Annotated in this window: 204 protein-coding genes, 1 tRNA gene and 6 pseudogenes (2 of these 211 only partly in view); 104 read left to right on the forward strand and 107 right to left on the reverse strand. The window is 72.6% G+C overall.

The window, feature by feature from the left end; translation table 11 throughout:
* Positions 1-880, forward strand: partial view of a GDSL-type esterase/lipase family protein gene (locus DNK56_RS29450; RefSeq protein ID WP_111338816.1) — the 3' portion only. Its footprint begins 509 nt before the window's first position; 880 of the gene's 1,389 nt are visible here — the last part of the coding sequence; the start codon falls outside the window, past its left edge; it ends in the stop codon at positions 878-880.
* Between the two features lie 75 nt (positions 881-955).
* Here DNK56_RS29450 and DNK56_RS29455 read toward each other — a convergent pair whose 3' ends face one another.
* From DNK56_RS29455 to DNK56_RS29475, 5 genes are all read right to left on the reverse strand, one after another.
* Positions 956-3,085, reverse strand: a complete 2,130-nt coding sequence (locus DNK56_RS29455) for a 3-hydroxyacyl-CoA dehydrogenase NAD-binding domain-containing protein (protein WP_111338817.1) — start codon at positions 3,083-3,085, stop codon at positions 956-958.
* On the reverse strand, positions 3,082-4,308 hold the full coding sequence (locus DNK56_RS29460) for a thiolase family protein (RefSeq protein ID WP_111338818.1): 1,227 nt from the start codon (positions 4,306-4,308) through the stop codon (positions 3,082-3,084). The genes DNK56_RS29455 and DNK56_RS29460 overlap by 4 nt, the downstream gene beginning before the upstream one ends.
* 275 nt (positions 4,309-4,583) lie before the next feature.
* Positions 4,584-5,858, reverse strand: coding sequence for an HRDC domain-containing protein (locus DNK56_RS29465; protein WP_199563583.1), 1,275 nt, complete (start codon positions 5,856-5,858; stop codon positions 4,584-4,586).
* Positions 5,859-5,999: 141 nt separating this feature from the next.
* Positions 6,000-6,662, reverse strand: coding sequence for a helix-turn-helix transcriptional regulator (locus tag DNK56_RS29470; RefSeq protein WP_111338820.1), 663 nt, complete (start codon positions 6,660-6,662; stop codon positions 6,000-6,002).
* Positions 6,663-6,913: 251 nt separating this feature from the next.
* Complete coding sequence (locus DNK56_RS29475) at positions 6,914-7,573, reverse strand: DUF3000 domain-containing protein (protein ID WP_111338821.1); 660 nt, start codon at positions 7,571-7,573, stop codon at positions 6,914-6,916.
* A 92-nt stretch (positions 7,574-7,665) separates the two neighbouring features.
* Here DNK56_RS29475 and hemE point away from each other — a divergent pair, with 92 nt between their 5' ends.
* Positions 7,666-8,739, forward strand: a complete 1,074-nt coding sequence (gene hemE / locus DNK56_RS29480) for a uroporphyrinogen decarboxylase (protein ID WP_111338822.1) — start codon at positions 7,666-7,668, stop codon at positions 8,737-8,739.
* A 39-nt stretch (positions 8,740-8,778) separates the two neighbouring features.
* Here the strand turns inward: hemE and DNK56_RS29485 are convergent, their stop codons facing one another.
* The gene (locus tag DNK56_RS29485) at positions 8,779-10,161 is read right to left on the reverse strand and encodes an FAD-dependent oxidoreductase (protein WP_111338823.1); all 1,383 of its coding nucleotides are present in this window, start codon (positions 10,159-10,161) and stop codon (positions 8,779-8,781) included.
* Positions 10,162-10,226: 65 nt separating this feature from the next.
* The gene (locus DNK56_RS29490) at positions 10,227-11,192 is read right to left on the reverse strand and encodes a DUF4349 domain-containing protein (protein ID WP_111338824.1); all 966 of its coding nucleotides are present in this window, start codon (positions 11,190-11,192) and stop codon (positions 10,227-10,229) included.
* Positions 11,193-11,318: 126 nt separating this feature from the next.
* On the opposite strand from DNK56_RS29490, the gene hemG reads away from it, so the two are divergent.
* Positions 11,319-12,815, forward strand: a complete 1,497-nt coding sequence (gene hemG, locus DNK56_RS29495; RefSeq protein ID WP_111338825.1) for a protoporphyrinogen oxidase — start codon at positions 11,319-11,321, stop codon at positions 12,813-12,815.
* Between the two features lie 4 nt (positions 12,816-12,819).
* Positions 12,820-13,554, forward strand: coding sequence for a hydrogen peroxide-dependent heme synthase (gene hemQ, locus DNK56_RS29500; RefSeq protein ID WP_111338826.1), 735 nt, complete (start codon positions 12,820-12,822; stop codon positions 13,552-13,554).
* 144 nt (positions 13,555-13,698) lie between these two features.
* On the opposite strand, the gene DNK56_RS29505 is transcribed toward hemQ, so the two are convergent.
* From DNK56_RS29505 to DNK56_RS29520, 4 genes are all read right to left on the reverse strand, one after another.
* Positions 13,699-14,463, reverse strand: a complete 765-nt coding sequence (locus DNK56_RS29505; protein ID WP_111338827.1) for a TIGR04222 domain-containing membrane protein — start codon at positions 14,461-14,463, stop codon at positions 13,699-13,701.
* Between the two features lie 64 nt (positions 14,464-14,527).
* Entirely contained in the window at positions 14,528-15,538 is a 1,011-nt protein-coding gene (locus DNK56_RS29510; RefSeq protein ID WP_199563582.1) for a TIGR04222 domain-containing membrane protein, read from the reverse strand.
* Between the two features lie 5 nt (positions 15,539-15,543).
* Positions 15,544-16,863 carry a DUF692 domain-containing protein gene (locus tag DNK56_RS29515; RefSeq protein WP_111339662.1) on the reverse strand — a complete coding sequence of 440 codons (1,320 nt, stop codon included), beginning with the start codon at positions 16,861-16,863 and terminating at the stop codon, positions 15,544-15,546.
* 146 nt (positions 16,864-17,009) lie between these two features.
* A complete protein-coding gene (locus DNK56_RS29520) occupies positions 17,010-17,702 on the reverse strand; it encodes a peptidyl-tRNA hydrolase (RefSeq protein ID WP_111338829.1) in 693 nt (230 codons plus the stop codon).
* Between the two features lie 71 nt (positions 17,703-17,773).
* Here DNK56_RS29520 and DNK56_RS29525 point away from each other — a divergent pair, with 71 nt between their 5' ends.
* From DNK56_RS29525 to DNK56_RS29540, 4 genes are all read left to right on the forward strand, one after another.
* On the forward strand, positions 17,774-18,451 hold the full coding sequence (locus tag DNK56_RS29525) for an AIM24 family protein (protein ID WP_111338830.1): 678 nt from the start codon (positions 17,774-17,776) through the stop codon (positions 18,449-18,451).
* Positions 18,452-18,516: 65 nt separating this feature from the next.
* Positions 18,517-19,383 (forward strand): ATP-binding cassette domain-containing protein, encoded by an 867-nt coding sequence (locus DNK56_RS29530; RefSeq protein WP_111338831.1) that lies wholly within the window; start codon positions 18,517-18,519, stop codon positions 19,381-19,383.
* Positions 19,380-20,051, forward strand: coding sequence for an ABC transporter (locus tag DNK56_RS29535; RefSeq protein WP_111338832.1), 672 nt, complete (start codon positions 19,380-19,382; stop codon positions 20,049-20,051). The genes DNK56_RS29530 and DNK56_RS29535 overlap by 4 nt, the downstream gene beginning before the upstream one ends.
* A 14-nt stretch (positions 20,052-20,065) precedes the next feature.
* Positions 20,066-20,278 carry a hypothetical protein gene (locus DNK56_RS29540; protein ID WP_111338833.1) on the forward strand — a complete coding sequence of 71 codons (213 nt, stop codon included), beginning with the start codon at positions 20,066-20,068 and terminating at the stop codon, positions 20,276-20,278.
* Positions 20,279-20,290: 12 nt separating this feature from the next.
* Here the strand turns inward: DNK56_RS29540 and DNK56_RS29545 are convergent, their stop codons facing one another.
* The 16 genes from DNK56_RS29545 to zapE all read right to left on the reverse strand — a co-directional run bounded on the left by DNK56_RS29545 (position 20,291) and on the right by zapE (position 36,997).
* On the reverse strand, positions 20,291-21,124 hold the full coding sequence (locus tag DNK56_RS29545) for a polysaccharide deacetylase family protein (protein WP_199563581.1): 834 nt from the start codon (positions 21,122-21,124) through the stop codon (positions 20,291-20,293).
* Between the two features lie 67 nt (positions 21,125-21,191).
* Positions 21,192-22,631, reverse strand: coding sequence for a DUF6177 family protein (locus tag DNK56_RS29550; protein WP_111338834.1), 1,440 nt, complete (start codon positions 22,629-22,631; stop codon positions 21,192-21,194).
* Positions 22,628-23,314 carry a pentapeptide repeat-containing protein gene (locus DNK56_RS29555; RefSeq protein WP_111338835.1) on the reverse strand — a complete coding sequence of 229 codons (687 nt, stop codon included), beginning with the start codon at positions 23,312-23,314 and terminating at the stop codon, positions 22,628-22,630. The genes DNK56_RS29550 and DNK56_RS29555 overlap by 4 nt, the downstream gene beginning before the upstream one ends.
* Entirely contained in the window at positions 23,311-24,000 is a 690-nt protein-coding gene (locus DNK56_RS29560) for a hypothetical protein (RefSeq protein ID WP_111338836.1), read from the reverse strand. The genes DNK56_RS29555 and DNK56_RS29560 overlap by 4 nt, the downstream gene beginning before the upstream one ends.
* 78 nt (positions 24,001-24,078) lie before the next feature.
* On the reverse strand, positions 24,079-24,726 hold the full coding sequence (locus DNK56_RS29565) for a pentapeptide repeat-containing protein (RefSeq protein ID WP_241990124.1): 648 nt from the start codon (positions 24,724-24,726) through the stop codon (positions 24,079-24,081).
* 52 nt (positions 24,727-24,778) lie between these two features.
* Entirely contained in the window at positions 24,779-25,441 is a 663-nt protein-coding gene (locus tag DNK56_RS29570) for a pentapeptide repeat-containing protein (protein WP_111338837.1), read from the reverse strand.
* A complete protein-coding gene (locus DNK56_RS29575) occupies positions 25,422-27,563 on the reverse strand; it encodes a hypothetical protein (protein ID WP_241990125.1) in 2,142 nt (713 codons plus the stop codon). Before DNK56_RS29575 ends, DNK56_RS29570 begins: the two co-directional genes overlap by 20 nt.
* Positions 27,560-27,949, reverse strand: coding sequence for a DUF6507 family protein (locus DNK56_RS29580; protein WP_111338838.1), 390 nt, complete (start codon positions 27,947-27,949; stop codon positions 27,560-27,562). Before DNK56_RS29580 ends, DNK56_RS29575 begins: the two co-directional genes overlap by 4 nt.
* Positions 27,950-28,071: 122 nt before the next feature.
* Positions 28,072-29,448, reverse strand: a complete 1,377-nt coding sequence (locus tag DNK56_RS29585) for an alkaline phosphatase PhoX (protein WP_111338839.1) — start codon at positions 29,446-29,448, stop codon at positions 28,072-28,074.
* Between the two features lie 37 nt (positions 29,449-29,485).
* Positions 29,486-31,078, reverse strand: coding sequence for a HAMP domain-containing sensor histidine kinase (locus DNK56_RS29590; protein WP_111338840.1), 1,593 nt, complete (start codon positions 31,076-31,078; stop codon positions 29,486-29,488).
* Entirely contained in the window at positions 31,075-31,794 is a 720-nt protein-coding gene (locus tag DNK56_RS29595; protein ID WP_111338841.1) for a response regulator transcription factor, read from the reverse strand. The genes DNK56_RS29590 and DNK56_RS29595 overlap by 4 nt, the downstream gene beginning before the upstream one ends.
* A 153-nt stretch (positions 31,795-31,947) precedes the next feature.
* Positions 31,948-33,552 (reverse strand): CotH kinase family protein, encoded by a 1,605-nt coding sequence (locus DNK56_RS29600; RefSeq protein ID WP_111338842.1) that lies wholly within the window; start codon positions 33,550-33,552, stop codon positions 31,948-31,950.
* Positions 33,549-34,226, reverse strand: a complete 678-nt coding sequence (locus DNK56_RS29605; protein WP_111338843.1) for a DUF4956 domain-containing protein — start codon at positions 34,224-34,226, stop codon at positions 33,549-33,551. The genes DNK56_RS29600 and DNK56_RS29605 overlap by 4 nt, the downstream gene beginning before the upstream one ends.
* A complete protein-coding gene (locus tag DNK56_RS29610; RefSeq protein ID WP_241990198.1) occupies positions 34,223-35,056 on the reverse strand; it encodes a polyphosphate polymerase domain-containing protein in 834 nt (277 codons plus the stop codon). The genes DNK56_RS29605 and DNK56_RS29610 overlap by 4 nt, the downstream gene beginning before the upstream one ends.
* A 279-nt stretch (positions 35,057-35,335) precedes the next feature.
* Positions 35,336-35,761, reverse strand: a complete 426-nt coding sequence (locus DNK56_RS29615; protein WP_111338845.1) for an OsmC family protein — start codon at positions 35,759-35,761, stop codon at positions 35,336-35,338.
* A 93-nt stretch (positions 35,762-35,854) separates the two neighbouring features.
* Positions 35,855-36,997 (reverse strand): cell division protein ZapE, encoded by a 1,143-nt coding sequence (gene zapE, locus DNK56_RS29620; protein ID WP_199563580.1) that lies wholly within the window; start codon positions 36,995-36,997, stop codon positions 35,855-35,857.
* Between the two features lie 37 nt (positions 36,998-37,034).
* On the opposite strand from zapE, the gene DNK56_RS29625 reads away from it, so the two are divergent.
* The 4 genes from DNK56_RS29625 (at position 37,035) to msrB (ending at position 40,354) form a co-directional block, all read left to right on the forward strand.
* Positions 37,035-37,799: a pyrimidine reductase family protein gene (locus DNK56_RS29625; RefSeq protein WP_111338847.1), complete on the forward strand. Its 765-nt coding sequence runs from the start codon at positions 37,035-37,037 to the stop codon at positions 37,797-37,799.
* Between the two features lie 222 nt (positions 37,800-38,021).
* Positions 38,022-38,474, forward strand: a complete 453-nt coding sequence (locus DNK56_RS29630; protein WP_111338848.1) for an indole-3-glycerol phosphate synthase — start codon at positions 38,022-38,024, stop codon at positions 38,472-38,474.
* A 67-nt stretch (positions 38,475-38,541) separates the two neighbouring features.
* Entirely contained in the window at positions 38,542-39,939 is a 1,398-nt protein-coding gene (murC, locus tag DNK56_RS29635) for a UDP-N-acetylmuramate--L-alanine ligase (protein WP_111338849.1), read from the forward strand.
* Between the two features lie 10 nt (positions 39,940-39,949).
* A complete protein-coding gene (gene msrB, locus DNK56_RS29640; RefSeq protein WP_111338850.1) occupies positions 39,950-40,354 on the forward strand; it encodes a peptide-methionine (R)-S-oxide reductase MsrB in 405 nt (134 codons plus the stop codon).
* A gap of 75 nt (positions 40,355-40,429) precedes the next feature.
* Here the strand turns inward: msrB and DNK56_RS29645 are convergent, their stop codons facing one another.
* Positions 40,430-42,889, reverse strand: a complete 2,460-nt coding sequence (locus DNK56_RS29645) for a GTPase-associated protein 1-related protein (protein ID WP_111338851.1) — start codon at positions 42,887-42,889, stop codon at positions 40,430-40,432.
* 197 nt (positions 42,890-43,086) lie between these two features.
* Entirely contained in the window at positions 43,087-43,707 is a 621-nt protein-coding gene (locus tag DNK56_RS29650) for an L-threonylcarbamoyladenylate synthase (protein ID WP_111338852.1), read from the reverse strand.
* A 141-nt stretch (positions 43,708-43,848) separates the two neighbouring features.
* Here DNK56_RS29650 and DNK56_RS29655 point away from each other — a divergent pair, with 141 nt between their 5' ends.
* The 10 genes from DNK56_RS29655 to DNK56_RS29705 all read left to right on the forward strand — a co-directional run bounded on the left by DNK56_RS29655 (position 43,849) and on the right by DNK56_RS29705 (position 55,565).
* Positions 43,849-44,295 (forward strand): MarR family winged helix-turn-helix transcriptional regulator, encoded by a 447-nt coding sequence (locus DNK56_RS29655; protein ID WP_111338853.1) that lies wholly within the window; start codon positions 43,849-43,851, stop codon positions 44,293-44,295.
* A gap of 244 nt (positions 44,296-44,539) precedes the next feature.
* Positions 44,540-45,568, forward strand: coding sequence for an L-threonine 3-dehydrogenase (tdh, locus tag DNK56_RS29660; protein ID WP_111338854.1), 1,029 nt, complete (start codon positions 44,540-44,542; stop codon positions 45,566-45,568).
* A 26-nt stretch (positions 45,569-45,594) separates the two neighbouring features.
* Positions 45,595-46,788 (forward strand): glycine C-acetyltransferase, encoded by a 1,194-nt coding sequence (locus DNK56_RS29665; protein ID WP_111338855.1) that lies wholly within the window; start codon positions 45,595-45,597, stop codon positions 46,786-46,788.
* 86 nt (positions 46,789-46,874) lie between these two features.
* Positions 46,875-47,774 (forward strand): LysR family transcriptional regulator, encoded by a 900-nt coding sequence (locus tag DNK56_RS29670; protein WP_111338856.1) that lies wholly within the window; start codon positions 46,875-46,877, stop codon positions 47,772-47,774.
* A gap of 82 nt (positions 47,775-47,856) precedes the next feature.
* Complete coding sequence (locus DNK56_RS29675) at positions 47,857-48,219, forward strand: hypothetical protein (RefSeq protein WP_111339665.1); 363 nt, start codon at positions 47,857-47,859, stop codon at positions 48,217-48,219.
* Entirely contained in the window at positions 48,216-52,646 is a 4,431-nt protein-coding gene (locus tag DNK56_RS29680; protein WP_446750392.1) for an RHS repeat-associated core domain-containing protein, read from the forward strand. Before DNK56_RS29675 ends, DNK56_RS29680 begins: the two co-directional genes overlap by 4 nt.
* Positions 52,647-52,674: 28 nt before the next feature.
* On the forward strand, positions 52,675-53,049 hold the full coding sequence (locus DNK56_RS29685) for a barstar family protein (protein WP_158558462.1): 375 nt from the start codon (positions 52,675-52,677) through the stop codon (positions 53,047-53,049).
* 18 nt (positions 53,050-53,067) lie between these two features.
* Positions 53,068-53,511, forward strand: a complete 444-nt coding sequence (locus DNK56_RS29690; protein ID WP_111338857.1) for a hypothetical protein — start codon at positions 53,068-53,070, stop codon at positions 53,509-53,511.
* Between the two features lie 228 nt (positions 53,512-53,739).
* The gene (locus tag DNK56_RS29700) at positions 53,740-54,366 is read left to right on the forward strand and encodes a nucleoside/nucleotide kinase family protein (RefSeq protein WP_111338858.1); all 627 of its coding nucleotides are present in this window, start codon (positions 53,740-53,742) and stop codon (positions 54,364-54,366) included.
* 68 nt (positions 54,367-54,434) lie between these two features.
* Positions 54,435-55,565, forward strand: a complete 1,131-nt coding sequence (locus DNK56_RS29705; RefSeq protein ID WP_111338859.1) for an aminopeptidase P family protein — start codon at positions 54,435-54,437, stop codon at positions 55,563-55,565.
* A 13-nt stretch (positions 55,566-55,578) separates the two neighbouring features.
* Here DNK56_RS29705 and treZ read toward each other — a convergent pair whose 3' ends face one another.
* Entirely contained in the window at positions 55,579-57,339 is a 1,761-nt protein-coding gene (treZ, locus tag DNK56_RS29710; protein WP_111338860.1) for a malto-oligosyltrehalose trehalohydrolase, read from the reverse strand.
* Between the two features lie 139 nt (positions 57,340-57,478).
* On the opposite strand from treZ, the gene DNK56_RS29715 reads away from it, so the two are divergent.
* Together DNK56_RS29715 and DNK56_RS29720 are read left to right on the forward strand one after the other, a co-directional pair.
* Positions 57,479-58,831: a GH1 family beta-glucosidase gene (locus DNK56_RS29715; protein ID WP_111338861.1), complete on the forward strand. Its 1,353-nt coding sequence runs from the start codon at positions 57,479-57,481 to the stop codon at positions 58,829-58,831.
* 128 nt (positions 58,832-58,959) lie between these two features.
* A complete protein-coding gene (locus DNK56_RS29720; RefSeq protein WP_111338862.1) occupies positions 58,960-59,526 on the forward strand; it encodes a DUF1707 and FHA domain-containing protein in 567 nt (188 codons plus the stop codon).
* A gap of 31 nt (positions 59,527-59,557) precedes the next feature.
* Here the strand turns inward: DNK56_RS29720 and DNK56_RS29725 are convergent.
* A pseudogene (locus DNK56_RS29725) lies at positions 59,558-60,433 on the reverse strand (FAD-dependent oxidoreductase); the annotation flags it as partial.
* A gap of 173 nt (positions 60,434-60,606) precedes the next feature.
* On the opposite strand from DNK56_RS29725, the gene DNK56_RS29730 reads away from it, so the two are divergent.
* Positions 60,607-61,596: a cytochrome P450 gene (locus DNK56_RS29730; protein WP_111338863.1), complete on the forward strand. Its 990-nt coding sequence runs from the start codon at positions 60,607-60,609 to the stop codon at positions 61,594-61,596.
* Positions 61,597-61,617: 21 nt separating this feature from the next.
* On the opposite strand, the gene treY is transcribed toward DNK56_RS29730, so the two are convergent.
* Positions 61,618-63,984 (reverse strand): malto-oligosyltrehalose synthase, encoded by a 2,367-nt coding sequence (gene treY, locus DNK56_RS29735; RefSeq protein WP_111338864.1) that lies wholly within the window; start codon positions 63,982-63,984, stop codon positions 61,618-61,620.
* A 114-nt stretch (positions 63,985-64,098) separates the two neighbouring features.
* Positions 64,099-66,285 carry a glycogen debranching protein GlgX gene (glgX, locus tag DNK56_RS29740; protein ID WP_111338865.1) on the reverse strand — a complete coding sequence of 729 codons (2,187 nt, stop codon included), beginning with the start codon at positions 66,283-66,285 and terminating at the stop codon, positions 64,099-64,101.
* Between the two features lie 369 nt (positions 66,286-66,654).
* Here glgX and DNK56_RS29745 point away from each other — a divergent pair, with 369 nt between their 5' ends.
* Both DNK56_RS29745 and DNK56_RS29750 read left to right on the forward strand, forming a co-directional pair.
* Positions 66,655-67,887 (forward strand): SAV2148 family HEPN domain-containing protein, encoded by a 1,233-nt coding sequence (locus DNK56_RS29745; RefSeq protein ID WP_111339668.1) that lies wholly within the window; start codon positions 66,655-66,657, stop codon positions 67,885-67,887.
* Between the two features lie 67 nt (positions 67,888-67,954).
* On the forward strand, positions 67,955-68,668 hold the full coding sequence (locus tag DNK56_RS29750) for an exonuclease domain-containing protein (protein WP_111338866.1): 714 nt from the start codon (positions 67,955-67,957) through the stop codon (positions 68,666-68,668).
* A gap of 107 nt (positions 68,669-68,775) precedes the next feature.
* Here DNK56_RS29750 and DNK56_RS29755 read toward each other — a convergent pair whose 3' ends face one another.
* Complete coding sequence (locus DNK56_RS29755; protein WP_241990126.1) at positions 68,776-71,094, reverse strand: ATP-binding protein; 2,319 nt, start codon at positions 71,092-71,094, stop codon at positions 68,776-68,778.
* Positions 71,095-71,154: 60 nt separating this feature from the next.
* Positions 71,155-71,385: pseudogene (locus DNK56_RS36860) on the reverse strand (helix-turn-helix domain-containing protein); the annotation flags it as partial.
* A 295-nt stretch (positions 71,386-71,680) separates the two neighbouring features.
* Here DNK56_RS36860 and DNK56_RS29760 point away from each other — a divergent pair.
* The 3 genes from DNK56_RS29760 to DNK56_RS29770 all read left to right on the forward strand — a co-directional run bounded on the left by DNK56_RS29760 (position 71,681) and on the right by DNK56_RS29770 (position 73,250).
* On the forward strand, positions 71,681-72,313 hold the full coding sequence (locus DNK56_RS29760; RefSeq protein WP_111338868.1) for a DUF6232 family protein: 633 nt from the start codon (positions 71,681-71,683) through the stop codon (positions 72,311-72,313).
* Positions 72,310-72,666, forward strand: coding sequence for a hypothetical protein (locus tag DNK56_RS29765; protein WP_111338869.1), 357 nt, complete (start codon positions 72,310-72,312; stop codon positions 72,664-72,666). Before DNK56_RS29760 ends, DNK56_RS29765 begins: the two co-directional genes overlap by 4 nt.
* A gap of 173 nt (positions 72,667-72,839) precedes the next feature.
* A complete protein-coding gene (locus DNK56_RS29770; RefSeq protein ID WP_146610413.1) occupies positions 72,840-73,250 on the forward strand; it encodes a hypothetical protein in 411 nt (136 codons plus the stop codon).
* A 447-nt stretch (positions 73,251-73,697) separates the two neighbouring features.
* Here DNK56_RS29770 and DNK56_RS29775 read toward each other — a convergent pair whose 3' ends face one another.
* Genes DNK56_RS29775 through DNK56_RS29785 form a run of 3 tightly spaced genes read right to left on the reverse strand, consistent with a single transcriptional unit; the run spans position 73,698 to position 75,613 of the window.
* Complete coding sequence (locus DNK56_RS29775) at positions 73,698-74,564, reverse strand: phosphotransferase enzyme family protein (RefSeq protein WP_111338871.1); 867 nt, start codon at positions 74,562-74,564, stop codon at positions 73,698-73,700.
* Positions 74,565-74,601: 37 nt separating this feature from the next.
* A complete protein-coding gene (locus DNK56_RS29780; protein ID WP_111338872.1) occupies positions 74,602-74,820 on the reverse strand; it encodes a DUF397 domain-containing protein in 219 nt (72 codons plus the stop codon).
* On the reverse strand, positions 74,813-75,613 hold the full coding sequence (locus DNK56_RS29785; protein WP_111338873.1) for a helix-turn-helix domain-containing protein: 801 nt from the start codon (positions 75,611-75,613) through the stop codon (positions 74,813-74,815). Before DNK56_RS29785 ends, DNK56_RS29780 begins: the two co-directional genes overlap by 8 nt.
* Positions 75,614-75,728: 115 nt before the next feature.
* On the opposite strand from DNK56_RS29785, the gene DNK56_RS29790 reads away from it, so the two are divergent.
* Positions 75,729-75,947 carry a hypothetical protein gene (locus DNK56_RS29790; RefSeq protein WP_111338874.1) on the forward strand — a complete coding sequence of 73 codons (219 nt, stop codon included), beginning with the start codon at positions 75,729-75,731 and terminating at the stop codon, positions 75,945-75,947.
* Entirely contained in the window at positions 75,944-76,174 is a 231-nt protein-coding gene (locus DNK56_RS29795) for a DUF7848 domain-containing protein (protein WP_111338875.1), read from the forward strand. The genes DNK56_RS29790 and DNK56_RS29795 overlap by 4 nt, the downstream gene beginning before the upstream one ends.
* Positions 76,175-76,310: 136 nt before the next feature.
* Here DNK56_RS29795 and DNK56_RS29800 read toward each other — a convergent pair whose 3' ends face one another.
* Positions 76,311-78,602: an MMPL family transporter gene (locus DNK56_RS29800; RefSeq protein ID WP_111338876.1), complete on the reverse strand. Its 2,292-nt coding sequence runs from the start codon at positions 78,600-78,602 to the stop codon at positions 76,311-76,313.
* Between the two features lie 358 nt (positions 78,603-78,960).
* On the opposite strand from DNK56_RS29800, the gene DNK56_RS29805 reads away from it, so the two are divergent.
* On the forward strand, positions 78,961-80,163 hold the full coding sequence (locus DNK56_RS29805; protein ID WP_111338877.1) for a S8 family peptidase: 1,203 nt from the start codon (positions 78,961-78,963) through the stop codon (positions 80,161-80,163).
* Here the strand turns inward: DNK56_RS29805 and DNK56_RS29810 are convergent.
* Positions 80,147-81,037, reverse strand: coding sequence for an ABC transporter ATP-binding protein (locus DNK56_RS29810; RefSeq protein ID WP_111338878.1), 891 nt, complete (start codon positions 81,035-81,037; stop codon positions 80,147-80,149). The genes DNK56_RS29805 and DNK56_RS29810 overlap by 17 nt on opposite strands.
* A gap of 138 nt (positions 81,038-81,175) precedes the next feature.
* On the opposite strand from DNK56_RS29810, the gene DNK56_RS29815 reads away from it, so the two are divergent.
* Positions 81,176-81,757 carry a TIGR03086 family metal-binding protein gene (locus tag DNK56_RS29815; RefSeq protein ID WP_111338879.1) on the forward strand — a complete coding sequence of 194 codons (582 nt, stop codon included), beginning with the start codon at positions 81,176-81,178 and terminating at the stop codon, positions 81,755-81,757.
* Between the two features lie 68 nt (positions 81,758-81,825).
* Entirely contained in the window at positions 81,826-82,458 is a 633-nt protein-coding gene (locus DNK56_RS29820; RefSeq protein WP_111338880.1) for a mycothiol-dependent nitroreductase Rv2466c family protein, read from the forward strand.
* A gap of 5 nt (positions 82,459-82,463) precedes the next feature.
* On the opposite strand, the gene DNK56_RS29825 is transcribed toward DNK56_RS29820, so the two are convergent.
* The 14 genes and pseudogenes from DNK56_RS29825 to DNK56_RS29885 all read right to left on the reverse strand — a co-directional run.
* Positions 82,464-83,234: a sirohydrochlorin chelatase gene (locus DNK56_RS29825; protein WP_111338881.1), complete on the reverse strand. Its 771-nt coding sequence runs from the start codon at positions 83,232-83,234 to the stop codon at positions 82,464-82,466.
* A 6-nt stretch (positions 83,235-83,240) separates the two neighbouring features.
* The gene (locus DNK56_RS29830) at positions 83,241-84,149 is read right to left on the reverse strand and encodes an ABC transporter permease (protein WP_111338882.1); all 909 of its coding nucleotides are present in this window, start codon (positions 84,147-84,149) and stop codon (positions 83,241-83,243) included.
* The gene (locus tag DNK56_RS29835; RefSeq protein WP_111338883.1) at positions 84,136-84,924 is read right to left on the reverse strand and encodes an ABC transporter ATP-binding protein; all 789 of its coding nucleotides are present in this window, start codon (positions 84,922-84,924) and stop codon (positions 84,136-84,138) included. Before DNK56_RS29835 ends, DNK56_RS29830 begins: the two co-directional genes overlap by 14 nt.
* A 34-nt stretch (positions 84,925-84,958) precedes the next feature.
* Complete coding sequence (locus tag DNK56_RS29840) at positions 84,959-86,065, reverse strand: aliphatic sulfonate ABC transporter substrate-binding protein (protein ID WP_111338884.1); 1,107 nt, start codon at positions 86,063-86,065, stop codon at positions 84,959-84,961.
* Positions 86,066-86,299: 234 nt separating this feature from the next.
* The gene (locus tag DNK56_RS29845; RefSeq protein WP_111338885.1) at positions 86,300-87,640 is read right to left on the reverse strand and encodes a sulfate adenylyltransferase subunit 1; all 1,341 of its coding nucleotides are present in this window, start codon (positions 87,638-87,640) and stop codon (positions 86,300-86,302) included.
* Between the two features lies 1 nt (position 87,641).
* Entirely contained in the window at positions 87,642-88,577 is a 936-nt protein-coding gene (gene cysD, locus DNK56_RS29850; protein ID WP_111338886.1) for a sulfate adenylyltransferase subunit CysD, read from the reverse strand.
* Positions 88,574-89,143: an adenylyl-sulfate kinase gene (cysC, locus tag DNK56_RS29855; protein ID WP_111338887.1), complete on the reverse strand. Its 570-nt coding sequence runs from the start codon at positions 89,141-89,143 to the stop codon at positions 88,574-88,576. The genes cysD and cysC overlap by 4 nt, the downstream gene beginning before the upstream one ends.
* Entirely contained in the window at positions 89,143-89,859 is a 717-nt protein-coding gene (locus DNK56_RS29860) for a phosphoadenylyl-sulfate reductase (protein WP_111338888.1), read from the reverse strand. The genes cysC and DNK56_RS29860 overlap by 1 nt, the downstream gene beginning before the upstream one ends.
* A complete protein-coding gene (locus DNK56_RS29865) occupies positions 89,856-90,035 on the reverse strand; it encodes a hypothetical protein (protein ID WP_111338889.1) in 180 nt (59 codons plus the stop codon). Before DNK56_RS29865 ends, DNK56_RS29860 begins: the two co-directional genes overlap by 4 nt.
* Positions 90,032-91,726: a nitrite/sulfite reductase gene (locus DNK56_RS29870; protein WP_111338890.1), complete on the reverse strand. Its 1,695-nt coding sequence runs from the start codon at positions 91,724-91,726 to the stop codon at positions 90,032-90,034. Before DNK56_RS29870 ends, DNK56_RS29865 begins: the two co-directional genes overlap by 4 nt.
* 116 nt (positions 91,727-91,842) lie before the next feature.
* Complete coding sequence (locus DNK56_RS36610) at positions 91,843-91,926, reverse strand: putative leader peptide (protein ID WP_309474722.1); 84 nt, start codon at positions 91,924-91,926, stop codon at positions 91,843-91,845.
* Between the two features lie 150 nt (positions 91,927-92,076).
* A complete protein-coding gene (locus tag DNK56_RS29875; RefSeq protein WP_111338891.1) occupies positions 92,077-92,685 on the reverse strand; it encodes a GNAT family N-acetyltransferase in 609 nt (202 codons plus the stop codon).
* A 54-nt stretch (positions 92,686-92,739) separates the two neighbouring features.
* On the reverse strand, positions 92,740-94,020 hold the full coding sequence (locus tag DNK56_RS29880) for a helix-turn-helix domain-containing protein (RefSeq protein ID WP_111338892.1): 1,281 nt from the start codon (positions 94,018-94,020) through the stop codon (positions 92,740-92,742).
* A 366-nt stretch (positions 94,021-94,386) separates the two neighbouring features.
* Positions 94,387-94,842: pseudogene (locus DNK56_RS29885) on the reverse strand (DNA alkylation response protein); the annotation flags it as partial.
* Between the two features lie 17 nt (positions 94,843-94,859).
* Here DNK56_RS29885 and DNK56_RS29890 point away from each other — a divergent pair.
* Positions 94,860-96,029 (forward strand): YihY/virulence factor BrkB family protein, encoded by a 1,170-nt coding sequence (locus DNK56_RS29890; protein WP_111338893.1) that lies wholly within the window; start codon positions 94,860-94,862, stop codon positions 96,027-96,029.
* Positions 96,030-96,033: 4 nt separating this feature from the next.
* Here the strand turns inward: DNK56_RS29890 and DNK56_RS29895 are convergent, their stop codons facing one another.
* Entirely contained in the window at positions 96,034-96,402 is a 369-nt protein-coding gene (locus DNK56_RS29895; RefSeq protein ID WP_111338894.1) for a CU044_2847 family protein, read from the reverse strand.
* Between the two features lie 55 nt (positions 96,403-96,457).
* Between DNK56_RS29895 and DNK56_RS29900 the strand changes: the two genes are divergently transcribed.
* Complete coding sequence (locus tag DNK56_RS29900; RefSeq protein WP_111338895.1) at positions 96,458-97,153, forward strand: helix-turn-helix domain-containing protein; 696 nt, start codon at positions 96,458-96,460, stop codon at positions 97,151-97,153.
* Here DNK56_RS29900 and DNK56_RS29905 read toward each other — a convergent pair.
* Both DNK56_RS29905 and DNK56_RS29910 read right to left on the reverse strand, forming a co-directional pair.
* Positions 97,150-97,554, reverse strand: coding sequence for a VOC family protein (locus tag DNK56_RS29905; RefSeq protein ID WP_111339669.1), 405 nt, complete (start codon positions 97,552-97,554; stop codon positions 97,150-97,152). The two genes, DNK56_RS29900 and DNK56_RS29905, sit on opposite strands and share 4 nt — an antisense overlap.
* A 107-nt stretch (positions 97,555-97,661) precedes the next feature.
* Entirely contained in the window at positions 97,662-99,215 is a 1,554-nt protein-coding gene (locus DNK56_RS29910) for a 3-hydroxyacyl-CoA dehydrogenase (RefSeq protein ID WP_111338896.1), read from the reverse strand.
* Positions 99,216-99,358: 143 nt separating this feature from the next.
* Between DNK56_RS29910 and DNK56_RS29915 the strand changes: the two genes are divergently transcribed.
* On the forward strand, positions 99,359-100,255 hold the full coding sequence (locus tag DNK56_RS29915; RefSeq protein WP_111338897.1) for a LysR family transcriptional regulator: 897 nt from the start codon (positions 99,359-99,361) through the stop codon (positions 100,253-100,255).
* Between the two features lie 11 nt (positions 100,256-100,266).
* On the opposite strand, the gene DNK56_RS29920 is transcribed toward DNK56_RS29915, so the two are convergent.
* The 6 genes and pseudogenes from DNK56_RS29920 to DNK56_RS36865 form a co-directional block, all read right to left on the reverse strand.
* Positions 100,267-101,268, reverse strand: a complete 1,002-nt coding sequence (locus DNK56_RS29920; protein ID WP_111338898.1) for a hypothetical protein — start codon at positions 101,266-101,268, stop codon at positions 100,267-100,269.
* Positions 101,261-101,812 (reverse strand): GAF domain-containing protein, encoded by a 552-nt coding sequence (locus tag DNK56_RS29925; RefSeq protein ID WP_111338899.1) that lies wholly within the window; start codon positions 101,810-101,812, stop codon positions 101,261-101,263. Before DNK56_RS29925 ends, DNK56_RS29920 begins: the two co-directional genes overlap by 8 nt.
* Positions 101,799-102,680, reverse strand: a complete 882-nt coding sequence (locus DNK56_RS29930) for a S8 family serine peptidase (protein ID WP_111338900.1) — start codon at positions 102,678-102,680, stop codon at positions 101,799-101,801. The genes DNK56_RS29925 and DNK56_RS29930 overlap by 14 nt, the downstream gene beginning before the upstream one ends.
* Positions 102,677-105,916 (reverse strand): adenylate/guanylate cyclase domain-containing protein, encoded by a 3,240-nt coding sequence (locus DNK56_RS29935; protein WP_111338901.1) that lies wholly within the window; start codon positions 105,914-105,916, stop codon positions 102,677-102,679. Before DNK56_RS29935 ends, DNK56_RS29930 begins: the two co-directional genes overlap by 4 nt.
* The gene (locus tag DNK56_RS29940; protein WP_241990129.1) at positions 105,913-106,281 is read right to left on the reverse strand and encodes an aroma-sacti cluster domain-containing protein; all 369 of its coding nucleotides are present in this window, start codon (positions 106,279-106,281) and stop codon (positions 105,913-105,915) included. The genes DNK56_RS29935 and DNK56_RS29940 overlap by 4 nt, the downstream gene beginning before the upstream one ends.
* 6 nt (positions 106,282-106,287) lie before the next feature.
* A pseudogene (locus DNK56_RS36865) lies at positions 106,288-106,431 on the reverse strand (helix-turn-helix domain-containing protein); the annotation flags it as partial.
* Between the two features lie 221 nt (positions 106,432-106,652).
* On the opposite strand from DNK56_RS36865, the gene DNK56_RS29945 reads away from it, so the two are divergent.
* The 6 genes from DNK56_RS29945 (at position 106,653) to DNK56_RS29970 (ending at position 113,879) form a co-directional block, all read left to right on the forward strand.
* Positions 106,653-106,859 (forward strand): aroma-sacti cluster domain-containing protein, encoded by a 207-nt coding sequence (locus DNK56_RS29945; protein ID WP_111338902.1) that lies wholly within the window; start codon positions 106,653-106,655, stop codon positions 106,857-106,859.
* Positions 106,860-106,955: 96 nt separating this feature from the next.
* Positions 106,956-108,317: a radical SAM protein gene (locus tag DNK56_RS29950; RefSeq protein WP_111339671.1), complete on the forward strand. Its 1,362-nt coding sequence runs from the start codon at positions 106,956-106,958 to the stop codon at positions 108,315-108,317.
* Positions 108,317-108,910: a flavoprotein gene (locus DNK56_RS29955; protein WP_111338903.1), complete on the forward strand. Its 594-nt coding sequence runs from the start codon at positions 108,317-108,319 to the stop codon at positions 108,908-108,910. The genes DNK56_RS29950 and DNK56_RS29955 overlap by 1 nt, the downstream gene beginning before the upstream one ends.
* A 26-nt stretch (positions 108,911-108,936) precedes the next feature.
* The gene (locus DNK56_RS29960; protein ID WP_241990130.1) at positions 108,937-110,310 is read left to right on the forward strand and encodes an MFS transporter; all 1,374 of its coding nucleotides are present in this window, start codon (positions 108,937-108,939) and stop codon (positions 110,308-110,310) included.
* A complete protein-coding gene (locus tag DNK56_RS29965; RefSeq protein WP_111338905.1) occupies positions 110,307-112,508 on the forward strand; it encodes a B12-binding domain-containing radical SAM protein in 2,202 nt (733 codons plus the stop codon). Before DNK56_RS29960 ends, DNK56_RS29965 begins: the two co-directional genes overlap by 4 nt.
* Before the next feature lie 144 nt (positions 112,509-112,652).
* The gene (locus DNK56_RS29970; protein WP_111338906.1) at positions 112,653-113,879 is read left to right on the forward strand and encodes an acetyl-CoA C-acetyltransferase; all 1,227 of its coding nucleotides are present in this window, start codon (positions 112,653-112,655) and stop codon (positions 113,877-113,879) included.
* A gap of 91 nt (positions 113,880-113,970) precedes the next feature.
* Here DNK56_RS29970 and DNK56_RS29975 read toward each other — a convergent pair whose 3' ends face one another.
* Positions 113,971-114,558, reverse strand: coding sequence for a TetR/AcrR family transcriptional regulator (locus DNK56_RS29975; protein WP_111338907.1), 588 nt, complete (start codon positions 114,556-114,558; stop codon positions 113,971-113,973).
* Positions 114,559-114,692: 134 nt separating this feature from the next.
* Here DNK56_RS29975 and DNK56_RS29980 point away from each other — a divergent pair, with 134 nt between their 5' ends.
* Positions 114,693-115,808 carry an FtsX-like permease family protein gene (locus DNK56_RS29980; RefSeq protein ID WP_111338908.1) on the forward strand — a complete coding sequence of 372 codons (1,116 nt, stop codon included), beginning with the start codon at positions 114,693-114,695 and terminating at the stop codon, positions 115,806-115,808.
* Positions 115,805-116,485 (forward strand): ABC transporter ATP-binding protein, encoded by a 681-nt coding sequence (locus DNK56_RS29985; RefSeq protein WP_111338909.1) that lies wholly within the window; start codon positions 115,805-115,807, stop codon positions 116,483-116,485. The genes DNK56_RS29980 and DNK56_RS29985 overlap by 4 nt, the downstream gene beginning before the upstream one ends.
* A gap of 105 nt (positions 116,486-116,590) precedes the next feature.
* On the opposite strand, the gene DNK56_RS29990 is transcribed toward DNK56_RS29985, so the two are convergent.
* Positions 116,591-117,484 carry a chaplin gene (locus DNK56_RS29990; RefSeq protein ID WP_111338910.1) on the reverse strand — a complete coding sequence of 298 codons (894 nt, stop codon included), beginning with the start codon at positions 117,482-117,484 and terminating at the stop codon, positions 116,591-116,593.
* Between the two features lie 383 nt (positions 117,485-117,867).
* Here DNK56_RS29990 and DNK56_RS29995 point away from each other — a divergent pair, with 383 nt between their 5' ends.
* The 6 genes from DNK56_RS29995 (at position 117,868) to DNK56_RS30020 (ending at position 120,648) form a co-directional block, all read left to right on the forward strand.
* The gene (locus tag DNK56_RS29995; RefSeq protein WP_111338911.1) at positions 117,868-118,269 is read left to right on the forward strand and encodes a rodlin; all 402 of its coding nucleotides are present in this window, start codon (positions 117,868-117,870) and stop codon (positions 118,267-118,269) included.
* Between the two features lie 232 nt (positions 118,270-118,501).
* Complete coding sequence (locus DNK56_RS30000; RefSeq protein ID WP_111338912.1) at positions 118,502-118,735, forward strand: chaplin; 234 nt, start codon at positions 118,502-118,504, stop codon at positions 118,733-118,735.
* A 214-nt stretch (positions 118,736-118,949) separates the two neighbouring features.
* On the forward strand, positions 118,950-119,252 hold the full coding sequence (locus tag DNK56_RS30005; RefSeq protein ID WP_111338913.1) for a hypothetical protein: 303 nt from the start codon (positions 118,950-118,952) through the stop codon (positions 119,250-119,252).
* Between the two features lie 156 nt (positions 119,253-119,408).
* The gene (locus tag DNK56_RS30010; RefSeq protein ID WP_111339672.1) at positions 119,409-119,819 is read left to right on the forward strand and encodes a rodlin; all 411 of its coding nucleotides are present in this window, start codon (positions 119,409-119,411) and stop codon (positions 119,817-119,819) included.
* 116 nt (positions 119,820-119,935) lie between these two features.
* On the forward strand, positions 119,936-120,118 hold the full coding sequence (locus tag DNK56_RS30015) for a hypothetical protein (protein WP_111338914.1): 183 nt from the start codon (positions 119,936-119,938) through the stop codon (positions 120,116-120,118).
* Between the two features lie 119 nt (positions 120,119-120,237).
* A complete protein-coding gene (locus DNK56_RS30020) occupies positions 120,238-120,648 on the forward strand; it encodes a rodlin (protein WP_111338915.1) in 411 nt (136 codons plus the stop codon).
* Positions 120,649-120,782: 134 nt separating this feature from the next.
* Here DNK56_RS30020 and DNK56_RS30025 read toward each other — a convergent pair whose 3' ends face one another.
* Positions 120,783-121,283 carry a DUF5949 family protein gene (locus DNK56_RS30025; protein WP_111338916.1) on the reverse strand — a complete coding sequence of 167 codons (501 nt, stop codon included), beginning with the start codon at positions 121,281-121,283 and terminating at the stop codon, positions 120,783-120,785.
* Between the two features lie 328 nt (positions 121,284-121,611).
* On the opposite strand from DNK56_RS30025, the gene rsgA reads away from it, so the two are divergent.
* Both rsgA and DNK56_RS30035 read left to right on the forward strand, forming a co-directional pair.
* Entirely contained in the window at positions 121,612-122,784 is a 1,173-nt protein-coding gene (gene rsgA, locus DNK56_RS30030) for a ribosome small subunit-dependent GTPase A (protein WP_111338917.1), read from the forward strand.
* 70 nt (positions 122,785-122,854) lie between these two features.
* Positions 122,855-124,285, forward strand: a complete 1,431-nt coding sequence (locus DNK56_RS30035) for a DNA-3-methyladenine glycosylase 2 family protein (RefSeq protein ID WP_111338918.1) — start codon at positions 122,855-122,857, stop codon at positions 124,283-124,285.
* Here DNK56_RS30035 and DNK56_RS30040 read toward each other — a convergent pair.
* Positions 124,210-124,692 (reverse strand): DUF456 domain-containing protein, encoded by a 483-nt coding sequence (locus DNK56_RS30040; protein ID WP_199563578.1) that lies wholly within the window; start codon positions 124,690-124,692, stop codon positions 124,210-124,212. The genes DNK56_RS30035 and DNK56_RS30040 overlap by 76 nt on opposite strands.
* A 51-nt stretch (positions 124,693-124,743) precedes the next feature.
* Positions 124,744-125,721, reverse strand: a complete 978-nt coding sequence (locus tag DNK56_RS30045) for a helix-turn-helix transcriptional regulator (protein WP_111338920.1) — start codon at positions 125,719-125,721, stop codon at positions 124,744-124,746.
* A 77-nt stretch (positions 125,722-125,798) separates the two neighbouring features.
* On the opposite strand from DNK56_RS30045, the gene DNK56_RS30050 reads away from it, so the two are divergent.
* Together DNK56_RS30050 and DNK56_RS30055 are read left to right on the forward strand one after the other, a co-directional pair.
* Complete coding sequence (locus DNK56_RS30050) at positions 125,799-127,316, forward strand: protein phosphatase 2C domain-containing protein (RefSeq protein WP_111338921.1); 1,518 nt, start codon at positions 125,799-125,801, stop codon at positions 127,314-127,316.
* A 114-nt stretch (positions 127,317-127,430) separates the two neighbouring features.
* Positions 127,431-129,173 (forward strand): pyruvate dehydrogenase, encoded by a 1,743-nt coding sequence (locus DNK56_RS30055; RefSeq protein WP_111338922.1) that lies wholly within the window; start codon positions 127,431-127,433, stop codon positions 129,171-129,173.
* A gap of 232 nt (positions 129,174-129,405) precedes the next feature.
* On the opposite strand, the gene DNK56_RS30060 is transcribed toward DNK56_RS30055, so the two are convergent.
* Positions 129,406-130,536 carry an RNA-guided endonuclease InsQ/TnpB family protein gene (locus DNK56_RS30060; RefSeq protein ID WP_342211041.1) on the reverse strand — a complete coding sequence of 377 codons (1,131 nt, stop codon included), beginning with the start codon at positions 130,534-130,536 and terminating at the stop codon, positions 129,406-129,408.
* A gap of 361 nt (positions 130,537-130,897) precedes the next feature.
* On the opposite strand from DNK56_RS30060, the gene DNK56_RS30065 reads away from it, so the two are divergent.
* From DNK56_RS30065 to DNK56_RS30095, 7 genes are all read left to right on the forward strand, one after another.
* Positions 130,898-132,058 (forward strand): NAD(P)/FAD-dependent oxidoreductase, encoded by a 1,161-nt coding sequence (locus tag DNK56_RS30065; protein WP_111338923.1) that lies wholly within the window; start codon positions 130,898-130,900, stop codon positions 132,056-132,058.
* Between the two features lie 75 nt (positions 132,059-132,133).
* Positions 132,134-132,472, forward strand: a complete 339-nt coding sequence (locus tag DNK56_RS30070; protein ID WP_111338924.1) for a (2Fe-2S)-binding protein — start codon at positions 132,134-132,136, stop codon at positions 132,470-132,472.
* Positions 132,453-133,913, forward strand: coding sequence for an FAD/NAD(P)-dependent oxidoreductase (locus DNK56_RS30075; RefSeq protein ID WP_111338925.1), 1,461 nt, complete (start codon positions 132,453-132,455; stop codon positions 133,911-133,913). The genes DNK56_RS30070 and DNK56_RS30075 overlap by 20 nt, the downstream gene beginning before the upstream one ends.
* A 47-nt stretch (positions 133,914-133,960) precedes the next feature.
* On the forward strand, positions 133,961-134,869 hold the full coding sequence (locus DNK56_RS30080) for a dihydrodipicolinate synthase family protein (protein WP_111338926.1): 909 nt from the start codon (positions 133,961-133,963) through the stop codon (positions 134,867-134,869).
* A gap of 13 nt (positions 134,870-134,882) precedes the next feature.
* The gene (locus tag DNK56_RS30085; RefSeq protein WP_111338927.1) at positions 134,883-135,884 is read left to right on the forward strand and encodes a proline racemase family protein; all 1,002 of its coding nucleotides are present in this window, start codon (positions 134,883-134,885) and stop codon (positions 135,882-135,884) included.
* An 88-nt stretch (positions 135,885-135,972) separates the two neighbouring features.
* Positions 135,973-136,692 carry a GntR family transcriptional regulator gene (locus tag DNK56_RS30090; RefSeq protein WP_111338928.1) on the forward strand — a complete coding sequence of 240 codons (720 nt, stop codon included), beginning with the start codon at positions 135,973-135,975 and terminating at the stop codon, positions 136,690-136,692.
* A gap of 230 nt (positions 136,693-136,922) precedes the next feature.
* The gene (locus tag DNK56_RS30095) at positions 136,923-139,295 is read left to right on the forward strand and encodes a M9 family metallopeptidase (RefSeq protein WP_111338929.1); all 2,373 of its coding nucleotides are present in this window, start codon (positions 136,923-136,925) and stop codon (positions 139,293-139,295) included.
* Between the two features lie 12 nt (positions 139,296-139,307).
* Here DNK56_RS30095 and DNK56_RS30100 read toward each other — a convergent pair.
* A pseudogene (locus tag DNK56_RS30100) lies at positions 139,308-139,679 on the reverse strand (barstar family protein); the annotation flags it as partial.
* Between the two features lie 499 nt (positions 139,680-140,178).
* Complete coding sequence (locus tag DNK56_RS30105) at positions 140,179-140,769, reverse strand: TetR/AcrR family transcriptional regulator (protein WP_111338930.1); 591 nt, start codon at positions 140,767-140,769, stop codon at positions 140,179-140,181.
* 222 nt (positions 140,770-140,991) lie between these two features.
* Here DNK56_RS30105 and DNK56_RS30110 point away from each other — a divergent pair, with 222 nt between their 5' ends.
* Positions 140,992-142,902 (forward strand): serine/threonine-protein kinase, encoded by a 1,911-nt coding sequence (locus tag DNK56_RS30110; RefSeq protein WP_111338931.1) that lies wholly within the window; start codon positions 140,992-140,994, stop codon positions 142,900-142,902.
* A gap of 158 nt (positions 142,903-143,060) precedes the next feature.
* On the forward strand, positions 143,061-143,426 hold the full coding sequence (locus DNK56_RS30115; protein ID WP_111339674.1) for an ATP-binding protein: 366 nt from the start codon (positions 143,061-143,063) through the stop codon (positions 143,424-143,426).
* Between the two features lie 72 nt (positions 143,427-143,498).
* Here DNK56_RS30115 and DNK56_RS30120 read toward each other — a convergent pair whose 3' ends face one another.
* Both DNK56_RS30120 and DNK56_RS30125 read right to left on the reverse strand, forming a co-directional pair.
* Positions 143,499-144,578, reverse strand: a complete 1,080-nt coding sequence (locus DNK56_RS30120) for a DUF2637 domain-containing protein (protein WP_111338932.1) — start codon at positions 144,576-144,578, stop codon at positions 143,499-143,501.
* Between the two features lie 192 nt (positions 144,579-144,770).
* The gene (locus DNK56_RS30125; RefSeq protein ID WP_111338933.1) at positions 144,771-145,619 is read right to left on the reverse strand and encodes a (2Fe-2S)-binding protein; all 849 of its coding nucleotides are present in this window, start codon (positions 145,617-145,619) and stop codon (positions 144,771-144,773) included.
* Positions 145,620-145,765: 146 nt separating this feature from the next.
* Here DNK56_RS30125 and DNK56_RS30130 point away from each other — a divergent pair, with 146 nt between their 5' ends.
* Entirely contained in the window at positions 145,766-146,536 is a 771-nt protein-coding gene (locus tag DNK56_RS30130) for a GntR family transcriptional regulator (protein ID WP_111338934.1), read from the forward strand.
* Positions 146,537-146,588: 52 nt separating this feature from the next.
* On the opposite strand, the gene DNK56_RS30135 is transcribed toward DNK56_RS30130, so the two are convergent.
* Complete coding sequence (locus DNK56_RS30135; RefSeq protein ID WP_111338935.1) at positions 146,589-147,374, reverse strand: hypothetical protein; 786 nt, start codon at positions 147,372-147,374, stop codon at positions 146,589-146,591.
* 194 nt (positions 147,375-147,568) lie between these two features.
* A complete protein-coding gene (locus DNK56_RS30140) occupies positions 147,569-149,302 on the reverse strand; it encodes a PucR family transcriptional regulator (RefSeq protein ID WP_111338936.1) in 1,734 nt (577 codons plus the stop codon).
* Positions 149,303-149,555: 253 nt separating this feature from the next.
* On the opposite strand from DNK56_RS30140, the gene DNK56_RS30145 reads away from it, so the two are divergent.
* From DNK56_RS30145 to DNK56_RS30175, 7 genes are all read left to right on the forward strand, one after another.
* On the forward strand, positions 149,556-150,446 hold the full coding sequence (locus DNK56_RS30145) for an FAD binding domain-containing protein (RefSeq protein WP_111338937.1): 891 nt from the start codon (positions 149,556-149,558) through the stop codon (positions 150,444-150,446).
* A gap of 2 nt (positions 150,447-150,448) precedes the next feature.
* Positions 150,449-151,048: a (2Fe-2S)-binding protein gene (locus tag DNK56_RS30150; RefSeq protein WP_111338938.1), complete on the forward strand. Its 600-nt coding sequence runs from the start codon at positions 150,449-150,451 to the stop codon at positions 151,046-151,048.
* Positions 151,048-153,432, forward strand: coding sequence for a xanthine dehydrogenase family protein molybdopterin-binding subunit (locus tag DNK56_RS30155; RefSeq protein WP_111338939.1), 2,385 nt, complete (start codon positions 151,048-151,050; stop codon positions 153,430-153,432). The genes DNK56_RS30150 and DNK56_RS30155 overlap by 1 nt, the downstream gene beginning before the upstream one ends.
* 227 nt (positions 153,433-153,659) lie before the next feature.
* Positions 153,660-155,117 (forward strand): NCS2 family permease, encoded by a 1,458-nt coding sequence (locus DNK56_RS30160; protein WP_111338940.1) that lies wholly within the window; start codon positions 153,660-153,662, stop codon positions 155,115-155,117.
* Positions 155,118-155,150: 33 nt separating this feature from the next.
* Positions 155,151-156,362: an XdhC family protein gene (locus DNK56_RS30165; RefSeq protein WP_111338941.1), complete on the forward strand. Its 1,212-nt coding sequence runs from the start codon at positions 155,151-155,153 to the stop codon at positions 156,360-156,362.
* Between the two features lie 117 nt (positions 156,363-156,479).
* Positions 156,480-160,241, forward strand: coding sequence for a S8 family peptidase (locus DNK56_RS30170; RefSeq protein WP_111338942.1), 3,762 nt, complete (start codon positions 156,480-156,482; stop codon positions 160,239-160,241).
* A gap of 169 nt (positions 160,242-160,410) precedes the next feature.
* Positions 160,411-161,154 (forward strand): SDR family NAD(P)-dependent oxidoreductase, encoded by a 744-nt coding sequence (locus tag DNK56_RS30175; RefSeq protein ID WP_111338943.1) that lies wholly within the window; start codon positions 160,411-160,413, stop codon positions 161,152-161,154.
* Positions 161,155-161,208: 54 nt separating this feature from the next.
* On the opposite strand, the gene DNK56_RS30180 is transcribed toward DNK56_RS30175, so the two are convergent.
* Entirely contained in the window at positions 161,209-162,249 is a 1,041-nt protein-coding gene (locus DNK56_RS30180) for a hypothetical protein (protein ID WP_111338944.1), read from the reverse strand.
* Positions 162,250-162,375: 126 nt separating this feature from the next.
* Here DNK56_RS30180 and DNK56_RS30185 point away from each other — a divergent pair, with 126 nt between their 5' ends.
* Positions 162,376-162,942, forward strand: a complete 567-nt coding sequence (locus DNK56_RS30185) for a dihydrofolate reductase family protein (RefSeq protein ID WP_111338945.1) — start codon at positions 162,376-162,378, stop codon at positions 162,940-162,942.
* A gap of 58 nt (positions 162,943-163,000) precedes the next feature.
* On the opposite strand, the gene DNK56_RS30190 is transcribed toward DNK56_RS30185, so the two are convergent.
* Positions 163,001-164,542 (reverse strand): peptidoglycan-binding protein, encoded by a 1,542-nt coding sequence (locus DNK56_RS30190; protein WP_111338946.1) that lies wholly within the window; start codon positions 164,540-164,542, stop codon positions 163,001-163,003.
* 348 nt (positions 164,543-164,890) lie between these two features.
* Between DNK56_RS30190 and DNK56_RS30195 the strand changes: the two genes are divergently transcribed.
* Genes DNK56_RS30195 through DNK56_RS30205 form a run of 3 tightly spaced genes read left to right on the forward strand, consistent with a single transcriptional unit; the run spans position 164,891 to position 167,314 of the window.
* On the forward strand, positions 164,891-165,124 hold the full coding sequence (locus DNK56_RS30195; protein WP_199563577.1) for an acyl carrier protein: 234 nt from the start codon (positions 164,891-164,893) through the stop codon (positions 165,122-165,124).
* Entirely contained in the window at positions 165,121-166,365 is a 1,245-nt protein-coding gene (locus tag DNK56_RS30200) for a beta-ketoacyl-[acyl-carrier-protein] synthase family protein (RefSeq protein WP_111338948.1), read from the forward strand. The genes DNK56_RS30195 and DNK56_RS30200 overlap by 4 nt, the downstream gene beginning before the upstream one ends.
* Before the next feature lie 16 nt (positions 166,366-166,381).
* A complete protein-coding gene (locus tag DNK56_RS30205; RefSeq protein WP_111338949.1) occupies positions 166,382-167,314 on the forward strand; it encodes an alpha/beta fold hydrolase in 933 nt (310 codons plus the stop codon).
* 27 nt (positions 167,315-167,341) lie between these two features.
* Here DNK56_RS30205 and DNK56_RS30210 read toward each other — a convergent pair whose 3' ends face one another.
* Positions 167,342-169,798, reverse strand: coding sequence for an endonuclease/exonuclease/phosphatase family protein (locus DNK56_RS30210; RefSeq protein WP_111338950.1), 2,457 nt, complete (start codon positions 169,796-169,798; stop codon positions 167,342-167,344).
* A gap of 277 nt (positions 169,799-170,075) precedes the next feature.
* On the reverse strand, positions 170,076-170,537 hold the full coding sequence (locus tag DNK56_RS30215) for a DUF5709 domain-containing protein (protein WP_111338951.1): 462 nt from the start codon (positions 170,535-170,537) through the stop codon (positions 170,076-170,078).
* Positions 170,538-170,700: 163 nt separating this feature from the next.
* On the opposite strand from DNK56_RS30215, the gene DNK56_RS30220 reads away from it, so the two are divergent.
* Both DNK56_RS30220 and DNK56_RS30225 read left to right on the forward strand, forming a co-directional pair.
* Positions 170,701-170,928 carry a DUF6296 family protein gene (locus DNK56_RS30220; protein WP_111338952.1) on the forward strand — a complete coding sequence of 76 codons (228 nt, stop codon included), beginning with the start codon at positions 170,701-170,703 and terminating at the stop codon, positions 170,926-170,928.
* 225 nt (positions 170,929-171,153) lie between these two features.
* On the forward strand, positions 171,154-171,738 hold the full coding sequence (locus DNK56_RS30225; RefSeq protein WP_111338953.1) for a TerD family protein: 585 nt from the start codon (positions 171,154-171,156) through the stop codon (positions 171,736-171,738).
* 95 nt (positions 171,739-171,833) lie between these two features.
* On the opposite strand, the gene DNK56_RS30230 is transcribed toward DNK56_RS30225, so the two are convergent.
* Positions 171,834-172,715 carry a DMT family transporter gene (locus tag DNK56_RS30230; RefSeq protein WP_111338954.1) on the reverse strand — a complete coding sequence of 294 codons (882 nt, stop codon included), beginning with the start codon at positions 172,713-172,715 and terminating at the stop codon, positions 171,834-171,836.
* A gap of 143 nt (positions 172,716-172,858) precedes the next feature.
* Here DNK56_RS30230 and DNK56_RS30235 point away from each other — a divergent pair, with 143 nt between their 5' ends.
* Positions 172,859-174,007, forward strand: coding sequence for a winged helix DNA-binding domain-containing protein (locus DNK56_RS30235; RefSeq protein WP_111338955.1), 1,149 nt, complete (start codon positions 172,859-172,861; stop codon positions 174,005-174,007).
* A 21-nt stretch (positions 174,008-174,028) separates the two neighbouring features.
* Here DNK56_RS30235 and DNK56_RS30240 read toward each other — a convergent pair whose 3' ends face one another.
* Positions 174,029-174,847, reverse strand: a complete 819-nt coding sequence (locus tag DNK56_RS30240) for a response regulator transcription factor (RefSeq protein ID WP_111339675.1) — start codon at positions 174,845-174,847, stop codon at positions 174,029-174,031.
* Positions 174,848-175,010: 163 nt separating this feature from the next.
* Here DNK56_RS30240 and DNK56_RS30245 point away from each other — a divergent pair, with 163 nt between their 5' ends.
* Positions 175,011-176,687, forward strand: coding sequence for an AMP-binding protein (locus DNK56_RS30245; protein ID WP_111338956.1), 1,677 nt, complete (start codon positions 175,011-175,013; stop codon positions 176,685-176,687).
* Positions 176,684-178,291 carry an AMP-binding protein gene (locus DNK56_RS30250; protein WP_111338957.1) on the forward strand — a complete coding sequence of 536 codons (1,608 nt, stop codon included), beginning with the start codon at positions 176,684-176,686 and terminating at the stop codon, positions 178,289-178,291. Before DNK56_RS30245 ends, DNK56_RS30250 begins: the two co-directional genes overlap by 4 nt.
* 16 nt (positions 178,292-178,307) lie before the next feature.
* Here DNK56_RS30250 and DNK56_RS30255 read toward each other — a convergent pair whose 3' ends face one another.
* On the reverse strand, positions 178,308-178,544 hold the full coding sequence (locus DNK56_RS30255) for a hypothetical protein (protein WP_111338958.1): 237 nt from the start codon (positions 178,542-178,544) through the stop codon (positions 178,308-178,310).
* 154 nt (positions 178,545-178,698) lie between these two features.
* A complete protein-coding gene (locus tag DNK56_RS30260) occupies positions 178,699-179,397 on the reverse strand; it encodes a hypothetical protein (RefSeq protein WP_111338959.1) in 699 nt (232 codons plus the stop codon).
* A gap of 271 nt (positions 179,398-179,668) precedes the next feature.
* Here DNK56_RS30260 and gcl point away from each other — a divergent pair, with 271 nt between their 5' ends.
* From gcl to DNK56_RS30275, 3 genes are all read left to right on the forward strand, one after another.
* Positions 179,669-181,453, forward strand: a complete 1,785-nt coding sequence (gcl, locus tag DNK56_RS30265) for a glyoxylate carboligase (RefSeq protein ID WP_111338960.1) — start codon at positions 179,669-179,671, stop codon at positions 181,451-181,453.
* 358 nt (positions 181,454-181,811) lie between these two features.
* The gene (locus DNK56_RS30270) at positions 181,812-182,123 is read left to right on the forward strand and encodes a hypothetical protein (RefSeq protein WP_111338961.1); all 312 of its coding nucleotides are present in this window, start codon (positions 181,812-181,814) and stop codon (positions 182,121-182,123) included.
* A 159-nt stretch (positions 182,124-182,282) separates the two neighbouring features.
* Positions 182,283-182,981 carry an IMP cyclohydrolase gene (locus DNK56_RS30275; protein ID WP_111338962.1) on the forward strand — a complete coding sequence of 233 codons (699 nt, stop codon included), beginning with the start codon at positions 182,283-182,285 and terminating at the stop codon, positions 182,979-182,981.
* Here DNK56_RS30275 and DNK56_RS35115 read toward each other — a convergent pair.
* From DNK56_RS35115 to DNK56_RS30310, 8 genes are all read right to left on the reverse strand, one after another.
* Positions 182,978-183,133 carry a hypothetical protein gene (locus DNK56_RS35115; protein WP_158558461.1) on the reverse strand — a complete coding sequence of 52 codons (156 nt, stop codon included), beginning with the start codon at positions 183,131-183,133 and terminating at the stop codon, positions 182,978-182,980. The two genes, DNK56_RS30275 and DNK56_RS35115, sit on opposite strands and share 4 nt — an antisense overlap.
* Before the next feature lie 126 nt (positions 183,134-183,259).
* On the reverse strand, positions 183,260-184,219 hold the full coding sequence (locus tag DNK56_RS30280) for a thiopeptide-type bacteriocin biosynthesis protein (RefSeq protein ID WP_111338963.1): 960 nt from the start codon (positions 184,217-184,219) through the stop codon (positions 183,260-183,262).
* Positions 184,216-185,361 (reverse strand): lanthionine synthetase C family protein, encoded by a 1,146-nt coding sequence (locus DNK56_RS30285; protein WP_111338964.1) that lies wholly within the window; start codon positions 185,359-185,361, stop codon positions 184,216-184,218. Before DNK56_RS30285 ends, DNK56_RS30280 begins: the two co-directional genes overlap by 4 nt.
* Positions 185,358-188,414: a lantibiotic dehydratase gene (locus DNK56_RS30290; RefSeq protein ID WP_241990132.1), complete on the reverse strand. Its 3,057-nt coding sequence runs from the start codon at positions 188,412-188,414 to the stop codon at positions 185,358-185,360. The genes DNK56_RS30285 and DNK56_RS30290 overlap by 4 nt, the downstream gene beginning before the upstream one ends.
* A gap of 93 nt (positions 188,415-188,507) precedes the next feature.
* The gene (locus DNK56_RS30295; RefSeq protein ID WP_199563575.1) at positions 188,508-188,708 is read right to left on the reverse strand and encodes an FxLD family lanthipeptide; all 201 of its coding nucleotides are present in this window, start codon (positions 188,706-188,708) and stop codon (positions 188,508-188,510) included.
* A 63-nt stretch (positions 188,709-188,771) separates the two neighbouring features.
* Positions 188,772-189,983 carry a methyltransferase, FxLD system gene (fxlM, locus tag DNK56_RS30300; RefSeq protein ID WP_111338965.1) on the reverse strand — a complete coding sequence of 404 codons (1,212 nt, stop codon included), beginning with the start codon at positions 189,981-189,983 and terminating at the stop codon, positions 188,772-188,774.
* Between the two features lie 642 nt (positions 189,984-190,625).
* Complete coding sequence (locus DNK56_RS30305; RefSeq protein ID WP_111338966.1) at positions 190,626-191,165, reverse strand: GNAT family N-acetyltransferase; 540 nt, start codon at positions 191,163-191,165, stop codon at positions 190,626-190,628.
* A complete protein-coding gene (locus DNK56_RS30310; RefSeq protein WP_241990133.1) occupies positions 191,162-192,448 on the reverse strand; it encodes an XRE family transcriptional regulator in 1,287 nt (428 codons plus the stop codon). Before DNK56_RS30310 ends, DNK56_RS30305 begins: the two co-directional genes overlap by 4 nt.
* A gap of 201 nt (positions 192,449-192,649) precedes the next feature.
* Between DNK56_RS30310 and DNK56_RS30315 the strand changes: the two genes are divergently transcribed.
* Positions 192,650-193,231 carry an ATP-binding protein gene (locus DNK56_RS30315; protein ID WP_111338967.1) on the forward strand — a complete coding sequence of 194 codons (582 nt, stop codon included), beginning with the start codon at positions 192,650-192,652 and terminating at the stop codon, positions 193,229-193,231.
* Between the two features lie 129 nt (positions 193,232-193,360).
* Positions 193,361-194,107, forward strand: coding sequence for a hypothetical protein (locus DNK56_RS30320; RefSeq protein WP_111338968.1), 747 nt, complete (start codon positions 193,361-193,363; stop codon positions 194,105-194,107).
* A gap of 28 nt (positions 194,108-194,135) precedes the next feature.
* Here DNK56_RS30320 and DNK56_RS30325 read toward each other — a convergent pair whose 3' ends face one another.
* From DNK56_RS30325 to DNK56_RS30340, 4 genes are all read right to left on the reverse strand, one after another.
* Positions 194,136-194,396, reverse strand: coding sequence for a cold-shock protein (locus DNK56_RS30325; protein WP_111338969.1), 261 nt, complete (start codon positions 194,394-194,396; stop codon positions 194,136-194,138).
* 376 nt (positions 194,397-194,772) lie between these two features.
* Entirely contained in the window at positions 194,773-196,230 is a 1,458-nt protein-coding gene (locus DNK56_RS30330) for a catalase (RefSeq protein WP_111338970.1), read from the reverse strand.
* Between the two features lie 217 nt (positions 196,231-196,447).
* Entirely contained in the window at positions 196,448-197,347 is a 900-nt protein-coding gene (locus DNK56_RS30335) for a 2-hydroxy-3-oxopropionate reductase (protein ID WP_111338971.1), read from the reverse strand.
* A gap of 37 nt (positions 197,348-197,384) precedes the next feature.
* Complete coding sequence (locus DNK56_RS30340) at positions 197,385-198,230, reverse strand: TIM barrel protein (protein ID WP_111338972.1); 846 nt, start codon at positions 198,228-198,230, stop codon at positions 197,385-197,387.
* Between the two features lie 222 nt (positions 198,231-198,452).
* On the opposite strand from DNK56_RS30340, the gene DNK56_RS30345 reads away from it, so the two are divergent.
* From DNK56_RS30345 to DNK56_RS30380, 8 genes are all read left to right on the forward strand, one after another.
* Positions 198,453-199,637, forward strand: a complete 1,185-nt coding sequence (locus tag DNK56_RS30345) for a lactonase family protein (protein WP_111338973.1) — start codon at positions 198,453-198,455, stop codon at positions 199,635-199,637.
* 82 nt (positions 199,638-199,719) lie between these two features.
* Positions 199,720-199,971, forward strand: coding sequence for a thiamine-binding protein (locus DNK56_RS30350; protein ID WP_111338974.1), 252 nt, complete (start codon positions 199,720-199,722; stop codon positions 199,969-199,971).
* Positions 199,968-200,345, forward strand: coding sequence for a helix-turn-helix domain-containing protein (locus tag DNK56_RS30355; protein WP_111338975.1), 378 nt, complete (start codon positions 199,968-199,970; stop codon positions 200,343-200,345). The genes DNK56_RS30350 and DNK56_RS30355 overlap by 4 nt, the downstream gene beginning before the upstream one ends.
* 177 nt (positions 200,346-200,522) lie before the next feature.
* Positions 200,523-201,032 (forward strand): 2-oxo-4-hydroxy-4-carboxy-5-ureidoimidazoline decarboxylase, encoded by a 510-nt coding sequence (uraD, locus tag DNK56_RS30360; RefSeq protein WP_111338976.1) that lies wholly within the window; start codon positions 200,523-200,525, stop codon positions 201,030-201,032.
* A gap of 19 nt (positions 201,033-201,051) precedes the next feature.
* Positions 201,052-201,444 (forward strand): hydroxyisourate hydrolase, encoded by a 393-nt coding sequence (gene uraH / locus DNK56_RS30365; protein WP_111338977.1) that lies wholly within the window; start codon positions 201,052-201,054, stop codon positions 201,442-201,444.
* A 7-nt stretch (positions 201,445-201,451) separates the two neighbouring features.
* Positions 201,452-202,375 (forward strand): factor-independent urate hydroxylase, encoded by a 924-nt coding sequence (gene pucL, locus DNK56_RS30370; protein ID WP_111338978.1) that lies wholly within the window; start codon positions 201,452-201,454, stop codon positions 202,373-202,375.
* Between the two features lie 335 nt (positions 202,376-202,710).
* Positions 202,711-204,117, forward strand: coding sequence for an 8-oxoguanine deaminase (locus tag DNK56_RS30375; RefSeq protein WP_111338979.1), 1,407 nt, complete (start codon positions 202,711-202,713; stop codon positions 204,115-204,117).
* 277 nt (positions 204,118-204,394) lie between these two features.
* On the forward strand, positions 204,395-205,672 hold the full coding sequence (locus tag DNK56_RS30380; RefSeq protein WP_446750391.1) for a nucleobase:cation symporter-2 family protein: 1,278 nt from the start codon (positions 204,395-204,397) through the stop codon (positions 205,670-205,672).
* A gap of 98 nt (positions 205,673-205,770) precedes the next feature.
* Here the strand turns inward: DNK56_RS30380 and tnpA are convergent, their stop codons facing one another.
* The gene (tnpA, locus tag DNK56_RS30385; RefSeq protein ID WP_111333421.1) at positions 205,771-206,199 is read right to left on the reverse strand and encodes an IS200/IS605 family transposase; all 429 of its coding nucleotides are present in this window, start codon (positions 206,197-206,199) and stop codon (positions 205,771-205,773) included.
* A 23-nt stretch (positions 206,200-206,222) separates the two neighbouring features.
* On the opposite strand from tnpA, the gene DNK56_RS30390 reads away from it, so the two are divergent.
* Positions 206,223-207,578 carry an RNA-guided endonuclease InsQ/TnpB family protein gene (locus DNK56_RS30390; RefSeq protein WP_199563574.1) on the forward strand — a complete coding sequence of 452 codons (1,356 nt, stop codon included), beginning with the start codon at positions 206,223-206,225 and terminating at the stop codon, positions 207,576-207,578.
* Positions 207,577-207,762: pseudogene (locus tag DNK56_RS30395) on the forward strand (purine permease); the annotation flags it as partial. The gene DNK56_RS30390 and the pseudogene DNK56_RS30395, both read left to right, overlap by 2 nt.
* Positions 207,763-207,770: 8 nt before the next feature.
* Here DNK56_RS30395 and DNK56_RS30400 read toward each other — a convergent pair.
* On the reverse strand, positions 207,771-208,967 hold the full coding sequence (locus DNK56_RS30400) for an IS110 family transposase (protein ID WP_111329880.1): 1,197 nt from the start codon (positions 208,965-208,967) through the stop codon (positions 207,771-207,773).
* A 294-nt stretch (positions 208,968-209,261) separates the two neighbouring features.
* Positions 209,262-210,086, reverse strand: coding sequence for a chitosanase (locus DNK56_RS30405; protein WP_111338980.1), 825 nt, complete (start codon positions 210,084-210,086; stop codon positions 209,262-209,264).
* Between the two features lie 59 nt (positions 210,087-210,145).
* Here DNK56_RS30405 and DNK56_RS30410 point away from each other — a divergent pair, with 59 nt between their 5' ends.
* A complete protein-coding gene (locus DNK56_RS30410) occupies positions 210,146-210,829 on the forward strand; it encodes an alpha/beta fold hydrolase (RefSeq protein ID WP_199563573.1) in 684 nt (227 codons plus the stop codon).
* A 52-nt stretch (positions 210,830-210,881) separates the two neighbouring features.
* Here the strand turns inward: DNK56_RS30410 and DNK56_RS30415 are convergent, their stop codons facing one another.
* Complete coding sequence (locus DNK56_RS30415; RefSeq protein ID WP_111338982.1) at positions 210,882-211,472, reverse strand: TIGR03086 family metal-binding protein; 591 nt, start codon at positions 211,470-211,472, stop codon at positions 210,882-210,884.
* 73 nt (positions 211,473-211,545) lie between these two features.
* On the reverse strand, positions 211,546-212,289 hold the full coding sequence (locus DNK56_RS30420; RefSeq protein WP_241990134.1) for an amidohydrolase family protein: 744 nt from the start codon (positions 212,287-212,289) through the stop codon (positions 211,546-211,548).
* 132 nt (positions 212,290-212,421) lie between these two features.
* Here DNK56_RS30420 and DNK56_RS30425 point away from each other — a divergent pair, with 132 nt between their 5' ends.
* Positions 212,422-213,441: a fibronectin type III domain-containing protein gene (locus DNK56_RS30425; protein WP_111338984.1), complete on the forward strand. Its 1,020-nt coding sequence runs from the start codon at positions 212,422-212,424 to the stop codon at positions 213,439-213,441.
* Between the two features lie 7 nt (positions 213,442-213,448).
* Here DNK56_RS30425 and DNK56_RS30430 read toward each other — a convergent pair whose 3' ends face one another.
* From DNK56_RS30430 to DNK56_RS30450, 5 genes are all read right to left on the reverse strand, one after another.
* The gene (locus DNK56_RS30430) at positions 213,449-214,636 is read right to left on the reverse strand and encodes a vWA domain-containing protein (RefSeq protein ID WP_111338985.1); all 1,188 of its coding nucleotides are present in this window, start codon (positions 214,634-214,636) and stop codon (positions 213,449-213,451) included.
* A gap of 4 nt (positions 214,637-214,640) precedes the next feature.
* Positions 214,641-215,876: an AAA family ATPase gene (locus DNK56_RS30435; protein ID WP_111338986.1), complete on the reverse strand. Its 1,236-nt coding sequence runs from the start codon at positions 215,874-215,876 to the stop codon at positions 214,641-214,643.
* A complete protein-coding gene (locus tag DNK56_RS30440; RefSeq protein WP_111338987.1) occupies positions 215,873-217,630 on the reverse strand; it encodes an ankyrin repeat domain-containing protein in 1,758 nt (585 codons plus the stop codon). The genes DNK56_RS30435 and DNK56_RS30440 overlap by 4 nt, the downstream gene beginning before the upstream one ends.
* Positions 217,627-218,763, reverse strand: coding sequence for a gala protein (locus tag DNK56_RS30445; RefSeq protein WP_111338988.1), 1,137 nt, complete (start codon positions 218,761-218,763; stop codon positions 217,627-217,629). The genes DNK56_RS30440 and DNK56_RS30445 overlap by 4 nt, the downstream gene beginning before the upstream one ends.
* Before the next feature lie 107 nt (positions 218,764-218,870).
* A tRNA-Cys gene (locus tag DNK56_RS30450) sits at positions 218,871-218,946 on the reverse strand.
* A gap of 212 nt (positions 218,947-219,158) precedes the next feature.
* Here DNK56_RS30450 and DNK56_RS30455 point away from each other — a divergent pair.
* The 4 genes from DNK56_RS30455 (at position 219,159) to DNK56_RS30470 (ending at position 224,003) form a co-directional block, all read left to right on the forward strand.
* Entirely contained in the window at positions 219,159-221,447 is a 2,289-nt protein-coding gene (locus DNK56_RS30455) for a glycosyl hydrolase family 18 protein (protein ID WP_111338989.1), read from the forward strand.
* A 144-nt stretch (positions 221,448-221,591) separates the two neighbouring features.
* Positions 221,592-221,888 carry a BatC protein gene (locus DNK56_RS30460; protein ID WP_111338990.1) on the forward strand — a complete coding sequence of 99 codons (297 nt, stop codon included), beginning with the start codon at positions 221,592-221,594 and terminating at the stop codon, positions 221,886-221,888.
* Complete coding sequence (locus DNK56_RS30465) at positions 221,885-223,096, forward strand: cupin domain-containing protein (protein ID WP_111338991.1); 1,212 nt, start codon at positions 221,885-221,887, stop codon at positions 223,094-223,096. Before DNK56_RS30460 ends, DNK56_RS30465 begins: the two co-directional genes overlap by 4 nt.
* 10 nt (positions 223,097-223,106) lie before the next feature.
* Positions 223,107-224,003, forward strand: coding sequence for a sucrase ferredoxin (locus DNK56_RS30470; RefSeq protein ID WP_111338992.1), 897 nt, complete (start codon positions 223,107-223,109; stop codon positions 224,001-224,003).
* A 50-nt stretch (positions 224,004-224,053) separates the two neighbouring features.
* On the opposite strand, the gene DNK56_RS30475 is transcribed toward DNK56_RS30470, so the two are convergent.
* Both DNK56_RS30475 and DNK56_RS30480 read right to left on the reverse strand, forming a co-directional pair.
* Positions 224,054-225,313 (reverse strand): McrC family protein, encoded by a 1,260-nt coding sequence (locus DNK56_RS30475; protein ID WP_111339679.1) that lies wholly within the window; start codon positions 225,311-225,313, stop codon positions 224,054-224,056.
* A 74-nt stretch (positions 225,314-225,387) separates the two neighbouring features.
* The gene (locus DNK56_RS30480) at positions 225,388-227,157 is read right to left on the reverse strand and encodes a DUF4357 domain-containing protein (RefSeq protein WP_111338993.1); all 1,770 of its coding nucleotides are present in this window, start codon (positions 227,155-227,157) and stop codon (positions 225,388-225,390) included.
* A gap of 589 nt (positions 227,158-227,746) precedes the next feature.
* On the opposite strand from DNK56_RS30480, the gene DNK56_RS30485 reads away from it, so the two are divergent.
* On the forward strand, positions 227,747-228,501 hold the 5' portion of the coding sequence (locus DNK56_RS30485; RefSeq protein WP_241990135.1) for a sigma-70 family RNA polymerase sigma factor. The gene runs 463 nt beyond the window's last position; the window shows 755 of its 1,218 coding nt (coding positions 1-755); the start codon lies at positions 227,747-227,749; its stop codon lies off the right edge, out of view.

The following is a 228,501-nucleotide window of genomic DNA, read 5'->3' on the forward strand; positions in this document are numbered from 1 at the left end:
GGGGTTCTACCGGTGGCTGGACCCGGCGGAACACCCGAATCACCCCCAGGGCGTCATCGACGCCTCCCACTTCAACCATGCCGGGGCCCGTGAAGCGGCGAGGCTGGTGGCGAGCGGGCTGGCCGCCCTGCCCGGGCTGCCGCCCGGACTGGTGGACACCCAACGACTGGTGCCGGGACAGCTGCCCCCCGTGCAGACCGAGTTCACCGTGCAGCAGCCGCAGCTCGCACTGACCGCACAGCCCGAGGTCGCCGCCGCGCCGACCTTCACCTCACCGGCTCCCGGCGCCCTGGTCGGTGCCGGCCGCAAGCTGACGGGGACCGCGCCCAAGGGCGCCGAGTACGTGCTCTTCTTCGAGGAGGGCGAATACCTCGGCGGCACCCGTACCGCCGAGGACGGCGCGTGGCAGTGGCGGCGCGCCGTGCAGTGGCCAGGGGGCAGCCACAAGGTGACGGCGGTCGCCCTCGCGGGAAACGCTGTTTCCACGTCGGCTGAGACGGAGTTCGAGGTACTCGACCGGCTGGAACCCCCCGAGGTCGTAGGACCGCGCAAGGGGTCGTGGAACGGCCCCCGCCCCCGGTTCTCGGGCAAGGCGGGGCGTGGCGTCGAGAAGGTCATGGTGTTGGAGCAGGGGCGGCTCATAGCCGAGGCTCCGGTGCAGGACGACGGCAGTTGGAGGGTCGCACACGCCCACGACTGGCGGTCCGGCATACACACCGTCGAGTTCGTGGCTGTGTTCAGTGCCATTCACTCGCCTGCGGCGAGTCTGGAGCTGAAGGTGCACGGTGTCCCCGAAGACAGCTGGTTGCACACGTCGATGTCCTCCCGACTGCCCTGCGGGCCGGGCTGCGAGCACTATCCGGCGCTGCCCACCTGGTGACGTGAAAAGAAGGAGAGGGTTCCGCACAACCGGCCTGAGCCGGGCGTGCGGAACCCTCTCCGAAGAGCCTGAGCGTTACGCCGGGACGCTCGCCACGCCCGGCGCCAGGAACTTCTTCCCGTTCACCCGCTCCGACACGCCCTCGCGGTCCAGGTACGGCGTGATGCCGCCCAGGTGGAAGGGCCAGCCCGCGCCGGTGATCAGGCAGAGGTCGATGTCCTGGGCCTCGGCGACGACGCCCTCGTCCAGCATCAGGCCGATCTCCTGGGCCACCGCGTCCAGGACGCGGTCGCGGACCTGCTCCTCGGTGAGGACGGTGTCGCCCTGCTTGAGGAGGGCGGCGACCTCCGGGTCCAGCTCCGGCTTGCCGGAGTCGTAGACGTAGAAGCCGCGCTTGCCCGCCTTGACGACGGCCGCCAGGTTCTCGGAGACGGTGAAGCGCTCCGGGAAGGCGCGGTTCAGGGTCTCGGAGACGTGCAGGCCGATCGCCGGGCCGACCAGCTCCAGGAGCACCAGCGGGGACATCGGCAGGCCGAGCGGCTCGATGGCCTTCTCCGCGACCTCGACCGGGGTGCCCTCGTCGATGACGTTCTGGATCTCGCCCATGAAGCGGGTGAGGATGCGGTTGACGACGAACGCCGGGGCGTCCTTCACCAGCACCGCGGTCTTCTTCAGCTTGCGGGCCACCCCGAAGGCCGTGGCCAGCGAGGCGTCGTCCGTCTTCTCGCCGCGCACGATCTCCAGCAGCGGGAGGATCGCGACCGGGTTGAAGAAGTGGAAGCCGACGACCCGCTCGGGGTGCTGGAGCTTCGACGCCATCTCGGTGACCGAGAGGGAGGAGGTGTTGGTGGCGAGGATCGCGTGCGCCGGGGCGACCGCCTCGACCTCCGCGAACACCTGCTGCTTGACGCCGATCTCCTCGAAGACGGCCTCGATGATGAAGTCGGCGTCGGAGAAGCCCTCCGCCTTGTCCAGCACACCGGTGACCAGGGCCTTGAGGCGGTTGGCCTTGTCCTGGTTGACGCGGCCCTTGGCGAGCAGCTTCTCGATCTCGGCGTGGACGTAGCCCACACCCTTGTCCACGCGCTCCTGGTCGATGTCGGTCAGCACGACCGGCACCTCCAGGCGGCGCAGGAACAGCAGGGCGAGCTGGCCGGCCATCAGGCCCGCGCCCACCACACCGACCTTGGTGACCGGGCGGGCCAGGTTCTTGTCCGGGGCACCGGCCGGGCGCTTGGCGCGCTTCTGGACCAGGTTGAAGGAGTAGATGCCGGAGCGCAGCTCGCCGCCCATGATCAGGTCGGCCAGGGCCTGGTCCTCGCGGTCGAAGCCGGCGGACAGGTCGCCGTCCTTGGCCGCGGCGATGATCTCCAGCGCGCGGTAGGCGGCCGGGGCGGCGCCGTGCACCTTGGAGTCGGCGATGGCGCGGCCGCGGGCGACGGCCTGGTCCCAGGCGTCACCGCGGTCCACGTCGGGGCGCTCCACCGTGACCGTGCCGTTGAGCACGTCGGCGGTCCACACGAGCGAGCGCTCCAGGAAGTCCGCGCCCTCGAAGATCGCGTCGGCGATGCCGAGCTCGAAGACCTGCTTGCCCTTGAGCTGACGGTTCTGGTTCAGCGAGTTCTCGATGATCACCGAGACCGCGCGGTCGGCGCCGATCAGGTTCGGCAGCAGCGCGCAGCCGCCCCAGCCGGGCACCAGGCCGAGGAAGACCTCGGGCAGCGAGAACGCGGGCAGCGCCTTGGAGACGGTGCGGTACGTGCAGTGCAGCCCGACCTCGACCCCGCCGCCCATCGCCGCGCCGTTGTAGTACGCGAAGGTGGGCACCGCGAGGCCGGAGAGCCGGCGGAAGACGTCGTGGCCGCCCTTGCCGATGGCCAGCGCGTCCTTGTGCTCCTTGAGCAGCTCGACGCCCTTGAGGTCGGCGCCGACCGCGAAGATGAACGGCTTGCCGGTGATGCCGACGCCGGTGATCGCGCCCTCGGCGGCCTCCTTCTCGACCTGGTCGACGGCGGCGTTCAGGTTCGCCAGCGACTGCGGTCCGAAGGTGGTCGGCTTGGTGTGGTCCAGGCCGTTGTCCAGCGTGATGAGGGCGAAGCGCCCCGCCCCGGCCGGCAGGTCCAGGTGGCGTACGTGCGCCCGGGTGACGACCTCGTCCGGGAACAGCTCGGCCGCGCCCTTCAGAAGCTCGGTGGTGGTGCTCACTTGTCGCCTCCGGCGTTCTCGAAGTGCGGGTTCTCCCAGACGACCGTCGCGCCCATGCCGAAGCCGACGCACATGGTGGTCAGGCCGTAACGGACCTCGGGGTGCTCCTCGAACTGGCGGGCCAGCTGGGTCATCAGCCGGACCCCGGAGGAGGCCAGCGGGTGGCCGTAGGCGATGGCGCCGCCGTACTCGTTGACGCGGGCGTCGTCGTCGGCGATGCCGTAGTGCTCCAGGAAGGCCAGCACCTGGACGGCGAACGCCTCGTTGATCTCGAAGAGGCCGATGTCCGAGATGGACAGGCCGGCCTTGGCGAGGGCCTTCTCGGTGGCCGGGATCGGCCCGTAGCCCATGACCTCCGGCTCCACGCCCGCGAAGGCGTAGGAGACCAGGCGCATCTTGACCGGCAGGCCCAGCTCGCGCGCGACGTCCTCGGCGGCGAGCAGCGAGGCGGTGGCGCCGTCGTTGAGCCCGGCGGCGTTACCGGCCGTGACGCGGCCGTGGGCGCGGAAGGGGGTCTTCAGGCCGGCCAGGGACTCCATGGTGGTGCCCGGGCGCATCGGCTCGTCGGCGGTGACCAGGCCCCAGCCCGTCTCCCCGCCCTCCGGGCTGGTGCGGCGCACCGAGATCGGCACCAGGTCCTGCTGGATCTTGCCGTTGGCGTACGCCTTGGCGGCCTTCTCCTGCGAACGCACCGCGTAGGCGTCGGCGCGCTCCTTGGTGATCGTGGGGTAGCGGTCGTGCAGGTTCTCCGCGGTCATGCCCATGAACAGGGCGGACTCGTCGACCAGCTTCTCCGACACGAACCGCGGGTTCGGGTCCACGCCCTCGCCCATCGGGTGGCGGCCCATGTGCTCGACACCGCCGGCGACGACGACGTCGTACGCGCCGAAGGCGATGGAGCCGGCCGTCGAGGTGACGGCGGTCAGGGCGCCCGCGCACATGCGGTCGATGGAGTAGCCCGGTACGGACTGCGGCAGCCCGGCCAGAATGCCCGCGGTACGGCCGAGCGTGAGGCCCTGGTCGCCGATCTGCGTGGTCGCGGCGATGGCGACCTCGTCGATCTTCTTGGGGTCCAGGTCCGGGTTGCGGCGCAGCAGCTCCCGGATGGCCTTCACGACGAGATCGTCGGCGCGGGTCTCGTGGTAGATGCCCTTCGGGCCCGCCTTGCCGAACGGGGTGCGGACGCCGTCGACGAAGACGACGTCCCGGATGGTACGAGGCACGATGGCTCTCCTCCAGGGTGCGGGATGGCACTGCTGCGGGGCGCGCCCAGAAGGCACGCCGCTCCGCTCATGCTACTTGCGAGTAACCGGGCTGCCCACCCCCTGTGGCCGGAGCGGCGAAGGTCACATGCGGAAACTGCCCGGCCCCGGCCGCCCCGCACACGGCGAATGGCCCGGACGGACTCGGAAACGAGTCCGTCCGGGCCATTCGGGCGCCGCGCGCGCCGCGCGGAACCTGGCGTGAATACGCCCCTCCGTTGCGCTGTTCCGGCCGGTTACGCGGGTCCGGTGAGCGTCCGGAGCAGCAGCGGGGCCACCTGCTCGATCTGCCAGTGCCGCGCGCCGTAGCCCGCGAGCGCCGACTCCACCGTCTCCGGCGTCGGGTTCTTCGGCGGCTCCCAGCACACCCGGCGCACGGTGTCCGGCGTGATCAGGTTCTCCTGCGGCATGTGCAGCCGCTCCGCCAGCGCGGAGACCGCGGCGCGGGCGGCGGAGAGCCGGGCGGCGGCCGCCGGGTCCTTGTCGGCCCAGGCGCGCGGCGGGGGTGGTCCGGCGACGGCCTGGCCGGGCTGCGGCAGCTCCGTGTCGGGCAGCGCCTTGGCCCGGTCCACGGCGCCCTGCCACTGCTCCAGCTGGCGGCGCCCCATGCGCGGGCCGAAGCCGGGCAGGGCGGTCAGCGCGTGGACGTTGGGCGGCAGCGCGAGCGCGGCCTCGATGATCGCGGCGTCCCCGAGCACCTTGCCGGGCGAGATGTCGCGGCGCCGGGCGATCCGGTCGCGGGTGTTCCACAGCTCCCGGACCACCGCCATCTGCCGGCGGCGGCGGACCTTGTGCATCCCGGAGGTGCGGCGCCAGGGGTCCTGGCGCGGGGGAGCGGGCGGCGCCGAGGCGATGGCGTCGAACTCCTCGCGGGCCCAGCCGAGCTTGCCCTGCCGGTCGAGCTCGTCCTCCAGGGCGTTGCGCAGGTCGATGAGGAGTTCGACGTCGAGCGCGGCGTAGCGCAGCCAGGGCTCGGGCAGCGGGCGGGTGGACCAGTCGACGGCGGAGTGGCCCTTCTCCAGGGAGTAGCCGAGGACGTTCTCGACCATGGCGCCGAGGCCGACCCGCGGGAACCCGGCCAGCCGTCCGGCCAGCTCGGTGTCGAAGAGCCCGGTCGGCGTCATCCCTATCTCGCGCAGGCACGGCAGGTCCTGCGTCGCGGCGTGCAGAATCCACTCGGTGCCGCGCAGGACCTCACCGAGGCCGGACAGGTCGGGGCAGCCCACCGGGTCCACGAGCGCGCTGCCCGCGCCGTCGCGGCGCAGCTGTACGAGGTAGGCGCGCTGGCCGTAGCGGTAGCCGGAGGCCCGTTCGGCGTCCACGGCCACCGGGCCCGAGCCCGCGGCGAAGGCGGCGATCACTCCGGCCAGGTCGTCGTCGGACGCCACCACCGGTGGAATGCCCTCGCGTGGTTCGAGCAAGGGGATCGGCGCCGGGGCGACGTCGTCCGGGGGAGCGCCCCCGGTGGTTCGCAGTGATGTGTCTGCTGCGGTCTCTTGGGCGTCGGTCACGTGTCAAGGGTATCTGTGCGTGCGCGGCGCCCGCCGACGGAACGTTCCGTCGGCAGGCGCCGATGCGCGTAATCCAGCCGGTCGCGCGAACGGCGCACCGGCGGGGTGCGGTGGAGCGTGAGGGGTCGGTGGAGCGTGGACTCAGTGGATGATGCCCGTCCGCAGGGCGACGGCGACCATTCCGGCGCGGTCTCCGGTGCCGAGCTTGCGGGCGATGCGGGCGAGGTGGCTCTTGACGGTCAGGGCGGACAGGCCCATCGAGACGCCGATGGCCTTGTTGGACTGGCCCTCGGCGACGAGCCGGAGCACCTCCACCTCGCGGCCGGAGAGCTCGCGGTAGCCGCCCGGGTGGCTCGGGGAGCCGGGGGGCCGGCGGTGCATCCGGGCGGCGGTGGCGCCGATGGGGGCGACGCCGGGACGGGCCGGGTGGCCGATGTTGGTACGGGTGCCGGTGACGACGTAGCCCTTGACGCCGCCCGCGAGGGCGTTGCGCACGGCGCCGATGTCGTCGGCTGCGGACAGGGCCAGACCGTTGGGCCAGCCGGCGGCTCGGGTTTCGGACAGCAGGGTCAGCCCGGAACCGTCGGGCAGATGGACGTCGGCTACGCAGATGTCGCGCGGGTTGCCGACGCGGGGACGGGCCTCCGCGATGGACGACGCCTCGATGACGTCACGAACTCCGAGGGCCCACAGATGGCGGGTCACGGTGGAACGGACGCGCGGGTCGGCCACGACGACCATGGCCGTCGGCTTGTTCGGGCGGTAGGCGACCAGGCTTGAGGGCTGCTCGAGGAGAACGGACACCAGGCCTCCTGGGGAGTGGCGGGACGGGCCGGCTCGGGGATGAAGCCGGGGCGAACCGTGCTTGAAGGGTCATTGACTCCTTCGGCAGTACCCGCCTGCTCCTTTAGGGGAAGATCACGAATTCGTGCGTAATAATTCGGGCAAATGGGGCGGACGGTCGATTGTGTGAACGTCCAGCCGATGGCCGAAAGTATGCGCGCCGGAGCCGCGGACGCCGTGCACCCGCGGCGCAAGGGGCGGAATCCGAGGCGTTACGGGACCTGGGGGCCGCGCCGCTGGGGCAGCGTCACCACCGCCGCGTCCAGCGGACCGGACGGCGGCAGCCCCGCGATCTGGCACAGCAGATCGCCCCAGGCGACCAGATGCGCCGCCGCGTCCGGCACCCCGCCGCGCCCCTCGCGCGGCGTCCAGGACGCCCGGATCTCGATCTGCGTCGCCGGCCGCCGGGTCTCCAGCGCCCCGAAGTAGTGCGAGCCCGCCATGGTCACCGTGCCGCCGGCCTCGCCGTAGAACAGGCCGCGCGCCTCCAGCGCCCCGGTCAGCCAGGACCAGCACACCTCCGGCAGCAGCGGATCGGCGGCCATCTCCGGCTCCAGCTCGGCGCGCACCAGCGTCACCAGCCGGAAGGCCCCCTGCCAGGCCTCGTGCCCGGCCGGGTCGTGGAGCAGGACCAGCCGGCCGTCCGCGAGGTCGTCCTCGCCGTCGACGACCGCGGCCTCCAGCGCGTACGCGTGCGGCGCCAGCCGCTTCGGCGGGCGGGTCGGCTCCACCTCCAGCTCGGGACGCAGCCGCGCCGCGCGCAGCGCGTCCACCGCCGAACGGAACGCGGACGGAACGGCGGCACCCTCCGCGCCGTCCGTGCCGTCAGCGCCATCGGATTGACCGGAGATGTGTCCCTGAGCCGCAGCCATGCGGGGAAGAGTAGGCGGAATGCGCGCTCGGCGTGCGCAAGGACACCCGTGCGGGGGCGGGCTCGTTGTGCGCACGTGCGAAGATTCCTACCGTGAGTGCCAACGACCGCCCCTCCGGGCCGCTGACCCAGACTTCCGCCACCTACGACTCCGCGTTCCTCAAGGCATGCCGCCGCGAGCCGGTGCCGCACACGCCGGTCTGGTTCATGCGTCAGGCGGGACGCTCGCTGCCCGAGTACCTCAAGGTGCGCGAGGGCATCCCGATGCTCGACTCCTGCATGATGCCGGAGCTGGTCGCCGAGATCACGATGCAGCCCGTCCGCCGCCACGGGGTGGACGCCGCGATCTACTTCAGCGACATCGTCGTGCCCCTCAAGGCCATCGGCATCGACCTCGACATCAAGCCCGGCGTCGGCCCCGTCGTCGCCGAGCCGTTCCGCACCCGCGCCGACCTGGCCCGGCTGCGCGACCTCACGCCCGAGGACGTCCCGTACGTCACCGAGGCCATCGGGCTGCTCACGGCCGAGCTGGGGGCCACCCCGCTCATCGGCTTCGCGGGCGCGCCGTTCACACTCGCGAGCTACCTCGTGGAGGGCGGCCCGTCCCGCAACCACGAGCACACCAAGGCCATGATGTACGGCGACCCGCAGCTCTGGGCCGACCTGCTCGACCGCCTCGCCGAGATCACCGGTGCCTTCCTCACCGTCCAGATCGAGGCCGGCGCCTCCGCGATCCAGCTCTTCGACTCCTGGGTCGGCGCCCTCGCTCCTGCCGACTACCGGCGCTCGGTGCTGCCCGCCTCCGCGAAGGTGTTCGACACCGTCGCCCCGTACGGGGTGCCCCGCATCCACTTCGGCGTCGGCACCGGCGAACTCCTCGGCCTGATGGGCGAGGCCGGCGCGGACGTCGTCGGCGTGGACTGGCGCGTCCCGCTGGACGAGGCGGCGCGCCGCGTCGGCCCCGGCAAGGCGCTCCAGGGCAACCTCGACCCGGCGGTGCTGTTCGCGCCGACCCCCGCGGTGGAGGCCAAGGCGCAGGAGGTGCTGGACGCGGCGGCCGGCCTGGAGGGGCACATCTTCAACCTGGGCCACGGCGTGATGCCGACCATGGACCCCGACGCGCTGTCCCGCCTCGTCGAGTACGTCCACACCCGCACCGCCCGCTGAACCACCGCACGTCCCGCACCGCCCGGAGGCGGGCCCCGCTCAGGCGGAGCCCGCCTTCCGCAGCACCGAGACGGTCCTGCGGGCGGCCACCAGGACGGGGTCCCAGACCGGCGAGAACGGCGGCGCGTAGCCCAGGTCCAGGGCGGTCATCTGCTCCACCGTCATCCCGGCCGTGAGCGCCACCGCCGCCACGTCCACCCGCTTGGCCGCGCCCTCGCGGCCCACGATCTGCACACCGAGCAGCCGGCCCGTCCGGTACTCCGCGAGCATCTTCACCGTCATCGGCCGCGCGTTCGGGTAGTAGCCCGCCCGGCTCGTGGACTCGATCGTCGCCGTCACATACCGCAGCCCGACCGCCCGCGCGTCCTTCTCGCGCAGCCCGGTCCGGGCGATCTCCAGGTCGCACACCTTGCTCACCGCCGTACCCACCACACCGGGGAACGTGCCGTAGCCGCCGCCCACGTTGGAGCCGATGACCTGGCCGTGCTTGTTGGCGTGGGTGCCGAGCGCGATGTGCCGGGTGTGGCCCGCCACCAGGTCCAGCACCTCCACGCAGTCGCCGCCCGCCCAGATGTCCTCGTGCCCGGTGACCCGCATCGACAGATCGGTGAGCAGCCCGCCGTGCGGCCCCAGCGGCAGCCCGGCCGCCCGCGCGAGCTCCGTCTCCGGCCGCACCCCGATGCCGAGCACCACCACGTCCGCCGGATAGTCCGCGGTGTCCGTGACCACCGCGGCGACCCGGCCGTCCGGACCGGTCCGCACCCCGGTCACCTCCGCGCCGTTCACCGTGGTGATCCCCAGCCCGTCCATCGCGGCGTGGACCAGGCGCCCCATGTCCGGGTCGAGCGTCGCCATCGGCTGCTCGCCCCGGTTGAGGACGGTGACCTCGAAGCCGCGCTTCAGCATCGCCTCGGCCATCTCGACCCCGATGTAGCCCGCCCCGACGACGACCGCCCGCCGGCCCCCGGTCCGGTCCAGGGTGTCCAGCAGGGCCTGCCCGTCGTCCAGGGTCTGCACCCCGTGCACCCCCGGCGCGTCCATGCCGGGCAGCGCCGGACGCACCGGCCGGGCCCCGGTGGCGATCACCAGCTTGTCGTAGCCGGTCCAGTACGCCTCGCCGGACTCCCGGTCCAGGGCGCGCACCCGCCGGCCGGCCACATCGATCCCGGTGACCTCGGTGCGGGTGCGCAGATCGATGTCACGGGCCCGGTGCTCCTCGGGCGTACGGGCGATCAGCTCCTCCCGGTCCGTCACGTCGCCGCTGACCCAGTACGGGATGCCGCAGGCGGAGTACGAGGTGAAGTGGCCCCGCTCGAAGGCGGTGATGCTCAGCTCGTCCGGCCCCCTGAGCCGCCGGGCCCGGGACGCCGCGGACATCCCCGCCGCGTCCCCGCCGATGATCACCAGTCGTTCCGCCGCCATGCCAGTCCCTCCGAAGCCCGTCGATGCGCCCCCACGCTACGGCGCACCCCGCCCCGGCGGCGTACTCAGCCCTCCCCGGCCGGTCCGCGCCGCCGGCTCGCCCGGCGGCGCGGCAGCAGCCGCCACAGCACCGCCAGGACGGCCGCCGCGGCCAGGAACGGCGCCGCCGCGCCCACGGCCATCGCCAGCCGGCGCAGCACCGTCACGAAGGCGTGCCAGCCCCCGGCGACGGCGTCGGAGAAGCCGGGGTCGTCGTCGGCGGCGGTCGCGGCCCCCGGTTCCGGCTCCACCAGGTCCAGCGTGACGGTCGCCAGCGTCGTACGGTCCTTGAGGGACGCCTGCTGGGCGAGCAGCGACTCCAGGGCCGCCTGACGGCTGCTCAGCTCCCCTTCCAGGGTGACCACGTCGGCCAGCTTGTCGGCCCGGTCCATCAGCTCGCGCACCCGCGCCACACTGGCCCGCTGGGTGGCGATCCGGCTGTCGATGTCCACGACCTGGTCGGTGACGTCCTTCGCCGCCGAGGTACGGGAGACGAGCTTCCCCGTACCGGACAGCTCCCGCAGCACCTCGTCGTACGCGTCCTGCGGGACGCGCAGCACGAGATGAGAGGAGTCCCGCGTGCCGTCGATCCGCTCGGTGGTCTCCTTCTCGACGAGCCCGCCCGCGTCCTGCGCCGCCGTACGGGCCCGCGCGGCCGCCTTCGCGGCGTCCTTCACCTCCACGGAGAGGGAGGTGGTGCGGATGACGTGGACCGCGGCCGGTTTCGGGGTCTTCCCCGGCTCCTTCCGCTGCGCCTCGGCCGCCGCCGGGGCCCCGGCCCCGCCGCCCTTCGCGGCCCCGGAGTCCGCCTTCTCCTGCCGGGCCGCCGAGTAGCCCCGGTCGGCGCCGCCGGCCGCGTCGTCACCGGACGCGCCGCAGCCGCTCAGCGCGAGCACGGCCGCCAGCAGCGCGACGGCCGGAACGGTGCGCGACGCGCGGAGGGTCCGGCCGCGCGCGCCCGGACCGGTGCGGACGAAGGGTGCTCCCTGCATAACTGTCCCCCCTGGACGGGTGATCGATGTCGGGGATGGGACGTGCGAAGGGCGCCGCAGGACCCGGTGAACCGGTTTCGAACCGGTCACGGTCGGGACTCGGAACCGGTTTGAGAGAGTGGGACCATGCAGTCATCCACGCACTCCGCGGACCCGGCCCCCCGCCATGTCGTCGTCATCGGCGGCGGGATCGCCGGGCTCGCCGCCGCCCACCGGCTCGTCGGCGCAGGGCTGAGGGTCACCGTCCTGGAGGCGACCGACCGGCTCGGCGGCAAGCTCATGACCGGCGACGTCGCGGGCGTCCGGGTCGATCTGGGCGCCGAGTCGATGCTCGCCCGCCGCCCCGAGGCGGTCGCCCTGGCCCGCGCCGCGGGCCTCGGAGACCGCCTCCAGCCGCCCGCCACCGCCACCGCGGCGCTGTGGACCCGCGACGAGCTGCGCCCCATGCCCACCGGCCATGTGATGGGCGTGCCCGGCGACCCGTCCGTCCTGGGCGACGTCCTGTCGCCCGAGGGCCTGGCCCGTATCGCCGAGGACCGCGAACTGCCCGCACCGGTCATCGGCGACGACGTCGCCGTGGGCGCGTACGTCGCGGACCGGCTGGGCCGCGAGGTGGTGGACCGGCTGGTGGAGCCGCTGCTCGGCGGGGTGTACGCGGGCGACGCCTACCGGATCTCGATGCGCGCCGCCGTACCGCAGCTCTTCGAGGCGGCCCGGCAGGGCGGCCCGCTGCTCGACGGGGTCACCCGGCTCCAGGAACAGGCCGCCGCGCGGCAGCGGACCGGGCCCGTCTTCCAGGGCATCGAGGGCGGTGTCGGCACCCTGCCGGGCGCCGTCGCCGACGCCGTACGCGCCGGGGGCGGCGAGATCCTCACCGGGACCCCGGTGCTGGGCCTCACCCGTACCGCCACCGGCTGGGACGTCCGCACCGACAAGCGGGCCATCGTCGCAGAGGGCGTCGTCATCGCCGTGCCGGCCCGGGCCGCCGCCACCCTGCTCGCCGCCGAGTCCCCGGACGCGTCGGCCGAACTCGCGGGCGTCGAGTACGCGTCGATGGCCCTGATCACCATGGCGTTCCGGCGCTCCGACGTGACCGGGGCGGCCTTCGCCGGGCGCTCCGGCTTCCTGGTGCCGCCGGTCGACGGACACACCATCAAGGCCGCCACCTTCTCCACCCACAAGTGGCGGTGGGTCGCCGACGCGGCCCCCGACCTGTTCGTCCTGCGGACCTCCGTCGGCCGGTACGGCGAGGAGGAGCACCTGAACCGCGAGGACGGCGAACTGGCCGCCCTGGCCCTGCGCGACCTCGCCGCGGCCACCGGGCTCACCGCCCGGCCCGTCGACACCGCGGTCACCCGGTGGACCGGCGGACTCCCGCAGTACCCGGTGGGCCACCTCGGCCGGGTCGCCCGTATCCGCGACGCGGTCGCGAAGCTGCCCGCGCTCCGGGTGTGCGGGGCCGTGTACGACGGGGTCGGCATCCCCGCCTGCGTGGCGAGCGCCCACCGCGCGGCGGACGAGATCGCCGGGGACCTCGGCGGGGACCTCGGCGGGGACCTCGGCGGGGAGATCATCGCCACGCCGACCCTGGTTCAGGGCACTCGGAGCGAGGCGGGACAATAGCCGTATGAGTGCTCCCGAGACTGAGACATCAAGCAAGGTTCCGAACGCCGGCAAGAAGGCCAAGGACCTCAACGAGGTCATCCGCTACACGCTGTGGTCCGTCTTCAAGCTGCGCGACGTCCTGCCCGCCGACACCGACCGCGCCGCCGTCGCCGGCGAGGTCCAGGAGCTGTTCGACCAGCTCGCGGCCAAGGACATCACCATTCGCGGCACGTACGACGTCTCGGGCCTGCGCGCCGACGCCGACCTGCTGATCTGGTGGCACGCGGAGACCGCCGACGAGCTGCAGGAGGCGTACAACCTCTTCCGCCGCACCCGGCTCGGCCGGCACCTGGAGCCGGTCTGGTCGAACATGGCCCTGCACCGCCCCGCCGAGTTCAACAAGTCGCACATCCCGGCGTTCCTCGCCGACGAGACGCCGCGCAACTACGTCAGCGTGTACCCCTTCGTGCGCTCGTACGACTGGTACCTGCTGGCCGACGAGGACCGCCGACGTATGCTCGCCGACCACGGCAAGATGGCGCGCGGCTACCCCGACGTGCGCGCCAACACCGTCGCCTCGTTCGCCCTCGGCGACTACGAGTGGCTGCTGGCCTTCGAGGCGGACGAACTGCACCGCATCGTCGACCTGATGCGTCACCTGCGGGGCGCCGAGGCGCGGCTGCACGTCCGCGAGGAGGTCCCCTTCTTCACCGGCCGGCGCAAGTCGGTCGCGGACCTGGTGGCCGGGCTCGCGTAGCGAGCGGGCTCCCGACCACCCCAACCCGGAAGATCAGACGGCGGCTCCCCGGCGCGGCACCCCGCGCCTTCCCGCCGGTCCAGCGACACCGGGTTCGGCTCAGCGGTGCGGCGCGCGCACGTCCTGCGCGCGCCGCACCGTTCGTCATCCGGCGGTACGCCGTACGCGTCCGTCCGCCCGGCCCGTCAGGGCCGCCCGCAGCGCGGGGTCGTCCACCGCGTCCACCCCGCACACCGCGACCGTCACCAGCGTGTCGCCCGTCGCGCCGTCCCCCGGCACCGCGCACGCCTCCAGCAGCCGCTGACCGGCCGGGGAGGCCCAGGAACCGTACGGGTGCGCCTCCAGCCGGGCTATCGCCAGGCATCCCAGGGCCATCGCCAGCGGCGGCGCGAACCACAGCAGCGTCGCCGTGTCCGGGCCGCCGGAGACCAGCACGGCCAGTCCGCCCAGCACGGCCACCAGCAGCGCCGCCCCGCGCACCGTACGCACCGCCGAGGCCATGTCGGCCCCGCGCGGAACGGCCAGACCGGCGGCGACGAGCCGGTCCGCCACGGCCCGCACCGCGTCCGCCGCCGCGGCCGACGCCCGCACCGGCCCTATCGGTGACTGGCCCTCCGGCCCTATGGCCCGGATCACCGTACGCTCCACCTCGTCCCGGCCCTCCGGATCGACGACCGTCGCCCAACCGGTGTGCGCGAGCAGCAGCCGTCGCCGCAGATGCATGGAGACGAGCGCCAGATCGGCGACCCGGCGCGGACCGCCCGACAGGAACGCCGCCTCGTAGAGAGTGAGCTGCCGGCCGCTCTCCCGGAGCCCGTCGCCCTCCCGCCGCGCGCCGGCCAGACAGAGCCGGACACAGGACAGTCCCGCCGTACCCCAGGCGACCAGCAGCAACAGAATCGGCACCATGTTCGAGTTCTATGCGAGCCCGGACCGCGGCGCCATAGTCTGTCCAACAGATGGACGGGCCATTTCAGGAACTGCTCCCACAGCTCGACCCGCCGCCGCAGCTGGAGCCCCCGCCGCAACTGGACCCGCCCCCACAGCCGGAGCCTCCACCGCAGCTCGACCCGCCGCCGGAACCGCCCCCGCAGCCCGACCCGCCGCCGCCCGTGCCGTCGCTGCCCGACGAGCTGCCGCAGCCGCCGCCGGGGCCCGCCCCCGCGCACCACACCGCCGGCGCGAGCAGCAGGGCCGAGCAGTCGGAGGAACCGTGCGGCCCGTGCGCGGACCCGATGGGCCGGGTGCGGGCCGCCGTGATCAGGTGCGTCCGCAGCGCCGGGTCCGCGACGGCCTGCGGCCCGCGGACCGCCACCAGGAACGCCGGGTCCGTCCGGTGGGCGTGGGCGGCCGCGAACTCCGCCGCCGCCCGGCGCCCGGCCCGGGTGATCCGGGACCGGGCCACCGCCGCGCACGCCAGCCCGCACACGATGCCGCCGAAGACCGCCGGGAACACCAGCACGGTGAAGGGGAGCGTCAAGGCGGACCCCTCCTCGTCCGCCATGAACCGGCTCATGGCCACCCCGAAGGCGACCGGGACGGCCAGGAAGCACACCAGCGCCTGCACGATGCCCAGCGTCCGCCATCTGGCATGGTCGCCGGGCGCGGCGAGCAGCCCGCGCGCGGCCAGCCCGTCACCCGTCTCCTGCACGGCCGGATGCCGCATCACGGCGGACCGCAGTGCGGGCAGCGCCCCGCTCGGCGCGCCCGCCGCCTCCTGGAGCACCGCCCGTTCCACCGGATCGTGCGCGGTGGCCCGGAGTACGGCGACGATGCCGGGCCCGCCGATGTCCAGCCGGCCGTCCGCCCGCATGGCGGTGAGCGCCGTGTCCACGACCCGGCCGGGCCCGCCGTTCAGGAACGCCGCCTCGTACAGGTCGTGGACCGGGCCGCCCGTTCCCCGGCGGGACCGGGCCAGGCCGGTGATCAGCAGGGCGGAGGAGACGAGGACCGCCAGGCACATGAGCAGCGGGAAAGCGTCCATCCCGGTCACCGCCCCACCAGCGCGGAGCGGGCGGCGCGGGCCAGCCGGACGGCCCGCCCCGGCGGCCGCGGCGCGGCCCGGTCCCGCCACCAGCGGGTCAGCCGGCGCCGCGCGGCCTCGTCCTGCGGACGGCCCGCGAGGAGCAGCCGCTCCGCGAAGTCCAGCGCGTCGCGCCGGTACCCGCCCGTCATGGGCCGCCCCCCGGCGTACGCGAGGAACGCCTCCCGGTAGCCGCGCCCCAGGATCTCCGGCAGCTCCGGCGCCACCTTCGCCACGACGTCGGCCCGCTTGGCGGCCAGCGCCCGGCTCTGCACCCGCAGCCGCTTCGGATCGAACCCGGCCGGCGCGGGCGTCCCGGCGACCAGGGCGGACAGCAGGGCCGTCTGCGCGAGCGCGACGCCGTCGCGCACCGCCTCGGGAACGGGAGCGGCAGCGGGTACGGGGACGGCTACGGGGACGGGCGCGCCGGCCGGGGCGTCGGTCCCCGCGTCCGGCCGTCCCGGCCCGCCCTTGTCCAGCGTCGCCCGGATCGCGTCCAGTTCGCGCGCCAGCTCCTCCGCCGGCGGGAACGCGTCGTCGCGCTCCAGCAGCACGCCCGGCGGGTCCACCCGCGACCGCAGCTCCGCGAGGACGTCGAGCACCGGGGCGGTCACCGGGTGGGCGTGTGTGTCGTGCCAGACGCCGTCCTTCTCGACCCCGCCCGCCACATGCACGTACGCGATGGCCTCCACCGGGAGTTCGTCCAGCGCGGTCGCCGGGTCCTCGCCCCGGTTCACCCGGTTCGTGTGCAGGTTGGCCACGTCGATCGGCAGCCGCACCCCGGTGCGCTCGACCAGCTCCGCCAGGAACTGCCCCTCCGTCAGCTCCTCGCCCGGCCAGGAGATCAGCGCCGCGATGTTCTCCAGCGCCAGCGGCACCGGCAGCGAATCCTGTGCGACGCGCACGTTCTCGCAGAGCACGTCCAGCGCCGCGCGGGTACGCGGCACGGGCAGCAGATGCCCCGCCTCCAGCGCCGGGGACCCGGTGCGCGCCCCGCCCGCCCGTACGAACGCGATGTGCTCGGTCACCAGCGGCGCGTCCAGCAGGGCGACCCGGTCGGCGAGGTCCGCCAGCCGGCCGGGGTCGGGGCGGTCGGCCCCGCCCAAACCCAGCGAGACCCCGTGCGGGATCACCGTGACCCCGCGCTCCCGCAGCCGCACCAGCGAGTCCGGCAGATGCCCGGCGCAGAGGTTCTCCGCGACCGCCTCCACCCAGTCGATCCCCGGCAGCGCCTCCACCTCACCGGCGATCTCCGGCCGCCAGCCGATTCCGACACCCAGCCTCAACCCGTCCCCCATGCCATCCCCCCTGTGTTCCCCCGGCTCTGTGCAAGGGTGATGGCCCCGGCGCACGGCGGTGAACCCGGTACGGCCGACGTTCAGAGCAACATTTGAGGTTGGCCCGCCCCCCCGGCAAAGCCTCTCCGCCCCGCTCAGCGGCGGCCGCGCAGCGCCGGATGGTCGGCGACCACCGTGCACGAACCCGGCGCGATCTCCGTGAAGCCCGCGTCCCGGACGACCGGCAGCCCGCTCACCGTCAGCTCCCGCCACCGCTCCGGCTCCGCCGTGGCCACCGAGAGCGGGAACCCCGCCTCGCGCCACGCCTTGCGCTCGGTCTCCGACAGCTCCCACCAGGCGAGCTGTGCCCCGTGGCCCACCTGCGCCATCTCCTTGCCGGCCGACATGCCGAGGTCCGGGTTGAGCCACAGCACGGGGCCGGCGGGGTCGGGCGCGGCCGGGGGCTCCGGATCGTCCAGGTCGGTCCCGGAGACCTGGAGCTTGGCCAGCTCCTTCGGCCAGCCGTCCAGGGGCACCGGCGGGAACACCCGCACCTCGGCCGCCTCGCCCGTCACCGCGATCCCCGGCAGGGCGGACGCCTTGCGCCACTCCGCGCCGCGCGCCCGGCGGACCACCTTGCGGATACGGGCGTCCTGCCAGTCCCGTATCGCCTCCGCCCACTCGCCCTCGCCCACCGAACGCTCGTCGGAGAGCATCACCAGGACCGCGCGGGCCGCCGTGCGCAGGGCATCGGTGCGGGCCGGCGGCGCGGTCTTCTCGATCCGCACCACCAGCGGTAGCACGTACTGCGGTGCCTCGTCCCGGTCTGTCGTGTCGTCGCTGCTCACCCGACCAGTCTGCCAGCCGCCCCGGACGGCGTTGTTGGCGGAATGGGTGCCTCCGGGCGAGGATGCCGCCCATGAAGAGCGATCTCTTTTCCAGTGAGCACATGGTGGAGCAGGCGACCGCCCCCGGTATGACGCTGCAGAACGCCAAGTCCATCAAGTACGCGGTCAACGGCGAGATGCACGCCCGCCAGGGATCGATGGTCGCCTTCCGCGGCGACCTCCGGTTCGAGCACAAGAGCCAGGGCATAGGCGGCCTGCTCAAGCGCGCCGTCACCGGCGAGGGCCTGCCGCTGATGGCCGTACGCGGCCTGGGCGAGGCGTGGTTCGCGCACGAGGCCGCCAACTGCTTCATCGTGGAGCTGGAGCAGGGCGACGCCCTCACCATCAACGGCCGCAACGTCCTGTGCTTCGACGCGACGCTCGCGTACGAGATCAAGGTCGTCAAGGGCGCGGGCATGACCGGCGGCGGTCTCTTCAACAGCGTGTTCACCGGCCACGGCAAGCTGGGGCTGATGTGCGACGGATATCCCATCGTCATCCCCGTCACGCCGCAGCAGCCGGTCTTCGTCGACACGGACGCCGTCGTCGGCTGGAGCGCCCAGCTGCAGACCTCGCTGCACCGCTCGCAGAGCGTCGGCTCGATGATCCGGGGCGGCTCGGGCGAGGCCGTGCAACTGCGCCTCGACGGGCACGGTTTCGTCGTCGTGCGGCCCAGTGAGCTGAAGCCCGAGAAGGCGTCGTCCCACTGAGCACCGGCCCGGAGGCCCTGCGGCTGCGGGGGGTCGGCCGGCGGTACGGCCTCGCCGGGCCGTGGGTGCTGCGCGGTATCGACCTCGCCCTGCCCGCCAACGCGCTCGTCCGCGTCGAGGGCGCCAACGGCACCGGCAAGTCGACCCTGTTGCGGCTGCTGGCCGGGATCGACGCCCCCTCCGAGGGCCGGATCACCGGCCACCGGCCGCGTACCGCGTACGTCCCCGAGCGGTTCCCGGCCGCCCTGCCCTTCACGGCGGCCGGGTACCTCGTCCACCTCGGCCGCGTCCACGGCCTGCGACGGCGCGAGGCGGCGGACCGCGCGGACCACTGGCTGACCCGCTTCGGCGCGACCGCCCACGCCCGCACCCCGCTCGCCGAACTCTCCAAGGGCACCAGCCAGAAGGTCGCCGTGGCCCAGGCGCTCCTCGCCGAGCCGGAGCTGCTGGTGCTGGACGAGGCGTGGACGGGCCTCGACACCGAGGCGCGCGCCGAACTGGACCGGGCCGCGGGGGAGCGGGTGGCGGCCGGGGCGACGGTCGTGTTCGTGGACCACGATCCGCGCCGCCTGGCGGACACGGTCGACGCGGCGTACCGCGTGGAGGGCACGGGCCTGACGGCCGTACGGACCCCGGCGCGGGCCGCGGACCCCGGCCGGCGCGTACGCGTCGAGGCGACGGCCCCGCCCGGCACCCCGCTCCCGGACGCGCTGCCCGGCGCGCCCGCGTACACCCCGGCCGGCGCCGGGACGGCCCGTCTCACCGTCCCGGCGGCGCACTCCGACGCCCTGCTCGCGGCGCTGCTGACCGCCCGGCCGCCGTGGCACATCGACCGCGTGACGCCCCTGCCGGCGACCGGGACGGCGGGCGGCGACGCCACCCGTACGCTCCCCGGCGAGGCCCCCGCCCACCACCGGGACGGCACCCCATGACCGCCCTCGTCCGCTACCAGACCGCCCTGCTCGTCCGGTCCCAGCGCTGGCTGGCGCCCGTGCTGCTGTACGCGGCGTTCCTCGCCGTGGGCGTCCGCTCCGGGCAGCCCGTCCTGGACTCGCTCGGCTACGCCGCCGCCGGGATGCTGCCGGTCACCGCCTGGCTGGTGCGGATCTGCGTGACGCAGGAGCCGCCCGCCGCCCGCACCGTCGTCGCGGCGGCGGTCGGCGGACGGCCGCGGGTCCATCTGGCGGCGCTGCTCACCGCGCTGGGATGTGCCGGGGCGCTCGGGGCGGTCGCCACCGCCGTGGTGCTGGCGATCAGCGATTGGGCGAGCACCGACCACCTGGTGCGGGTGCCCCCGGGGCCCGCCGGGGCGGCCGGGCTCCTCGCCACCGCCTGCTGTGTGCTGCTGGGCGCGGCGGTGGGCGCGTTGTGCGGCCGGCCGCTGCTGCACGGACGCGGCTGGTCGCTCGCCGCGACGGCGCTCGCCGCGCTGCTGGCGCTGGTCACCGCGGGTTCGCCCGCGCGGTACGCGGTGACGGGCCTGGTCACCGGCTCGCTGACCGGCGCCGTCCACGTACCCGTGCTCCCGTTCCTCGCCGCGGCGGCCGTGGCGACCGCGGCGCTCGCCCTCGCCTGCCGGCTCACCTCGGTACGCGGCTGAGTAGGCTCGTACGTATGAGTGAGGACAGGAACGAGCGGACGGAAGCGGAATCCGGGGCCTACTGCGAGACGGGCTCGCCCGAGACCCCGGAGCGGGCCGACGGGCCGCCGTACGCGGAGTGCGTGCTGTGCCGGAAGCCCACGGAGTACGCCGAGTCGGTCAAGGGGATCACGCTGTGCCCGGTCTGCGAGTGGCAGGAGGCCCAGCGCTCGGCGTGTTCCGGCTGACGGGGCCCCGCCTCATCCGGCCATCAGCTCGGACACCCTGACGAAGCGGTAGCCGCGCTTCCGCAGCTCCGGCACGATCTGGCGCACCGCGTCGGCGGTGGCCGGGGCCGCGCTGCGGGTGCAGTGCAGGACGACCAGCGAACCGGACCGCACCCCGTCCAGCACCTGCGCGGCGACGGCGTCCGCGTCCGTCGCGAAGGCGTCGCCGCCGACCACGTCCCACTGCACGGCGGTCACCTTCTCCGGCCCGAGGGCGCGCAGTGTGTCGTCGTCGTAGCAGCCGCCGGGGAAGCGGAAGTACGGCACCACATTGCGGGCGCCGGTCCGGCGGATCGCCGTGAAGGCCCGCCGCACCTCGTCGCGCACGGCGCCCTCGTCCACGGTCGGCAGCCCGTAGCAGGGTGTGGTGAACGCGTAGTGGCTGTAGGAGTGGTTGCCGATCTCGAACAGCGGATCGGTGCCGATGGAGCGGGCCTCGGCGGGGTACTCCTCGGCCCACCGCCCGGTCATGAACACCGTGGCGGGCACCTTCAGCCGGCGCAGCAGGTCGATGAGTTCCGGATTGTCGAAGCGTTCACCGGCCGCCGCGCGCGGGCCCTCGTCGGCGGTCATGTCGGCGTCGAAGGTGAGCGCGACGACCTTCGCCGCGTGCTGCGGCCCGCGCTCGAAGACGGGCGTCACCCCGCCGGGCCCGGGCGCCATGACGGGCGCCTGCCGCTCGGCGGACGCCTGCCGCTCGGCGGATGCCGAGGGCGCGGGCGAGGCGGGCGGCCGTTCGACGGCCGTACGGGGCTCGGCCCGGCCGCAGCCGACGAGCACCACACCCAGGACCCCCAAAGCTGCCATTTTATGCGCATATCGGATCACTTCCGGAAGCTAACCGATCAACCGGCAGTGATACGGCGCTGGCGCGCTAGCTGGTCGGTGCCCCACGCAGATGGCGCATGAGCTGTTCGAAGGCCGCCCAGCTCTCGGCGCTCCCGCCGTCGCCGAGCGGGTAGTAGTACCCCGGCCGCCCGCCCGGCCCGAGCCGCACCGGAGCCTCCGCGAGCGGGGTCCGGGCGGCGGTGTCGGCGCCCACCTCCCGCACCTCGTCGGAGCCGAGCGCGAAGGCGCACGGAAGCGGCGGCCGCTCGAAGCGGGGCGGGGCGTGCAGATCGCGGCGGCCCTCACCGAGCCGGCACAGCATCGTCCGCAGCCCGTGCCGGTTCACCAGCTCGTCGGCGAGCCCCGGCAGCGCGTCCAGCGCCGGGCTCTCGCCGGCGCCGTGGCCGACGACGAGCGTGATGTCCTCCTCGACCCCCTCCTGGGTACGGCTCACCCGCAGGGTGGCCACGGCGGGCCGGTCCGGGCTGCCCACGGCCACCAGCCAGGTCGGCCGGGGCGCACGCTCGTACGCGAGGGCGGTGAGCCGGCGCCGCGACCAGGTGAGACCGGCGGGCTCCGACGTCCCCCAGCCGGCCGGCGGGGCGCCGGTCAGCGCGGTCCAGGCGGTCTCCAGGGCGCCGCCGAGGACGAGGTCGGCGGTGGGGCGGTGCGTGGTCCGCAACGACACGACGAGCTGCCGCTCGGCGGTGGGCCCGGCCTCGGTGAACGCCTCGGCGACCGGGGTCCGCCCGTCCGCGTCCCGGTCCGGGGCGAAGGCGTCGTCCTGCCAGCGGAGCACGGCGCCGGTGAGCCCGTCGTAGTAGCCGCACCGCTCGTCCCGGACGACCCAGCGGGCGTCGGTGGACTGGAGCAGCAGCCGGGTCGGCAGCGAGAGCAGACAGTGCGGCGGGGTGACGATCTGGAGCGAGCGGTCGCTCTCCGCGGCGGCCCGGAACGCCTCCGCCAGCCAGCTCGTCATGGGGACGACCGGCCGGTCCTGGAGGACGACGGCCGCCTTGTCGGTGAGCATGTCCACAGCCGGCTGCGCGGCGGCGGGTGCGGGCACGGCCGTGACGCCCGCGAGGATGTCCGAGACGTCCACGGGCCGGGCCGCGCCGGTGGTGCCGGGGGCGTCGGCGGGCCAGACCGTGCCGCCCAGCAGCATGGTCAGCCGCGCGGCGAAGGCCCCGGCGAGCGCGTCGGCCCGCGCCACCCCGGCGGCGGCCCGCGCCTCGACCCACCACCAGGGCCCGTCCCCCTCCGGCGCGGCGTCGGCCCCGAGCAGCCGGGCGGCCTCACCGGGCACCTGGATCAGCAACGGCACCTCCACGGACACGAGCGGCCGCCCCTCGTCGTCGCACAACTGCACGACGGCCCCCTCCCCGGCGGACCCCACCCGCAACTCGGGCCCCCCGGCGAGCAACCCGGCGAGCACGCTCATCGAGTCGGGCATGCGCCGGGTGAGAGCGACGACGTCCTGGGTCATACGGGGCCCTTCCCCTCGATGTGTACCTGCCGCGCCGGCCCCCGCGGCGGGATCACCTGAACCTCGGCACCGCGCGCACCGAGCCATGCTTCCAGGTCCGCGCCGCCCACTTCGCGTGCGGAGTCTCCCTCGACGACCGTGATCGGCCCGAAGACGGTTCCGGTCAGGCCGCGCACAACGGTGTTGTCGTCGACGATCACCTTGAAGGTGTTATGGGTCAGAACCGCATCGGTCAGGTCCGCCCCTCTCAGGTCGAAACGGAACAGCGACGCACCCATGATGCGCGCCCCGCGAAAGCTCGCTTGCGACGCATCGACGCCGTGCAGCGATGAGTTGACCATGTCGGCCCCGTCGAGCCGGGCGGACCGGAGTACGGCCCCGTCGAGCTGCGCCCGGACGAGGTCGGCGCCGGACAGATCCGCCCCGGTCAGGTCCGCCCCGCTGAGGTCCGCACGGTAGAAACTCGCCGACGCGAGGTCCACGCCCGCCAGCACCGCGTCGATGAGCCATGCGCTGGAGAAGTCACCGTTCGCGAGACGGGCACCCCGGAAGTCGTGCTCGATGCCGTAGAGGCTGTAGCTCGTGTCTTCGAGCCATTCCCTCAACTGCCGCGCTGCCGCCGGGTCGGCGGGGAACGCGGCCGGCTGCCACGGAACCGGCTCGGTGAGGGGCGTGTCCGTCACCGCGAGCCCTCCAACGCCTCGCGGACTTCCGCCCGTACGCGCTCGTCGCCGACCGCCGTGAGGTACTCGCCGAACCCCCGGATCTCCGGCCACCCGGCCCGGTGGACGATCGTGACGGCGTGCTCCAGCGTGCGGGACGAGGCGCTGACCCGGAGCACGCTCATGGCCGGCTCGACCGCCAGGGGCCCGTCGACCGGGGCGACGGCGCAGGCCAGGTCCACCAGTTGCGTGGCCAGGTCGAACCGCTGCTTCTCACCGGCGGCCAGGGCGCGCACACCACGGCCGATGGTTTCCTCGATCTCACCCAGCGTGGCCCTGATCGTCGCGTTGTCGATCAGCTCGCCGAGCCGGTCCTCGAAGTACTGCGTGTCGGCGAGCCGCACGAGCGCGCGGAACGCCTCTACGCGCAGCGCCGCCGTGCCCTTCTCCTCGACCTCGTAGTGGCTCGCGTCCACGGCCACCGCCAACTGCGAGAACGTGCTGTCCACGGAGAACTTCCGGTCGATCGAGCAGTCGTACCACGGGGTGCCCTCCGGGTCACCGGCCGCCCGGATCACCGCGTTGAACCCGGCCGCCTCACCCTCTTCCGTCAGATCCCGGCACGCCAGAAAGCGATCCATGGCCGCTGCGCCGGGATCGTTCATGACACGAGTGAGCCCGGCGACGCGGTCGCGTTCCTGATCCATCGACCCTCTTCCTTGGATGACTGACCCGGGGGCATCGGCTGTAGCTCGTATCGCCGAGCCATTCCCGTATGCGGCCACCTACCGCGACGGTCGGCGGGGCGGGATCACCTGAACCTCTCCGCCGCGCGCGGCGATCCACGCTTCCAGTTCCGCGCCGCCCACCTCGCGTGCGGAGTCTCCCTCGACGACGGTGATCGGCCCGAAGACGGTGCCGCGCAGGCCGCGTACGACCGTGGTGTCATCGATCTTGATTTCGAAGAAGTTGTCCCTGACGACGGCCTCGGACAAGTCGGCTCCCCTCATGTCGGTAGCGAGCAGCACCGCGCCGATGAACTGTGTCCCGCGGAAACTGGCCCCCCTCGCATCGGCGCCGCACAACGAAGCTCCGACCAGGTCCGCACCGTCGAAGACCGCCGACCGCAGGATGGCCTTGTCCAGGTTGGCCTTCACCATGTCCGCGTCGGTGAGGTCCGCGCGGGTCAGATCTGCCGACTGGAGGTCGGCCCGGTAGAAGGAAGCGCCGACAAGCGGCACGTCCACCAGGACGGCGTCGGTGAACCAGCAACTGGAGAAATTTCCGCCGCTCAGGTTCGCGCCTCGGAAGCTCTGCCCCATGCCGTTGAGGTTGTGACCGGGGTCGGCGAGCCATTCCCGCAGTCGGCGTGCCGCTGCCGGATCGGCAGGGGGCGCAGTGGGCTTCCAGCCCTCGGGCGCATCGGCGGACACGATCGCCCCTCCGGGCCGGAAGCCCTTGAACTCCGATTTCAGACGGGCGTGTTCAGCCAAGGTGGGCCGGCCGCATCTGACCTCGTGGCGGGATGACCTGAACCTGCCCGCCGCGTGCGTTGATCCACGCCTCCAGGTCCGCGCCGCCCAGTTCGAGGGAGGAGTCTCCGCTGTCCACTGTGATCGGCCCGAAGACGGTGCCGGTCAGGCCGCGAACCACGGTGGAGTCGTCGACCGTTACCTGAAAGACGTTGTCCGAGAGGACTGCGTCGGTGAGGTCCGCTCCCCGCATATCGACGTCGAACAGTGACGCAGCCATGATCCGGGCCCTACGAAAGCTTGCTCGCGATGCGTTGACGTCGTGCAGCGATGCCTTGACCATATCGGCGCCGTCAAGCCTCGCCGAGCAGAGCACAGCTTCGTTGAGGTTCGCCCTGACGAGATCAGCACCAGTGAGATCTGCACCGGTGAGGTTGGCTGACTGGAGGTCGGCGCGATAGAAACTCGCTCCCCTGAGTCGTACGCCCGCCAGGTTGGCCTGAGTGAACCATGCCTGTGTGAAGTCACCCCCCGAAAGATCGGCTCCCCGAAAATCGCGCTCGAATCCAAACAGGCTGTACCCATCCTCGGCGAGCCATTCCTGCAACTGGTGTGTTGCCTCAGGGTCGGCAGGAAAAGTGGTCGGTTTCCAGGTTTTAGGGGTACCAGATGACATCGTCTTCCCAACCGTGATCTTTGACTATTCCCTTGATGCTGTCGATCGCCGCTTGATTCGCGTTCCGAACGTCGAGTATGACTATGCGCCTATGCCCGATAATCTGTTCGGTAAGGTTTCTGATCCAGGTTTTTGTGTGCTTGGCCGGATTGTATGCGCCGAAGAACGGGCCGGCGAGCAGGTCCGGATTCCGCATGGTGTTGAAGGGAGGCCAGAATGAATGGATGCCCTTGATGTCGTAGTACTTACCTGTGGTTGCGGAATAGAACTCACCCTTGTCCGCGCCTGACGGGCGCCGGATGTCCGCCGGAAGGCGGCCCTGCTCCCGCAGGTCGAGTCCTACACGTGCTTCGTCCATAGAGGACTTGGTAATTTTTCCCATGTGATCCGGGTCGTACCGCAAGTGGTCAAAGTCTTCCGGAAAGCGCTTCTCCACCTCTTCGAGATGACCCCAGTGCCCGGCCCGTTCTTCCGGTGTCAACTCGGGCAGCGGTTCGTTCGGGCGGTCACCGCCGCCGTGCGGGCCTTCGGCCGGGCCGTCGTTGCCCGAGCCGTCGCCGTTGCCCGAGCCGTTGCCGTTGCCGTTGCCCTCGCCGTGGCCGCCGCCACCGCCGCCGCCCGGCGTGTTGGCGTCGGAGCCTCCGCCGCCTCCGCCGCCGGTACCCGTACCGGGCTCGCCCCCGCCCGACCCCGTCGGATGCTCCGTCACATGGCCGGCGCCGGTCGACGGGGGCGTGTGGTGCGTCGTGCCGCCGCTCGACGCGGGGGGCGGGTTCGTGGAGTTCTCCGCGTGGCTCGGGCCGCCCGCGCCCTCCAGGATCTTCTCCTCGTCCGGGAGTTCGTTCTTGTGCGGCTCGCGGACCGGCTCGGTGTCCGGTACGGGGTTGCCGTGCTCGTCGCGGATGATCGCGTCGTCGCCGATGACGCGCGGGTTGCCCTGCTCGTCCACGTATCTGACGCCGTTGTCGGTCGTCCGGGCCATGTCGTCGACGCTCGCGCTGCCCGCCTTCAGGCTCTCCAGCAGGTCGCCGACCTTGATCTTGGTGACGCCCGCCGCCTTGCCCAGCCAGGTCATCGGGTCGACCAGCACCCCGGCCCTGCCCGCCACCGCCGCCGCGTCGGCGACCGCGCCCACCTTGCCGGCCCTGCCCAGCTTGAGCAGGGTGCCGGAACCGAGGGTCACCACGTTGAACAGCACCGTGCCGAAGGCGCGCGACGGATCGGTGCCCCACTCGTCCCAGGCGACCAGCGACTTGCCGAAGTTGCGCAGGGCCGCCTTCTGCCGGTCGCTGTCGCTGTGGTCGGTCGGGCCGAACATCTGGTCCATCGCCCAGTCGTACGGCGTCATGATGTACGCGCTGACCCCGCCGAAGACGTCACCGATGCCCGACCACGTCTTCTTGAAGTTGTCCCAGTCGAAGACGTTGACCATGCTGCCGAGGCCCTTGATCGTGCCCCAGACCCCGTCGACGAAGAACCCCTTCAGCGCACCGCCGACGTTGTCCTTCGTCCACTCCCACGCGGCCCGCAGCCCCGTGTACTCGCGCTCGTCCACCGTGCCCCACGGTGTCTCGCTCGCGTCCTTGACGTCGTCGGCCCTGAAGCCGTACATGCCCGCCTTGTGCGAGCCGTCGTCCACGACGAAACGCGTACCGCCCACCAGCGCCGTGATCTTGTTGGCCGCGTCACGCTCGGCGCCCTGGAAGGCCACCCACGTCGTGCCGACCTCGTGGACCAGGCGCTCGTTCTCGTCGATCTTGTCCTGGTCCTGCTGCCAGTCGTCGTCGTCCTTGTTCTCCGCGACGAACTTCGCCGCGTCCTCGCGGAGCCGGTTCATCCGGGCCACCAGCGGACGCGCCGCCGTCGCGAAGCCCGAGAGCGCCCCGCTCACCGTCTCCAGCTTGTCCGCGAACGCGTCCGCCTTGTCCCGTACCGGGATCGTGGAGTCGAGCAACTCCTCCTGCTCCGGCGCGTCATAGACCGGATCGAGCTCCTGGAAGGCGTCGTGGACATCCTTGCCCGTGGTCCGGATGGCACCCGCCGTCGTCTTCAGCGCGGCCGCGTGCGTCTCCAGGGTCGCCAGATTGCCGGTGAAGGTCGGTATCTTCCCCAGGTCGATCACTTCGTGAGGCCCCTGCCCTTCAGCTCCTGCGGCGTCGGCGCCTTGGAGTAGAGCTCCTGCTTGTTCTTCGCCATCTCCAGATCGCCCTTGAGGTACTCCTCAGTGGCCAGCCGCGCCCCGGTCATGGACTTCGCCGTCCGGACGGGCAGGAACTTCAGATCGTCGAGCGTGCCCTCCTGGAACTCCTGCAACGCCTGGGCCACCGGCCCGAACGCGCCCCCCTCGGGGATCGCGGTGCCGCCCAGCACCAGCGTGCCCGCCGAAGACGCGGACCCCACCAGGTCGTTGTTGTAGGACGTGAACTCCTTCTCGAACTCCCCGCCCACCTTGGCGGTCTTCATCAGAACCCGACGAACCCCGGCCGGGTCGATGTCCCACTTGGTCACGGTGCCCCCCGTCAAGAATCGTTTCCCCCCGCCATCCTGCACCGGCCCACCCGGAAGGATCAAACCCCCGTGTTGCCGACTGCAAAGGAACGGCGGGGCGCGCCCTCGCCCCCGTCAGGCCGTCAGCGCCACGGGCCCGTCACGGCGAACGTGGTACCGGGCGTATACACGTTCACATACATCGTTCCGTAGTCCGGTGCGAATGTGACGCCCGCGAACTCGCCCCACTCCGGGGCCTCCTCGGTGCCGATGTTCTGCCGGCCGCGGGCCATCGCGTACACCTCGCCGTGCCGGGTCAGTCCGAACACGTGCTGGGCGCCGCCGCCGTCCTCACAGACCATCAGGCCGCCGTCCGGGGCCAGGGTGATGTTGTCGGGGGACTCGCCGGGCAGTTGGAGGTCGGTGCCCGGCCCGAAGACGACGACCAGCGTCAGCCGCCGGCGCGCCGGGTCGTACCGCCACACCTGCCCGTAGTGGTCCGCCGCCGAACCCTCGTCGCGGTGCGCGAAGCTGGAGACGAAGTACACGCACGAGCCGCCCCAGTAGCAGCCCTCCAACTTCTGCGCGTGGGTGATGCCGCCGCGGCCGAAGTCCTGGAAGCGGATGGGCGTTTCGGCGGCCTGCGGGTCCGGTACGGGAACCCACTCGATGCCCTCGAACACCCTCCCGGTCTCCTGGACGGCCGACAGGTCGGGCACCCCCGGCACCCGCATCGCCTCCAGCCGGCCGCCCGCCCGCAGCGACCCCGTACCGCCCAGCGGCCTCCTCGGCAGGAAGCGGTAGAAGAGGCCGAACGGCTTCTCGAACGCGTCCTCCGTCTCGTACACCGTCCCGTCGCTCGGGTCGATCGCGACGGCCTCGTGCTGGAAGCGGCCCATCGCGGTCAGCGGTACGGCGCCGGTGCGGCGCGGATCGGCGCCGTCCACCTCGAAGATGTAGCCGTGGTCCTTGGTGTAGCCGTTGGTGCCCGCCCGGTCCTCGGTCTCCTCGCAGGTCAGCCAGGTGTTCCACGGGGTGCGCCCGCCCGCGCAGTTGACCGCGGTACCGGCGATGGCGACGCGCTCGGACAGCACCCGGCCGCGGCCGTCCAGCTCCAGCGCCGTACACCCGCCCTTGCCCATCGGGTCGTACGTGAGCCCCGGCACGGTCGGTACGGGGATCGCGGCGTCCACCCGGTTCTCGTGGTTGCGCACCAGCCGGACCCGCCCGCCGCGGCCGGCGAACGCCGCCATGCCGTCGCAGTGGCTGGGCACCCGGCCCTCGCCGGAGCGGAGCGCATCGCCCTCACGGGACAGCACCCGGTAGCGGAATCCTTTCGGCAGGTCGAGCAGGCCGTCCGGGTCCGGAACGAGCGGGCCGTAGCCGCCGTGCCCGCGCGCGGTGGAACTGCCCGCGAACAGCTCGGTGAACGCCCCGGTGAAGGCGATGGAGACCGCGGCGGCACCGCTTGCGGCCAGGACGTTCCGCCGGTTCACGAGGGGGCGGGGTGCGGCTGACATGGGCGACTCCCTGCTGGGGACGGGCGACACGGCTGAGTCAAGAGCTGGCCCGATCGTTCGAGGCCACCGCTGAACGTTGCCACGCCGGGCAGCCCGGACCGGCGCCGACGCTCCGGGGCAGCAGCAGACGGAAGACACAGCCGTAGCCCGGCCGGGTGTCCAGTTCGAGCCGCCCGCCGTGAGCCTCGGCGATGGTGGCGGCGATCGACAGCCCCAGCCCGGACCCCGGCCGTCCGGCCGCCGAACCCGTCACCGGGGCCCGGTAGAACCGTTCGAAGACCTGCCGCGCCACGTCGGCCGGCAGTCCGGGGCCGTCGTCGGCGACCTCCACCACACACACCGCAACCCCGGTGGGTAGCGCGCCCGTGGCGCTGCTGCGGCCGGGCCGGTCGGTTCCGCCCGTGCCGGGCCCGGTACGCACCGCCCCGACCCGGACCTCGATGCGCGTGTCCGGCGGGGTGTGCCGGCAGGCGTTGGCCAGCAGGTTCCCGATCACCTGCGACAACCGGTGCGCATCGCCCAGCGACTCCACCACGTCCAGCGCCGGCCCCGCCCCGTCCGGCCCGCCGTCGCCCAGCGGGACCAGCCGCACGTCCCGCCCCGGATGCGCGACGACGGCCGCGCCGACCCCGTCCGCCGCCAGCGACAGCAGATCCACCGTCTCGCGGCGCGCCACGGGCGCGTCCCCCAACTTGGCCAGCAGGAACAGGTCGTCGACGAGCAGGCTCATCCGCTCCGCGTTCCGGGCGATCAGCTCATGGGCCTCGCGGCGGCGCGCGGCGGGCAGCCGGGGTTGCTCCACGAGGAGTTCGGCGAACCCCTGGACGGAGGTGAGCGGGGTGCGCAGTTCGTGCCCCGCGTCGGCCAGGAACCGGCGCAGCCGCCGTTCGGAGGCTTCCTTGCGGTGCAAGGCGGACCGGACCTGGTCCAGCATCGTGTTGAAGGCGGCGCCGAGGCGCCCGGTCTCGGTGCGCGGATCGGTGTCGGCGACCGTCAGGGCCGATTCACCGGCTGTGATACGCAGGGCCGTCCGCTCCATCCGGGCCAGCGGACGCAGTCCGAGCCGTACGGCGGTGCTGCCCAGGAGCCCGACCCCGGCGGCGGTGACGGCACCGATCGCCAGACTGAACCACAGCAGCTTGGCGGTGGCACCCTCCACGGTGCCCAGCGGCAGCGCGACGACGACGCGCCGCCCGTCCGGCCCGGTGTCCGTGACCACTCGCCACGCCGCTCCGCCGTCCGTGTCCGGCACGGTGGCGGGCCGGCCCTCCTCCAGGGCCAGGGCACCGATGGTGGCGGGCAGCCGGGGGCTTCCGGCGCCGCTGCCGAGCGAGTCGGGCCGCAGCCGCCCGCCGGAGTCGTAGAAGAAGACCCGGTAGTCGGAGGGCAGGGCGTCCGCGCAGGGCACGGGCGCCGCCGCGTCCGGCGGCCGGCCGCAGCCGGGGTCGAACGCGGCCGGGGGCGGCGGGTGGAAGCGGGTGAGGCGGTGGTCGATCTGCCCCGTGAGCCAGGAGCGCATCACCACGAGACCGGCCGCCTGCGAGATCAGCACGGCCAGCGTGGCCAGCACGGTCGAGATCAGTACCAGCCGGGTCCGCACCGAGCGGGGCCGGTGCGGCAGCAGCCTCACGGCGCGTCCTCGCGGGGCAGCCGCAGACAGTAGCCCACCCCGCGCACGGTGTGGATCAGCGGCGGGCCGGCCCGGTCGATCTTGCGGCGCAGGTTCTTGATGTACGTGTCGACGATCCTGGTGTCCCCGGCGAAGCCGTAACTCCACACGTCCAGCAGGATCTCCCGCTTCTCCAGCACTTTCTCCGGCCGCGACGCCAGGCATACCAGCAGCCGGAACTCGGTCGGCGACAGCCGCACCGGCTGTCCGGCGCGGTGCACGGCGTGCCGCTCACGGTCCACGCTCAGATCCGCGTACCGCAGCGGTGCCGGCCCGGCGGCGGGGCGGGGCGCGCTTCCCGTGCGGCGCAGGATCGCCCGTATCCGCAGCAGGATCTCCTGGATGTGGAACGGCTTGGTGACGTAGTCGTCGCCGCCCGAACTGAGTCCGATGATTCGGTCCTCGATGTCCGTGCGCGCGGTCAGGAACAGGACCGGCGTGTAGTCGCCGCGCGCCCGCAGCCCGCGCGTCACGGCGAAGCCGTCCGTGTCCGGCAGCATCACGTCGAGCACCATCAGGTCCGGCCGACAGCGCTCCGCCTCGGTCACCGCGTCCCGTCCGTCGGCCGCCGAGGCGACGTGGTACCCGGCCGCCGTCAGCGCGGAGGTGAGCAGCGTACGGATACCGGGGTCGTCCTCGACGACCAGGACGGTGTGCCGGGCGGACCGGTCGGCCATGGGAAGGATCACCTCGCGGCGTTGCGGACACGGGCCGGGGCACCCTGCCGCGGACTCGATGTGATGCTAGCGGCCGGACTTGTGCGAGTTCACAGAAACGGGTGAGGGACGGGATGCCCCGGAGCACCGGACGGGCTCCGGGGCACCCGGCCGTCAGCCGGTGACCTGCTCGTTCTTGGCCAGGGCCGTGGTCCGCTCGGTGACCGTGGTCCGCAGGGCGCCGACCGCGCTCTCGACGTCCTCGGCGGGGACGCCGGCCCGGGTGGCCTGTTCCGCGAGGTCGTCGAGCGCCCTGGTGGCCCTGCCGGAGGCGTAGAACGTCTGGTACAGGTCCCGGTACGCCTTCTTGTAGACCGCGTCGAAGGCGTCGAGCTCCAGGAATCGTTCCTTGAGCGCGTGTCCGGACATCATGCCGCCGCGCGGCCCGCCGGCCGCGTCGTCGCCGCCCGGTGCCCCGGGGCCGCCCGGCAGGTCCGGCATGCCCTCGGGGAGCCCGCCCGGCGCGCCGGGGCCGCCGCCCATCTTCATCCGGTCGTCCGGGCCCGCCGTCGCGTCGCCGCCGAAGGTGAGGTTGTAGTCCCACCCCAGCACCGAGAACTTCCCGCTGTTCAGGTCGTAGCCGAGGAGGTAGTTCTTCCCCGGTCCCGCCATGTCGTCGAAGTTCATCAGCAGATTCTGTGTCGCCACGTAGCGGGCGAACGAGTCCACGTCGACGTGGATCGAGAGATCGGCGGCGAACTCCTCGTCCGAGGACTTCTCCACCCACTCGGTCAGCTTCATCACGGGTTCGAGGTCCTGGCTGCCGACCTTGTTCAGCTGCCGGAAGGACGTCTCGTACTTCGACGGATCGTCCCCCTGGTAGTCGAAGGTGCCGCCCGCACGGGCCTTGTAGACCACGGACTCGCCCTCGACGGCCTCGGCGTACTCGGTGTCGGGGTTCTCGACCATCAGCCGTACGGCCGTCGGCCGGTTGTTGACCGTCAGGGTGGTGAACCCGAACCGCTCGGCCGGCTCCCCGGTCCCGTCGATCAGCGAGAGCGCCAGCGCCTCGTTCACCGGGACCTGCGCGTTGCTGCCCGGACGGATCGAGATCTCGCGCTCGCCCTGGTAGGCGCGGCCCTCCACGTACTCGTCGATCTTGATGAGCCAGGGGAGTTCCTCGGGCTTGTCGGCGGAGAGGTTGTACTGCGGCATGCCTCCGCCGCGCCCACCACCGGGACCGGGCATCTGCCCGTCCGGCGCGCCCCGGCCACCGGGCCGCGCCGCGCCTCCGTCCGGGGGCTCGCCTCCCGGCGCCCCGCCTTCCGGCATCCCGCCTCCCGGCATCCCGCCTCCCGGGAATCCTCTCCGCCCGCCCCGCAGGGACATCAGCGTGGAGTTGCCCTTGAGCCGGATGCCGACGTCCCGCAGGAAGACTCCGTCGATGGTGAGGTCCGCCGGGATGGAGTCCTTGGTGCCGTCCTTCTTGAACTCCTTCATCATCTTGTCGAAGTCGGTCTGCTCGTACTCCAGCCGTACGGAGTGCTTCACGGATGTGTCGTACAGCCCGACCGTGCCCTTCACGTCCTCCGTGATCGTGTCGGCCTCCACCCGTGAGGAGGAGGTGACGTACGGGGAGACGCGTGCGTCACCGAACGCGTACAGCATCACCGCGAGCCCCGCGCACAGCGCCCCTGCCGGCTTCCAGTGGTGCCGCAGGCGTACCGGAATCCGGTCGCGCGGCCGCCGCCCGCGGGGCGCGCCCTCGACCCGGCTCACAGGTCGGTGGTGTCGTAACCGGTCAGAACCGTCACCCGCTGGCCCGAGGTCCGCTCCTGGAGGGCGGTGACCAGGTCGCCGGGTTCGGTGCCCTTCTTCATGCGGACCGTGTAGAACACCTCGCACAGTGCGCCGCCCCGGATCGTCTCCGTGGAGACCAGCTCGAACTCGCTGGTGTACTTGATCAGTACGTCCCGGATGCCCGGCGTGTAGTCCTCGCCCGCGGGGACCTGGACCTTGACGACCTGGCGCTGGACGTTCAGCGCGAACCAGTCGAACTTGTGCATGATGACGACGACCGCGCAGACGACCACCGCGCCGACGGCGGCCAGTGTGTAGAAGCGCGCACCGCAGGCCATGCCGATCGCCATCGCGAGGAAGATGAACCCGACGTCGCGGGTCTCCTTGACCGCGTTCCGGAACCGGACCACGGACAACGCGCCGACCAGGGAGAACGCACGGGCCAGATTGGACCCGACGACGAGCATGATCAGCGCGACGATCATGCCGACGATGACCAGCGTCTGGACGTAGGACTGGCTGTACGACACGTTCCGGTGGGTGTACCGGTAGACGTAACCGATGAGCGTGCTCAGGACGAAGGAGAGCACCATCGCCGCGACGACGTCGGCGACGCTGAACGTTCCGCTGAGTTCCTGCAGATCGAAGTTCACTGGATTCCTGCCTTCGACGGTGCCCGCTGGGCCACCGGCTGTGTGTCGAGGGGGGTGGTGGCGGGCGGCGGGTAGTCCGCCTCGTCGAGATGGAAGACGGACCGGGGCGCCAGCCCGAACGCCTCGATGGACTGGACGTACTTGGAGACCCTGACCAGGCTGAGGTTGCGGCGGGCCGCGAGGTCGGTGATCCAGTGCGGGGTGCGCTCGTTGACCTTGATCTCCATCACCGCCAGGTGCGGCGGCACGGTGAACCGGTTCTCCGGGCGCTCCTGCCCGAAGCGGAAGTCGCGGTCGCGGCCCCGGACACGCCGGTCGAAGGTGACCCGCAGCCCCGTGTCGGCGGATCGCCCGACGAGCGCCTCGCGCTGGTAGCCGGTCATCGCGGTGGGCCGCAGATTCAGCCGTACGACCAGGTCGAGCACCTCGTGGACGAACGCGCGCTCCTTCGGCGCGTGGTCCACCGGCGCATGCCCGTCGCAGAGTTGACGGGCCGTGCGGTACGGCAGGGTGATACGGCGCTTCTGGGTGACCCGGTTGACGCGCTGCTTGATCTCGACGCACACCGGTGAGTCGTCGGTGACCCCGGCGGGATCGCCGTAATGCCTGATCCGCAGCTTCCGGCGGAACTTGAGTCCCTCGATCTTCTCCCAGTAGAACCGCAGTTCGGGGGAGTCGTAGTACAGGCTCCACACGCCGTATCCGCCGACCGGGCTGTGCGGGTCGCGGTCCATCCGCTCCGCGAGTTCGTCGCGGAGTTCGGTGGCGAGTTCGACCGGGACCAGATACTTCAGCTCGTACCGGTTGAAGGCATGCAGTCTGCTCGCCACATGCGGCGGTGGGGGGTCCTCCGTAGCCGTGGGGTGCCCTTCGGCGGGAGCCCCGTACGGAGCCGTGTCGGGTTGCGACACCGTGCGCCTCCTTCGTCGTCCGTGCCGGACCTGCCGGCCCGCGACACGCAACCAACGGCGCATGAGGAGGCGATGAGAAACACGGGTGAATCTCGGGAGTGTCGAAGATGGCCGGAAGGTGAACACGGCCCCGCGCGAATGACGGTGTCCCCGGGACCGGCGGTGGACGCCGGACTCGGGGACACCGGGGGAGTGCGATCAGGCGAGCGAGGCGCTCAGCGTGATCGTGGTGCCGGAAAGCGCCTGGCTGACCGGGCAGTTCGCCTTGGCGTCCTCCGCCGCCTTGGTGAAGGCCGCCTCGTCCAGACCGGGCACCTCGCCGACGACGGTGAGGTGGATGCCGGTGATGCCGGTGCCGGGCTGGAAGGTGACCTCGGCCTTGGTGTCCAGCCGGGCCGGCGGCGTGCCGGCACCGGCGAGGCCGTGCGACAGCGCCATCGAGAAGCAGCTGGAGTGGGCCGCGGCGATCAGCTCCTCCGGGCTGGTCTTCCCGTTCGCCTGCTCGGCACGGGACGGCCAGGAGACCGGGTAGTCGCCGATCCCGGAGGAGTCGAACGTGACGACGCCCGTGCCCTCGGTCAGATTGCCTTCCCAGACCGTGTGCGCCTGACGCGTGGTAGCCATGCTGGTTCCCTTCGAACGGAATGCGCGGTTGTACGGGGACGGCGGAGCACGGCGTCGTGTTCCGCCGGGTGGTACGTCCTTACGCCCCCGAACCTACTGCGCCACCAGCTCCTTCGCGTCACGCGCCAGCGCGGTGAGACGGGAGATCGCCCGGAAATACTTCTTCCGGTACCCGCCGTTCAGCATCTCCTCACTGAACAGCCGGTCGAACGGCACCCCGGACGCGAGGACCGGCACCTCCCGGTCGTACAGCCGGTCCGCGAGCACCACGAGCCGCAGCGCGGTCGACTGGTCCGGCACCGCCCGCACCTCGGTCAGGCACACCGCCGCCAGCCCGTCCGTCAGCGCCCCGTACCGGCTGGGGTGGACGCGCGCCAGATGGTCCAGGAGCGCCGGGAAGTCGTCCAGACTGGCGCCCGGCGTGGCGTACGCGGCCTTGGTGACCTGCTCGTCCGAGTACGGCGGCGGGGCCTCGGGCAGACCGCGGTGGCGGTAGTCCTCGCCGTCGATGCGCAGCGGCCGGAAGTGCGCCGACAGGCCCTGGATCTCGCGCAGGAAGTCGGCGGCGGCGAACCGGCCCTCGCCCAGCTTGCCGGGCAGCGTGTTGGAGGTCGCGGCCAGCGCGACGCCCTCCTCCACCAGCCGGCTCAGCAGCGAGGACACCAGCACGGTGTCGCCCGGATCGTCCAGCTCGAACTCGTCGATGCACAGCAGCCGGTGCCCGCTCAGGGTCCGTACGGTCTGCTGGAAGCCCAGCGCGCCCACCAGGTTCGTCAGCTCGACGAAGGTGCCGAAAGCTTTCAGCGAGGGCGCGGCCGGGGTGGCGTGCCAGAGGGAGGCGAGCAGATGGGTCTTGCCGACCCCGTACCCGCCGTCGAGGTACACCCCGCGCGGCCCGGCCGGCGCGGCCGCCGCCTTCCGCCCGAACCGCCCACCCGTCGCCCGCCACCACCCCTCAAGGGATGCGCTTCGCGCTCTTCCGGATTTGCCCGCCCCCGACGCATGCGCCCCGCCGAGCCCGGCGGCGAAGTCGCTCAGCACCCGGACCGCCTCGGTCTGGCTCGGCTGGTTCGGGTCGGGCACGTACGTATCGAAACGCACCGAGTCGAAGCGCGGCGGCGGCACCATCTCGGCGACCAGGCGGTCGGCGGGGACGTGCGGCTCGCGGGCGCACAGGGACAGCGGGGCCGCTTCGGCTATGGGGCTGGACCCCGGCGCGGCGTAGGAGGACGACACAACCGTCAAGCTTACGACCCGTGTCACACTGCCGGACATGCGACGCCTGTTCCCTGTGACCGACCTGACAGCGGCCGACGCCCCCCACGCATGGAGCCTGGACGAGCTGGCCGACGCCTACGCCTACCCCGCGACGGACGGGCCCTGGCTGCGCGCCAACATGGTGTCCACCCTGGACGGGGCCGCCCAGCACGACGGCCGCTCGCAGCCCATCTCCTGCGAGAGCGACATGCGGATCTTCGGCACCCTGCGCGGCCTGGCCGACGTGGTGATCGCGGGCGCCGAGACCGTACGCCAGGAGGGTTACCGCCCGGCGCGGGCGCGGGACGCCTTCGCGGCGCGGCGGGCGGCGGCCGGCCAGACCGTCGCGCCGGCCGTGGCGGTGGTCAGCGGCAGCCTGGACCTCGACTTCTCGCTTCCGCTCTTCGTCTCGCCGCTGGTCCCGACGCTGGTGCTGACCGGGGCGGGCGCGCCCCCGGACCGGATCGAGACGGCCCGGAAGGCGGGCGCCGAGGTGGTGATCGCGGGGGAGGGCTCGCGGGTGGACCCCGCCCGCGCGGTGCGGGAGCTGGCCGGCCGGGGGCTGCGGCGGCTGCTGACGGAGGGCGGGCCCCGGCTGCTCGGGCAGTTCGTGGCCCATGGCGTGCTGGACGAGCTGTGCCTGACCGTCGCCCCGCTGCTCACGGCCGGTGACGCCCAGCGGATCGCGGGCGGCCCCTCGGTGACCGTGCCGAAACGATTCGCCCTGGCCTCGCTGCTGGAGGAGGACGGGTTCCTGTTCTCCCGCTACCGCCGGAGCTGATCCCGTACCCCTCAGCCGACCGGCGGTACCGGAACGGAGATTCCGGTTTCCCCGCCCGTGTCGACCTTGTCGGGGCAATCGGCGGAATATCACGTTCCGGTTAGCGTTCCGTGGGCAGAATGGATCTCGCAGACCCCGTGCGAGCGCGGGGAAGGATGGTTTCAGCAGCGACCGGCGACGGTCGCTGAAGAGAAGGGCTCTGTGGTGTTCACCAGCGTTTTGATGATCGAGAAGGCCCTCACCTCCGAGGACGTCGAATTCGTCACCACCCTGCACGGCGATGAGCGCACCTCCTTCGTCGTCCTCATGCAGCCGCGCGGCGACCAGGCGGACGTGCTGCTGCGGGCCATCGACGACCTGGCGATGGGCGAACTGAAGGAAGCGGCCCGCGAGAGCGAGGAACCCGAGGGCAAGAGCGCCCGGGACTCCGCCGCGCTCGCCCTGGAAGTCTCCCTGGAGGCCCTGCGCCAGGCGGGCTCCGAAGCCGTCGGACAGGTGATCGAGAACCATCCCCTGGACAAGCTCACCACCGTGGTCGAGGAGTCCGAGGCCGACGAGGTCATCGTGCTGACCGCCCCCCACTACGTCGAGGAGTTCTTCCACCGCGACTGGGCCTCCCGCGCCCGCCACAAGGTCGGCGTCCCGGTGCTCAAGCTCTTCGCGCACAGCGAATAGGCTGGGCCCGCGGCCAGGAGTGGCACCCGAGCCGCACCGAACCCACTCGAAACCCGCAGGAGCACAGATGGCACCCGGCATTCCCGCCGCCATGGAACGACCGCACTTCATCGGCATCGGCGGCGCCGGAATGTCGGGCATCGCCAAGATCCTCGCCCAGCGCGGCGCGAAGGTCGCCGGCAGCGACGCCAAGGAGTCCCCCACCGCCGACGCCCTGCGCGCCCTCGGCGCCACCGTCCACATCGGGCACGCCGCCGCACACCTGGCCGACGACGCCTCCTGCGTGGTCGTCTCCAGCGCCATCCGCGCCGACAACCCGGAACTGGTGCGCGCCGCCGAGCTGTCGGTCCCCGTCGTCCACCGCTCCGACGCCCTGGCCTCCCTGATGGGCGGCCTCCGCTCCCTCGCCGTCGCCGGCACCCACGGCAAGACCACCACCACCTCGATGCTCGCCGTCGCCCTCGGCGAACTCGGCCTCGACCCCTCCTACGCCATCGGCGGCGACCTCGCCGGGCCCGGCACCAACGCCGCGCACGGCGAGGGCGACATCTTCGTCGCCGAGGCCGACGAAAGCGACCGGAGCTTCCAGAAGTACGACCCCGACGTCGCGATCGTCCTCAACGTCGAGCTGGACCACCACGCCAACTACGCCTCGATGGACGAGATCCACGAGTCCTTCGAGACCTTCGCCGGCAAGATCGTCCCCGGCGGCACCCTGGTCGTCTCCGCCGACCAGTCCGGCGCCGCCGAGCTGACCCGCCGGGTCCGCGAGACGCTGCCCGCGCTCACCGTCGTCACCTACGGCGAGGCCGAGGACGCCGACGTACGCGTGCACAAGATCACCCCGCGCGGTCTGACCAGCGAGGTCACCCTCGTCCTGGGCGGCAAGTTCCTCACCTTCACCGTCTCCGTCCCCGGCCGCCACTACGCGCTCAACGCCGTCGCCGCCCTCGCCGCCGGCATCGCCCTCGGCATCCCCGCCCACAACCTCGCCTCCGCCCTCGGCAAGTACACCGGCGTCAAGCGCCGCCTCCAGCTCAAGGGCGAGGCGGCCGGCGTCCAGGTCATCGACAGCTACGCCCACCACCCGACCGAGATGACCGCCGACCTGGAAGCCATGCGCGGCGCCGCCTCCGAGGCCCGCCTCCTCGTCGTCTTCCAGCCCCACCTCTTCTCCCGCACCCGCGAACTCGGCACCGAGATGGGCCAGGCCCTCGCCCTCGCCGACGCCTCCGTGGTCCTGGACATCTACCCGGCCCGCGAGGACCCGGTCCCCGGCGTCACCAGCGCCCTGATCATCGACGCCGCCACGGCCGCCGGCGCCGACGTCACCGCCGTCCACGACAAGGCGGAGGTCCCGGCGGTCGTCGCGGGAATGGCGAAGCCCGGCGACCTCGTTCTCACCATGGGAGCGGGCGACGTCACCGACCTCGGCCCGCGCATCCTGGACCACCTGTCGAGCTGAAGGAGCCACCGTGCCGTACGACGTCGAGAAGCCGGACGAGCAGTGGCGGGAAGAACTGACCGCCGCCGAGTACGCGGTGCTGCGCAAGGCCGGCACCGAACCCGCGTTCACCGGTGAGTACACCGACACCAAGACCGCCGGGGTCTACTCCTGCCGGGCCTGCGGCGCGGAGCTGTTCCGCTCCGACACCAAGTTCGAGTCGCACTGCGGCTGGCCGTCCTTCTACGACCCCAAGGACACCGCCGCGGTCGAACTGATCCAGGACCGCAGCCACGGCATGGTCCGCACCGAGGTCCGCTGCGCCCGCTGCGGCTCCCACCTGGGCCATGTCTTCGAGGGCGAGGGCTACCCGACCCCCACCGACCAGCGGTACTGCATCAACTCCATCTCGCTGCGGCTGACCCCGGAGTCCTGACCCGGCCACCCGTACGGGACCGGCACCCGCCGGCCCCGTACGGAGGCCCCGCCGTGCCCGGCCCGCCCCGTGCGCTCAGCCCCGCCGCACCCGGCCCGCGATCCGCCGGCCCAGCCGGCCCAGCGTGCCGCGCTCCCGGCGGTTCCAGTCCCGGAACGCCTCCGCCCGGCCGCTGCTCCCCGACCGCCCGACCGCCTCCTCGACCGCCGTCACCCGGTCGGCCGGCAGCCCGCGCACCACCGGCCGCAGCACCTCGTCCAGCAGCCCGGCGGCGGCCTCGCTCCACACCCGGCCCGCATGCGGATGGGCCGTCCAGACCGTGAAGCAGTCGGCCGCGTAGCCGGGATCGGCGGCCAGCCGGGCCCGTACGCCGTCCCCGCGTGCCGCCCGCGCGTAGGCGCCGATCAGATCCGCGTCCCCGCTGTGCACCAGCGCGTACAGCTCGGCGTCCGGCCGCTCCGGCGCCAGCAGCCGCCCGGCCACCGCGTCGCACGCCTGCCCCAGCACACCCGGCTCCACCGGCTCCGCCTCCGCGCGCAGCGCCGCCACCCGCTCCGCCCACTCCGGCTCCGCCGCGCCCGAGCGCACCTCACGGGCGAACTCCAGGAGCTGGAGGGCCGCCCGCGTCCGGCCCCCGGTCTCCTGCGGAAAGCCGCGCAGCAGATCGTGGGCCAGCTCCGGCGCCTCGCCGTCCGCCGCCCCGGCGCCCAGCGCGGCCGCCACCAGGCGCGGCCAGGTACCGGCCGCCCGGTGCGCGTCGGAGGTCGCCGTCTCCAGCAGCAGCCGGGCCTCGGCCGGCGCCGGCGCCTCCTCGCCCCACACCAGGCCCACGGCCGTCCGCAGCACCAGCGGCTCCGCGAACGGGGAGACCCCGCCGGCCCGCAGAATCCGCTGGAGCGCCGCCACCCGGTCGTCGCCGCAATCCGACCGGGCCTCCGGCGCCCCGGCGCACATTCGCAGATGCGGCAGCGCCTGGGTGCCGGTGAACGGCAGCGGCACCCGGCTCAGCAGCTTCTCCACCGCCGCCGGGCCGTCCGGCGCGATCCGGTCGAGCGCGCCCAGCAGGGCCGTGCGGACGTCGAACTGCTCGTCCATCAGCTCCAGCAGAGCCGCCGCCCAGCCCGGCGTGCCTTCCCCCGTCCCATCGGCGGCATCCGGCAGCAGTGCGGGGGCCAGCCGGTCCACGACGGCGGGCAGCAGCTCGGCGCAGTCCACCCCCAGCAGCCGGGCCACCCGCAGCAGCTGCACCGTACGGGCCACGTCCAGGCCGACGCCCGCGCCGCTCAGCTCGGTCCGGATCTCCGGCCCCAGGACCTCGGCGACGGCCGCGCCCTCGGGCCCGCTGAACGCGGTGCGGCCGGGCAGCTCCAGCGAGCCGTTGCCGCCGCGCACCGCCTCCGTCACCAGCATCGCGGCGAGCGGGGCGGTGGTGGTCACGGGGGAGCGGCCGTCGAGCGCGGCGAACAGCCGTCCGGCGGCGTCGAACTCGGGCCCGGAGCGGCTGTCCACGCCGGGCGCGGTCAGCGCGTCGACCAGCTGCCGGGTCCGCTTCCCGTCCAGGGCGTACGGCCGCTCGGCCGCCCAGTCGGCCGCCGCCGCGCGCTCCCCGGTGCCCAGCGGTATGCCGGCGCACAGGGCGGTCACCGCCAGCGGGCCCGCCGCGAACGGCTCGCCGGGCAGCGCCGCCGCCTCCCGGAACAGCTCGGGCGCCCGGCCGCGCCAGATCCGGGCCGCCGTCCGGGCCCAGACGTCGTCCACCGGCCCGTCCGGGCGCGGGCCGCCGCACACATGCACGCAGAGTCCGGAGTCCGCCAGGTCGTCGGCGTCCTCGGGGAGCACGCCGACGACCTGCTGGGCGGCGTCGCGCGGGCGGCGGGTGTACGTGGTGAAGGTCAGGTTCTCGGCGAGCCCGTCCGGCAGGGCGTACCCGGCGAGCGCGAGCCAGCGCGCGACATCGGCGCTGTGGCGTTCGACGAGCACGACCCGCTCCGGAGCCCCGGCCCCGTGGAGCCTGCGCAGGTCGGACAGCACACCGGCCAGCCAGGGGCCGCGCGCGACGGCGAAGTCGTTGAGGGTCTCGCGCTCGCGGGCCTCGTGCCCGGTCACGGCGGGCGGCGCGGCCAGCGGGCCGGGCAGCGGGCGCTGCGGGACGGCGGCGGCCCAGCGGCCGGAGCGGCAGGCGGTGAGCGGCAGCATGCCGCCGGGGAGCCGGGTGCCGGCGGGCAGGTGGACGGCGTGCGCGTGGAAGCCCGCGGCGGACGAGCGGGCGGAGCGGACGGCGACGGTCCGGGCGAGCAGCCGGCTGCCGTCGGACAGCACGCTGAAGCTGAGCGCCTCGGGCAGGGCCCGCAGGTCGGCGTCCGTGAGCCGGTCCGGGGTGCCGCGCGGTGGCTCGTACGCCAGGAGCGGTTCCGCCTCGGTCAGCACGGACCCCGGTATGGAGGGGTCCACCGCCGCGAACCGGCCGGCCGTGCCGCCGTCCTCGCCGGTTCCGTCCCCGTCCGCCGAGGTGTAGTGCAACTGTGCGAGGCTCATGCGCCGGCTCTCTTCGTCCCTGCCTGAAGATCCCCTGCCACCCGCACCCGCCCGCGCGGTGGCAGCGGCCTCCCGGCGAAGCGGCGACCCCGGCGGGGAGTGCTCCGCAGTCGCTGGGGCGACGCTATCAAGAGCGGACCGCACCGGGTGGGGCCCGGACCCCAACTGCCCGCCGCGCTGGCGGCCCTGACGCCGTACTACTCGAACCGCGAGGTGTCGCCGGCTCCCCTGCGTACGATCTCCAGGTCGCCGTTGGAGAAGTCGATGACGGTGGTGGGCTCGGTGCCGCAGTCGCCGGAGTCGAGGACGATGTCCACCTCGTGGTCGAGGCGCTCCTTGATCTCCCAGCCCTGCGTCAGCGGCTCCTCCTCGTCGGGCAGCAACAGCGTGCTGGAGAGCAGCGGTTCGCCCAGTTCGGCCAGGAGGGCCTGGACGACGGGGTGGGACGGGATGCGGACGCCCACCGTCTTCTTCTTCGGGTGCAGCAGCTGGCGGGGCACCTCCTTCGTCGCCGGCAGGATGAAGGTGTACTGGCCGGGCGTCGCCGACTTGACGGTGCGGAACACGTCGTTGTCGATGTGCACGAACTGCCCGAGCTGGGCGAAGTTCTGACACATCAGCGTGAAGTGGTGACGGTCGTCGAGATGGCGGACGGCCCGGATGCGTGCCAGCCCGTCACGGTTGCCGAGCTGGCACCCGAGCGCGTAGCAGGAGTCCGTGGGGTACGCGACGAGCGCGCCGGAACGGATGTTCTCGGCCACGTTGGTGATGGTGCGGTGCTGGGGATTTTCGGGGTGTACGTCGAAATACTTCGCCATCCGCCGAGTCTACGGCGGGCGCGCCCGCACTGCTTGTGCATCGTACACATTCCATGCATCGTGCACACGTTCCGTGGTATATCTGTACAGAGAGGTCGCGTTCCGGCGGAGGAGGCGTACCGCAGTCGTAGGGAGCCGCGCGTGGACGAGCCTGTGGACCGGATCGAGTTCGAGACGATGCTGCTCGGCCGGCACATGAGTCTGATCACCTCGCGGGGCGACGGCCGGCTCGACCGCAGCGCCTACATCCTGCTCAGCCGCATCCGGGCCCAGGGCCCGATGTCCATCGGCCAGTTGCGCGACGCCTTCGGCCTGGACACCTCCACGCTGAACCGGCAGACCGCCGCCATGCTCCGGGCCGGTGTCGTGGACCGCATCCCCGACCCGGACGGCGGCATCGCCCGCAAGTTCGCCATCACGGACGAGGGCGAGCGCCGGCTCGACAAGGACCGCGCGGAGAACCGGGAGGGCCTGCGGCGGGTCCTCGCCGACTGGACCCCGCAGGAGGCCGCCCGCTTCGCCGAAGGGCTGGCCCGCCTCAACCGCGACATCGAACGGCTCGACGGACGGCCCTGGCCCCGCGACTGAGGCCGACCGGCACACCGCGCGGCGGCGTGAAGCGGAGCTGCGGTCCCGTTTAAGAAATCCTCGATGGACCCGGGGCGCGGGGTACGGCAGATTTCTCCGTGACGGCGGAGGATGGTGCGCGGCAGCCGGTGCGAGCGCGCTGCCATGCCGTCCCTCTCATTCTTCCCCGGGGCCGCGGGCCTGCTCGAACATGCCCGCGGCCCCAGGGAGCACCACGCCGCACCAGGTACAGGGAGCCGCAGCCGTGAAGGCACTCGTCAAGCAGAAGGCAGAGCCCGGACTCTGGCTGATGGACGTCCCCGAGCCCGAGACCGGCCCCGGCGACGTACTGATCAAGGTCCTGCGCACCGGCATCTGCGGAACCGACCTGCACATCCGCGACTACGACGGCTGGGCGCGGCAGGCCGTCACCACCCCGCTGATCCTCGGACACGAGTTCGTCGGGGAGGTCGCCGCGGTCGGCGCGGACGTCGTCGACATTTCGGTGGGCGACCTGGTCAGCGGCGAGGGCCACCTCGTCTGCGGCAAGTGCCGCAACTGCCTGGCCGGCCGCCGCCACCTCTGCCGCTCCACCCTCGGCCTCGGCGTCGGCCGCGACGGCGCCTTCGCCGAGTACGTCGCGCTGCCCGCGTCCAACGTGTGGGTGCACCGGGTCCGGGTCGACCTCGACGTCGCCGCGATCTTCGACCCGTTCGGCAACGCCGTGCACACCGCGCTGTCCTTCCCGCTGGTCGGCGAGGACGTCCTGATCACCGGCGCCGGACCGATCGGCATCATGGCCGCCGCCGTCGCCAAGCACGCCGGCGCCCGCAACGTCGTCATCACCGACGTCAGCGAGGCCCGCCTCGACCTGGCCCGCAAGGTCGGCGTCAGCCTCGCGCTCAACGTCGCCGAACAGACCATCGAGGACGGCCAGCGCGAACTGGGCCTGCGCGAGGGCTTCGACATCGGCCTGGAGATGTCCGGCCGCCCCGAGGCGATGCGCGACATGCTCGCCAACATGACGCACGGCGGCCGCATCGCCATGCTCGGACTCCCCGCCGAGGAGTTCGCCGTGGACTGGGCCCGGATCGTCACCTCGATGATCACGATCAAGGGCATCTACGGCCGTGAGATGTACGAGACCTGGTACGCCATGTCCGTCCTGCTGGAGGGCGGCCTCGACCTCGCCCCCGTGATCACCGGCCGGTACGGCTACCGCGACTTCGAGGCGGCCTTCGACGACGCGGCGAGCGGCCGCGGCGGCAAGGTCATCCTCGACTGGACCGCCTGACCTCCTCACCTCTTTAAGGAACCGGCATGTTCGACTCCGTACGCGACGACCTGCGCACCACCCTCGAAGAGATCGAGGCGGCCGGGCTGCACAAGCCCGAGCGCGTCATCGGCACCCCGCAGTCCGCGACCGTGGCCGTCACCGCCGGGGGCCGCCCCGGCGAGGTGCTCAACTTCTGCGCCAACAACTACCTGGGCCTCGCCGACCACCCCGACGTGATCGCCGCCGCGCACGAGGCGCTGGACCGCTGGGGCTACGGCATGGCCTCCGTCCGCTTCATCTGCGGCACCCAGGAGGTCCACAAGGAGCTGGAGCGGCGGCTCTCCTCCTTCCTGGGCCAGGAGGACACGATCCTCTACTCCTCCTGCTTCGACGCCAACGGCGGCGTGTTCGAGACGATCCTCGGCCCCGAGGACGCGGTCATCTCCGACGCCCTCAACCACGCCTCCATCATCGACGGCATCCGGCTCTCCAAGGCCAAGCGGTTCCGCTACGCCAACCGCGACATGGACGACCTGGAGAAGCAGCTCAAGGAGGCGTCCGGGGCCCGGCGCCGCCTCGTCGTCACCGACGGCGTCTTCTCCATGGACGGCTACGTCGCGCCGCTGCGCGAGATCTGCGACCTCGCCGAGCGCTACGACGCCATGGTCATGGTCGACGACTCGCACGCCGTGGGCTTCGTCGGCGCCGGCGGCCGGGGCACACCCGAGCTGCACGGCGTCATGGACCGGGTGGACATCATCACCGGCACCCTCGGCAAGGCCCTCGGCGGCGCCTCCGGCGGTTACGTCGCGGCCCGCGCCGAGATCGTCGCCCTGCTGCGCCAGCGCTCGCGCCCCTACCTCTTCTCGAACTCGCTCGCCCCGGTCATCGCCGCCGCCTCCCTCAAGGTCATCGACCTCCTGGAGTCCGCCGGCGACCTGCGCGAGCGGCTCAACGCGAACACCGCGCTCTTCCGCACCCGGATGACCGCGGAGGGCTTCGACATCCTGCCCGGCGACCACGCCATCGCCCCCGTCATGATCGGGGACGCCGCGAAGGCGGGCCGGATGGCGGAGCTGCTTCTGGAGCGCGGCGTGTACGTGATCGGGTTCTCCTACCCGGTCGTCCCGCAGGGCGCGGCCCGCATCCGCGTCCAGCTCTCCGCGGCGCACTCCACCGACGACGTGAACCGCGCCGTGGACGCGTTCGTCGCCGCCCGCGCCGCGCTGGAGAGCTGAGCGCGGTCCCCAGCGGTCGCGGGGGCGGTCAGGGCGCCCCCGCGACCTGGGCCGGAGCACCCCCGCGACCTGGGACAATGGGTCGCATGATCGATGCACGGCGGCTGCGTGTCCTGCGCGCCGTGGCGGACCACGGCACGGTGACCGCCGCGGCCGCCGCCCTGTACCTGACCCCGTCCGCCGTCTCCCAGCAGCTCGCCGCCCTGGAGCAGGAGACCGGCCACCGGCTCGTCGAACGCGGCTCGCGCGGCGCCCGCCTCACCCCGGCCGGCGACATCCTGCTCACCCACACCAACGCGGTGCTCGCCCAGCTGGAGCGGGCGGAGGCCGAACTGGCCGCGTACGGCTCCGGCGAAGCCGGTACGGTCACGGTCGCCGCGTTCGCCACCGGCATCGAGCACGTCGTCGCCCCGGCGGTCGCCGCGCTGAGCCGGAGCGCGCCCGGCATCCGGGTGCGCGTACAGGACGCCGAGGGCGACGCCAGCGTGCCGATGGTGCTGGACCGGCAGGTCGATGTGGCCGTCGCCGTCGAGTACCGGGGCGCACCCGGCGAGGACGACCGCCGGCTCACCCGCGTACCGCTGTACTCGGAGCCGTTCGACGCGGTCCTGCCGGTCGGGCACCGGCTGGCCGGACAGGAGGAGGTGGCCGTCGCCGAACTGGCCAAGGACACCTGGATCGGGCCCTACCCGGGCAACCCCTGCCACGACGTGGTGGTCCTGGCCTGCGAGTACGCCGGATTCGCCCCGAACCTCGAACACTCGTCGGACGACTTCCACGCGGTGGTCGCGCTCGCCGGCGCGGACGCCGGAGTGGCGCTGGTGCCGCGCACCGCGCTGCGGGGCATGCCGCTGACCGGGGTGGTGGTCCGCCCGGTCCGGGACACCGCGCCGACCCGCCGGGTGTTCGCGGCGGTACGCCGGGGCGCCGAGGCCCATCCGCTGATCGCCCCCGTACTGGACGCCCTGGCCGGCGCGGCGGGCTGAGGCGGTGGCGGAAACCGAACGGCGTATGGAGTGTCCTCGGTAGGGTGGCTGCACACTACACGTGACCGGGGGTGACCAGCGCATGGGCGACGGCAAGGACAGCGGCAAGGTCCTCGACATCAAGACGGCGGACATCAAGGCGACGGCACCGGTATTCCACACGCAGGGCAAGAACCTGAGCAAGGCGCTCACCACGCTGGTCACCACCCTGGACGGGCTGGGCAAGCCATGGGGCGACGACGAGCAGGGCAAGCAGTTCGGCGACGCCTACAGCCCCCAGCAGACGCTCATCGAGAAGGCGGCCGGCACGCTCGTTCTCGGCCTGATCAGCATCCACGAGGCGATGGCCGACATGTCGGACGGGCACGTGGACAACGACGAGCTGATCTCCGGAATGTTCAAGAAGGCGAAGCCGACCGCCGGCCACGACCAGGGCGACGAGTGAGTATCGAGGACGAGGCCAAGGACCTTCTGCTCAAGCTCGGTATGTGGTGGCCCGACGCCAACTCCGGCACGCTGCGCAGCGCCGCCGGTGCCTGGCGGACATTCGCGGACGCGGTCGACGACGTCCGCACGCCGGTCCACAACGCGGCCTCCTCGCTGATCGCCAACAACACGGGCGAGGCGATCGAGACGTTCACGGTGTTCTGGGGGCGCTACGCCAAGGACAACGACGCGGGCTGGCTCAGTGATCTGGCGAAGTCGGCGCGGAAGATGGCGGAGGCGCTGGACAAGTTCGCCGATGCCGTCGACGACGCCATCACCAAACTATGGACACAGATAGGGATCGACGCCGCGGTCATCGTGGGTGGCGTGGCGCTGGCCTTCTTCACCGCGGGTCTCGCCGCGGGGGCCGCCGCGCTGGCCACCGAGGCGCTGATCGAGTTCGGCGTCACCATGGGCATCGCCGTGTCCACCACCGTCGCCGAGATCGCGGCCGGCACCCTGGTCGCCGCGGCCTTCGGCGGCATCGAGTCGGTGACCATGGACCTGGCGGTCGCCCAGCCCCTGAAGATCGCCACCGGTCTCCAGGACGGGTTCAGCCTGGACGAGATCAACGCCGCGGCCCGGGACGGCATGGTCTACGGCGGGATGTTCGGTGCCGGCAGCGGTGTCCTGAAGGCCGGCGTGGAGGGCAACCTGTTCACGGGCCCCAACAGCGTGCCGCTGATGCTGCGGCCGCCGACGCTGCGCCCGGACCTGGTCGAGATCGGGCCCGCCGCCCGGCCGTGCAGGAGCACCCCGTGCGTCGGTGAGCCGATCGACGTGGCTACCGGCGCCATGCTGATGACACAGACGGACCTGACGCTCCCGGCCGGGCTCCCGCTCGTCGTCGAGCGGACCCATCTGTCCTCGTACCGCGGAGGGGTGTGCTTCGGCCCGGCCTGGGCCTCCACCCTGGACGAGTGCCTCCAGATCGACGGCGAGGGCGTGGTGTTCGCCGCCGCCGACGGGATGCGGCTCGTCTACCCGGTCCCGGAGCCGGGCGTGCCCGTGCTGCCGGTCAAGGGTGCCGCCTGGCCGCTCGAATGGGACGGGAAGCCCGACGGCGCGATGACCATCACCGACCCCGGCACCGGAGTCGTCCGCATCTTCGGCGCCCCGCTCCCCTCGGGCACCTTCGGGGTCTTCCACCTCCCCCTGGAAAGTTGGCACGACCGCGACGGCACGCGGATCGACGTCGAGCGCACGGACGACGGCATCCCCGGCGCGCTTCGCCACTCCGGCGGCTACTACCTCGCCGTCGACACGTCCGGCCCGCGCGTCACCGCGCTGCGGCTCCTCGACCACGCCCCGGACGTCTACACGAAGCACGCCTCCCGCGAGGGCGGCACCGTCGTCATGCGGTACGGCTACGACGCCGAGGGCAACCTCACCGAGGTCGTCAACTCCAGCGGCGAACCGCTGCGGTTCACGTACGACTCGGAGGGCCGGGTCACCTCCTGGACCGACCGCAACGGCACCTCGTTCGCTTACGTCTACGGCGCCGACGGCCGCGTCGAGCGTACCGAGGGCAGCGAGGGCATCCTCTCCGGCTCGCTCGCCTATGACGACGCGGCGCGCACCACCACGTACACGGACTCCCTCGGCCGGCGCTCCACGCACCGGTACAACGCCGCGGGCATGGTCGTCGAGGAGACCGATCCGCTCGGCCACACCACCCGCACCGAGTGGACGGACCGGGGCGACAAGCCGCTCTCCGTCACCGACCCGCTGGGCCGCACGACGCGTTACGCGTACGACGAGGCCGGTCGTCTCACGGAGGTGACCCTGCCGGACGGGTCCGGTGCCCGGGCGACGTACAACGCGCTCGGCCGGCCCACCGAGGTCGTCGAACCGGGCGGCGCGGTCTGGCACCACACCTACGACGAGCGGGGCAGCCTGCTCACCACGACCGACCCTCTCGGCGCCGAAACCCGCTGCTCCTACGACGATTCGGGCAAGCTCTCCTCGATCACCGACGCGCTGGGCCACATCCGCACGGTGACGTCCGACGCGGCCGGGCTGCCCGTCGCGGTCACGGACGAACTCGGGCACACCACGACCGCGCGCCGCGACACCTTCGGCCGCGTCGTCGAGGTCACCGACCCGCTCGGCGGGACGACCCGCACCGGCTGGACCACCGAGGGCAAGCCGTCGTGGCGCGAGTACGCGGACGGCACCCGTGAAGCCTGGAGCTGGGACGGGGAGGGCAACCTCCTCACCCACACCGACCGCGCGGGCGGTACCACCGAGCACACCAGCACCCACTTCGACGTCCCCGCCACCCGCACCGACCCGGACGGCACGACATACGCCTTCGCCTACGACACCGAACTCCGGCTCACCACGGTCACCAACCCGCAGGGGCTGACCTGGTCGTACGTGTACGACGGGGCGGGGCGGCTGGTCGGGGAGACCGACTTCAACGGCCGGGCGCTGACCTATGCGCACGACGCGTCGGGAGGCCTGACGTCCCGGACGAACGGCGCCGGCGAGACGCTCCGCTTCACCCGCGACACGCTCGGCCGGGTCGTGGAGCAGGCCGCCGACGGGGGCGACGTCACCACCTACGCGTACGGCGCCTCCGGCCACCTGACCCACACGGCCAACCCGGACGCGGAGGTCACCATCGAGCGCGACGTGCTCGGCCGCACGCTCACCGAGACCGTCAACGGCCACAGCACCACGTACGCGTACGACGCCCTCGGACGCGTCACCCGGCGGACCACCCCGTCCGGGCTGGTCTCGGACTGGACCTACGACCCGGCCGGCCGGCCCACCCGGCTCGGCACCGACGCCGGCGCGCTGACCTTCGCCTACGACGCGGCGGGCCGCGAGACCGAGCGCCGCGTCGGCGACACCGTCACCCTCACCCAGGACTGGGACGCCGTCCACCGCCTCACCGGGCAGCGGCTCTCGGCCGGGGTGAGCGGGGCCGACCGGCTGCTCCAGCACCGTACCTACGCCTACCGCCAGGACGGCTACCTCACGGAGATCCGCGAACTCAGCTCGGGCACCCGCCGGTTCGACCTCGACGCCACCGGCCGCGTCACCGGGGTCCGCGCCCACGGCTGGACCGAGACGTACGCCTACGACACGACGGGCAACCTCACCCACGCCACGGCCCCCGCGCACGAGTCCGCCGGGGACCGCGAGTTCACCGGCACCCTCATCCGCAGCGCCGGCCGCACGGTCTATGAGCACGACGCCCAGGGCCGCCTGATCCGCAGGACCCGCAAGCTGCTCAACGGGCAACGGCTGAGCTGGACGTACGCCTGGAACGCGGAGGACCGCCTGACCGAGGCGGTGACCCCCGACGGCGACCGCTGGCGCTACGCCTACGACTCCCTGGGCCGCCGCCTATCCAAGCACCGGGTGGCCGAGGACGGCTCCGCCACCGACCGCACGGAGTTCACCTGGGACGACCTGCGCCTGGCCGAGCGGACAAGGCCCGACGGCCGGGTGACGACCTGGGACTACGCCCCCGGCACCCACAGCGTCCTCACCCAGACCGACCACAAACCGCTGCCCACCGAGAAGGGCGCGTCCCTGCTCGCTCAACTGGCTTTGGACGCCTCCACCGACTTCAGCACCCGCTTCCACGCCGTCGTCACGGACACCCTCGGCACCCCGGCCGAACTGGTGACCCCCGACGGAGAACTCGCCTGGCAATGCCGCACCACCCTGTGGGGAACGGATTTCCCGGCCGCCACGGACACCACGTCCGTGGACTGCCCGATCCGCTTCCCCGGCCAGTACGCCGACCCCGAAACCGGCCTGCACTACAACCACTTCCGCTACTACGACCCCGAAACCGCCCGCTACCTCAGCCCGGACCCCCTGGGCCTGGAACCGGCGCCCAACCCGGCCGCTTACGTCCCCAACCCTCACGTCTGGTCTGATCCTCTGGGGCTCGAAGGTTGCCCGGACCTCAAACCGGGAACAGTTTTGGGCGACGTTGAAAAGGTGCATGGATGGGTGCCCAAGGCCATTCCTGAAGAGGCCATGAAGGTTCTGCGTGATGTGAAGGAGTACAATTTTGGTTGGGGGGGGGAGGTCCAGGATTCTACGGCCCGAAATGGTGGACTGAAACATTTGAGAACAGCGGGAGAAATGGCGGGTATCAACTTCCGGTCCAAGAGCCGTCCGGAAAGCCGATCACTTATCAGGAATACGGTACCTATCCGGCAGCGGACAACCCTAAGCCGGGTGGTGAGCGCTGGGTGTTCGGCAGTGACGGCTCCGCCTACTACAGCCCGACCCACTACCAGACATACATTGTGGCTACCAGTCCGAGATGGGCGGAGTAATGGCAGAGAAGTCCGGGTCGATTCACGTTGCTCCGTGGATGCACGTCGTTGTGGAGGGTGGCGGGCCATGCCTCGATGAGCTTCTGCCTGCTTCGGGTGAAGTTCGCGTGACGCGCCTCAATGGCTGCGATCTGTCGGACGAGACGTCAGTATTCGAAAAGTTCTGGGAAGCTTTTAAGTTTCCTGACTATTTTGGTTGGAACTGGTCCGCCTTCTATGATTGCCTCCGTGACTTGGGGTGGTTTTCATCGGATTACCACATCCTGATCATCGAATCTGCCGAGAGTGTCCTCTCGGCGGACGAGGTCGCACGTGAGGACTTTTACACGTCCCTGTGGCGTGTCGGTCGGCGGCGGTCCTATACCAAGCGGCCTGAGGGCATGACACTCAGCACGTTCTCAGTTGTTCTGTCATGTGGCATCGAGTCTGCGACTGGCCTAGCCCGCCGTCTGGAAGGGCTGCACGGCCGACCGATCGTTTGAGGGGGAGGGAGGAAGCCGATGAAGAGTCCGCAGACCACGCAGAGGTCGGAAACCTCGGGCGGCGAAGCCGACCATCTGGACTTCCTCTCCCAGTCCGCGGGCCCCGCCGAGTGGATCGCCCTCTCGCGCGTGTTCCTGCCCCGGTTCGTCGAGGTGCGGGGGTGCGTGCTCTGGGACCGTTCGTACGACCCCGGGAACTTCCAGCTCTGGTACGACGAGCTGAAGGGGGACGTCGCTTCCATCGAGGCGACGCTCAACGAGTTCCGGCTGTGGATGTACGTCGACTTCGACGACGATCCCGCGTCCCGGTCGAACGCTCTGGACCTCGCCGGGGAGATCGCCCGCGCCTGGCGCCTGTCCCTCGGCGACGCCTTTCCGGACCGGGCCTTCGATGTCCGGGCGACCGAGACGGTCGACGGCCCGGTGGTGAGCTTCACGAGCCTGCCCGGCACGGGCGGCTGACGGCCGGGCCGCCGCGTCACGCCGGCTGGAGCAGGCGGCCGGGGCGCGCTTCCTGAAGGAGCCGCGCCACGAGGTCTACGGCTCGGTCGCGGCCCTCGAGGACCTGTACGGCAACCGCTGCGCGCCGACGCCCGCCGCCCGGGCCCCGTCCTTGGCGCGCGCCAGCAGGAACCCCGTCTCCTCGGTACGGCGCGGCCGCACCGGCCCCCGGACGGGACACTATCCGGCATGGACATCAGCGACCTCACCACCCGCGCGCGCCGCCTCGCCCGGACCGGCGGACGCCGCGTCCTCGGCATCGCCGGGCCGCCCGGCGCCGGGAAGTCCACCCTGGCCGGGCGGATCACCGACGCGCTCGGGCCGCTCGCCGTGCTCGTGCCCATGGACGGCTTCCACCTCGCGCAGGCCGAACTCGAACGGCTCGGCCGGGCAGGCCGCAAGGGCGCGCCCGACACCTTCGACGCCGCCGGGTATGTGGCGCTGCTCCGGCGCCTGCGCGCCCCCGAGCCCGGCACCGTCGTCTACGCCCCCGCCTTCGACAGGTCCCTGGAGGAGCCGGTCGCCGGAGCCGTCCCCGTACCGCCGGAGGTCCCGCTCGTCGTTACCGAGGGCAACTACCTGCTGTACGGGGAAGGGCTCTGGGCACCGGTGCGCGGGCTGCTCGACGAGGCGTGGTACCTGGAGCCGGGCGACGCGGTCCGTGTGCCCCGGCTCGTCGAGCGGCATGTGCGGTACGGGAAGCGACGGGCCGACGCCGAGCGCTGGGTCGCCCGGTCCGACGAGGCCAACGCCCGCCTCGTCGCCGCCGGCCGGGACCGCGCCGACCTCGTCGTCCGGCTGGGTCCGGGAAGCTGACCGCTCGCGTGCGTACGGCCGGAAGAGGCAGGATGAGAGGGCCGTTCCGCGCCGTCAGGAGGATCCGCATGTCCAGCTCCAGCCGGCCCGTGCCGTTCACCGCAGACGACTACCGGGAGCGGATGGCCAGGGCCGCCGAGAGCGCCGCCGAGGCCGGGCTCGCCGGGTTGCTCGTCGCACCCGGCCCCGACCTCGTCCACCTGACGGGCTACCGGCCGACCGCGATCACCGAACGTCTCACGCTGCTCGTCCTCGCGGCGGGCCGGGAGCCCGTCCTCGTCGTGCCCACGCTGGAGGCGCCGGACGCGGCGCAGGCCGTGGGCGCCCCCGCGCTGACCCTGCGGGACTGGACGGACGGCAAGGACCCGTACGCCGTCACCGCCCCGCTGCTCGACGCCCGGGGCCGGTTCGCGATCAGCGACAACGCCTGGGCCATGCACCTCATCGGCCTCCAGCAGCGGCTGCCCGACACCTCCTACGCCTCGCTCACCGAAGCCCTGCCCATGCTGCGCGCCGTGAAGGACGCCCATGAGCTGGCCCGGCTCGCCGCCGCCGGGGCCGCCGCCGACGCCACGTACGAGGAGATCCTCAAGGTCCGCTTCTCCGGCCGGAAGGAGACCGAGGTCGCCGCCGACCTGGCCCGGCTGCTCACCGAACACGGGCACTCCCAGGTCGACTTCACGGTCGTCGGCTCCGGGCCCAACGGCGCCAACCCGCACCACGAGGCCGGCGACCGCACCATCGAGCACGGCGACATGGTCGTCCTCGACTTCGGCGGCCTCAAGCACGGCTACGGCTCCGACACCTCCCGCACCGTCCACGTCGGCGAGCCCACCGCCGAGGAGCAGCGGGTCCACGACATCGTGTGCGCCGCCCAGCAGGCCGGCTGCGAGGCGGTCCGCCCCGGCGTCGCCTGCCAGGAGATCGACCGGGCCGCCCGCGCCGTCATCGCCGAGGCCGGCTACGGCGAACGCTTCATCCACCGCACCGGCCACGGCATCGGCGTCACCACCCACGAGCCGCCGTACATGATCGAGGGCGAGGAACGGCCGCTGGTGCCCGGCATGTGCTTCTCGGTGGAGCCCGGCATCTATCTGCCGGGCCGCTTCGGCGTCCGCATCGAGGACATCGTGACCGTCACCGAGGACGGCGGACGCCGCCTCAACGCAACCGCCCGCGAACTGGCGATCGTCGAGTAGGCGGAGGGCGGGCTCAGTCGTCGGCCAGTACCACGCAGGACTCGGGCGGCAGGCGCAGCACCCCGTCCGGGCCCGGCGGGTCCACCGGCAGCCATGCCGCCAGCACCCGCCCCGGACCGCCCCGGTGCCGGCCGCCGCCCAGCGGGATCGCGGCCGGCTTCGCGTCCAGGTTGACCGCGATCCGCAGCTCGCCCCGGCGCACCGCAAGCCAGCGCGCCGCGTCGTCGTACGCCGCCTTCACGCTCGCCAGGTCCGGGTCGCGCAGGTCCGGCAGGGTGCGGCGCAGGGCGATCAGCTCCCGGTACCAGGCGAGCAGCCGGCCGTGCGGTTCGCGGCCCGGCTCCTCCCAGTCCAGGCAGGAGCGGGCGCGGGTGGCCGGGTCCTGCGGGTCCGGGATGTCCTTCGCGGCCCAGCCGTGCGCTCCGAACTCCCGCCGTCTGCCGGTGCGCACGGCCTCCGCCGGCTCCGGGTCCTGGTGGTCGGTGAAGAACTGCCACGGGGTGCGCGCGCCCCATTCCTCGCCCATGAACAGCATCGGGGTGAAGGGGCCGGTCAGCACGAGCGCCGCCGCGCAGGCCAGCAGCCCGGGGGAGAGGGAGGCGGCGAGCCGGTCGCCGAGGGCCCGGTTGCCGATCTGGTCGTGGGTCTGGGCGTAGCCGACGAAGCGGTGGGCCGCGGTGCGGCTGACGTCCACGGGGCGGCCGTGCGTACGCCCCCGGAAGCTGGAGTACGTGCCGTCGTGGAAGAAGGCGCTCGTCATCGTCTTGGCGAGACCGGCCAGCGGGGCGGCCGCGAAGTCCGCGTAGTAGCCCTGCGCCTCACCGGTGAGCGCGGTGTGCAGGCAGTGGTGGAAGTCGTCGTTCCACTGGGCGTGCAGGCCGAGCCCGCCCTCCTCGCGGGGCGTCGTGGTGCGCGGGTCGCACAGATCGGACTCGGCGATCAGCGGCAGCGGGCGCCCCAGCTCCGCCGAGAGCGCGTCCACCGCCGCGGACAGCTCCTCCAGGAAGGTCAGCGCGCGGGTGTCGGCGAGCGCGTGCACCGCGTCCAGCCGCAGCCCGTCCAGCCGGTAGTCCCGCAGCCAGGCGAGCGCGCTGCCCAGCAGGAACGCCCGCACCTCGTCGGAGCCCGGCGCGTCCAGATTGACCGCCGCGCCCCACGGGGTGTGGTGCGTATCGGTGAAGTACGGGCCGAACAGCGGAAGGTAATTGCCGGACGGGCCCAGATGGTTGTGGACCACGTCCAGGACGACGGCGAGCCCCAGCCCGTGCGCCGTGTCGACAAAGCGCTTCAGCCCCTCCGGGCCGCCGTACGGCTCGTGCACGGCCCACAGCGACACCCCCTCGTACCCCCAGCCGTGCACCCCGGGGAACGGGCAGACCGGCATCAGCGACACATGCGTGACCCCCAGCTCCGCCAGATGCCCCAGCCGGGCCGCCGCCGCGTCGAAGGTGCCCTCGCCCGTGAAGGTGCCGATGTGCAGCTCGTACAGGACCGCGCCGGGCAGGGCCCGCCCCGCCCAGTCGGAGCGCCAGACGTACGCCTCGTGGTCGACCACCGCCGACTCGCCGTCCGGCCCGTCCGGCTGGCGGCGCGAACGGGGGTCGGGGCGCACCGGGCCGCCGTCGAGGGCGAAGCCGTACCGGTCGCCGTCCGCGGCCTCCGCCTCGGCGGTCCACCAGCCGGGGCGGTCCGGATCGGGCTCCATCGGCCGCGACCCGCCCCGCAGCCGCAGCGCGGCCGACCCCGCGTCCGGTGCCCATACCTCGAACAACATGCCGCGCTCCTCGCTTCCGGGGCCGCGGTCCGCTGAAGCTCTGGATCGGGGCCGACACTGGCGATTAAGGTCTGGAACTGATCACTGCCCTGTCGGGTTCTGTCCTACGCACCCCCTACCTACGGCTGTGGAGGCCGAGATGACCGTGCCGCTCTTCCCGCCCGGATTCCTCTGGGGAGCCTCCGCGTCCGCGTTCCAGACCGAGGGCGCCGCCGACGCCGAGGGCAAGGGCCCCTCCGGCTGGGACGCCTTCGCCGCGCAGCCCGGACGCATCAAGGACGGCACCGACACCAGCCGGGGCACCGGCTTCCACCGGCACTACCGGGAGGACGTCGCCCTGCTGGCCGGGCTGGGCGCCGACGCCTTCCGCTTCTCGGTGAGCTGGCCACGCGTCGTCCCCGGCGGCAGCGGCCCGGTCAACCCGCAGGGGCTGGACTTCTACGACCGGCTCGTGGACGAGCTGTGCGCCCACGGCATCACCCCGGCGCCCACCCTCTACCACTGGGACACCCCGCTCCCGCTGGACGAGGAGGGCGGCTGGCTCAACCGCGACACGGCCTACCGCTTCGCCGAGTACGCGGGCATCGTCGCCGAACGCCTCGCCGACCGCGTACCCATGTGGATCACCCTCAACGAACCCGCCGAGGTCACCCTGCTGGGGTACGCGCTCGGCGAGCACGCCCCCGGCCGCACCCTCCTGTTCGACGCGCTGCCCGCCGCCCACCACCAGCTCCTCGCCCACGGCCTGGCCGTACGCGCGCTGCGCGCGGCGGGCGCCGACAACATCGGCATAGCCGTCTCGCACTCGCCGGTCTGGGCGGCCGGGGAGTCCGAGGAGGACCGCTTCGCCGCCGGGCTGTACGACACCCTCACCAACCGGCTCTTCGCCGACCCGCTGCTCACCGGCCGCTACCCGGACGAGAACGTCGCCGCCCTGATGCCGGGCGCGGTCGAGGACGACCTGCGGACCATCTCCGCCCGGATCGACTGGTACGGCGTCAACTACTACAACCCGACCCTCGTCGGCGCGCCCGCGCCCGACGCGCTCGAATCATTCGCCGGCTTCGGCATGCCCGAGGGCCTGCCGTTCGGCATCCGGGAGATCGAGGGCTACGAGAAGACCGACTTCGGCTGGCCCGTCGTCCCGGACGGGCTGCGCGAGACCCTCGTACAGCTGCGGGAGCGCTACGGCGAACTGCTGCCGCCGGTCTACATCACCGAGAACGGCTGCGCGGTGGACGAGCCGGCCGCGGACAGCCGCCGGATCGCCTTCCTCGACGGGCATCTGCGGGCGCTGCGGGAGGCGATCGACGCGGGCGTGGACGTACGCGGCTACTTCACCTGGTCGCTCACCGACAACATCGAGTGGACCGAGGGCGCCAGCAAGCGCTTCGGGCTCGTGCACATCGACTACGAGACGCTGCGCCGCACCCCGAAGGACTCCTACACCTGGTACCGCGACCTCATCAGGGCCCAGCGGACAGCGGACTGACGGGCCGTCCCCAGCACGATCCGGAGCGACCGCCCCCGGATATCCGGAGGCGGTCCCGCGCAGGTCAGGAGGGGCGGATGAGCCGCCCGTTCTGGACACTTCGGGGCCGTCGGACCGACAATCGGGGGGTGACGTCCCCGTTCGAGTTCCACACGCCCACCGCGCGCCTGTCCGACGCGCAGCGCGACCGTGTTCTCGGTGTGCTCAGGGAGGGCGCGGCCCAGGGCAAGCTCTCCCAGGACACCTTCATGCGGCGCATGGAGGTGGCGCTGACGACCAGCCGCCCCGAGGAGCTGGAGGCCCTCACCAGGGACCTGGAGCGCGAAGGCCGCTGGTCGCGCGGGCTGTTGCGGGTCGTGGGCGGGATCTCGGGCTTCCCGGAGCGGATTCGCCGGGCGTGGCGGGCGGAGCGGCTGCCCAAGCTGCTGCTGCCGGCCCCCAGCCCGCACCCCCTGCGCATCGGCCGCGATCCCGGCAACGGACTGCGCCTCACCCACGAGACCGTCTCCCGGATGCACGCGGAGCTGACCGCGCAGGGCGACCGCTGGCTGCTGCGCGACCTCGGCTCGACCAACGGCACCTGCGTCAACGGCCAGCGCGTCACCGGCACCGTCCCGGTGCGCGAGGGGGACCAGGTCAGCTTCGGCCGCATGATGTTCCGGCTCTCCGCCCCCGCGCTCCCGCCGCCCGCCTGAGAGGCCGCCGGGCGGCCCCGGACCGGGCGGCTCACGCCTGCTGGTGCAGCCCCCGGCCGGCCAGCGTGAGGAACGACTCCCCGATCGCCTCGGAGAGCGTCGGATGCGGGTGGATGTGCCGGGCCACGTCCAGGGGCTCCGCGTCCCAGCCGACGATCAGCTGGGACTCGGCGATCATCTCCGAGACGTGCGGCCCGACCAGATGCACCCCGAGCACCCGGCCCCCGCGCTCGGCGACCACCTTCACCAGGCCGCCCTGCCCGTGCACCATGCCCTTGGCGACGGCGGTCAGCGGCATGGTGTTCACCACGACGTCGTGGCCCGCGTCCCGCGCCGCCGCCTCGGAGAGCCCCACCGCGGCCGTCTGCGGCGCCGAGTACGTCACCCGCGGCACCGCGTCGTAGTCCACCGGCACCGGACGCCGCCCCGCCAGGGTCTCCGCCACCGACAGCCCCTCCGCGAACGAGGCGTGGGCCAGCCCGAGGGACGGCGGCGGCAGCAGATCGCCCACCACATGGACGCCCGGCACCGCGGTCTCCAGCCGCGACCAGTCCGCCGGCGCCACGAAGCCCCGCCCGTCCGTCACCGGGACCGGCAGCATCCGGGGCCGCGACCCCGTCGCCAGCACGATGCCGCGCCGGGCGGCCACCTCCCCGTACCCCGCGATGCGCACGGTGCGCGGCCCGGTCAACTCGGCGCCGCCCGCCACCACGTTCACCCCGGCGTGCGCCAAGTGCGCCTGGACGCCCCGGTGGTTGCGGCCGACGATGTCGTCGCGGGTCGCCACCAGCGCCGGCCAGTCCACCGACTCCACGGCCGCCCGCACACCCCACCGCTCGCGCGCCTCCGCGATGCCGTCCACGAGTTCCGCCGCGTGCAGCATGGCCTTGCTGGGGACGCAGCCCCGGCGCGGCCGCCGCCTTCACGGACCTGCTGGCCGACGTCCGGCGCGGCACCGCCGAGGCGCCCCCGGCGTCACCCGGACGGCCGCGCGCCGACTGCGACGGACCCGTTCAGGTGATGCCCTGAGAGGGACCGCGCCGCCGTGCGGCACAACCGACTCGTTCCGGGGGAAACGCCATGCAGGCCGACACGCCCCGAGACATACCGGCCCCGACCGCCTCGCCCGAACCCCGCGCCCGCACCGCCCGCCCCCGCACCGGCCCCAGCCTGCTGGCCCGCGGCGCGGCCCGTGACCCGTACCGCTTCTACCGGATGCTGCGCGAGCAGTACCCGCTCAGCTACGACGCGCCGCTCGGCGCCTGGCTGGTCAGCCGGTACGACGACGTCACCGCCGCCCTCACCGATCCCCGCTTCACCGGCCTCCCGCAGGACGGGGCGCCGCGCGGCGGCCTCGCGCCGCTCGGGCTCTGCCACGGCAGCCCCCGCTGCCGGCCCGCCGACCCGTACACCGTGGTGACCGGCACCGTGCCCGCCGGGCTCGCCGAGCGCGTCGAGCGCACCGCCTACGTGCTCGCCCACCGCATAGCCCGGCGCCCCCGCGCCGACCTCGTCGAGGAGTTCTGCCGCTGGCTGCCCGCCGCACCCCGCCGGGAACCCGCCGAACCGCCCGCCGCCGGACCCTGCGTGCGGGACTCCGCGCTGCGGCGGACCGCGCTCGCCTCGCTCCTCGCCAACCTGCTCGACGACCCCGACCTGCTGGCCGCCCTGCGCGTCGAACCCGCGCTCGCCGGACGGGCCTGGACGGAGTCGCTGCGCCGCGACCCGCCGGTCCAGGTCGTCCTGCGCCGCACGGTCGCCGACGTCACCCTCAGCGGCGGCACCCTCCCCGCGCGGGCCACCGTGGCCTGCCTCGTCGGGGCCGCCGCCCGCGACCCGCAGCGCTTCGCCGCCCCGGACGCCTTCGACCCCTTCCGCCCCGACCAGGACCGCGCCCTGACCGGCCCGGCGGGCTGCCCGGCCGTGGCGCTCAGCCGGCTGGAGGCCGAACAGGGCCTGCGCGCCCTGCTCGACGCGATGCCCCGGCTCCGCTGGGCCGACGGATTCCGCCCCGCCGCCACCGGCCTCCTCACCCGGGGGCCCCGCTCCCTCCTGGTCCGGCCCGGCTGAGCCCGCCCGGCCGGCGCCCCCTCACCCCCGTACCAGCAGCGCCACCGGACGGTCCGCGAACAGCTCGGCCACCCCGGCCGTACCGCCCGTGAACGCGCGGCCGGGGGCGAGGAGGTCCCGCCACTCCCCGTCGTCCGGCAGCGCAAGGCGCGTACCCCGCCAGCCGCCCGACTCCGCGAGCCGCAGCGACAGCCGGGTCACCGCCGTGACCACCTCGCCCGAACGGCAGAACGCCACACAGTGCTCCGCCGCCGGACCGGACGCCCGCAGCGGCGTGTACGTACCCGACTCGCCGAACACCCCGGGACGCTCCCGCCGCAGCCGCAGCGCCACCCCGGTCAGCTCCGCCTTCTCGTCGGCCGGCGCCTGCGGCGAAGGCTCCGCGAACGGCCGCCGGTTGTCCGGATCGACCAGGGCCAGATACGAGCGCTCCGTGCCCTGGTACAGGTCCGGCACCCCCGGCATCGTCAGATGCACCAGCGCCGCCCCCAGCGACTGTGCCCGCACATGCGCGGCCAGCGGCGCGGCGAACTCCTCCACCAGATCCCGCACCGGACCGGTGTCCGCGGCGGGACCGGCGGCCACGAAGTCCGACACCAGCCGCTCGTACACCGGATCGGGCTCCGTCCAGCTCGTGAACAGGCCCGACTCGCGCACCGCCTTCAGCAGCGCGGGCTCCAGCCGCGCCGCCCGCTCACCGGCCGGAATCCCCGCGCAGCCGACCGCCGTCTGCCACGCCTGCCAGGCCAGCTGCGGATCGGGCGCGGCCGGGGCGGACCGGGCGAGCCCCGCCACCAGCCCCGCCCACCGGCCGGGGCACTGCGACAGCACCGCGATGCCCGCCCGCACATCGGCGCTCCGCTTGGTGTCATGCGTCGTCAGCGCCGTCCCGGTGGCGGGCCAGTCCCGCGCCAGCCGGGTGCAGAAGGCGTGGAAGTCCTCCGGCGCGACCGCCGGGTGCCCCGGATCGCCGCCCACCTCATTCGCCGAGACCAGCGGCACGTACCGGTAGTACGCCGTGTCCTCGACCGCCTTCGCCCGCAGCGCGGACGCCGTCTGGGCGAACCGGGCGCAGAACGCCGTCCGGTCCCCGCCGCCGCCCAGCCGCCCCAGCGCCAGGTCCCGCACCACATCGACGGCCGACGCCTCCTCGCGCACCGAGAAGACCGCCTTGGCGTCGCTCACCGCCGTCGCGTCCAGCGTCGCCCCGGCCTCCTCCGGGCAGGGGCCGCCCGCCGTCACGTACGGGCGGTACACCGGGACGCGCACCAGCAGTTCGCGCACCGCCGTCCGCAGCGCCCACGGCGCGTGGTCGCGCAGCGCGGGGTCACCGGCGCAGATCCGGGCGGCCAGCCGGGTCAGCAACTCGGTCTCCGCCGCCAGCTCATGGCTGACCACCCGGTACGCGGCCCGGCGCACGGTCGCCGTCCACGAGCCGCCCCGGTCCCCGGCCGGGGACGCCGCCTCGCGGTAATGGCCCAGCAGCTCGGCCGCGCCCCGCGGATCGGTGAACAGGCCGTCGATCCGGTACAGCGCGTCGTACCCCGTGGTCCCGGCGACGGCCCAGCCGGCCGGCAGCCGCTCGGGGCCGGTGAGGATCTTCTCCACCACCGTCCACACTCCGCCGCTCGCCTCCGACAGCCGCTCCAGATAACCGGCCGGGTCGGCGAGGCCGTCCGGATGGTCGATCCGCAGACCGTCCACCACCCCGTCCCGGACCAGTTCGAGGATCTTGCCGTGGGTGGCGGCGAACACCTCCGGGTCCTCCACCCGCACCCCGATCAGGTCCGAGATGGTGAAGAACCGCCGGTAGTTCAGCTCGGTGCGGGCCAGCCGCCACCAGCCGAGCCGGTAGTGCTGGGCGTCCAGCAGCTCCGGCAGGCCGAGGTGGGCGGTGCCGGACCGCAGCGGGAACTCCTGCTCCCCGTACCGCAGCACATCGCCGTCCACCCGCATCCGCGCCATTTCTTCGCCGATCCGGCCGGCCAGCACCGGCAGCAGCAGCCGGCCGCCGCCCGCCGCCCAGTCGATGTCGAACCAGCGCGCGTACGGCGAGGCCGGGCCCTCGCGCAGCACCTCGCGCAGCGCGTGATTGTGCCGGGGATCGGCCGCCATGTGGTTCGGCACGATGTCCAGGACCAGGCCGAGCCCGTGCTCCCGCGCGGTGCGCGCCAGCCGGCGCAGCCCCTCCTCGCCGCCCAGCGCCTCCCGTACCCGGCCGTGGTCCGTGACGTCGTAGCCGTGCCGGGAACCGGGCACGGCCTCCAGGACCGGCGACAGATGCAGATGCGAGACGCCGAGCGAGGCGAGATACGGAACGGCGTCCTCGGCGGCCCGGAACGGGAAATCCGGCTGGAGCTGCAGCCGGTACGTGGCGGTAGGCGTCATGGGATCTTCCGTACCCACATCACGGCCGCCTGTGTCACCCCGCCGGACACAAGGGCACGACGGGGTGACACGAGCGGCCCCGGCCAGGGGCTCCCGCTGTCAGGGGCCCTGCGGTCAGGCGGGCCGTTGCAGCACCACCATGCTGCGCCCCACCAGCGTCACCCGATCGCCCGCCGCCACCTTCGGCCCCGCTCCGGGCAGCACCCCGGCCGGGCGCGCGGTGTCCACCACGGCGTGCCACTGCCGGCCGTGGTCGACGGGCACCGCGAACTCCAGGGTCTCGGCGCTCGCGTTGAACATCAGCAGGAAGGAGTCGTCGGAGATCCGCTCCCCGCGCGGGCCGGGCTCCGAGATGGCGTGCCCGTTCAGGAAGACCGTCAGGGCCTTGGCGTGCGCGGCCTGCCAGTCCCGCTGGGTCATCTCCTGGCCCTGGGGCGTGAACCAGGCGATGTCGGACAGCTCGTCGTGCGTGCCCTCCACCGGGCGGCCGTGGAAGAACCGGCGGCGGCGGAAGACCGGATGGTCGCGGCGCAGCCACACCATCGCGCGGGTGAACTCCAGCAGGGTCATGCCGTGCGCCGCGCCGCCCGCTCTCTCGTCCTCGTCGGCGTCGTCCTCGTCGTCCCCGATGTCGGCGCCCAGAGCGCAGGGCGGTTCGGGCCAGTGCACCCAGGACAGCTCGTTGTCCTGGCAGTAGGCGTTGTTGTTACCGTGCTGGGTGCGGCCGAACTCGTCTCCGTGGCTGAGCATGGGCACGCCCTGCGACAGCATCAGCGTGGCGATGAAGTTGCGCATCTGGCGTTCGCGCAGCTCCAGCACCTCCGGCCGGTCCGTCTCGCCCTCCACGCCGCAGTTCCAGGACCGGTTGTGGCTCTCGCCGTCCCGGTTGCCCTCGCCGTTGGCCTCGTTGTGCTTGTCGTTGTAGGAGACCAGGTCGTGCAGGGTGAAGCCGTCGTGGCAGGTGGTGAAGTTGATCGAGGCCAGCGGGCGCCGCCCGTCGTCCTGGTACAGGTCGGAGGAGCCGGTCAGCCGCCCGGCGAACTCGGCCAGCGTCCGGGGCTCGCCCCGCCACAGATCGCGGACCGTGTCCCGGTACTTGCCGTTCCACTCCGTCCACAGCGGCGGGAAGTTCCCCACCTGGTAGCCGCCCTCGCCCACGTCCCACGGCTCGGCGATCAGCTTCACCTGGCTGACCACCGGGTCCTGCTGCACCAGGTCGAAGAACGACGACAGCCGGTCCACCTCGTGGAACTGCCGGGCCAGCGTGGCCGCCAGGTCGAAGCGGAAGCCGTCCACATGCATCTCGGTCACCCAGTACCGCAGCGAGTCCATGATCATCTGGAGCACGTGCGGGGACCGCATGAGCAGCGAGTTCCCGGTGCCCGTGGTGTCCATGTAGTAGCGCTGGTCCTCGGTCAGCCGGTAGTACGAGGCGTTGTCCAGCCCCCGGAAGGACAGCGTCGGGCCCAGGTGGTTGCCCTCGGCGGTGTGGTTGTAGACCACGTCGAGGATCACCTCGATGCCCGCCTGGTGCAGGGCGCGCACGGCCTGCTTGAACTCCAGCACCTGTTCGCCCCGGTCGCCCCAGGAGGCGTACGCGTTGTGCGGGGCGAAGAAGCCGATGGTGTTGTAGCCCCAGTAGTTGGTGAGCCCCGCGTCGGAGAGCCGGTGGTCCCGGACGAACTGGTGTACGGGCATCAGTTCGATGGCGGTGACGCCCAGTTCGGTCAGATGGGCGATGATCTCCGGATGCGCCAGCCCGGCGTAGGTGCCGCGCAGCTCCTCGGGCAGCCCCGGATGGAGCATCGTCAGGCCCTTCACATGCGCCTCGTAGATCACCGTGCGGTGGTAGTCCGTACGCGGGCGCCGGTCGTCGCCCCAGTCGAAGTACGGGTTCACCACCACGGAGGTCATCGTGTGCGGGGCGGAGTCCAGGTCGTTGCGCGCGTCGGGCCGGCCGAACGGATAGCCGTAGACCGCCTCGCCCCAGGTGATCCGCCCGGAGACCGCCCGCGCGTAGGGGTCGAGGAGCAGCTTGGCGGAGTTGCACCGCACGCCCCGCTGCGGCTCGTACGGGCCGTGCACCCGGAATCCGTAGCGCTGACCCGGCATCACCCCCGGCAGATACGCGTGCCGGACGAAGGCATCGGTCTCTCTCAGTTCCACCGCCGTCTCGGAACCGTCGTCGTGCAGCAGGCACAACTCGATTCGGTGGGCGGCCTCCGAGAAGACCGCGAAATTGGTCCCGGCGCCGTCGTACGTGGCACCGAGCGGGTACGCCTGTCCCGGCCACACCTGCATGGATTCGACTCTTCCAGTCCAGTTCTGCCGCGGTCGCCTGGGGAAATACGGCCCACCTGGGCCCCGCGCCAGATCTTCCCCGAAAGAGGGCCCCTTACCTAGGACGTCGGCCCGTCGGTCAACCTCGTGCCTCTCCGTGTCGCCCGCGAACGTCCGAAGACCGGTCCCGTATCGCGGCTGTCCGGTTCCCGGCCCGCGGTGGGGTGTTTAATCCCTATGAATCCGCTCACTCCGCCCGAACTTGCCGTCCGGAACAGGTTTGACCCCATGGGGAGTTGGTAAAGGAGCCTGTGCATCGGGCTGCACCGGCTCCCGCTCCCGGAGTACCCTTCCTTGATCGTTGGTGGGGGAGTGGAAGGCGGTGCGTGGGTGAGCTCGGGAGGATTCGAGCTGCCCTCGGGTGACGCGGGTCACGAGGGGGACGTGGCCGAGGTTCCCCCTGGGGCGGTCTCGCTGGCGCAGCCCCTGGAGATCGGCGCGGAGCTGGAGTGGGACGCCGACGACTGGAGCGAGGTCCGCACCCGCGCGCAGCGGGCCGGGCGCGCCTACATCTGGCTGAACCTCGTCGAGCAGCGGCTGCGTGCCGTGGTCGCCGCGGTGCTCCGGCCGATCTACGAGCCCGTCCACGGCGAGGACTGGGTGGTCGCCGCGGCCGGGCCCGCCGGCCAGGAGTGGGTGCAGCGCGCCGTCGCCGTCCGCGAGGTCTCCCGCCGCAAGGGCTATCTGCTCGACCCGGCCGACGACAACGTCCTCAGCTTCCTCACGCTGCCCCAGCTCCGCGAGCTGATGGTCCAGCACTGGCCCTGCTTCGAGCCCTACTTCGACGACCGCCGCGACGTCGAACTGGCACTCGACGAGCTGGAGGTCGCCCGCAACGTCGTCTCCCGCAACCGCGCCCTGAACGAAGCGGTGCTCGCCCAGGCCGAGCGGGCCTCCGCCCGGCTCCTGGAGATGCTCGGCGGCGGCGCGTCCGTGCCCTCCGCCGACCGGCTCCCGGTCGACGCCGTCGAGGAGCTGGTCGGCGACCGGTACGCGGACGTGGTCTCCGTCCACCCCGACCGGGTGCGGCTCCAGCGCCAGCTGCCCGCCGAGGACCTGTTCGGCGGGGCGCGCCGGCTGGACGCCATCGGCATAGGGCTCAACCTGCTGGTGCAGAACTTCTCCGGACGCCGGCTCATCCGGCTCGCCGAGTCGGGCTGCCGGATACGGCTGCTCTTCATCAACCCGGCCAGCAGCGCGGTCAAGCGCCGGGAACGGGAGCTGGGGCTCAAGAAGGGCGAGCTGAGCCGGTCCGTCGAGATGAACATCCTGCACATGCGCCGGGTCCGCGCCAAGCTCCGCGACCCGGGCGCCTTCGAGATCCACGTCTTCGACGAGACCCCGCGCTTCACGGCCTACCTGGTCGACGGCGACGGCTCCGACGCGGTGGGCGTCGTCCAGACCTATCTGCGCCGGGCGCGCGGCATGGAGGCGCCGGTGCTGGTGCTGCGCGGCGGCGGGCGTGCGGTGGTCCGGGCGGGGCAGGGATACGAGCACGGGCTGTTCGAGACCTACCGGGAGGAGTTCGAGTCCGTGTGGACGGACTCCCGGCCGGTCTCCTGAGCGGCGTTGTCAGTGGCCCGTGCGAGGGTGGTCGTCATCCGGGGGAGCACCATGAAGGAGGTACGGGATGAGCTGGCACCGGCATGCGCTGGTCGGCTTCGATCTGGAGACGACGGGGACGGACGTCGAGACCGACCGCATCGTCACCGCGGCGGTCGTGAGGCTGGAGTCCGACGGGACCATCTCGGAGGAGCGGACCTGGCTGCTCAATCCCGGGGTCGCGATACCTGAACAGGCTTCGGCGATCCACGGCATCTCGACGGACCACGCCCGCGCGCACGGAACCTCGGCTTCATCCGCAATCGAGGAGATCACCGAGAGTGTCGCCCAGGTTCTACGTTCAGGAACTCCTCTGGTCGTGATGAACGCGCGCTATGATCTGTCGCTGCTGGACCGTGAGTGTTGGCGGCACGGGTTGGAGTCGATCAGTGAGCGATTGGGCGACTTGCCTTCACCAGTCATCGATCCCTTGGTGATCGACAAGCACGTCGACACGTATCGAAAGGGCACACGCGCCTTGCACGCGCTGTGCGCGCACTACGGTGTGTCGCTCGAGGACGCTCACGACGCGAGGGCGGACGCGGTGGCTGCCGCGCGTGTGGTGCGACGCATGGCCGAGAAGTACGAGCCCGTCGGGGCGATGTCCTCGACGGCCCTGCACGACCTTCAGGTCCGGGCGGCAGCGGCGCAGTCGGCTTCGCTGCAGGCATATCTGCGGCGGACTTCCAATCCGGCCGCGGTCGTCGAGGCCGCTTGGCCGGTTATCCCACGCAGCCGATAGCCGTGACTGGGTCAAGAAGCTCGGTGTTCTGCACGAGCCATGGACGAAGCCGCTCACGACGTGGCCGACCTGCCGTTCAAGGGTGCCCTCGGTGAGGCGGTGCTCGCTCAGCGGTCGCTCTCGTGATCCGGAGCGCAAGGCAGGACCGGCAGGGGCCTGCCGCCGACGACTTTCTGACTCGGATCACTTGGAACCGAGGGCTGATCAGACCAGGTGCCCTTCGTGAACGCGCTCTCCACCGCATGGCGTACGCCCAGGCGCCGGCCTGTGGAGTATGCGGACGCATAGTGCGTTTCTCCCAAGGACGCGCGAGCGTACCGGATGCCTCGTTCACGGTAGGACGACATGAGAGCGAAACCGAAGAGACGTGGGGTGCCGGACGGAGACCAAACGCGATCCACGGCACCGAGGACGACTGCCGCTGCATGGGCATCACCGGAGGAGGCGAGTACCCAGGCAAGGGTCTCGGCGAGCGTGGCCTCCCCCAGCCGCTCGTCGATTTCCCAGGTGAGGCGAAACGTACGCTCAAGCAGTTCCAGGGCTTCGTCCAGACGCCCTGCCTCCCCGCGGTCGACGGCCAGCCCCCACAGCAGGTAGCAGCGATGCCATACGTCCCCCTGTAGTTGGGACAGAGTCAAGGCACGTTCCAGCAAGGCCGTGGAGCCGGCGTGGTCGCCGCGAATGACAGCCGAGAAGCCGAGTTGTGCGATGCACTGCTGGCGCGTGAGGAGAGCCGTGTGAAAGGTGCCGATCGCCAGGGAAGCCAATGCGTACTGTGTGGTGTCCTCTTCTTCCTCGGCGAGCAGCGCCGCCAGGCTGCGCAACTGCAATAACGCAGACGTCAGTTCCACTTGGGCCGAGCGGTGCTCCGGCTCTCGTATGGTGGAGCGATCAGCGAAGAAGGCTGCGCCGGATGCTTGTTCGGCTCGTACGATCATTTCCTCGGCTCGTTCCCGCTCGCCGTGAATGAGGAAGATGAAGCCTGCCACCCATACGGCCCGGCACCAGACAGTCACTGCCGCGGGGGAAGGCGGCTGCGGGTACCAGTCCATGAGGTTGCGCATCCACCGTGCCCCCTCTCCCACGTTCCCTGAGGTCAGGCAGTGCAGCCAGAGGCCGAGGGCCCCGCTCAGCACGGTTTCCGCAGGTTCCCCCTGTGGAGGTGGGTCGGGAAAGATCTGACGTAGGTTCGGATGCTCGGCTCGCAGGCGGCGCAGCCAGGACGCCTGACCGGCGGTCCCGTAGGCTGCCCCCGCTTGGGCGGCGAGGCCGAGGTACCAGGCCCGATGCCTACGCAACGCGTCGAGCGTCCGATGGCTGTCCCCGAGTCGTTCCTGCCCGTAGGCGCGGACCGTTTCCAGCATCTGAAGGCGGGTGTGTCCGTCAGCTACGACCCGGGTGAGCAGGGACTTGTCCACCAGTCCTGCCAGTGCCTCATAGGCGTCGTCGGATGTGGGACCTTGCGTGCGGCCCTCTGGCTCCGGCGTTCCGCTTCCCTCCTCACGTGCGCACAGCAACTCGGCGTCGGTCAGGAGAACCCCGCCGGAGCACAACGACAGCTGCTGCCAGGCCATTCGCTCCATAGGAGTGCACAGCTCGTAGCTCCAGTCGAAAAGGGCGCGCAAGGCGTGGTGGCGGCGGTGCGCGGTGCGATCGTGGCCTCCGGGGCCCAGCAGGTGGAACCGCTGGTCAAGCCGTTCGAGCAGTTCTCCAGGCGTCAGCGTGCGCAGTCGACGAGCCGCGATCTCCAGGGCCAGGGGCAGACCGTCCAGCTTCCGGCATACGGCTACGACCTCCTGCTGATTCGCTTCGGTCACCCGGAATCCGGGTGAGGCGGCCTTGGCGCGGTCGGCGAACAGAACAACAGCGGGTGAGGTCCGGGGATCCGGCGCGGCAGCGTCTGCTGCATGTGAGTGGTGACCGTGCGGTTCGGGAAGGCCGAGTGGGTTCACCTGCAGCACCTGCTCAGGGCCGATGTCGAGCGGCTGTCGGCTGGTGGCGAGGATCCTCATGGAGGGCAGTTGGGCCAGCAGCGTTCCGGCGGTATGGGCGCTCGAGTGCAGGAGATGCTCGCAGTTGTCCAGCAGGAGGAGGACGCTGCGGTCCTTCAGCGCCGCGACGAGCTCGCCCAGCGGTTGCTGACCTGACCCGAGCTGCACACCGAAGGCAGCCGCCACCGCGTCGGTGACGTCATCGTCGTGGCTGAGATCGGCGAGTTCCGCACAGTACGTGCCGTCGGCGAACCGGTCGCAGGCCTCCCGGGCGATTCGCCGGGCCAGTCTGGTCTTGCCCACGCCTCCCACCCCGACCAGCGTGACCAACCGGTTCTGCAGCAACAGCCGTGCGCCCAGGCTGATTTCGCGTTCCCGGCCGACGAAGCTGGTGATCTCGACCTGCTGGTATCCGGGCTGACAGCCGGCGGTCACGTCCGCTGGGCGCCCGTCCAGCTCACGCTGTACGTGTGCCCAGCGCCGTTCCCACAGCCCTGGGTCCCCGCCACATGCATGAACGTAGGCGAGGAGAACGTCTCGGCTGGGGAGCCGGTGTCCGGAGGCGGCCTGCGACAGAGTGCTGGCACCGAAGTGGGACGCGGCGGCCATCTGTGCGTATGTGAGTCCCGCGGCTTGACGCAGTTCACGCAGCCTGAGTGCGAAACGCCCCAGCGGGCCGTTCTCCGCATCGATCCCTCGCTCGCGGCGTCCAGGCCGTCGCGCCAACTTCGCTTGCCCCTAACAGTAGTTCGGTTGATTGATTGATTATGCCTGCGCATCCACCGTGGCGAACATCTCCGTCAACGTGGATCCTCGTCGTCGAGCCGGCCGTCACCGGTCAAAGTGCGTCGATCGCTTCACTTGCGTCTACGACGCGTGCAAAGCCTCCGTGTGGGTGAGTCGTAGCGCTGGGGCGACCACTTCGCAGATCAGTCCGAAACCGTGGAGACAGGCCAGCCCATCCCCCGCTCACCGCTACCGCCTGGCCCTCATGTCGAATGCGGGCCCTTCAGGAGAACCAATGGAGCCACTCAAGTCACCTGCCGCACTCACCGCCCCACCTCCACCGTCATCACCTCCTGCGGTCAACGTTGCCGGTTCTTCCGGCAACATCGATGTGCGTGTCGGTCGGCGTCTCGTGTGGGTCGGAAATGCCGCCTATCCCATGCGCAACATCACGCGTGTCCACACGTACACAATCCGGCCCAAACGTCATGAGGCGGTATTGCAGTTCGTGACGAGGGTGGCAGTCACGGCGGCCGTAGCAGTGACCCTGACCCTGCTCGCGACACTTCCGGCCGCACTCGTGTCCGCGATGGGCGGCGGTGACAGCGGGTTCGGAATCATCACGTTTGTGTGGCTCGCCGGGTTCGGCCTGGGGGTCTACTACTTCGTGCGCATGATCACCGTGGCAACTGCGCCTGCCTGCTTCGTGCTGGCGATCGAGACCTCCGGACCGCCCACCGCACTCATCACCAGCAGCAACCCTCGGCTGCTGCCCCAGTTGGCCGAGCACCTGGTCCGCGCCATGGAGAATCCCGAAACGGAGTTCCAGGTGACGGTGGAAACCGTGGCCATCAATCCACGCAACTACCACTTCGGAGACAGCATCAATATGTACGGCGGCACAGGAAACGTGGGAGTGGCGTCATGAGTGCGAGCAACTACTACTTCGGTGACAGCGTCAGCATGCACGGCGGACAGCACAACCGAGGCATCGTCAAGCAGCAGCTGCCTAGTGATGCGGACACGCTTTCGCCACCTGTACTGGAGGCGCTGCACGAGTTGCTCCGGTTGCTCACGGAACTGCGCGATCGGGTCTCCACGCCGAGCGCGCGGGCGATCGATGACGTTCTGCCGAGTATTGGCACAGACGGCGACATTCAGCCTCAGGAGCGATACCGGGCATTGATGATGATCTCGGGAATTGCCACGACAGTCGGAGCGATCGGTCAGCCGGTGCTCGACGCCGTGAACAAGGTCCTCGAGTTGGTAGGTGCGCGGTAGCTCGCAGCGGGCACGGCCGGTGATCGGGCAGCCTGCCGTCGTGACGCGTACTGGCGGCGCCGAAGGAATCGGTGCTACCGCTCGTTCAACACTGAAATCGATCAATTGTGCATCAGTGATTAAGGGGTTCCGGCCGGAGCTCGGTTCGCTGTGCCACGGAAGGGAAACTCTGGATGCTGCAACACCGCTTCGCTCTTGTTCTCGCCGCACTGGCATTTTCGGCAGGCTTTGCTGCGGCACCGGCCGCCGCCGCGCCGTCGGAACAGCACGCGGTGAAGGCCGCCGGGGCCTCGTGCTCCTCCTGGAAGACGATCACCATCACCGGAGGGAAGGCTCGGTACCAGGAGTGCTTCCAGACGGTAAACGGTAAGTCGCAGGTCAAGGGCAACTTCCAGCTCTGGGACACAAAGACCGACGGAAGGAGCGTCCAGGCGTACGCACGTACCGACACTAACCACTGGTACGGCGACTCCGTGAGCTGGGAGCACTTCTACGGGTGGTCGAACACCTCGAAGCCCAGCCCGGTGCTCTCATCCGGCTGGCACGGCGGAGATGACTTCGAGCTGACCATCCAACTGGTCTGACGGCTCCGGAAGGGGCGGGTGCGTGCTTCCCGGATCCGCCGTTCCTGGTCCTCGGCCGCCGAGGCGCCACCGTCGGCCAGCAACATCCGACCACTGACACACGCACCGACGAAAAGAGGACTCACCATGTGGAACACGTGCCAGCGCTGCAAGGGCGAGGGAAAGTGCACTACCTGCGACGGATCCGGCTACCGCGGCGTCTGGAAGTGCGACAGCTGCCGCGGCAGCGGCGACTGCAAGGCATGCGACGGTCGTGGCTGACCGCATGAACGCCGCAGGGTGACCTGCCCCTGCTCCATCGGTGAGGGCTTCTTCCGCGAGGGACGAGCCCTCACCACCTCGTACAGGGGTCTTCGACGATCCGACGGCATGCGCCGCCGACCCGGTCAAGCCCGTCCGGCGATTGAGGACACACACCGGTCCGACGCGCCGGAGGGCCTCACCGACTCAGAACGGATACCAGCGCACCGAGGCGTCCCCGTCCCGCAGGGATGCCACGCGGCGCCGGAACTCCGCGAGGGCGGCCTCGTTCGCGGGCGCGTGCTGCGCCACCCACGCACAGCTCGCCGTTTCCCGCGCCCCGCGCAGCACCGCACAGCCCTCCCACTCGCGCACGTCCCAGCCGTACGCCGCGGTGAACGCGTCGTACGCCTCGGCCGCGAGGCCGTACCGGTCTCGGGACAGCGCGAGGACCACCAGATCGTGTTCGCGCAGGTCCGAGGAGAACGTCTCCAGGTCCACCAGGACCGGTCCGTCCGGCCCGACATGGACGTTGCGCGCCAGCGCGTCCCCGTGGATCGGGCCCGCCGGCAGCCGGGGGACCAGCGCCGCGGCCGCGGCGGCGAACCCGTCGCGGCGCTCGCGCAGATAGGCCGCGTCGGCCGGGTCGATCGCGTCGCCCGCCAGCCGCAGCCAGCGCTCGACGCCGCCCAGCAGTTCCCGGCGCGGCAGCGTGAACCCCTGCGGCGCGGGCAGCGCGTGCACCGCGCGCAGCAGCGGGGCGAGGTCGCGCGGCTCGGCGGGGCGCACCGCGTCCGGCAGCCGGTGCCACACGGTCACCGGATGCCCCTCGACCAGCCGGGCCCCCGCCTCGTCCGCCCGCACGGCGGGCACCCCGGACTCCGCGAGCCACCGGGCGACGGCCACCTCGCGCTCCGCCCGCTCCCACAGCTCCGGGTGGCGCCCGGCGTCCCGGCCGACCTTGACGACGAGGTCACCGACCGCGAACACCGCGTTCTCGCCGAGCGCGAGCAGCTTCGCGTCACCGGAGAACCCGGCGGCCACCAGCACCTCGCGCGCTTCCATCTCGTTCATGGTCCGATTTTCGCACCCGAGGGGGTCCGGGCCGGACTCAGGCGAGCGTTCCCGCCTTGGCGGCCGTCACGAACGAGGACCAGCCGGCCGTGGAGAGGACGAGCGCGGGGCCGTGCGGGACCTTGCTGTCGCGGACCGGCACACCGCCCGCGTAACCGTCCAGGACCTCGATGCAGGTACCGCCCGAACCCCCGCTGTAAGAGGACTTCCGCCATCCGCTCAGGGCCGACGCGTTCGGGATGTGGGTGTTACTCATGATTCCTGAATTCCTTTGCTTTCGCCCGCAGTCGGGCGAGTGACGGTTCCAACGCCAGCGCCTCGCTCAAGGCCAGATTGTAGGCCCCTTGAATCTCTGTCACCACGGCCGGACTGTCGTGGACCTTGCCCACCCTCATGCCTTCCGAGTATGCGATGGGCGGCTGGTCCTCGAACCACATCAGCGTGACCACGCCTTCAAGCAGCGGATGCGGGCTTCTGCCGAACGGCAGCAGGTTGACCCTGACGCGCCCCGACTCGGCGAGCTTGACGATGTGGTCCAACTGGTCGGCCATGGCCTCGCGCCCCCCAATGGGCCGGTGGATGACCGACTCGTCGAGCAGCGCCCACACTTCTGGGGTGACAGGGTCATTCAGCAACTGGGCACGGGCCAGGCGTGACACAAGCCTCTTGTGACACTGTTCCTCACCCGCGCGGGGGTAGCTGGACTCGATCACCGCTGACGCGTACGCCTCAGTCTGAAGCAGGCCGGGCACAAAGGACAAGCCGAAATCCCGAATGACGGTCGCCTGCTGTTCGAACTCCCGAGCCTTCTCGAACCAGTCGGCTACCCCGCCTCGCACGGCCTGGCCCGGCCGGAAGGTGACCAGCACGTTTCCGGTCCCCAATGCGGCGTCAAGGGCTGCCGCGTCCGATTCGCTGGGATGCCGTCGCCCTGACTCGATCGCCGCGACCAACGAACGGGACATGAACGCCGCGTCGGCCAACTGCTGTTGCGTCCACCCCTTGGCAACCCGTGCGTCCCGCAACCACTCTCCGTACGATTCGGCCACGGCTCGAACCCCCTCTGTCACGACTACGTTGTGTCAAGGGTGCCACTATCTGTGTAGTCGTCGCTGTCGTTTCCTGGGACAGGAATGAATCCCCTCCAGGAACGGCGGACCCGTAATGCCCTCGACTTCCAACTGGCAGGAGCAGCCGATCGAGCTGCCGCTCGTCCCGCCTCCCGTGCCACCCAAGCCCGTTGCCGGCTGCATCCACTGCGATCTGCTGGCGACGACGCGGGACCGCGCCAGGGCGAACGGCGACGGGTCCGGCGTGAGTGACTGCAACGTACGCCTGCGCCGCCACCTGGCGGACGCACACGAGAAGGGTGCCGGAGCGTGACCCGTAAGCGGTTCGCGTTCGTGGACCACTCGTTCACCCCTGACACGCAAGCGCCGGTGCTGCGCGTCATGAAGTGCCGCTGTGGGGCCCACAGCGCGAACGCCACGGACCCGAACGTCGTCTCGGACTGGGCGGTGGCTCACTTCCGGCGCACCGGCCACGACCAGTACACGGAGACTGTGGAGCGTGCGTACGCGTTCGTGGCCACGGCCCAGCCGGTGGGGTGAGGGCCTCGCGAGCGGCAGGGGCCACGGGACGCAGACGGACGGCAACCGGGTCCTGGCCCGCTACTAGCGCTGACCACGCGAACGCCCTCCCGCGCCCCGGACTCCGGGGCGGGGGAGGGCGCGGACACCCTCGGGGTCAGACGCCGACCCGCTCCGGGGCCTCGCCGCCGCGTGCCGGTGCGGACGGCACCGGCACGTCGTCGTACGACTCGTCGTGCGTCATGTCCGGCAGCCGGCGCAGCCACTTCGGGAAGTACCAGTTGCGCTCGCCCAGCAGGGCCATGGTGGCCGGGAGCAGCACCCCGCGGATGATCGTCGCGTCGATCAGCACGGCCGCCGCGAGACCGACGCCCATCTGCTTCATGGACTGCATCGACAGCGTGCCGAAGATGGCGAACACGGCGACCATGATGACGGCCGCGCTGGTCACCACCCCGGCCGTGGTGACCACGCCGTGGGCGATGGCGTCGCGGGTGGTGCGGCCCTGGAGGCGGGCCTCACGGATACGGGAGACCACGAACACGTGGTAGTCCATCGAGAGCCCGAACAGGATCACGAAGAGGAACAGCGGCAGCCAGGAGATGATCGCGCCGACGCCCTCGGCACCCACCAGCGAGGCACCCCAGCCGTGCTGGAAGATCGCGGTCAGGATGCCGTAGGCGGCGCCCACCGAGAGCAGGTTGAGGACGATCGAGGTGACCGCCACCGTCAGCGAGCGGAAGCAGAGCAGCATCAGCAGGAAGGCGAAGGCGACCACGAAGACGAAGACCGGCACGACGGAGCCGACGATCTGGTCGTTGAAGTCCTTCGAACCGGCGACCTGCCCGGTGATCGGCGCCTCCACCCCGTCGACCGTGCCGAGCGTGGCCGGGCGCACGGTGTTCCGCAGCAGGTCCAGGCTCTTCTCGGCCGCCTTCTGGTCCGAACCGCCGACCAGCGGCACATCGATGACCGCGACGTTCTCCGCGTCGTGCGTCACGATGTCCACCGGCCCCTTGGACGCGCCCGAGGCGACGGCCTGCTTGCGGAAGTCCGCCAGCGCCTTGCGGACCGGGGCGGCGCCGATGTCGTCGGCCCTGACCACGACCTGCGCCGGGTCGGCGCCGCCGGGGAACGCCTCGTTCAGCCGGTCGTAGGTCCGCACGATCGGCAGCGAGTCGCCGAACTCCTGGTCCAGGGTGAGGTTCTGGGTGTGCATGCCGAGCGCGGGCAGGGCGAGCGCGGCGAGCGCCCCGGCGGCGACCACGGCCGCGGTCCACGGCCGGCGCAGCACCGCGGTGAGCACCGCGCGCCAGATCCGGCTCTCGCCGTCCGCGCCGCCGTGCCGGGAGCGCTTGAGACGGCCCAGGAACGGCACCCGGCCCTTCTCGACCCGCTCGCCGAGCAGGGAGAGCAGCGCCGGCAGCACGGTGACCGAACCGACCATGGCGACGGCCACGACCATCAGCGAGGCCAGGCCCATCGCCTCGAACTCGGCGATGCCGGTGAAGAGCATGCCCGCCATCGCGACGCAGACCGTCACACCGGAGACGACGATGGCGCGCCCGCTGGTCGCGGCGGCGATCATCAGCGCGGTCCTGGCGTCCCGGCCCTTGGCCCGCTCCTCGCGCTCCCGGCGCAGATAGAACAGGCAGTAGTCGACGCCGACGGCCAGACCGACCAGCAGCATCACGGAGTTGGCGGTGTCGCTCATCGGCTGGAAGTGGCTCACCACGCCCATCAGGCCCATCGTCGCCATGATCGCGGTGAGGGCCAGGGCGACCGGCAGCAGCGCGGCGACCAGCGCCCCGAAGGCGATGAGCAGAATGCCCAGCGCGACCGGTACGGCGGAGAACTCGGCCCGCTGGAAGTCGCTGCCGAACGCGTCGGCGAACGTCTTGCCCATGCTGGCGCCGCCGATCTCCTCGATCAGCAGCCCCTCGTGCTTCGCGTCCACCTTCGCGACGGCGTCGAGCACCGGGCCGACGCGCTCGCTCGCCGTCTCCGCATCGCCGCGCATCTCGAACTGCACCAGCGCGCTGTGCCCGTCCGCCGAGATGGTCCCGGTGGTGTACGGCGAGGTGACGGCGGTGACCTCACCGGTGCCCTGCACGGCGTCGATCACCTCGTCGACGGCCGCCCGGAACTCCTTGGAGCCGGCCACCGGCCCGCCCCCGGCCGCCGACTGGATCAGCACGGTCTCACCGGCCGGGTCCTTGAGCCCCGCGTCCTCGATGATCTGCACCGCCCGGCCGACCTCGCCGGACAGCTGCTCGCTCTCCTTCACATCGACCCGGCCCGCCGCGGAGCCCAGGCCCATCGCCAGGACGACGAACAGCACCCAGATCGTCACCGCCGCCCAGCGGTGCCGCGCGCTCCAGCCGCCCGCGCGGGCGGCGACGCCCTTGACCCGCGGCCCCCTCACCGCTGCCGAATCCACTTTCCCCATGACGGGCGTGCCCCCTCGTGACCGGCACCGGCCCCACGCCGCCGCCTCCGCATTCGAAAGTAGGGGCGTCGTAAAGCCGTCTCGTCATGCTCTGCTCCTGACCGCGCGTCACTCCTCTCCACCTCGGGGAGGGGCCCTCCCCCCGAGAAGGCGGATCGAAGCCCCTTACACGTAAAGGCGATCGGGGCATCCCGAGACCGCCGGGGGTGTGTTGTGGCGAAAGGTTGGTGAGTGCGTCGGAGCTGTAGCGGGATCTTGATCTGCGCGCGTCAATCGGCCAGGGTTTCGAGCCAACCCCCGGAGATCTTCCGGCCGGGGGCCAATCCCCCCACAAAGAATGACGAGGAGACCCCTCTTCATGGCCAATCACAAGCGCGCACGCCGGTTCAAGCTGACCGCCTCCATCACCGCGGTGGCGGCCGCCGCCGGCGTCACCCTGCTCGGCACCCCGTTCGCCGGGGCGGCCCCCGCCCCGGCCCAGGGCAAGATCTACGGCGCCGACGCGGCGACCGCGGTCGCCGGCAGCTACATCGTGATGCTGGACCGCGCGGCGGACAAGGAGAAGCTCGCCGAGGAGTACGGCGGGAAGCTGAAGCGCGACTACAGCTCCGCCATCAACGGCTTCTCCGCCAACGGGCTTTCGGAGACCGAGGCCAAGCGGCTCGCCGCCGACCCGGCCGTCTCCAAGGTCGTCCAGAACAAGAAGTTCCACATCGACGCCACCCAGGACGACCCGCCGTCCTGGGGCCTGGACCGCATCGACCAGACGGAGACCGCCGGCGACCACGCCTACACCTACCCGGACAGCGCGGGCGAGGGCGTCACCGCGTACGTCATCGACACCGGAGTCCGCACCACCCACAAGGAGTTCGGCGGCCGGGCCACCTCCGGCTACGACGCCGTGGACGACGACGACAGCGCCGACGACGGCAACGGCCACGGCACCCACGTGGCCGGCACCATAGCCGGGTCCACCTACGGCGTCGCCAAGAACGCCGAGATCGTCGCCGTCCGCGTCCTGGACGACTCCGGCTCCGGCACCACCGAGCAGGTCGTCGCCGGCATCGACTGGGTCACCGAGCACCACCAGGGCCCGTCCGTCGCCAACATGAGCCTGGGCGGCGGCGCCGACGAAGCGCTCGACGCGGCCGTCCAGAAGGCCATCGCCTCCGGCGTCACCTTCGCGGTCGCCGCCGGCAACGAGTCGAGCGACGCCGGTGGGGGCTCGCCCTCCCGCGTCCCCGAGGCCATCACCGTCGCCTCGTCCACCGTGGACGACCAGCAGTCGTCGTTCTCCAACTACGGCCCGGTCGTGGACCTCTACGCACCCGGCTCCGACATCACGTCCGCCTGGAACGACAGCGACACCGGCTCCCACACCATCTCCGGCACGTCGATGGCGACCCCGCACGTCGTCGGCGCCGCCGCCGTCTACCTCGCCGGACACCCGGACGCCACCCCGGACGAGGTCGCCGCGGCCCTGACCGGGGGAGCCACCCCGGACGCCATCGGCAACGCCACCGAGGGCACGGCCAACAAGCTCCTCAAGATCGTCGAGTAACCGCCCGCCGACCCCCGGCGGCCACCGCGCCCTCCCCCACGGGGCGCGGCGGCCGCCGGGCCCGCGCTGCCCACCGGCCGTCCGTCCGGCTGATGCGCACCGGATGGCCGAAGCACTCGCTCACCAGCTCCGTGGTCAGCACCTCGTCCGCCGCGCCCGAGGCCAGGCACCGCCCGCCGCGCAGCAGCAGCGCATGCGTCGTGGACGCGGGCAGCTCCTCCAGATGGTGCGTCACCAGCACCGTCGCCAGACCCGGATGCTCCTCGCGCAGCGCGTCCAGACTGTCCAGCAACTGCTCGCGGGCGGCCAGGTCGAGCCCCGTCGCCGGCTCGTCGAGCAGCAGCAGCCGGGGCTCCGGCATCAGCGCGCGGGCGATCAGCGTACGGCCGCGCTCGCCCTGCGACAGGGCCGGCCAGCGCGACCCCTCCTTGCCGGCCATCCCCAGCATCGCCAGCAGCCGCGCCGCCCGCTCCCGCTGCCCCGCACCCGGCGACCAGCGCGGCACCGGCTCCACCGAGTTCGTCAGACCCGTCAGCACCACCTCGTTCACCGTCAGCGGCGAACGCAGCGGATGACGCGGATTGACATGGCCGAGCAGCGTCCGCAGCTCCCGCAGATCCACCCGCCCCAGCGTTCGGCCCAGCACCTCGACCGAACCCCGCGTCGGATGGTTCACCGCCCCCAGCAGCCCGAGCAGCGTGCTCTTGCCGGCCCCGTTGGCCCCCAGCAGCGCCCAGTGCTCCCCGCCCCGCACGGTGAGCGACACCCTGTCCAGCAGGACGTTCCCGTCACGTACGAGCGAGACCTCGTCGGCCCGGACGACCGGCACCGGGCTCGTGCCCGCGGCGGGGGACAGGGGTGCGGTGGTGGTCACGTGCGGCTGCTCCTTCGTTCGGGCGCGATCGCCTCGCGGCGTACCGGAAAGCCTATCCGTGCCCCGTACACACTCCTCGCCCGGCACCTGTCGCCTTTCTTCAATACCGGCCCCGCGCGCCCGCCTAGGTTGGAACCCATGAAGACCGAGCACGCCCACATGACCGAATGCGCCGCCGAGGCCGCCCGCGTGGCCCGGGGCGTCACCGCCCCACAGCTGGCGGCGACCGCCACCCCCTGCGCGGACTGGGACGTCCGCACGCTCGTCAACCACTGGGTGCTCTACACCTCGCACGGCATGGAGCACCGCGCCCTGCGCACCGAACTGCCCGAGGAGCTGATCGCCCGCGACTTCACCGCCGACGCCGACTGGGCCGAGCGGTACGCCGCCCAGCTCGACCGCGCCGTCGCCGCCTGGTCCGACCCGGCCGCCTGGGAGGGCACCATCGGCGAGGGCGATTCCGCGTCCCCCGCCGCCGACACCGCCGCGATGCTCATCGAGGAGATCGCCCTGCACGGCTGGGACGTGGCCCGCGCCACCGGCCAGGAGTTCCGGATCTCCGACGCGGCCGCCGCCCATGTACTGGGCACCGTCGAGAGGACCGCCGCGCTCTACCGCCAGTACGAGGGGTTCACCGACGAGGTGGACGCCCCGGGGGCCACCGGCTTCACCCGCGCCCTGGCCCTCAGCGGGCGCGACCCGCAGTGGAGCGCGTCCTGAGAATGGCCCAGGCCCAGGGGTGCCGAATGGCCCGCAGGAGGGTGCCACCGGCTGGCTAGTCTCGGCCCATGAGCACACACCCCACCACGGAACAGGGCAGGCCCGTCGTCGACTTCTACTTCGACCCGGCCTGCCCGTTCGCCTGGATCACCTCCCGCTGGATGCTGGAGGTGGAGCGGCACCGCCCCATCGACCTCCGCTTCCACGTCATGAGCCTCTACCTGCACAACACCGGCAACGAACTCCCCGACTGGTACCGGGATCTCGTCGACCGGTCGATCGGCCCGGTACGGGTGGCGGCGGCCGCCGCCGAGGAGCGCGGCGGGGAGATCCTGCGCGACCTCTACACCGCCCTCGGCAGCCGCATCCACCAGCGGAAGAACGAGGACTTCGACGAGGTGATCGCCCAGTCCCTCGCCGAACTGGAGCTGCCCGCCCGCCTCGCGGACGCCGCGCACGACGAGCGATACGACGAGGCCGTACGGCGCAGCCATGAGGCGGGCCGGGACCCGGAGGCCGGTGGCTACGTCGGCACGCCCACCATCCACGTCGACGGGACCGTGTGGTTCGGCCCCGTGCTGCGGGCGATTCCGCGCGGCGAGGAGGCGGCCCGGCTGTTCGACAGCTTCCGGGTGCTCGCCGGCCACCCCGACTTCTTCGAACTCAAGCGCACCCGCACGGGCGGCATCGACGCCGGCTGACCGGCTCAGGCGCTGACCGCGACCCGCAGGGACGCGGTCGCGTGCGCCTCGTCGTAGCGGTCGAGCAGCAGCCGGGCCAGCTCCGGGGCCGGCCCCAGCACCCCGGCCAGCACATCCGCGCCGGCCGCCGCGGCCCCCGCCTCGATGCGGTCCGGGAGGCGGCCCGGCGCGATGACGTACGGGGCGACCGCGACGCGGTCCGCACCCGCGGCCCGCAGGGCCCGTACCGCGTCCTCGGTGCGGGACGGGCCCCCGGCACGAACAGCGGAGGCGAACGCAGGCCGCACGGAACACCAACCGGTGTGCCGCAGCTCCCGCGCGATTTCAGCGATCACTGCGATCGCCTCCGGGTCTGATGAGCCCGCCGAGGCCAGGACGAGCCCGGTCGAGCTTCGGTCGCCGGGGCGCACCCCGGCCTCGTACAGCCGCCGCTCCAGCGCCGCGTTGAGCAGCGGCGACGGGCCCAGCACCGCGGCCTGACGCACCCGCAGCCGGGGCAGCGCCGCGCGCGCCTCGCGCAGCACCGCCGGGATGTCCGACTTGGCGTGGAAGGCGCGGGTCAGCAGCAGCGGCAGCGCCACCACCTCGTCCGTGCCGTCGGCGGCCAGCCGCTCCAGGACCCGCGGCACCGAGGGCGCGTTGAAGTCCAGGAACCCGGTCTCCACCCGCAGACCCGGCCGCAGGGCCCGTACCCGCGCGGTCAGCGCGTGCACGGTCGCGGCATGCCGGGGATCGCGGCTGCCGTGGGCGATGACGAGGAGGACCGGAGAGGACATGGCGGCTCAGTTCTTGACGAGGAGACCGCGGCTGCGCAGCACCCACCGCTCCAGCGGACTGAAGATGAGCAGGTCGATGGCGATGCCGACGAACAGGATCAGGATGATGGCGAGGAAGATCCCCGGCATGTCCGCGTTGTTGCGGCCGTTCTCCAGCAACTGCCCGAGACCCAGGCCGAGATCCGGCGAGGAGGCGATGATCTCGGCGGCCATCAGCGAACGCCAGGAGAACGCCCAGCCCTGCTTGAGCCCCGCCAGATAGCCCGGCAGCGCGGCCGGCATCACGATCAGCCAGGTGCCCCGCAGCCCGGTCGCGCCCAGCGTCCGCCCCGCCCGCAGGAACAGCGGCGGCACCTGGTCGACGCCCGAGACCAGGCCGTTGGCGATCGAGGGCACCGCGCCGAGCAGGATGACCGCGAACATCATCGAGTCGTTCAGCCCGAGCCAGATCACCGCCGGCGCCACCCAGGCCACCGAGGGCAGCGACTGCAGCCCGGACAGGATGGGGCCGATCGCGGCGCGCACGAACTTCACCCGCGCCACCAGCAGCCCCAGCGGCGTACCGATCGCCACCGACAGCAGGAAGCCGAGCAGACCGCGCGAGACGCTGGTCCACACCACGTCCAGGAGCGTGCCCTGGAGCCACATCTCGCGGGCGCTGTCCCAGACGGCGCCGGGTGACGGCAGCTTGTAGTCCTCCGTCACCTCCGCCCGCACGAGCAGTTCCCAGACGACCAGGACCAGCGCCACCGCGACCAGCGGCGGCAGGACCTTGCGCACCAGGACCTCGCGGACCGGGGTGCGGTGCACCTGTACGGCGTCCAGGGCGTCCAGCCCGGCCTCCAGGCCGGCCAGGTCGTCCGGCCTGCTCCCGCCGGACCCCGCCTCGTCCGACTTGATGTCAGTGCTCGCCATGACGGCGGATCTCCCCACGCAGTTGTTCGGTGATCTCGACGGACAGTTCCGCGACGGCGGTGTCCTCGATGCGGCGCGGATGCTCGATGCCGACCGTCCACTCGCGGGCGATCCGGCCGGGCCGGGACGACAGCAGGACGACCCGCTGGGCGAGGCGCACGGCCTCGCGCACGTTGTGCGTGACGAACAGGACCGAGACGTTGGTCTCGCGCCAGATCCGGGTCAGCTCGTCGTGCAGCACGTCACGGGTGATGGCGTCGAGCGCGGCGAACGGCTCGTCCATCAGCAGCAGCTGGCTGTCCTGGGCGAGCGCGCGGGCCATCGCCACGCGCTGCCGCATGCCGCCGGACAGCTCGTGCACCCGCTTGCCGTACGCCCCGCCCAGCCGCACCAGCTCCAGCAGGCGTTCCGCCTCGCCGCGCCGCCGCGCCTTGGGCACCCCGCGCAGCCGCAGGGCCAGTTCGATGTTCTTGCCGGCGGTCAGCCACGGGAACAGGGCGTGTTCCTGGAACATCAGCGCCGGGCGGCCGCCGGGCGTCTCGATGGTGCCGCCGGTCGGCCGGTCGAGCCCGGCCACGAGGTTGAGCAGCGTCGACTTGCCGCACCCGGAGGCACCCAGGAGCGTGACGAACTCGCCCGGAGCGACATCGAGACTGATGTCGTCCAGGACCAGCTGCGTGCCCGCGGGCCCGGCGAAGGACTTCGAGACATGCGCGATACGGGCGGCGTGCCCGACCGCGACGCGGTCCTCGGCCTTGGTGAGGGTGGTCGCCATGGTCGTCACCTCCTGGGAGTCTTCGGGCGGCTGGTCACTCGGCGCCGAGTCCGGCGTCGTCGGCCGCGGGCTTGCCCGCGGCCTTGAGGAGCTTGTTGAGCGGCTTCAGGTCGTAGATGCCCTTGAGGTCGGGCTTGTCCAGCAGACCCGCGTCCACCGCGTGTTCGGCCTGTGCGTCGAGCGTGGCGGCCAGCGGGTCGTCGGTGATCCGGATCGACTTCCAGGCCGGGTCGATGACCTCGGGCGGCAGTTCCTTGCCGGTGAGCTTCTTCAGCGCGGCGTTGGCGGACTTCTTCGCCTTGTCCGGGTTGTCGTTGATCCAGGAGTTGGTGACCATCGAGCCGCGCAGCACGGCCTCCACGACGTCCGGGTGCTCGTCCAGGAACTTCTGCGACACGATGATGTTGGTGATCACGAACTTGTCGTCCGGCCACAGCGTCGACTCGTCCAGCAGTTCCTTCGCGCCCTCGGCGACCAGCTTGGCGGCGGTCGGCTCGGGTACCCAGGCGCCGTCGATGGAGCCGGAGCGGTAGGCGTTGGGGGCCACCTTGTTGTCCGTGCGGATGACGGAGACGTCGCCCTTGCCGCTCTGCGCGTCGACCTTCCAGCCCTGCTCGGAGATCCAGTGGAGGAACGCCACGTCCTGGGTGTTGCCGAGCTGCGGGGTGGCGATCCGCTTGCCCTTGACGTCGGCCGTGGTCCTGATCTTCTCCGGGTTCACGACGAGCTTGACGCCGCCGGAGGCGGAGCCCCCGATGATCCGCAGGTTCCGGCCCTTGGACTTGGTGTAGCCGTTGATGGCCGGCGACGGGCCGATGAAGCCGATGTCGATCGAGCCGGCGTTCAGCGCCTCGATCTCGGACGGGCCGGCGTTGAAGACGGCCGTCTTGAGCTGGGTGCCGCCCAGTTCCTTCTGGAACAGCCCCTCCTGGTCGCCCACGAGCGCGGTGGCGTGGGTGAGGTTGGGGAAGTACCCGATGCGCACGGTGTCGGCGGACAGCTTCTCGCCGCGGGCGACGTTGGCCTTCGCGTCGTCCGGCGCCTGCGAGCCGTAGCCGCAGGCGGTCAGGGCCAGGGCCAGCAGGGGCGGGGCGGCGAGTGCGGCGATGCCACGGCGCCGCGTGGTACGGGGGGCAGGCACGGGAGGTGTTCCTCTCGGAGGCCCGGTGCTCACGCCCCTCGTATATGCGGGGGCGCGGCCGGGAGATCGGCAGGTCTGCGTCTGGACGGGCGGTGCGGTTGGTGCTGCCGGGCGCGCGGGCGGTGCGCGTACGTCATCGCGCACATCGCCCGACACCGCCCTGTCCACTCCCGACCGCGCCGCTGCCGATGCGGCCGCCCTCCTTGGCGAAGGTCGAGAAGACGTCGACACCCATCAGAAGTCCCACTCCGCGTCGTCGTCCGCGGCCGCCGGCTCCTCGGCGGCGGCGAACGACGCGCCCGCCATGCCGGCCGAGAGCGTGGTGCCGTCCGCCGGGTCGATCAGCAGGAAGGAACCGGTGCGGCGGGAGTCGGCGTACGCGTCGAGCGCGAGCGGCTCGGCGGTACGGACCACGACCCGGCCGATGTCGTTGGCGACGAGCTTGCCCGGCGCCGGGTGCTGGGACAGGTCGTCGAGACCCAGCCGCGACGGGATGTCCTTCACGATCGCCTTGACCGTGCGGGTGGTGTGCTTGAGCAGCACCCGCCGGCCCACGGTGAGCGGCTCGTCCGCGACGTGGCAGACGGTCGCCTCGACGTCCTGGGTGGTGACCGGGGCGTCGGCGGCCGGGGCGATGAGGTCGCCGCGCGAGACGTCGATGTCGTCCGTGAGGCGCAGCGTCACCGACTGGGGCGCCCAGGCGATGTTCACGCTCTCGCCGAGCAGGTCGATGCCCTCGATGGTGGTGGTGCGGCCCGAGGGCAGCACGGTGACGGCGTCGCCGACCCGGAACACGCCGGCCGCGATCTGGCCCGCGTAGCCCCGGTAGTCGGGGTGCTCGGCGGTCTGCGGCCGGATCACGTACTGGACCGGGAAGCGGGCGTGGCAGGCGGTCAGGTCGTGGCTGACCGGGACCGTCTCCAGGTGCTCCAGGACGGTCGGGCCGCCGTACCAGTCCATGTTCGCGGACGGCTCGACGACGTTGTCGCCGGCCAGCGCGGATATGGGTATCGCGGTGATCTCCGGCACGCCGAGGGAGGCCGCGTACGCGGTGAACTCCTCGGCGATGGCGGCGAACACCGGCTCCGCGTAGTCGACCAGGTCCATCTTGTTGACGGCGAGGACGACGTGCGGGACGCGCAGCAGGGCGGCGACGGCGGCGTGCCGGCGGGTCTGCTCGACGACGCCGTTGCGGGCGTCGACCAGCACCACGGCCAGCTCGGCGGTGGAGGCGCCGGTGACCATGTTCCGGGTGTACTGCACATGGCCGGGCGTGTCGGCGAGGATGAACCGGCGCCGGGCGGTGGCGAAGTAGCGGTAGGCGACATCGATGGTGATGCCCTGCTCGCGCTCGGCCCGCAGCCCGTCGGTCAGCAGCGCCAGGTCCGGCGCCTCCTGACCGCGGTTGCGCGAGGCGTGCTCGACCGCCTCCAGCTGGTCGGTGAGGACCGACTTGGAGTCGTGCAGCAGCCGCCCGACGAGCGTGGACTTGCCGTCGTCCACCGACCCCGCGGTGGCGAACCGCAGCAGGGTGGTGGCCGCGAGCAGCTCGGCCGACTGGGTGGGCGTGGTCATCTTAGAAGTACCCCTCGCGCTTGCGGTCTTCCATCGCGGCCTCGGACATCTTGTCGTCGGCACGGGTGGCGCCCCGTTCGGTGAGCCGGGAGGCGGCGATCTCGGTGATCACCGCGTCCAGCGTGGTGGCGTCGGAGTCCACGGCGCCGGTGCAGGACATGTCGCCCACGGTGCGGTAGCGCACCTGCCGGGTCTCGGTCCGCTCGTGCTCCTTGGGCCCGCCCCAGTCGCCGGCGGTCAGCCACATGCCGGAGCGGTTGAAGACCTCGCGCTCGTGGGCGAAGTAGATCGACGGGAGCTCGATGCCCTCGTGCTGGATGTACTGCCAGACGTCCAGCTCGGTCCAGTTGGAGATCGGGAAGACGCGTACGTGCTCGCCGGGCGCGTGCCGGCCGTTGTACAGGTTCCACAGCTCGGGGCGCTGGCGTCGCGGGTCCCACTGGGAGAACTCGTCGCGCAGCGAGAACACCCGCTCCTTGGCGCGGGCCTTCTCCTCGTCGCGCCGCCCGCCGCCGAAGACGGCGTCGAAGCGGTGCTGCTGGATGGCCTCGGTCAGCGGCACGGTCTGCAGCGGGTTACGGGTGCCGTCGGGGCGCTCGCGGAGCTTGCCGGCATCGATGTACTCCTGGACCGACGCGACGTGCAGCCGCAGCCCGTGCTCGGCGACCACGCGGTCGCGGTAGGCCAGCACCTCGGGGAAGTTGTGCCCGGTGTCCACGTGCAGCAGCGCGAACGGCACCGGCGCGGGGGCGAACGCCTTGAGCGCCAGGTGCAGCATCAGGATCGAGTCCTTGCCGCCGGAGAACAGGATCACCGGCTTCTCGAACTCGCCCGCCACCTCGCGGAAGATGTGCACCGCCTCGGACTCTAGCGAGTCCAGGTGGCTCAGCGCGTACGGATGGTCGGTGCCCTCATGCACAGTCGCGACGGTCGTCACGCCGCACCCCTCTCGCTCAGCAGCGCGTACAGCTCCGCCGCGGACTCCTGCACGGTCTGGCGGTGCGACTCGATGCGCAGATCGGGCGACTCGGGTGCCTCGTAGGGGTCGTCCACCCCGGTGAGCCCGGATATCTCGCCCGCCGCCTGCTTGGCGTACAGCCCCTTCACATCGCGTTCCGAGCACACCTCGACCGGCGTGGCCACGTGCACCTCCAGGTACGCGGTGCCCTCGGCCTCGTGCCGCTTGCGGACGGCGTCCCTGCTGTCCGCGTACGGGGCGATGACCGGGACCAGGGCCTTGACGCCGTTGGCCGCCAGCAGCTCGGCGACGAAGCCGATCCGCTGGACGTTGGTGTGCCGGTCCTCGCGGGAGAAGCCCAGACCGGCCGAGAGGAACTCGCGGATCTCGTCGCCGTCGAGCACCTCGACGCGGTGGCCCTCGGCCCGCAGCCGCCCGGCGAGTTCGTACGCGATGGTGGTCTTGCCGGCGCTCGGCAGACCGGTCAGCCAGACGGTGGCTCCCGTCTCCGTCACGCTCATCGAATTCTCCTGATCAGTCGTCATCAGCCGTGCAGCCCGCACTCGGTCTTGCCCCGCCCGGCCCAGCGGCCGGCCCGCGCGTCCTCGCCCTCCAGCACCCGGCGGGTGCAGGGCGCGCAGCCGACGGAGGCGTAGCCGTCCATCAGCAGCGGGTTGGTGAGCACCCCGTGCTCGGCGACGTAGGCGTCGACGTCGTCCTGGGTCCAGCGGGCGATGGGCGAGATCTTGACCTTGCGGCGCTTCTCGTCCCAGCCGACCACCGGGGTGTTCGCCCGGGTCGGGGACTCGTCGCGGCGCAGCCCGGTCGCCCAGGCCGCGTAGGCGGTCAGGCCCTCTTCCAGCGGCCGGACCTTGCGCAGCTTGCAGCAGAGGTCGGGGTCGCGGTCGTGCAGCTTCGGCCCGTACGCGGCGTCCTGCTCGGCGACCGTCTGACGCGGGGTCAGCGTGATGACGTTGACGTCCATCACGGCGTCCACCGCGTCCCGGGTGCCGATGGTCTCCTCGAAGTGGTAGCCGGTGTCGAGGAACACCACGTCCACGCCCGGCATGGCGCGCGAGGCGAGGTGGGCCACGACCGCGTCCTCCATCGAGGAGGTGACGCAGAACCGCTTGCCGAAGGTGTCGGCGGCCCACTTCAGGATGTCGAGCGCGGAGGCGTCCTCCAGCTCGCGCCCGGCCCGCTCGGCCAGGTCCCTCAGCTCGTCGTCGGTGAGCGTGTCCAGCTCCTGAGCGACCGTCATGTCCCGTCCCCTCCCACGTCGTTGCGCTGCAGTCCCCGGCTCAGCAGACCCAGGAACCTCAGCTGGAACGCGCGATTGCAGGAGGCGCATTCCCACGCCCCGTGCCCGGTCTCGTGCGGGCGCAGGTCCTCGTCGCCGCAGTAGGGGCAGTGGAACGGCGCGGCGCGCTCGCTCATGACAGCGACTCCACGCTCGCGCGGGCGGCCCAGGCGGCGAAGCGCTCGCCCTCCTCGCGCTCGGCCTGGAACCGGACGAGGACGCGCTCGATGTAGTCGGGCAGGTCGTCGGAGGTGACCTTGAGGCCGCGCACCTTGCGGCCGAAGGTGGCGTCCACGCCGAGCGAGCCGCCGAGGTGGACCTGGTAGCCGCCGACCTGCTCGCCGTCCGCGGTCATCATCAGCTGGCCCTTGAGGCCGATGTCCGCGGTCTGGATGCGGGCGCAGGCGTTCGGGCAGCCGTTGATGTTGATGGTGATCGGCTCGTCGAAGTCCGGGAGGCGGCGCTCCAGTTCGTCGATGAGGTCGCTGCCCCGCTTCTTGGTGTCGACGATCGCCAGCTTGCAGAACTCGATGCCGGTGCAGGCCATCGTGCCGCGGCGGAACGTCGAGGGGTTGACCCGCAGGTCCATCGCCTCAAGGCTCTCGACCAGCGAGGTGACCCGGTCCTCGGGCACGTCCAGGATGATCAGCTTCTGCTCGACCGTGGTGGAGACCCGGCCGGAGCCGTGCGCCTCGGCCAGCTCGGCGATCTTGCCGATCTGGGAGCCGTCCAGCCGGCCGACGCGCGGCGCGCAGCCCACGTAGAAGCGGCCGTCCTTCTGCCGGTGCACGCCCATGTGGTCGCGCCAGCGCTGCTTGGGCTGCTCGGGCGCGGGCCCGTCGCTCAGCTTGCGCAGCAGGTACTCGTCCTCCAGCACCTGGCGGAACTTCTCCGGGCCCCAGTCGGCGATCAGGAACTTCAGCCGGGCGCGGTTGCGCAGCCGGCGGTAGCCGTAGTCGCGGAAGATGGAGGTGACGCCCTCCCAGACGTCCGGCACGTCCTCCTCGGGCACCCAGGCGCCCAGGCGCACCCCGAACCGGGGGTTGGTGGACAGGCCGCCGCCGACCCACAGGTCGAAGCCGGGGCCGTGCTCGGGGTGGACGACGCCGACGAACGAGATGTCGTTGATCTCGTGCGCCACGTCCAGCACGGGCGAGCCGGAGACCGCGGTCTTGTACTTGCGGGGCAGGTTGGAGAAGCGCGGGTCGCCGAGGTAGCGGCGGGCGATCTCGTCGAGCGCGGCGGAGCCGTCGATGATCTCGTCCTCGGCCACGCCCGCGACGGGCGAGCCCAGCATGCCGCGCGGGCAGTCGCCGCACGCCTCGGTGGTGGACAGGCCGACGGCCTCCAGCTCACGCCAGATGGCCGGCACGTCCTCGATGCGCACCCAGTGCAGCTGGATGTTCTGACGGTCCGTGATGTCCGCCGAGCCCCGCGCGTACTTCTGCGACACCTGGCCTATGACGCGGAGCTGGGCGGTGGTGAGCCGGCCGCCGGTCACCCGGACCCGCAGCATGAAGTACTTGTCCTCAAGCTCCTCCGGCTCCAGCGCGCCGGTGTGGCCGCCGTCGATTCCGGGGCGGCGCTGGGTGTAGAGGCCCCACCAGCGGAAGCGTCCGCGCAGGTCGTTGGGGTCGATCGAGTCGAAGCCACGCTTGGAGTAGATCGTCTCAATGCGTGTCCGCACATTGAGACCGTCGTCGTCCCGCTTGAACTGTTCGGTGCCGTTCAGGGGCGTTGTGTATCCCAGGCCCCACTGACCTTCACCACGGTGCCGACCGGCCTTGCGGCGGGGCGTGGCGGTAGGAGGTTGTTCGGTGCTGGCCATGGCAAATTCGTCCTTCGGGACTGCAGGAGGGCGGCTCTGAACTGCACACTCGCGTGAGGCGCGGCGGTGCGCAGGCTGAACTGAGGCAAAGGGGGATCGCGGCGGTGCTGGGACTCTCAGCTCACCGGACAGATGGCGCTGGACATGCGGCCGAGGTCGACGTGGCGTCGACTCACCAAGGCAATTCCAGTTCCGGACATGACGGAAGCGTGTCATGGGGATCTCGCGACAGTCCACCACTATCCATGATGTGGACGAGACTGTCCCGATGAATGAGACGGTGTGGCGCCGGTCACGGGCAAATCGGGCGCCGGGGGCGGAGCGTAGAACCGGACAGACAAGGGGATTTGCTAGAAAAGCGGCTCGCGTTCGGCGCCCGGCCACGGACCCGGCGTGGCGACCGATTCCTCCAGTTCCGTCCGGGTGTCGAACAGCCGGAAGCCGCGCCTGCGGTAGTTCTCCATCGCGTGCGGTCCGTCCTTGGAACAGGTGTGCAGCCACACCCGCTTCGTCGCCGGTCGCTCCGGCCACCGCTCGGCCAGGTCCCAGGCGCGGGCCGCCCCGTACGACAGCAGATGCCCGCCGATCCGTCGCCCCCGGAACGCCGGGATCAGCCCGAAGTACATGATCTCGACGACCCCGTCGTCCTGCGGGTCCAGTTCGATGTAGCCGGCCGGGGTGCCGTCGGCGTACGCGACCCACGTCTCCGCGCCCGGCCGCTCCAGCGCCTCGCGCCACTGCGCGTACGTCATGCCCAGCCGGTCCGTCCACCGGACGTCACCGCCGACCGCCGTGTACAGGAACCGGCTGAACTCGGGCAGCGGCACCCCGGACCGCATGATCCGGACATCGCCCTCCGGCGCGGCGGACGGCCGCAGATCGTCCGGGGAGGTCTGCTCCAGGGACCAGATGGTCACCTCTTCGAGGGCCGGTCCTGCGGCACGTACGGGGTCGCTCATGACAGCCAGACAACCATGCCCGGCCCCTCGCGCGAAAGCCGGGCCCCCGGCCTCTCAGCCGGCCCCGCGCGCCGCCGCCACCACCGGCGCGCTGGAACGCGGCAGCAGGTCCGCCGGATCGTCCGGCTCGACGACCTCCACCTCCACGCCCTCGACGAAGCGGTACGGGCGGTGCGCCAGCACCTCGGCCAGATGGCGCCGCAGCCGCGACATCTCCGCCCGCACCGTCACCGTCCGGGTCGCGTCGCCGAACAGGTCCTGCGCCAGCTCCGACGCCGTACGCCCCTCCCGGTGCAGCGCCAGCGCGTACAGCAGCTCGGCGTGGCGCGGCGAGAGCCGCTGCGCCCAGGTGCCCACCGGGCCCACCACGTTCACCGCGAGCGCCCGGGGGCGGCTCAGATCCAGCACCACCCGGCGCGGCGGGCTGTCCGTCGTCCCGTCCGCCACCTGCACCAGCCAGCCGCCCGGCAGCGGCTCCACCCGGCACATCCCCAGCGACGGCAGCCACACCCGCCCCGGCCCCAGCGACTTCGGCAGCGGCAGCCGGTCCACCGGGGGCATCCCCGTCACCGCCGCCGTCCAGCCGTGGCCGTCCACCGCCACCGCCCGGCCGCCCAGCCGGCTCAGCACCGGCGCCGCCACCGCGCGCAGCCGGTCCACCGCCTCCAGATGCCGCACCCGGATCTCGCTCTCCGCCAGCCGCGCCACCGACCGCACCAGCGCCAGCGTCGTCGGATGGAAGGTGGACGCCGGCCCGCTGATGTCCACGATGCCCATCAGCCGCCCGTCACGCGGATCGCGCACCGGCGCCGCCGCACACGTCCAGCCGTGCAGACTGCGCACGAAGTGCTCCGCCGAGTGCACCTGCACCGGGGCGCGGGAGGCCAGCGCCGTACCGATCGCGTTGGTGCCGGTGATCTCCTCGGACCAGGCGGCGCCCTCCGCCAGACAGATCCCGTCCGCCCGCCGCAGCACCGCGGTGTTGCCCTCGCGCCACAGCACCCGGCCGTCCACATCGGTGACCACCATGATCTGCTGCGAGGCGTCCGCGATGCTCGTCAGCCCGTCGCTGAGCAGTGGCATCACCTCGCCCAGCGCGGAGCTGCGGCGCCGGTGCTCGATCTCCTCCGCCTCCAGGAGCCTGCTGTGCGTCGTCTGCTCGGGATCGATCCCACTGCGCAGCACCCGGTCCCAGGAGGCCCCGATCTCCGCGCGCGGCACGGCCGGCATCCGGTCGCCCGCCATCCGCGCCTCACGGGCCCGGTGCACCAGACGTCTGGCCCCCGCGCTCTCCTGGGCGGCCGGCCGCAGCACGCCGAGCGGAGTCGTCTCCACGCCCGTTCCCCCTCACCCCGCAGCGGGCCCCGTCCGGGGGCCGCACCCCCATCCTGCCGCCACTCGTGCCCCGCCACCGCAACTCCACACAATGGTTGCAACCCTCTGCAACTCTGGCGAGCGCCTCGGGTCCGTACAAGAGTGGCGGTACACCGTACCGACGGGCCCCGGCCCCACGTCCGGTGTGTACAGCATGGGGGGTGGTGCCGTGTCGGCGCAGCACCACCCCCCGTCGCTGTTCCCTCAAGCCGCCACCGCCCCGTCCGGCCGGGCCCGCTCCACGATCGAGGCCAGGCCCGGGGTGGGCGGCAGCGTCCCGAAGACCGCGCCCCCGTCCCCGCCCAGGCGCGCCGCGCAGAAGGCGTCCGCCACCTCCGGCTCGGCGCGCAGGGCCGGCACCGCCGCGTGCGTCGTCGACAGCGGGCCGCCGTGCCCCGCCTCCGCCTGGGTCCAGACCAGGAACCCGGCCGCCCGGCGCACATGTCCGCCCGGCCGGTCCCAGCCGCCGGTCAGCCCCGCGCCGACCGCATGGCCCAGCAGCCGGTGCCAGGCCGGGTGGAAATCCACCTCGTCCACGCGGTGCCCCGAGCGGTCGTGGGTGCGCAGCCTCGGCGGGTTCTCATCGGCCCGCGCCCCCCGGTCCGCCGCCTGCGCGGAGCCGGCGGACCGGCCGAGCGCCGACAGATCCTGCCGCGCCTCCGCCAGCACCTCGGGCGGAAGATGGCGTTCCACGGCCTCGCCGAGCACCCGGTCCGCGCCGAAGACGTCATAGCCGAGCAGGGGAGGGACCTGGTTGGACACGGTGTGGGTGGTGGCTGCCATGCCGATACGGTAAAGAGGTGCAGGCAGCAGACGAAACACCCGAGCGACCACCGGGCCGGCTCCACCGGGCCCGAGTTCTCTACCGCAACGTATCCAAGCGGCAGCTCGCCTGGCAGTTGCTCAAGGACACGGTCAACTCGTGCATGGAGTACCGCATCCTCGGACTCGCCGCCGAAGCGGCGTTCTTCACCCTGCTGTCCCTGCCCCCGCTGCTCCTGGGCCTGATCGGCCTGCTCGGATACGTGGACGAGTGGACCAGCACCACCACGGTCGCCTCCATCGAGCGCAACATCCTCAGCGCCGCGCACACCGTGCTCTCCGAGCGCGGCGTCAAGGAGTTCGCCGAACCGCTCCTGGCCGACGTCACCACGGGCGCCCGGCCCGACATCATCTCCATCGGCTTCGCCATCGCCCTGTGGTCGGGCTCCCGCGCGGTGAACGTCTTCATCGACACCATCACCGTGATGTACGGGCTGGACGGCCAGCGCGGCATCGTCAAGACCCGGATGCTCGCCTTCCTGCTGTACGTGGTGGCGCTGCTGCTCGGGGCCGTCGTGCTGCCGCTGCTCGTGGTGGGCCCCGACCGGGTCGTGGAGTTCATACCGTGGGGCACCGAGCTGATAAGCGTCCTGTACTGGCCGCTGGTGATCGTGCTGTCCGTCGCCTTCCTCACCACGCTGTACCACGTGTCCGTACCGGTCCGCTCGCCGTGGATCGAGGACATGCCGGGCGCCCTGGTGGCGCTGGCGATGTGGGTGCTGGGCAGCTTCCTGCTGCGGATCTACCTGACCAGCACGGTGGAGGGCCCCACGATCTACGGATCGCTGGCCGCGCCGATCGCGGTCCTGCTCTGGATCGGCATCTCCGCGTTCGCCGTGCTCGTCGGCGCCGCCGTCAACGCGGCCATCGACCGGGTCTGGCCCTCGGTCGCCACGGCCGCCGCCCGCGCCGCCAACGACCGGGTGCGCGCCGCCCAGGCCGCCGAGTTCGTGGCCCGCACCCGGGCGGAGAGCTGGCACGGCGGTCCGCTCGACGAGGACGACGACGAGGACGAGGGCGACAGTCCGTACATGCCCTCCGAGTTCCCCGAGCGGTGGTCGCGGTTCCTGCCCCCGGACGACGTGAAGTCCCGGCTGCACGCCCGCGAGAAGGACGGCGAACGGCCGGCGAACCCGTACGACGAGTGACCGGCTAACCGGCGGCGGGCGGGGCGGGGGCCGGCGGGGCCGACCGGTCCGCCGCCCCCGGCGACCAGGACAGCTTCACCGTCAGATGGCCCTCCAGGGCGCTCTTCGCGATCACCGCCCCCGCCTCCGAGGTGATCTTCACGCCGAACTCCAGCTCCACCCCGTCCGGCCGCAGCGCTCCGTCCCGGAACACGGCGAGCGCCGACTCGGCCGCCGCGCGGATGCCCTCCAGCGCGCTGTCGAACGTCCGCCCCGCCCGCGCCAGGGCGTGCCCGCCGTCCCGCGAGACCAGTTGCGCGCCCGGGGCATGACGGTCCACCTCCACGGTCACCGTCGCCCCGTTCTCCGTGGTGAACTCCATCAGTGACGCCATGACCGCCCCCGTAGCCGATTTCGCGTCCGCCGCGTCCGCCGACGACACTAGCGCCATGGCCGACGACTACACAGAGCGCGCCGCGCGGCTGGACGGCGCGACGGTGTGGACGCTGAGCGCGCCGCCGGGCACGGTCCACCCGGTGCTCCCGGACGGCTGCATGGACCTGCTCTGGAGCGGGGAGCGGCTGCTTGTCGCCGGACCGGACACCCGCGCCGCGCCCGCGTCCGGCACCGGCGGCAGCTGGGCCGGGGTCCGCTTCGCCCCCGGCACCGCCCCCGCCCTGCTCGGCGTGGACGCAGCGGAACTGCGCGACCGCCGGGTCCCGCTCGACGCCCTCTGGGACGGCGCCCGCGTCCGCCGCCTCACCGAGCGCGTCGCCGAGGCGGCCGACCCGGCCCGCGCGCTGGAGGACATCGCCCTGGACCGGGCCGCCCGCACCCCGCCCCCGGACCCGGCGATGCGCGCGGTCGCGGCGCGCCTGGCGTCCGGCGGCACCGTCGCCGAGGCGGCCGGAACCGCCGGACTCGGCACCCGGCAACTGCACCGCCGCTCCCTCGCCGCCTTCGGCTACGGGCCCAAGACCCTCGCCCGGATTCTCCGCCTGCAACGGGCCCTGGCCCTCGTACGCTCCGGACTGCCGTACGCCGAGGCCGCCCTCGCGGCGGGCTGCGCCGACCAGGCCCACCTGGCGCGCGACATGCGCGCCCTGACCGGCACCACCCTGACCGCGTACTTCGACCGGCTCTAGGCCCCGGCGGCCGGCGGGGCGAACAGGGAGACCGCGCAGCCGTCCGGGTCCAGGACGACGGCGTACCGCTGCCCCCACACCGCGTCCCACGGCTTCAGATGGCCCCGGTGGCCCGCGCCCGTCAGGTCCGCGTACACCGCGTCCACCTCCGCCGGACTGTCGCACAGGAACGCGAGCCCCACCCGGTCACCGCCGGACGGCCCCGGGGTCCAGTCGGGGTCGTAGGAGCGGACGACGGCCTCCGCGTCCCACATCAGCCGCGCGCCGCCCGGCAGGACCACCTCCACATGGGGCGCGGACTCCGCCCCCTCCGGGATGTCCAGGCCCAGCCGGCGGTAGAAGGCGAGGGATGCGGGCAGGTCGGCGGTGGCGATACCGATCGCGTCGAGTCGAGGAGTCATGGACCGACCGTAGGCCGCGCCCCGACCCACCGTCTTGTACGAATCGGTCACGGCGGCGCCCACGGCTCGGGCACGGCTGCGCCCACGACTGGGCACGGACCCATCGGTCACGGCGTCCCGAGCACGTCCGCCGGTGACGTCCCCGGCTCCGTCAGCGCCAGGCCCAGGGCCGCGCGCTCGGCGACCCAGCGGGTCGGGCGGTGGCGGGGGTCGCCCGTCGACGCGTACAGCGCCCGGTGCAGCTCCAGCATCCGGGCCGCGCCCACCCGGTCGCCCCAGGCCAGCGGGCCCGCCGGATACCCCAGCCCGGTTGTCACGGCCACGTCGATGTCGGCCGGGGAGGCCGGCCCCCGCTCCGCGATGGACGCCGCCACGGACACGATCGAGGCGAGCAGCCGCTGCGCCACCGAACCGGCCGTGTCCCGGACCACCGACACCGCGAACGGCTCCTCGCCGCCGGCCGCCCGCGCCAGCACCGCCCGCGCGTCCCGCGCCGCGGCCGGGTCCGCCGCCGGGGTCACCGCGAGCACCCTGCGGCGCCCGGCCGCGGGCAGAGGGTCCACGCCGAAGGTGCGCCCGGCGGGCAGATGGTGCGCGGCCACCGCCGAGGCGACCGGGGCGCCCCACACCGGGACCAGCACCAGCGCCCCGGCGGACGGCCGCTCCCCGTGCTCCACGGCCGCGCCCGCCGAGGCCAGCGCGTCGCGGAGCACGGCCGCGCCGGCCTCCCGCGCCGGGTCCGGGGCGAAGACGTGCACCGGGCGGTCCGCGTCGCCGGTGACCGGCGGCTCCGGCGCGGGCCCCGCGGCCTCGGGGCCGTACCCGTACCAGCCGCGTCCGGTCTTGCGGCCGTGCAGTCCGGCCACCACCCGGTTCGGCGTCAGATAGGAGGGGCGCAGCCGGTCCTCGTGGCGGAAGCCCGTCCAGATGGAGTCGATGACGGCGGCGGTCACATCGAGCCCGGTGAGATCCATCAGCTCGAACGGGCCCATCCGCAGCCCCAGCACGTCCCGCGCGATCCGGTCGATGTCCGCCGGATCGCCCACGTTCTCCTCGACCAGGGCGAGCGCCTCGGTCACCAGACCGCGCCCCGCGTGGTTGACGAGGAAGCCGGGGGTGTCCGCGACCGTCACCGCACGGTGGCCGCAGCCCTCCACGAACGAGGTCAGCATGGGCGGGATCTCCGGCCGGGTGGCGGCGCCGGGCACCACCTCCACGATCCGCATCAGCGGCACCGGGTTGAAGAAGTGCAGCCCGGCCAGGCGCGCCGGGTCCGTCAGCGCGGCGGCGATCCGGGTCACCGAGAGCGAGGAGGTGTTGGTCGCGAAGACCGCGGAGTCCGGCAGGGCCTGCTCCAGGCGGCCGAACACCTCGGCCTTGGTCGCCAGGTCCTCGCGCACCGCCTCGATCACCAGAGCCACGCCGGGGCCCGGCGCCCACGGGTCGTCCAGCGGGACCAGCCGCCCCGCGGCGGCCTCCGCGTCCGCCGCCGTCAGCCGCCCCTTGGCCACGGCCCGGTCCAGCATGGAGCGTACGAAGGCCACCGCGTCCGTCACCGCCTCGGACCGCACGTCGCCCAGCTCGACGGTGTGTCCGGCGACGGCCGCCCACTGGGCGATGCCGCGGCCCATGGCTCCGGCGCCGACGATCCTGATACGCATACGGGTCCTGTCCTCTCGACGGGGCGGGCCCGGTGCCCGCGCTGCCGACGCTGTCAGCGTCCTTTGATCCCCGTCCAATACCGAATTAGGCTCAGACCCGGACGCCGCGCGAATCAATCATGGCGGCGGAACTGGGGGGTGGCATGGAGCTGCGGCATCTCGCCGCGTTCCTCGCGGTGGCGGAGGAACTGCACTTCGGACGGGCCGCCCGGCGCCTCCAGATGGCCCAGCCGCCGCTGAGCCAGCGCATCCGCGGCCTTGAGCGGGAACTCGGCGTCCAGCTCTTCGAACGCAACACCCGCTCGGTGCGGCTCACCAGCGCGGGGGAGTCCTTCCTCCAGCCGGTCCGGACCGTGCTCGCGGACCTCGACACGGCGGTGCGGGCGGCGCGGGCGGCCGGCCGGGGCGCGTACGGACGGGTGCGCATCGGCTTCGCGGGCGCCTCCAGCCACGAGACGCTGCCGCTGCTCACCCGCGCGGTGCGGGCCGCCCATCCGGGCATCGAGCTGGTCATGGCCGGGCAGACCTACGCCAATGTGGCGCTCGCCCGGGTCGCCGACGGCTCGCTGGACCTCGGGTTCGTCCGGCTGCCGGTGAGCCGGCCGGGCGTCAGCTGCCGGGTGATCGAGGAAGAGGAGCTGGTGTGCGCGCTCCCTCTCGACCATCCGCTCGCCGCCCGGCAGCGGATTCCGCTCGACGCGCTGGCCGGCGAGCCGTTCGTCGCCTTCCCCGCCAACAGCGGCTCCACCGTGCGCGACGCGATGGTCGAGGCGTGCGAGGCGGCCGGGTTCGATCCGCGCGTGGTGCAGGAGGCGCCGGACTCGTACACCATCCTGGCGCTGGTCGCGGCGGGCGTCGGGGTCACGCTGACCGTGACCTCCGTCCAGCACATCCAGCTCGGCGGCCTCGTCTACCGGCCGCTCGCCGGGCCGCCGATCCGCCGCCAGGCCGCGCTCGCCTGGCGGACGGACAACCCCTCGGCCGCCCTGCGCGCCGTGCTCGCCGTCGCGGAGAACGCGCTGCCCACCCCTGCCGGCTGACCCCCGCCCGGTCAGCCGCCCCGGCCCGCGCCGAGGAAGGCGAGCAGGCTGACCGGCTCCGGGCGCGCCCCGCCGGCGGCGGACCGGTGCAGATCCCGCACGGTACGCACCACCGCGCGGGTCACCGCGTCGGTGCCGGCCTTGCGCTCGAACCACTGCCAGTCGCCGTGCGCGTTCATCTCCAGGAACACCGGCTCGCCCCCGGCCCACAGGAAGTCGAACGCCCCGTACCCCACGCCGCTCTCCCCGGCCAGCGCCCGCGCCGCCGCGGCCACCGCCTCCGGAGCGCGTACCTGCCGCACCACCACCTCGTCGGGGCGCTCCCAGACGTCCTCCGGGCGCTCCTTGGCCACCTCGAAGGCGTGCAGCTCGTCGCCGGCGCAGTAGACCCGGTACTCGGTGTCGTGCCCGATGTACTCCTGGAGCAGCACCGGCGTCCCGCGCGGCAGACCCGCACCGCCGGACCCGTCGAGCCGGTCGCGGTCGAGCACGCGGGGCAGGAACCAGTCGAGCCGCCCCGGCTCCGGCTCCACGTAGTGCCGGTCCAGCACCTTCAGCACATAGCGCCGGGCGGGCAGCAGCCCGGCCGCCCGCGCCGGGTCGGTGGTGACCAGCCCGCGCGGGACGCGCACCCCGAGCGCCCGCGCCCGGTCCCGCTGCACCAGCAGCCCCGGATCGTCGGCGCCGATGGCGGCCGGGGACGCGGCGGCGAGCTGCTGGGCCAGCACGCTCCACGCGTCCCGGTACACCAGCCTTCCGCCCGGTGTGCCGGCCGGGGAAGCGGCCCGCGCCGAGAAGTGGCGCAGCCAGGTCACGGTCGGCGTGAACCGGTGCCCGTCCAGGTCGAGGACGCCGTCCGGCCCCCGGACGGCCCGGACCTCCGCCAGGCCGTCCGCGTCGAGCCGGTGCACCGGCACTCCGATCCGGTGCAGCAGCGCGGCCGTCGCGGTCGCCTCCCCGTCGCCCCGTCTGGTCAGCAGCAGGACGGCCCGCCCGGCCGTCGCTTCAGCCATGGGAGCGGGCCAGCAGCGACTCCGCCATCTCCAGGAGCCGGAGCGCCTTGTCGGAGCGCATGCCGGGGTCGGCGGCGCGCAGCCGGGTGAGGAGTTCGAGCCCGATCGCGGCCTGGTCGGCCAGCAGCCCCAGCAGCTCCACGTCGGCCATCTCCCGTACGCCGTTGGCGCCCCGGTCCAGCACCTCCAGGACGCCGACGCACTCGTCCTCGCTGAACAGCGGGGCGGCCATGATGCTGTCGGGGACGTACCCGGTGGAGGCGGCGGCCTCTCCGGAGAAGTGCCGCGACTCGCGCAGGTCGTCGACGAGCATCGACTGCCCGGACGCGGCGACCCAGCCCGCGATGCCGGTCCCGGCCGGGAAGCGGGTGCCGACCAGCTGGCCGTCGCCCTCGCCGGCGACGGCCTCGAAGACCAGGTCGCCGGAGCCGGGATCGATGAGGAAGATCGAGGAGGCCGCCGCCCCGAAGGCATGGCGCGCGACCTCCACGACGGACTGGAGCAGGCGGCGCTCCGTGGGCGTCGCGGCGTCAACAGGGTTCATCTTGGGCACCTCCAAGGCGACCGGCGGTGTTCGCGGCACAGAGGAACAGCACCGTCTTGAGCTGGAACGGCGTGAGCCACGGGTGCTTGCCGAGGATCAGCGCGCACAGGCCCGCGATGTGCGGCGCGGCGAAGCTGTTGCCGGTCGAGCGGATGGTGCCGCCGCCGGGCCACGCCACGGGCACGCGCACCCCGCGCGCGTGGAACTCCACGGGCGGCGCGGGGTTGTAGTAGTACGTCATCGGGTCGTCCTCGTCGTGGCTGGCGACGGAGATCACCGAGGAGAACGACCAGGGATAGCTGGTCACCGGCCGGTTGTGCGCGGAGACGACCAGCACGCAGCGGCGGAAGTAGGCCCGGTCCACCAGCTCGTGGAGCTGCGCGGTCAGGGCCGGACGGGTCGTCGCCAGGCTCAGGTTGATGACGTCGAAGCCCTGCTCGATGGCCCAGGACAGCCCGGAGAGCAGGGCGGGCCCGCTGCCCGTCCTGCCGTCGGTCAGCACCTGTGCGGAGGAGAGCGCGACGCCGGGCGCGACGGACCGGATCACCCCCGCGCAGGCGGTGCCGTGCCCGGCCCGGTCGGTCGGCTCGCACGGCACCATGCTCACCTCGCCGTCCTCGTCCGGGACGGCCGTCACCGCCGGTTCGACCGCCCCGACCAGCGGATGCCCTGCCTCCACCCCGCTGTCCACGACGCACACCCGGACCCCCGAACCGTCCGCCCCGCCCCAGGCCCACTCCGGGCCGACCGAGGCCATCGGGACGGCCGCGAACCCCTGGCGCGCCTGCTCCCGGGTCACACCCCAGGCGGGCATGCCCGGCGTCAGCGCCCTGGGCGGCCGTCTCCAGGGGGGATCGGGATCGGTCATCGCTTCTCCTCCAGTCCGGTCAGCCACGCCCGTACGGTCCGGGCGGGGAGTACGGCCTCCTTGGCCGTCAGCGCGGCGAGCGCCCGCCCGGCCGCCTGCCGGGCGCGCCCCGGTTCGCCGGAGGCGGCCAGCACCCTGGCCGCCTCGAACCACACATCGCCGATGAGACAGGGGTCGTCGGTGCCCTCCAGAGCGGCGGTGGCCAACTCGGCGTCCCCGACCGCCTCCCCGTACGCGCCGCCGCGCGCCCGGACCCGCGCCCGCAGCGCCAGCCGCACGGCCCGCGTCCGGGTCTCCTCGGGCGCCCCGGCGGGCGGTGCGGCGAGCACCGCCGGGTCCGGACCGGCACCGGTCCCGGCGCACAGCCGCTCCCGCGCCGCGTACAGCCGCAGCGTCGCCGCGGTCCGGTGCTGCCCCAGCGCGTCGAGCCCGTCCGCCGCCGCCGTGTAGTGGCCGGCCGCCACCGGATGCGCGCCGGCCAGCGACTCCACGAACCCCGCCGTCTGGTCGGCGGCCAGCACACCGAGGGCCAGTTGGAGGTCGTCGCAGTGCCTGCGGACCAGCGAGATGTCCGCGCGGGCCGCCTCCACCCGGTTGGACAGGGCCAGATGCCGGGCCCGGGTCAGCAGCACCGGCACCAGCAGGTTGCGGTCGCCGTCGAACCGCCGCACCAGGTCCTCGCAGAGCGCGACGGCCTGCGACAGCGGCGTCGGCGACCACTGCGTCAGCTCGCAGATGGAGGCGAGGATGCGATGGCCCTCGTAGGCGTCGCCCAGCCCGCGCGCCCGGTCCAGCGCGTCGCGCATGGCGCTCTCGGCCGCCCCGATCCGGCCCTCGGCGAAACTGCGCAGCGAGGACAGCTGATGCAGCCGGCACCAGCTCAGATCGTCGTCCGGGCCGGGCGCCGCGTACCCGGCACCGGGGGAGTACGGGCCGCCGGCCGGTTCGGGGCCGCCCGAGCGCAGCGCGATCAACTGCCGCAGGATGGCGCAGGTGTCCCGCGCCGGAGCGTCCCGCGCGCACCGCCGCTCCGCCTCCGCGACCGCCGACCGGGCACTGTCCCAGCGGCCCAGCGCGGCGTACGCGTCGGTGATCCGGGCGGCCAGCACCCGGTGCTGCGGGTCGCCGTCCGGGGTGAGGTCGCGGCCCCGCTCCATCAGCGCGACGGCGCCCGGCAGATCGCGGCGGTGCAGGGCCAGATACCCGGCCGCCACCAGGGCGCGGGCGGCGCGCCCGGTCAGCGCGGGCAGCCCGGGGTCGCCCGGATCGGCCTCGGACCGCAGCCGGTACGCGGACTCCAGATGGTGGGCCAGGTCCGGCCCGGAGTTCCGCACGGGCCCGGCGCCCCCCTCCGCCGCCCGCCCCGGTTCGGCGCCTCTCTCTGCATCCCGGCCAGGTCCGGCGCCCACCGCCGCCCGGTCCGGTTCGGCGGTGCCCGGTGCCCGGCTCTCGATCCGGTCCGCGAGCACGGTGTGCCAGTCGGCCCGCCGCGCCTTCGACGTCATCTCGTACACCGTGTCCCGGGCCAGCGCGCGGGTGAACCGGAAGGTGCCGGGCGGCCCGTACGGATGGATCACCGCGGAGTCCAGCAGCCGGCCCAGCGCCTCGTCCAGGACCCGGCCGGCCGGCGCCGGTCCGTCCGCGGCGAGCGCGTGCACGTCCCCGGCGGTGAACGAGCCGCCCGCCACCGCCGCGCGTTCCAGCACGGCCCGGTCGGTGGCCGGCAGCCGGTCCAGCCAGGCGGTCAGCAGGACCCGGATCGAGGTCGGGACGCCCTGGTCCACGGACCGGTGCCCGCCCAGATGCTCCAGCAGCAGTTCCGCGAAGAGCGGATTGCCGTCGCACTCCCGCACGACCCGGTCCAGCGCGTCGGCGGTGGCGACCGCGTCCTGCGCGGCGACCTCCGCCCGGTCAGCGAGGAGTCCCACCAGACGTTCGGTCTCGGCGCGGGGCAGCGGAGCGAGCGGCAGCGCGAGACCGGCGGCGGGCGGCGCCGCCGTGTCCGGGCGGGCCACGCACAGCACCAGCAGCCCGGTGTCCCGGACCGCCCCGGCCAGCTCCGCCACCAGGTCCGCGAGGGTCGGCTGCGCCCACTGGAAGTCCTCGACGACCAGCACCACCGGGGCGTCGCGGACCCGGCCCAGCGCCTCCAGCAGCCGCCGGAACGCCCAGCCGATCTCGTTGACGCTCACCGGGAGCCCGCTCTCGGCGCACAGGTCCAGGGCGACGGCGAGCGCGGTGACCGCCCGGTCCGCGCTCGGCCGCAGCGTCTCCAGCGCGTCCTTCGCCTCGTCCCAGCCGCCGGGCAGCGACCAGACGGCCTCGGCCAGCGGGCGGTGGGCGAGCCCGGTCCCGTACGCCTGGCACGCGGCCCGCAGCACGACGGCCCCCCGCTCCGCGGCGTGCCCGGCCAGGAACTCCCGTACCAGGCGGGACTTCCCGACGCCCGGCGCACCGGTGACCGTGACGACCCGGCCGCGGCGCTCCCGGCCGGCCGCCCGGAACTCGCGGGCCAGGACGCCCAGTTCGGCGTCCCGGCCGATCAGCGGCACCAGGTCCTGGCGGTTCGCGCCGTCCAGGAGCGCGAGGACCCGCCGGGCGGGGACCGGTTCGCGCTTGCCCTTGACCCGCAGCGGGGCCACGGCCTCCATCCGGACGCGGGCGCCGACCAGCCGGGCCGTCTCGTCGCTCACCAGGATCTCGTGCGGCGCGGCATGCGACTGGAGCCGGGCCGCGGTGTGCACGACATCGCCGACCACCCGCGCCGCGCCGCCCAGCACGCCCGCCACCACGGCCTCGCCCGAGGCGATCCCGCAGTGGGTGTCCAGGCGCGCCCCGGCGGCGGACCCGCCGACCCCCGTCCCGATGGCCGTCACCGCCTCCCGTACGGCGCACGCCGCCCGGACCGCGTGCAGGGCGTCGTCCTCGTGCGTGACGAACGCCCCGAACACCGCCATGACGGCGTCGCCGATGAACTTCTCGACCACACCGCCGTGTTCGGCCACGGCGGTGGTGCACGCCGTGTAGTACCGGTCCATCGTGCGCCGCAGCGCCTCCGGGTCCAGCGTCTCGGCGAGCACGGTGGAGCCGACGAGGTCGATGAACAGTGCCGTGACGATTCTGCGGCTGTCCGACGACGGTGTTCCCGAGACGAGCGGGGTGCCGCACACCGGGCAGAACCGGGCCCCGTCCGGCACCGCGGCACGACAGGAGCCGCACCGCACCGCGCCGTTCACAGGAGCTTGAGGTCCTGTCCCTCCACCTCACCGGAGACCGCTTCCAGCCGCTCCTTCACGGAGTTGAGGACCTGGACCTCCTGCTCGCTGAGCGCGGAGAGCACCGAACGCTGCTCCACCGCCAGCAGGTCCACCGGATGCCCGGCCTCACGAAGGGCGTGCAGAGCGTCGAAGGTCATGGCTACCGGTACCTCGTTCCCGTAGTGCGGCCAGTCGATGGTCACGCCGATCGAGCGTTCCGCGACCGCCGCGCCCGCGAGCGCGCCGACGGCCTCGGGAGCCTCCTGCCCCTTCCGCTCACCGGCGGGCAGCGGCGGCCAGCTTCCCTGGACGAGAACGCCCTGGGCGTACAGTCGCGCAATCATTTCCGTACGGTTGGAGGCGCCGGTTCTTCGTAACATGTTGCATAAGTGTGCCGCCACCGTGTGCGGGCTGATGCAGAGCGCTTCGGCGATATCCCGGTTCGAGGAGCCGGCGGCCACGAGCGAAGCGATAAGAATCTCATGCCTGGTCAAACCCTCTACCCCTCATTTCAATGAACGAAGCGCGGGCCGGCAGACGAGTTCCGCACTCCCGGAGGTCAGAGTAGCGGGGGGTCATGTTCCGGACAAGAACGCCTTGAGCGGAACCACAGAGCCACCGGATTCATAGTCGATCGAGGGATATGAAGTCGGGTGGCGCCGGAGCAGCCTTGCGGTTGCACCAGCCCGTGACCCTCTCCCCGAAGGAGTGACCCATGTCGCAAGCACCCCTGGACGCGCTGCGCAGTGCCGGTACCCAGGTCGACCTGCTGTCGGACTCCGAGCGCGAGGTCTTCAACGGCCTCAGCCCGGACGAGGTCGCGGTCCTCGGTTCGATCCAGGCCCGGCTCAACGCCGTGTCGGGTGCGGTCGAGGGCCAGAGCCAGGTGATCGACGCCAACCAGGTCAACGTCCTCTGCTGATTCCAGCCGCGGCGGGTCCGGCGGCCGATGCCGCCGGACCCGCCGCGCCATCGCACCGGACCGCCGTGCGCCCGGACATCCAGTGGGAGCGTGATGATGGACCAAGTCAGCAGATACCTGGTGCTGAGCGACCGCGCGTACGCCGACACCGGCGGCGTCCCGGTCCGGCTCGCCTACAGCACCCGCACCGCGAGCACGCTCGCGGTCGACCTGCCCACCGCGCGGGCACTGGAGGCCGGTGACGCCGCCGCGCTCACCCCCGCCTGGACCGGCGTACTGCGCGCGGCCCAGCTGCTCGTCCCGGCCGGCGAGGACGAGCTGACCGCCGTACTCGACCGCAACCGGCAGGCCTCCGCCGAACGCTCGGCCGTGCACATCGCGCTGCTGCCGACCTCGTACTGCAACATGGGCTGCGCCTACTGCGGCCAGGAGCACACCCGGGGCGGGCTGTCCCACACCCACCGCAGCCGGGTCCGCGACCGGGTGCTGCGCGCCGTGACCGCACCGGAGACCCGCGGCGCCCGCATCGACTGGTTCGGCGCCGAACCGATGATGGGCTACGCGGTCATCCGCGACCTGGCCCCGCGGTTCGTGGCCGCCGCCGCCGAACGCGAGGTCGCCTACTCCTCGGTGATCGTCACCAACGGCTCCCTCCTGACCACCAGGAAAATCACCACGCTCATCCGTTCCTGTGGTATCACCCATTTCGAGATCACGATCGACGGACCGCCGGACATACACAATGAACACCGGCCCCTGAAAAGCGGTCGCGGATCATTCTGGAACATCGTGCGCGCGGTGCGTTCCGTGCTCGATGAACCGGATCTCGGCCCCACCCATTTCACTTTCCGGACGAATGTCGACGTGCACAACCAGGACGCCCTGCCGCGTTATATCGAGATGATGGCGGAGCAGGGATTCAGCCATCCCCGTGTCTCCTTCTCGATCCATCCCGTGCACTCGTGGGGAAACGACGTATCGGCGATCGAGGTGTCCAAGCAGACCTTCGCCGAACGCGAGGCGGGGTGGCTCCGGCTGCTCACCGAGCACGGGCTGCACACCCAGCTGCTGCCGGCCACCGTGCACAAGGTCCTCTGCCCCGCCACGACCCGCTCGTCCGAGATCATCAGCAGCACCGGCAGCATCTTCTCGTGCAGCGAGTACCCCCTCGTCCCCGAGGCCGAGCGCACCCTCGCCCTGACACACATCGACCGGGCCGGCACCGAACCCCTGCGGCCGCTCGGCCCCTTCGACGGCTGGAACGACGAGATCGCCGCGGGCACCACCTGGTGCAAGGGCTGCGTCTTCATGCCCACCTGCGGCGGCTCCTGCCCCAAAGCATGGCAGGAGGGCCATCCGCCCTGCCCCTCCTACAAGTACAACGTCCAGGACCGGTTCGACCTCGTCGCCGCCGAATGCGGACTGCGCGTGGCCGGTGAGCCCGCCGGAGCCCGGTGATGGCGGCCGGAACCGGCCCGGACACCCCGCGCCGGCTGCTCATCGGGGTCTGCGGCTCCGGCAACGTGCTCGCGGTGCCGCAGTACCTCATGGCGCTGCGCACCGGCCTCGGACCCGGCGTCGAGATCCGCATGATCATGACCCGGTCCGCCGCCGCGATCATCCCGCCCTCCACCATGCGGCTGCTGTGCCGCACCGTCTACTGCGACGGCGAGGACGAACTGACGGCCGGTCATGTCGCCCCGGCCGTCTGGGCGGAACGCTTCGTCGTACTGCCCGCCACCGCCAACATGCTCGGCCAGGCCGCCAACGGACTCGCCTCCGGACTGCTCAGCTCCGCCCTGCTCGCCCATGAGCGCCCCGTGGTGTTCTTCCCGAGCATGAACAGCCTGATGTGGGAGCGCCCCGCCGTCCGCCGCAACGTCGACCGGCTGCGCGCGGACGGCCACGCGGTCATCGACCCGGTACCCGCACCCGCCTGGCAGATCGCCGCGGGCGAGGTGCGCAAGAACCTCGGGCTGCCCCCGTCCAGCACCGTGGCCACGGTGATCGGCGAGTTCCTGGCCATGCCGGTCGACCCGCTCGGCGGCTGAGCACCCCACCAGCAGAAGGAGAAGACGTGGCAGCAGCCGGACAGCGACTCCGTACGGCACTGACGGGCGGACCCATGTCGGTGCGCGGCTTCCGGCTGCTGCTCGCCGGCCAGCTCTCCTCCACGGTCGGCGACTACTGCTACGCCGTCGCGCTGCCCTGGCTCATCCTCTCCGGCGACGGCGGCCCGGTCCTGCTCGGCACCGTCCTCGCCTGCTACGGCATCCCCCGCGTCGTCACCATTCCGCTGGGCGGTGTGGTGGCCGACCGGATCGGCGGCCGGCGGGTCATGCTGATGACCGACCTGGTCCGGGCCGCCGCCGTCGGCACCCTCGCCGTCCTCGCCTCCACCGGAACCCCGACTCTCGCCCAACTCGCCCCGATCGCGGTCATTCTGGGCGCCTGCTCCGGCATGTTCATCCCCGCCTCGTACACCCTCCTGCCGGCCCTGCTGCGCAAGGAGGACCTCGGCCGGGGCAACGCCCTGTCGACCATGGTCAACCAGGTCGGCGGCCTCCTCGGACCCACCGCGGGCGGCGCCCTGGTGGCCGCCTTCGACGCGGGCCCGGCGCTCACGGTCGACGCCGCGTCCTTCCTCGTGTCGGCGCTGGTCCTCTCCCGGATACGCACCGGCGCGGACGCGGCGGCGGACGGCGCCGCACCGGGCGGGGCCGCATTGGGCGAAGCCCCCGCCCCCCGCACGACCTTCACCGAACTCCTGCGCCACGGACGGCTGCTGCACGTCGTCCTGGTCGTCGCCCTGGTCTGCAACCTGGCCTTCAGCGGCACCATCGAGGTGGCCCTGCCCGAACTCGCCCACCAGGACATGGGCGTCACCGGCTACGGCGTCCTGCTGACCTGCCTGAGCCTGGGCGGCCTGGCCGGCTCCCTGGTCGCCGCCCGCAGCCGCCCCGTACGCTCGCCCGCCTACCTCTTCGCCGTACTCGCCGTCGTCATGGGCATCGCCCTCAGCGCCGTACCGTACGCCGGGGGCCTGGCCGGGGCCGCGATCTGCGTCTGCGTCTACGCGCTGGCCAGCGGCTGGCAGAACATCGTCGTCGTCACGATGCTCCAGGTCTGGGCCCCGCCCGCGCTCATCGGCCGGGTCATGAGCCTGGTCATGCTGGCCGTCATGGGCACCTTCCCCGTCTCCGTCGCGGTGGCCGGCTTCGGGGTGCGCCACCTGGGCGCGGCCCCCTTCTTCCCGGTGGCGGGCGGCGCCATCGCCCTGACCGTCGTGGGCGCCCTCACCCAGCGCGTCTTCCGCGACCACCGCGCCGACACCGAGTACACCCCGCCCGACCTCGTACCGGCCGGCACCCCGGCCGGGCCCGCACCCGGCGTACCGGCCGCCCGCTCCGCGCGACCGCGGCGGGACGACAGTCAGGAGTCACAGCGATGAGCGTGTTCGTCCCGCTGGGCATGCCGCGGTTCGAGGGCGAACCGGACCGGGGCCCGCGGCCGGGCCGGGGCACCGGCGACACCGCGTACCTGCTGATCAACCCGCCGGTGACCGACCCCACGACCGCCTACCACTCGATCCCGTACCTGGTGGGCGCCGCCAGGGCGGCCGGCCACACCGAGTACGCCTGCGTGGACGCCAACCTCGACGCCTTCACCTACCTCGCCGACCCCGCGCGCTTCGGCGCCGCGCTCGACGCCGCCCGCGCCCTGCGCGCCGAGATCGGCGCCAGGGCCGCCGCCCCGCGCCGCCACGACGAGATCCGCTACCGGCAGACACTGGCCGCCGAGGGCCTGACCGCCACATCGGCGCGCGACGCGATCGCCGTCTTCCAGGACGCCGAGCACTTCTACCACCCCCCGACCTACGCCCAGGCGGTCGCGGTCATGAGCCGCTGGTGGCAGCTGCTCGCCCTGGACATGCCGCCCGGCACCGCGGACGGCTTCTCCATGCGGGTGAAGGCCGCCGTCAACCTGTGCAGTACGAAGGACCTGTCCGACCCGGCGGTCCCGGCGGCCGTCGCCCGCCCCTTCGAGGGCTACTTCACCGACGAGTTCGTCCCCAAGCTGCGCGAACGCCCCTGGGCCGTGGTCGGCCTCTCCGTCAACTACACCAGCCAGCTGCCCGTCGCGCTGCGCATGGCCCGGCTCATCCGCACCGTCCTCCCGGACACGGTGATCGTCTTCGGCGGCACGGAAGTCGGCGACGTCGTGAAGTACGCGCCCGAGCCCGCGGCCGCCTGGCGGGTCTTCCAGGACGCCGACCTGATCGTCCCCGGCGAGGGCGAGACCGCCCTCATCGGCATCCTCGACGCCGTCGGCAACGGAGCGACCAGGAACGGCGACGCCTTCGAGGGCATCGGCGGGGTCATGACCCGCGACCGGCCCGACCCGGACATCGCCTACGGCAGTGTGGCGACGCTCGCCTCCCCGGCGTACGACGTCTGGCAATGGGACCGCTACTGGGCACCCGAACCGGTGCTCCTCTACAGCCCGACCCGCGGCTGCTACTGGAACAAGTGCACCTTCTGCGACTACGGCCTGAACACCGACCGGCCGACCTCGCCCTCGCGCGAACGCCCCGTCGCCGCCGTCCTGGAGGACCTGCGCGAGGCCAGCAGCTACGCCAGGACCGTGTACTTCGCGGTGGACGCCATGTCGCCCCGCTATCTGCGCACCCTCGCCGCCGCTCTCGCCGAATCCTCCCTGGACCTGCGCTGGTCCGCCGAACTGCGCCTGGAGCGGACCTTCCCCAAGCGCTCCGCCGGCGAAGTCCTGGCCGCCTCCGGCTGCGTGGCGGTCTCCTTCGGCTACGAGTCCGGCGCCCAGCGGGTCCTCGACCTCATCGACAAGGGCGTGAAGATCGAGGTGGTGCCCGACGTCCTCGCGGAACTGGCGCGCAACGGCATCGCCGCCCAGATGATGGGCTTCACCGGCTTCCCCACCGAGACCGCCGAAGAGGCCCTGGAGACGTACGAGTTCCTCCAGCGGCACGAGAAGCTGTGGACGACCTCCGGCATCGGCGTGTTCGCGCTGACCCCCGGCTCCATGGTCGCCAAGAACCCCGACCGCTTCGGCATCGACGTCCTGCCGACCTCCGCATCCGACGACATCCGGCGCTATCTGCCCTGGCGCGACCGCCGCACCGGAGAGGCGCACTGGCCGGTCGCCACCGACCCCCGCATCCCGCGCGAGTACTACGCCGGCAACCGCAGGACCGACTTCGACCGGCCCTTCCTCGGCGGCATCGACTCCGCGCACACCCTGCTGTACTTCGCCCGCTACGGCCGGGACCTGCTGCCCGGAACCCCCGAGGGCGCCGGCCACAAGGAGGAACCCCGCGTCCGCCTCGTCGAGGAGCCCGTCGTCACCGTGCCGTTCGCCTCCGTCGAGGGGCTGACCGGCATCGACGACCTGATGGCCCAGGTCGTCCGGCGCAGCCGGCAGGACCTGGACACCACATCCGCCGGCTACGGGGAATGGCTCGACGGGACCGGATCGGCCCGCCCCGGCTCCTGCGGGGTCCTCGTCCTCACCCACGGCGAACTGGTCGAGGTGCCCGCCGGGGTGGACTTCACCACCGACAACGCGATGACCCGCGCGCTGCGCCTGATGCTGGCCACGCGGGCCCGCGCCTGAGACCGTCCGGGGCGGCCGGGCGGGCCGATTGAGACGCGGCAGGTCTCGAATCCGGGGAAACTCGGTATTGGACCGGCTCGGCCACCGGGTGCGAGGGTCGAGCCGGAGCCCTGTCCACCGCCCGCCGCCCCGGAAGGTCCTGCCGTGCCCGACGCCCGCGATGTCGTGATCTGCGAACCCCTGCGCACCCCCATCGGCCGCTTCGGCGGGGTGTTCGCCGGGGAACGGCCGGCCGCCCTGGCCGCCCGCGTCATCGCCGAGGTCGTCGCCCGCACCGGCATCGACCCCGACCGGGTGGACGAGGTGATCCTCGGCCACTCCTACCCCTCCGCGGAGGCCCCCGCCATCGGCCGGGTCGCCGCCCTGGACGCCGGGCTGCCCCAGACGGTCACCGGCCTGCAGACCGACCGCCGCTGCGGCTCCGGCCTCCAGGCCGTCCTGGACGCGGCCATGCAGATCGCGACCGGGTTCAGTGAGGTCGTCGTCGCGGGCGGCGTGGACGTGATGAGCGCGGCCCCCTACTACACGCACGACGGACGCTGGGGCATCAAGGGCCCCGGCCTCCAGCTCCACGACGCGCTCGCCCGCGGCCGGGTCACCGCGGGCGGCCTCGACCACCCCGTCCCCGGCGGCATGATCGAGACCGCCGAGAACCTGCGCCGCGCGTACGGCATCAGCCGCGAGGACCAGGACGCGCTGGCCCTGCGCTCCCAGCGGCGGGCGGGCCGCGCCGCCACCGAGGGCCGGTACGGGAAGGAGATCGTCCCCGTCACCGTGCGGACGCGCAAGGGCGAGACCGTCGTCACCGCCGACGAGCACCCCCGCCCCGACACCACCGCCGAACAGCTCGCCGCGCTCCGCCCGGTCCTGCTGAAGTCCGACCCGGAGGCCACCGTCACCGCGGGCAACGCCAGCGGCCAGAACGACGCGGCGGCCGCCTGCCTGGTGACCGGCGCCGCCACCGCCGAACGCCTCGGCCTCACCCCGCTCGTCCGGCTGGTCTCCTTCGCCCGCGCCGGAGTGCCCGCCGCCACCATGGGCCTGGGCCCCGTCCCCGCCACCCACGCCGCCCTCGGCCGCGCCGGGCTCACCCTCGGCGACCTCGACCTGATCGAGCTGAACGAGGCGTTCGCCGCCCAGGTCCTGGCCTGCACCCGCGAACTCGGCCTCGGCGAGAAGGACCACGAGCAGCGGATCAACGTGAACGGCTCCGGCGTCTCGCTGGGCCACCCGGTCGGCGCCACCGGCGCCCGCATCCTCGCCACCCTCACCCGCGAACTGCACCGCCGCGAGGCCCGCTACGCCCTGGAGACGATGTGCATCGGCGGCGGCCAGGGCCTAGCGGCCGTCTTCGAACGCATCGCCCCCTGACGACCCGGCCGACCGCCACCGCTCCACGGCCGCCGGCCGGCGGGTCCGGGCGCCGCTGCCGGTCCGGGCGCCGCTGCCGGTCCGGGCGCCGCTACTCGTCCGGGGTGCCCGTGATCGCCGTGACCGCCATCCGCACCGCCCGCTCGGACACCGCCCGGTAGTCGTCGCCCGACTCGATCGCCGTCGTGGCGGCGTTCACGATGCCCTGGAGCAGCACCGCCGTGCGGCGGGGATCGTCCTCGCCCAGCTCCGTGAGCGCGCCGATCAGCGGGGTGAGCAGTTCCGCGTGCACCCGGCCCGCGCTCTCCCGTACCAGCTTCGCGTCCCGCACCCCGGCCGGCGCGCGGGCGATCCGGTGCTCCCCGCTCCGCACCAGCTCCAGCTGCGCCGACACATAGGCGGCGATCCGCTCGCGCGGGGTGTGCGCCGCCGCCATACCGGACCGGATCGCGTCCGTCCAGCGGGGCAGCGCGTCCTCGACCACGGCGGCCAGGAGCTCGGGCCGGCCCGGAAAGTACTTGTACACGCTGTTGCGCGCCAGGCCCGTGGCCCGTGCCACGGAGGCGAAGGTGACCGCCTCCGCGTCGCCCTCCTCCAGCAGCGCGCGCGCCGCCCGCACCAGGGCCAGCCGCTGCTGGGCGTGGTGCTCGGCGACCGTGGCGGCGCTGATGCGGGGCACCCGCCCAGTCTAGGAGCCCCGCCCGGAGACCCGACCCCCACTTGGGGACGGTGCGTCGCCATCATCTATGTTGGCGACGCACTGTCCCCAAGTGGGGGTCGGTCGGTCTGAACCTCTCCATGAAGGAAACCGCCGTGTTCCTCGCTCTGCTGGAGCTGCGGGCCGCCCGAGGGCGCTTCGCGCTCATGGGGTCCGTCGTGGTGCTCGTCGCCGCGCTCGTCGGCATCGTCTCCGGTTTCACCACCGGCCTCGGCGACGACACCGTCTCCGCCCTGCGCGCCCTGCCCGCCTCCCACCTGGCCTTCTCGTCCGACGCCCGGTCCGACCAGTTCGCCCGCAGCCTTCTCGGCCCGAAGACGGCCACCGCCCTGCGCGAGGACGCGGGCACCGACGTCACCCCCCTCGGCGTCTCCATCACCCGGGGCACCACCGACCGGGGCGCCGAGGTGGACCTCGCCGCCTTCGGCGTCGAGCCGGACGGCTTCCTCAGCCCCGCCGTCACCGGCGGCAGCCCGCTCACCACCACCGACCCCGGCACCGTCGTCGTCTCCGCCGCGCTCGTGGACGAGGGCGTGGCCGTGGGCGACACCCTCGTCATCGACCGCCTCGGCGTCGAACTGCGCGTCGTCGGCACCACCGGCCGCCTCAGCTACGGCCATGTGCCCGCCGCCTACGTCCCCCTGACGACCTGGCAGCGCATCCGCTTCGCCACCCCCGGCGCGCCCGCCGCCACCGAGGTCCCCGACCGGTTCGGCGCGCTGGCCCTGCGCTCGGCGCCGGACACCCCGGTGGCCGAACTGGACGCACGCCACTCCACCACCACGCTCACCAAGGAGGAGGCGTACGAGGCGGCCCCCGGCTACACCGGCGAACGCGTCACGATGAACTCGATCCAGGTCTTCCTCTACCTGATCGCCCCGCTCGTCGTCGGCGCCTTCTTCGCCGTGTGGACCGTGCAGCGCGGCCCCGAGCTGGCTCTGCTCCGCGCCCTCGGCGCCTCCCGCAGACGGCTCCTGGCCCACACCGTCGCGCAGGCCGCCCTGGTCGTCGTGGCCGGTACCGCGGTCGGCGCCCTGCTCGCGGCGGCGGTCGGCCTGCTCGTGGGGGAGCAGGTGCCCTTCAGCCTGCCCGCCACCACCCTCCTCACCACCATGTGCACCGTCGCGGCCGTGGGCCTCGCCGGCACCGCGCTGACCCTGCGCCGGGTCACCTCCGCCGACCCGCTGATCATGCTGGGAGCCAACCGATGAACGCCCCGACACCCCGGCCGCTCGAACTGGACGGCGTCACCGTCTCGTTCGGGCGCGGCGAGACCCGCACCACCGTCTTCGACGGACTCGGCCTCACCTTCGAACCCGGCGTGATGACCGCCCTCGTCGGCCCGTCCGGCTCCGGCAAGTCCTCGCTGCTGGCCGTGGCGGGCGCCCTGCTGCGGCCCGAGGCCGGCCGGGTCCTGCTCGGCGACGAGGACCTCGCGGCCCTCACCGACGCCGGGCGCGCCCGGGTCCGCCGCGAGCACATCGGCTACATGTTCCAGAGCGGCAACCTGCTCTCCGCGCTGCCCGCCGTCGAACAGCTCCTGGCCGCCGCGTACATCGGCGGGCACAGCCCCCGCGCCCACCGGGCCCGCGCCGAGGAGGCGCTGCGCGCGGTCGGCCTGGGCCACCGGCTGCGCCACCGCCCCGAACAGCTGTCCGGCGGCGAGCGCCGGCGCATCGCCCTGGCCCGCGCGCTCTTCCTGTCGCCCCGGCTGCTGCTCGTGGACGAGCCGACCGCGGCCGTGGACCGCTCCCAGGCGGGCGAACTGGCCGCGCTGCTGGCCGACCGCACCCGCGAGGACCGGTGCGTCACCGTCGTCGCCACGCACGACCCGGTGGTGGCGGAGGCGGCCGGCCGGGTGGTGGACATGGCCGCGCTGACCGGGTAGCGCCGGGGCTCGGACCTGCCGGTCGCACGGCGCGTGCATGCGAAAGGTCCGGCCGGACAGCGGGAGGCTGTCCGGCCGGACCTCGGCGTGCTCCGGAGGGTCAGGTCACTTCTTCGCGGCGCGGGCGCGGCCCATCATCAGACCGCCACCGAGGACCATCGCGGCGGCGGCGCCACCGGCGAGGCCCAGGTTCTCATTGGCACCGGTGTCCGCCATCTGCGGCGGCTTGTGGTGGTGGCTCGGCGGGCAGTCGTCGTCGTGGTGGTGCACCGGGGGAGTCGGCGTGGTCGGCGGCTCCGGCGGGGTCGGCGGGTTGTGGTGGTGACTGGGCGGGCAGTCGTCGTCGTGGTGGTGGGCCGGCGGCGTCGGCGGCGTCGGAGGCTTCGGGGGCTCCGGCGGGTTGTGGTGGTGGCTCGGCGGGCAGTCGTCGTCGTGGTGGTGCACCGGCGGCGTCGGCGGCTTGGGGGGCTCCGGCGTGGTGCAGTCGCAGTCGTGGTCGTGGTGACCCTTCGGCGGCTTGTGGTGCGGCGGCTTGTGGTGCGGCGGGTTGTCGATGGGCGTCGGCGGCTCCTCGACGGGCGGGGTGACGTCGTCGCCCCCACCGTTCTCGCACTCGTTGCCGGCGGCCGGGTTCAGCAGCCCGACCACGTTGACGCTGTTGCCGCAGACGTTGACGGGGATGTCGACGGGGGCCTGGACCACGTTGCCCGACAGGACACCGGGGGAGTTGGCCGCGACGCCGGTGGCGCCGGCGCCCTGGGCGTCGCCGGAGCCGGAGCCGCCCTCGTTCTCGCACTCGTTGCCGAAGGCCGGGTTCAGCAGCCCGATCACGTTGACCGTGTTGCCGCAGACGTTGACGGGCACGTGCACCGGAACCTGCACGACGTTGCCCGAAGCGACGCCGGGCGAACCGACGGCGGCGCCGTCTGCCGTGGCATCGGCGAAGGCGTAGCCGCCCGAGGCGGTCAGGATGCCTGACGCCGCCGCCATGACGAGCATGCTTTTACTCAAGGCTTTTCGCATTGGTGCCCTTCCTTGGGACATTTCTCGCGGACGCACGGCCCGCAGTTCGTTCATCAGGCGGTGCCGCGGCTGTCGGGCCTGCCCGGTGTATCGGGTGAGCCTCCCGCCGAGCGGGCTCGACGACAGCCATAACGACGTCCGCGTGCGTGAGAAACGTGAATCCGGTGAATTTCCTGTGATCGCGCGGCGAGGCTACGAGTGAACGTTTCCTCTCTCGATTTCCGTCAGTATGTCTCGATCACTTTCGTACGGACGTCCGTGTCTCCCCGGCATTCGGGTGAATAGTGATAACCAAACGCCGGGCGGCAAGTTGGTCAGGGCGCTCCGGTTCGGGGCATCCAGTACGAGAAGGGTTCATCGTGATCAAGAAGGTCCTGGCTACGGGTGCTGTCGCCGCCTCCATCCTCGGGCTCGGCGCCACGCAGGCGATGGCCATCGGCAACGACGGCGGTACGACCACGGTCAACGGCAACGGCGCCACCGAGGTGCTCGGCAACGCCGAGACGTACGGCGACGGCAGCCCGCAGTTCGACCTGGTCCAGGGCTCCCTGAACAAGGCGTGCGTCGGTCTGCCGCTCAAGGCGAACCTGGGTTCGCTGATCGGCCTCGTCCCGATCACGGTCCAGGACGTCAACGTCCTGTCCAACCCGCAGAACCAGCAGTGCACCGAGAACTCCACCCAGGCCAAGGGCGACGAGCCGCTGTCGCACATCCTGGACGGCATCCCGGTCCTCTCGGGCAACGGCGCCGGCAACAGCTGATCCGGCCGTCTTCGGGCCCGGCTCGTCGGCGTTCCTCCTCCGACGGTCCGGGCCCGTTGCTGCCCGCACTGCGTCAATCGGGCGGTACTGATGAAATGTTCCTCTTGGGCAGTTTCGTCCACCGCTCCGCATCGTTATGAATGACAGCGGCGGGGTCACGAGCGATCAGGTCCGCGCTCGTGCGGCACGAAAGCCGTGGCCGCTACGGACTCCGCCGAGGAAAGGGTTTGAAGTGAAGTACACCAAGATCGCCGCCGTCGCCGCCGGTACCCTCATGGCCGTCGGTGCCGCCACCCCGGCCTTCGCCGACGCGGGCGCCGAGGGCGCCGCAGTCGGTTCCCCGGGCGTCATCTCGGGCAACAACATCCAGGTGCCGATCCACATCCCGATCAACCTGTGCGGCAACACCATCGACGTCATCGGCGTGCTGAACCCGGCCTTCGGCAACACCTGCGTCAACGCCTGATCAGGGCGCGTCGAATTTCTTCGGCGCGGAATGCCCCGGACCGCTCGAACCGCGGTCCGGGGCATTCCTGTTGAAGAAAGCGGGGTTCCCCCAGTTGCCCCGGCGCCGTCGCGTCGTTAGGCAAGGGGAAAGCGGCGGAAGTCACGGCCACGGAAGGTTCGTGCGGCGCGGGGACGCGACCGGAAATTCCGCCGCAGCAGAAGGGAACCCGAAAGTGAAGTACGCGAAGTCCGCCGCGCTCGTCGCCGGTTCCGTGATCGCGCTCGGCACGGCAGCCCCCGCCTTCGCCGTCGTCGCCACGCCCACGGCCCCCAGCTTCAGCCTCGACGGCGGCGTCAACCAGGTGATCGCGGCCGCCCCGCAGGTGGTCGACCCCGTCGTCGGTGCCGTCAACTCCGTCAGCGACACCACCGACCGCCTCCACGAGGACGGCACCGTGGCCAAGGTCGCCGGTCAGACCACCGGAGCGGTGCAGGACGCGGCACCCCTCCTCGGCGGCCTGCCGGCCGGCCGCTGACCCGAGCCGACGACGCGTGCGTCCGTTCGACCGCGCGCGAATTCCGGCCGTGTACGCACCTTTCGGGTGATGTGCCAGAACCATTCCCGCGCCGCCGAGTTGATCAGTGCGCTCGGCACCGGCGGGCAACCAGAGAAGAACCAGAAGGGCAGTTTCATGATCAAGAAGATGATGGCCTCGGCGGCCGTCGCCGCATCGATCGTCGGCGTCTCCGCCGCGGTCGCCCCGTCGGCCATGGCCATCGGCAACGACCAGGGCACCACCACCCTGAACGGCAACGGTGCCGTGCAGTCGTACGGCAACTCCGCCACCCACGGCGACTGGAGCCCGCAGTTCGCGCTCATCCAGGGCTCGCTCAACAAGCCCTGCATCGCCCTGCCGGCCAAGGTCAACGCCGGTTCGCTGCTCGGCGTCGTGCCGATCTCGGTCCAGGACATCAACGTCCTGTCCTCGCCGCAGAACCAGCAGTGCACCGAGAACTCCACCCAGACCAAGGGTGACGAGGCGCTGTCGCACATCCTGGACGACATCCCGATCCTCTCGGGCAACGGCGTCGCCAACGACTGACGGGCGTCGACACAGCCTTTCCCGCACGGCCCAGTGGTCGCCCGAACGGGCACCCCGCTGGGCCGTGTGCCGTAGTGGGGGTGGCCGGTTCCCGCCGTAGCGGGTAGGGCCCCCGCATGGACCAGCAGCACAGCCGGCATCCGTCCGGCACCACCCCGATCTACGACCGGCTCCTTGCCGAATGGCAGGCCGCCCGCACCGCGCCGGTCCCGGCGCCGCACGCCCCCTCCGGCCCGCTCCGCGCGGCCGGACTCGTGCCGGCGGCCCGGACCCCCGACCGGCCGGGCGACCGGGGATGACACCGGTCGATCGAACTCATGCGGGATCGAACCCATTTGGGTGGATCAGCGGAACCGAAACGTCCGCACGGGGTTGATCAGTACGTTCCAGAACGGAACGCTCCGAAAGGTGAAGCGTGATGAAGAAGATGATGGCCGGCGCGGCAGTGGCCGTGTCCCTGGTCGGGCTTTCGGCCGTCGCGGCCCCCTCGGCCATGGCGATCGGCAATGACGGTGGCACCACCACCCTCAACGGCAACGGTGCCGCCAGCGCCGTCGGCAACGCCGCGACCCACGGCGACGGCAGCCCGCAGGCCCAGCTCGTCCAGGGCTCGCTCAACGACCTGTGCCTGGGTGTTCCGGTCAAGGTGAACGCGGGCTCGCTCGTGGGCGTGCTCGTGCCGATCACGGCCCAGGACATCAACGTCCTGTCCTCGCCGCAGAACCAGCAGTGCGCGGACAACTCCACCCAGGCCAAGGGTGACGAGGCTCTGTCGCACCTGGTCAACGGCATCCCGGTGCTCTCCGGGAACGGCGTCGGCAACAACTGACTCCGTACGCCCGCGGCGGGCGGCCCGGCCTCCGGGTGGTCCGTCGCGCGTCGTCCGTCCTGTGCGACGTGTGCGTAACGCATGACCGAGGCCCACCACCCCGTCCGGGTGGTGGGCCTCAGCCATGGGCCGGGTCAGCGCAGGCCACGCACCGGAAGCACACAGTGCGCCGAGGTCGCGATGACGTCCGGGTCACCGGCGAAGGCCCGCAGCTCCGCCTCGCCCACCGGGAGCCCGGGAGCGCCCTGCGGCCACGGGCGGGTGGCGAACATCGCGTGCACCTCGCCCATGCCGTTGGCCGCGGCCAGCCATTCCGGCCGGACCGGGTACTGCGCGGTGAAGTGCGGCAGGGTCAGCACGGCCTGGCCGGCCTGGACGAGGAGCTTCACGGAGAGCCCCGGCGTCTCGTCGGCGCGTACCGAGGGGCCGCCGACGGTCAGCCCGGCGCGCTGCAGCGCGATGCGCATGGCGTGCTCGCCGACCACCGGCCCCTCCGCGCCGTCGCCCAGCGAATAGGCGAGAAGGAAGGCGGCGTCGCGCCCGCTCTGCTGGTACTCGCCGTTCCAGCCGATCAGGATGAGAGAGCCCAACTGGGCCGGGGTGAACGAGCCGGAGGCTGTCTGGGGGGAGGTCATGTGCCGCACCCTAACCGTCCGCGACCGGTCCAACTCCATGCGTATCACCCGATCGAGGGACGACTGTTGACGATCCGGTCCGCGCGGAATAATGCGTTGAGCCGCCGGAGCCCATGGGGCTATGGTGTGCGACGAGACGGACGGCCGACCGGCCGCCGGCAGAGCACACGGACGAATGCGGAGGTGAGGACATTGACGACGGTCATCGCGGTGGGCGCTGCCCACAAGTCGCAGTTCCTCGTTCCCACCTCCGTGGCCACCGGCTGACTCTCCGAAGACCTCCGCGCCGACGCGCGCACCGCCGGGGCCACCCTGTGAAGGGTTTCCCTTGTCTCTCCCGTCTTCCTCCTCTTCCTTCTCCACCTCCCTCTCCACCGCTTCCCACCCCCTCACCGCCTACGGCTGGGACGACGACTGGGCGGACGCGTTCGCCCCGTACGCCGCCCAGGGCCTGGTGCCCGGCCGGGTGCTGCGGGTGGACCGCGGGCGCTGCGACCTGATCACGCCCGAGGGCACGGTCCTGGCGGACACCGCCTTCGTCGTGCCCCGCGACCCGATGCGGATCATCTGCACCGGCGACTGGGCCGCGGTCGACGCCGAGGGCGACCCGCGCTTCGTGCGGGCGCTGCTGCCGCGCCGCACCGCGTTCGTCCGCTCCACCTCGTCCAAGCGCTCCGAGGGCCAGGTGCTCGCCACCAATATCGACCACATCGCCATCTGCGTCTCGCTGGCCGTGGAACTGGACCTGGGCCGGGTCGAACGCTTCCTGGCCCTCGCCCTGTCCAGCTCGGGCGGGGACGCCCTCCTCGGCGCGGCCGCCGGGGCGGGGGAGCGGACCGCCGAACCCCTCGTCGTCCTCACCAAGGCCGACCTGGTCCCCGACGCGGTCACCCTCTCCCATCTCGTCCAGGACATCGAGCGCATCGCGCCCGGCGTCCAGGTGCTGCCCGTCAGCTCCGCCGGCGGCGAGGGCATCGACGTGTTCTCGGCGATCGTCTCCGGCGGCACGAGTGTGCTCCTCGGTACCTCCGGGGCCGGCAAGTCCACCCTCGCCAACACGCTGCTCGGCCAGGACGTGATGACCGTCCAAGCCGCCCGCGACGTGGACGGCAAGGGCCGGCACACCACCACCACCCGCAACCTGCTCGTCCTGCCCACGGGCGGGGTCCTCATCGACACCCCCGGACTGCGCGGGGTCGGCCTCTGGGACGCCGAGGTCGGGGTCGGCCAGGTCTTCTCGGAGATCGAGGACCTGGCCGCGGAGTGCCGCTTCCACGACTGCGCCCACGAGGCGGAGCCGGGCTGCGCCGTGCGGGCCGCGATCGAGGACGGCGTCCTGCCCGAGCGCCGCTTCGACAGCTACCGCAAGCTGCTGCGCGAGAACCAGCGCATCGTCGCCAAGACCGACGCCCGCGTCCGCGCCGAGATCCGCAAGGACTGGAAGCGCAAGGGCGCCGAGGGCCGGGCCGCGATGGACGCCAAGCGCGGCCGCCTCCGCTAGCCGCACCCCCTGGTCGACGTCCGAAAACCGCGAGTGACGTCGCGGCGCCGGGCGCACACTGGACAGTGTGATGGACGAGACGACCAGGTACGAGGCGGTGAGCAGCCGCGACGCCCGTTTCGACGGCGAGTTCTTCTTCGCCGTCGAAACGACCGGCATCTACTGCCGGCCGAGCTGCCCCGCCGTCACCCCGAAGCGGCGGAACGTCCGCTTCTACCCGACGGCGGCGGCCGCCCAGAGCCACGGCTTCCGGGCGTGCCGCCGCTGCCGCCCGGACGCCGTGCCCGGCTCCGCCGAGTGGAACGTGCGGGCCGATGTGGTCGGACGCGCCATGCGGATGATCGGCGACGGCGTGGTGGACCGGGAGGGCGTCCCCGGGCTCGCCCACCGGCTCGGCTACAGCCCCCGCCAGGTGCAGCGCCAGCTCAACGCCGAACTGGGCGCCGGACCCGTCGCCCTGGCCCGCGCCCAGCGCGCCCACACCGCCCGCGTGCTCCTCCAGACCACCGCCCTGCCCGTCACCGAGATCGCATTCGCGGCCGGTTTCCACAGCATCCGGCAATTCAACGACACCGTCCGCCGGATCTACGCCCGCACCCCCAGCGCCCTGCGCGCCGAGGCCGGGACGGGGCTCGGCACTCCGGTCCGCGCCTCCCGCACCACCGGCATCCCGCTCCGGCTCGCCCACCGGGGCCCCTACGCGGCCCGCGACGTCTTCGACCTGCTCGCCGCCGGTACGGTCGCCCGCGTCGAGGAGGTCACCGGCGAGCCCGGCCGCCGCACCCACCGGCGCACGCTGCGCCTGCCGTACGGGACCGGCGTCGCCGCCGTGGACGAGCGGTCCGCCGGGAACTGGCTGGACGCCCGCATCCACCTCACCGATCTGCGCGACCTCACCACGGCGGTGCAGCGGCTGCGCCGGCTGTTCGACCTGGACGCCGACCCGTATGCCGTGGACGAGCTGCTGGCCGCCGACCCGGCGCTCGCCCCGGACGTGGCGGCCCGGCCGGGCGTCCGCTCGCCGGGCACCGCCGACGCGGAGGAGTTCGCCGTACGGGCGCTGGTGGGCGACGCTGCGGCCGGGGAGCTGGTCGAGGCGTACGGCAAGGTGCTGGACCTGCCGCACGGCGGACTCACCCACCTCTTCCCGGAACCGGCCGTGCTCGCCGAAGCATCCGCCGACCCGGCCCTGCGGGCGCTGACGGCGGCCCTGGCGGACGGCACCGTACGGCTGGACGCCGGCGCCGACCGGGACGAGGCCGAGCAGGCACTCCTCCGGCTGCCCGGCATCACCCCCGCCACCGCCGCGCTGATCCGCATGCGCGGCCTCGGCGACCCCGATGTGGACCCGTACGGCCTCCGGGGCGCCTCCCGCTGGCGCCCCTGGCGCTCGTACGGTGTGCGCCGGACCCGGCCGGCGGATGCTCAGCCCCAGACCAGCGCGCCCAGCCAGGCGCCCGCCACCAGCAGGCAGGCGAACAGCTCGACCAGCACCGAGTAGCCGGTCGCCCGCATCACCGAGCGCACCGACGCCCAGCCCGCGCCCCGGCTGCCGAGCCGCAGCCGCTCCGCCCCGTAGATCACCCCGACGTATCCGGCGACGGCCCCGACCACGGGCACGACGAAGAAACCGGCGATCGCGCCGAGGCCGCCCAGCAGCAGCGTCCGGCGCGGTGCGCCCGACTCACGCGGCCGGCGCGGCGGCAGCAGCGGCTTCAGCGCCTGGTTCAGCAGCAGCAGCGCCGTGGCCCCGATCAGGACGCCCCAGGCCACCGGCGTCATGTCGGTGAGCGCCCACCACAGGATGGCGGCCCAGACGATCGCCTGCCCCGGCACACCCGGCACCAGGACACCGATCAGGCCGAGCAGCATCACCAGACCGACGGCGACGAGCTGCCACACACTCATCTGACCAGCGTGCCGGAGTCCGCCGCCTCCCGCCCGTCCAGCCCGTAGCTCCTAGCGGGCCACCCAGCCGCGTTCGTAGGCGTGCCAGCCGAGCTGGAGCCGGGTCGAGACGCCGGTCAGCTCCATCAGGCCCTTGACCCGGCGCTGCACGGTCCGCAGCCCCAGGTCCAGCTGCTTGGCCACGCTCGCGTCCGTCAGACCCGCCAGCAGCAGCGACAGGATCTCCAGATCCATCGGGTCCGGACCGCCCGGCTCCGCCACGACCGCGCCGCTCTCCCCGAGCCGCAACGGCATCGCCTCGCGCCACACCGCCTCGAACAGCCCCGTCAGCGACTCCAGCAGGCCGGAGGCGTGCACCACCAGGGCGGAGGGCTCGGCGCCCCGCCCGGTCAGCGGCACCATCGCCAGCGCCCCGTCCGCGATGACGAGCTTCGTCGGCACCCGGGGCACCACCCGGCACCGCTCGTTGCGGCTCAGCGCCGCCGACAGCTCCAGAATGCCCGACTCCAGCCCCAGCACCTCGCGTTCGATCACCACCCGGAACGACACCCCGCGCGCCGCGGCCTCCTCCTCGGACTCGTTCTCCAGGCCGCTGACCGCCATCGGCTTCCCGGTGACCAGAGCGCACACCTCGCTCGTCGCGCCCAGCTGGAGCTGATGGAACCGGTGCGCCACGGCGCTCGCGCCCGTCACCACCTCGACCAGGTCGTGGACGGCCGGTTCGGCCGCGTCCGCCCGGTACTCCTCGGCGAGCAGGACCGCCGCCAGTTCCGCCTGCTCCAGCTGATGGCGCCGCCGGGTGAGCAGGGCCCCCAGCGCCACGCCGGGCGGCGCCGCGACCCAGCGGCCCGTGCGGGCGGAGGACTGGGCGGCCAGCCCGTGCTGTTCGAGCCGGCGCAGTGCGCGCTCGGTGTCCTGTTCGGGCAGGGCCAGCCGGTGCGAGAGATCGGACAGCTCGGCGGCCCCCATCGCCACGAGGGCGCGGTACGCCGACTCCTGCCTCTCGTCGAGACCTATGGCTCCCAGCATCCCCGACCCCTCCCCGTCTCCCCGCCCATTTTCCCGATGCCCGTTTTCGTGCGGCCCCGGCGGTCGACAATAAAGGCATGAGTCAGCAGGGGGAGAGGCCGGCGGCCCACGAGGACGACTGGTGGCGCAGGCTGTACGACGAATCCGCTCCGGACACGGGGGCGAGCCAGGCGGCCGACAGTCTCGACGACCGCTTCGACTCGGCCTCCGGCACGGTGGCCTCCGGCCCGGACCGGGCGTACGGCACGACGGAGGTACCGGAGGAGCGGCTTGAGCCCGCAGCCCCGGAACGGACGCCGGAACCGGAACCGGAACCTGTGCTTCCGGAACTGGAGCCGGAACCGGAACCGGAGCCGGAACCCGAGCCCGAGCCGGAACCCGTAACCGTATTCCGCGCGCCGGAGCCCGCGCCCGTGCCCGTGCCCGGCCGTCTCGTGCTCCGCGCCCCGTGGGAGCCGCCGGCGGGCCCCTCGCTGCCGCGTACGTTTCCGGGGCCCGCACCCGAGCCGGTCGCCCCCGAGCCGCCCGCGCCCGTGCCGGACCCCCGGATCGCCACCGACACCGACGCCGCCGACGACGGGGCGCGGCATCCCGCGCGGCCGGGCGCCGTCGCCCATGTGGGGGATCGGCCGCCCACCTACGACGCCGAGCCCACCGCGCTGCCCGCGACCGACCCGTACGAACTGGACCGGGTCGTTCCGGACACTGTCCTGGACGGGGCCTCGTACGGGGGCTACACCCTGCGCGCCGCGTCCGTGCGCGGGGACTCCGCGCGGTTCCGGGGCGAGCCGCGCCGCGACGCGCTGCTGACGGCCCGCTTCGGCAGCGGCGACGGCGCCCTGGTCCTCGTCGCCGTGGCGGGCGCTTCGCGGGGCGCGGAGGGGGCGTTCACCGCGTCGGCCGACGCCTGCCGCTGGATCGGTGAGGCCGTGGGCCGCAGCCATGTCCGGCTGGCCGACGACATAAGGGCGGGCCGCCGGGCCGACCTCAAGTCCGGGCTGCACCGGCTCACCGACCGCGCCTACGGCAAGCTGCGGGCCCGCGCCGCCGGACTCGGCGTCGAGCCGGACGCGTACACCGCGAGCCTGCGCTGTCTGCTGCTGTCCGCCGACCCCGGCTGCCGCACCCGGGTCTTCTTCGGGATCGGCGGCGGCGGCCTCTTCCGGCTCCGCGACGGCGAATGGCACGACCTGGAACCGGCGCTGCCGCCGCCCGCCGCGCTGAGCGGCGATGCGGTGGTCGGCTTCGGCTCGTCCGCGCCGGAGAGTACGCCGGAGAGCGGACCGGACGGCGAGCGCCTGACGATGGACCTGGGCATCACGACCGGCCCGGCCCCGTTCGTCGAGGACCCGCTGCCGCCGCCCGCCGAACCGTTCCGCTTCCGGGCCTCCGTCGCCCGGCCGGGGGACACCCTGCTGCTGTGCGGCACGGGCCTCGCGGACCCGCTGCGCGAGGAGCCCGGGCTTGCCGGGGAACTCGCGGCGCGCTGGTCGCCGGTGGCGGCGCCGGGCCTCGGCGACTTCCTCGCGGACGTCCGGATCAGGGTGAAGGGGTACGCCGACGACCGCACGGCGGTCGGCGTCTGGGAGGCGTAACGGCGCGGGCCATGGGTTGATGGACTCCGGACACCCGTCCGGTCCGGGGTTTGGCTCCCCGCGTTCCGGACAGCCGGATGTGCACGGAGCACGGGCAGAGGGAGTGCGTCACCCATGGCCAAGCAGAACGTCTCGGAGCAGTTCGTCGACATCCTCGCCCGCGCGGGCGTCAAGCGGCTGTACGGGGTCGTGGGGGACAGCCTCAACCCGGTCGTCGACGCCGTCCGGCGCCACCCGGACATGGACTGGATCCAGGTCAGGCACGAGGAGACGGCGGCGTTCGCGGCGGGCGCCGAGGCGCAGATCACCGGCACGCTCGCGGCCTGCGCCGGCTCGTGCGGCCCCGGCAACCTGCACCTGATCAACGGCCTGTACGACGCCCACCGCTCCATGGCCCCGGTGCTCGCGCTCGCCTCGCACATCCCGTCGAGCGAGATCGGCCTCAACTACTTCCAGGCGACCCACCCCGAGCTGCTCTTCCAGGAGTGCAGCCACTACAACGAGATGATTTCCAACCCGCAGCAGATGCCCCGGCTGCTCCAGACGGCCATCCAGCACGCGGTCGGCCAGGGCGGGGTCAGCGTCGTGACGATGCCGGGCGACGTGGCGGGGCAGCCGGCCCCCGAGCGGTCCGCCGAGCACGCGCTGGTCACCTCGCGGCCCACCGTACGGCCGGGCGACGGCGAGATCGAGAAGCTGTGCCGGATGGTGGACGAGGCCAAACGGGTGACGCTGTTCTGCGGCAGCGGCACGGCCGGGGCGCACGCCGAGGTGATGGAGTTCGCCGAGCGGGTCAAGGCCCCGGTCGGGCACGCGCTGCGCGGCAAGGAGTGGATCCAGTACGACAACCCGTTCGACGTCGGGATGAGCGGGCTGCTCGGCTACGGCGCGGCGTACGAGGCCACCCACGAGTGCGATCTGCTGATCCTGCTGGGCACGGACTTCCCGTACAACGCCTTTCTGCCCGACGACGTGAAGATCGTGCAGGTGGACGTGCGGCCCGAGCATCTGGGCCGGCGCACCAAGCTGGACCTGGCCGTCTGGGGCGACGTACGCGAGACGCTGCGCTGTCTGACGCCGAGGGTGAAGGCGAAGAGCGACCGCAAGTTCCTCGACCGGATGCTCAAGAAGCACGCGGACGCCCTGGAGGGCGTGGTCAAGGCGTACACCCGCAAGGTCGAGAAGCACATTCCGATCCACCCCGAGTGCGTGGCCTCGGTGCTGGACGAACTCGCCGACGACGACGCGGTGTTCACCGTCGACACGGGCATGTGCAACGTCTGGGCGGCCCGCTATCTGTCGCCCAACGGCAAGCGGCGGGTGATCGGTTCGTTCAGCCACGGCTCGATGGCCAACGCGCTGCCGCAGGCGATCGGGGCGCAGTTCACCGATCGCGGCCGGCAGGTCGTCTCGATGTCGGGCGACGGCGGATTCACCATGCTGATGGGCGACTTCCTGACGCTCGTCCAGTACGACCTGCCGGTCAAGGTCGTCCTGTTCAACAACTCCTCGCTGGGCATGGTCGAGCTGGAGATGCTGGTCGGCGGGCTGCCGTCGTTCGGGACGACCAACAAGAACCCCGACTTCGCGGCGGTGGCGCGCGCGGCGGGGGCGTACGGGGTCCGGGTCGAGAAGCCCAAGGAGCTGACGAGCGCCCTCAAGGACGCGTTCAAGCACAAGGGCCCGGCGCTCATCGACGTGGTCACCGACCCCAACGCGCTCTCCATCCCACCGAAGATCAGCGCGGACATGGTGACCGGCTTCGCTCTCTCCGCCAGCAAGATCGTCCTGGACGGCGGGGTGGGCCGGATGGTCCAGATGGCCCGCTCCAACCTCCGTAACATGCCCCGGCCCTGACGGGCTGTCGGCCTGGTAGCGGCAGGGGCCAGCGCTAATGGGGCGGGGTTAGCGGGGGGTTACCGAGAATTCAGCGTGCTGCGGGATGCTCCGGGAGACCAGTGTGCATACTCTCCCGGAGACCTTGCGTCAACTTCTCGGCCTTGAAGGACCGGGCTTGTCACCCGATCGTCCAAGGCTGTGATTGCAAGTGGAGCGCGACTGGCTGCCGCGTGGTCCCCTGCGTCCGGTCCTACCTTGCGGTGGGACTGGGGCGGTTGACTGCGCCCCGCTGCCACACAGACATCGCCCGGTGGGCGATGTTGCGGGAGCCGTTGTGGTCCGCGTGCGTAATCACGCCGCAGGACCGGCACTCGAAGCGGGCCTGGGAGACCCGGTTGGCGCGGTGGGTGTGCCAGCACTCCGAGCACTGGCGGGAGGTGTTCCTCGGGTCCACGTGGACCACCGGGACACCGGCCCGCCGTGCCTTGTAGGCGACGAATGCGCCGAGCTGGGCGAATGCCCAGGAGTGCAGCTTGGCCCGCTGGTCCTTCTTGGCCGTAACCCTGGCGCGGATACCGGACAGGTCTTCCAGTCCGATTCCCCGCGAGGTGCGTTCAGCGGTGGCAACAAGCGTCTTGGCGATGATGTGGTTGGTGTTCGCCGCGTGCCGGGCTTCCCGGCGGCGGACGCGCTTCAGGACCCGCTTGGCGGACTTGGTGCGCTTTTTCTGCAACTTCTGCCGCAGGTCACGGTGCCGTTTGCGGTACCGGTTCAACCGGCGCCCGGCAAGGATCTCGCCGTCGGACGTGGTGGCGATGTTGACAATCCCGAGGTCCACACCGAGGAAACCGTCCGGCTCGGACAGTTCGGGTTCGGGCACGTCGATGGTGGCGACCAGGAAGAACATCCCGTCCCGCGCCACCAGGTCCGACTCGCCCTTGCGCGAGGCCAGCAGGCGCATCGCTTCGGGCGAGCAGACGAACGGAATCCGCTTGAGCCTGCCGGCCACCGTCCAGATGGAGACGGTCCGGGTGTCCAGGTTCCAGGTCAGCATCCGGTCGTCGTACGGCTGGGCCGCACCTTCCCGGAAGCCGATCGGCCTGGACTCGGCACGGGCGCGCCGCTTTGAGTCCTCACGGCCGAGGTTCCCGGCCTTGATGTTGGCCTTGAGCGTGGTGTACGCGTCGCACACCTTCGTGATCGTGCGCACCGCCGCCTGCGCCCCGAGGTCGAAATCGGTCCGGAGCCGGTGGTAGACGGCGTCCTGCAACACGTTCCGCCGCTTGAGGTCCTCGGTGAACGCCACCTCGGAGGCCGCATTCGCGGCCCGGTTGCAAGCACGCAGGGTCGCTGCCAGTGCGTCCGCGTCATACGCGGACACGGGCAATAGTTTCACCTGCGCGACAATCTTCACGCAGAAAACCCTATTAGGGCTGACCGCAGGAGATCAAGTTGAGGTACCGGCAGATGCGCGGCGAACTCCGGCGCTTTGCGCCTCCGCGCCAAGGACCAATTCCTCCCGGGGCCGAACCCCGGGCTTCCTTGGGGAAATCAGGTGAAGTGGGCCGACCAGGGCGTGATCGCCACCGGTACCGGATCGCCCGCCTCCAGCGTCCGGATCTGATCCGGCCCGGCCGTTCCCGCCCACGCGGGGACGGCCGGCAGCCGACGCCCCCCGGGGGGCAACTTCCTTCGCGCTGCGACCTCTTGGCACCCCCAGAACCATGTGACATATTACTGGCGTGTTCACGAGACAGCCGCTGGACGTCGTCGTGGTCGGAGCCGGTGTCGTCGGCGCCGCCTGCGCCTACTACGCCACCCGGTCCGGACTCGCGGTCGCGGTGGTGGACGCCGGACCCGTCGCCGGCGGGACCACGGGCGCGGGGGAGGGCAACCTCCTGGTCTCCGACAAACCCCCCGGCCCCGAACTCGCCCTCGCCCAGCTCTCCGCCGAACTGTGGCGCGAGCTGGCCGGGACGCTGCCCCCGGCGATCGAGTACGAGCGGAAGGGCGGCCTCGTCGTCGCGGCGGACGAGGCGTCCCTGGCCGGCCTGACCGCGACCGCCGCCGGACAGGCCGCCGCCGGGGTACGCACCGAGGCCGTCGCCGCCGGCGAACTGCCCGACCTGGAACCGCATCTGGCGCCCGGCCTCGCGGGCGGCGTCCGCTACCCGCAGGACGCCCAGGTGCAGCCCGCGCTCGCCGCCGCCCACCTGATCCGCGCCGCCCGCGACGCCGGAGCGCGCCTGCACCCCGGCAGCCCGGTCACCGCCCTGCTCACCGGCCCCACCGGCGCGGTGCGCGGCGTCCGCACCCCGGCGGGCGACCTCCTCGCCCCGGCCGTGGTCAACGCGACGGGCGTCCGGGGCGGCGAGTTCGCCGCGCTGGCCGGGGTGGAGCTGCCCGTCCTGCCCCGGCGCGGGTTCGTCCTGGTCACCGAACCGCTGCCGCCGCTGATCCGGCACAAGGTGTACGCCGCCGAATACGTGGCCGACGTCTCCAGCGCGTCCGCCGCCCTCCAGACGTCACCGGTCGTCGAGGGCACCGCCGCCGGGCCCGTCCTGATCGGCGCCAGCCGGGAGCGCGTCGGCTTCGACCGCACCCTGTCCGTGCCCGTGATCAGCGCCCTGGCCGGCGCGGCCGCCGCGCTCTTCCCGGTCCTGAACACCGTCCGGGTCATCCGCGCCTACCACGGCTTCCGCCCGTACCTGCCCGACCACCTCCCCGCCATCGGCGCCGACCGCCGCGTCCCCGGCCTCTTCCACGCCTGCGGCCACGAGGGCGCGGGCATCGGTCTCGCCCCGGCCACCGCGGTCCTGGTCACCGCCGCCCTCCGGGGCGAGGAACCGCCGCTGGACCCCGCGCCGTTCAGCCCGGACCGCTTCGGCCCCGGCGCCGGATAGCGCGCCGCCCGCCGAGCCCCGCGCCGGACCGTCCCTCCACCCCGTACCGCCCGCACGACGAGACAGGAGCCCCCGGTGAGACGAGCACGCCGGCGCGAACCCGCCCGCACCCCGGCCGGCCTGGCCGGTGCCGAGCCGGGACCGGGGTTCGAGATCACCTTCGACGGACGGCCGCTGCGCGCGCTGCCGGGGCAGAGTGTCGCGGCCGTGCTGTGGGCCGCCTCCGTCCTCAGCTGGCGCACCACCCGGAACAACGGGCGCCCGCGCGGGGCCTTCTGCGGGATCGGCTCCTGCTACGAGTGCCTGGCCACCGTCAACGGCCGGCCCAACCTGCGCGCCTGTCTGCTGCCCGCCCGGCCCGGCGACGCCGTCACCACCCAGGAGGGGACCGGACATGACGCACCGCGCCCCTGACCGCGCCGACCTCGCCGTGGTGGGCGCCGGACCCGCCGGGCTCGCCGCCGCCGTCACCGCGGCCGACGCCGGACTCCGGGTGCTCCTCCTCGACGCGGCCGACGCCCCCGGCGGCCAGTACTACCGCGCACCCGCCCCCGGACTGCACGCCACCCGGCCCAAGGCCCCGCACCACCACTGGTCCGCCTTCACCGCGCTCACCGCCCGCCTCGACCGGCACCGCGCCACCGGTCGCCTGCGCCACCTCACCGGCCACCACGTCTGGACGATCGCCCGAACCGGCGAGGACTGGACCCTGCACACACTCACCGGCCCGGAGAGCTCCCACACCACCACACCGGACGAGCCCGCCACCACCGCCCCGCGCGCCCGCCGCATCCTCGTCGCGACCGGCGCCACCGAACGCCAACTCCCCTTCCCCGGCTGGACGCTGCCCGGCGTGGTCGGCGCGGCCGGCGCCCAGGCCATGCTCAAGTCCGGGCTCGTCCTGCCCGGCCGGCGCGTCGTCGTCGCCGGAAGCGGACCGCTGCTCCAGGCCGTCGCCCTCTCCCTGGCCCGCGCCGGAGCCCGGGTTCCCGCACTGGTGGAGGCCGCCGGATACGGGGCGTACGCCCGCGCGCCCCTGGTCCTGGCCGGCAACCCGGACCGGCTCGCCGAGGGCGCCCGCCACCGGGCGGGGCTCGCCCGCCACGGGGTGCGGCTGCTCCCGCACCGCGCCGTCACCGCCGTCCACGGCACCGGGCGGGTCGAAGGCGTCACCGTCAGCCGGCTCGACCGCGACTGGCACCCGCTGCCGGGAACCGGGCGGCGCATCGACTGCGACGCGCTCGCCGTCGGCCACGGCCTCGTCCCGCACATCGACCTCGCCGCCCAACTCGGCTGCGCCACCCGGACCGGCACGGACGGATCGCCCGCCCTGGAACTCGACGAGGAGCTGCGCACCAACGTGCCCGGCGTCTGGGCGGCCGGCGAGACCGGCGGCATCGGCGGGGTCCGGCTCGCCCTCGCCGAAGGGGAGCTGGCCGCCCTGTCGGTGATCGCCGACGCACGGGACGGCCGCCCCGCACGGGACCGGGGCCGCGCCGCGCGACTGCGGCGCGCGCGGCGGCGGATGCGCCGGTTCGCCGGGCTCATGGGCGCCGCGCACCGGCCGGGGCCCGGGTGGACGGACTGGCTCGCCCCGGACACCGAGGTCTGCCGGTGCGAAGAGGTCCCCGCGGGCACGATCCGCACCGCCGTCGACGACCTGGGCGCGGCCGACACCCGTACCGCCAAGCTCCTCACCCGGGCCGGCATGGGCTGGTGCCAGGGCCGCACCTGCGGCTTCGCCGTCCGTGCCCTCGCCGGGCCGCCCACCGGCGAAACCCCCGACCGCAGGCCGCTCGCCTGCCCGGTCCCTCTCGCCGCGCTCGCCCGGACCGACCCGTCCGGCGACGCGTGAACACGCGCCACGCCCGCATCCGCATCCCCGCAACCCGAGGAGCCCACATGACGGCCGACTCCACCCGCACCGACGCGCCCTGGCGGGGCGTCATGGTCGCGACCCCGCTCACCCTGCACGAGGACCGGTCGATCGACTTCGACGCGTACGCCGCCCACGTCCGCGACCTCATCGCAGCGGGCTGCGACGGCGTGGTGCCCAACGGCTCGCTGGGGGAGTACCAGACCCTCAGCGACCGGGAGCGCCGGGACGTCGTACGCGTCGCCGTCGAGGCGGCCGGCGACGGAGCCAGAGTGATGCCCGGCGTCTCCTCGTACGACAGCGCCCAGTCCCGGCGCCGGGCCGAGGAGGCCGCCGAGGCCGGGGCCGGCAGCGTCCTGCTGCTGCCGCCCAACGGCTACGCCTGCGAGGAGGAGGCCGTCCGCGCGCACTACGCCGAGGTGGCGGCGGCCGGGCTGCCCGTCGTCGCCTACAACAACCCGTACGACACCAAGGTGGACCTGACCCCCCGGCTGCTGGGGCAGCTCCACGCCGAGGGGTCCGTCGTGGCCGTCAAGGAGTTCAGCGGCGACGTCCGCCGGGCGTACGAGATCGCCGAGGAGGCACCCGGCCTCGACCTGCTCGTGGGCGCCGACGACGTCCTGCTGGAACTCGTCCTGGCCGGGGCGGTCGGCTGGATCGCGGGCTGCCCCAACATGCTGCCGGCCGGCTGCGTCGAGCTGTACCGGGCGGCCGTCGCCGGTGACCTGGAGCGGGCCCTGCCGCTCTACCGGCGGCTGCACCCGCTGCTGCGCTGGGACTCCAAGCCGGAGTTCGTCCAGGCGATCAAGGCGTCCATGGACGTCGTCGGCCGGCACGGCGGCCCCACCCGGCCGCCCCGGCTGCCGCTCGGCGCCGACGCCCTGGCCGCCGTACGCGCCGCCACCGGGAAGGCGCGCGCCGAGGGCCTGGACTGAGAGGGGACGACGCATGCGCAGCCGTCACGTCTTCCACGCCGTCGACTCGCACACCGAGGGCATGCCCACCCGCGTCGTCACCGGTGGGATCGGCACGCTCCCCGGCGCCACCATGGCCGAGCGCCGGGCGTACTTCACGGCGCACCGGGACGCGGTGCGCACCCTGCTGATGTACGAGCCGCGCGGCCACGCCGCGATGAGCGGCGCCGTCCTCCAGCCGCCGACCCGCCCCGACGCCGACTTCGGGGTGTTGTTCATGGAGGTCTCCGGCTGTCTGCCGATGTGCGGGCACGGCACCATCGGGGTGGCCACCGTGCTGGTCGAGACCGGCCTGGTCGAGGTCACCGAACCGGTCACCACCGTACGGCTGGACACCCCGGCCGGACTGGTGTGCGTGGATGTCCGGGTGGAGGGCGGGGCCGCCACCTCCGTCACTCTCACCAACGTCCCCGCGTTCAGCGCGGGGCTCGGGCTGACCGCGGAGGTGCCCGGCTTCGGGGAGGTGCCGTACGACCTCGCCTACGGCGGCAACTTCTACGCGATGGTGCGCCTGGCGGACCTGGGCCTGCCGTTCGACCGGGCGCGCAAGGGCGAACTGCTGGCGGCCGGGCTCGCGTTGATGGACGCGGTCAACGCGGCCGACCGGCCGGTCCACCCGCTGGACGCGGGCATCCACGGGCTCAAGCACGTCCAGTTGATCGCGCCCGGCTCCGACGCCCGGCACTCGCGGCACGCCATGGCCATCCACCCCGGCTGGTTCGACCGTTCGCCGTGCGGCACCGGTACGTCGGCGCGGATGGCCCAGCTGCACGCGCGCGGCGAACTCGGCCTGGACCGGGACTTCGTGAACGAGTCCTTCATCGGCACCCGGTTCACCGGCCGGCTGGTCGGCGAGACGGAGGTGGCCGGGCTGCCCGCGGTCGTCCCCACGGTCACCGGGCGGGCCTGGATCACCGGCACCGCGCAGTACTTCCTCGACCCGGACGACCCGTTCCCCGAGGGCTTCCTGCTGTGAGACCGCACCCGCGTCGGGGGCAACGTGACATTGTATTCTGACCGGCACGACGCCCCCGGCGTCCCCGCACGGTGCTGGAGGAACGGACATGGCCCGCCTGACGTCGCTCGGCGCGCTCACGGCGCAGGAGCATCTGCGCGACCAGGTGGCGCACGCGCTGCGGGCGGCGCTCATCTCCGGCGAGCTGCGGCCGGGCACGGTCTACTCGGCGCCCGCGCTCGCCGCCCAGTTCGGCGTCTCCGCCACCCCCGTCCGTGAGGCGATGCTCGACCTGGTCCGCGAGGGCCAGGTCGAGGCCGTCCGCAACAAGGGCTTCCGGATCACCGAGCTGACCGAACAGGACCTGGACGACTTCACCGAGCTGCGCGCCATGATCGAGGTGCCCACGGTGGGCCGGATCGCGCGGATGGGGCTGACGCACGAGCTGGAGGCGCTGCGGCCGGTCGCCCTGGAGATCGTCGACGCCGCCCGGCGCCACGACATCCTGGACTATCTGGAGGCCGACCGCCGCTTCCACCTCGCCCTGCTCGCGCTGGCCGGCAACCGCCGCCTCGTCGAGCAGGTCGGCGAACTGCGCAAGCGCTCCCGCCTCTTCGGCCTGGACCGGCTCGCCGAGTCCGGGCAGCTGACGGCGTCGGCCGAGGAGCATGTGCAGCTCCTCGACCTGGTGGTGGCCGGGGACGCGCAGGGTGCTGAGGCGTGCATGCTCGCCCATATGTCGCACGTCCGCTCCCTGTGGGCCGACGGCGAGGGAACCCGGCCGGGCCTGTCCGCCCGGGAAGCCTCGCGTTCCCAACTCCCCCTGTAGCGACGCGCCCTGACGCGTTCAGGAATGTCGTCACGGCCGCTTCCTAAGACCATGTGACATGTGCCATTGTACTGACGGTCGCGCTGAGGTTGTGTCCATGTCATTTCATGGCAACCCCCAATCCCCAACCCCCCAATCCCCAACCCCCCAACCCCGTCCGGCCTCACCCCGCGCCATCCCCCACGGCCGCGCAACGGCGCGCGGTCCCCCACACCGCTGGGAGGCGGCACGTGAAGAAACGAACGGCCCGACAGAGATTCACCGCACTCTCCACCGCCGCCCTGGCGGCCTGCCTCGGCGCCGGCCTGCTCGCCGGCCCCGCGTGGGCCGCCGAACCCCGGCCCGCCGCCCCGTCCACCGCGAGCGCGACCGCCGCCGCGCAGGCGACGGCCGGCGACCGGACCGCCCCCGAGCCCGGCGGCCCCGCCGCCGAGGCCGCCACCGCGCCCGCGCAGGACCCGGCCCACCTGGGCGGCGCCGCCCTCAGCCCCGCCGACCGGGCCCCGCTCAGCGCCTCCGAGGACGCCCTGCGGCGCGACTACGACGACCCGCGCGCCGCCCGCCCGAGCCACCCGGCGCCCTCCATGCGGGCCGAGGCCCGTACCACCGCGAAGGCCGCCGCCTGCTCCGTGGCCGACTTCACCAGCCGCACCGGCAGCGCCCTCGTCCAGCAGATCAAGGCGTCCCCGACCGACTGCGTCAACACCCTGTTCTCCGTCAAGGGCAACGACGGCTACCTCGCCTTCCGCGAGGCGCAGATGGTCACCGTCGCCAACGCCCTGCGCGACGGATCGGCCGCCTACCCCGGCGACGGCAGCACCGGCATGCCGCAGCTGGTGCTCTATCTGCGCGCCGGGTACTACGTGCAGTACTACGATCCCGGCACCGTCGGCGACTACGGCACCGCCCTGCGCACCGCCATCCAGGGCGGACTGGACGCCTTCTTCGCCTCGGCGCACTCCCGTGACGTCACCGACGCCAACGGCGAGACCCTGGGCGAGGCCGTCATCCTCATCGACAGCGCCGAGCAGAACGCCCGCTACCTGTCCGTCCTCAAGCGGCTGCTGGCCGACTACGACTCCTCGTACGACGGCTCCTGGTACATGCTCAACGCGGTCAACAACGTCTACACCGTCACCTTCCGGGGCCACCAGCTGCCCGCGTTCGTCAGCGCCGTCGAGGCCGACCCCAGCCTGCTCGACGCCCTCGCCGGCTTCGCCCGCGACCATCTCGGCCTGCTGGGCACCGACCGGTCCTACCTCGCCTCCAACGCCGGCCGCGAACTCGCCCGCTTCCTCCAGGAGGACTCCCTGCGGCCCAAGGCGAAGCCACTGGTCATCGACCTTCTCGGCCGCAGCTCCCTGACCGGGCCGACCGCGCCGCTGTGGGTGGGCCTCGCCGAGATGGCCGACTACTACGACAGCGCGAACTGCTCCGCGTACGGCACCTGCGATCTCGCCGCCCGCCTCAAGAGCGCCGCGCTGCCCGTCTCGTACACCTGCAGCGACAGCATCCGCATCCTCGCCCAGCAGATGTCCTCCGCCGACCTGACGAAGGCGTGCACCAGCCTGCGCGGCCAGGACGCCTACTTCCACCAGGTGGCCAGGGACAGCGGGCCCGTCGCCGGGGACCGCAACACCACCATCGAGGTGATCGTCTTCGACTCCAGCACCGACTACCAGACCTACGCCGGAGCCATCTACGGCATCGACACCAACAACGGCGGCATGTACCTGGAGGGCGACCCGGCGGCGGCCGGAAACCAGCCGAGGTTCATCGCGTACGAGGCCGAGTGGGTCCGGCCCGACTTCCAGATATGGAACCTCAACCACGAGTACACCCACTACCTCGACGGCCGGTTCGACATGGCGGGCGACTTCGCCGCCGGGGTCAGCACCCCGACCGTCTGGTGGATCGAGGGCTTCGCGGAGTACGTCTCCTACTCGTACCGCGACGTCGTCTACGACGACGCCCTCAGCCAGGCCGCCGCGCGCACCTACCCGCTGCGCACCCTGTTCGACACCACCTACGAGAACGCCGACCAGACCCGCGTCTACAACTGGGGCTACCTGGCCGTCCGTTACATGCTCCAGTCGCACCGTGCCGATGTGGACAAGCTCCTCGGCCTGTACCGCGCCGGTGACTGGAACGGCGCCCGCACCCTGCTCACCACCACCATCGGCAACCGCTACGACGCCGACTGGAACACCTGGCTGACCGCCTGCGCCTCCGGCACCTGCGGCACCACGACCAACCCGCCGACCGAGCCCACCACCCCGTGCACCGGCACCGACGTCCGCGAACTGGGCCAGGACTGCGCCCGCGACGGGCAGCACGCCACCCGGGGCGACTACTCCTACTTGTACCTCTACATACCCGAGGGCACCGAGCGGCTGACCGTCACCACCAGCGGCGGCACCGGCGACGCCGACCTCTACTACAGCGCCAACGGCTGGGCGACCACCGGCTCGTACACCGCCAGGGCCACCGGCGACGGCAACGCGCACACCCTCACCATCGACCGCCCGGCCGCCGGGGCACACTTCATCAGCCTGTACGCCGTGCGGGACTTCGGGCAGGTGAGCGTCGCGACGAGCTACTGACCCCGGACCTCGGAGCAGCCTCAGTCCGTCCGACCCCACCCGGTCCCGGATGATCTCCACCAACCGGTCGAAGAGGGTCGGACCCCGCCCCGCGGCCGCCCGCGCACACTCCTCGCGCAGGCGGCCGCGGTTGCTCTCATGGGCGCGGGCGGCCAGCCGCTCCAGGTAGCGCGCGGTCTCCGCATGTCCCAGCGCCCGCGCCGAGCGCGCGTGATCGCGCCACTCGAAGACGAAGTCGCCGTCGTCCGGCGTGCCCATGCCGCCGGACAGGCAGTCCGCGAAGGCGTCGAGATTCCGGCCGAAGTACCCGCCGGGCCCGTTCACCGCCTCGCCGACCGCGGTCCAGAAGCTGTCCGCGCCGGTGACCCCGGAGCCCTCGATCACCGGGCAATTCCGCCTAAGTCCTGGTATATGGTTCGGGGAGAAAGCTGCCGCCTCGATCCGGTAGGCTGCGTTTGGTACGTGCTGACAATCAAGTGCGTACTCTGTGCTGATCGAGAACCAAGACAGCACATGCATCTCTAGGTTCTGCTTTACGAACCCGGGCTGGTCTCAACCCGGCTGGTGCTGATCGTGTAAGACCTGTTGGATCGCTGATCCACGGGCAATGTGAGCCAGGAATCCCTCTGCCTCGGCTGGGGGAGGATGTCAAATAGGTCACGGTCATGGGATGAGCGTGTTCGGGCTGGTCCGCGTCACAGGTGGATGCCTGTGACGCGGTCGGCAGCCGCACCCCGCACTCGCTCCTGATCCACCGGATGGGTTGTGGGCCGAATGTCTTGGGGAGGTCGGTGGTTCAGCGGCCCGTATCACGCTGGTGTACGAAATCCGGACGTCGGAGGGCGACGGTAATACGGCACTCGAACCGGAACCCGTAGTTCGCTCAGGGGCTGACCGAGCGCCAGATGTGCTCCGGAACCGTGCGCGCCGCCTCCTCGATGTCGATGTCCCCGAGGGCGAGCCAGCGGCGCGCGATGCCCGTCACCGGCCCCAGGATCAGCGACTCCAGCACGGGCAGCGGCAGCGCGACCAGCTCGCCCGACTCCCGGTGGGCGTGCAGCCAGGCGGCGAGCGGGGCGATCCGGGCCTCCTGCGCGCCCCGGATCTGCCGTGCGTCCGTGACCAGTTCGCGGTCGGCGGTCACCGAGTGCATGAGCCGGGAGGCGTCCGGATGCTCCTGGACGAAGCGCAGGTACGCCTCCGTCACCGCGTGGACTCCGGCGCGCGCTCCCGTCACCCGGCCGAGCTCCCCGGCCAGTTCCTCCAGGAGCCGGCCGAGCCAGGACTGCGCGAGAGCGAGCACCACTCCGTGCAGGCTGCCGAAGTGGTGGTAGACGCTGCCGGTGCTCACCCCGCTCGCCGAGGTGATCGCGGCGAGCGTCAGCCCCGCCTCACCCCGTGACGCGTACAGCTCCAGGGCGCTGTCGAGGACCTGCGCGGCCGTGGCGGCGCCCCGCTGCTGCTTCGGACTCATCCACGCACCCCCCACTTCCGGAATCGGGCACTCCCCATGATGCCGTCCGGGACAGCGTAGAAGAAGATTCCAGAATTCTTTCCGGAAGTTGTTCCAATCGGTTCCGCCTTTGCTTCACACTGAACGTTCGCCGCGCCAAGTCGCGGCCGTACATGGGGATTCAGGCAGGGGGCGCGGTCCCAAGGAGGACCGCCGTCCGGGACACACGGGGAGCGCTCGGACATGACCGGCGTGCACAACGACGACCACGCTGACGACGAGGACTACCTCGACGGGGGCATCAAGCCGCTCACGCCGAGCGATCCGGCGCGCATCGGGCCCTATCTGCTGCTGGGCCGGCTCGGCGCGGGCGGCATGGGCCGGGTCTACCTCGCGCGGGCCGACGGCGGCCGCACGGTCGCGGTCAAGGTGGTGCACGCGGAGCACGTCGCGGACCCGCAGTTCCGGGCCCGCTTCCGCCGCGAGGTCGAGGCCGCACGGCGCGTCGGCGCACGCCACACCGCGCCCGTCCTGGACGCGGCGCCGGACGCCGAGTTCCCCTGGGTGGCCACCGGCTATGTGCCCGGCCTCTCCCTGGAGCAGGTCGTGCGCGGCCATGGCGCGCTGCCCGCCGAGGCCGTACAGGCCCTCGCCACCGGGCTGTTGCACGCGCTCAAGGACATCCACGCGGCGAAGATCGTGCACCGCGACCTCAAGCCCTCCAACGTGATGCTCACGATGGAGGGCCCCAAGGTCATCGACTTCGGCATCGCGCGCGCGGTCGGGACCACCGTCGAGTCCCTGCTCACCAGCACCGGCATGATGATCGGCTCGCCCGGCTTCATGGCCCCGGAGCAGGTGCGCGGGGAGAGCGCGGTCCCCAAGAGCGATGTGTTCACCCTCGGCTGTGTGCTGACGTACGCGGCGACCGGCACGCTCCCGTTCGGCCACGGCGCGAGCAACCAGCACGCGATCATGTACCGGATCGCCGAGGGCGAACCCGACCTGGGGCGGGTCCGGGACGAGGACCTCAAGGCCCTGATCGCCCGCCTGCTCACCAAGAGCATCGACGAGCGGCCCTCCGTGGACGAGCTGCTGGCCGAGCCGGGGCGCACGGCCGGGCCGGTGGCCGCCACCTGGCTGCCCGCCGCCGTGGTGAGCCATCTGGCCCGCCAGGGCGCGCAGTTGCTGGACGCGGAGGCGAAGCCGCTGCGGCAGGAGGGCGACCGCGCGACGATGCGCCTCGGCGCCCCGGAGGACGGGGCGGCGGCGCCCGGGGACGAGGCGGGGGCGAAGGGCGGGACCACGGCCGTGAAGCCGAAACGGGAGCGGCGCCGCTCCTGGCTGATCGCCGTCCCGCTGGTGGTCGTCGTCGGCGGAGGCGGCACGCTGGCCGTGCTCCAGCCCTTCGGCCGGGACGACGGGGCGCACGCGGCCCCGCCGGCCTTCTCGACACCGGCCTCCACACCCGCGTCGGAGCCCTCGGCGGCCGGCAGCGCGTCGCCCACCGGCACCCCGAGCCCCTCCGCGTCCAAGAGCGGGAAGAAGAAGGACGAGCCGGCGAAGGACGGGAAGGACGGGAAGGACGGCAAGGACGGGGAGCCGGGCGAGGACGGCCGGGACGGCGGCGACACGGGTGGCTCGTCCAGCACGAGCGGCGGCGGCGCGGGTGGCTCGTCCGGAGGCTCCTCGTCCTCGGGCGGCGGCGGTTCCTCCGGCGGGAGTTCGAGCGGCGGCTCCTCCACCTCCCGTGGCTCCTCCTCGGGCGGCTCCACGAGCACGTCCGGCGGCGGCGGATCGACCACCACGTCCGGCGGCTCCTCCTCCGGCGGCTCGGACAGCGGCAGCACGGTGCCGGGGGGCTTCGTCGGCACCTGGAAGTACGGTGAGATGTACAACACGGGCCAGCCGGAGAACATCGCCATCACCTCCGCCGGGGTCGTGCGCATCTCCGGCTTCGTCTACGCCACCTGTTCCTACGAGGCCAAGGTGACGTCGAAGTCCGGCAGCAACCGCATCAACGTCAGCGCCGCCCGGTCGGTGGGGGCGGCCAATCCCATGTGCGCCGACCTCAAGGCGTCCTACTTCGTCATCAGCGGCAGTGGCATCAACCACAACGTCGACGGCTTCGACTACTACTACAAACGAGCCTGAACGCCGCACGATTCACCCCGGTCCGCCCCTCCCCGCAAGCGTGACCGCGTGTAGGCGGGGCATGCATGGCGTGAGCACCTTTGCGACAGGGGGGGCGAATGACCGTGCAGTCGGGGGAGACGATGGAGCGTCACGAAGTGGCCCGGATGCTCCGCAGGGTGGACCGGGCCGACCTGGCAGCCGTGGGCGAAGTGCGCGGAGCCGTACGGGAGTTATTGCGTTACCGATGGAAGGACGAGCCGGTGCGGGTCGCGGAGCTGCTGCTCAGCGAGCTGGTGACCAACGCCCTGGTGCACACCGACGACGGCGCGGTCGTCGCGGTGAGCGTCGCGCCCCGCCGACTGCGCGTGGAGGTACGGGACTTCGTCCCCGGAATGCCGCCCGAGCCGCACGTACCGCCCGCCGACGACGGTACGCACGGCCGGGGGCTGATCCTGGTGGAGAGCCTGGCCGACTCCTGGGGGATCAGCCCCCGCTCGCTGGGCAAGGTGGTGTGGTTCGAACTGGACGGCGAACGGCCCTGACCGCCTGTGCGGGCGGTCAGGGCCGTTCGTACGCGACACCCGGTCCCGTGTGGTTCAGCCGGTCCGGCCGGTTCAGCCGAACTGCTGCTCCAGGTCCTTCAGCTTCTTCTCCAGGGAGTCGAGCCGGGGGATGGCCTGGGTGTCGTCCTCGGCCGTGAGGTCGATCGCCGCCGGTTCACTCGCGCCCGCCTCCGGGAGATCCGCCGAGTTCGAGTGGCCTGCGGCTTGCAGGGACGGCCGGGGCCGCAGGGGCAGTTGACCCGGCTCGGATATGGCGGGCTCCGCGACGGGCTGCGCCGAGCCCGCCGCCGGGGGCAGCGCCGCCACGTCCACCGGGGGGCCGCCCCGGCCGAGCCGTCCCCAGGCCCGGTTCTGCCGGTTCAGGGCCTTGATGTGCGCCCGGTCCAGCTTTTCCTGGTCCTTCCTGCGGAGACGGTTCTGCCTCTTCTCCCGGCGGTCCTCGCGTACCTCGTCGACCGCCTCGTCCAGGGTGCGTACGCCTTCCAGGAGCATCAGCGACCAGGCGCCGAAGGTCTCGCGGGGGGCGCGCAGCCAGCGCACGATCCGGATCTGCGGCAGCGGCCGGGGCACCAGACCCTGCTCGCGCAGGGCGGCCCGGCGGGTCTGCTTCAGCGCCCGGTCGAACAGCACGGCGGCCGAGAGGGACATCCCCGCGAAGAAGTGCGGGGCGCCCGCGTGGTCGACGCCGCGCGGCGCGTGCACCCAGTTGAACCAGGCGGCGGCACCCGCGAAGGTCCACACCAGCAGCCGCGAGCCCAGCGCCGCGTCCCCGTGGCTGGCCTCCCGCACGGCGAGGACCGAGCAGAACATCGCCGCCCCGTCCAGACCGAAGGGCACCAGGTACTCCCAGCCGCCGGAGAGGCCGAGGTTCTGCTCGCCGAAGCCGACGAGCCCGTGGAAGGAGAGCGCGGCGGCCACCGCGGCACAGCAGAACAGCAGCACGTACGAGGCGGTGGCGTACAGCGTTTCCTTGCGTCTGCGGCGCTCCTCGGCGCGCTCCCAGCTGTCGTCGGCCGTGGCTGTGTCAGAGGTGCGCTTGCCGCGCGCGACCACCGCCACCGCCGCCATGACCCCCACGAGCAGCACGGCGCCCGGAAGCAGCCAGTCAAGCGATATGTCGGTCAGTCTCATGCGCGGTCCCTTGCGTCACGTAGGGCGTTTCGGGCGCCATCGTGGCGGAGATTCCGGCAGGGCCAGACCGTTTCGGGGCAAGAGAACGCCAATGGGGTGTCCGGGACCGCCGATATCGGCAATCTGGTCGAACACACCTCAGCGGGGTACGCATGATGTTCGAATCCATGTCGCCCGCTCGGGCGGTGTGGATCAGGGAGCGGGCGTCAACTTGCGTACGCGGTCCGCGTCGCACGTACGCGGACAGGTCACACATGTGTCCTCGGGGCGCAGCGTGTAGAAGAGGCAGCAGCTCGCCCGGTCGCGGGTGGGCAGCACCTCCCCGCCGGGTCCGGTCAGCTCGCGGAAGCCCGCCGTGCCGACGTACGGCTTCGTGGTGCCCGGTAGCAGCGCCTCCAGCTCCGCCATCGCGCGCCGCTCCTCGCCCAGCAGATGGGCGATGTACCAGAGGCCCTCGACGATCTCGTCCGTCGCCATGCCCCACAGGGCCCGCTTCCCGCGCCGCATACGCGGCCGGAAGCCCTCCAGCACCGGGCCCAGATGGTCGGCCACCGCGTCCAGCACCTCGGCGCGCAGCGCCGCCTCGTCGGCCACCACCCGCGCCCCCGGCAGCGCGGCCGCCGGATCGCCGGGCAGACAGGCGAACTCCCGCACCCGCAGCGTCAGATGCCCGAGCGCCCGCTGGAACGAGACGTCCTCGACCGGGATGCGGGGCACCCGCCGGTGCAGGAACCACGGCACCGTCACCAGCAGGCAGGCCGGCCAGGCGTAGCGGTGCAGGCCGAAGCTGGCGATCACATCGGGCCGGGCCTCCTGCCCGTAGTCCCGCCGGACCTGGGCCTCGTCGAAGGCGAGGAAGGTGTCCAGGGCCTCGCCGCCCGCCGCCAGTTCGTGCGCGCCCACCCAGCCGGGCCCGCCGGGGGCGCTCTCGCCGTCCGCGAGGACCTCGGCGCGCACTCCCGGGAAGACCTCGGCCAGGCGCGCGTACGCGTCGGCCACGGGGGAGGCCGTCACCGCGGGAAGCAGGGCGGGCAGGGTCATGCGGGGACCACCGATTCACGATCGTCAGCAGGTAAGCCTTACCTTACCCTGCCGGAACGATGTTTGAACTGGAGGCTCCTGCGCCTATCGTGCACACAGGGCGCCCGACGCGCGAGCCGCGCCCGTGACCGGCCGAGGAGGTGCCCGTGGACCAGGGCAGAGCGCGCGAGGAGGCGCGGCCCCGCCACGGGGTGCCGGAGGCCGTCCCCCGCTCGTCCGTACGGGTGCCGGAGCAGGCCCGCGGCGAGCACACCCACGGCGAACCCGACGCCCCCGCCCCGCGCGACCGGGTGCGCAGGCATTCCGTGCGCGGCCAGATCCTGGACGCCCTGCGCGCCGCCCTGGTCGGTGGCGAGCTGGTCCCCGGCCAGGTGTACTCGGCGCCCGCCCTGGGCGCCCGCTTCGGCGTGTCGGCCACCCCCGTGCGCGAGGCGATGCAGCAGCTCGCCGTCGAGGGGGCCGTGGAGGTCGTGCCGAACCGGGGCTTCCGGGTCGCCGAGCGCGGACCGGGCGAGCTGGCCGAGCTGGCCGAGGTCCGGGCCCTGATCGAGGTCCCCGTGATGCTGCGGCTCGCCCGCACCGTGCCGCCCGCCCGCTGGTGCGCACTGCGCCCGCTGGCCGACGCCACGGTGGCCGCGGCGGCGGTCGGCGACCGGGCGAGCTACGCGGAGGCGGACCGGGCGTTCCACGGCGCGGTGCTCGCGCTGGCCGGCAACCACAGCCTGGTGCGGGTCGCGGACGACCTGCACCGCCGCTCCCAGTGGCCGCTCGTGGACAACCCGGTCACCCGGCGCGCCGACCTGCTGGCCGACGCATCCGAGCACACCGCGCTGCTCGACGCCCTGATCGCCCAGGACGTGGCCGTCGTCCAGACCCTCGTACGCGAACACTTCGCGGGCGCGGGCGCGGACGGCTGACGGCGTACGCGGCCGGCCGGGCGCCGGGCGCTCCGAGGGGTCCCGCGCCGGCTCAGTTGGCCTCGATCGTCTCCGGCGGGGGCGGGTCCAGATGCGGGCCCAGCCAGGTCGGGACCCCGCCGAGCAGCCGGAAGAGCCGGCCCGCCTCGGCCCGCAGCCGGCCGGCCTCCTCGGGCTCGCTCTCGGCGTCGGCCAGCGCGATGAGCGCCGGGGCCGTACCGACCAGGTAGCCCAGCTCCTCCCTTATCCGCAGGCACTCCGCGAACCCGTGCCGGGCCTCCGCGAGTTCGCCCTCGCGCAGCGCGATCAGCGCGAGCTGGCGCCAGGTGGAGGAGAGCAGCAGCGCGTCGTTCTGCTCGGTGGCGCCCGCGTGCGCCCGGCGGTAGGCGGCCCGCGCGGCCTGCGGGGAGTCCGAGATGTTCTGCGCGATCAGCCCCCGCCGGTAGTCCAGCAGCGGCCGGCCCTGCGCGGTGGGGGAGAGCAGCGCGGCCGCCCGGCCCAGGGCGACCCGCGCCTCGTCGGCCCGGTCCCGGACCCCGAGCAGCGTCGAGGCGTACGCGAAATGGCCCCGCTCGCAGGCGGCGGCGCCGCGCTCCTCGTCGTCGTGGGCCATCGCCTCGGCCGTGCGCAGGGCGTCCTCGGCGTCCGTCCAGCCCTGCCCGGTGTACAGGCACCGCTCGGTCAGCAGGGCGGTGCGCTGGAGCGCGGCGGCCGGGTCGGTGGCGGCGTCGTGTTCGAGCAGCGCCGCGGCGTCCGTCCAGCAGCCGCGTGAGCGCAGCCGCCATACCGCGGTCTGGAGCGGAGGATCGTCATCTGCTGTCGTTCCGGAACCAGACATGGCGGTATGCGCCACATTGCCCTCCCCGAGCGCGCCTTCGAGCTGTGGTGAGCGTCCGGGTACGGCCGGACACCCGTGGGTATGACCCGCATCACAGCACGGAATGGCACGCCGGGCCAAGAGGCCGGGGCAATGTCAGGTGAAAGTTTTCACAATCGGTGGCGGAAGCGGAACCCCTTGCGGGGCCCGGTGGTTCAGCTCATACGCAGGGCGAGGAAGAAGTCGAGCTTGTCCTCCAGGCGGGCCAGGTCACGCCCCGTCAACTGCTCGATTCGCCCGACCCGGTAGCGCAGCGTGTTGACGTGGAGGTGCAGCCGGGCCGCGCAGCGGGTCCAGGAACCGTCGCAGTCAAGGAACGCCTCCAGGGTCGGGATCAGCTCCGCGCGGTGGCGCCGGTCGTACTCGCGCAGCGGGTCCAGCAGCCGTGCCGTGAACGCCCTGCGCACGTCGTCGGGGACGAACGGCAGCAGCAGCACGTGCGAGGCCAGCTCGTCGTGACCGGCCGCGCAGACCCGCCCCGGCCGGGCCGCCGCCACCCGCCGGGCGTGCCGCGCCTCCTCCAGCGCGCCGCGCAGCCCCTCGGCGGAATGCACCGAGGCGCTGACACCCAGTGTCAGCCGGCCGTCGTCGGCGAGACCGGCGGACAGCGGGGCGCGCACGGCGGCCAGCAGCGCGTCCGCGTGCAGGCCGGCCCCGTCCTCCCGGCGCCCGTCCGCCGCGCCGTCCCGGACGGCCTCCGCGTCCGCCGCCGCGCCCCGGTCCCGGTCGGCGGGCAGCGGCACCAGCGCGATGGCCTCCTCACCCGTGTGGGCGACGGCGATCCGGTCCGCCGAGTCGGGTCCGGTCACGGCCGGGTCGACGAGAATCTCCTCCAGGAGTGCCTGGGCGACCGGGCCGCCCGCGACCGGGGAGCCGGCCGCCCCGTCCCCGTCCCACTCGACCCGGGCCACCACCACCTGCCAGTGCGGCGCCGCCCCCAGGCCGGGGAGCAGGACCGGGGTGGCCACGCGCAGCCGGGCGGCGATCTCGGCGGGCGCGGCGCCCGCCTGGACCAGCTCCAGGACCTCCTGGGCGAGCCGGCGGCGCACCGTGCGGGCCGCGTCGCGCCGGTCGCGTTCGACCGCGATCAGCTGGGTGACGCCCTGGAGGAGGTCCAGCCGCGCGGGCGGCCAGTCGCCCGCGTCGGCCTCCACGGCCAGCAGCCAGTCCGAGAGCACCGACTCGCGCACATCACGGGCGGAGGGCGCGGCTCCGGCCCGGCCGTTGTTCCGGATCGGGAACAGCGAATACGTCGTACCGCCGAGGGCGGCCCGGTGCGGCGCGGGGCGGCCGGAACGGACGGCGGCCAGATGCAGACCGGCCAGCTCGGCCCCGGCGGCGGCCGGCAGCGGGGCGCCCGCGCCCGCGATCTGCCGGCCAGTGGGGGAGAGGACCCAGGCGTGCAGGTCCAGGTCGGAGCCGAGCAGGTCGAGGACGACCTCCGGGCCGCCGCCCGCCGGGCCCGAGGTCATCAGCCTGCGGTGCCGGTCCACCACGGCCGCCAGATCGCCCGCCCGCTCACCGGACACCTGACGCACCACGTACTCGGTGATCGTTGCGAACGCGACCGTCTCGTGGACCGCGAACAGCGGCAGCCGGTGCTGCCGGCACGCCGCCACGAGATCGTCCGGGATGTCGCCCAGCTCCGCCTCGCCCGCCGCGAGACCGGCCACCCCGGCGGCCGACAGGATGCGCACGAACGGCTCCGAGTCCGCCGCGTCGCGGCGCCAGGCCAGACCGGTCAGGACCAGCTCGCCGCCCGTGAGGTAGCGGCTCGGGTCGCGCAGGTCGGTGGTCATCACGCCCCGGACCGACCGGTCCAGCTCCTCGTCGCCGCCGAGCAGCCGCAGGCCCAGCGCGTCGTTCTCCAGCAGTGCGCGCAGGCGCATCTCGTCGCCGCCGATCTCTTTCGTTGGTACGGGTGAAGTCTGGGTGTTGCGGTGAGGCCCGTGAGCCCCGTCATTCGTTCGAATCTACAAGACATGAGCGGAGACCAGCCAACTCCTTCATGGGTTCGGTGACTGCACCAGGTGGAGCAGGGCTTGTGTACTGGGCCACACACCGCGTGAACAAGACATGAACAGAGTCAGGGCCGGCCGTCACCCAGCCCAGCGTGAGAACCCGATCGAGAAGAGAGCCACCATGGACTTCCTTCGCCCCGCAAGCTGGGAGGAGGCGCTCGCCGCCAAGGCCGAGCACCCGACGGCTGTGCCCATCGCCGGGGGCACCGATGTGATGGTCGAGATCAACTTCGACCACCGGCGCCCCGAGTACCTGCTCGACCTGAACCGCGTCGGCGAGCTGGCCGAGTGGGAGGTCGGGCAGGACACCGTACGGCTCGGCGCCTCGGTCCCGTACAGCCACATCATGGAACACCTGCGCGCCGAACTGCCCGGCCTCGCGCTCGCCTCGCACACCGTCGCATCCCCGCAGATCCGCAACCGGGGCGGCGTCGGCGGCAACCTGGGCACCGCGTCCCCGGCCGGCGACGCCCACCCCGCCCTGCTCGCCGCGGGCGCCGAGGTGGAGGCCGCGTCCGTACGCGGCACCCGCATGATCCCCATCGACGCCTTCTACACCGGCGTCAAGCGCAACGCGCTCGAACCCGACGAGCTGATCCGGGCCGTGCACATCAGGAAGGCCGACGGACCCCAGCAGTACTCCAAGGTCGGCACCCGCAACGCGATGGTCATCGCCGTCTGCGCCTTCGGCCTGGCCCTGCACCCCGAGACCCGCACCGTCCGCACCGGCATCGGATCGGCCGCCCCGACGCCCGTACGGGCGAAGGCGGCCGAGGAATTCCTGAACGCCGCGCTGGAGGAGGGCGGCTTCTGGGACAGCCGCACGATCATCACCCCGTCCGTCGCCCAGCGGTTCGCCACCCTCGCCGCCGGCGCCTGCAACCCCATCGACGACGTCCGCGGCACCGCGAGCTACCGCCGCCACGCGGTCGGGATCATGGCCCGGCGCACCCTCGGCTGGGCCTGGGAGTCATACCGCGGCCACGGCCGCAGCACCGAAGGAGCCGCCTGATCATGCGCGTCGATTTCACCGTCAACGGCCGCCGCCACGAGGCCGACGACGTCTGGGAGGGCGAGTCGCTCCTCTACGTCCTGCGCGAGCGCATGGGCCTGCCCGGCTCCAAGAACGCCTGCGAACAGGGCGAGTGCGGCTCCTGCACCGTCCGCCTCGACGGCGTGCCCGTCTGCTCCTGCCTGGTCGCCGCCGGACAGGTCGAGGGCCGCGACGTCGTCACCGTCGAAGGGCTCGCCGACTTCGCCGCCCACCGCGCCGAGGCCCACCCCGGCACCGGCTGCGCCTCCGGCGCCTGCGGCACCCCGCTCGACCGGGCCCGCCGTTGGCAGGCCGCCCCCGCCACCGGCGAGGAGACCCGCGACACCGGGGAACTGGCCCCCATCCAGCAGGCGTTCATCGACGCCGGAGCCGTCCAGTGCGGCTTCTGCACCCCCGGCCTGCTGGTCGCGGCCGACGAACTCCTGGAACGCACCCCGCAGCCGTACGACGCGGACATCCGCGAGGCGCTCTCCGGCAACCTCTGCCGCTGCACCGGCTACGAGAAGATCCTCGACGCGGTCCGCCTCGCGGCCGCCCGCGCGGAAGAGACGGTGCAGTGATGGGCGTCACCGGTTCCCCCACCAACATCCACCAGGGCACCCGCACCAAGGGCGGGATCGGCGAGTCCACGCTGCGCCCGGACGGCATCCTCAAGGTCACCGGCGAGTTCGCGTACTCCTCCGACATGTGGCACGAGGACATGCTCTGGGGTCACACCCTGCGCTCCACCGTCGCCCATGCCGAGATCGTCTCCATCGACACCTCCGAGGCGCTCGCCACCTCCGGCGTCTACGCGGTACTCACCTACGACGACCTGCCGGCCGCGGTGAAGAACTACGGGCTGGAGATCCAGGACACCCCCGTCCTCGCCCACGGCCGGGTCCGCCACCACGGCGAACCCGTCGCGCTCGTCGCCGCCGACCACCCCGAGACCGCCCGCCGCGCCGCCGCCAAGATCCGCATCGACTACCGCGAACTCCCCGTCGTCACCGACGAGGCGTCCGCCACCGCCCCCGGCGCCCCCCTCATCCACGAGAACCGCACCGACCACCACATCGGCCACGTGCCCCACCCCAACATCGTGCACCGCCAGCCGATCATCCGCGGCGACGCGGAGGCCGCCGCGGCCCGCGCCGACGTGATCGTCACCGGCGACTACTACTTCGGCATGCAGGACCAGGCGTTCCTCGGCCCCGAGTCCGGCCTCGCCGTACCCGCCGAGGACGGCGGCGTGGACCTGTACGTGGCCACCCAGTGGCTCCACTCCGACCTGCGCCAGATCGCCCCCGTGCTCGGACTGCCCGAGGACAAGGTCCGCATGACCCTGTCCGGCGTCGGCGGCGCCTTCGGCGGACGCGAGGACCTGTCCATGCAGATCCACGCCTGCCTGCTCGCCCTGCGCACCGGCAAGCCCGTGAAGATCGTCTACAACCGCTTCGAATCCTTCTTCGGGCACGTCCACCGCCACCCCGCCCGGCTCCACTACGAGCACGGCGCCACCCGCGACGGCAAGCTCACCCACATGAAGTGCCGCATCGTCCTGGACGGCGGCGCCTACGCCTCCGCGTCCCCGGCCGTCGTCGGCAACGCCTCCTCGCTCTCCGTCGGCCCGTACGTCGTCGAGGACGTCGACATCGAGGCGCTCGCCCTCTACACCAACAACCCCCCGTGCGGCGCCATGCGCGGCTTCGGCGCCGTCCAGGCGTGCTTCGCCTACGAGGCGCAGATGGACAGACTCGCCGCCGCCCTCGACCTGGACCCCGTCGAGTTCCGGCAGCTCAACGCCATGGAACAGGGCAGCCTGCTGCCCACCGGACAGCAGGTCGACTCGCCCGCCCCGGTCACCGAACTGCTGCGCCGCGTCAAGGCCATGCCGATGCCGCCCGAGCGCCAGTGGGAGAGCGCCGGCGAGCACCCCGACGTACGGGCCCTGCCCGGCGGGCTGTCCAACACCACCCACGGCGAGGGCGTCGTACGCGGCGTCGGCTACGCGGTCGGCCTCAAGAACGTCGGCTTCTCCGAGGGCTTCGACGACTACTCCACCGCACGGGTGCGCATGGAGGTCATCGGCGGCGAACCCGTCGCCACCGTGCACACCGCCATGGCCGAAGTGGGACAGGGCGGCGTCACCGTGCACGCCCAGATCGCCCGTACCGAACTCGGTGTCGCCCAGGTCACCATCCACCCCGCCGACACCCGCGTCGGCTCCGCCGGATCGACCTCCGCGTCCCGCCAGACGTACGTCACCGGCGGCGCGGTCAAGAACTCCTGCGAGGCCGTCCGCGAACGGGTCCTGGAGATCGGCCGCCGCAAGTTCGGCACCTACCACCCCGCCTGGGCCACCGCCGAACTCCTGCTGGAGGGCGGCAAGGTCGTCACCGACGGCGGCGAGGTGCTCGCCGACCTCGCGGACGTGCTGGAGGACGAGGCGGTCGACATCGAGCTGGAGTGGCGCCACCGGCCCACCGAGCCCTTCGACCTGCGCACCGGCCAGGGCAACGGCCACGTCCAGTACTCGGTGGCCGCACACCGCGCGGTCGTCGAGGTCGACACCGAACTCGGCCTGGTCAAGGTCATCGAACTGGCCTGCGCCCAGGACGTCGGCAAGGCGCTCAACCCGCTCTCCGTCGTCGGCCAGATCCAGGGCGGCACCATCCAGGGGATGGGCATCGCCGTCATGGAGGAGATCATCGTCGACCCGGTGACCGCGAAGGTGCGCAACCCCTCCTTCACGGACTACCTCCTCCCCACCATCCTCGACACGCCGACCATCCCCGTCGATGTGCTCGAACTCGCCGACGACCACGCCCCGTACGGGCTGCGCGGCATCGGCGAGGCCCCGACCCTGTCGTCCACCCCGGCCGTCCTCGCGGCGATCCGGAACGCGACGGGTCTGGAGCTCGACCGGACGCCGGTACGCCCGGAGCACCTGACCGGTCTCTGATCCCGGCTCCGTCCCGACTCTCCGGGCGGTGCGCGCCACCGGCGAACGTCACACTTCCCGGCCCGCACCGCCCGGAGGCCCAGGGGCCCGCACCGCTCGCGGCCCCCACGCACGAACCAGCTCGTCCCGTTCCGTCCACCGGGTCGTGCCGCCCGCACAGTCATCCCAAATCCCGCATAGCGAATCTCTTCCGCGGGTGCCCCTGTGAACCTTGGGAGTCAGGCATCATGACCCAGCAGTCAGTGCAGCCGAAGACCGGCGCGGAGGACGCGGGCCCCGGCTCGCGCGTCCCCGCCGGAAGATCGTGGCTCGACCGGTACTTCCACATATCCGACCGCGGCTCGACCGTGGCCCGTGAGGTGCGCGGCGGCGTCACGACCTTCATGGCCATGGCGTACATCCTCCTGCTCAACCCGCTCATCCTCGGCGGCAAGGACGTCGACCAGAACGTGCTCAGCCAGCCGGCGCTCATCACCGCCACCGCGCTCGCGGCGGCGGCGACCACCCTGCTCATGGGGTTCGTCGGCAAGGTCCCGCTCGCGCTCGCCGCGGGCCTCAGCGTCTCCGGCGTCCTGGCCTCGCAGGTCGCCCCCGAAATGACCTGGCCGCAGGCCATGGGCATGTGCGTGATGTACGGGCTGGTGATCTGCCTCCTGGTGGTCACCGGACTGCGCGAGCTGATCATGAACGCGATCCCGCTCCCGCTGAAACACGGCATCACCATGGGCATCGGCCTGTTCATCGCCCTGATCGGGCTCTACAAGGCCGGATTCGTCGGCAAGGGCACCGCGACCCCGGTGACCCTCGGCCCGGCCGGTGAACTCGCCGGCTGGCCCGTCCTCGTCTTCTCCGTGACCCTGCTGCTCATCTTCATGCTCCAGGCCCGCAACATCCCCGGCGCGATCCTCATCGGCATCGTCGTCGGCACCGCGGTCGCCGTCGTCATCAACAAGGTGGCCGACGTCGACCCGAAGATCTGGAGCAGCGGCCCGCCCGAGCTGAACGGCTCGGCGGTCTCCTCGCCCGACTTCTCGCTCTTCGGCGAGGTCGACTTCGGCGGCTGGGGCGACGTCGGCGCCATGACCGTCGGCTTCATCGTCTTCACCCTGGTCCTCGCCGGATTCTTCGACGCGATGGCCACCATCATCGGCGTCGGCACGGAGGCCGGGCTCGCCGACGACAAGGGCCGGATGCCGGGCCTGTCCAAGGCGCTGTTCATCGACGGCGCCGGCGGCGCGATCGGCGGCGTGGCCGGCGGCTCCGGGCAGACGGTCTTCGTGGAGTCCGCGACCGGCGTCGGCGAGGGGGCCAGGACCGGCCTCGCCTCCGTCGTCACCGGCCTGTTCTTCGCCGCCTGCCTCTTCTTCACCCCGCTCACCGCGATCGTGCCCGCCGAGGTGGCCTCCGCCGCCCTCGTCGTCATCGGCGCCATGATGATGCAGAACGCCCGGCACGTGGACTGGAGCGACCGTTCCGTGGCCATCCCGGTGTTCCTCACGGTGGTCCTGATGCCGTTCACGTACACCATCACCACCGGTGTCGCGGCGGGCGTCATCTCCTACGTCGCCATCAAGGCCGCGCAGGGCCGGGGCCGCGAGGTCGGCGCCTTCATGTGGGGCCTGGCGGCGATCTTCGTCGTCTACTTCGCCCTGCACCCGATCGAGGGCTGGCTCGGCGTCAGCTGAGCCGCCCGCCCCACACCCGCCAAGGAGACCGAGATGCTGGACATCGCCGACGAACTCGACCGCTGGGCCGGGCAGGGACGCGATTTCGCCGTGGCCACCGTCGTCGCCGTCGGCGGCAGCGCGCCCCGGCAGCCGGGAGCCGCGCTGGCCGTGGACCGCGACGGCACGGCCATCGGCTCGGTCTCCGGCGGGTGTGTGGAGGGCGCGGTGTACGAGCTGTGCCAACAGGCCCTGGCGGACGGCGCCACCCGCGTCGAACGCTTCGGCTACAGCGACGAGGACGCCTTCGCGGTCGGCCTGACCTGCGGCGGAGTCATCGACATCCTGATCACCCCGGTCCGGGCCGACGACCCCGTCCGCCCGGTCCTCGCCGCCGCGCTCGCCACCGCGTCGGCGGGCGGCGCCGCGGCCCTCGCCCGCATCACCGACGGCCCCGCCGAACTCCTCGGCCGCGCCCTGCTGGTCCGCCCGGACGACGCGGACGGGGATGTGTACGGGGGCGGGCGGGGCGGTGCTTACGGGGCCGGGCGCGGCGGTGGGTACGAGGGCGGGTTCGGCGCCCACCCCGAGCTGGACCGCACCGCAGCCGCCGAGGCCCGCGCCATGCTCGACCAGGGCCGCACCGGCACCCTGACCATCGGCGCCGAGGGCTCGCGCTGCGGCCGGCCCCTCAAGCTGCTCGTGGAGTCCAGCGTGCCGCCGCCCCGGATGATCGTGTTCGGGGCCATCGACTTCGCGGCGGCCCTGGTCCGGGCCGGCACGTTCCTCGGCTACCACGTCACCGTGTGCGACGCGCGGCCCGTCTTCGCGACCGCGGCCCGCTTCCCGGAGGCCGACGAGCTGGTCGTCGAATGGCCGCACCGCTACCTCGCCGCCACCACCGTGGACGCCCGCACCGTCCTGTGCGTCCTCACGCACGACGCCAAGTTCGACGTCCCCCTCCTGGCGGCGGCGCTCAAGCTGCCCGTCGCGTACGTCGGCGCGATGGGCTCCCGCCGCACCCACCTCCAGCGCAACGAACGGCTGCGCGAGGCCGGGGTCACCGAGCTGGAACTGGCTCGCCTGCACTCGCCGATCGGGCTCGACCTCGGCGCCCGTACCCCCGAGGAGACGGCCCTGTCGATCGCCGCCGAGATCGTCGCCGTCCGGCGCGGCGGCAGCGGCGCCCCGCTGACCGGCGCCCACACCCCGATCCACCACCCCGGCGGCCGGCCGCCGGCCGGCCGCATCGGATCGGTGGCCTGACCCGGCCTCAACTCCCTTGCCAGAAAGCCGGTCCGGGACCGGCGGGTTGCCGCCACGGCACATTCGCGCCAGGCACGGACCGTGCCGCGGCGGCGGGATTGCCGGTAGATCAACAGCATGACTTTCACCCCCTCCACCGCGACCGGCCGGGTGAGACCCGCTCGCGCCGGGCGACGGACCCTCCTCATAGCCACCGCGGCGGCGACCCTGGTGAGCGGCGCGCTGCTCCCCGTCACCGGCGCCGCCTCCGCCGCGCCCGTCCCCGTCCCCGCTGGGACCGTCCCGGTCGGGTCGGCCGTCCACAGCTACGACATCACCCTGGTCACCGGCGACGTCGTCCACTACACGGACGGCGCGGGCGACCGGGACACCGTCACCGTGGACCGCCCCGATGGCGCGACCGGCGGCGTCCACGTCCAGCAGGCCGGGGACGACCTCTACGTCCTGCCCGACGAGGCGCGGAGCCTGCTCGCGGCCGGCAAGCTGGACCGCCGCCTGTTCAACGTGTCCGCGCTGGCCGCGATGGGCTACGACGACGAGACGACCGGCGGCATCCCGCTGATCGCCACCTACCCCGCGGCCAAGGCCCGTTCGCTGCCCGCCGCCCCGCGCGGCAGCAAGGCCGTCCGGAAGCTGGAGTCCATCCACGGCGCCGCGCTCACCGCCGGCAAGGACACCGCGCGCACCTTCTGGAACGACATCGCGCGCACCGCCACCACCCGCTCCCTGGACAACGGCATCGCCAAGCTCTGGCTCGACGGCCGTGTCGAGGCCGCGCTCAAGGACTCGGTGCCGCAGATCAACGCCCCGCAGGCGTGGGCGGACGGCTACGACGGCAAGGGCGTCAAGGTCGCCGTCCTGGACACCGGCATCGACGCCGACCACCCGGACGTCAAGGACCGCATCCTGAAGACGAAGAGCTTCGTGCCCGGTGAGGAGGTCGACGACAAGAACGGCCACGGCACCCACGTCGCCTCCACCATCGCGGGCTCCGGCGCCGCGTCCGGCGGCGCCGAGAAGGGCGTCGCCCCGGCCGCCGACCTGCTCGTCGGCAAGGTCCTGAGCGACGGGGGCGAGGGCGCCGACTCCGGGATCATCGAGGCCATGGAGTGGGCCCGGGCGGAGGGGGCCGACGTCGTCTCCATGAGCCTCGGCTCGCCCGTCCCGGACGACGGCACCGACCCGATGGCGCAGGCCGTCGACGCCCTGTCGGCGGACGGCGGCCCGCTCTACGTGATCGCCGCGGGCAACGCGTACGGCGCGGGCACCATCGGCGCGCCCGGCTCCGCCGAGAAGGCGCTCACCGTCGCCGCCGTCGACAAGCGGGACGGCCGCGCCGAGTTCTCGTCGATGGGCCCGCTGGTGCGCAGCTACGGCCTGAAGCCGGACCTGTCCGCGCCGGGCGTGGACATCAACGCCGCGGCCTCGCAGTCCGTCCCCGGCATCGAGGGCATGTACCAGTCGATGTCCGGTACGTCGATGGCCACCCCGCACGTCGCGGGCGCCGCCGCCATCGTCAAGCAGCGCCACCCCGACTGGAGCGGACAGCGCGTCAAGGACGCGCTGATGACCTCGTCCAAGGTGCTGCCCGACTACACCCCGTACGAGCAGGGCACCGGCCGGCTCGATGTGAAGGCCGCCGTCGACACGACGATCGAGGCCACCGGCTCCGTCCCGGTCGCCGCCTACGACTGGCCGCACAGCCCGTCCGACCCGGTCACCGAACGGACCGTCACCTACCGCAACACGGGCGACGCCGACGTCACCCTGGACCTGGCGACGGACACCGCGTCGGACGCGTACACGCTGTCCGCGACGCGGCTCACCGTCCCGGCCGGCTCCACCGCCGAGGCCGTCCTCACGCTCGACCCGTCCAAGGCCGCGCCGGGCACCACCTTCTCCGGACAGGTCCTCGCCAAGGACGCCGCCGGCACGGTCGTCGCGCACACCGGCTTCGCGCTCAGCAAGGAGCGGGAGCTGTACGACCTCACGCTCCGGCTGCGCGACCGCGACGGCGAGCCGATGGACGGCACCGTCGTCCTGGGCGCCCTCGGTGACCCGAACCTGTCGCCGGTCGCGGTGTCCGGCGACACCACGCTGAGGCTGCCGCCGGGCGACTACACCGCCTGGACCGCCGCCGACATCCGGGGCGACACCGCCGACTCCAAGGCCCTCGCCTTCCTGGCGGCCCCCGAGATCGTCCTCGACAAGCCGGTCACCGTCACCCTCGACGCGTCGAAGGCCCGCAAGGTCAGCGTGCGCACGCCGAAGGAGACGGAGACCCGGCAGCTGCGCTACGACATGGCGCGCACCGCCCCCGACGGCACCGTCCAGCGCGACGCGTACCAGATCCCGCTGACGTACGACCAGCTGTGGGCGAGCCCCACCGGGAAGGTGAGCAAGGGCGACTTCTCCTTCCTGACCCGCTGGCGCCAGGGCGAGAAGCTCATCGACCTGACCGCCGGCGGCCGGGACGTCCCGGTCACCGTGCAGAACGGCTCCCCGGTCGCCGAGGACAGCCGCGCAAAGCTCCGCAGCGTCTTCGCCGGCGACGGCTCCGCCGCCGACTACCGGAACGTGGACGCGAAGGGCAGGGCGGTCGTGATCCGCGGCAGTGACACGGTGGCCCCGGCCGACCGGGTCGCGGCCGCCGTCGCCGCCGGCGCGAAGGCACTGTTCGTCGTCAACCGGGGCGACGGCCGGCTGATGGAGTCCTACGGCGACTACGGCACCACGCTCGCCCTCCCCGTCGCCACCGTGCAGCGGATCGCGGGCGAGGAGCTGATCGCGACCGCGCGGCGCGGCAAGAAGGTCACCGTCGAGCAGCACAAGTACGCGAGCTACGTCTACGACCTGGTCGACCGCCACGACGGCGCCGTGCCCGACCGCTCGCTCGCCTTCGCCCCGTCCGCCCGGCAGCTGGCGAAGGTCGAGAACACCTTCTACGGCCACCGCGAGGCCGTCGGCGGCGGCTACCGCTACGACATCCCCGAGTACGGCCCCGGCATCGGCTTCGCCGAGTACGAGAAGTACCCGGCGACCCGCACCGAGTGGGTGACCCCGCTGCCCGGCGCCTCCTTCTGGTACGAGGACCACGCCCAGTACAACGCGGAGGGCACGGACATCGCGCTGGAGGAGCGCGGCGGCGAGATGGACTACCGGGCCGGCGGCACCACCCGCGCCTCGTGGTTCGCGCCCGTCGCCCGCCCGCGCCTGGGCACCGGATTCTGGGGCCCGGCCCGTACGCAGTGGGGCGACATCCAGTACAACATCTCGCCCTGGACGGACGGCGGGGCCGGGCACTCGGGCGCCATGCCGGACCGGGAGTACGAGACCGGCAAGGTCGCCGTCCACCAGGGCGACACGCTGCTCGACGAGACGCCCGGCCGGGCCGGCTACGTCGGGGACCTGCCCGCCGAGGAGCTGCCCTACCGGCTGGTGCTCGACGCCTCGCGCGACGCGGACACCTGGAAGACGTCCGTGCGCACGCACACCGAGTGGACCTTCGTCTCCGGCGCCAACGACCCGGAGGGCCCGTACCAGGTGGACATCCCGATGCTCCAGCTGGACTACGACGTGGCCACCGACCTGGCCGGTGACGTCAGGGCCGGGAAGCGGACGGAGATCGGCCTGTCCTCCACCACGCAGGAGTGGCTGGAGGGCGCCGTGAAGGCGACGAAGGCGTCCCTCTCGGTCAGCTACGACGACGGGAGGAGCTGGAGCCCGGTGCAGCTCCGGAAGGACGCGGCCGGTTCCTGGACCGCCCGCTTCAGGACCCCGAAGAAGGGCGCCACCGCGGTCTCCCTCAAGGCGCACGCCGAGGCCGGCGGCGGCCTCTCCGTGGACCAGGAGATCATCCGGGCGTTCGGCCTGAAGTGATCCGCTGACAGCCCGCACAAGGCGGCCGCGCATCCGGGAACGGATGGGTGGCCGCCTTTCCCGTGCGCCCGCTCGCCCGCACTTTTATATGCACAATACATATGAAGTGTATGATGCATATGAACGATCCGTGCGGGGGCCGGAACCAGCGAGTCGAAGGAACAGCGCAATGACACTGGAGAACAAGGTCGCCGTCGTCACCGGAGGAGCCTCGGGCATCGGCGAGGCCGTCACCCGGCTGTTCGTCGAGCGCGGCGCCCGCGTCGTGGTCGTCGACCTCCAGCAGGAGGCCGGGGACGCGCTGACGGCCGACCTCGGGGACCGGGTGGCGTTCCTGCGGGGCGACGTCTCGGACCGCGCGGTCGCCGACCGGGCCGTCGCCACGGCCGTCGAACGCTTCGGCGGCCTGGACGTCCTGGTGAACAACGCCAGCGCCTCCCGCGTCCGCCCGTTCACCGAGCAGACCGACGACGACTGGAAACTCGCCCTGGACACCGGCCTCTTCGCCACCCGCAACTTCATGCTCGCCGCCTATCCCGAACTCCGCAGGAGCGCGGGCGCCGTCGTCAACTTCGCCTCCGGCGCCGGCATCGACGGCCAGCCCAACCAGGCCTCGTACGCGGCGGGCAAGGAGGCCATCCGGGGCCTGAGCCGGGTCGTCGCCAACGAGTGGGCGGCGGACCGGATCCGGGTCAACGTCGTCTCCCCGATGGCGCGGACGGCGGGCGTCGCCGCCTGGGCGGAGGCCCACCCCGAGCAGTACGCCCTCTCCGCCGCGAAGGTCCCGCTCGGCCGCTTCGGCGACCCGCGCACGGACGTCGCGCCCGTCGTCGCGTTCCTGGCGAGCGACGACGCCCGTTACATGACCGGCCAGACCCTGATGGCGGACGGCGGCGCGATCAAGCTCCGCTGACCCCCGCGGCCGTCCGCCCCCGTCCCCGCCGCCCCGGTGCGGGGACGGGGGCGTTCAGTCGTGGATCTCCGGATTGGCGGCCAGGATCTTCCCGGTGGCCGCCCACAGTTCGGGTACGAAGCGCAGCACCTCGTCGCGCCGGGCGAGAAGGTCCCCGGTGGAGCCGATTCCGGTGAGGTCGGCGACGGCCTCGCGGAACGCCGGCAGCCGGGCGGTGTGCAGCGCGGGCGCGTCCTCGGCCAGCACCAGGTGGCAGCGGGCGAAGGTCGCGACGATCCAGAAGACCGCCTCCCGGTGATCGCCCCGGTCGATCAGCTCCCGGCCGCCCCCGATCGCGACGGGGCGGGCCTGTGCCGTGAGGTCGCCGCCGAAGAAGAACGGCGTGCGTACGACGGGGACCGTGGCGTCGAACGTCCGCGCCAGCTCCGCCAGATGGTGGCGCACCCGCCGCGCCGGGACCGCCTCGCAGCCCAGCAGCGCCAGCAGCCGCGGATAGAGCGTGTCCTGCCCGTACGCGCCGAGCACCTCGCGTACGGCGGGGTAGCGCAGCCGGACGGTCGGGTTGCGCAGCGCGGCGACCAGCGGGAGGTGGGTGGTGACCCCGGTCGGGAACAGCCAGCTCATCACGCGCGCGGCGAAGGGCTGTCCGGGGTTCAGGGCGGCGAGCCGGTCCTCGACGCGGTGCCGGGCGTCCAGGCAGCGGCGGCGCACCCGGCTCCGCTCGGCGAAGCGCGGTGCGACGTACGCGTGCAGGGCGCGCAGCCGGCCCGTGGGGTCGTCGATGACGGTGTCCCGGCGGAAGCCGCCCGCCAGGTGGTACGCGCCCAGCACCGCCTCCGGGTCGTCCAGCAGGGCCATCGGCTCGTAGGTGATCTCCAGCAGGGTGCCCTCGTGGCGGAGCTTGCCGGGCTTCGCGGGTGCCTCCTCGCCCGCCGTCACCACGACCACGTCGACGTCCGATGCGGCGGGCAGCTCCGCCCCGTCCGGGAGGCCGACCGTCGAGCCGGTGAAGTACGCCCCCCGGTAGTCCGGTCGGGGGCGGGCGTGCGCGGTGACCCAGTGCGCGGCCGCGGCCCGCGCGTCTCCGACTCTCATACCCCGACTCCTACGGGCCGGCCCGGTCCCGAGTCAAGCCGCGCCGTCCGGTTCGACGGGCGGGCCGGGCGGTAGCGTCGGGCACGGTTCAACACCCCTGTCCCGACGACCACCCGGTGAGGTGCGATGCGCAGGATCGTCTACTGGATGTCGATGTTCCTCGACGGCTTCATCGAGAGCCCCCGGCGGGAGATCGACTGGCATGTCGTCGACGAGGAACTCCACCGCTACTTCAACGACCAGCTCGCCGGCATGGGCGGCATGCTGGACGGCCGGGTCACCCATCAGCTGATGGCGGACTTCTGGCCCACCGCCGACCGGGACCCGGCCAACGCCGGAACGGTGGCCGAGTTCGCCGCGATCTGGCGGAACACCCCCAAGTACGTGTACTCGCGGACGCTGGAGCGGGCCGACTGGAACACCACGATCGTCCGCGAGGTCGTCCCGGAGGAGGTGCGGGCGCTCAAGGAGCAGCCCGGCGGCGATCTGGCGCTCGGCGGCGCCGGCCTCGCCGCCTCCTTCGCCGCGCTCGACCTGATCGACGAGTACCGCGTCTACGTCCACCCGGTGCTCATCGGCCGGGGCAAACCGATGTTCCCCACCGAGGAGTCCCGCACCGCCCTCCGGCTCCTCGGCACCCGCACCTTCGGCAGCGGGGTCGTGGAGCTGAGGTACGAGCGCGACCGGGACTGACCGGCCGCGCCCCGGGCCGACGCCGCCTCGCTCGGCCGGTCCGGGGCGCGGAGGCGGGTCAGCGGCCGGCCTGGAGCGCGCCCCAGGTGTCCGGTCCCACGATCCCGTCGGCCGTCAGCCCCCGGCTCGTCTGGTACGAGCGCACCGCGGTCCCGGTCGCCGGGCCGAAGCTGCCGTCGGCGTCCACGGTGGAGCCGAGCGCGGCGGTCAGGGCGCGCTGGACCCGCTTCACATCCTCGCCGGCCGCCCCCTCGGCCAGCTCCGGCGTGGTGCCCGCGGAGAGCAGCGCCGTCCAGGTCCGGGCGCCCACGATCCCGTCCGCTTCCAGGCCGCGCGCCGTCTGGAACGACTTCACCGCGCTCTCGGTGGCCGTGCCGAAGACGCCGTCCGCCTCGCCCGCCGGGTGGCCCTGCGCGTTCAGCAGCCGCTGGACCGCGGTGACCTGGGGCCCCGTCGCGCCCGGCCGCTGGGTCGTGTACGCGGGGAAGCTCAGCCCGTCGCCGGTGCCGCCGTCCGTGGCGCCGCCGACCAGTTCCATGTAGCGGTCCCAGTCCCAGTTCGGGCCGGGGTCGGTGTGGTCGTTGCCCGGCGCCTCGCTGTGGCCGATGATGTGCGCCCGGTCCTTCGGGATGCCGTACTTCTCGCAGAGCGCGGCGGTCAGCGCGGCGGAGGAGCGGTACATCGTGTCGGTGAACCAGGTCGGGTCGTCCACGAAGCCCTCGTGCTCGATGCCGAGCGACGAGGTGTTGGCGCTGCGCGCGTGGTACGCGGTGTCGGCGTCGCGCACCATCTGGGTGATCCGGCCGTCCGACGAGCGCACCACGTAGTGCGAGCTGACCACGGACTCCGGGTCCTGGAACCAGCTGATGGTGCCCGCGTACGAGCCCTGGGTGACATGGATGACGACCTTGTCGACGGTCGCGGTGCGGCCGGTGGTGTAGTTGTTCGGGTCGGCCGGGACCCAGAGCGCCGATGGGTAGTCGGCGCTGCGGACGGAGTAGTCGGCGGCGGTCCCGGCCTTGTCGGGGGAGACCGGCCGCCCGGTCACCGAGATCCGCTCGCCGTCCGGGGTGAGCGCGTCGAGCCCGTCCGCCAGGAAGGTGTAGACGGTGTCCGCGTAGAGCGCGGCGGCCGGCCCCTCGGCGCCGCTGTAGCGGGCGACGGCCGGGTACCAGGCGTCGATGTCGTCGCGGTCCCGCGCGTCGAGCCCGAGCGCGTCCGCGTAGCCGCGCAGCACCGCCGCTCCGCCCAGGACGTTGACGGCGGCGTCGGAGCGCAGGGCGGCGAGCGGTTCGCCGGTGAGGTCGGCGGCCCGTTCCAGGGTGTGGTGCGCGGGGTTGCTGACGAGGTGCATCACGCCGTAGCCGTTCGCCTGGCTGGGACGTCCGGCGTGGCCGTCGAGGTGGGTCTCGCCGTACCCGACGGCGGCGAGCAGGTCACGCGGTACGTCGAACTCCTCGGCGGCCCGTTCGAACGCCCGGTCCAGCGGGTGGCCGGTGTCCGCGGCGGCGAGTGCCGGGGTGCCGGTGGCGGCGAGGACGGTGGCGGTCAGGGCGGCGAGGAGGGAGGCCCTGGTGCGGGCGGCGGCGCGAGTCGGCATTCCTGCTCCTGCTCTGTGGGAGGGGAGACGGCCCCGGCCCCGGAGGGGACGGACCGGGCGGCCGCGAAGCCTGCTCACGATAGGGAGCCAATGAATGTATGACAATCACTCTGGCGGCGTGTCGAACTCCCTTTCACTCCAATGGAGTTGACCGTTCGCGAGCCCTCGTGCGCCCCCAGGGATTCGTACACCCGTGCAGGAACCCACCGCACGGGGGAACGCGGCCCGGACACATCGCCGACAGGGCGTATAACAGAGAACTCCGGACCGGCCGGCGTCCCCGATGGCAGTCACATCTCACGCGGCAAGGCGTCACCGCGTACGACAGCGGAGAAGTGCCCGATGAGCATGAGCACGGCAGACGAGATCAGCACCCTGCTGACCGCCAACTTCGGAACCGACCCCCTGGCGATCCGCCCGGAGGTGCCCCTGCGGCAGCTCCGCCTGGACTCCCTGGCGCTGGAGGAGCTGCGGCTCCTCATCGAGGACCGGATGGACGTCGATCTCGACGACGTCCAGATCACCTCCCGCGACACCGTCGCCCAGCTCGTCGAGGCCGTCCACCGCAAGGCCGCCGCGTGACCGCCCGGTACCGCCCGGAGCCGTTCGCCGCGGCCGTCACCGGGATCGGCCTCGTCACCTCCGCGGGCGTCGGCGCGGAGGCCACCTGGCGCGCCGTCAACGACCCCGCGACCGCGCCCTGCGTCCCGCACCGCGCCGAACTCGACGGCCTGCCCTGCGACTTCATGTACAGCGTCCAGGACCTCGACACCCGCGCCGTCCTCGGAATCGCCGCCCACCGGCTGATGGACCGCTTCTCGCACCTCGCCGTCATCGCCGCCCGCGAGGCCGTCGCCGACGCCGGACTCGACCCCGCCGTCTGGGACAGCGGCCGGGTCGCCGTCGTCATCGGCTCGGCCCACGGCGGCCTGCCCTTCTACGACGAGCAGCACACCACCCTCAGCGAACGCGGCGCCCGCCGCGTCTCGCCCAAACTCGCCCCGCTCGCCGTCGTCAACGGCGCCGCCAGCAGCGTCGCCACCGACCTCGGCGCACACGGCCCCAGCCAGGCCGTCTCCACCGCCTGCTCCTCCGGCACCGTCGCCATCGGCACCGCCCACCAGATGCTGCGCACCGGAGCCTGCGACATCGTCGTCGCCGGCGGCGCCGAATCCGTCTGCTCCCGGCTCCTGATCGCCAGCGCCTGCCGCCTCAAGGCCGTCTCCACCCGGCGCGACGACCCGCAGGCCGCCTGCCGCCCCTTCGACACCCACCGCGACGGCTTCGTCGTCGGCGAGGGCGCCGGACTCCTCGTCCTCGAACGCCCCGAACACGCCCGCGCCCGCGGCGCCGCCGTCCGCGCCCACATCGCCGGCTACGGCGCCTCCAGCGACGCCTACTCCGCCGTCGCCCCCGACCCCGACGGACTCGGCATCGAACGCGCCCTGCGCACCGCCCTCGCCGACGCCGGGATCGACGCCGCCGACATCGGCCATGTCAACGCCCACGGCACCTCGACCGTCTCCAACGACCTCATCGAGGCGGCCATGCTGCGCCGGGTCCTCGGCGACCACCCCCTCGTCACCTCCACCAAGGCGATGACCGGCCACACCCTCGGCGCCGCCGGCGGCATCGAGACCGCGCTCACCGTCCTCGCCCTCCAGCACCGGCTCGTCCCGCCCACCGTCAACCTCGACGCCCCCGACCCGGACATCCCCGTCGAGGTGGTGAGCAAGGAGGCCAGGCCCGCCGTGTTCGACGCGGCCGTCAAGACCTCGCTCGGCTTCGGGGGCCACAACGCCGCCCTCGTCCTCACCAGGTGACCGGGGCCCGGAGAACATGACCGAAGAGATCATCCGCACCCTCACCGTGGACGGGCTGCGCTTCCGCTACCGCGCCCTGCGGCAGCCCGACCCGCGCACCGAACCGGTCGTCGTCCTCGGCGGCGCGCTCCAGGGCATCCACGGCTGGCCCCAGATGGACGAGCACCTCGGCCCGCACGCCACCGTCGTCACCGCCGACCTGCCCGGCATGGGCGGCGCCGACCCGCTGCCCCCCGGCACCGGCGACGACCTGCTGCGCGCCGCCGTCACCGCCGTCCTCGACGACCTCGGCGCGGACCGGGTCAACCTCTACGCCTTCTCCTACGGCACCTCGATCGCCTTCGCCTGCGCCCGCCACGACCCCGCCCGCGTCGCCCGCCTGGTCCTCGGCGGTGTCCCGTCGCACATCACCGAGGCCCAGCGCGACGGCTGGGCCCGCGCGGTCGACCGGCTCGACACCGGCGACGTGACGGGGCTGGCCCGGCTCACCGCCGAGGCGCTGATGTGCCTGGACCCGGACCGCCGGGTCCACCGCAGGGACCTCGCCCTGCGCTACGTACGCCGGTCCTTCGTGCACGCCCTCACGCACTCGCCGCACGCCGAGCGCTCGCTGCGCCGGTCGCTGGAGCACCGCCCCGACTTCTCCGGCGGGCTGAGCGGGGTGCCCGCGCTCGTCTTCGCGGGCGAGCACGACACCGTGACCCCGCCGGAACACCAGCGCGCCTTCGCGGCCACCATCGAGGGCAGCCGCTTCCTGACCATCGGCGAGTCGGACCACTGGGTCGTCCTGGAGCGCCCCGACGACGTGGCGGACCTGGTGGCCCGCTTCATGACCGACCGGCCGCTGGACTCCGCCCCCGCGCTGCGGCCGATCACCCCGCTGCCCCGGCCGCGCGCCGGGGCGGCGGGGGCGGCGGGGGGATCGGCCCTGCCACGGGCGGGCGGCTGAGCGCCCGCCGCCCGCCCGTGCGCCGGATCAGCGGTGCCCGTGCCCCTTTCCATGCCCGTGCCCGTGCCCATGCCCGTGGCTCGGGGCGTTCACGTCGATGCGGACGATCTGCGGGTCGTGGTCGCTCGCCTGGTCGGCGAACTCCGCGTTGATGTGCACCACGTCGTAGTCGAAGCGGCGCACCCCCGGGCTGGTCAGGATGTGGTCGAGGGTCTGCGAGTTGCCCTCGTACACATAGCTGTACCGCTCGTTCACCGGCAGCGTGTTGATCAGCGGCTTGAGGACCTTGCCGGAGGTCAGGGCGCCGACGGTGGGCGAGAACGCGAAGTCGTTGAGGTCGCCGAGGACCACGACCCGCGCCGACTTGTCCGCCGCGAGCAGCGACTTGACGAAGGTGTTGACCTCCTTCGCCTGCTGGACGCGCTTGGTCTCCGAGCCGCGCACCGGCTCCTGGTAGCGGCCGTGCAGCGGCTGGTCGCCGCCCTTGGACGCGAAGTGGTTGCCGACGACGAAGACGGACCTCCCGTGGAAGCGGAACTCGCCGACCAGCGGCTTGCGGCTGTCTTCCCAGGCGTCGCTCGTGGGCGCGATCCGGCCGGGCGACACCGAGAGCGCGACGCCCTTGCGGGTCCGTACGGCCTCGACGGCGGTCGTCGCGTCGCCGCCCGCGCGGTCCACGAAGTCCACCCGCTCCGGGTTGAAGAGGAACACGTTGCGGATGTTGCCGCCGGGCTCGCCGCCGTCCCGCCCGTCCTGCGGGGCGACATAGCGCCAGGCGTAGCGCGGGCCGCCCGCCGCGACGATCGCGTCCGTGAACCGCTTCAGCGTGGCCTCGGAGCCGACCGTGCCGTCGTTCACCGCGCCGTTGTCGTCCTGGATCTCCTCCAGGGACACGATGTCGGGCGAGGACAGGTTGACCGCGACGCCCGCGGCCAGGGTGTCGAACTTCGCCTGGTCGTCGAGCGCGTCGAGGTTCTCCACGTTGTACGTGGCGACCGCCAGCTCCTTGCCCTTCTGCCGGCGCGTCACCTCGCGCCGCAGCCCGTTGTCGGTGAGCGTGCCCAGCTCGGTGGCCTGGACGTTGTACCCGCCGTACGAGTCGTAGTCCAGGACGCCCCCCGTGGTGCCGGACAGCACGTCACCGACGTTCGCGGTGGGCACCGGCGCGGCCGGGTCCAGCGACATGACCTTGAGCCGGCCCGCGTTCTGGTCGCCGTACGAGGCGTACAGCGTGCCGCCGCGCCGGGTCGGGTTCTGCTCCGGCTCCACGGTCACCCAGACCTCGTGGTACTTGGTCGTCGCGCCCGTCACGCGGGTGTCGGCGATCTCGACCCGGCTGCCCTCCAGGGACTCGTACAGGTCGAGCGCGTACGCCGACGGCTCCAGGGGCAGCGCGTCGATCGAGCCGCCGCCGGCCGAGGGCACATAGGCGGACGGCACCGCTCCGGCGTCCAGCACCACCGGGGCGGGCAGCGCGTTGCCGGAGGACAGGACGGTGATCCGGGGCTTGGTGATCTCCGTGACGGACTGGGCGGTGGCCGACGGGTAGTACTCGTCCACGACACCGCTGACCAGCACCGCATCGCCCACAGAGACCGCCGGGGCGGTGGAGCCGGTGTAGACGAAGACGCCCTCGCCGGTGCGCGGGTCGGCGTCCGGGGCGGTGTCCTGGATCCAGAAGCCGCGCGACCCGGAGGCGCGCACCGCCGTGACGACGCCCGGGACCCCGATGACCTCGCGGCCGTCCAGCGGGGAGACCCGCGTGCTGCCCTGGATGTCGTGCACGCGTACGGTGCCGGGCTCGGTGGGGTTGTCCGGGTCGCCGGGACCCTCGCCGCCGCCCGCGCTCTCCCCGGCCGTGTTGACCGGGGTCGGGGCGGCCGCGGTGAGGTCGGCGGCGTTGTCGTCGGTGTCCGCGAGGGTGGCCGCGCGCGCCACGGACGCGGTGGCCGATGCGCCCTTGGCCGGTCCGCTGCCCTCCCGGACGACCGCGGTGCCGTAGCCGACCAGGTCCACCACGCGGGCGTCGGCGGCGCAGTCGGCGGCCGTCCTGCAGGTCAGCGCGGTGGTCCCGGAGACCAGGGCGACGGTGCCGCTGCTCGCCGACATCGCGACCTTGCCGGTGGCGTCCGCGGCGGGCAGGGCGACCGTGCCCCCGGCGCCCTCCGCCTGGGCGACGAGATACCGGCCGCCGGGCGCCACCGAGCCGGTCAGCGCCGTCACCTGCCACTGCGAGCCCGCCGAGGGGGCGCCGGGCAGGTACTGGACGCTGAGGCCGGCGAGGTCGTACGCGGCGGAGCCGGCGTTGGCCAGCTCGACGAAGTCACGGGTCAGCGTCGCACCGGAGTTCCCGCCGCCCCCGTACACCTCGGAGATCACGGCGGACGAGGACGGGGCCGCGAAGGCGGCGGGCAGCGCGGTCGCCGAGAGCGTCACGGCTACCGCGCCGGCCAGCAGGACGGAACGGGGTGTGGATATGCGCACGGAAATGCCCCTCAGATTCTGGTGAAGGAGCACAAGCTATGCGCGTAGAACAGGCGATGACAAGGCATCAGAGGTGAATTCCGGAAAACGTTCGGTCCCCGGCCGGCGAAGGCCGCGGGAACGGCGCGCCCCGGCCCGGCCGCGCGCCACCGTTCACGCCCCCGAGCCGCCCCCTCACACGGCGGGCCCCCGATCTCACATGGTGGGCACCCGGTCCAGGAAGCCGCTCACCGAGGCGATCCGGCCGTCCAGGCCGGGGGAGCGGACTGCGGGGTGGCTAGTTGCCGTCCGGGTCGTTCGCGACGATGTGCACCGCCGCCTCCTCGGCGGAGGCCGCCGCGCCGTCGATGCCGACGTCCTCGCCGGCGGTGCTGTCCGGCTCGTCGATGTCCAGATCGCGGGTGAGCCGCCCGGCGCGGACCGTGCCGACCTCGCCGTCCCACGGCTCGCCGTCCCCGTCCACGACATCGCCCACCCCGTCCCCGGGCGGGGCGCCGTCCTCGGGCAGCTCGCGGGCGAGCCGGCTCTCCAGGCTCTCGCCCCGGTGCTGCTCGGCGGCGGTGGTGCCCACGTCGTCCACGGCGTAGGGGCGTTCCGGCGGCGAGTACCCCCGGTCCAGGACGTCGTCCACGTCCGGGTCGTCGAGGGTGTCCTCCGTATCGGGCTGCTCGATCGGGTCGGCCGCCTGCGACTGCTGCTGGGGCTGGTAGACCTCGTCGCCCCGATCGGCATCATCCATGGCGCTGTCCCTTCCCGCGGCGGGGCTCCTTCTCAGGATAGGCAGCCCGGCCCGCGCGGGCGCGTCCTGCGTCCGGGCGGGGTGTGCGCGACCATGGACGGTGCAGGGCCGGACGCGCCCCGAAGGGCCGGTCCGGAAACGGTCGTCTGGAGAGCCCGTCATCATGGATTATCCGGAGAGCTACCAGCTCGTGTTCCAGTCCTCGGCCGTGGAGGACGACACCGTCACCGTCCACCGCACGGCACAGAGCGGAGCGGGCGGTCACCCCGTCTACGAGGACGAGACCGGCATCGTCCGCGCCGAGATCAGCGACCACGCGGAGGTGCGCATGCTGGCCAGTGGCGGCCACCAGCGCCTCGGAACGCCGCTGGTGGTGCGCGACGCCGCCTGAGCGTGATGCCGCTTCAGTGCGGCGCTGCCTCAGCGCGGCGCCGCCGGGATTCCGTATGTGAAGCACCCCTTACCACGCGTACACGTATGTGTACATCCTGCCAAGGCAGGACAATCCGTCCCCACGCGTCCAACACTTGGTCGAAATTTTGCCCCTGGTGAGGGGTCGGGGGAGGTCACCAGGCAGACTCACCCTGTAGGAATCTCGCCACGAAGAGGATCACGCATGATCACGTTGAAGAAGGAAGACGGCCCGGCGGACCTGGACGGGGTGACTCACCTTTCCATCGGCGTCTCCTGGGACCCCACCGTCGGCAGCAGTGGCGGGCTGATGGGGAAGCTGAAGCAGAAGAAGGGCACCGACCTCGACCTGATCGCCATCGCGATGCAGGGCGCGGACCCGGTGCGCCTCGCCGGACTGGACTCCCTGGACCCCCTGGGCAACGGCTCGCTGCTGCACAGCGGTGACAACCAGACCGGGAAGGGGGAGGGCGACGACGAGACGGTGACCGTCGACTTCGCCAAGGTGCCGGGCAACGTGACGTCGATCGTCTTCGTCGCCGCCGCGTACAAGAAGGGCAGCTCCTTCCAGAACGCGCGCAACGTCAGCATCAAGGTCTACGACGCCACGGGCGGCAGCAGCCAGCAGGTCGCCGACATCTGGCCGAGCCTGCTCACCAACGACAACGGCTGCGCCGTGGCCAAGGCCATGCGCGTCGGCGCGGGCTGGAAGCTTCAGGTGATCAACGAGACCGGCAAGATCAAGCAGGGCGACGAGCACGCCCTGATGCGTTTCGCGATCAGCAAGTGACGCCGATCAGCGAGTGACGCCGATCGGCACGTAGCGCCGATCCGCAAGCAACGCACGGCGGTACGGCGTACGCCCCCCGGCCCGCCCGCGCCCGGTCACTCGACCCGGCGCGGGCGGGCCGGGCCCGTCGTGCCCCCGGTGGCCAGCGGCGAACGCGCCAGCTCCACGCACCCCGCCGCGATCAGCGCGAGCGCCAGCAGCTCGGGCAGCACCCACCAGCCGGTGCGTACGTCCTCGCCGAACAGGGTCACCCCGTACAGGACGCTGATCAGCGCGTCGCCCAGCGTCAGACACGGCTGCACCGCGACCAGCGTGCCCGCCTGGAGCGCGTTCTGGAGCAGGAACAGCGCCCCGACGCCCGCCGCCGCCATCGCGTACAGCTGCCAGGCGCCGAACAGCGCCGCCGCGCCGCCCCCGTCGTCCAGCCGGGCCATGGCGTCCTTCATCAGCGCGGCGGTCAGGGCGTAGCCGCAGGCGGCGGCCGTGGCCAGCAGCGCGGCCCGCACATCGCCCCGCGCGGCCAGCGCGCCCGCGATCAGCACCGCCTCGAACACGCCCGTCAGGATCAGCGCCGGCACCCACGCGGCCCCCCGCACCGACTCGCTGCCGCCGCCCGGCGCGGCCGTCGCCATCCCCAGCGCCAGCCCCACCGTCACGGCGGCCACCCCCACCCACACCGAACGCGGCAGCCGGCGCCGCATCAGGAAGGCGGCCAGCAGCAGCGTCGCCGGCAGCTCGATGACGAAAATCGGCTGCACCAGCGAGATCGGGCCGGTCGCCAGCGCCACGGCCTGGCACACGGCGGCGACGATCACCAGCCCGATCCCCGCCAGCCACACCTTCCGGCGCAGCAGATGGCCGATCAGCGACACCCGCAGCGCCCCGGTCTGCGGCACGTCGAGGGCGGCGCGGCGCTGGAGCACGGACGCGGAACCGTTGCTGACGGCGGTCAGCACGGCGAACAGGACGGCGATCACCGCACCATGATGCGGGCGGGCGCACCACGATCCCGGCTTCCCTGCGGCGACGGCATGGCGACGGTCCCGGCCTCCTGTTCCCGAACGGCGCGGACTCCTTCAATAGGACCGAACCCGACCTGATGGCGGCGTAGCGTGCCGTCATGGCCGTGAACAGCAAGACCACCACCGCCGGTGCCGCGCCCGTCCCCGTGCTCACGCCGAGGGCGCTCGGCCGGGCGACCCTGGAACGCCAGCTGCTGCTGAACCGTGCCGCGATGAGCGCACGGGACGCCGTCACCCACCTCGTCGGCCTCCAGGCGCAGAACACCAAGCCGCCGTACTACCAGCTGCTGGCCCGGCTCCAGGACTTCCGGCCCGCCGAACTCTCCGCGCCGATGGAGTCCCGCGAGGTCGTCCGCATCGCCTCCCTGCGCTCCACGGTCCACACCCACACCGCCGACGACGCCCTCACCCTGCGCCCCCTGGTCCAGCCGGCCGTCGAACGCGAGCTGACCCTGTTCCGGAAGAAGCTGCCCGGCGTGGACGTGGACCGCCTGCGCGAGCTGACCCGCGCGTACGTGGAGGAGGCGCCCCGTACCCCGAAGGAGATCCGGGCCCTGCTGCTCGCCGAGTGGCCCGACGCCGACCCGCAGGCCCTGACCATCGCCGCCCGCTGCGTGCTGCCCCTGGTCCAGGTCACCCCGCGCGGCCTCTGGGGCCGCAGCGGCGGCGTCGCCCTCACCACCGCCGACCACTGGCTCGGCCGCGCCGCGCAGGCCGCGCCCGACATCGACGCCACCGCGCTGCGCTACCTCGGCGCGTTCGGCCCCGCCTCGGTCAGGGACATGCAGAGCTGGGCCGGGCTGACCCGGCTCAAGGAGGTCTTCGAGCGCCTGCGGCCCCGGCTCACCACCTTCCGCGACGAGCACGGCGTCGAACTCTTCGACCTGCCCGACGCCCCGCGCCCCGCCGAGGACACCCCCGCCCCGCCCCGCTTCCTGCCCGAGTTCGACAACGTCCTGCTCGGCCACGCCGACCGCACCCGGATCATCCCGGCCCCGCTCAAGGGGCTCAACGGGGTGGGCAACCAGAACTACGGCAGCGTGCTGGTGGACGGGTTCTTCGCTGCCGTCTGGCGCCTGGACACCCCGCGCGACGCCCTCGCCGCCCTCACCGTCCAGGAGCTGCGCCCGCTCACCGCAGCCGAGCGCGACGCCCTCACCCGGGAGGCGGCCGGCCTGGTCACGACGATGACCGGCGCCGCCGCGCACGACGTCCGGTTCGCCCGGTTCATCGACCTCGGCCGCTGAGCGGACGGGGGCGCGCGCCGTCTACGGCAGCAGCCCCGCGCGCCGGGCCGCGACCACCGCCTCCAGCCGGGTGTGCGCCCCCAGCCGGCGCATCGCGGAACGCAGATAGCCCTTCACCGTCTCCGGGCGCAGCCCCAGCCGCTCCGCCGCCACCGCGTTGGTCGCGCCCGCCGCGACACACGCCAGCACATCGATCTCGCGCGGCGCCAGCCGGACCTCGCGCGCCCCCGGCGCCGGAGTGCCCGTCGCCGAGGCCAGCCGCCCGCACACCGCGAGCAGCTCGTCGCGCAGCGCCGGGTCCAGCACCTTCGGCATCAGCGCCCGCAGCTCCCGGTGCGCCTCCCGGACGTCCTCCCAGGCACCCGGCGCCACCGTGTCCCCGGCGGCCGGCTCCCGACGGCTCGCCGCCAGCAGCTGCCGCACCTCGTCCCGTACCGCGAGCGTCTGCTCCACGTCGCGGGCGGCGGCCACCGCCGCGTCGAACGTCCGGTCGCCGAGCGTCAGCGGCTCGCGCAGCGCCCCGTACAGCACCCCGCGCACCTCCCGCCGCACCACCACGGGCACCGCCACCACCGAGCGCAGCCCCTCCGCCGCGACGGCCGTGTCGTACTCGTGGCTGATGTGGCGCGAGGAGCGGTAGTCGGTGACCGCGCACGGCCGGGACAGGGCCATGGACTTGCCGCCCAGACCGCTGCCGGAGGAGATCATCAGCCCGCGCAGCGCCCCGGTACGCGCCCCGTTCACCTCGGCGATCCTGGCGTGGCGGCTGCCGGAGAGCAGCCCGCCGAACGCCACCGGCAGCCCGCTCGTCCGGCGCAGCCGCAGCAGCGCCGCCTGCATCTCGACCGCCTCGAAGGATTCCGGCACCCTGACGCCTCCCTGCCCGCCCCCCGATGGAATGGCCGCCCCGCGACACCCCCGTCCGGGGGTGGTGAGACCTGGGTCACTGTTTACATCATGTGAGAAGCCAATGGACCGGCCGGGTCGGTAAAGAGGAGGGCACATGCCGGAAACGAGTGCGACGGAGACGTTCCGGGCGGCCCGGGACTTCCTGCTCCGGCACCGCGACGACTACGACGCCGCCTGCGCGGGCTTCCAGTGGCCCCGCAGCCCCCACTTCAACTGGGCGCTCGACTGGTTCGACGTCATCGCCCGCGACAACGACCGCACCGCCCTGCACATCGTGGAGGAGGACGGCCGGCGCACCGAGGTGTCGTTCGCCGAGATGTCCGCCCGCTCCGACCGGGCCGCGAACTGGCTGCACGGCCGGGGGGTGCGCGCGGGCGACCGCATCCTCGTCATGCTCGGCAACCAGGTCGAGCTGTGGGAGACCGCGCTCGCCGCCATGAAACTGCGCGCCGTCGTCATCCCGGCGACCCCGCTGCTGGGCCCCGCCGACCTGCGCGACCGCGTCGAGCGCGGCCGGGTCCGGCACGTCCTGGTGCGGGACACCGACACCGGCAAGTTCGACGAGGTGCCCGGCGGCTACACCCGCGTCTGCGTCGGCGCCCCGACCGCGGGCTGGCTCGACTACGCGGCGGCCGCCGACGCCCCCCGCGCCTTCACGCCGGACCGCGAGACCGACGCGGACGAGCCGCTGATGCTCTACTTCACCTCCGGTACCACCGCCAGCCCCAAGCTGGTCGAGCACACCCATGTCTCCTACCCGGTGGGCCATCTGGCGACGATGTACTGGATCGGGCTCAAGCCCGGCGACGTCCACCTCAACATCTCCTCGCCCGGCTGGGCCAAGCACGCCTGGTCCAACCTCTTCGCCCCGTGGAACGCCGAGGCGACGGTCTTCATCTTCAACTACACCCGCTTCGACGCCGGCCGCCTCATGGCCGAGATGGACCGCTCCGGCATCACCAGCTTCTGCGCCCCGCCCACCGTGTGGCGCATGCTCATCCAGGCCGACCTCACCCAGCTCAAGACCCCGCCGCGCGAGGTCGTCGCGGCCGGCGAACCCCTCAACCCCGAGGTCATCGAGGCGGTCCGGCGCGCCTGGGGCGTCACCATCCGCGACGGCTTCGGCCAGACCGAGACCGCCGTCCAGGTCGCCAACACCCCCGGCCAGGTCCTCAAGCCCGGCTCCATGGGACGGCCCAGCCCCGGCTACCGGGTGGTGCTGCTCGACCCGGTGAGCGGGGAGCCCGGCGCCGCCGAGGGCGAGATCTCGCTCGACCTGTCCGCGCGGCCGGTGGGCCTGATGACCGGCTACCACGGCGACCCCGAACGCACCGCCGAGGCGATGGCCGGCGGCTACTACCGCACCGGCGACATCGGCGCCCGCGACGAGGACGGCTACATCACCTACGTCGGACGCGCCGACGACGTCTTCAAGTCCTCCGACTACAAGATCTCCCCGTTCGAGCTGGAGAGCGCCCTGCTGGAGCACGAGGCCGTCGTCGAGGCGGCGGTCGTCCCGTCCCCCGACCCGGTGCGCCTCTCCGTGCCGAAGGCGTACGTGGTGCTCGCCGAGGGCTGGGAGCCGGGACCGGACACCGCGAAGGTGCTCTTCGCCCACTCCCGCTCCGTGCTCGCCCCGTACAAGCGGGTGCGGCGGCTGGAGTTCGCCGAACTGCCCAAGACCGTCTCCGGCAAGATCCGCCGCATCGAACTGCGCGAGCGCACCGCCCAGGGCGGCGGCACCGAGTACGCCGAGGGGGACCTGGCATGACCGCGCTGTCCTACGCCCACGGCACCGGCACCACCGCCCTGCTCGGCGACACCATCGGACGCAACCTCGACCGGGCCGTCGCCGCCTGGCCCGACCGCGAGGCGCTGGTCGACGTACCGTCCGGGCGGCGCTGGACGTACGCCGAGTTCGGCGCGGCCGTCGGCGAACTGGCCCGCGCCCTGCTGGCGTCCGGCGTCGCCAAGGGCGACCGGGTCGGCATCTGGGCCGTCAACTGCCCCGAGTGGGTGCTCGTCCAGTACGCCACCGCCCGCATCGGCGCCGTCATGGTCAACATCAACCCCGCGTACCGGGCGCACGAACTGGCGTACGTACTCAAGCAGGCCGGGATCTCGCTCCTGGTCGCCTCGCTCGCCCACCGCACCAGCGACTACCGGGCCCTGGTCGACGAGGTCCGCGCCGACTGCCCGGAGCTGCGCGCCGTCCACTACATCGGGGACGTCTCCTGGGACGAACTCGTCGCCACCGCCGGCCGGGTCACGCCGGAGGAACTCGCGGCCCGCGAGGCGGAACTCTCCTGCGACGACCCGATCAACATCCAGTACACCTCCGGCACCACCGGCTTCCCCAAGGGCGCCACCCTCTCCCACCACAACATCCTCAACAACGGCTACTTCGTGGGGGAGCTGGTCGCCTACACCGAGCAGGACCGGATCTGCCTGCCGGTGCCCTTCTACCACTGCTTCGGCATGGTCATGGGCAACCTCGGCGCCACCTCGCACGGCGCCTGCATCGTGATCCCCGGCCCCTCCTTCGAACCCGCCGCCGTACTGAGCGCCGTGCGGCAGGAGCGCTGCACCTCGCTGTACGGGGTGCCCACGATGTTCATCGCCGAGCTGAACCTGCCGGACTTCGCCTCGTACGACCTGTCCTCGCTGCGCACCGGCATCATGGCCGGGTCGCCGTGCCCGGTCGAGGTGATGAAGCGGGTGGTCGCCGAGATGCACATGGCGGAGGTGTCCATCTGCTACGGCATGACGGAGACCTCGCCGGTGTCCACCCAGACCCGCCGCGACGACGACCTGGAGCGCCGCACCGGCACCGTCGGCCGGGTGATGCCGCACATCGAGGTCAAGGTGATCGACCCGGTGACCGGGGTGACCCTGGAGCGCGGCGCGTCCGGCGAGCTGTGCACCCGCGGCTACAGCGTGATGCTCGGCTACTGGGACCAGCCCGAGCGGACCGCCGAGGCGATAGACGCGGGGCGCTGGATGCACACCGGGGACCTCGCGGTGATGCGCGAGGACGGCTACGTACAGATCGTCGGCCGCATCAAGGACGTGATCATCCGGGGCGGCGAGAACATCTACCCGCGCGAGATCGAGGAGTTCCTCTACCGCCACCCCAAGATCGCCGACGTACAGGTGGTGGGGGTGCCGGACGAGCGGTACGGCGAGGAGGTGCTGGCCTGCGTCATCCCCGCGGACCCGAGCGACCCGCCGGGCCTGGAAGAGGTGCGGGCCTTCTGCGAGGGGCAGCTGGCCCACTACAAGATCCCGCGCCTGCTCCAGATCCTGGAGACCTTCCCGATGACGGTGAGCGGCAAGGTCCGCAAGGTCGAGCTGCGCGAGAACCACCGGCCGTAGGCCGGGCGCCGGCGGCTCAGGCCGCGGCGATCACGTCCGCCGCGGCGCCCCGCGTCGCGGCGGCCCACTCGATGAGCAGCACCTCGTACGCGGCGGCCTCCACGGGCGACCACTCCTGGCCCGCGCGGGCGTCCACCAGCGCGCGTATCGCCTCGTTCGCCTCCAGGGCGGTGCGTCGCGCCGCCCGGCGGGGGCGCGCGGGGGCGTACGCGGGCGCATTCGTAGGTGGTGAAGTCCGTCGAGTTAAGACCATGCGTTCCACTTTAGGCCCCGCCACTGACAACGAACCCCTGATCGGGGCCCGTTGGCCAGAACGTGACGGATCACACGCAGTGTGGCCGGGCGGTTTCTGTGAGGTACGACATAGTGCGGCGCCTCCGTGTCCGAAAAGGGGGGCGCGCGCGTGTTCACGCGCCGGTGCTGACGAGTTCGTCCGCGGCGCCGTTCACCGGCTGCGGGGTGCCGGTGAGGTCCAGGACGAACAGCGGGACGTATAACGCGTCGGCGCGCCGCCGGGCCTCCGGCGCGTAACCCGCGAGCGAGAAGAGCACCCCGAGCACCGAGCCGTTGAGCGCGTTCAGCCACAGGCACTCGACGTCCCGCGGGCCGGTCGGCCGGGTACCGGCGTCCACCTGGGCGACCAGCCCGGCCGCCCGCAGGTCGATCCGCGAGGCCGGCCGGTGCACCGGGTGCGTGACCTCGCGGAAGCCCAGCCACGACAGATACCGGGCCGCCGCCGCGACCGCGTCGCGGGTGGTACGGATGGTCAGCGGGCGGAACGCGGGGCGGGGTGCCGCCGCCGTGCGCGGCAGCGGTATGTGCGCGGGCCGGACCGCCCCGGCGGACGCCACCGGCCGCACCGGCACCCGCAGTACCGCCCCGCACGGGCAGCACAACTCGGGCTGCGGCCACTGGTCGTGCCGGCCGCAGCCCCGGCAGCGCACGGTCACCCAGTCGTCGTTCCAGGTGCGGTGGGTGATCGGGACGACGGGCGCGCCGCGCAGCAGTGGCGGGGCCGTGGGTTCGCCGCAGGGGCAGGCGTAGACGGGCGTGACGTACGCGTGCTCGCGGCGGCAGGCGGGGCATCGCAGCGGCACTGACTCCACCTCGGCTCCTTTCCGACGCCCTCCGGGCCGCGCGGGAGCGGGCACGCCTCGCGTATCGGGCCGACTCCGCTCCGTGTCCCCATGCTCTCCCAAGAGGCCGTGGCCCGGCAGGGATTCGCTCCAGTTGGTGCCCGCCCCGTCCTTGACGGCCACCCGGACGCGTCGTACATTCACTTCCACATAACAGAAGATAACTTCCGTAATGCGGAATTGGTGCTCTCAGGTGGCGCGACAGAGCCCGACTCCACCCAGGGACGAGCAGGAGCACTCAATGCCTCGTATGACCGCTGCCCGCGCGGCAGTCGAGATCCTCAAGCGCGAAGGCGTCAGCAACGCGTTCGGTGTGCCGGGCGCCGCCATCAACCCCTTCTACGCGGCCCTCAAGGCCGCCGGCGGGGTCCACCACACGCTCGCCCGCCACGTCGAGGGCGCCTCGCACATGGCGGAGGGCTACACCCGGGCCCGCCCCGGCAACATCGGCGTCTGCGTCGGCACCTCCGGCCCGGCCGGCACCGACATGATCACCGGCCTGTACTCGGCGATCGCCGACTCGATCCCGATCCTGTGCATCACCGGGCAGGCGCCGACCGCCGTCCTGCACAAGGAGGACTTCCAGGCCGTCGACATCGCCTCGATCGCCGCCCCGGTCACCAAGGCGGCCACCACCGTCCTGGAGGCCGCCCAGGTCCCCGGCGTCCTCCAGCAGGCGTTCCACCTGATGCGCACCGGCCGCCCCGGCCCGGTCCTCGTCGACCTCCCGATCGACGTGCAGCTCACCGAGATCGAGTTCGACCCCGAGCTGTACGAGCCGCTGCCGGTGCACAAGCCCGCCGCGAGCCGCCGCCAGATCGAACGCGCCCTGGACATGCTCGACGCATCGGAGCGCCCGCTGCTCGTCGCCGGCGGCGGCGTCATCAACGCCGACGCCGCCGAACTCCTGGTCGAGTTCGCCGAGTTGACCGGCGTCCCGGTCGTCCCGACCCTCATGGGCTGGGGCGCCATCCCCGACGACCACGAGCTGAACGCCGGCATGGTCGGCCTCCAGACCTCGCACCGCTACGGCAACGCCAACTTCCTGGAGTCGGACTTCGTCCTCGGTATCGGCAACCGCTGGGCCAACCGCCACACCGGCAAGCTCGACGTCTACACCGAGGGCCGCACCTTCGTCCACGTGGACATCGAGCCCACGCAGATCGGCAAGATCTTCGCACCCGACCTCGGCATCGTCTCCGACGCGAAGGCGGCGCTGGAACTGTTCGTGGAGGTCGCCCGCGAGCGCAAGGCGTCGGGCGGCACGAAGGACCGCTCGGCCTGGGCCGCCGCCACCCAGGAACGCCGGGCCACCCTCCAGCGGCGTACGCACTTCGACAACGTCCCGCTCAAGCCGCAGCGCGTGTACGAGGAGATGAACCGGGCCTTCGGTCCCGACACCCGCTACGTCACCACGATCGGTCTCTCCCAGATCGCGGGCGCCCAGATGCTCCACGTGTACCGCCCGCGCCACTGGATCAACTGCGGCCAGGCCGGCCCCCTCGGCTGGACGATCCCGGCCGCACTCGGCGTCGCCACCGCCGACCCGGAGGGCTCGGTGGTCGCGCTCTCCGGCGACTACGACTTCCAGTTCATGCTGGAGGAGCTGGCGGTGGGCGCCCAGCACCGCATCCCGTACGTGCACGTCCTGGTCAACAACTCGTACCTCGGCCTGATCCGTCAGGCCCAGCGCAACTTCGACATCGACTTCCAGGTGAACCTGGAGTTCGAGAACCTCAACTCCCCGGAGCTGGGCGGCTACGGCGTCGACCATGTCAAGGTCGTCGAGGGCCTGGGCTGCAAGGCCATCCGCGTCACCGAGCCGGACGCCCTCCTCCCGGCCTTCGAGGAGGCCAAGAAGCTGGCGGCGGAACACCGGGTCCCGGTGGTGGTCGAAGCCATCCTGGAACGCGTCACGAACATCGCGATGAGCGGCACGGACATCGCCTCGGTCAACGAGTTCGAAGACCTCGCGACGGACCCGGCGCACGCCCCCACGGCGATCAGGCCGTACGCCAAGGCGTGACCGTTCAGGTCCCCCGGCCCCCGGCCCCTGGAGAGCGCCTGCGAATCCTCGCGGGCGCTCTCCGCGTTGCCCGCCCTCGCCCGCCGAACCACCAGGACGAAGGCTGATGGATAATGGATTCGGCAGGAGTCAGCCGCGCGAACTGTCTGGGGATGAAGCGCATATGGCGGGGGCGAGTGGGGTCAGCCGAAGGCCCGGGCAGCCGAAGAATGTGCGACGCGGATGCGGCTCAACCACTGCCTGGCCATGCTCAGGAACGAAAGCGGCACAACGGCGCACCCTACGGGCAGGACGAGCGCGCCCAGGCATACGGCCGCGGCTTCGACAAGAACCTGGACGAGGCGAGGAGCGCTCTGAAGTGACCGGTGCGATCAGAGGGCCGTGGGGCGTACTTCTCATACTTGTGCATCTGCTCAACGCCTACATCGCCTACGGCGCTCTCATGGTTCAGCCGCAAGGAGCCTGGGACGACAGCACCCTGACAGGGACCGGGTTCGCGGCCGGGCTGCTGATCGCGCTCGGTGTTCTCACGGCTCTGCTCACTCCGATCCCCGTGGCGCGCCGCTCCTTGAGCCGCTGGTGGCCGGCACCGCCGGTGGTGTTCCCCGTCGCGGGCTTGGCGCGCCTGCGGTACATCGACCACGTCCACCCGGCGGGGCCCGGCGGCTGAGCGACTTCCCGGCCCCGAACCGCACCGGCAACAGGGCGCGCCCGAAGCGCTCGAACGCATCGACTGCCCGCTCACCGCCCTGTTCCGGCTCGAAGACCTGACTCTCCCGCACCGGCCGGACCGGGCACCCGAAACTGCGACGAGCAAGAGGACTGGCACATGAAACATCTCGGCGAAGCACTCCGCGCCAACCGGTACCCCGGCCGGCTGGTCGTGCTGGCCCGTACGCACGACGGCGTTCTCACCGCCGCGTACGCGCTGACCGGGCGCAGCGAGGCGTCCCGGGCCCGCCGCCTGGACGGCTCCGCGGCCGGGGAGCTCGCGGTCGTACCCGTGGGCGCGCAGGACAACGACGCGCTGCGCCACTACGTCGCCGCGTGCGTGGCGGGCCCCTGGACCGTCTACGGAAACGGCGAGCAGGTCGCCGAGGTGGCGGCCCGGCTGACCGGCGGGCAGTCGCCGGCCGAGGCGCTGCACGGCCTGGACTACGAGCCGGACCCGCCGATCTTCACGCCCCGGATCACCGTCGTGGTCGAGCGGGCCGACGGCAAGGCGTGGCTGGGTGCCGCGCGCCGGCCCGAGAACGGCCGGGAGAGCACCGACACCACCGTCACCGCGGTGGGCCCGCTGCCGGTCGGTCACGGCGTCCTGCTCTCCACGTACGAGTCGGACGGCGTCCAGGTCGCGACCGCCCGCCACCACCGGGACGTCCTGGTCGAGGCCGGGGACGCCGAACAGCTCCTGGAAGAGGTGTGGCAGACGCTGGACCACGAGTACCGCGTCGCCGCCACGGCCTTCGCCCCGCAGGACGGGGTGGCGGGGCAGGTCCGGCACGCCGCGGACGTGACGGCCGACTAGCCGGAAGCGGCGCCGTGGGCCGGGACGCACGACGACCCGGCCCACGGCGCGCTCGCGATCGCCCTGGCACCGGTGACGGGCTCGCCTCGCGCGGCGGCACCGCCGTACTCGTCGACGGCGGCCCGGACGCCGAGGCCCCTGGAGGTCCACATCGCCGAGATCTGGGCCCGCGTTCCGGACCTGGACGGGATCCGGCCGGGACGGCAACTTCCACGACCTGGGCGGTGACTCCATGGCAGCCGTGGAGGACCACGAACTCTGACCCACGCCGGGCGTCTTCAGCTTCCGAGCAGGGCTTCGCGTGCTGCCCGGGACCAGATGGATTGCCGGCGGCTGGAGAAACCCATCCGGTTCCAGTGGAACAGCACGTGCCGCGCGAGGACGGCGCGCGTCCCGATGCCGAGTGCGCTCGATCCTGCGGCCTCCGCAAGGCGGTGGCCGTGGTGCTGCAAAGCCTCGATCCACGGACGGACCGGTGTGAGGGGGCCGGCCGTGAGGAGGGGACGGGCATCGGTCAGCAGGAGCCGCCTCATGGGTGCCACCATGGCACCGACCTGTTGCGGCGTCACATCGCGGGGAAGGGGCCGGCGCTCTTCGACACGGCCCCATACGTCGCCCTGCTCGCCGGCTTCGAGCCGGGCGGCCCGCATGAGGAGGGACATGGCCAGGAGCGATGTCTCCTTCGCGCCCAGAACGCGGGACGGCGCTTCCTCGCAGACGCGGGCGTAGTCGAGGACTCCTTCGCTGTCCGCGTGGAACAGAGCATGCGCGAGCGGCAACCCGGCGGAGCCACCGAAGGCGATGGCTTCCGGCTCGTACGGGGCCGCGTGCCAGTCGGCGATCACGCCCGAGGACATCGCGCTGTTCAGGGCTTCCGCGACGTGGTCCGCCACACCCTGCCCCGTTGCTCCGGGAGCCGGGTGGCAGCGCAGCCGCCAGTGCGGTGCCTTCCGTACGAACCACCACGGGCCGACCGGTCCGCCGGGGCGGAGGCTGGGGACGACATGGTTGCGGAAGTCCCGTGCGGCGTGCTCGTAGTCCGCGAACCTGATGTTGACCTGGTGCCAGCCCGTGCGAGCTGTCTCCAACGCGGTGCGGCCGGCCGCCTGGTAGTGCTCGACGGCCTCGGCGAGTTGTTCTGCGGGGATGAGCGCCGTGCGTGCGGCGTCTTCCATGGGTGTGCCGTTGAAGACGCGGTGGACGGCTCGCTCGACGCGGGCCGGGTCATGGCCGGTCATGTCAGGAGGAGACAGGCGTCCCACTGACCCTTGGGTGTGGCGTCGTCGGCGTCTTGGTAGGCGAGAGCCGCGCCCGCACGGCCGACGAGGAATCCGGCTTCGCCGGGGGCCGCGGCCGACAGGTAGCGCCGTACGAGCGGTTCGAAGTGGCGGGCGTATCCGGCGGGACTGTCCGCGTCGGACGCCACGCGCTGCATCGTACGCAGGACGCCACCGACTCCGTGGCAGATACCGCGGTCGGCCGGCAGACCGAGTTGGCGGGCGTCGGTGAGGCAGTGGGTGAGTGCTCGTTCGGCCATGCGTTTGCGGTCGGTGTCCTCCAGGACGATGGCGGCGAGCTGCTGCGCGCGTACGAGGCCCGGTGTGCCGTAGCACCAACTCGGTGTTGCCGGCCGGACGGGTGTGGAGCCGCTGTGGCTGATCCAGCGAGGCCAGCGCAGTCCGTAGGAGTCGCATTGCCGGATGTCGTCCAACCATTGGCAGACGCGGCGGATCGCGAGTTCCTGGCGCCGGGTGTGAACGCCTGCCCGCATGGCCAGGCAGAGCAGGGCGAGTGGGCCGGCGATGCCGTGTGCGATCCCGGCGTTGGCGTGGCCGCCGGGAGTGGCGCTCTGATCGGTGGCGGGAGCGTGGTCCACCCACCAGCCGGGAAGTGTCCGTCCGGCGCGGTCGGTGAGCGGTTCGGTGAGGCGGACCAGGTAGTCCAGGATGCCGCGCAGCTCGGGACCGTGCGGGTTGCGGCGCAGCAGCAGGGCGCCGATCCCGGTCAGGCCACGCAGCAGGTCGTACTCGGAGAACGTGGGGCGTCGGCCCGCGTCGATCCGGTCGTGGGCGGCAGCGAGCCGTGCGCGGGTGTGCTCGGCCACGACCTGATCCAGGGTGTGCAGGGCCCCGGCGTAGCGTTCGGTTCCGTCGGCAGCCAGGTGCAGGGCGAAGGCCATCGCGGGAGCACCGAGGAAGAGGCCCGCGTCGCGGCCCTCGATGAGCGGGCCGGTGGCGGCGAGTACGCGATGGGCTTCCGCCCAGTCGCCCGTACCGCGCAGTGCGCGCTCGATATGCAGGAGCGCCGTGCTCAAGGGACCGTGCGCGAGCGACTGGCGCGCGGACAGTGAGCTGTCGGCGGCGGGTGGGGCGACGGTCACCGCACGGCTCCTTCGGTGCGGATGCTCCAGGACAGTGCGGCGGCACGGACCATGCGCCGGCACAGGGCCTCGGCATCGGGGTCGATTCCGGCGACGCGGTTGTGGTGCATGTGCAGAAGGGACGGCAGCACAGTCTCCGGTGCGGGTCCTGGCCGCAGGAGCTTGCCGCGGTAGCGGGCGAGGGCGTCGCGGCGGCGCTGCCAGGTGTCACGTACGGCCCCACCACCTGGGAAGTCGCTCAGGGGCGCGCCCGGGTTGTCGTTCTCGGTGAGTCGCAGGACGAGCGCCTGTGTGGACCGAGGCGCCGCAGCGCCGTCGCCGCGAACGAGGTGTTCGGCCAGCCAGGCGTGTGCGGCGCCGGGGGAGCCGAGGAAGCCGGTGGCGATGTCCATGAACGAGGCTGCTGTGACGGCCGGGCGCAGCTCTGCGGGGAGGCCGAGGCGCAGCTGCGCCAGTGCGGCGGCCGAGTCGGCGGCGAAGCAGTCCTCGGCGGCGGCCAGGGCGGAGCCGGTCCCGTAACGGCCGGTTTCGGGAACGTAGGTGTCCCACTGCACGCGTTGGATCAGGCCCTCCTCACGCAGCGCGTCCGCCCAGCGGCCCACTTCCCGGGCGAGATCGGCGAAGTCGCCGGGCCGGGGAAGGCTGAAGCGGATGCGGAGATGGGAGACGGGGTCGGCGTACCGGACGAACCATGCCTCCGGGGCGGCCACATCCCCGGCCGACCCGGAAGAGTCCTCGTGCGCGAAGGACTCTCCGAACACGGCGGCCACGTCGTCGAGTAGGCACGGCAGGTGAGTGCTGAGGACTTCGCCGGCGCGTTCGGCGTTGCCGTACAGCTTCAGGTACCCGGTGTCGGCCGTGCCCGGGGTTCGGCCGTCCTGGCGCCGGACGACAGTGTGCCAGGTGGGGGCGGGGGCGGGCGGCTGGTCGGCGGCGAACGACATGGTCACCTCGTGGGCGCGGCCGATCCAGCCACAGGCGTCTTCTTCCGGCGCTTCGTGCAAGGACAGGGCGCGGTGGTGTTCCAGTTCCGCTCGCAGGAGGTCGCGATGACCGGCCCGGTCGAGGTCCAGGCGGAGCTGCTGGTCGGTGGAGCCGACGAACACGGTGCGTGGCACGCGGTGGCGCATGCGCCAGTCCATGAAGTCCTCCGTCCACCGGCCGGCGTCCGGAAGGTCGCGGGCGCGCAGACGCCAGCAGGCCGCCGACAGGATGGTGCGGCCGTGGCGCACCTCTGGAAGGAACGGCAACTGGGCTGCGACGCCCCAGGCGAAGGGCAGGGGAATGGCGGTGTGGCAGCGGTGGACCTCGGTCAGGAACCGGACCAGGGGGTGCGTGGCGGTACTCAGCTCCACCGCGCTCATCACCGAGGGTTCCAGGCACTGCCCCGTGGAGAGGGAGACGAGGTAGAGACGTTCGGCGTCGGCGACGACCCCCAGGTCGTCCACGGTGATGGTGGCGTCCGGGTTGTACTCGCCGACGGCCAGTACCTCGTCGGCGACCAGCGGAGCGCGCCCGACGTTGGAGGTGTGCCGGCGCAGTGGGGGAGCTGAAACCTGGACACGAAGCGCGCCTTCGGTGAGGGGCGGCAGGGTGCTGTGGGCGGCCTTCATCCGAGTCCGGTCGGTGGTGTCCAGCATCGGCAGGAAGCGGCCGGTGAGGCTGCCGGCCGCGAGGGACAGGCCGATGGTGGAGAGGGCGAAGCGTCCCTCCGTCAGCGCGCGGAGCGACCGTGCGAAGACGCTGAAGCACAGTTCGACGTGGGCCGGGAGAGCGGTGGGTTCTCCGACCGACAGCGCCTCGATGTCTTCCTCGGTGAGGACGATTCCGCGCTGGTCGGTCAGCGCGGCGTTCTGCGCGAGGGTGAGCAGGTGTTCGTCGCGCGATGTCGTGGCGAGGGTGGGGCGGGGCAGGGTCGTGCCGCGGTACCCGACGGGGAAGCCGAGGCCGGTGTCAGGGCTGGTCAGTTCACGGACCGGGACGGCGGTGCCCATGCTGTAGCGGTCCAGGAACCTTGCCCGGTAGTCCCGCCAGGCTGCCGAGCCGTGTGGATAGGGCGTGATCCGGGCCATCAGGCTCAGGGCCCGCGCTGCCTCACGGGCCACGGCCTCGGGAAGGACGACATCGGCGTCCGGGCGCATCGTCACCACGAGGCCCTGCCCGGCGACGCCGCTGAGCGCGGTCATCATGTCGGTCGCCTGTGCGCGGAGGCCCGGCTGCTCGGTGGGATGGGCACGGTTGTGATGGCCCAGAACACGTTGGACGTCGCGAAGCCGGTCGGCCGCCTGCGTCTCGGCGCCGCTCTCGTCGATGCGGGCGATCAAGTAGCCGAGGGCATCGGGGGCGGTCATCGGTGCCTGGAGTCCGGTCAGTAACACCCGGTGCTTGACCAGTGTGCGGATCATGTCCTCGACGGCCGCTTCCGGGTACTCGGCGCCGAGTCCGGCCACCAGGTCGCGGACAAGGATCGGCGTGCGAGCGAGCCACAGGGCCATTTCCACAGCGCGGGTGCGCCGCAGGCCGGTGTCGGTCGGCCCGCCCTCGCCGGGCTGGTTCATCACGGTGATCCGGGTGCCGCGTACGACGTGGGTGGGGTCGGCGACGATTGTCAGGCAGCGCAGTACGGCCGGGTCGTTCTCCAGGGCGGACGTGATGGAGTGCAGCCATGCGGCGTCGGCGTGCGCGGTCGCGCGGGGCAGCGGGCCCCAGCGGACGTGTGCGTTCTGCCCGATACGCGCGACGGTCGGCCCGGCGAACAGTCCGAAGGGGGTTGCCCGGTATCGCATCCTGAGCAGGTAGCGGGCCAGGGACCGGCCGAGTCCGCGGAGACGCCGGGACGTGGTCGGCTTGCCCGCCAGCAGGTCGCGGACGGCGTGGGCCAGCAAGGGCGAGGCGTGGCTGATGGCCGCCGCGCGGGTGTCGTCCGCCCATACGTCTTGGATCCAGGCGCGGGTCTTCTCGGTGCCGGCCTCTTCGCCGGGCCGGTCGAGGGCGGGGGCGTCGAACGGAACCATCGACAATCTGATCAGGCTCGCGTCAACGTAGCGGTACATCCATTCTCCTTCGGATCGCGGCGTTCCGGGCCCGGGGGCGGCCTGCCGCGCCCGCACCCGGGTCCGTCTGCGGCAAGGCCCGGTGCCGCCGGGTCAGCTGCCGATGCAGGTGCTGTTGGAGCAGGCCGACTGGCAGGTGGAGCCGCAGTTGTCGCTCGTGTCGTTCAGCAACGCTCCGATGACGGGTGCCGAGGAAACCGTCTCGATGTCCAGGTCGAAGTCCCCGGCGTCCGTGCGCAAGTCCGTCGCCGCCTTCAGTGCGGTGCCGGACCCGGTGCTCATCCGCTGTGTCATCTCGCTCTCCTTCAGGGAGGTGGTGGAAGTCGTGCTGTGCAACCTGGCGGTGGCCGGTGGTGGTCAGGGCCAGGTGATCGAGACCCGCGAGTGCCGCCGCTCGATGCGTCGGCCGTCAGCGGGAAGACGGTCGTCCGGCGTACCTGCCGGATAAACCTCGATGTGCGCGCGGGCACCGCGGTGTTCGCGGTCCCACACCTGGATCTCCTCGACCAGGCGCTCGGCGAGCCGCCGCCCGCGCGGGCCGTGACCGATTGCGCCCAGTTCGTAACGGTCCACCTCGTCCGTGGCCCGCACTGTGCGGTACGCGAAGCTGCCGCCGTCCACGAGAGCGGGGATGCCGAGCGGGGACACCGAGGTGACCAGCCCGCGATCACGGGCGCCTGGCATCGCGGCCAGCAGCGGCAGGTTGTCCAGCGCGGTGGTGAGCCACAGGTCGAGATGTTCGTTGGACTCGCTGCCGCCGAGCGTCACACCGGACCACCGCGTGTTCCGTGGCGTCAAGAGGGCTTTGGCCAGGGCTTCGGTGTCCGGCTCGGGGTGACCGTCCAGGCGGAGACCGACCTGTTCGCCCGCCACGTCGTGCAGCACGGCGAGGCGGACCCGGTTCTCCCCGGCACCCTGCATCGGCACGAAGCCACACAGTTCGACCCCGTCACTGACAAGCCGGTCCCGGTCGCGGACGAAGGCCACGGTGCGGGTCATGCCGCGCATCCGCAACGGGACGACGAGGCGCCCGCCCTCCTTGAGGAGGTCCAGCCAGGCCGGCGGAATGTCGGCAGCCTGAACCGTTACCACGATTCGGTCGAACGGAGTGCTGTTGGGGATCTCGTTCTCCGCGTCCGCGGTGAGCACGGTGACGTTGCGGTACCCGGTCGCCTTCAGGAAGGCCGAGGCACGGGCCGTCACGTCCGGGTCGATGTCCACGGTCACGACGTGGCCGGTGTCCCCGACCACTTCCGCGAGGAGGGCGGCGTTGGGCCCGCCGGAGCCGATTTCGAGCACGGACATCCCCGGCGCGAGATCGGCCTGCTCCATCTGCATGGCTTGGATGCGAGGCGCGGACACCGAGCTGATCTGTACCCCGTGCTCGTCGGTCTTGGTGATCGTCGCGACTTCGGCGCTGTACGTCGAGAGCATGTCCGCGTCGGGGGTGGCCAGGTGACGGCGTACGCTGCGGAACGCGGCGATCACGCGAGGGCTGCGGGCAGCCCCCAGTTCGATGAGGCTTTCAGTGAGCGCATCGCGCAACTCCTGCTCGGACGATTTCTCCATACCGTTCTCCTTCTCGGCTGTGCCGAGCTCGCGTCGAAGTAGTCACCACCCGACAGCCCGGCCGTCACATCTGGTGCGAAGCCGTGTGCTCAGATAACTCCGTCCGAGCCGGTCCTGGTTAGGTGCTTCGGCGTGGGACCGAGATGAGCTTCCTAGGACGATTTGGCGACGCCTTTGCCTGACAGCGCGCAGACCACCGGCCCGATCGACTTCCACCGAGCCTGGTACGTGCACGAGGCGCGTGGCAGCGGATCTGGGGGTCCGGCAGATCGGGCAGGCGGGGGGCCCGACGAGCTGTGCTTCCACGAGCAGAAGCGCTCGGGCAGGATCGTCCACGGTGTCCCGGTGCGGAACTTGAACGCCACTGCCCACCAGGCCGAGGTGTCCGGTCCGGCAGCAGCGGCTCGATCCCTCACCCGCTGGGCATCAACCAACCATCAGGTGACCTGGGGGCTACTGCTCAACTGCCTTGGCCCTTCTGATGCTCTCGAAGCCGTCGCACGCGCCTGGCGTACTGCCCGGCCTGCGACCTTTGGACACGATCAATCGCAAATACGCGCGGGCAGCAGCACGTGGGGTCGGCTACTGCGAGGGCTCCTTCACCAAGGCGGTCCCCACTACCGGCAGGTGGCGTGCGACCGGTCACCGGATGGAGCGGACCATCACGGTGAGGACCGGGGAGGCCGGGGACGGCCTGCTTTGGCCGATGTCCTCGTAGCACCATGACTTGTAGAGCGCGTGGACCTTTCCGTCACCTGCGGCTCCGTTCACCATGAGCGTCACGTACGGCACGTCGCCGGTGGCGAGAAGGGTGTCGTGGATGCGGCGGGCGGTGCCGGTCTTGCGCCAGGCAGGGTGGACACCGATCTCCTTGAGTGCCCTCGCGGGACGCTCGGTGTATTGCTTCGCCGGGGCTGGGCTGGTGCGCTGCCAGTATCGGTCGCCGTGCTCAATGGTGTTGCTGTACGCGTAGCCGACCGGTTGGCCGTCCGCGTATGCGAGGACGGCTGTGAAGCCCGGTTCCGTGGAATGCCGGTCGATTCGCTCACCGAATGCGGTGACCGCGTAGTTCGGCAGATGCAGCAGCGGGGCACGTACCTCGGCGTACACATCGAGGAGGTCGCCTCGGATGGGTTCCAAGCTGCTGAAGACACGCAGCTCGGCGGTGGGTGCTGTGGTCATGCGGCCGTCCTCCAGGTGGTGGTGTGCTCGGTCCAGTTTCGGGCGGCGGTGCTGTGCGGCGCGGTGGCGCGGAGGGCAGCTCCGAATTCCTGGAGCATGCGCGATACACGGGCGTGCCGGGTGGCGGCGTCTGCGGGAACCTTCATGGCGGCGGCTGTAGCCGCATCAGCTGCCCCCTGTGCGAGAAGGGCGTGGGCGAGGCGCGTCGTGGTGATGGCGCGGGACCTGACCATGTGGGGCCGACGTGAGGCCAGGCAGCGGTGGGCGTGGTACTCGGCGGTGGGGTAGTCGCCGAGTGCCAGGTACGCGGAGAGGGCCAGGGAGTCCAGTTCGGCCTGATCGTAGAAGGCGAGCAACCAGACCGGTCGGTGGTCAGCGGGATTGGCGCGCTGCATGGCGTCCTGTGCCTGCTCGAACGCGCGCCGTGTCTCGGTCCGGTGCTGGGCCGTGCCGTGGATCGCCCCTTGGCGGGCCAGGCCCAAGGAGGCGAAGAGCGGGTCGCGGCGGGTGATGTGCAGGTTTCGTGCCACGTCGTTGGCGGCGATCGCGTCGGCGGGGCGGCCCATGTGGCGGTACATGGTGCCGGCGTGGCTCCAGATGCGGAACTTGATCGCCTGGTCTCCCGACATCTCGGCCAGGGCCTGCGCCTCGCGCATGTGCGCCTTCGCGACGTCGTAGCGCCGGCCGTCGATCGCCGCCCACATCGCGGACGAACGGAACGCGGCCCCGGAGGCGTACAGGCTGTTGCGTACTCGCTGCGTCGCACTGCCCGCGTTCTGGAGGTTGAGCGCTTCTTCGGCGAGTGCGGCGGCCTGCTCCTCGATGCGTAGTTGCCCGCCATGGCGGTGGTCGCTGGCGATGATCTCGGCGAAGCGCTTGTTCAGCCGGTTGACGTCGCTCATGCCGATCCGGCGTGGTGACGCGGTCCCCGGGGCCGCCGCTGCTGCGGCAGCCGCCGCGGCGATTCCGCCGACGAGGGTACGGCGCTTCATGTCGGGTTCCTCCTGCTGCGATGGTGCTGAGATGGACGGCGGCCGACCTCGTGGCACGAACCCCAAGGCGACGGCAGGTAATCCGGTGACGGCCTCAAGCGCCTTACGGGTCGCCGATTTCGGCCAGGTGACCCGACCCGCCTTCCATGCCCGCACCGATGACCCGTCGAGCCCTCCTATGCGCCCGGTCAGTTCCTCGACAGCCCCGTTCACCGCATCGGCCAGGCTGTTGGAGCTGTAGCCGTGCTCGGTCATCCACGCCTCGAGGACGGTGTTGCGGATCGCGTCCATGCGGGCACGGTAGCCCGCGAGCTATCCGCCGACCAGGTAAAACGCGGGTCAAAACACCCTAGGCAAGCCCGCTCGGCATGCAGTCGAACGCCCTAACCAGCCCTCGGGGGAGGGGAGTTACCTGGATAAGTCACTTTCCGCGAGCGGCCGGTAGCGGTTCGTATCGCCCTCGAATTCATCGCTCACATCAGGAGACCTGTCATGCACCACGAACAGCCCCGGAGGAGTCGGCTCGTGTTGGCGGATACGCCCAACGCCGTCGCCCTGGCGCGGTTGCACGCCGCCGATGTTCTCGCGGGCTGGGGAGTGGCTGCCGACGTCGTCGAGACGGCGCGGCTTCTGGTGTCGGAGCTGGCGACCAACGCCGTGCGGCACTCGGAGGACGCTGAGGAGCCGGCGCCGCCGCTCTCGTCACAGAGCGACGTGCGGACCTTCGAACTGGCGCTGGAAGCCGTGTCCGGCGCCATCCGGTTGTCGGTGTGGGACCGCGATGCCAGGCCGCCGGTTCTGAAGGAGGTCGGTGTCGACGCGACGGGTGGGCGGGGGATCTTCATCGTTGCGGCGCTGAGTCGAGCCTGGGGCTACTACCCGGCGCGCAGCGCGACGGGGAAAGTGGTGTGGGCCGAGATCGCGCTCGCTTCCACGGGTCCGGGTGAGGGCCGCGACGCTATGACGTCGTCGTCGTTGGGCCGGCCGGCAACGGACGGCTGCCGGGTGCCCGAGGACGCACGGGTGGAACCGAACCTGATCGGCCGCGTACTCGTCGGCATCCGAGAACTCTGACCGCGTCGGCCGGCTGCCTGGGCAACCGCGCCCCCGCGTAGGCCCCCCGAGTCGCCGACCGCCACACACGTACGCCACACACCTGTGCACCACAAGCAGGTGCACGACCTACCTGACGAGGACTGTTCGATGACGCACTCGCTGACGACCGCAGTGGCCACCGCACGCGAGCTGAAGCGCGTCCTGGAGTACACCGGTCTCGGCTTCGAGCTGGAGGAGGGCGCTGCACCGGGTGGCTGCCGCCTGCGCCTGGCTTCCTCGGCCGCCCACCCCTGGACGTGCGGAGACGTACGAGCCCATTTGCTTGCCGAGGGAATCACCGCCGAGGTGGTACACCTCGAAGACCACTCTGCCGACCCCGGCGGCGAGCTGGTTCTCACCCTTTCCTCGGAGGAGGAAGTCCGAGGCATCGGGCGGCTGTTGGAGGCCCGTCTCACGGAGGTGCAGAACGCGGCGCTGCAGTTGCATCGAGCCCTTGCCGCCACCGGCGTCGAGCGGCACGTGGACATCCAGACCATCGGAAGTCGCGCCCTCATCGACATCGGCACGTTCGATCCGGACGCGGCCACGCTCCTCTACCGCGGCCTCGGCGGCGACGAGTCGATCCTGCGCGGCCTGGACCTCACGGACTGGCACGACCACGAGCGGTTCGCCCAGGAGGTTGCGCAGGCGGTTGCCGGTACCGGCCGGGCACAGCTCGTGGAGTCGGTGCCCGTCTGCGGTCAGTGCCGGGAGCGGCACGGCGGCAACCGCATCCGCTTCGACTACCTGGACGCGGAGGACACGCTGCTCCTCGCGGATACCTTGCTCCGGGCCGCCGAGTCGGCAGGTTCGGCCCGCGTTCCGCGTCTTCTGCCGACGCGAGGGCGACCGTAGCGGCGGGGGCACTCGTGCCGCCTCCGGTTCAGGCGCGCCGGGGGGTGATGCTCACCGCTCGGTACGCGTAGCCGTCCTGTCTGAAACCCGGGGCTTCCCAGACGAGGTCGACCTCTTGGCCGGGTGACAAGGTGCGGAAGCCGGGCGCCTCGATGGTGGAGTAGTGGCCGAAGCACCCTCCCGGGGTCGCGGCGGAGTCGAGGACGCCCCACCCCTCCTCGTCGCGCCACTCGCGCACCGTCGCGGTCACGACCGCTGTCTCCTTGCGGGGGCTTTTGCGACGGCCCATGTGCCGCTCCCTTCGATGCCGGCCGCGGAATTCGGCCGAGTCGTGATCATGCCAGTCCTTCCGTCGACGCGGGCGTCGCATGTACGCAGCGGAACCGGGTCGGCGGCGAATCGCCGCCGGGCGCGCCGAAAGGGCGTGGAGTACGGGACCGTATCCGTACTCCACGCCCTCGTTCGGGGAGGATAGGGAGAACAACAGGGGCCGCGGCGGGGGCGCGAAGGGGGGCTGCGCGGGCCTTCGGGTCTGGTGACCGGGCCGCCCTCCCGTATACCACCGCACTGGCATCGTGCCACCGCCGCGGCCCCGGCCCGGCCGCACCGTGCGCTGCCCCTCATCCGGGTGGACGCGTCGGTGCGGGCGGGGGTCCGGGGTGGGGTCAGTCCTCGCGGAGGGCGCGGACCGCCTCCGCCACGCGCTTGCCGTACTCGGCGTCGGCGGCGTGGAAGTGGGCGAGGTTCTTCTCGATCACGTCGTCCCGGGAGACCTGGGACAGACCGCCCGCGATGTTGGCGATCAGCCGGTCCTTCTCCTCGGCCGACATCAGCCGGTACAGCTCGCCGGCCTGGTAGAAGTCGTCGTCCTTGGTGTGGGCGGGCGCCTCGTGGGTGCCGGTCCAGCCCTGCACGGGCAGCGGGGCGGAGAGCGGGGCGTCCGTCTGGGCCGGGCCCGCGTACGAGTTGGGCTCGTAGTTCTTGTCGTGGCGCGAGCCGTACCGCGTGGCGTGGAGGCCGTCGCGGCCGTAGTTGTCCGCGGTGGCGGCGCGCGGGGCGTTGACCGGGAGCTGGGTGTGGTTGATGCCCAGGCGGTAGCGCTGCGCGTCCGCGTAGGCGAACAGGCGGCCCTGGAGCATCTTGTCCGGGGACGGGCCGATGCCGGGCACGAAGTTGTTCGGCGAGAACGCGGCCTGCTCGACCTCCGCGAACACGTTGTCCGGGTTGCGGTCCAGGACCAGCCGGCCGACCCGCTGGAGCGGGTAGTCCGCGTGCGGCCACACCTTCGTCACGTCGAACGGGTTGAAGCGGTAGCCCGCCGCCTCGGCGGCCGGCATGAGCTGCACGTAGAGCGTCCAGGACGGGTTCATACCGCGCTCGATGGACTGCAGCAGGTCCGTCTGGTGCGAGTTGCCGTCCTTGCCGACGAGTTCGGCGGCCTGCTCGGCGGAGAGCGAGCGCACGCCCTGGTTGGTCTTGAAGTGGTACTTCACGAAGTACGCGTCGCCCGCGGCGTTCGTCCACTGGTAGGTGTGCGAGCCGAAGCCGTTCATGTGGCGGTACGAGGCGGGGATGCCCCGGTCGCCCATCAGCCAGGTGATCTGGTGGGTGGCCTCGGGGGAGTTGGCCCAGAAGTCCCACACGTTGTCCGGCTCCTGGCGGCCGGTGAACGGGTCGCGCTTCTGCGAGTGGATGAAGTCGGGGAACTTGATCGGGTCCTTGATGAAGAAGACCGGGGTGTTGTTCCCCACCAGGTCGTAATTGCCGTCGTTCGTATAGAACTTGACGGCGAAACCGCGCGGGTCGCGCACCGCGTCCGCGCCGCCCAGCGAGTCGGCGACCGTGGAGAAGCGCAGGAACGTCTCGGTGCGGCGGCCCACCTCGGAGAGGAAGTCGGCGCGGGTGTACGCCGTGACGTCGTCGGTCACCTCGAAGTAGCCGTACGCGCCCGAGCCGCGGGCGTGCACCACGCGCTCCGGGATGCGCTCCCGGTTGAAGCGGGCCAGCTTCTCCAGGAGATGGCCGTCCTGGAGGAGGATCGGGCCTCCGGCACCCGCGGTGGCGGAGTTCTGGTTGTCGGCGACCGGGGCGCCGGACTCGGTCGTAAGTACACGCTGCGTCATGGTGTCGGGGCGACCTTCCGTACGGGAGCTGCTGAAACTGCGACGGCCGTGGGCCGGAGTGCGGATGTGTCCGGGAGCGTAGGTACGCCCTCGACCCGGCGTCAACAGTTTGTTGAAATTCGTGGTGGGGAGGTGTTCCGGGCGGTGCCGGCGCCTGGGCGCGACAGGACAGGTGTCAGCGCCGGCACCGCCCGGAAGTCTGGAGAGGGGCGAGCGGTCAGCCCTTCGGCGTGAGACCGGAGAGGCGTTCGACCCCGCGCAGCAGCGCCGAGTGGTCCAGGCCGCCGTCACCCTGGGCGCGCAGCGAGGCGACGAGCTGGGCGACCACCCCGCCCACCGGCAGCGCGGCACCGACGTTGCGGGCGGCGTCCGTGACGATGCCCATGTCCTTGTGGTGCAGGTCGATCCGGAAGCCCGGCGCGAAGTCGCGGCCCAGGAAGTTGTCCTTCTTACGGGTCAGGACCGTGGAGCCGGCCAGGCCGCCGTTGAGGACGTCCAGCGCGGCCGACAGGTCCACCCCGGACTTCTCCAGGAAGACCACGGCCTCGGCGCACGCCTGGATGTTCACCGCGACGATCAGCTGGTTGGCGGCCTTCACCGTCTGGCCGGAGCCGTGCGGGCCGCAGAGCACGATGGTCCTGCCGAGCGCTTCGAGCAGCGGCTTCGCGGCGTCGAAGTCGGCCCGCTCACCGCCCACCATGATGGACAGCACGGCCTCGATCGCGCCCGCCTCACCGCCGGACACCGGGGCGTCCAGCACCCGGATGCCCTGCTCGGCGGCGTTCTTCGCGAGGTCCACGGAGGTCTGCGGGGTGATCGAGGACATGTCGATCAGCAGCGCGCCGCGCCGCGCGTTCGCCAGGATGCCGTCGGGGCCGTACGCGATGGCCTCGACCTGCGGGGACGCGGGCACCATCGTGATGACCACGTCCGCGTCGCGCACCGCCTCGGCGATCGAGGAGGCGCCGGTGCCGCCGGCCGCGGCCAGCCGGTCGATCTTGTCCTGCTCCAGGGTGTAACCGGTCACGTCGTAACCGGCCTTGATCAGGTTCTCGGACATGGGCGAACCCATGATGCCGAGTCCGATCCACGCGACCTTGGGGAGGTTGTCGCTCATGAGGGTGCCTTCCGATCGGCGTGTGTACGAGGGGCCCCTAGGCCCGCGCGGCGGTGCGCGCGGCGGGCGGGAGCCAGTCGAAGGAGTCGGCGCTCGGGCGGTCGCCGGGCTTGTACTCCAGCCCGACCCAGCCCGTGTAGCCGGCCTTCGCCAGCTCGTCGAGGAGCTGCTCCAGGGGGAGCGAGCCGGTGCCGGGCGCGCCGCGGCCCGGGTTGTCGGCGATCTGGACGTGGCCCGTCCGGTCGGCGTACGCGGCGATGACCTCGCTCAGGTCCTCGCCGTTCATCGACAGGTGGTACAGGTCCAGCAGGAACTTCGCGTTGCCGAGGCCGGTGGCGGCGTTGACCCGGTCCACGACCTCGATCCCGGCCGGCGCGCTCACCAGCGGATAGCGCGGCGACTCCGGCGCGTTCAGGGTCTCGATCAGCAGCACCGCGCCGATCCGGTCCGCGGCGCGGGCGGCCAGGACCAGGTTCTCCAGGGCGAGTTCGTCCTGGACGGCCGGGTCCACGCCCTCGATCCGGTTGCCGTAGAGCGCGTTGAGCGCCCGGCACCCGACCGAGGCGGCGAAGTCGGCCGCCACCTCGATGTTGGCGCGGAAGCGGTCCGACTCCGCGCCCGGCACGGAGAGCGCGCCGCGGTCGGGGCCGGGGAGCTCTCCGGCGTAGAAGTTCAGGCCCACCAGCTGTGTGCCGGCCTCGTCGAGCGCCTGCTTGAGCGCGTCGAGTTCGGCCTGCTCGGGGGTGGGGGTCTCGATCCAGGGCCACCACAGCTCGACCGCCGTGAAGCCGGCCGCGGCGGCTGCCGCGGGACGCTCCAGGAGCGGGAGTTCCGTGAAGAGGATCGACAGGTTCACATCGAAGCGCTGGTCCGGGTAGCCCATGAGGGTTTCGGCGCTCCTTCCGTATTGCGGAAGTTTGTTTCTGTCTAACGGAAGATTGCCTGGCGGGTGGCGAGGCTGTCAAGGGGTGCCCGCAACCCGGGCCGGTGGAAGGGGGTTTACGTTGCGCCCTGCGCAATGGCCGGTGCGTGCCTTGCGGTGGGATGCGGAGGCGGCCACTGTGGCTGACACATCGAACGCAACCGACCCCACGAGGTGCTTCGCATGACGTCCCCCACCAGCCGCCGCACCCTGCTCGGCGCCCTCCTCGCGGGCGGCGCCCTCGCCGCCGCCCCCGGCGTCGCGCGCTCCGCCGACCGCCCGGCCCCCACCCGCCCGCCGCACCCCGCACGGCCCGCGACCCCGCCCACCGGCACCCTGCGCACCGGCACCCTGTTCACCGGCACCTACACCCCGGCCGGCCCCGGCATCGGGGTGGCCGCGTACGACAGCGCGTCCGGCCGCATCACCGCCCGCACCCCCGTCACCGGCGTCCAGAACCCCTCGTACCTCGCCCTCCACCCCACGGGCAGCACGCTCTACGCCGTGAACGAGCAGTGGAACGGCGGCGTCACCGCCGTCGCGCTCGGCGGCGACGGCACCTTCCGGGTCCTGGGCACCCAGTCCACCGGCGGCTCCGGGCCCTGCCACCTCTCGGTGCACCCGAGCGGGCGCTGGCTGCTCAGCGCCAACTACACCTCCGGCAGCGTCGCCGTGCACCCGCTGGCCGCCGACGGATCGGTGGGGGCGCGCACCGACCTGGTCGCCCACAGCTCGCCCGCCCCCGGACCCGGCCAGTACAGCCCGCACGCGCACCAGATCGTCACCGCGCCCGACGGCGACCACATCCTCGCCACCGACCTCGGCAACGACACGGTGTACACCTACCGGCTCGACCAGGCGCGCGGCACCCTGCAACAGCTCTCGTACGCCCGGCTGCGGCCGGGCGCCGGACCCCGCCACCTGGCCTTCCACCCGGACGGCCGCCACGCCTACCTGGCCTGCGAGGTCGACAACACGGCCGTCGTCTGCGGCTACGACCCCGCCACCGGCAGGCTCACGCCGGGCACCCCGCAGTCCACCGGCACCGGCGCCGGAACCAGCTACCCCGCCCAGTTCCTGGTCACCGCGGACGGCCGGTTCGCCTACCTCGCCAACCGGGGCCACAACAGCCTCACCCGGTACGCCGTCGAGGGCGGCGGGGCCGCGCTGCGCCTGCTCGACACCGTGCCGGTCGGCGGCGACTTCCCCCGGCACACCGCGTTCTCGCCGGACGGCACCCTGCTGTTCGCCGCCAACCAGCGCTCCGGCACCGTCACCGTCTTCCGGGTGGACGCGGCCTCCGGCGCGCTGACCCGCGTCGGCACCCCGTACGCCGCGCCCTCGGCGGTCTGTGTGCTGCCGCTCTAGGGGGGCCGGTGCGCGGGCGCTAGGGTCGAGCCCGAGCCGCGGGGGGCTGCCCCGGACGCGGTGGACGCAGCAGGGAGGCACCATGCGCTTGAGGGTGGAGTTCACCACCGAGCCCTTCGATCTCGACGAGGCACCCGCGCACGCGGTGGTCGCCCGTGAGGTGATCCAGTCGGCCGGGCTGGACGCCGTGGACGTCGGGCCGTTCGGCAATACGGCGGAGGGCGGCGCCGACCAGGTGCTCACCGCCGTGGACAGCCTGCTGCGGCAGGCGCTGGCATCGGGTGCCACGCGGGTCTCGCTCCAGGTCAACGTCATCGGGGAGGACCCGAAGTGACCGGACCGGTGGACCATCCCCTCGTCGCCGCCGTGAAGCCGCTCGCCGACGCGATGGGCGCCGAGCTCGTCGGGCCGGGCGAGGCACGCGCCGACGACGTGGTGCTGGCCTGGGAGGGCCAGGACGTCGTGGCGGTCCGGCTGCCGCAGCTGTCGGAGTCGCTGGATCACATCCTGGCCGCGATGGAGCGCCGGCACGGCATACCGCTGGCCGAGCTGGACCGCAAGGCCAAGCAGGAGGCCGTCCGGCTGCTGGAGGCACGCGGTGCCTTCTCCGTACGGCACGGCGTGGAGACCGTGGCGGGCGCCCTGGGCGTCTCCAGGTTCACCGTCTACAACTACCTGAACAGGGAAAACGGCACGAAGAGCGGGTAGTTGGGACGCTTCGGCACGGGTGGCCGACAGCCGAACGATCGGGCCGCCGCCCGGATGACCGGGCGGCGGCCCTTTCCGTGAACAGAATTTCAACAAACTGTTGACGTCGTGTTGCCGAGGGCGTTAGCTATCCGCAGCCCGACCAACGCACAGCGAGGAACAGCCACGGAGGCTCCCGTGACTTCGAGCTCCACGCCGGGCCTCGCCCGGTTCAACACCCTGGCGGACAACGAGGCGGCCGCCGCACTGCACGAGGTGTGCGCCAGTGCGGCCTGGGCACGAGCGATCCTCGCCCACCGCCCGTACGCCACCACCGAAGCCCTGCTCTCCGCGAGCGACACCGCAACGGCGGCACTCGACGCGGAGGACCTGGCCGCGGCCATGGCCGGTCACCCCCCGATCGGCCGGCCCGTGCCCGGCGACCCGACCTCCTCCCGCGAGCAGCGGGGAATGGCCGGGGCCTCCGAGGAACTCAAGGCCGAAATGCTCGAACTCAACCTGGCCTACCAGGAGCGGTTCGGACACGTCTTCCTGATCTGCGCCACCGGTGCCACCGGCGAGCAGATGCGCGACGCGGTGAAGGCGCGGATCGGCAACCCGCCCGAGCGGGAGCGGATGATCGTGCGCACCGAACTGGGCAGGATCAACCGCATCCGCCTCACCCGCCTCGTCACGGAAGACGCGTAACAGAAGGAGAGTGAAGGTCTTGAGCACCTTCGCCACCGCATCGGTGTCCACCCACATCCTGGACACCAGCATCGGCCGCCCCGCCGCGGACGTCGCCGTCTCGCTCGCCGCCCGCACGGGCCGCGACGCGGACTGGGTGGCGCTCGGCGGCTCCGCGACCGATGCGGACGGGCGCTGCAAGGACCTGCCGGCCCTGCCGGAAGGAACCACCCATGTACGGCTCGACTTCGAGACCGAGCCGTACTTCACAGCCAAGAAGCAAGCCGAGGCGCAGCAGGACGCCCCCCGCGTAAGGGACAGCGGCGCGTTCTTCCCGGAGGTGGCGATCACCTTCGCCGTCACTCCGGGCGAGCACTACCACGTACCGCTGCTGCTCAACCCGTTCGGCTACTCCGTATACCGAGGGAGCTAGCAGACACATGCCCACGATTCTCGGCCAGAACCAGTACGGCAAGGCAGAGACCCGCGTCCTGCGGGTCGTGCGGGACGGCGACACCCACCACCTCAAGGACCTGAACGTCTCGGTCGCCCTCTCCGGCGACATGGACGACGTCCACTACTCCGGCTCCAACGCGCACGTCCTGCCCACGGACACCACCAAGAACACGGTGTTCGCCTTCGCCAAGGAACACGGCATCGACTCCGCCGAGCAGTTCGGCGTCCACCTCGCCCGGCACTTCGTGACCTCGCAGGAGCCGATCGAGCGGGCCCGCATCCGCATCGAGGAGTACGCCTGGGACCGGATCGCCACCTCCGACGCCAACTCCCGCTTCATCGGCGCCGACGAGGTCAAGCACTCCTTCGTCCGCCGCAACCAGGAGATCCGCACCACCCAGGTCACCTTCGACGGCGAGGCGTGGCAGGTCGTCTCCGGGCTCAAGGACCTGACCGTGCTGAACTCGACCAACTCCGAGTTCTGGGGCTACGCCAAGGACAAGTACACGACACTCAAGGAGGCGTACGACCGCATCCTCGCGACCGACGTCTCCGCCCGCTGGCGCTACAACTGGACCAGCGACGAACAGCGCATGCCGAACTGGGAGAAGTCCTACGAGCAGGCGCGCAAGCACATGCTGCACGCCTTCGCCGAGACGTACTCGCTCTCGCTCCAGCAGACGCTTTACCAGATGGGCTCGCGCATCATCGAACACCGCGGCGAGATCGACGAGATCCGCTTCTCGCTCCCGAACAACCACCACTTCCTGGTGGACCTGGAGCCGTTCGGCCTCAAGAACGACAACGAAGTGTATTTCGCGGCCGACCGTCCGTACGGGCTCATCGAGGGCACCGTGCTCCGCGACGGCGTCGAGCCGCAGATCCCGGTCGATCTGACCAACCTCTGACGCGGCGCCACACCGGGGCCCGCCCGTCCGCCGCGGACGGGCCCCGGCCGGGCCGCAGGGACGCTCCACGCGTTCCGCAACCCTCTCGGCACCCACGGCCGCACCGCCGTGGCACTCAAATCCTCCTAAGGGCTGTCCCGTAATCCCCGGTGGATCAGCGCGCGGCGTCAGATGCGGTGCATCGCAAGGCGGAGGGGCGTTCGCATACTGGACGTATTCGGACGTTCCGACAACGCAGCGAGGTGCCGTAGCTGTCGTCGTGCGCCCGCCGGGGATTACGGGACAGCCCTTAGGGTCCTGCCGTGCCCACATCCCGGATGAGAGAAGGAAGCACCATGGCAGCACCGGCAGCACCGGCAGCCCCCGGCCGGGTGGAACGCATCGTCATCGAGAACTGCTCGATCGCGACCGTCGACGCCGCCGACACCGAGTACGCCTCCGGGTACGTCGTCGTCGCCGGAAACCGCATCGAGGCGGTCGGCGCCGGCCGGGCACCCGAGGGCCTGGAGAACGTCGTACGCCGCGTCGACGGCACCGGCCACCTCGCCACACCCGGCCTGATCAACACCCACCACCACTTCTACCAGTGGATCACCCGCGGCCTGGCCACCGACCACAACCTGTTCGACTGGCTGGTCGCGCTGTACCCGACCTGGGCGCGCGTCGACGAACCGATGGTCCGCGCCGCCGCGCAGGGCTCGCTCGCCATGATGGCCCTCGGCGGCGTCACCACCGCCATGGACCACCACTACGTCTTCCCGCACGGCTCCGGCGACCTGTCCGGCGCCATCATCGGCGCCGCCCGCGACCTGGGCGTACGCTTCACCCTCGCCCGGGGGTCGATGGACCGCGGCGAGAAGGACGGCGGGCTGCCGCCCGACTTCGCGGTGGAGACCCTGGAGGACGCGCTCGCCGCCACCGAGGCCACCGTGGACGCCCACCACGACGCCTCCTTCGACGCGATGACCCAGATCGCCGTCGCCCCCTGCTCACCCTTCTCCGTATCCACCGAACTCATGCGCCAGGGCGCCGAACTGGCCCGGCGCAAGGGCGTACGGCTGCACACCCACGGCTCGGAGACCGTGGAGGAGGAGAAGTTCTGCCACGAGCTGTTCGGCATGGGCCCCACCGACTACTTCGCGTCCACCGGCTGGCTCGGCGACGACGTGTGGATGGCGCACTGCGTCCACATGAACGACTCCGACATCGCCGCCTTCGCCCGCACCGGCACCGGCGTCGCCCACTGCCCGTCCTCCAACGCCCGCCTCGCCGCCGGCATCGCCCGCGTCCCCGACATGCTCGCCGCGGGCGTCCCGGTCGGCCTCGGCGTCGACGGCACCGCGTCCAACGAGTCCGGCGAACTCCACACCGAACTGCGCAACGCCCTCCTCATCAACCGCCTCGGCGCCCACCGCGAACGCGCCCTGAACGCCCGTCAGGCGCTGCGCCTGGGCACCTACGGCGGCGCCCAGGTCCTCGGCCGCGCCGCCCAGACCGGCTCCCTGGAGCCCGGCAAGCTCGCCGACCTGGTCCTGTGGAAGCTGGACACCCTCGCCCACGCCTCCATCGCCGACCCGGTCACCGCGCTCGTCTTCGGCGCGGCGGCCCCGGTCACCCTCTCGCTGGTCGACGGCCGGCCGGTCGTCGAGTCCGGCCGCCTGGTCACCGGCGACGAGGACGCCATCGCCCGCGCCACCCGCGACGAGGCCCGCCGCCTCGCCCAGATCGCCGCCGGAGCCTGACGGCCCCGCACCGGCGACCCGGAACAGGCCGGGAGAGGGGGACGGCCCTCGCCCCGGCCGCCGCGGACCCGAGCGGGGTCCGCGGCAACCGGGACGGGAGGCGCGCCGCGTACGCGCACGCGCCTCCCGTTCCGGCGCTCCCAGCTGCCCGCACCAGCTGCGACGTGCCGCACCGCACCACCGCACGACACGGGGCCCGGTCCGGGCGGACCGGCCCCGCGACCACCTCCCTGACACCCACGTCACCGCAGACGTGTAACCGACCGGAGGAACCGCCGTGGCAGCTACGCCCAGGTTTCGCGACGACGCAAGTGCGACCCCCACCCCCGACGGAGCGCCGGCGACGGCACCGTCCGACCGCGGACACCCGGTCGACGAGACGCTCCCCCCACTGAAGATGTTCACCAGCGGCCTCCAGCACGTGGCCGCGATGTACGCGGGCGTGGTGGCCCCGCCCATGATCGTGGGGCCCGCGGTCGGCCTCACCGCGAAGGAGACCGCCTTCCTGATGGGGGCGAGCCTGTTCACCGCGGGCATCGCCACCCTGCTCCAGACGATCGGCTTCTGGCGCATAGGCGCCCGGCTGCCCTTCGTCAACGGCGTCTCGTTCGCCGGGGTGACGCCGATGGTGGCCATCGGCAAGGACCGGGGACACGACGGGATCGCCGTCATCTTCGGCGCGATCATCGTGGCGAGCCTCCTCGGCTTCGTCCTCGCCCCCTACTTCTGCAAACTGATCCGCTTCTTCCCACCCGTGGTCACCGGCACGGTCATCACCCTGATCGGCGTCTCCCTGCTGCCGGTCGCCTTCAACTGGTCCCAGGGCGGCAACGCGACCGCCGCCGACTACGGCTCCACCACCAACATCACCATGGCGGCGGTCACCCTCGTCATCGTGCTGGCCCTGCGCAAACTCCTGCGCGGCTTCCTCCAGCAGATCGCCATCCTGCTCGGGCTCGTGGCCGGCACCCTCATCGCGATCCCCGTCGGTATCACCGACTTCGGCGCGCTCGGCGACGCGGACGCCATCGGCTTCCCCACCCCGTTCCACTTCGGGGCCCCGCAGTTCGAGATCGCCGCCATCGTCTCCATGAGCATCGTGATGCTGGTCTGCATGACGGAGTCCACGGCGGACATGCTCGCCCTCGGCAAGATCGTCGACCGGCCCGCCGACGAGCGGACCATCGAGGGCGGGCTGCGCGCCGACACCCTGGGCAGCGCCCTCAGCCCGCTGTTCAACGGCTTCATGTGCAGCGCCTTCGCCCAGAACATCGGGCTGGTCGCGATGACCAAGGTGCGCAGTCGCTTCGTCGTCGCGGCGGGCGGCGGCATTCTCGTGCTGCTCGGCCTGGTCCCGGTGGCCGCGTCCGTCATCGCCCTGGTACCGCTGCCGGTCCTCGGCGGCGCCGGCATCGTCCTGTTCGGCTCGGTCGCCGCCAGCGGCGTGCAGACCCTGGCCGGTGCGGCCCTGGAGAAGGGCGAGAACGCGCTGATCGTCGCGGCGGCGGTCGGCGTCGGCCTGATCCCGATCGCGGCGCCGGACTTCTACCTCTGATCTTGGCCAGTGCTCCGCCCTTCAGGGCGGGGGTGAAGGCCATCCTTGGCGCGGAGGCGCGCAGCGCCGGAGTTCGCTGCGAGCCTCCGGGGCAACGGTCAGACGGGCCGCTTCTGGTTCTCGATGTACTGCTTGACCGCGGTCAGCGGTGCGCCGCCGCAGGAGCCTGCGAAGTAGGAGCCGGACCAGAAGTGTCCGCCCCACAGATATCGGCGCACGTGGCTGTCGTACTCCTTGCGCAGCAGCCGGGCCGAGACTCCCTTGAGGCTGTTGACCAGCTTGGAGAGCTGGACCTTTGGCGGGTGGTGCACCAGGAGATGCACGTGGTCGTCCTCGCCGTTGAACTGTTTCAGCTCGGCCTCGAAGTCGCTGCACACCTCCCGCATGATCTCTTCGCACCGCGTCAGCATGGCGTCGGTCATGGCCTTGCGTCGGTACTTCGTTACGAAAACCAAGTGGACGTGCAAGTTGTAGACGACGTGACGTCCTGTGCGTACATCGGGATTGGGGTTCCATCGTGGTGACATAAACCTATGCTAGGGTGAAGATCATGGGTCAGGAAATCGCGTACGAGAAGCGGCAGTTCGGGCACCGCGCCCGACTGGCGCTCACTCCTGCGCAAGTCCGGCTCATGGACGACCAGGGCCACGCGGCGCGTACGACGTGGAACCTGCTGCACGACTTCTGGACGATGACGCCGAAGTACCGCCGCGACTTGAAGGCTGCGGACGAGGCGATCCGGCAGGCCCGCAAAGAGATCGACTGGCTCGGTGTGCTGCCCGCACAGGCGGCACAGGCCGTCCTCAAGACGTATTTCCAGGCATGGAAGAACTGCTGGGAAGGACGGGCGGACGAGCCGAACTTCAAGGCCCGCATCCGCACTCCGCTGACGGTGGACGTGCCGCAGGGCCGGGATCTGAACATCGTTCGGATCAACCGCCGCTGGGGCGAGGCCCAGATCCCGAAGATCGGACGGGTCCGGTTCCGCTGGACCCGCGACCTTCCCATCGGCAAGCGGGCCGACACCGACAACCGGATCACCGGGGCACGGCTGGTCAAGGACTCGCTCGGCTGGCACATCGCCTTCCGCGTCCAGACCCGAGAGGCCGTCCCGGCCCCGCACACCGGTCCCGAGATCGGCATCGACTTCGGCGTGAACCTCCCCCTCGCCCTATCGGACGGCAACCACCAGGACCACAGCCACGCGCCGCGCCTTCCCGACGGCACCGCCGACCGGGACAAGTGGCTCACCGAGAAGGAAAAAACCGTGCTGCTCCGCCTTGAGCAGCACGCCGCACGTCTCAAGCAGCACCGCAAGCGCGGAGAGAAGTTCTCAGGCCGCCTGCGCGCTGTGTACCGCCGGATCGGCAGACTCCGAGCAACAGCCACGCGACGAGCAACCGACTGGCAGCACCAGACCACCACCATGCTCGCCCGCACGTATGGCGTGATCGTGGTGGAAGACCTGCACATCACGAACATGACCAAGAGCGCCAAGGGCACCATCGAGGAGCCGGGCAGGAACGTCGCGGCCAAGGCCGGACTGAACCGCTCCATAGCCCAAGAGGCATGGGGCCGGACCATGACCATGCTCGGGTACAAGACCGCCCGAAACGGGGGCACCCTGGTCAAGGTCCCGGCCCCGTACACCTCCCAGCGCTGCCACGCCTGCGGGCTCGTCACACCCGGCAGCCGCGAGGACCAGGCCACGTTCGTGTGCAAGAACAGCATGTGCGGATGGACCGGCAACGCCGACGAGAACGCGGCCCGGAACATCCTGCACCTGTACCGGATCGGCCACACCGTGGTCATCCCGGCTGCCGGGAGGGCAGTCGTCAGGCGGCGTAAGCCGTCCAACCCACCGGCGCAAGCCAGGCGGGAATCTCCCTCGTTCACGAGGGAGTGAGCTTCAACACGCCTTCCCCGACGACCTGCTGGTCGTCCTGGACTCGGGCATCTCCACCGGCTGCGTCGTGGCGATCGTGCTGAACCTGGCCTTCAACCACCTCGGCCGCACACCGGACCGGGAGACCGGAACCGCGCCGGGCGGCCACGACCCGGCGAAGGCGATGGAGGCCGCCGCTTCCTAATGCTGTTGTCAAACGGCCGCAGTCGCTGAGGGTGTGACTTGATAGCACCGTCGGTCACGGATCAGGGCCCACAGGACGTTGACGCGTCGGCGGGCGAGGGCGAGCACGGCTTGGACGTGCTTCTTCCCCTCGGCGCGTTTGCGGTCGTAGAACTTCCGCGAGTTCGGGTCGTAGCGGACGCTGACCAGCGCGGAGGTGTAGAAGACGCGCTGGAGTCTTCGGTGGTAATTGAGCGGCCGGTGGAGGTTGCCACTGACCTTGCCCGAGTCGCGAGGGGCGGGGGCGACGCCGGCGAAGGCCGCCAGGGCGTCCGGGGAGCCGAAGTCGTCCAGGCTGCCGCCGATAGCGGCGAGGAACTCGGCACCGAGCACGGTGCCGATGCCCGGGACGCTCTGGACTATGTCGGCGAGTTCGTGCTCGCGAAACCGGCCCTCGATGAGCTTGTCCATCTCGGAGATCTGCTCGTTGAGGGCCATCACCTCCTCGGCCAGGGTGTGGACCAGCTTGGCGGTGGTCTTCTCCCCGGGGACGGCGGTGTGCTGTCGCTCGGCGGCCTCAACTGCTGTTTCGGCCAAGGCTCTTGCGTTGCGGACCTTGCGGTTGGCCAGCCATTTGGTCAGCCGCGCGGTCCCGGCGCGGCGGATCGCGGCCGGAGCCTGGCAGCCCGTCAGCAGCCTGAGCGGGCCGGTGTTGGTCACGTCCAAGGCACGCTCAAGGGCCGGGAACATGCTCAGCAGGGTGCCGCGCAGCCGGTTCACCACGCGGGTGCGGTCTTCGACCAGGTCGGCACGGCGTCCGGTCAGCAGCTTGAGTTCGATGGCGGCTTCGTCACCGGGGCGGATGGGCCGCAGGTCACGACGCATCCGGGCCTGGTCGGCGATCACGTAGGCGTCGCGGGCGTCGGTCTTGCCCTCGCCGCGGTAGCCGTCGGATGCCCGGTTCACCAGACGGCCGGGGATGTAAAGGACTTCCTGGCCGTGGTTGATCAGCAGAGCCAGCAGCAGCGCGGGCTCCCCGCCGGTCATATCGATGGCCCAGGTCACCTGGCGGCCGTCGGCCAGGTCGAGGACGTCACCGATCAACTTCAGCAGCTCGGGCTCATCGTTGGCGACCCGCCGCGACAGCAGGGTCTTGCCCCCGGCGTCCAGCGCGAGGCCGTGATGATGGCCCTTGCCACTGTCGATCCCCGCCCATATCCGGCTCATCGTGCTCCTGACGTACGTGTGCGTGCTGTTCGTACCACGGACGACCTCGCCGGCATTGCTCTACACAGCGACTTGTTCGCACTTCCTAATCGGCGGCCGAGTCGTCGTGGGGCGCCGGGCGGCGAAGCGATGGTAGCCACGAAACGGCAGCCCACTGATAGCCACACCCAGCACCCCTGGGCGACCCAACCCTACGAATGGCTCGATCAACCCGATCAAGAAGGTAGAGCCCACTGACGTATCGTCAAGGTCTCGTGGCGCGTACGGGGGTTGGCCGTACGCGCCACAGGCGGCTCAGTCGATGTGGTAGCGGTCGCCGTACACCTTCCAGTCCAGCGGCGGGTCCAGCTCCAGGTTGCCCCGCCGCAGGAACACTCGCTGCGCGGTCTCCACCCGGCTGGTGTCGCTGTGCGAGGGCTCCTCGCGGATCGCGGCGACCCGAGAGTCGAGGAACGCGTCGAGGTACGCGCGCTCGTCACCGCCCTGCGCGGGCGGCCGGGCGTCGGCGAGTGCCCGGCTGCTGATCGTACGGAATCCGGTGGTGCCGTCCGCGTCGGCCTCGCCGTGCATCACGTACGCGTCGTAGTAGACGAACTGGCCCAGCGTGCCCAGGCCGTCCTTCCGTGCCCGGCGCACCGCCGGGTCGAAGTACGAGTCGTCCCGCTCGGCGTCCTGCGCCGCCCGGAACCGCGCGTCACCGGCCGCCGCCGCCCAGGCACGGGTGAACGGGTTGCCGAGCCCGGTGTGCGCGTCGCTCCCCTTCACCTTTCGCAGCGCGGGCAGGAACCGCTCCAGCGCGTTGCCCGGCCGGGACCGCGCGTACCGCTCGACGACCCGGAGCATGTCGCCGGTTCCCGAGCAGAAGCCGATGATGCCGCCGGTGTAGCCGCGCCCGTCCCCGATGTCCTCGATGTACTTGTACTGGGCCTTCCAGTCCAGCGTCGAGTTCTCCGCGCTGGCGACCAGTCGCATCGCGATGTCCTTCTTCACCGGATCGGCGAGCCCGGCGCCCGCCCCCTTGCCCCACGCGTCCCCGGCGGGGGTGCAGCCGGCGAGGACGGCGACGCACAGCAGGAGGGCGGCGAGCGGGGTGACCGGGGAACGCGTGGTGGGCTTCACCGCTCCAGCCTGCCAGGCCGGCGGCGTGATGCCCGCGCAATCGGCGGTAGCGTCGGGGCATGGATGAACGGTCTGTGGTGGATGTCGGCGACGTGCGGCTGGCGTACCGGAGCTGGGGTGCCTCGTTCGGGTCGCCCGTCGTACTGCTGCACGATGTCGGCGCGAGTTCGGCGAGCTGGGAGGCGGCCGGCGGCCTGCTGGGGCAGGAGTGGCGGGTGTACGGGATCGACCTGCGCGGCCACGGCGAGAGCGACTGGCCCGACGCGTACGACCTGGAGCTGATGCGCGACGACGTGCTCGGGTTCCTGGACGAGTGCGAGCTGGACCGGGTCGGTGTGGTCGGCCACGGCATGGGCGGGGTCGTCGCCCACCTCCTGGCGCAGGACCACCCGGACCGGGTGGAGCGTCTGGTGCTGGTGGAGACCCCGCCGCCGTTCCCCGGTACGGCGTACCCGGCGGCCTCCCCGGACGGCCCGGCCGACTACGACGAGGCGGTGCTCGCGTCGGTCGGGGCCGAGCTGGCGGACCCCGACCCCGCCCGGGCGCGGGGCCTCGGCGAGATCGTCGCGCCCACGCTGCTGCTGGCCGGCGGTCCGGGCAGCGAGATGCCGCAGGGCCGGCTCCAGGACATGGCGTCGCTGATCCCGGACTGCCATCTGGTCACGATGGGCGGCGGCCACCGCCCGCACGAGACGGACCCGGAGCAGACGGCGCACCGGATCACGGAGTTCTTCACCAGCTGACGCGAGGCTTCCGCGAGGTCTCCGCCGCCGTCTCAGCCGCCCGGCCGCCGTCTCAGTCGCCCGGCCGCCAGTCCGGGCGCCGGCCGCTGCGGGCCACGGCCCGGTCCAGCAGCGGGGCGTCCTCGGCGACCGGGACCGGCGGGCCGAAGGGCGAGGCGGCGGGCGGGCCGCCGCCCAGCTCGGCCAGGAGCGCGAGCGAGCTGTGCAGATGCGCGTCCTCGGCGCCGAACGGCTGCCCGGTCGCCTTCGCCAGGTCCCAGCCGTGCAGCACCAGCTCGTTCAGCGCGACCATCCCCGCCACCTGTCCGGGCAGGTCCACGCCGCCCGCCCTGGTCATGCCCTCCCAGGCGGCGGGGGCGCGCCAGGCGGCCACCAGCGCGTCGAGCGCGGCGGGCAGCGCGGTGCGCCAGCCGGCCTCCAGGACGCCGGACTCCACGGCGGGGGCGGTGTCGGTGGACGGGCCCAGCTCCTTGCGGGCCGCGTCACGGAAGGCGAGGGCCAGGCCCTCGACATGGGCGAGCAGGGCGCCCACGGTCACGCCGGGGCACGGGGTCGCCGCCCCCAGCGCGCTGTCGTCGACGGCGTCGAGCTGCGCGGTGATCCGGCGCGCGGCCGGTTCCAGGTCCAGTGGTTGCGTATCCATACCCGTAGAGACTGCCCGACCGCCCGCGACTCATCGCTCAGCGCACCACGCGTCCCGCCCCGCAAGTCGCCGTTCAGCGCACCACGCGTCCCCGCAGCACGATCCGGTCCGGGTGTTCCAGCACCGCCGGGTCGGCGACCGGATCGCTGCCGTACGCCACCAGATCCGCCGGCGCTCCGTCGACCAGGCCCGGCAGCCCGAGCCAGGCGCGGGCCGTCCAGGACGCCGCGCCGAGCGCCGCGTCGGCCGGAAGCCCGGCCCTGGCCAGCCACGACGCCTCGCCGGCCACGGTCCCGCAGGGGAACGAGTCGGTGCCGGCCAGCACCGTGACCCCCGCCTCGTGGGCGGCCCGGACGGTGCCGAACATGGCGTCCCAGCCGGCCAGCCACAGATCGCGGCGCGCACTCGGCTCCCGCGCCCGCATCGCGTCCGCGCCCGCCCCGAACACGGCCGGCGTCGGCACGAACGCCGTGCCCTGCGCCGCCATCCGGTCCAGCAGGGCGGGGTCCAGGGACATGCCGTGCTCCAGGCTGTCCGCCCCCGCCAGCACCGCGTTCCGGCTGCCTTCGGCGGTCTGGCAGTGCACCGCCACCCGGCCGCCCGCCGCGTGGACGGCGGTCACCACCGCGGTGAGCAGCGCGAGCGGCACCGGGGGCTCGTCCACCCAGGCCGGCATCCGGGCGGCCGTGCCCGGCGTACGGACGGCGAGCACCCCGGCGTCCCGGTGCTCGCGCAACTGCGCGCGCAGCACCTCGCCGTCGATCCAGAACGTCCGCTCCTCGCGTTCCGGCAGTACCACACCTCGTATGCGCAGCATCCGCCGACGGTACGTCAACCGGCGGGTCGGGCGCGGGGGGAGGGGCACACCGGCACATTGTGGAAGGTTCGGCTCCGGCTCTTGTCGGCGGGGCCCAGGGCATGCGATACAGGTCTGGACCATTGCTGCCCGATGGAAGGCAACACCGTGCGATCCCCTCACACGCATGGCGCCGCGGCCTGTGCCGCCGCTCTGCTCCTCGCCGCACTCGCCACCGCCTGCGGCTCCGGCTCCGGTTCGGACTCCGGTCCGGGGCCCGACGCGGACACCAGCAGACCCACCGCGCCCCGCGGGGTCACCGTGCAGGCGAGCAGCGCCACCTCCGCGCACGTGATGTGGAAGGCCGCCACCGACGACAAGGCCGTCACCGGCTACGAGGTCTACCGCGAGGGCAGGAAGGTCAAGTCCGTTCCCGCGTCCAAGGTGATGATCGACATCGAGGGGCTCACCGCGTCGACCGCGTACACCTTCACCGTCCGCGCCCGCGACGCGGCCGGCAACGTCTCCGTGCCCAGCGCCGCCGTCAAGGTCACCACCCCCGCCCCCACGCCCGCCGACCACGGGCCCCCCACCCGGCCGGGCAAGCTGCGCGGCAAGGCGGACGGCAACCGGGCCGCCACCCTGTCCTGGGGCGGCTCCACGGACGACATCGGCGTCACCGCGTACGACATCTACCAGGAGGGCTCCCGCATCCACACCGTGCCCGGCACCGAGACCACGGCCCGGGTGACCGGGCTGCGCCCTGGTACGGCCTACAGCTTCACCGTGCGGGCCCGCGACGCCGCCGACACCTCGTCGCCCGACAGCAACGCCTTCCACCTCACCACCGCTTCGGCCCCCGGCGCCCCGGCGGACACCGCCCCCACCGGCCTGCGCGCCACGACCAAGGACCAGGGCAAGGAGTACGCCGTCGACCTGGAGTGGGCGCCGCCCAAGGCGGACGGCGAGATCCACACGTACCAGCTGTACCTGGACGGCAAGATGACCACCACCATCGCCTGGGGCACCGAACCGCCCACCGAGCGGGCCACCTACCAGTACACCACCGCCGAGCCGCGCGGCACCAGCCACGCGATCACGCTGCGCGCCCAGCTGCCGGACGGCAAATGGGGCGACTTCTCGGAGCCGCTCACGGTGGTCCTCGGCAAGTGAGCCCGCGTCACAGGGGGACGCGGACCGTCTCGATCCACGGCGGCGGCTGAGGGGCGTCCGCTCCGATCAGCGCGGCGACGAGCCGGCACGAGGGCGCCTCGTCCGGCCAGGGGGTGTGGCCGTCCGTGAGGACCACGACGATGCCGGGGCGCTCCGGCGCGGCCAGGGCGGCGGCGATGCCCACCCGCATGTCCGTGCCGCCGCCCCCGCCGAGCGTCACCTGCTCGGTGGCCGTCACCCGCGACACGGCGTGCACATCGGCGTCGCAGGCCAGCACGGAGACCCGGTTGTCGCGGATGCCGACCTCCCGCAGCACCCCCGTCACCTCGCCCAGCGCGGCGCCCAGCTCCCCGTCGCCCATCGACCCCGAGGTGTCCACGACCACGGCCACCCGGGGCAGCGGCCGGCGCAGTGTCGGCAGCACGATGCCGCGCAGGGCCGCGCCGCGCCGCGACGGCCGGCGGTATGTGTAGTCCACCGCCCCGGACGCCCAGGCCGCCGCCTCCCGCACCGCGCCGGCCAGCGCCTGCCGCCAGTCCACGGACGGCTCCAGCACCTCGTCGGCCCAGCGTCGCCACCCCTGCGGCAGGGTGCCGCGCGTCCGCAGGTGCGCCCGCATCGACTCCGCCGTGCGGCGCCGCAGCGCCTCCGCCTCCGTCGTGCCCAGCGCGGACGGCCCCTGCGCGGGCGGCAGTTCCCAGGGCGCCGGGCCGTTGTGCGCGCCCGAGCCGCACTGGCACGGCGGTGGCGAGGGCGGCAGCGCGGGCAGGTACGCCTCGAAGAGCTGTCCGGCCGGCAGCCCGAACAGGCCCGGCTCCACGCGCCCCTCCGGCAGTGGCAGCCCGTCGGCGAGCAGGTCGTCGTTGATCTCGCAGTCCTGCGCCACATTGACCCGGTGCGCGTCGCGCTGGTCGGTGGCCGGCAGCCGGGCCGCCCGGCCGTGGTGGTCGCGCAGCAGATGCGCCACCTCGTGCACCCACACCCCGGCCAGCTCGGCCACCGGCGTCCGCTCCACGAACTCCGGCGACACATAGCAGCGCCAGTGCCGGTCCACCCCCATGGTCGGCACCCGGTCGCTCGCCACCACGGACAGCGCGTACAGCGCGGTGGCGAGGTACGGCCGGTCGCTCGCCGCACGGTAGCGCGCCGCCAGCAGCTTGGTGTGGTCCAGCCGGAGCCGCGCGGGTACGGGCATGGTCTCAGGCGCTCCCCGGCAGCGCGCCGGACAGCTGGAGGAGTTCCAGGAAGGCGTCGATGCCCTCCGGGACCGGCCAGTCGGTGTCCCGCATCGACGCCAGGTCCACCGCGGCCCGCGCCGCCACATCCGGCACGCCCGCCTCGACCGCCTTGGCCAGCACCGCCCAGCCCGCCTCCCAGCGCGGCCGGGTGAGATCGGCCTGGACGGCGGCCACCACCGCGATCAGGAAGGCCAGTTGCCGGTCCCCGCGCTCGGGCAGCGCGAAGGCGTCCGGGTCGGCCAGCACCCGGTCCGGGTCGGGCAGATCCAGGTTCTCCAGGTACGAGAGCAGCTCGATGCCCGCCCCGTCCCCGACCGCGCCGGTCAGCGCGGCGGCCACCGCGTCCCGGCCGGTGCCGGTGGCGTACCCGGTGGCGAGCAGCCGCAGCGCCATGTCCCAGGTCCGGGGCGACGGCCAGGCCCTGCCCCGGCTCTCCGCGTCGGCCGGCAGGTGGTGGACCAGCCCCGGCCGGGCGGTGAGGAAACCGGAGACGGCACCCCGGGCCCGCGCCACCGCGCCCGCCGCCCGCGCGGGATCGACGACGGGGACAGGCGCAGTCGGCCAGGTGCCGGCCATGCCGCGGGCGACGGTGCGCGGGTCGTGCGTCCAGTGCAGATGCACGAAGCGGTTGGCGAGCGGCGGGCTGAGGTGCCAGCCGTCCGCCGCGCTGGACGGCGGATTGGCCGCCGCCACGATGCGTACGCCCTCCGGCAGCTCCAGGCTGCCCACCCGGCGTTCCAGCACGACGCGCAGCAGGGCGGCCTGCACGGCCGGGGGAGCGGAGGACAACTCGTCGAAGAACAGCAGCCCCCGGCCGCGTCCGGCGAGCCGCACCGCCCAGTCCGGCGGTGCCATCGGCACCCCGGTGGTGGCCGGGTCGTCGCCGACGACGGGCAGCCCGGCGAAGTCGGACGGTTCGTGGACGCTGGCGATGACGGTCTCCAGCTCCAGGCCGAGTCCCGCCGCGAGCTGTTCGAGCCCCGCCGACTTGCCGATACCCGGCTCACCCCACAGCAGGACCGGCTGATTGGCCGTCACCGCCAGGGACAGCGCCTCCAGCTGCGGGCTTGCGACGGTCTCGGTGCGGGTGGCCCGCAGCCGGCCGTTCAGCGCGTCGGCCGCGTCCAGGGGATGCGGCGCCGGCCGCGCTGCGGGCCGGGCCGGCCGGGCGGGGGCGCCGGGGGCCGCGGTGCTCACCCCTCCTCACCTTCCTCTTCCTCGTCGTAGGCGAAGTGGTTGTCCTCGTCGTCGTTGTCGTCCCACTCGTCCCACCAGTCCGACCCGGCGTCCGGGTGCTCCGCGAGCACCCGCTCCGCGAGGAACGCCAGATCGGCCCGCCGGTACTTGCGGATCATCTGTTCCAGGGACAGTTCGGTCTGGTCGCTCACGTCGATGCGGGCGCCCGCATCGACGAGGGCCCGGACGAGGGCCGCCGAGCCGCGCCCCGAGACCGCCGCGCCCAGCGGGGTGCGCTCGCGGTGGTCCCTGGCCTCCAGGTCGAGACCGGCCGCCAGCAGCCGGGGCAGCAGCTCGGTGTGGTCGAGCAGCGGCAGGACGTGGAGCAGGGTGTGCCGGCCGGCGTCCCGGACGCGCGGATCGACGCCCGCGTCCAGGAGGGCGACGACGCCCGCCGTGTCGCCGTGCTGGGCGCGCAGGAACAGGTCGCGGCGCTGGGCGGCGAGCGCCCTGGGCAGCCGGCCGGTGCCGGTGAGGCAGCTGTGCTCGACGGCGAAGCAGCCGGTGACCGCCCCGCCGAACGCGCGCAGGGCGTTCTCGCGCTGCCGCTCCTGCGCGGTGTGCGGCGAGTCCAGCGAGCCGTCCCGGAAGCGGACCTCGTGCCACTCGCCCCGGCACCGCACCCGCACCGGGGCGGGCGGCGTGGGGCCGGGCGGACCGAACGGGCCCTCGTGCTCCGGGAACAGCGCCCCGGCCACCAGCGGATGCAGCTGTGCCGGGGTCAGGACGCCGTCGCCCAGCAGGTCCAGGTCGGGCAGCCGGCGCCAGAGCGCCTCGGGCAGCGGCACCGCGTCCCCGGCGGCCTCGCGGTCGACGACCACGATCCGCATCCGGCCGCCGAGCCCCGGCGCGGTGAAGCCGAGCAGTACGCGCGCCCGCCAGTCGTGGGCGATCTGGAACCGTTCCGCGGTGCCGAGGCGGGCGAACCGGCGCACCTCCGCCTCCAGCCGGGGCACGTCCAGCGCGAGGCCGGTCATGATCGCCTCGGGCGTGGTCCGGTAGTACCGGGGCAGTTGCGGCGGCGTCGGGTCCCACTCGATGCCGGCCCCGGCCAGCGCGTCGGCGATCCGGCCCCGATGGTGCAGCAGATTCAGCCACTCCGCGCGGGACACCGGGTCGGCGGTGCCCGGATCGCCCTGCGGGAGCCGGTCCGCGGGGAGCGGGGTGCCGTCCGGGGCGAGGAACGGCAGCCGGTCCGCGCCGCCGGCCCGGGCCCGCAGTTCGCCGGTCCGGCTCGCCCGCCACAGGTGCCCGAGACCGCGCCAGTCGTCGGCGTTCCCGGCGACGGCGGCCCGGCCGCGCAGCGGCCCGAAGCGGAGCGGGAGGCGCTGCGGGCCGTCCACCATGGGCGGGGTGCGCAGCTGGAGGTACGCGGGCCCGGCGCCGTAACCCGCCAGGAGCACGGTGCGTTCGGTGGCCAGGGTCGAACGCCCGGCGAGTATGCGGGGCAGATGCCAGCGCAGCAGGTCCGGGACCAGGTCGCGCAGGTCGGCCAGGAGGGCTTCGGCGACCTCGGCGCCGTAGCGGGCGGCGACCTTCTCCGGGTCGATGCGCACGTCGAAGCCGGCGGCCGCGCAGGCGCCCCGCCAGTCACCGGCCGCCCGCCGTGCGGCGGTCGCCTCGATCATGGTGCGCGGCACCGCGTACCGGCGGACCTGGCGCAGGCTCGACGCCTCCTGCGGGGACAGGAACGGCCGGACGTCCTGGCCGGTCATCGGTACAGGCTCCGGACCGCGCGCAGGTCGGTGTGCGCGCCGGCGTCCGGCCGCAGCAGCGTCGCGAAGGTGCGCTTCACCCGGCGCGGCAGTCCGGGGCCCAGGCCCACGTACTCCAGCCGGGAGCCGGGCGAGAGGGCGGCGAGCAGGGTCTTGGCGCCCCGGCCGGTCAGCCCGGTGTGGCGGAGTTCGAGGCGGCGCAGCGGGCTGCCGGGGAGCGCGGCGGCCAGCGCGTCCGCGCCCCGGTCGCCGGTGGTGTTGGGCGGGGCGCCGAGGCTGCGTTCCGAGCGCGGCCGGCCCAGGTCCAGCGCCTCGATCCCGTCGAGCGCGCCGGCCAGGGCGCGGGCTCCGGCGGGCCCGATGCCGTTGCCGCCGAGCCCGAGCCGGATGGGGCGGGCCGGGTCGGCGGTGGCCGCCAGCACGGCCGCGCCCTCGTCGCCGAGGTGGTTGCAGGGCAGGTAGAGCTCCCGGACGCCCGCGTCCAGGATCAGCCGGGCGAGCAGCGGCGCGGCGTCGGCGCCGAGCCCGTTGCCGCCGAGGAAGAGCCGTTCGACGGGGTGCGGGCGGTCGCTCAGGACGTCGAGCAGGGCGGTGAGGCCGTCCTCGGTGACGCCGGTGTTGACCAGGTCGAGGGTGCGCAGGGTGGTGTTGCGGCGCAGCATCGGGGCCAGGGCGCGGACGCCGGTGTCCCCGAGCGGGTTGCGCTTGAGCCAGAGCGCCCGGACGGTGTCGTCGCCGGCCAGCGCCCCGGCGAGCGCGGTGGCGCCTGCGGGGCCGATGCGGTTGCAGCCGAGGTAGACGGTGCGCAGTCCGTGTCCGCCGCCGGTCAGGGCCGCCGCGACGGCGGTCGCGCCCTCGTCGCCCAGCGCGTTGGTGCCGAGGAGCACGTGCGCGGCGTGCGGTGAGCGGGCGGCGGCGGGCATGACCAGGGCGGCGCCGGCCGGTCCGAGTCCCTGCTTGCACAGGTCCAGCCGGCCGTCGGCCCGCAGCGCGCCCAGCGGATAGGTCTCGTCGGCCTCGACGAGCGGGTGCGCGGCCAGCCGGTCGAGCAGCGGGCCGAGCAGGGCCGGGTCGGCGAGGGGCAGGTCCGGATGCTCAATGGCCGGACAGCGCACAGGTATCGGCTGCGACATCGCTTCTCCCCAGTCCCCCGCGGGCCGGTGCCCGGCGGGGGAGGGGCGACCGTGCGCTCCGCCCGTTCGGGACGAACCGACGCCGTCGACTCTCCTCTACGAAAAGGTGGCAAGACAGGTCGGATTCGAACCGACGTCCTCCAGCTTGCTGCTAGGGCGCGACGACCTCTGCGCTACAGCCTTGCCGTCGATGATCCTAACCATCTCCGGGACTTATTCGCACACCTGCGCCATCGCAGGCCGGAGGAGGTGCCGTCCGGCCGATCCGGAACCTCAAGTGGTCTGTACCTATTGACGACTTGGTGTAGACCAATTACCTTCCCCTGTGCTCCATGGCACGACATCCGCACCTCCCCCGAGGACCGCCTCACCGGTCCCTGCCGCAAGGGAGAACCATGTTCGCGCACATGCCATTGAGACGGAGAACGACTACCGCGCTGATCGCCGTACTCGGCCTCCTCCTCGCACTCCTGTCGCTCCAGGCCGTCCCCGCGCACGCGGCGGGCAAGCTCACGGCGACGTTCACCTCCGCCGACAACGGGCCCTGGTGGAAGGGCACGTACATCCTCCACAACGACACGGACACCGCCGTCACCGGCTGGAGCCTGGAGTTCGACCTGCCCTCCGGCGTCGCGATCCAGTCCTCGTACAACGGGGCCGTGACCACCCAGGGCAGCCACATCACCGCCGTCAACGCCCACTACAACGGCACGGTCGCCGCGCACAGCACGACCGAGCCGTTCAGCTTCTGGTTCGTCGCCACCGGCCCGATCACCGAGCCGACCGGCTGCCGGATCAACGGCGACAAGTGCGACGGCTCCGCCGACGAGCCGCCGGGCGCGCCCAGCGGGCTGAAGCAGACCGATGTCACCGCCCGTACCGCGTCGCTGTCCTGGACGGCCTCCACCGCGGGCGACTTCCCCGTGGCCTCGTACGACGTCCTCGCGGACGGAAAGGTCGTCGGCTCCGCCACCGCGGCCACCTCCGTCACGGTCACCGGCCTGACCCCGGCCACCACCTACGCGGTCACCGTCCGGGCCAAGGACACGCGCGGCAACGTCTCAGCCGAGAGCGCCCCGCTGTCCGTCACCACCGTCGACCCGGCCACCGACACCCAGGCCCCGACGGCCCCCGGCTCCCTGCGCTCCACCGCCGCCGACGCCTCGTCCGTGACGCTGGCCTGGAACGCCGCGACGGACAACAAGCGCGTCGCCGCGTACGACGTCTACAAGGGCTCCGAGCTGGCCACCACGGTCTCCGGCACCACGACCACCGCCACCATCGGCGGCCTGTCGCCCGCGACCTCGTACACCTTCACCGTGAAGGCCCGCGACGCCGCGGACAACGCCTCACCGGCGAGCAACGCCCTCACCGTGAAGACCGACGACATCGTCGGCGAGGGCAACTACGCCAAGGTCGGCTACTTCGTGCAGTGGGGCATCTACGGCCGCCAGTACTTCGTGAAGAACCTGGAGACCTCGGGCGCCGCCGACAAGCTCGACATCATCAACTACTCGTTCGCCAACATCGACCCCAACAACCTCACCTGCCTCAACGGCGTCACCAAGGGCACCACCGCCGACCCGCAGGACCCCGAGCAGGGGACCGGCGCCGGTGACGCGGACGCCGACTACGCCCGCCCGTTCAGTGCCGCCCAGTCCGTGGACGGCGTCGCGGACGACGGCTGGGCCAAGCTGCGCGGCAACTTCAACCAGCTCAAGAAGCTGAAGAAGCTGCACCCGGACCTCAAGATCGTGGTCTCGCTCGGCGGCTGGACCTACTCCAAGTACTTCTCGGACGTCGCCGCCACCGACGCCGCCCGCAAGAAGTTCGTCTCCTCCTGCATCGACATGTACATCAAGGGCAACCTGCCCGTGTACAACGGCGCCGGCGGACCGGGCACCGCGGCCGGCATCTTCGACGGCTTCGACATCGACTGGGAGTGGCCGGGCACCGGCACCGGGCACCCCGGTAACCACTACTCGCCCGACGACAAGGACAACCTGACCCTGCTGCTCGCCGAGTTCCGCAAGCAGCTCGACGCGCTGGGCGGCGGCCACCGCCTGCTCACCGCCTTCACCCCCGCCGACCCGCAGAAGATCGACGAGGGCTGGGACCTGTCCAAGGTCTTCGACTCGCTCGACGTCGCCAACGTCCAGGGCTACGACTTCCACGGCTCCGGCAGCGACAACTCCTGGGAGCCGAACCGCACCGGCCACCAGGCCAACCTCTACAACGACGCCCAGGACCCGTACGACTTCCACTTCAGCGCCGACACCGCCATCAAGGCGTACACCGACGCCGGTGTGGACCCCCGCAAGCTGACCCTCGGCATCCCCTTCTACGGGCGGGGCTGGCAGGGCGTCACGGACGGCGGCGTCGCGGGTGAATGGCAGTCGGCGGGCGGAGCCGCTCCCGGCCAGTTCGCCGAGGAGGCCGGCACCCGGGGCTACTCGAACCTCATCGGCGCCTACCCGACGATGACGGTCCATCACGACGAGCAGTCCATCTCCACCTACGGCTACACCGGAAGCCAGTGGTGGTCCTTCGACGACGCCTGGTCCATCGGCAAGAAGACCCAGTACGTCAAGGACAAGGGGCTGCTGGGCGTCATGGTCTGGGAGATGTCGGGAGACACCGCCCAGGGGACGCTGATGAACGCCCTGGAGAACGGGTTGAAGTAGCCCAGGAAGGATATTCCTCTCGAATCGAGACTTACCGCGCATAGCGGTAGGCTGGTCACGGCGGTGCCCCGGTGGCACCGCCGTGTCTCACGACCGGGCCCGGTACGCGGCCCGGACCCAGCTGTTCGATGCGCGGGAGGAACCATGACCAACCCCGAGCAGGACCCGAACCAGCAGGAAGGCCCCGCGGACGGCGGTGCCGCGGGCACGCCCGGCGTCCACGACGGCGGAGCGGACGGCGGCGCCGAAGGCCCCGCGGACGGGGGCGCGGCCGGTACGCCGGGTGTCCACGACGGCGGTGCGGACGGCGGTGCCGATGGTGGTGCCGACGGTGGGGCGGATGGCGGTGCCGACGGTGGGGCGGATGGCGGTGCCGATGGTGGTGCCGACGGTGGGGCGGATGGCGGTGCGGATGGCGGCGCCTCCGGCAGCGGTTCTTGAGTACGTCCCCGCCCGGCATCCGGGACCCCCGGACCGCGACGGCGGCTCCAGGGGTCCTGGAGTCGCGTCTGACGCCCGGCCTCGACCGGGAGGCGTTCGCCCGTGACATCTGGTCCCGGACCCCGCTGCTCAGCCGCCGGGCCGGCGACTTCTCCGACCTCTTCTCGGCCGGCGCCGTCGACGAACTCCTCTCGCGGCGCGGACTGCGTGCGCCGTTCCTCCGCGTCGCCAAGAACGGCACCACGCTCCCCGACGCCTCGTTCACCTCGCCCGCCGGGGTGGGCGCCACCATCGGCGACCAGGCCGACGACACCGCGCTGTGGCGGGAGTTCGCGGACGGCGCCACCCTCGTCCTCCAGGCCCTCCAGCGCACCTGGGCCCCCATCGGCGCGTTCACCGCCGCGCTCGCCGCCGAACTCGGCCACCCGGTCCAGGCCAACGCCTACGTCACCCCGCCGCAGAACCGGGGCTTCGACGCCCACTACGACGTCCACGACGTCTTCGTGCTCCAGATCGAGGGCACCAAGCGCTGGACCGTGCACCCGCCCGTGCACCCCGACCCGCTGCGCGACCAGCCCTGGACCGACCACCGCAAGGCCGTCACCGAGGCAGCGCGCGGCGAACCCCACCTCGACACCGTCCTCGCCCCCGGCGACGTCCTCTACCTGCCGCGCGGCTGGCTGCACGCCGCCGAGGCCCAGGGTGAGGTGGCGATCCACCTCACCCTCGGCGTCCACGCGTGGACCCGCTACGCGCTGGCCGAACAGCTGATGCGCGCCGCCCTCGCCGAACTGCGCGAGGACCCCTGGGCCCGCGCCTCCCTGCCGCTGGGCGCGGACCGCGCCGACGAGGACATCGCCCCGGTCCGCGAACGCCTCGCCGCCGCCCTCGCCGCTACCGACGCGGCCCCCCGCCTGCACCGCACCCGGCGCGCCGAGGCCCGGCCCGCACCGCTGGGCCCCCTCGCCCAGCTCGCCGCCCTGCGGCGGCTCGGCCCCGGCACCCCGGTCCGGCTCCGGGGCGCCCTCGAAGCCCGCCTCGACGGCCGCCGCCTGATCACCCGGGCGGGCAGGCTGGACTTCCCGGAGACCGACATCCCGGCCCTGCGCCGGCTGCTCTCCGGCGAGGTGCGCACGGCGGGCGACCTCGGCCTCGCCTGCGCGGGGAGGCTGCTGCGCGCGGGCGTCCTCGTACCGGCGGCCGCGTGACGGCGGCTCCGTGACGGCGGAACGCTTCTTCTGCGCCGACGACGCCCGCGCCCGGGGCGACGCGCTGCCGGGCACCGCCCCGTACGGGCTCGTCTGGGTGCTGGTCGAGCACCAGGGGCCCTGGCCGGCCAACGGCTACGACGGCCTCCCCCTCGACCCCGTGCCCAAGGCGCTCCTCTTCGAGGCGGCGAGCGCCGTACGGGCCCGCATCCTCCTGATCCGCCGCCACGGCCGCCGCACGGGCGACCCCGGACCCCGGCGCTGGGCCGTCCTGCGGTACGACGCCACCGGCCGGCATCGTCAGCGGTGGGGGACCTGGGAGCGCGACGAGGACCTGGCCCGCGCCGCCGACGCGCTCGGCGCACCGGGGGAGCCGGGCCTGCCGCCCGTCGTCCTCGTCTGCGTCCACGGCCGGCACGACACCTGCTGCGCGCTGCGCGGCCGCCCGGTCGCCGCCGCGCTGAGCGAGCGGTGGCCCGATCCGGTGTGGGAGTGCACGCATGTGGGCGGCGACCGGTTCGCCGCCAATGTGCTCGTCGCGCCCGACGGCGTCTACTACGGCGGCCTGGACGGGCCCTCCTCGGTCGACGTGGTCGGGCAGCACCTCGCGGACCGGGTCCACGCCGGACATCTGCGCGGCTACACCGACCTCTTCCCGGCCCAGCAGGCCGCCGTCGCCGCGCTGCTCGCCCGCCACGGCCCGGCCGGCCGGCACGCCTACACGGTCACCGGCACCTCACGGGCGGGCCCGCACTGGCTGATCCGCGTCACCGGCCCCGCACCCCGCGCGACCGCGTACGACGTGGAAGTCACCGCACACCGCGCCCCGCCACACCAACTGACCTGCAACGGACCGGCGACGAGCACGGCCATGGTCCACGAGGTGACCGCGATCCGGGTGGGCTGAAGGTTCCGCAGGGCCCCCGCGGCCACGGCACGGAGCGTGCATCGGGCAGGTCACCGCTGGGAGCGGCCGGCGACCAGACAGGCGGACAGGTCCCTGAACCAGGCCAACAGTTCGGACGGCTCCCGGTCCAGGTCCACGACGTGCTGGTGCAGTCGCACCCCACTGTGGTCGCCCGGCCGACGGCTACCGCGAACCTCGTGGATCCGCTCCCCGTGCTGTCCGGCGGCGTAGACGAGATGCCCTTCGCTCAGACCGAGCACGGTGCAGTAGGCGAGCATCTGGTAGAGGTCCGCGCTGGGGTACGCCCCGGCCTTCTCCGCCTTGTACTTGGCATCGACGACCGCGACCGGAACACGTCCGTCCGGCTGGTGGACGACCAGGTCCGGGCGCATTCGGATGCTGCGGGCTCTGTCGAAATGATGCGCGTCCTGCAACCGGCCGATGAGCCCGTGTTCGCGGAGAGCTTCCCGCAGGGCGCCGGTGATGAAGTCCTCGAAGAGGACGTTCATGTCGAAGAGGAATCCATGCAGAGGGAGTTCGCCGGGCCGGTGCTCGGGTGACGTGCCGCGGAGTACCGCCTCGGACAGCTGCAACGCGGGCCGGTAGCGGGCATTGAGCCGAGACGGCGTCCACCCGGGCAGGCCCCGTCCTCGGACGAGTGGCGCGGCATCGGCAAGCCGTACCCGCTGGTGGTTCAAGCGCCGTCGCACATCACCGGGAACGTCGGGAAGCCGTAGCAGCGCCTCGCAGGCCGCCCGCAGGATCCGGTTCTCGGGGATGTCCGAGGTGTACGCGTCGTAGGCGATCTCGACCGGTGGGGTCCGGCCGAAGTGCCGCCGGATCTGCTCTGCCTCGCGTACTCGTCCGCGCAGGACGAGCGCCGACTCCTCGACCCGCCGGTAGCCCTGGAGAACCCCCTGGCGCAAGGCATGGTCGATCTGCCGCTCCACGGCGTACGCGAGTGCGGGCACGACCCCCTGGTGGGCGCCGACGTCGACGGTGCCGTCGCTCCCCTGCCGCCAGGCCCGGGTGGGGTCGAGGCTGAAGCCGAGGAGGAAGAACAGGCGGCGGACGGGGGTCTTCGGCACGATCCGCAGGGTGAGCGCCTCGCGGGACCGGGCGGCCGGGGCCGAGGCGCCGGCCGGCAGCGGCACGCGGACGGCCCCGACGCGGCTTCCTGCCCGCAGAAGCCAGTGGCCGGGGCGTTCGGGGTTCGGGGCGGCTGACTCCAGCACGCCGGAGGCGGCCAGCGCGCGACCGGCGGCGGCGTCGAGCGGGACGGAGCGGGCCGGGGCATGCTCCCGCAGCATGATCGCCGGTTCTGCGCCGTGACCGCGGGGTGGCGGCACCGGCGAGGCGGCGGGGCCCGCGTTCCGCGGCGTGCTCACCCTCGCGCTTCCCGCAGTGCGTCGAGGCCATAGCGGTGCTCGATGTCGATGCCTTCGCCGAAGTGGTACTCGCTCAGCAGCGGAAGGATCTTCGTCCGCCATGTGCGGTCGAGGCCGCCGGGCCGATGGGCACCGGGCTTCATCAGGTACGAGGGGCCGATGGCGAAGTCCGGGTCGTGCAGGCGGCCGTTCAGGGCGTCGAGGAGGCGGGCGGGCTCGTCATCCTTGCCCTCGCGCTCAAGCCAACGGGCCAGCAGGCCGCGCGTCGGTTCGGTACGAGGGGAGAGCTCCACGAAGGCGAACCGGCGGCGCATCGCGGCATCGACGAGAGCGATGGAGCGGTCGGCGGTGTTCATGGTGCCGATCACGAACAGATTCGGTGGCAGGGCGAAGTCGTCCCCGGAGTAGGTGAGGCGGACTGTCTTCTTGCGGTACTCGAGCAGGAAGTACAGCTCACCGAACACCTTGGCCAGGTTGGCACGGTTGATCTCGTCGATGATTAGGAAGTGCGGGATGTGTTTGTTGCCCTCGCGCGAGGCGAGGTCGGCGAGTTCGCGCAGCGGACCGGCGGTCAGGCGAAAGGCGACCTCGCGGGTCTCCGGATCCTCGGCGGGCCGGAAACCTTCGAAGAAGTCCTCGTAGGCGTACGACGGGTGGAACTGCACCAGCTTGACCTGCTCGGCGCCGCCCCCGAAGTGTTCAGCGAGCTTCATCGCCAGGTAGGTCTTGCCGGTCCCGGGAGGCCCGTAGAAGACCAACTGGCGTTCGTCCCAGAGCAGTTCCCGGGCCTCGTCGAGCCAGGCCCGGTCGTGGACCAGGAGTTCCGAGGCGAGAGCATCCGTGACCGGGGGAAGTTCCAGTTTCTTCGTCTGCGCTGGGGGCACTTCCTCATCCGGTGCCGGGGCGGGGGCGCCGAGCGCGGCCAGGGAATCCGCGACCGACGTGAGATCCACGACGTCATGCTGCACGGAGAGCTTCTGCTGAAGTTCTTCGGGCAGTTCGTCGTACGGACGCGCCTGGGACTGCCACGAGACGGCGCGGCGCAGGTTGGTCAGCCCGCCGGGGGAGTCGGTCTGCCGGGCCTCGCCGGCGATCTCCCCGAGATGGAGCTGCCCCTGGGACAGGGTGGCGACGGTGTCTCCGACGCGCATCTGCGTCAGGAAGGCGTGCAGGTCGTCGACGAGGCCGCGCTTCTGGCTGTACGAGGCGGTGCCTTCGTAGCCGTCCTCGACGTAGCGGCGCAGGCTGCTCTTCGTCGGGTCCGGCTCGTCCAGCGGCGGCAGATGGGCGCCGGACAGGGAGACGAGCCCCTCGTTCAGCCACAACCGGTGCACGAGGTCCCTGCCGGACACGTTGGAACCGCGCACGAGCCAGGACTTGCGCGGCGCACGCCAGCTCGGGGTGAGGTAGTCCGAGAGCGGATGCCCTGAGGCGTCCCGCCATGCCTCCGGGCCGCTCACGCCGTAGCCGATGACGAGCGAGGCGGCGGCGGAGGCGGAGTTGCACTCGATGTCCCGCGCCGCCACCCAGTACCGGCTTCCCCCGTCGGGGTCGTCGGCGAGGGAGCCGTCGGCACGGAGCGCGGTCCGCTGCCGGCGCGTGTGGTCGCTCAGGCCGGGCCACTCGTTCGCGCTGACGGACGACCCTTGACGTACCAGGAACCTGAGAGAACCGTTGTTCCCGAATTCGGTGCACAGGCACCCATGCGCGGTGGGACCGTCGCCGGGCAGCCTGAGGCGGAACTCGGGGTAGTCCGGGTGCTTCATGGAGGGCGGCCTTCCGGGTGGCGAGGGCGGGCTTGTGAGCAGTGTATCCGTTGACGTTGCTAACGGCTTCCATTTCGCACATGTGGGCGAGGTGGCGCGTCGGGGGCGTGCCAAGTGCGCCCTGTCGGGCCGGTGTCGACGGAGGTTGCGCTCAGGGTCGGCATGGAGGGAGTGCGCTCCCTTTTCAGAATCCGTTGACGTTGTAAACGGGTCGACTCTAGAGTGGGGCACGCTAACCCGCACTCTTCGCAGCGGTGAGGGAGGCACTGGACGTCAGGGGTGCGTGATGGGTGGGGATCTGGGCACGGAGCGACAGGCCATCGCTGCGGAGTTGCCCTCCGTAATCGAGCGGCTGAGGAGTTGTGCGTCCCGTGCGGGCGTGGTGAGTGAACGGGTTTTCATCGCGGAGGCCGCCCTCCTCGGGCTCACGACGGAAGGGCAGCGACGGGGACTGCGTAACGGCCTCGCCGCCGAGGGGATTCACGTGAAGGCGCCGCGTGGAACGCCCGAACGGAAGCCTCGGATCGCCTCCAAGCCTTCCGGCGTGCTGAGGCCGTCAGCTGCGCCACGGACGGCCAGGACCGAGCCGGTGGCCGCACCCGAACCGCCATCGCCCGTCCCTTCCGAGGCGGCCAAGCGGCTGATGTCGGCGCGTCGCATGCTGGCGCGCTACGCCGACTCCGACGGCACGGTCAGCAGGCTCGCTCGCGACGGTGTTGCGCGGCTGCACGGGCTCAGCGCTGCCGACATACAGGCACTGACCGCGGACTTCCCGGTGACGCGACCGCTTCCGGTTCGGGCCGCATCCGTACCTCCAACCGGCCCGGCGTCAACCAAGCAGTCGAGCGGCAGGACGAGGGACAGGCCCACTGTCTCCGCGCTGGAGACGCAGCACGCTGCCGCCGTCCGTGCGGCCCGCGCCGTACTGGAGGAGGACCGGTGGCGTCGGGACCGGTCCAAACCGTTACTGAGGGCGGAAGAGGAGGTAGGGCTCGCCGTCCTCCTGCGCGGAGGTACCGGTGACCTCGGCCGTGACGTTCGGGAAGAGGAGATCGCTGGGCTTTCGCGCACCTGCGAGCGGTGGCGTGCCTACGAGTGTCTGGTCCTCCACAATCAGCGGTTGGCCTGGAAGATCGCGCGTCATTACGAGGGGCGTGGGCTCGACAGTGACGATCTCGACCAGCATGGGATGCTCGGTCTGCTGCGCGCGGCCCGGAGGTTCGACGGCTCCAAGGGCTTCAAATTCTCCACCTACGCGACGTGGTGGATCAAGCAGAGCATCAGCCGTGCCATCGCCGACGAAGGCACCATGATTCGTCTTCCCGTGTACATCCATGAGCGTGT

Source organism: Streptomyces sp. AC1-42W, assembly GCF_003248355.1.
GTDB lineage: Bacteria > Actinomycetota > Actinomycetes > Streptomycetales > Streptomycetaceae > Streptomyces.

Coding starts and splice junctions, on each gene's coding strand:
- DNK56_RS29475 (WP_111338821.1), bottom strand. CDS start 7,573: ATGGCTGCGGCTCAGGGACACATCTCCGGTCAATCCGATGGCGCTGAC.
- DNK56_RS29485 (WP_111338823.1), bottom strand. CDS start 10,161: ATGGCGGCGGAACGACTGGTGATCATCGGCGGGGACGCGGCGGGGATG.
- DNK56_RS29490 (WP_111338824.1), bottom strand. CDS start 11,192: ATGCAGGGAGCACCCTTCGTCCGCACCGGTCCGGGCGCGCGCGGCCGG.
- hemG (WP_111338825.1), top strand. CDS start 11,319: ATGCAGTCATCCACGCACTCCGCGGACCCGGCCCCCCGCCATGTCGTC.
- hemQ (WP_111338826.1), top strand. CDS start 12,820: ATGAGTGCTCCCGAGACTGAGACATCAAGCAAGGTTCCGAACGCCGGC.
- DNK56_RS29505 (WP_111338827.1), bottom strand. CDS start 14,463: ATGGTGCCGATTCTGTTGCTGCTGGTCGCCTGGGGTACGGCGGGACTG.
- DNK56_RS29510 (WP_199563582.1), bottom strand. CDS start 15,538: ATGGACGCTTTCCCGCTGCTCATGTGCCTGGCGGTCCTCGTCTCCTCC.
- DNK56_RS29525 (WP_111338830.1), top strand. CDS start 17,774: ATGAAGAGCGATCTCTTTTCCAGTGAGCACATGGTGGAGCAGGCGACC.
- DNK56_RS29535 (WP_111338832.1), top strand. CDS start 19,380: ATGACCGCCCTCGTCCGCTACCAGACCGCCCTGCTCGTCCGGTCCCAG.
- DNK56_RS29540 (WP_111338833.1), top strand. CDS start 20,066: ATGAGTGAGGACAGGAACGAGCGGACGGAAGCGGAATCCGGGGCCTAC.
- DNK56_RS29545 (WP_199563581.1), bottom strand. CDS start 21,124: ATGGCAGCTTTGGGGGTCCTGGGTGTGGTGCTCGTCGGCTGCGGCCGG.
- DNK56_RS29550 (WP_111338834.1), bottom strand. CDS start 22,631: ATGACCCAGGACGTCGTCGCTCTCACCCGGCGCATGCCCGACTCGATG.
- DNK56_RS29560 (WP_111338836.1), bottom strand. CDS start 24,000: ATGGATCAGGAACGCGACCGCGTCGCCGGGCTCACTCGTGTCATGAAC.
- DNK56_RS29570 (WP_111338837.1), bottom strand. CDS start 25,441: ATGTCATCTGGTACCCCTAAAACCTGGAAACCGACCACTTTTCCTGCC.
- DNK56_RS29585 (WP_111338839.1), bottom strand. CDS start 29,448: ATGTCAGCCGCACCCCGCCCCCTCGTGAACCGGCGGAACGTCCTGGCC.
- DNK56_RS29595 (WP_111338841.1), bottom strand. CDS start 31,794: ATGGCCGACCGGTCCGCCCGGCACACCGTCCTGGTCGTCGAGGACGAC.
- DNK56_RS29615 (WP_111338845.1), bottom strand. CDS start 35,761: ATGGCTACCACGCGTCAGGCGCACACGGTCTGGGAAGGCAATCTGACC.
- DNK56_RS29625 (WP_111338847.1), top strand. CDS start 37,035: ATGCGACGCCTGTTCCCTGTGACCGACCTGACAGCGGCCGACGCCCCC.
- DNK56_RS29630 (WP_111338848.1), top strand. CDS start 38,022: ATGATCGAGAAGGCCCTCACCTCCGAGGACGTCGAATTCGTCACCACC.
- murC (WP_111338849.1), top strand. CDS start 38,542: ATGGCACCCGGCATTCCCGCCGCCATGGAACGACCGCACTTCATCGGC.
- DNK56_RS29645 (WP_111338851.1), bottom strand. CDS start 42,889: ATGAGCCTCGCACAGTTGCACTACACCTCGGCGGACGGGGACGGAACC.
- DNK56_RS29650 (WP_111338852.1), bottom strand. CDS start 43,707: ATGGCGAAGTATTTCGACGTACACCCCGAAAATCCCCAGCACCGCACC.
- DNK56_RS29665 (WP_111338855.1), top strand. CDS start 45,595: ATGTTCGACTCCGTACGCGACGACCTGCGCACCACCCTCGAAGAGATC.
- DNK56_RS29670 (WP_111338856.1), top strand. CDS start 46,875: ATGATCGATGCACGGCGGCTGCGTGTCCTGCGCGCCGTGGCGGACCAC.
- DNK56_RS29675 (WP_111339665.1), top strand. CDS start 47,857: ATGGGCGACGGCAAGGACAGCGGCAAGGTCCTCGACATCAAGACGGCG.
- DNK56_RS29690 (WP_111338857.1), top strand. CDS start 53,068: ATGAAGAGTCCGCAGACCACGCAGAGGTCGGAAACCTCGGGCGGCGAA.
- DNK56_RS29700 (WP_111338858.1), top strand. CDS start 53,740: ATGGACATCAGCGACCTCACCACCCGCGCGCGCCGCCTCGCCCGGACC.
- DNK56_RS29705 (WP_111338859.1), top strand. CDS start 54,435: ATGTCCAGCTCCAGCCGGCCCGTGCCGTTCACCGCAGACGACTACCGG.
- treZ (WP_111338860.1), bottom strand. CDS start 57,339: ATGTTGTTCGAGGTATGGGCACCGGACGCGGGGTCGGCCGCGCTGCGG.
- DNK56_RS29715 (WP_111338861.1), top strand. CDS start 57,479: ATGACCGTGCCGCTCTTCCCGCCCGGATTCCTCTGGGGAGCCTCCGCG.
- DNK56_RS29730 (WP_111338863.1), top strand. CDS start 60,607: ATGCAGGCCGACACGCCCCGAGACATACCGGCCCCGACCGCCTCGCCC.
- treY (WP_111338864.1), bottom strand. CDS start 63,984: ATGACGCCTACCGCCACGTACCGGCTGCAGCTCCAGCCGGATTTCCCG.
- glgX (WP_111338865.1), bottom strand. CDS start 66,285: ATGCAGGTGTGGCCGGGACAGGCGTACCCGCTCGGTGCCACGTACGAC.
- DNK56_RS29750 (WP_111338866.1), top strand. CDS start 67,955: ATGAGCTGGCACCGGCATGCGCTGGTCGGCTTCGATCTGGAGACGACG.
- DNK56_RS29760 (WP_111338868.1), top strand. CDS start 71,681: ATGGAGCCACTCAAGTCACCTGCCGCACTCACCGCCCCACCTCCACCG.
- DNK56_RS29765 (WP_111338869.1), top strand. CDS start 72,310: ATGAGTGCGAGCAACTACTACTTCGGTGACAGCGTCAGCATGCACGGC.
- DNK56_RS29770 (WP_146610413.1), top strand. CDS start 72,840: ATGCTGCAACACCGCTTCGCTCTTGTTCTCGCCGCACTGGCATTTTCG.
- DNK56_RS29775 (WP_111338871.1), bottom strand. CDS start 74,564: ATGAACGAGATGGAAGCGCGCGAGGTGCTGGTGGCCGCCGGGTTCTCC.
- DNK56_RS29780 (WP_111338872.1), bottom strand. CDS start 74,820: ATGAGTAACACCCACATCCCGAACGCGTCGGCCCTGAGCGGATGGCGG.
- DNK56_RS29790 (WP_111338874.1), top strand. CDS start 75,729: ATGCCCTCGACTTCCAACTGGCAGGAGCAGCCGATCGAGCTGCCGCTC.
- DNK56_RS29800 (WP_111338876.1), bottom strand. CDS start 78,602: ATGGGGAAAGTGGATTCGGCAGCGGTGAGGGGGCCGCGGGTCAAGGGC.
- DNK56_RS29805 (WP_111338877.1), top strand. CDS start 78,961: ATGGCCAATCACAAGCGCGCACGCCGGTTCAAGCTGACCGCCTCCATC.
- DNK56_RS29815 (WP_111338879.1), top strand. CDS start 81,176: ATGAAGACCGAGCACGCCCACATGACCGAATGCGCCGCCGAGGCCGCC.
- DNK56_RS29820 (WP_111338880.1), top strand. CDS start 81,826: ATGAGCACACACCCCACCACGGAACAGGGCAGGCCCGTCGTCGACTTC.
- DNK56_RS29825 (WP_111338881.1), bottom strand. CDS start 83,234: ATGTCCTCTCCGGTCCTCCTCGTCATCGCCCACGGCAGCCGCGATCCC.
- DNK56_RS29830 (WP_111338882.1), bottom strand. CDS start 84,149: ATGGCGAGCACTGACATCAAGTCGGACGAGGCGGGGTCCGGCGGGAGC.
- DNK56_RS29835 (WP_111338883.1), bottom strand. CDS start 84,924: ATGGCGACCACCCTCACCAAGGCCGAGGACCGCGTCGCGGTCGGGCAC.
- DNK56_RS29845 (WP_111338885.1), bottom strand. CDS start 87,640: ATGACCACGCCCACCCAGTCGGCCGAGCTGCTCGCGGCCACCACCCTG.
- cysC (WP_111338887.1), bottom strand. CDS start 89,143: ATGACGACTGATCAGGAGAATTCGATGAGCGTGACGGAGACGGGAGCC.
- DNK56_RS29860 (WP_111338888.1), bottom strand. CDS start 89,859: ATGACGGTCGCTCAGGAGCTGGACACGCTCACCGACGACGAGCTGAGG.
- DNK56_RS29865 (WP_111338889.1), bottom strand. CDS start 90,035: ATGAGCGAGCGCGCCGCGCCGTTCCACTGCCCCTACTGCGGCGACGAG.
- DNK56_RS29870 (WP_111338890.1), bottom strand. CDS start 91,726: ATGGCCAGCACCGAACAACCTCCTACCGCCACGCCCCGCCGCAAGGCC.
- DNK56_RS36610 (WP_309474722.1), bottom strand. CDS start 91,926: ATGTCCGGAACTGGAATTGCCTTGGTGAGTCGACGCCACGTCGACCTC.
- DNK56_RS29875 (WP_111338891.1), bottom strand. CDS start 92,685: ATGAGCGACCCCGTACGTGCCGCAGGACCGGCCCTCGAAGAGGTGACC.
- DNK56_RS29895 (WP_111338894.1), bottom strand. CDS start 96,402: ATGGCGTCACTGATGGAGTTCACCACGGAGAACGGGGCGACGGTGACC.
- DNK56_RS29900 (WP_111338895.1), top strand. CDS start 96,458: ATGGCCGACGACTACACAGAGCGCGCCGCGCGGCTGGACGGCGCGACG.
- DNK56_RS29905 (WP_111339669.1), bottom strand. CDS start 97,554: ATGACTCCTCGACTCGACGCGATCGGTATCGCCACCGCCGACCTGCCC.
- DNK56_RS29910 (WP_111338896.1), bottom strand. CDS start 99,215: ATGCGTATCAGGATCGTCGGCGCCGGAGCCATGGGCCGCGGCATCGCC.
- DNK56_RS29915 (WP_111338897.1), top strand. CDS start 99,359: ATGGAGCTGCGGCATCTCGCCGCGTTCCTCGCGGTGGCGGAGGAACTG.
- DNK56_RS29920 (WP_111338898.1), bottom strand. CDS start 101,268: ATGGCTGAAGCGACGGCCGGGCGGGCCGTCCTGCTGCTGACCAGACGG.
- DNK56_RS29925 (WP_111338899.1), bottom strand. CDS start 101,812: ATGAACCCTGTTGACGCCGCGACGCCCACGGAGCGCCGCCTGCTCCAG.
- DNK56_RS29930 (WP_111338900.1), bottom strand. CDS start 102,680: ATGACCGATCCCGATCCCCCCTGGAGACGGCCGCCCAGGGCGCTGACG.
- DNK56_RS29940 (WP_241990129.1), bottom strand. CDS start 106,281: ATGATTGCGCGACTGTACGCCCAGGGCGTTCTCGTCCAGGGAAGCTGG.
- DNK56_RS29945 (WP_111338902.1), top strand. CDS start 106,653: ATGTCGCAAGCACCCCTGGACGCGCTGCGCAGTGCCGGTACCCAGGTC.
- DNK56_RS29950 (WP_111339671.1), top strand. CDS start 106,956: ATGGACCAAGTCAGCAGATACCTGGTGCTGAGCGACCGCGCGTACGCC.
- DNK56_RS29955 (WP_111338903.1), top strand. CDS start 108,317: ATGGCGGCCGGAACCGGCCCGGACACCCCGCGCCGGCTGCTCATCGGG.
- DNK56_RS29965 (WP_111338905.1), top strand. CDS start 110,307: ATGAGCGTGTTCGTCCCGCTGGGCATGCCGCGGTTCGAGGGCGAACCG.
- DNK56_RS29985 (WP_111338909.1), top strand. CDS start 115,805: ATGAACGCCCCGACACCCCGGCCGCTCGAACTGGACGGCGTCACCGTC.
- DNK56_RS29990 (WP_111338910.1), bottom strand. CDS start 117,484: ATGCTCGTCATGGCGGCGGCGTCAGGCATCCTGACCGCCTCGGGCGGC.
- DNK56_RS30010 (WP_111339672.1), top strand. CDS start 119,409: ATGATCAAGAAGATGATGGCCTCGGCGGCCGTCGCCGCATCGATCGTC.
- DNK56_RS30015 (WP_111338914.1), top strand. CDS start 119,936: ATGGACCAGCAGCACAGCCGGCATCCGTCCGGCACCACCCCGATCTAC.
- DNK56_RS30020 (WP_111338915.1), top strand. CDS start 120,238: ATGAAGAAGATGATGGCCGGCGCGGCAGTGGCCGTGTCCCTGGTCGGG.
- DNK56_RS30025 (WP_111338916.1), bottom strand. CDS start 121,283: ATGACCTCCCCCCAGACAGCCTCCGGCTCGTTCACCCCGGCCCAGTTG.
- DNK56_RS30035 (WP_111338918.1), top strand. CDS start 122,855: ATGGACGAGACGACCAGGTACGAGGCGGTGAGCAGCCGCGACGCCCGT.
- DNK56_RS30040 (WP_199563578.1), bottom strand. CDS start 124,692: ATGAGTGTGTGGCAGCTCGTCGCCGTCGGTCTGGTGATGCTGCTCGGC.
- DNK56_RS30045 (WP_111338920.1), bottom strand. CDS start 125,721: ATGCTGGGAGCCATAGGTCTCGACGAGAGGCAGGAGTCGGCGTACCGC.
- DNK56_RS30050 (WP_111338921.1), top strand. CDS start 125,799: ATGAGTCAGCAGGGGGAGAGGCCGGCGGCCCACGAGGACGACTGGTGG.
- DNK56_RS30055 (WP_111338922.1), top strand. CDS start 127,431: ATGGCCAAGCAGAACGTCTCGGAGCAGTTCGTCGACATCCTCGCCCGC.
- DNK56_RS30075 (WP_111338925.1), top strand. CDS start 132,453: ATGACGCACCGCGCCCCTGACCGCGCCGACCTCGCCGTGGTGGGCGCC.
- DNK56_RS30080 (WP_111338926.1), top strand. CDS start 133,961: ATGACGGCCGACTCCACCCGCACCGACGCGCCCTGGCGGGGCGTCATG.
- DNK56_RS30085 (WP_111338927.1), top strand. CDS start 134,883: ATGCGCAGCCGTCACGTCTTCCACGCCGTCGACTCGCACACCGAGGGC.
- DNK56_RS30090 (WP_111338928.1), top strand. CDS start 135,973: ATGGCCCGCCTGACGTCGCTCGGCGCGCTCACGGCGCAGGAGCATCTG.
- DNK56_RS30105 (WP_111338930.1), bottom strand. CDS start 140,769: ATGAGTCCGAAGCAGCAGCGGGGCGCCGCCACGGCCGCGCAGGTCCTC.
- DNK56_RS30110 (WP_111338931.1), top strand. CDS start 140,992: ATGACCGGCGTGCACAACGACGACCACGCTGACGACGAGGACTACCTC.
- DNK56_RS30120 (WP_111338932.1), bottom strand. CDS start 144,578: ATGAGACTGACCGACATATCGCTTGACTGGCTGCTTCCGGGCGCCGTG.
- DNK56_RS30125 (WP_111338933.1), bottom strand. CDS start 145,619: ATGACCCTGCCCGCCCTGCTTCCCGCGGTGACGGCCTCCCCCGTGGCC.
- DNK56_RS30135 (WP_111338935.1), bottom strand. CDS start 147,374: ATGTCTGGTTCCGGAACGACAGCAGATGACGATCCTCCGCTCCAGACC.
- DNK56_RS30140 (WP_111338936.1), bottom strand. CDS start 149,302: ATGCGCCTGCGCGCACTGCTGGAGAACGACGCGCTGGGCCTGCGGCTG.
- DNK56_RS30145 (WP_111338937.1), top strand. CDS start 149,556: ATGGACTTCCTTCGCCCCGCAAGCTGGGAGGAGGCGCTCGCCGCCAAG.
- DNK56_RS30150 (WP_111338938.1), top strand. CDS start 150,449: ATGCGCGTCGATTTCACCGTCAACGGCCGCCGCCACGAGGCCGACGAC.
- DNK56_RS30155 (WP_111338939.1), top strand. CDS start 151,048: ATGGGCGTCACCGGTTCCCCCACCAACATCCACCAGGGCACCCGCACC.
- DNK56_RS30160 (WP_111338940.1), top strand. CDS start 153,660: ATGACCCAGCAGTCAGTGCAGCCGAAGACCGGCGCGGAGGACGCGGGC.
- DNK56_RS30165 (WP_111338941.1), top strand. CDS start 155,151: ATGCTGGACATCGCCGACGAACTCGACCGCTGGGCCGGGCAGGGACGC.
- DNK56_RS30170 (WP_111338942.1), top strand. CDS start 156,480: ATGACTTTCACCCCCTCCACCGCGACCGGCCGGGTGAGACCCGCTCGC.
- DNK56_RS30175 (WP_111338943.1), top strand. CDS start 160,411: ATGACACTGGAGAACAAGGTCGCCGTCGTCACCGGAGGAGCCTCGGGC.
- DNK56_RS30180 (WP_111338944.1), bottom strand. CDS start 162,249: ATGAGAGTCGGAGACGCGCGGGCCGCGGCCGCGCACTGGGTCACCGCG.
- DNK56_RS30185 (WP_111338945.1), top strand. CDS start 162,376: ATGCGCAGGATCGTCTACTGGATGTCGATGTTCCTCGACGGCTTCATC.
- DNK56_RS30190 (WP_111338946.1), bottom strand. CDS start 164,542: ATGCCGACTCGCGCCGCCGCCCGCACCAGGGCCTCCCTCCTCGCCGCC.
- DNK56_RS30195 (WP_199563577.1), top strand. CDS start 164,891: ATGAGCACGGCAGACGAGATCAGCACCCTGCTGACCGCCAACTTCGGA.
- DNK56_RS30205 (WP_111338949.1), top strand. CDS start 166,382: ATGACCGAAGAGATCATCCGCACCCTCACCGTGGACGGGCTGCGCTTC.
- DNK56_RS30215 (WP_111338951.1), bottom strand. CDS start 170,537: ATGGATGATGCCGATCGGGGCGACGAGGTCTACCAGCCCCAGCAGCAG.
- DNK56_RS30220 (WP_111338952.1), top strand. CDS start 170,701: ATGGATTATCCGGAGAGCTACCAGCTCGTGTTCCAGTCCTCGGCCGTG.
- DNK56_RS30225 (WP_111338953.1), top strand. CDS start 171,154: ATGATCACGTTGAAGAAGGAAGACGGCCCGGCGGACCTGGACGGGGTG.
- DNK56_RS30235 (WP_111338955.1), top strand. CDS start 172,859: ATGGCCGTGAACAGCAAGACCACCACCGCCGGTGCCGCGCCCGTCCCC.
- DNK56_RS30240 (WP_111339675.1), bottom strand. CDS start 174,847: ATGCAGGCGGCGCTGCTGCGGCTGCGCCGGACGAGCGGGCTGCCGGTG.
- DNK56_RS30245 (WP_111338956.1), top strand. CDS start 175,011: ATGCCGGAAACGAGTGCGACGGAGACGTTCCGGGCGGCCCGGGACTTC.
- DNK56_RS30250 (WP_111338957.1), top strand. CDS start 176,684: ATGACCGCGCTGTCCTACGCCCACGGCACCGGCACCACCGCCCTGCTC.
- DNK56_RS30255 (WP_111338958.1), bottom strand. CDS start 178,544: ATGGTCTTAACTCGACGGACTTCACCACCTACGAATGCGCCCGCGTAC.
- gcl (WP_111338960.1), top strand. CDS start 179,669: ATGCCTCGTATGACCGCTGCCCGCGCGGCAGTCGAGATCCTCAAGCGC.
- DNK56_RS30275 (WP_111338962.1), top strand. CDS start 182,283: ATGAAACATCTCGGCGAAGCACTCCGCGCCAACCGGTACCCCGGCCGG.
- DNK56_RS35115 (WP_158558461.1), bottom strand. CDS start 183,133: ATGTGGACCTCCAGGGGCCTCGGCGTCCGGGCCGCCGTCGACGAGTAC.
- DNK56_RS30280 (WP_111338963.1), bottom strand. CDS start 184,219: ATGACCGGCCATGACCCGGCCCGCGTCGAGCGAGCCGTCCACCGCGTC.
- DNK56_RS30290 (WP_241990132.1), bottom strand. CDS start 188,414: ATGTACCGCTACGTTGACGCGAGCCTGATCAGATTGTCGATGGTTCCG.
- DNK56_RS30295 (WP_199563575.1), bottom strand. CDS start 188,708: ATGACACAGCGGATGAGCACCGGGTCCGGCACCGCACTGAAGGCGGCG.
- fxlM (WP_111338965.1), bottom strand. CDS start 189,983: ATGGAGAAATCGTCCGAGCAGGAGTTGCGCGATGCGCTCACTGAAAGC.
- DNK56_RS30305 (WP_111338966.1), bottom strand. CDS start 191,165: ATGACCACAGCACCCACCGCCGAGCTGCGTGTCTTCAGCAGCTTGGAA.
- DNK56_RS30310 (WP_241990133.1), bottom strand. CDS start 192,448: ATGGACGCGATCCGCAACACCGTCCTCGAGGCGTGGATGACCGAGCAC.
- DNK56_RS30315 (WP_111338967.1), top strand. CDS start 192,650: ATGCACCACGAACAGCCCCGGAGGAGTCGGCTCGTGTTGGCGGATACG.
- DNK56_RS30320 (WP_111338968.1), top strand. CDS start 193,361: ATGACGCACTCGCTGACGACCGCAGTGGCCACCGCACGCGAGCTGAAG.
- DNK56_RS30325 (WP_111338969.1), bottom strand. CDS start 194,396: ATGGGCCGTCGCAAAAGCCCCCGCAAGGAGACAGCGGTCGTGACCGCG.
- DNK56_RS30330 (WP_111338970.1), bottom strand. CDS start 196,230: ATGACGCAGCGTGTACTTACGACCGAGTCCGGCGCCCCGGTCGCCGAC.
- DNK56_RS30335 (WP_111338971.1), bottom strand. CDS start 197,347: ATGAGCGACAACCTCCCCAAGGTCGCGTGGATCGGACTCGGCATCATG.
- DNK56_RS30340 (WP_111338972.1), bottom strand. CDS start 198,230: ATGGGCTACCCGGACCAGCGCTTCGATGTGAACCTGTCGATCCTCTTC.
- DNK56_RS30345 (WP_111338973.1), top strand. CDS start 198,453: ATGACGTCCCCCACCAGCCGCCGCACCCTGCTCGGCGCCCTCCTCGCG.
- DNK56_RS30350 (WP_111338974.1), top strand. CDS start 199,720: ATGCGCTTGAGGGTGGAGTTCACCACCGAGCCCTTCGATCTCGACGAG.
- pucL (WP_111338978.1), top strand. CDS start 201,452: ATGCCCACGATTCTCGGCCAGAACCAGTACGGCAAGGCAGAGACCCGC.
- DNK56_RS30375 (WP_111338979.1), top strand. CDS start 202,711: ATGGCAGCACCGGCAGCACCGGCAGCCCCCGGCCGGGTGGAACGCATC.
- tnpA (WP_111333421.1), bottom strand. CDS start 206,199: ATGTCACCACGATGGAACCCCAATCCCGATGTACGCACAGGACGTCAC.
- DNK56_RS30390 (WP_199563574.1), top strand. CDS start 206,223: ATGGGTCAGGAAATCGCGTACGAGAAGCGGCAGTTCGGGCACCGCGCC.
- DNK56_RS30400 (WP_111329880.1), bottom strand. CDS start 208,967: ATGAGCCGGATATGGGCGGGGATCGACAGTGGCAAGGGCCATCATCAC.
- DNK56_RS30410 (WP_199563573.1), top strand. CDS start 210,146: ATGGATGAACGGTCTGTGGTGGATGTCGGCGACGTGCGGCTGGCGTAC.
- DNK56_RS30415 (WP_111338982.1), bottom strand. CDS start 211,472: ATGGATACGCAACCACTGGACCTGGAACCGGCCGCGCGCCGGATCACC.
- DNK56_RS30420 (WP_241990134.1), bottom strand. CDS start 212,289: ATGCTGCGCATACGAGGTGTGGTACTGCCGGAACGCGAGGAGCGGACG.
- DNK56_RS30425 (WP_111338984.1), top strand. CDS start 212,422: ATGGAAGGCAACACCGTGCGATCCCCTCACACGCATGGCGCCGCGGCC.
- DNK56_RS30430 (WP_111338985.1), bottom strand. CDS start 214,636: ATGCCCGTACCCGCGCGGCTCCGGCTGGACCACACCAAGCTGCTGGCG.
- DNK56_RS30440 (WP_111338987.1), bottom strand. CDS start 217,630: ATGACCGGCCAGGACGTCCGGCCGTTCCTGTCCCCGCAGGAGGCGTCG.
- DNK56_RS30445 (WP_111338988.1), bottom strand. CDS start 218,763: ATGTCGCAGCCGATACCTGTGCGCTGTCCGGCCATTGAGCATCCGGAC.
- DNK56_RS30455 (WP_111338989.1), top strand. CDS start 219,159: ATGTTCGCGCACATGCCATTGAGACGGAGAACGACTACCGCGCTGATC.
- DNK56_RS30460 (WP_111338990.1), top strand. CDS start 221,592: ATGACCAACCCCGAGCAGGACCCGAACCAGCAGGAAGGCCCCGCGGAC.
- DNK56_RS30475 (WP_111339679.1), bottom strand. CDS start 225,313: ATGCTGCGGGAGCATGCCCCGGCCCGCTCCGTCCCGCTCGACGCCGCC.
- DNK56_RS30480 (WP_111338993.1), bottom strand. CDS start 227,157: ATGAAGCACCCGGACTACCCCGAGTTCCGCCTCAGGCTGCCCGGCGAC.